Source organism: Christiangramia echinicola DSM 19838 (assembly GCF_000423065.1).
Taxonomy (GTDB): domain Bacteria; phylum Bacteroidota; class Bacteroidia; order Flavobacteriales; family Flavobacteriaceae; genus Christiangramia; species Christiangramia echinicola.
The window spans coordinates 749728-927778 of the sequence record NZ_AUHG01000011.1 but is presented as its reverse complement, the minus strand read 5'-3'; the positions used below and the strand labels follow the sequence as shown (position 1 = coordinate 927778).

Annotated in this window: 149 protein-coding genes and 1 pseudogene (1 of these 150 cut by a window edge); 64 read left to right on the top strand and 86 right to left on the bottom strand. The window is 35.7% G+C overall.

Annotated elements, in window-relative coordinates:
- The 4 genes from G530_RS0109250 to G530_RS0109235 all read right to left on the bottom strand — a co-directional run.
- On the bottom strand, nt 1–416 hold a 416-nt coding region (locus G530_RS0109250; protein WP_026934264.1), incomplete at its 3' end, for a protein kinase domain-containing protein.
- A gap of 5 nt (nt 417–421) precedes the next feature.
- Nucleotides 422–1279 (bottom strand): PP2C family protein-serine/threonine phosphatase, encoded by an 858-nt coding sequence (locus tag G530_RS0109245; protein WP_026934263.1) that lies wholly within the window; start codon nt 1277–1279, stop codon nt 422–424.
- A gap of 92 nt (nt 1280–1371) precedes the next feature.
- The gene (locus G530_RS0109240; RefSeq protein ID WP_026934262.1) at nt 1372–1737 is read right to left on the bottom strand and encodes a hypothetical protein; all 366 of its coding nucleotides are present in this window, start codon (nt 1735–1737) and stop codon (nt 1372–1374) included.
- 28 nt (nt 1738–1765) lie between these two features.
- On the bottom strand, nt 1766–2257 hold the full coding sequence (locus G530_RS0109235) for a hypothetical protein (protein ID WP_026934261.1): 492 nt from the start codon (nt 2255–2257) through the stop codon (nt 1766–1768).
- 213 nt (nt 2258–2470) lie between these two features.
- On the opposite strand from G530_RS0109235, the gene G530_RS0109230 reads away from it, so the two are divergent.
- The 14 genes from G530_RS0109230 (at nt 2471) to G530_RS0109165 (ending at nt 11820) form a co-directional block, all read left to right on the top strand.
- On the top strand, nt 2471–2929 hold the full coding sequence (locus G530_RS0109230; RefSeq protein ID WP_156888615.1) for a hypothetical protein: 459 nt from the start codon (nt 2471–2473) through the stop codon (nt 2927–2929).
- The gene (locus tag G530_RS0109225) at nt 2880–3743 is read left to right on the top strand and encodes an ATP-grasp domain-containing protein (protein WP_169514038.1); all 864 of its coding nucleotides are present in this window, start codon (nt 2880–2882) and stop codon (nt 3741–3743) included. Before G530_RS0109230 ends, G530_RS0109225 begins: the two co-directional genes overlap by 50 nt.
- Nucleotides 3733–4713: an ATP-grasp domain-containing protein gene (locus G530_RS0109220; RefSeq protein ID WP_026934258.1), complete on the top strand. Its 981-nt coding sequence runs from the start codon at nt 3733–3735 to the stop codon at nt 4711–4713. The genes G530_RS0109225 and G530_RS0109220 overlap by 11 nt, the downstream gene beginning before the upstream one ends.
- 3 nt (nt 4714–4716) lie before the next feature.
- Nucleotides 4717–5139 (top strand): hypothetical protein, encoded by a 423-nt coding sequence (locus G530_RS0109215; RefSeq protein WP_026934257.1) that lies wholly within the window; start codon nt 4717–4719, stop codon nt 5137–5139.
- Nucleotides 5140–5141: 2 nt separating this feature from the next.
- A complete protein-coding gene (locus G530_RS16755) occupies nt 5142–5633 on the top strand; it encodes a 3-oxoacyl-ACP synthase III family protein (RefSeq protein WP_035716146.1) in 492 nt (163 codons plus the stop codon).
- 84 nt (nt 5634–5717) lie between these two features.
- Complete coding sequence (locus G530_RS0109205; RefSeq protein ID WP_026934256.1) at nt 5718–6125, top strand: 3-oxoacyl-[acyl-carrier-protein] synthase III C-terminal domain-containing protein; 408 nt, start codon at nt 5718–5720, stop codon at nt 6123–6125.
- Between the two features lie 20 nt (nt 6126–6145).
- Entirely contained in the window at nt 6146–6853 is a 708-nt protein-coding gene (locus G530_RS0109200; protein ID WP_035716063.1) for a hypothetical protein, read from the top strand.
- The gene (locus G530_RS0109195; protein WP_026934254.1) at nt 6846–7706 is read left to right on the top strand and encodes a hypothetical protein; all 861 of its coding nucleotides are present in this window, start codon (nt 6846–6848) and stop codon (nt 7704–7706) included. The genes G530_RS0109200 and G530_RS0109195 overlap by 8 nt, the downstream gene beginning before the upstream one ends.
- A 3-nt stretch (nt 7707–7709) precedes the next feature.
- Nucleotides 7710–8228 (top strand): GNAT family N-acetyltransferase, encoded by a 519-nt coding sequence (locus G530_RS0109190; protein WP_026934253.1) that lies wholly within the window; start codon nt 7710–7712, stop codon nt 8226–8228.
- Between the two features lie 7 nt (nt 8229–8235).
- A complete protein-coding gene (locus G530_RS0109185) occupies nt 8236–8748 on the top strand; it encodes a GNAT family N-acetyltransferase (RefSeq protein ID WP_169514037.1) in 513 nt (170 codons plus the stop codon).
- A complete protein-coding gene (locus tag G530_RS0109180; protein WP_026934251.1) occupies nt 8748–9611 on the top strand; it encodes an ATP-grasp domain-containing protein in 864 nt (287 codons plus the stop codon). Before G530_RS0109185 ends, G530_RS0109180 begins: the two co-directional genes overlap by 1 nt.
- Complete coding sequence (locus tag G530_RS0109175; protein ID WP_026934250.1) at nt 9601–10338, top strand: class I SAM-dependent methyltransferase; 738 nt, start codon at nt 9601–9603, stop codon at nt 10336–10338. Before G530_RS0109180 ends, G530_RS0109175 begins: the two co-directional genes overlap by 11 nt.
- Nucleotides 10339–10616: 278 nt before the next feature.
- Entirely contained in the window at nt 10617–11168 is a 552-nt protein-coding gene (locus tag G530_RS0109170) for a hypothetical protein (RefSeq protein WP_026934249.1), read from the top strand.
- Nucleotide 11169: 1 nt separating this feature from the next.
- Nucleotides 11170–11820, top strand: a complete 651-nt coding sequence (locus G530_RS0109165; protein WP_026934248.1) for a hypothetical protein — start codon at nt 11170–11172, stop codon at nt 11818–11820.
- On the opposite strand, the gene G530_RS0109160 is transcribed toward G530_RS0109165, so the two are convergent.
- The 9 genes from G530_RS0109160 to G530_RS0109115 form a co-directional block, all read right to left on the bottom strand.
- The gene (locus G530_RS0109160) at nt 11817–12311 is read right to left on the bottom strand and encodes a hypothetical protein (protein ID WP_026934247.1); all 495 of its coding nucleotides are present in this window, start codon (nt 12309–12311) and stop codon (nt 11817–11819) included. The two genes, G530_RS0109165 and G530_RS0109160, sit on opposite strands and share 4 nt — an antisense overlap.
- Nucleotides 12312–12329: 18 nt before the next feature.
- Entirely contained in the window at nt 12330–13049 is a 720-nt protein-coding gene (locus G530_RS0109155) for a hypothetical protein (protein WP_026934246.1), read from the bottom strand.
- Nucleotides 13050–13126: 77 nt separating this feature from the next.
- Nucleotides 13127–13630 carry a hypothetical protein gene (locus tag G530_RS0109150; RefSeq protein ID WP_026934245.1) on the bottom strand — a complete coding sequence of 168 codons (504 nt, stop codon included), beginning with the start codon at nt 13628–13630 and terminating at the stop codon, nt 13127–13129.
- A gap of 4 nt (nt 13631–13634) precedes the next feature.
- Complete coding sequence (locus tag G530_RS17335; RefSeq protein WP_026934244.1) at nt 13635–14435, bottom strand: LuxR C-terminal-related transcriptional regulator; 801 nt, start codon at nt 14433–14435, stop codon at nt 13635–13637.
- 740 nt (nt 14436–15175) lie between these two features.
- The gene (locus G530_RS0109140; RefSeq protein ID WP_026934243.1) at nt 15176–16054 is read right to left on the bottom strand and encodes a cation diffusion facilitator family transporter; all 879 of its coding nucleotides are present in this window, start codon (nt 16052–16054) and stop codon (nt 15176–15178) included.
- Nucleotides 16055–16065: 11 nt separating this feature from the next.
- Nucleotides 16066–17241, bottom strand: a complete 1176-nt coding sequence (locus tag G530_RS0109135; RefSeq protein WP_035716061.1) for an efflux RND transporter periplasmic adaptor subunit — start codon at nt 17239–17241, stop codon at nt 16066–16068.
- 4 nt (nt 17242–17245) lie between these two features.
- On the bottom strand, nt 17246–21580 hold the full coding sequence (locus G530_RS0109130) for a CusA/CzcA family heavy metal efflux RND transporter (protein WP_026934241.1): 4335 nt from the start codon (nt 21578–21580) through the stop codon (nt 17246–17248).
- Nucleotides 21581–21662: 82 nt separating this feature from the next.
- Nucleotides 21663–21971, bottom strand: coding sequence for a DUF6660 family protein (locus G530_RS17330; protein ID WP_051199745.1), 309 nt, complete (start codon nt 21969–21971; stop codon nt 21663–21665).
- Between the two features lie 403 nt (nt 21972–22374).
- On the bottom strand, nt 22375–23391 hold the full coding sequence (locus G530_RS0109115; protein WP_026934240.1) for a helix-turn-helix domain-containing protein: 1017 nt from the start codon (nt 23389–23391) through the stop codon (nt 22375–22377).
- A 172-nt stretch (nt 23392–23563) separates the two neighbouring features.
- Here G530_RS0109115 and G530_RS0109110 point away from each other — a divergent pair, with 172 nt between their 5' ends.
- The 14 genes from G530_RS0109110 (at nt 23564) to G530_RS0109045 (ending at nt 38022) form a co-directional block, all read left to right on the top strand.
- The gene (locus G530_RS0109110) at nt 23564–25048 is read left to right on the top strand and encodes a glycosyltransferase family 2 protein (protein WP_026934239.1); all 1485 of its coding nucleotides are present in this window, start codon (nt 23564–23566) and stop codon (nt 25046–25048) included.
- Nucleotides 25023–26114, top strand: a complete 1092-nt coding sequence (locus G530_RS0109105) for a glycosyltransferase (protein ID WP_026934238.1) — start codon at nt 25023–25025, stop codon at nt 26112–26114. The genes G530_RS0109110 and G530_RS0109105 overlap by 26 nt, the downstream gene beginning before the upstream one ends.
- The gene (locus tag G530_RS0109100; RefSeq protein WP_026934237.1) at nt 26111–27181 is read left to right on the top strand and encodes a glycosyltransferase; all 1071 of its coding nucleotides are present in this window, start codon (nt 26111–26113) and stop codon (nt 27179–27181) included. The genes G530_RS0109105 and G530_RS0109100 overlap by 4 nt, the downstream gene beginning before the upstream one ends.
- Nucleotides 27165–28031 carry a glycosyltransferase family 2 protein gene (locus tag G530_RS16740; protein WP_051199744.1) on the top strand — a complete coding sequence of 289 codons (867 nt, stop codon included), beginning with the start codon at nt 27165–27167 and terminating at the stop codon, nt 28029–28031. Before G530_RS0109100 ends, G530_RS16740 begins: the two co-directional genes overlap by 17 nt.
- 21 nt (nt 28032–28052) lie before the next feature.
- Nucleotides 28053–28694 carry a guanitoxin biosynthesis heme-dependent pre-guanitoxin N-hydroxylase GntA gene (gene gntA / locus G530_RS0109090; RefSeq protein ID WP_026934236.1) on the top strand — a complete coding sequence of 214 codons (642 nt, stop codon included), beginning with the start codon at nt 28053–28055 and terminating at the stop codon, nt 28692–28694.
- Between the two features lie 25 nt (nt 28695–28719).
- Nucleotides 28720–29271: a hypothetical protein gene (locus tag G530_RS0109085; RefSeq protein ID WP_026934235.1), complete on the top strand. Its 552-nt coding sequence runs from the start codon at nt 28720–28722 to the stop codon at nt 29269–29271.
- 24 nt (nt 29272–29295) lie between these two features.
- The gene (locus G530_RS0109080; protein WP_026934234.1) at nt 29296–29559 is read left to right on the top strand and encodes a hypothetical protein; all 264 of its coding nucleotides are present in this window, start codon (nt 29296–29298) and stop codon (nt 29557–29559) included.
- Between the two features lie 447 nt (nt 29560–30006).
- A complete protein-coding gene (locus G530_RS0109075) occupies nt 30007–31464 on the top strand; it encodes a potassium/proton antiporter (protein WP_026934233.1) in 1458 nt (485 codons plus the stop codon).
- A gap of 170 nt (nt 31465–31634) precedes the next feature.
- A complete protein-coding gene (locus tag G530_RS0109070; RefSeq protein WP_026934232.1) occupies nt 31635–33476 on the top strand; it encodes a PLP-dependent aminotransferase family protein in 1842 nt (613 codons plus the stop codon).
- A gap of 326 nt (nt 33477–33802) precedes the next feature.
- On the top strand, nt 33803–34165 hold the full coding sequence (locus tag G530_RS0109065) for a DoxX family protein (protein WP_422678746.1): 363 nt from the start codon (nt 33803–33805) through the stop codon (nt 34163–34165).
- A 3-nt stretch (nt 34166–34168) separates the two neighbouring features.
- Entirely contained in the window at nt 34169–34648 is a 480-nt protein-coding gene (locus G530_RS0109060) for a MarR family winged helix-turn-helix transcriptional regulator (RefSeq protein ID WP_026934230.1), read from the top strand.
- Nucleotides 34649–34650: 2 nt separating this feature from the next.
- Nucleotides 34651–35634: an NADP-dependent oxidoreductase gene (locus tag G530_RS0109055; RefSeq protein WP_026934229.1), complete on the top strand. Its 984-nt coding sequence runs from the start codon at nt 34651–34653 to the stop codon at nt 35632–35634.
- 45 nt (nt 35635–35679) lie between these two features.
- Complete coding sequence (locus tag G530_RS0109050; RefSeq protein ID WP_026934228.1) at nt 35680–36309, top strand: SDR family oxidoreductase; 630 nt, start codon at nt 35680–35682, stop codon at nt 36307–36309.
- Nucleotides 36310–36519: 210 nt separating this feature from the next.
- Entirely contained in the window at nt 36520–38022 is a 1503-nt protein-coding gene (locus G530_RS0109045; RefSeq protein ID WP_035716058.1) for an MltF family protein, read from the top strand.
- Here G530_RS0109045 and G530_RS0109040 read toward each other — a convergent pair.
- Nucleotides 38014–42501, bottom strand: a complete 4488-nt coding sequence (locus tag G530_RS0109040; RefSeq protein ID WP_026934226.1) for an ATP-binding cassette domain-containing protein — start codon at nt 42499–42501, stop codon at nt 38014–38016. The two genes, G530_RS0109045 and G530_RS0109040, sit on opposite strands and share 9 nt — an antisense overlap.
- A gap of 220 nt (nt 42502–42721) precedes the next feature.
- Between G530_RS0109040 and G530_RS0109035 the strand changes: the two genes are divergently transcribed.
- Together G530_RS0109035 and G530_RS0109030 are read left to right on the top strand one after the other, a co-directional pair.
- Nucleotides 42722–44137, top strand: a complete 1416-nt coding sequence (locus tag G530_RS0109035) for an MBL fold metallo-hydrolase (protein ID WP_026934225.1) — start codon at nt 42722–42724, stop codon at nt 44135–44137.
- A gap of 88 nt (nt 44138–44225) precedes the next feature.
- On the top strand, nt 44226–44597 hold the full coding sequence (locus tag G530_RS0109030; protein WP_051199743.1) for a rhodanese-like domain-containing protein: 372 nt from the start codon (nt 44226–44228) through the stop codon (nt 44595–44597).
- Nucleotides 44598–44654: 57 nt separating this feature from the next.
- On the opposite strand, the gene G530_RS0109025 is transcribed toward G530_RS0109030, so the two are convergent.
- From G530_RS0109025 to G530_RS0109010, 4 genes are all read right to left on the bottom strand, one after another.
- Nucleotides 44655–45293: a thioredoxin family protein gene (locus G530_RS0109025; RefSeq protein ID WP_026934223.1), complete on the bottom strand. Its 639-nt coding sequence runs from the start codon at nt 45291–45293 to the stop codon at nt 44655–44657.
- Between the two features lie 16 nt (nt 45294–45309).
- Nucleotides 45310–45909, bottom strand: coding sequence for a TlpA disulfide reductase family protein (locus tag G530_RS0109020; RefSeq protein WP_051199742.1), 600 nt, complete (start codon nt 45907–45909; stop codon nt 45310–45312).
- Nucleotides 45910–46085: 176 nt separating this feature from the next.
- Nucleotides 46086–46625 carry a DUF4494 domain-containing protein gene (locus tag G530_RS0109015; RefSeq protein ID WP_026934221.1) on the bottom strand — a complete coding sequence of 180 codons (540 nt, stop codon included), beginning with the start codon at nt 46623–46625 and terminating at the stop codon, nt 46086–46088.
- Between the two features lie 186 nt (nt 46626–46811).
- Nucleotides 46812–48248, bottom strand: coding sequence for a glycosyltransferase family 2 protein (locus tag G530_RS0109010; protein ID WP_026934220.1), 1437 nt, complete (start codon nt 48246–48248; stop codon nt 46812–46814).
- A gap of 395 nt (nt 48249–48643) precedes the next feature.
- Here G530_RS0109010 and G530_RS17825 point away from each other — a divergent pair.
- A pseudogene (locus tag G530_RS17825) lies at nt 48644–48874 on the top strand (VOC family protein); the annotation flags it as partial.
- 132 nt (nt 48875–49006) lie between these two features.
- Here G530_RS17825 and G530_RS0109000 read toward each other — a convergent pair.
- Nucleotides 49007–49228: a CDGSH iron-sulfur domain-containing protein gene (locus G530_RS0109000; protein ID WP_026934219.1), complete on the bottom strand. Its 222-nt coding sequence runs from the start codon at nt 49226–49228 to the stop codon at nt 49007–49009.
- 233 nt (nt 49229–49461) lie between these two features.
- On the opposite strand from G530_RS0109000, the gene pckA reads away from it, so the two are divergent.
- The 6 genes from pckA (at nt 49462) to G530_RS0108970 (ending at nt 56771) form a co-directional block, all read left to right on the top strand.
- Nucleotides 49462–51039 carry a phosphoenolpyruvate carboxykinase (ATP) gene (gene pckA / locus G530_RS0108995; protein ID WP_035716054.1) on the top strand — a complete coding sequence of 526 codons (1578 nt, stop codon included), beginning with the start codon at nt 49462–49464 and terminating at the stop codon, nt 51037–51039.
- Nucleotides 51040–51042: 3 nt separating this feature from the next.
- On the top strand, nt 51043–52524 hold the full coding sequence (locus G530_RS0108990; protein ID WP_026934217.1) for an SLC13 family permease: 1482 nt from the start codon (nt 51043–51045) through the stop codon (nt 52522–52524).
- Nucleotides 52525–52609: 85 nt separating this feature from the next.
- Nucleotides 52610–54274, top strand: a complete 1665-nt coding sequence (locus G530_RS0108985; protein ID WP_026934216.1) for a dipeptidyl-peptidase 3 family protein — start codon at nt 52610–52612, stop codon at nt 54272–54274.
- A gap of 185 nt (nt 54275–54459) precedes the next feature.
- Nucleotides 54460–54969 (top strand): hypothetical protein, encoded by a 510-nt coding sequence (locus tag G530_RS0108980; RefSeq protein ID WP_051199741.1) that lies wholly within the window; start codon nt 54460–54462, stop codon nt 54967–54969.
- A gap of 1 nt (nt 54970) precedes the next feature.
- On the top strand, nt 54971–55372 hold the full coding sequence (locus G530_RS0108975; protein WP_026934214.1) for a hypothetical protein: 402 nt from the start codon (nt 54971–54973) through the stop codon (nt 55370–55372).
- A gap of 76 nt (nt 55373–55448) precedes the next feature.
- A complete protein-coding gene (locus G530_RS0108970; protein WP_026934213.1) occupies nt 55449–56771 on the top strand; it encodes a DUF5723 family protein in 1323 nt (440 codons plus the stop codon).
- A 58-nt stretch (nt 56772–56829) separates the two neighbouring features.
- On the opposite strand, the gene G530_RS0108965 is transcribed toward G530_RS0108970, so the two are convergent.
- Nucleotides 56830–57534 (bottom strand): arylesterase, encoded by a 705-nt coding sequence (locus G530_RS0108965; RefSeq protein ID WP_035716051.1) that lies wholly within the window; start codon nt 57532–57534, stop codon nt 56830–56832.
- Nucleotides 57535–57579: 45 nt separating this feature from the next.
- On the opposite strand from G530_RS0108965, the gene G530_RS0108960 reads away from it, so the two are divergent.
- The 5 genes from G530_RS0108960 to G530_RS0108940 all read left to right on the top strand — a co-directional run bounded on the left by G530_RS0108960 (nt 57580) and on the right by G530_RS0108940 (nt 65207).
- On the top strand, nt 57580–58260 hold the full coding sequence (locus G530_RS0108960; protein WP_026934211.1) for an ABC transporter ATP-binding protein: 681 nt from the start codon (nt 57580–57582) through the stop codon (nt 58258–58260).
- Nucleotides 58261–58262: 2 nt separating this feature from the next.
- Nucleotides 58263–60821: an ABC transporter permease gene (locus tag G530_RS0108955; protein ID WP_240472143.1), complete on the top strand. Its 2559-nt coding sequence runs from the start codon at nt 58263–58265 to the stop codon at nt 60819–60821.
- Between the two features lie 310 nt (nt 60822–61131).
- Entirely contained in the window at nt 61132–62166 is a 1035-nt protein-coding gene (locus G530_RS0108950; RefSeq protein WP_026934209.1) for a helix-turn-helix transcriptional regulator, read from the top strand.
- 262 nt (nt 62167–62428) lie between these two features.
- Nucleotides 62429–64576 (top strand): M3 family metallopeptidase, encoded by a 2148-nt coding sequence (locus tag G530_RS0108945; RefSeq protein WP_026934208.1) that lies wholly within the window; start codon nt 62429–62431, stop codon nt 64574–64576.
- Nucleotides 64577–64634: 58 nt separating this feature from the next.
- On the top strand, nt 64635–65207 hold the full coding sequence (locus G530_RS0108940; RefSeq protein WP_026934207.1) for a pseudouridine synthase: 573 nt from the start codon (nt 64635–64637) through the stop codon (nt 65205–65207).
- Here G530_RS0108940 and G530_RS0108935 read toward each other — a convergent pair.
- From G530_RS0108935 to G530_RS0108920, 4 genes are all read right to left on the bottom strand, one after another.
- Nucleotides 65204–65767, bottom strand: a complete 564-nt coding sequence (locus tag G530_RS0108935; RefSeq protein ID WP_240472142.1) for a biliverdin-producing heme oxygenase — start codon at nt 65765–65767, stop codon at nt 65204–65206. The two genes, G530_RS0108940 and G530_RS0108935, sit on opposite strands and share 4 nt — an antisense overlap.
- The gene (locus G530_RS0108930; RefSeq protein ID WP_026934205.1) at nt 65745–66308 is read right to left on the bottom strand and encodes a response regulator transcription factor; all 564 of its coding nucleotides are present in this window, start codon (nt 66306–66308) and stop codon (nt 65745–65747) included. The genes G530_RS0108935 and G530_RS0108930 overlap by 23 nt, the downstream gene beginning before the upstream one ends.
- Before the next feature lie 63 nt (nt 66309–66371).
- Nucleotides 66372–68582 (bottom strand): ATP-binding protein, encoded by a 2211-nt coding sequence (locus G530_RS0108925; RefSeq protein ID WP_026934204.1) that lies wholly within the window; start codon nt 68580–68582, stop codon nt 66372–66374.
- 4 nt (nt 68583–68586) lie between these two features.
- On the bottom strand, nt 68587–72252 hold the full coding sequence (locus G530_RS0108920) for a CheR family methyltransferase (RefSeq protein WP_026934203.1): 3666 nt from the start codon (nt 72250–72252) through the stop codon (nt 68587–68589).
- Between the two features lie 603 nt (nt 72253–72855).
- On the opposite strand from G530_RS0108920, the gene proC reads away from it, so the two are divergent.
- The 3 genes from proC to G530_RS0108905 are packed head-to-tail and all read left to right on the top strand — an operon-like array spanning nt 72856 to nt 75703.
- Nucleotides 72856–73662, top strand: a complete 807-nt coding sequence (gene proC, locus G530_RS0108915; protein ID WP_026934202.1) for a pyrroline-5-carboxylate reductase — start codon at nt 72856–72858, stop codon at nt 73660–73662.
- Between the two features lie 32 nt (nt 73663–73694).
- A complete protein-coding gene (gene proB, locus G530_RS0108910; RefSeq protein WP_026934201.1) occupies nt 73695–74468 on the top strand; it encodes a glutamate 5-kinase in 774 nt (257 codons plus the stop codon).
- Nucleotides 74469–74503: 35 nt separating this feature from the next.
- Complete coding sequence (locus G530_RS0108905; RefSeq protein WP_026934200.1) at nt 74504–75703, top strand: glutamate-5-semialdehyde dehydrogenase; 1200 nt, start codon at nt 74504–74506, stop codon at nt 75701–75703.
- A 67-nt stretch (nt 75704–75770) separates the two neighbouring features.
- Here the strand turns inward: G530_RS0108905 and G530_RS0108900 are convergent, their stop codons facing one another.
- A complete protein-coding gene (locus tag G530_RS0108900) occupies nt 75771–79259 on the bottom strand; it encodes a DUF5689 domain-containing protein (protein ID WP_026934199.1) in 3489 nt (1162 codons plus the stop codon).
- Nucleotides 79260–79418: 159 nt separating this feature from the next.
- On the opposite strand from G530_RS0108900, the gene G530_RS0108895 reads away from it, so the two are divergent.
- The 4 genes from G530_RS0108895 to G530_RS0108880 all read left to right on the top strand — a co-directional run bounded on the left by G530_RS0108895 (nt 79419) and on the right by G530_RS0108880 (nt 86652).
- Nucleotides 79419–81293, top strand: a complete 1875-nt coding sequence (locus G530_RS0108895; RefSeq protein ID WP_026934198.1) for a M61 family metallopeptidase — start codon at nt 79419–79421, stop codon at nt 81291–81293.
- Nucleotides 81294–81409: 116 nt separating this feature from the next.
- Complete coding sequence (locus G530_RS0108890; protein WP_026934197.1) at nt 81410–83422, top strand: monovalent cation:proton antiporter family protein; 2013 nt, start codon at nt 81410–81412, stop codon at nt 83420–83422.
- Nucleotides 83423–83461: 39 nt separating this feature from the next.
- A complete protein-coding gene (locus G530_RS0108885; protein ID WP_026934196.1) occupies nt 83462–85135 on the top strand; it encodes an AarF/UbiB family protein in 1674 nt (557 codons plus the stop codon).
- A 29-nt stretch (nt 85136–85164) separates the two neighbouring features.
- Nucleotides 85165–86652, top strand: a complete 1488-nt coding sequence (locus G530_RS0108880) for a S10 family peptidase (RefSeq protein ID WP_026934195.1) — start codon at nt 85165–85167, stop codon at nt 86650–86652.
- Nucleotides 86653–86659: 7 nt separating this feature from the next.
- Here the strand turns inward: G530_RS0108880 and thrC are convergent, their stop codons facing one another.
- From thrC to G530_RS0108855, 5 genes are all read right to left on the bottom strand, one after another.
- On the bottom strand, nt 86660–87955 hold the full coding sequence (thrC, locus tag G530_RS0108875) for a threonine synthase (protein ID WP_026934194.1): 1296 nt from the start codon (nt 87953–87955) through the stop codon (nt 86660–86662).
- Nucleotides 87952–88872 carry a homoserine kinase gene (locus G530_RS0108870; protein WP_026934193.1) on the bottom strand — a complete coding sequence of 307 codons (921 nt, stop codon included), beginning with the start codon at nt 88870–88872 and terminating at the stop codon, nt 87952–87954. Before G530_RS0108870 ends, thrC begins: the two co-directional genes overlap by 4 nt.
- A gap of 2 nt (nt 88873–88874) precedes the next feature.
- Nucleotides 88875–91322: a bifunctional aspartate kinase/homoserine dehydrogenase I gene (thrA, locus tag G530_RS0108865; protein WP_026934192.1), complete on the bottom strand. Its 2448-nt coding sequence runs from the start codon at nt 91320–91322 to the stop codon at nt 88875–88877.
- A 331-nt stretch (nt 91323–91653) separates the two neighbouring features.
- Nucleotides 91654–93117 (bottom strand): sigma 54-interacting transcriptional regulator, encoded by a 1464-nt coding sequence (locus G530_RS0108860; RefSeq protein WP_026934191.1) that lies wholly within the window; start codon nt 93115–93117, stop codon nt 91654–91656.
- Between the two features lie 10 nt (nt 93118–93127).
- On the bottom strand, nt 93128–94258 hold the full coding sequence (locus G530_RS0108855) for a vWA domain-containing protein (RefSeq protein ID WP_026934190.1): 1131 nt from the start codon (nt 94256–94258) through the stop codon (nt 93128–93130).
- A 164-nt stretch (nt 94259–94422) separates the two neighbouring features.
- On the opposite strand from G530_RS0108855, the gene G530_RS0108850 reads away from it, so the two are divergent.
- Both G530_RS0108850 and G530_RS0108845 read left to right on the top strand, forming a co-directional pair.
- Nucleotides 94423–95244 carry a phosphatase PAP2 family protein gene (locus G530_RS0108850; RefSeq protein WP_026934189.1) on the top strand — a complete coding sequence of 274 codons (822 nt, stop codon included), beginning with the start codon at nt 94423–94425 and terminating at the stop codon, nt 95242–95244.
- Nucleotides 95245–95256: 12 nt separating this feature from the next.
- Complete coding sequence (locus tag G530_RS0108845; protein ID WP_026934188.1) at nt 95257–96369, top strand: endonuclease/exonuclease/phosphatase family protein; 1113 nt, start codon at nt 95257–95259, stop codon at nt 96367–96369.
- On the opposite strand, the gene G530_RS0108840 is transcribed toward G530_RS0108845, so the two are convergent.
- From G530_RS0108840 to G530_RS0108830, 3 genes are all read right to left on the bottom strand, one after another.
- Nucleotides 96338–96742 carry a response regulator gene (locus tag G530_RS0108840; RefSeq protein WP_026934187.1) on the bottom strand — a complete coding sequence of 135 codons (405 nt, stop codon included), beginning with the start codon at nt 96740–96742 and terminating at the stop codon, nt 96338–96340. The genes G530_RS0108845 and G530_RS0108840 overlap by 32 nt on opposite strands.
- A 29-nt stretch (nt 96743–96771) precedes the next feature.
- Nucleotides 96772–100038, bottom strand: a complete 3267-nt coding sequence (locus G530_RS0108835; protein ID WP_026934186.1) for a PAS domain S-box protein — start codon at nt 100036–100038, stop codon at nt 96772–96774.
- 143 nt (nt 100039–100181) lie between these two features.
- Nucleotides 100182–101540 carry a capsule assembly Wzi family protein gene (locus tag G530_RS0108830; RefSeq protein ID WP_026934185.1) on the bottom strand — a complete coding sequence of 453 codons (1359 nt, stop codon included), beginning with the start codon at nt 101538–101540 and terminating at the stop codon, nt 100182–100184.
- A 77-nt stretch (nt 101541–101617) separates the two neighbouring features.
- Between G530_RS0108830 and G530_RS0108825 the strand changes: the two genes are divergently transcribed.
- Nucleotides 101618–102349 (top strand): tyrosine-protein phosphatase, encoded by a 732-nt coding sequence (locus G530_RS0108825; RefSeq protein WP_026934184.1) that lies wholly within the window; start codon nt 101618–101620, stop codon nt 102347–102349.
- Here the strand turns inward: G530_RS0108825 and G530_RS0108820 are convergent.
- The 10 genes from G530_RS0108820 to G530_RS0108775 form a co-directional block, all read right to left on the bottom strand.
- Nucleotides 102342–104744: a GumC family protein gene (locus G530_RS0108820; RefSeq protein WP_026934183.1), complete on the bottom strand. Its 2403-nt coding sequence runs from the start codon at nt 104742–104744 to the stop codon at nt 102342–102344. The genes G530_RS0108825 and G530_RS0108820 overlap by 8 nt on opposite strands.
- A 1-nt stretch (nt 104745) precedes the next feature.
- Nucleotides 104746–105516, bottom strand: coding sequence for a polysaccharide biosynthesis/export family protein (locus tag G530_RS0108815; protein WP_026934182.1), 771 nt, complete (start codon nt 105514–105516; stop codon nt 104746–104748).
- A gap of 10 nt (nt 105517–105526) precedes the next feature.
- On the bottom strand, nt 105527–107494 hold the full coding sequence (locus G530_RS0108810; RefSeq protein ID WP_026934181.1) for a polysaccharide biosynthesis protein: 1968 nt from the start codon (nt 107492–107494) through the stop codon (nt 105527–105529).
- Nucleotides 107495–107498: 4 nt separating this feature from the next.
- Entirely contained in the window at nt 107499–108653 is a 1155-nt protein-coding gene (locus tag G530_RS0108805) for a DegT/DnrJ/EryC1/StrS family aminotransferase (protein WP_026934180.1), read from the bottom strand.
- Nucleotides 108646–109260: an acetyltransferase gene (locus tag G530_RS0108800; protein ID WP_026934179.1), complete on the bottom strand. Its 615-nt coding sequence runs from the start codon at nt 109258–109260 to the stop codon at nt 108646–108648. The genes G530_RS0108805 and G530_RS0108800 overlap by 8 nt, the downstream gene beginning before the upstream one ends.
- Nucleotides 109261–109866 carry a sugar transferase gene (locus tag G530_RS0108795; RefSeq protein WP_026934178.1) on the bottom strand — a complete coding sequence of 202 codons (606 nt, stop codon included), beginning with the start codon at nt 109864–109866 and terminating at the stop codon, nt 109261–109263. It lies immediately after the preceding gene.
- Nucleotides 109867–109915: 49 nt separating this feature from the next.
- Nucleotides 109916–111079: a glycosyltransferase family 4 protein gene (locus G530_RS0108790; RefSeq protein ID WP_026934177.1), complete on the bottom strand. Its 1164-nt coding sequence runs from the start codon at nt 111077–111079 to the stop codon at nt 109916–109918.
- Between the two features lie 59 nt (nt 111080–111138).
- Entirely contained in the window at nt 111139–112377 is a 1239-nt protein-coding gene (locus tag G530_RS0108785) for a hypothetical protein (protein WP_084519439.1), read from the bottom strand.
- A 210-nt stretch (nt 112378–112587) separates the two neighbouring features.
- Entirely contained in the window at nt 112588–113559 is a 972-nt protein-coding gene (locus G530_RS0108780; protein WP_026934175.1) for a hypothetical protein, read from the bottom strand.
- A 208-nt stretch (nt 113560–113767) separates the two neighbouring features.
- Nucleotides 113768–114559, bottom strand: a complete 792-nt coding sequence (locus G530_RS0108775) for a hypothetical protein (protein WP_026934174.1) — start codon at nt 114557–114559, stop codon at nt 113768–113770.
- Between the two features lie 193 nt (nt 114560–114752).
- Between G530_RS0108775 and G530_RS0108770 the strand changes: the two genes are divergently transcribed.
- Entirely contained in the window at nt 114753–115412 is a 660-nt protein-coding gene (locus G530_RS0108770; protein WP_026934173.1) for an acetyltransferase, read from the top strand.
- On the top strand, nt 115412–116395 hold the full coding sequence (locus tag G530_RS17325) for a glycosyltransferase family 2 protein (protein ID WP_026934172.1): 984 nt from the start codon (nt 115412–115414) through the stop codon (nt 116393–116395). Before G530_RS0108770 ends, G530_RS17325 begins: the two co-directional genes overlap by 1 nt.
- Here the strand turns inward: G530_RS17325 and G530_RS0108760 are convergent.
- The 29 genes from G530_RS0108760 to G530_RS16710 all read right to left on the bottom strand — a co-directional run bounded on the left by G530_RS0108760 (nt 116369) and on the right by G530_RS16710 (nt 148292).
- Nucleotides 116369–117499: a glycosyltransferase gene (locus tag G530_RS0108760; RefSeq protein WP_026934171.1), complete on the bottom strand. Its 1131-nt coding sequence runs from the start codon at nt 117497–117499 to the stop codon at nt 116369–116371. The genes G530_RS17325 and G530_RS0108760 overlap by 27 nt on opposite strands.
- A gap of 1 nt (nt 117500) precedes the next feature.
- Entirely contained in the window at nt 117501–118343 is an 843-nt protein-coding gene (locus G530_RS0108755; protein ID WP_026934170.1) for a glycosyltransferase family 2 protein, read from the bottom strand.
- Complete coding sequence (locus G530_RS0108750; protein ID WP_026934169.1) at nt 118336–119310, bottom strand: polysaccharide deacetylase family protein; 975 nt, start codon at nt 119308–119310, stop codon at nt 118336–118338. Before G530_RS0108750 ends, G530_RS0108755 begins: the two co-directional genes overlap by 8 nt.
- A gap of 342 nt (nt 119311–119652) precedes the next feature.
- Nucleotides 119653–120753 carry a hypothetical protein gene (locus G530_RS0108745; RefSeq protein ID WP_240472141.1) on the bottom strand — a complete coding sequence of 367 codons (1101 nt, stop codon included), beginning with the start codon at nt 120751–120753 and terminating at the stop codon, nt 119653–119655.
- A gap of 101 nt (nt 120754–120854) precedes the next feature.
- Complete coding sequence (locus G530_RS17320) at nt 120855–121787, bottom strand: GNAT family N-acetyltransferase (protein ID WP_051199740.1); 933 nt, start codon at nt 121785–121787, stop codon at nt 120855–120857.
- A 2-nt stretch (nt 121788–121789) separates the two neighbouring features.
- On the bottom strand, nt 121790–122896 hold the full coding sequence (locus tag G530_RS0108735; RefSeq protein WP_026934167.1) for a glycosyltransferase: 1107 nt from the start codon (nt 122894–122896) through the stop codon (nt 121790–121792).
- A gap of 9 nt (nt 122897–122905) precedes the next feature.
- On the bottom strand, nt 122906–125131 hold the full coding sequence (locus tag G530_RS17510) for a glycosyltransferase (protein WP_084519435.1): 2226 nt from the start codon (nt 125129–125131) through the stop codon (nt 122906–122908).
- Between the two features lie 227 nt (nt 125132–125358).
- Nucleotides 125359–127086, bottom strand: coding sequence for an adenine nucleotide alpha hydrolase family protein (locus G530_RS0108725; RefSeq protein WP_026934166.1), 1728 nt, complete (start codon nt 127084–127086; stop codon nt 125359–125361).
- 98 nt (nt 127087–127184) lie between these two features.
- Complete coding sequence (locus tag G530_RS0108720) at nt 127185–128072, bottom strand: sulfotransferase family protein (RefSeq protein WP_026934165.1); 888 nt, start codon at nt 128070–128072, stop codon at nt 127185–127187.
- Between the two features lie 20 nt (nt 128073–128092).
- The gene (locus tag G530_RS0108715) at nt 128093–128959 is read right to left on the bottom strand and encodes a polysaccharide deacetylase family protein (protein ID WP_026934164.1); all 867 of its coding nucleotides are present in this window, start codon (nt 128957–128959) and stop codon (nt 128093–128095) included.
- A gap of 10 nt (nt 128960–128969) precedes the next feature.
- Nucleotides 128970–130118: a glycosyltransferase family 4 protein gene (locus tag G530_RS0108710; protein ID WP_026934163.1), complete on the bottom strand. Its 1149-nt coding sequence runs from the start codon at nt 130116–130118 to the stop codon at nt 128970–128972.
- 115 nt (nt 130119–130233) lie between these two features.
- Entirely contained in the window at nt 130234–131106 is an 873-nt protein-coding gene (locus G530_RS17315; protein ID WP_051199739.1) for a glycosyltransferase family 2 protein, read from the bottom strand.
- A complete protein-coding gene (locus tag G530_RS0108700) occupies nt 131103–132017 on the bottom strand; it encodes a glycosyltransferase (RefSeq protein ID WP_026934162.1) in 915 nt (304 codons plus the stop codon). Before G530_RS0108700 ends, G530_RS17315 begins: the two co-directional genes overlap by 4 nt.
- Complete coding sequence (locus G530_RS0108695) at nt 132004–132891, bottom strand: sulfotransferase family protein (RefSeq protein WP_026934161.1); 888 nt, start codon at nt 132889–132891, stop codon at nt 132004–132006. The genes G530_RS0108700 and G530_RS0108695 overlap by 14 nt, the downstream gene beginning before the upstream one ends.
- Nucleotides 132888–133958 (bottom strand): DegT/DnrJ/EryC1/StrS family aminotransferase, encoded by a 1071-nt coding sequence (locus G530_RS0108690; protein ID WP_026934160.1) that lies wholly within the window; start codon nt 133956–133958, stop codon nt 132888–132890. The genes G530_RS0108695 and G530_RS0108690 overlap by 4 nt, the downstream gene beginning before the upstream one ends.
- Before the next feature lies 1 nt (nt 133959).
- A complete protein-coding gene (locus G530_RS0108685; RefSeq protein WP_026934159.1) occupies nt 133960–134712 on the bottom strand; it encodes a hypothetical protein in 753 nt (250 codons plus the stop codon).
- A gap of 32 nt (nt 134713–134744) precedes the next feature.
- Entirely contained in the window at nt 134745–136190 is a 1446-nt protein-coding gene (locus tag G530_RS0108680) for a lipopolysaccharide biosynthesis protein (RefSeq protein ID WP_026934158.1), read from the bottom strand.
- Nucleotides 136191–137057, bottom strand: a complete 867-nt coding sequence (rfbA, locus tag G530_RS0108675) for a glucose-1-phosphate thymidylyltransferase RfbA (protein WP_026934157.1) — start codon at nt 137055–137057, stop codon at nt 136191–136193.
- The gene (rfbB, locus tag G530_RS0108670; RefSeq protein ID WP_026934156.1) at nt 137057–138100 is read right to left on the bottom strand and encodes a dTDP-glucose 4,6-dehydratase; all 1044 of its coding nucleotides are present in this window, start codon (nt 138098–138100) and stop codon (nt 137057–137059) included. The genes rfbA and rfbB overlap by 1 nt, the downstream gene beginning before the upstream one ends.
- 32 nt (nt 138101–138132) lie before the next feature.
- Nucleotides 138133–138918, bottom strand: a complete 786-nt coding sequence (locus G530_RS0108665; RefSeq protein WP_026934155.1) for a sulfotransferase domain-containing protein — start codon at nt 138916–138918, stop codon at nt 138133–138135.
- Between the two features lie 5 nt (nt 138919–138923).
- The gene (locus tag G530_RS0108660; RefSeq protein ID WP_026934154.1) at nt 138924–140180 is read right to left on the bottom strand and encodes a sulfate adenylyltransferase subunit 1; all 1257 of its coding nucleotides are present in this window, start codon (nt 140178–140180) and stop codon (nt 138924–138926) included.
- A gap of 76 nt (nt 140181–140256) precedes the next feature.
- Nucleotides 140257–141162 (bottom strand): sulfate adenylyltransferase subunit CysD, encoded by a 906-nt coding sequence (cysD, locus tag G530_RS0108655; RefSeq protein ID WP_026934153.1) that lies wholly within the window; start codon nt 141160–141162, stop codon nt 140257–140259.
- Entirely contained in the window at nt 141162–141719 is a 558-nt protein-coding gene (gene cysC, locus G530_RS0108650; RefSeq protein WP_340139849.1) for an adenylyl-sulfate kinase, read from the bottom strand. The genes cysD and cysC overlap by 1 nt, the downstream gene beginning before the upstream one ends.
- Nucleotides 141720–141750: 31 nt before the next feature.
- A complete protein-coding gene (locus G530_RS0108645; RefSeq protein WP_035716040.1) occupies nt 141751–142212 on the bottom strand; it encodes a DUF2061 domain-containing protein in 462 nt (153 codons plus the stop codon).
- Nucleotides 142205–142999, bottom strand: a complete 795-nt coding sequence (cysQ, locus tag G530_RS0108640) for a 3'(2'),5'-bisphosphate nucleotidase CysQ (RefSeq protein WP_026934150.1) — start codon at nt 142997–142999, stop codon at nt 142205–142207. Before cysQ ends, G530_RS0108645 begins: the two co-directional genes overlap by 8 nt.
- 2 nt (nt 143000–143001) lie before the next feature.
- Nucleotides 143002–144396 (bottom strand): UDP-glucose 6-dehydrogenase, encoded by a 1395-nt coding sequence (locus G530_RS0108635; RefSeq protein ID WP_026934149.1) that lies wholly within the window; start codon nt 144394–144396, stop codon nt 143002–143004.
- 3 nt (nt 144397–144399) lie between these two features.
- Nucleotides 144400–145686 carry a nucleotide sugar dehydrogenase gene (locus G530_RS0108630; protein WP_026934148.1) on the bottom strand — a complete coding sequence of 429 codons (1287 nt, stop codon included), beginning with the start codon at nt 145684–145686 and terminating at the stop codon, nt 144400–144402.
- Nucleotides 145687–145700: 14 nt separating this feature from the next.
- Nucleotides 145701–146699, bottom strand: a complete 999-nt coding sequence (locus tag G530_RS0108625) for an SDR family oxidoreductase (RefSeq protein WP_026934147.1) — start codon at nt 146697–146699, stop codon at nt 145701–145703.
- Nucleotides 146700–146837: 138 nt separating this feature from the next.
- The gene (locus G530_RS16710; protein WP_035716039.1) at nt 146838–148292 is read right to left on the bottom strand and encodes a lipopolysaccharide biosynthesis protein; all 1455 of its coding nucleotides are present in this window, start codon (nt 148290–148292) and stop codon (nt 146838–146840) included.
- A gap of 96 nt (nt 148293–148388) precedes the next feature.
- On the opposite strand from G530_RS16710, the gene G530_RS16705 reads away from it, so the two are divergent.
- Nucleotides 148389–149378, top strand: coding sequence for a glycosyltransferase family 10 domain-containing protein (locus tag G530_RS16705; protein ID WP_051199738.1), 990 nt, complete (start codon nt 148389–148391; stop codon nt 149376–149378).
- Between the two features lie 143 nt (nt 149379–149521).
- On the opposite strand, the gene G530_RS0108610 is transcribed toward G530_RS16705, so the two are convergent.
- The 3 genes from G530_RS0108610 to G530_RS0108600 form a co-directional block, all read right to left on the bottom strand.
- Nucleotides 149522–150367, bottom strand: a complete 846-nt coding sequence (locus G530_RS0108610) for a DUF1574 family protein (RefSeq protein WP_026934146.1) — start codon at nt 150365–150367, stop codon at nt 149522–149524.
- 63 nt (nt 150368–150430) lie between these two features.
- On the bottom strand, nt 150431–151879 hold the full coding sequence (locus tag G530_RS0108605; RefSeq protein ID WP_026934145.1) for an MBOAT family O-acyltransferase: 1449 nt from the start codon (nt 151877–151879) through the stop codon (nt 150431–150433).
- Nucleotides 151880–151962: 83 nt separating this feature from the next.
- Nucleotides 151963–152970: a LacI family DNA-binding transcriptional regulator gene (locus G530_RS0108600; RefSeq protein WP_026934144.1), complete on the bottom strand. Its 1008-nt coding sequence runs from the start codon at nt 152968–152970 to the stop codon at nt 151963–151965.
- Between the two features lie 114 nt (nt 152971–153084).
- Here G530_RS0108600 and G530_RS0108595 point away from each other — a divergent pair, with 114 nt between their 5' ends.
- From G530_RS0108595 to G530_RS0108575, 5 genes are all read left to right on the top strand, one after another.
- Nucleotides 153085–153549 (top strand): thiol-disulfide oxidoreductase DCC family protein, encoded by a 465-nt coding sequence (locus tag G530_RS0108595; RefSeq protein ID WP_026934143.1) that lies wholly within the window; start codon nt 153085–153087, stop codon nt 153547–153549.
- Nucleotides 153546–153683 carry a hypothetical protein gene (locus G530_RS17700; protein WP_169514036.1) on the top strand — a complete coding sequence of 46 codons (138 nt, stop codon included), beginning with the start codon at nt 153546–153548 and terminating at the stop codon, nt 153681–153683. Before G530_RS0108595 ends, G530_RS17700 begins: the two co-directional genes overlap by 4 nt.
- A 111-nt stretch (nt 153684–153794) precedes the next feature.
- Nucleotides 153795–154115 carry a hypothetical protein gene (locus G530_RS0108585; RefSeq protein WP_026934142.1) on the top strand — a complete coding sequence of 107 codons (321 nt, stop codon included), beginning with the start codon at nt 153795–153797 and terminating at the stop codon, nt 154113–154115.
- A 98-nt stretch (nt 154116–154213) separates the two neighbouring features.
- The gene (locus G530_RS0108580) at nt 154214–154708 is read left to right on the top strand and encodes a Dps family protein (RefSeq protein WP_026934141.1); all 495 of its coding nucleotides are present in this window, start codon (nt 154214–154216) and stop codon (nt 154706–154708) included.
- 13 nt (nt 154709–154721) lie between these two features.
- Nucleotides 154722–155600 carry a mechanosensitive ion channel family protein gene (locus tag G530_RS0108575; protein WP_026934140.1) on the top strand — a complete coding sequence of 293 codons (879 nt, stop codon included), beginning with the start codon at nt 154722–154724 and terminating at the stop codon, nt 155598–155600.
- 73 nt (nt 155601–155673) lie between these two features.
- On the opposite strand, the gene G530_RS0108570 is transcribed toward G530_RS0108575, so the two are convergent.
- Nucleotides 155674–159393 (bottom strand): metallophosphoesterase, encoded by a 3720-nt coding sequence (locus tag G530_RS0108570; protein ID WP_026934139.1) that lies wholly within the window; start codon nt 159391–159393, stop codon nt 155674–155676.
- A gap of 57 nt (nt 159394–159450) precedes the next feature.
- Between G530_RS0108570 and G530_RS0108565 the strand changes: the two genes are divergently transcribed.
- Nucleotides 159451–160635 carry a Pycsar system effector family protein gene (locus G530_RS0108565; protein WP_026934138.1) on the top strand — a complete coding sequence of 395 codons (1185 nt, stop codon included), beginning with the start codon at nt 159451–159453 and terminating at the stop codon, nt 160633–160635.
- Here G530_RS0108565 and G530_RS0108560 read toward each other — a convergent pair.
- The gene (locus G530_RS0108560; RefSeq protein WP_026934137.1) at nt 160627–162993 is read right to left on the bottom strand and encodes a cell surface protein; all 2367 of its coding nucleotides are present in this window, start codon (nt 162991–162993) and stop codon (nt 160627–160629) included. The two genes, G530_RS0108565 and G530_RS0108560, sit on opposite strands and share 9 nt — an antisense overlap.
- 136 nt (nt 162994–163129) lie before the next feature.
- Between G530_RS0108560 and G530_RS0108555 the strand changes: the two genes are divergently transcribed.
- Nucleotides 163130–164251, top strand: a complete 1122-nt coding sequence (locus G530_RS0108555; RefSeq protein WP_026934136.1) for a TlpA disulfide reductase family protein — start codon at nt 163130–163132, stop codon at nt 164249–164251.
- A gap of 44 nt (nt 164252–164295) precedes the next feature.
- On the opposite strand, the gene G530_RS0108550 is transcribed toward G530_RS0108555, so the two are convergent.
- Entirely contained in the window at nt 164296–164982 is a 687-nt protein-coding gene (locus G530_RS0108550; protein WP_026934135.1) for an SIMPL domain-containing protein, read from the bottom strand.
- 47 nt (nt 164983–165029) lie between these two features.
- Nucleotides 165030–165677: a rhomboid family intramembrane serine protease gene (locus tag G530_RS0108545; RefSeq protein WP_026934134.1), complete on the bottom strand. Its 648-nt coding sequence runs from the start codon at nt 165675–165677 to the stop codon at nt 165030–165032.
- Nucleotides 165678–165729: 52 nt separating this feature from the next.
- Between G530_RS0108545 and G530_RS0108540 the strand changes: the two genes are divergently transcribed.
- The gene (locus G530_RS0108540; protein ID WP_026934133.1) at nt 165730–166635 is read left to right on the top strand and encodes a lysophospholipid acyltransferase family protein; all 906 of its coding nucleotides are present in this window, start codon (nt 165730–165732) and stop codon (nt 166633–166635) included.
- Here G530_RS0108540 and glmM read toward each other — a convergent pair.
- Nucleotides 166632–168017: a phosphoglucosamine mutase gene (glmM, locus tag G530_RS0108535; RefSeq protein WP_026934132.1), complete on the bottom strand. Its 1386-nt coding sequence runs from the start codon at nt 168015–168017 to the stop codon at nt 166632–166634. The two genes, G530_RS0108540 and glmM, sit on opposite strands and share 4 nt — an antisense overlap.
- A gap of 139 nt (nt 168018–168156) precedes the next feature.
- Here glmM and G530_RS0108530 point away from each other — a divergent pair, with 139 nt between their 5' ends.
- Nucleotides 168157–168750: an acyl carrier protein phosphodiesterase gene (locus G530_RS0108530; RefSeq protein ID WP_026934131.1), complete on the top strand. Its 594-nt coding sequence runs from the start codon at nt 168157–168159 to the stop codon at nt 168748–168750.
- Between the two features lie 53 nt (nt 168751–168803).
- On the opposite strand, the gene G530_RS0108525 is transcribed toward G530_RS0108530, so the two are convergent.
- The 6 genes from G530_RS0108525 to G530_RS0108500 all read right to left on the bottom strand — a co-directional run.
- Nucleotides 168804–169904 carry a M12 family metallopeptidase gene (locus G530_RS0108525; RefSeq protein ID WP_026934130.1) on the bottom strand — a complete coding sequence of 367 codons (1101 nt, stop codon included), beginning with the start codon at nt 169902–169904 and terminating at the stop codon, nt 168804–168806.
- A gap of 239 nt (nt 169905–170143) precedes the next feature.
- Nucleotides 170144–171190, bottom strand: coding sequence for a M12 family metallopeptidase (locus G530_RS0108520; protein ID WP_026934129.1), 1047 nt, complete (start codon nt 171188–171190; stop codon nt 170144–170146).
- A gap of 450 nt (nt 171191–171640) precedes the next feature.
- The gene (locus tag G530_RS17310) at nt 171641–173698 is read right to left on the bottom strand and encodes a thrombospondin type 3 repeat-containing protein (RefSeq protein WP_051199737.1); all 2058 of its coding nucleotides are present in this window, start codon (nt 173696–173698) and stop codon (nt 171641–171643) included.
- Nucleotides 173699–173781: 83 nt separating this feature from the next.
- Nucleotides 173782–174807 carry a hypothetical protein gene (locus G530_RS0108510; protein ID WP_026934128.1) on the bottom strand — a complete coding sequence of 342 codons (1026 nt, stop codon included), beginning with the start codon at nt 174805–174807 and terminating at the stop codon, nt 173782–173784.
- A gap of 77 nt (nt 174808–174884) precedes the next feature.
- A complete protein-coding gene (locus G530_RS17745; RefSeq protein WP_205619193.1) occupies nt 174885–176972 on the bottom strand; it encodes a thrombospondin type 3 repeat-containing protein in 2088 nt (695 codons plus the stop codon).
- A gap of 72 nt (nt 176973–177044) precedes the next feature.
- Nucleotides 177045–178051, bottom strand: the 3' portion of a protein-coding gene (locus G530_RS0108500; RefSeq protein ID WP_026934127.1) for a hypothetical protein. Its footprint extends 388 nt past the window's final position; only the last 1007 of its 1395 coding nucleotides appear in the window; its start codon lies beyond the right edge, outside the window — the gene reads right to left on this strand; the stop codon is at nt 177045–177047.

Below are 178051 nucleotides of genomic sequence, written 5' to 3'. Positions count from 1 at the left end.
AGATCTCGCTGAACGATATGATGTTTATGCAAATGTGCAATTCCATCTATTATAGCAAGTACCAACGTCTCTTTCTTCTCCTGGTTCAATTCATTTTTGGAAAGAAAATGATCAAGATTTCCTAATGGGTAATACTGCATAATGGCATAATCGAACACACCATTAAAAGATTCAAAAGTATGTACCTCTTCATAATTCGCAATATTGGCATGTGGAGGGAGCTTTTCGATAGCTTTAAATTCTTCCCGTAATGAAAACTCTTTATCCCCGGAAATTCGAACTTCAGATACTTTTACGGCTACCTCACGATCCAGCACATTATCATAGGCCCTATAAACGGTACCGAAACTACCGCCGCCTATTTTATCTTCCCTAACATTAAAACTGTAGCGTTTGAAAAATTCTTCTTCGGTCATTGTTACTAATTTTTGTGATCTCTACCGGACCATATACCTTTCGCCCAATCCCTGATCGATAATTTTGATTTTATTTTCTGATTCTCCCTTTTTAATGATTTTAAACTTGACCATTCCAGCTTTTCAGTTTGGTCAACCTTGAAATCTCCGTTTTCTACTTCGAGTATTATCGCTGTATTATTATCCCGGCTTTCAATAGAACACACATCCTTCATCTGATTTCCTATATTCTCTATTGAAAAATCTTTATTGCACAAAAGTTCAATGATTTCAAGATCCGAATAAGCTTCAAGAACCCCATCTGAACATATAAGAATTCGATCTCCTTTTCTGAGATCTGAGATTAAATGTATTTCAGGTTCGGGGTTGTTATCTATTAATCCATTTTTTAAAGCCCTGTAAATTCGGTTATTCATCGGGTGAACTCGCCCTTCTTCCCTACTGATCTCTCCATTTTTGACCAAATCCCCCACCAGAGAATGATCCCAGGTATGCCAGAATTTTTTATTAGAAGGCCGAACTAAAAATATTCGGCTGTCCCCAATATGGGCTGTGTATATCCCCTGAGAAGAGTTGATGAAAATACCGGCTAAGGTCGTCGCCGTTCCATCAAATTCCGGATGCTCATTTACTTTGGAGTTTAATTCGTTAATTCCCTCTTTTATCAGCCTGGAAATTTCGTCTGGTGAACTAACAGGTTTCTTTAAGGCATCTACTAAAAATTCGCAGATTACCTTACTTGCTATTTCCCCTTTGTTTGCACCTCCAACACCATCACAAACCACATAAGAATATTCACCTATGCCATGAGCATCTTCATTATCAGATTTTTGACCTATATGAGAATATGAGAAGATTTGCATTGCCCAAATATAAAAAATTATCTAAAAATTTTGTTAAAACTGTTTTCTAAAAATATTCAATGGAATCCTTTTTTCAATATTAATATAGGGTATTACCTACTTAAGTTTACCGGCCAGCTTGGAGTTAAGGAGGTATAAAAACTGTAAATTTCCAACGCTTCAGGATAAATACTTTTCTCAGGTTTAATGGGGATTATCTCATTTTGTCGCTGTGAAAGTCGAATATAATTAGCCTTCTCTACCAAAGGATCTATTACTAATACATATGAAAGATTATGGGGAAACCGATTACGACACTCTATCTCATAAAAAAACCTATCCTCTTCTTTATCGATTTTTTTATACCTCACTTCCTCATCAGTTTTCCACGAACTCCATTCATTTATATCTTGTGCTTGGGCTTTACTTAAAAAAAGAAATGGGAAAATGAAAAATAAATCAGTCTTAACTAATTGCATATGTTTCAATTTACTATAATATTAATACCTAACGCTTTCCTTTGTTGGTGTAGGTATTTTTATAAGTATCATTTTTATAAAAATTTACGATCCTCCTAAACCTTTCAATCACGAAATAAAGGATGTGCTCATTCCCCTGAAACAAATCTATTTCTGTATACAAAAAGGAGTAAATGGGTGGATCAAGCTTAGACACATGCAGATTGAGAACATAACCATCATGGGTTATAGAATCGATCTGTTTTAACGGAATTTCAAGCACACTAGGATCAAAACTACCGGAATGGTAAATATTTAGCACCGCTTTTTGTGGGCTATTACTATTTTTAATATATATGGAATCCATGAGTATAGACTCTACCCTGGTTTCTTCCAGCCAATTTTCTACCCTTTCAAATAAAAACCTCTGGCTGTTCAGGTAACTAATATCAGATTGAATTTCAGACCAATCCAGATTCTGAGATAAACTTTGGTGATTACCTCCTAAAATAAATAAAATAAGATATAAATGCCTAAACACTGAAAAATGCCATAATTATTGCAAGCAATATACAAATCTTAATAAAAACTTAAAATACCCCTTTCGGGGTATTGATTGGAACATCTATATTTGTAATTTTTGTAAAATCAACCCACGTTACGGAAACCAGTGCGAGAACTTTACTTTTCTATTTCTTCAAATCTTCCTCCAGAAATTATTGAGTTAAAAAATAATGCATTTAAGTCAAACTTATTGAATGAGAAGGCCGCAAGAGTTGAAGATAAAGGAACTTACGTCATAGTTAAAAAAGGAGATGTCTTTTTAGGAGCTCTAACGGTAAGCGTAGCCGGCGAAATACTTCAAGCCTGGTCCAATGGGAAAATAACTTCGGATAAAAATGATTTATTTTTATCCCGAGGCTTTATTATTCAAAATCCATATTTCAGAATAAGAGAAGTTTTTAAATTACTTATACTACATACCCTAAATTTTTATCACGATAAAACTATAATTACTTCGGTAAGACCTTCTAATAAAGGAGTTCGGGAAGTAATAGAATTATTTGGCTTCGAGAAATATGGTTTAATGCACTCATACCATTCTATTGAGAATGATTCTGTAGACTTAATACTTTTTAAACTAGAAAATTATAATCTGAATTTTGAACAAAAGAAAAAGGAAATTCTATCTGATATACAACCAGCGTTTTAGAAACTGGGAAGAACGACTAACTATGCTTTCAGAGGCTGCCACTGAGCGAAATATAGAACCTATTGCATTAGAATCTGAGAGTTTTGATTACAGTAAATTAAGTGAACTGGAAGCTGGACCAGATGATATGTTTTACAATGTCACCCCGTTTTCTCATGAAATAGAGAATATTCTAGTATCAAAGAAAGTTAAAAGCTTTTTCACCAGTCCGAGTATTCAAAATTACATCTTTTCAACACACCAGCTTGATCTTTCATTGAAAGCTGCCAATATACCGATCCCTAAGACTATCTTAAAGGGTTCAAACAATAAAGAATTACTGAAAAACTATGTTGAGTATCTTAATGGTTTTCCACTTATTTTAAAAGTTACAGGTGGAACTTTAGGCGTGGGCGTTATTAAGATCGAAAGCTGGGAAAGCCTCGTCTCAACGGCCGATATGCTTTCCTCAAAAAGTATTCATTTTCAACTGAAACAATATATACCAAATAACGGAACCATAAGAGCCATTGTAGTAGGTAATCAGGTTGTATGCAGCATAATTAGACTTAATCCAGAAAATGATTTTAGATGTTCTGCTCCAGGTAAATCTTCTATAATTGAAGCTTATTCATACTCTGAAGAATTAGAGAAGTTGGCAATTGAGGTTTCTCAAGCCGTAAAATTTGAATTTGTTGGGATAGATATTATCCAGGGGAATGATGGTAATTTTTATGTTCTTGAAGTTAATTTCCCTAATGATTTTAGTATTCCCGCAAATTTCACCGGGGTTAATGTTGCTAAGTTTGTAGTAAATCATCTGAATGAAAAATAACTCTAATATATTTTCAACTCTTGATGGTTTCGATCACCTTGTCGCCAGCACTCAGTTATTGATCAAAGAGGTTCTTTCTCGTGGTGGTACTGTGGATGTTCTGGACGACCAGTATAATTTAATTGAAATTACTATTGATAATAAGGTTTTAAAAGTATTGGGCACTACGTATACACATACCCATTCACTTTTAAACTACATGATATGTAATAACAAAAGGTTGTGTAAAGAACAGCTCAAAAGGCTAGGTTTTCAAACTCCGGAATTCCAAATTATCAGAAATTCAAATGAGTTTAAGGGTCTGAGAATTAAATTCCCAATAGTACTAAAACCTCTAGAAACCAATCACGGTACAGATATAAAAGTTAACATTCAGTCTAAGGAAGAATTTTTAACCTTAATCAAACATCCCTTAAAAAAATACAAGGAGATGATGATAAAGGAATTTATTGAAGGACCAGAATTTCGCTTTTTGGTTATCGAAGGAAAACTGGTGGGTGTAATTCAAAGGATCCCGGCTAATCTGGAAGGCGACGGTGTTCATTCTCTATTGGATTTATTGAATATTAAGAACCAAAATCGTGGAGATGGTTATACTAGGCCATTGATGAAGATATCAGAGCCGGATTTCCAAAAATATTTAAAAAATTCACAGTTGCATGAAGAATATGTTCCTCCCAAAAATGAGATACATCAAATATGCGAAATCAGTAACCTGAGTAAGGGTGGAGATAGTATTGATGTAACTGAGGAGATTAGCCAGTATCATAAACAATTAGCAATTAAAATTTGTGAAAAATTTAATCTTCCATTTGCCGGAATAGATATTATAATCCCTGATTTGCATAAGGAATATTATGAGGTTTTGGAAATCAACGAACGTCCTATGATTAGCATGCATAGCTATCCATATAAGGGAACAAACCGGTTCGCTGAAAAGTACTTATTAGATCACCTTTTAAAAAATTAAATTATGACTATCGGTTTATTTGTAATTCTTAGCTTATTCTCGAGTCCAAATGATTTTGATTTTTGTACATGCAGCGAGTCAAAGGAAATAACCCAGGAGGACATAGAAGATTATGATCTAATCCTCCATGGAATCGTTCAGAAGATCGAGACGGTAGAGCACCAGAAACTTATCACATTGAACATCAAAACACTATATAAGGGTAATCTTGAAAATAATATTGTGACAATTTCTACACCGGCAGATCTAGCTATGTGTGGACTGAATATCGGGACAGGCACTGAATGGCTGCTTTTTGCTTTCGACGAAAATGGCGAATATTCCACGAATTCCTGTACCAGATCCGGTGACCTGGATTCTTATATAGATTGGATAAAGGATAGGGTTGAAAAAGATATAGTGTTTCTCGAAAACTTAAAGAAGTAACAATGGCTATCATCATATCTTCAGCTGGCTCATATATTCCAGACGAGGTAATTTCAAATAAAGGGCTTTCCGAAAAGTTTGATCAACCTTTTGATATAGAAAACTGGATTCTTGATAAAACAGGTATCCTTGAGCGCAGAAAATCTAATCTTAAACCTTCCGAACAGGGATTTTTAGCTGCAAAAGAAATGAAGCTAAAGGATGGGGAAATAGATTTTATTATAGTAAATACCTTTACAGGAGATTATACATTACCACAAACGGCAACTTTAATTCAGGAAAAACTTGGATTAAAAAAAGCATTCGCATTTGAAATTAATATGCCATGCGCAGGTCCTGTTTATGCCTTATCAATGGCAGAAATGTTTTTGAAATCCGGAAGATATAAAAAAGGTCTGCTTATAGGAGTTGACAAAATGCTGGATGCAATAGATCCGGACGATTTTTTGATGAATGTTTTGTTTGGTGAAGGTGCTGGGGCTATAGTAGTATAGAATAATGGAAATATAAGCAATAGCGGCATAATCGACTTTTATCTTGGATCATATATCGAAGGTAACGTCGGTGAAGATTATTCATTGAAAGTATTAGCCGGAAAATCTAATTACCCAATCCAGAATTATGATCCGACTAAAAAAGAACATTTTCTTTTAATGGATGGAAAAAAAGTAAAAACCTTCATAAACGAAAAACTCAATGAATCCATAGACTGGTTGTTAGACAACCATATAGCGGAAACTGAAGATATTGATTATGTAATTACTCATCAGGCTAATAAAGTAGTGATCGAAAACTGCCTAAAAGAAAGAGGTATACCTTCCAAAAAGATTTTAAAAACTGTTGAACTATTAGGAAATACCGGTTCCGGTTCAATTTACATAACAATCGCTGAACATTTTAAAATCTTTAAGCAAACAGGGAAAAAAATTTTAATTTGTGGTATGGGAGGTGGACTCACATGGGGCGCAATCTATTATAAAACATGATTGAATTTCAATTATACTCGATGCCAATTTCAAGTCTTACGAAAAAAGACTTAAACGAAATTGAGCTCCTTTTAAAGGAATATTATGAAGAACCTAATCACCTTTTAAATGAGGAGTTAAGGAAGAATTCTAGGATAGATTTTTATCGAAAACCCGGTAGTGGAATTGAAGCTTTCTTTATGACCGGTTGGGGTGAAATATCAATTGCCTCGGAGAAAAGACTTTTGATCTACCTAGGATTAAGTTGTGTAAATAATAAGTTTAAGGAAAAGAAACTTGCCAGCAAATTATACTATTTCTTCACTAGGGAAGCTTTGAAAAAACAGTCAAATATTGCAAAACCGATAATACTGTTTGGGACTACTGCTACTCCGGTAATCCTACTCACCCTACCTAAAATTTGGGATAATGTGGAACCAAATTTAGATGGTTCATACTCTAAGTTTGGAGGTGAGATTATAAGACAAATACGAAAAGAATATAATCTATACAGTGCTGGTACGGAGCATCCTTTTGTACTTAAGAATATTGCAGTCAAAATAAGATATTCAAGAATTGAAAGAGAAAGGTTTAAGGAAGTATGTGAAAGATTTAACCTAAAAACATTTGAGTCTCTTGATATTGATGAAACTAAAGGTGACCGGATGTTGATCTTATGTAATCTTCCTTCTAAGGAAAATTTTCAAAATTTAAAAAATAAATTATTCCTCCAGAATCAATATGCTTAAATACATTCTTTTCCTTTCCGTGATCCTGCTTGTGGCTGCCGACAATAATGGTATTGAAGCACTTATCGACAAAGGCTATTCCACCGGGATCATTATGCTGTACAGGGGATTGGGAGCTCTCCTAGTGTTTATGCTTTTCGCGATATACCGCAAAAGTGACCTTAAACCTAAAAGGTGGAAACCACATATTTTCAGGCTTATCATCAACGGACTCAGCGCCTGGTTCCTTATATACAGTTTTAAGTTCCTTTCAGCCGGTACTGTGGCTTTATTCCAGAGGATGAAACTACCCTTACTTATTCTCATCGCCGTTTTCAGTAAGAATCACCGTAGCAGTCTACAATTCTATTTATCTATCTGGACCATTTTCATTATAATCTTTTTTGTTCTGTCTGCTAATATTATTGATGAGGACCCAAAGGGATTTCTATTTATAGGTGCAAGTATAGTTTTATCTGCTATTAGTTTTTTCATCATTAAAAAGCAGAGCGAAACCGAAGGGGGAATGTCTTTAGGAGTGCTGTATTTGGGAGGGATTGTCTTATGGGGGTTAGGCATCACTTCTTACCGAGGAGCTGGTTTTGAGGTAGCTTTTAATGACTTGTGGCTTTTCGTTCTAAGCGGAGGCTTACTTGCCCTAATCTCTATTTGCTCGATCATACTTTTTAAAAGATATAATGCTGAAAAGGTAAGACTCCCTTTTGCCCTGGGAGCATTGGCTACGCTCGGATTGGAGATGATCCTTGAAAACAAGATATTCACCACAAGCCATATAGGATTAAGTGTGCTATTAATAGGTATTATGATCACCATTTGCCTAAATCCCTCAGATCCAGTAAAAATTTCTAAATAATTTATGGAAGAGCCTAATCTTAAAAATAAAATAAGAAGAGCCAGATTAAAAGACTTAAATGATATTATTCAGATCTGGGAGGATGGAATTCCTGATGCATTTGGCCAACAGGTCGAAGGTTATGAAGATAAGGAGGAACTAAGGGTCCACTTTAAAAGTAATTTAAATTACCAGAATGAAAAATTTGGTTTCTGGGTTTATTGTAGTTCGGCAGATAAACCTCTAGCATATTGCTCCTTAACTCCTTTTCATTCACCTTTATGGAAAGATAATTTTGGTTTTCTCAGCTTATATGTTTCTAAGGAAAACCAAAATAAAATCTTTGGTTTCAAACTATTAAAATTTGTTTTAGAAATAACCTCGCTAACAAGTATACTTTATATTTTTTCAACCATAGTTTCTGATAATGATCGAACCAAAAGATTAGCCAAAAAGCTTGGTTATAAGGAATATGGCAAACTTCCTAATTCAAAAAGTCGCCACAATTTTTCAGACACAGTTTTAATGCTATATGAAGTTTGAATATAAAATGAGATTATTAACAAACATAAAAAATGCTGAAATTTCTGAAATATCAGAGTTATTAAAATTAAATAAAGCAGGATGCGCGAAATCAATAAATGGAAATTTATCAATTAACTATTCTAAAGATGCATTTCAAAGGATAATTTCCAACCAAGAAATCACAATTTCTCGATTAAATAATAAGTTGATAGGTTATTGCCTTATAGGCAAAAATACAAATCAGGAGAATTTATATTATCAGAAAATAAAGGCAATGGAGATTTCGAAAATGCTGGAGATTCCAATTTGTGAAATTGGGTATGGATTCCAAATATTTATTGATCCCTCGTTCCGTGGAAATGGTATCGCAAGATTACTGTTCGAAAAACTATGCTCGAATATCGAAAATAATTATTCAATGCTTTTGTGTACAATTAACAAGGAAAACCGCTACTCCAAGAAGGTGCATAAAAAAATTGGTTGGGAGTTTTACCAAAAAGGTGATATTTCTGATTATTATATATATAAGATAACATAATGAAATTTTACTGTTTACATGAAGGTTATTATCAAGGTATACAAGAAAGAATAGACCTCCTAAACAACGCCTGCAAACTATCTGGTATTAAATTCAATTCCATTGATAGCCTTACTTGCGATTATTCTAGTCTACCACGACTAAATAGAGGAGATATTTTATATAATGTAGGAAGAGGAAGCGAAACGCTTGAATCTTTATTAATAAATAAATCCACAACCACATTCTACATAGAAAACCCAAAATATATCAGTTACAATAGCGATACTATTAAATATTCCATGGTACACGAGAAAAATGGTCTCCCAGCTCCCAAAACCATATTCTCGATTTCCCCAGACCGGAGAAATTTGGAAAAATATATAAAATATTTAGGTGGCTTTCCTATTATTTTAAAATCTATAGGAAGCACTAGGGGTATTGGAACTATTAAAATAGAAAGTTGGCAAAGTCTAATATCAATAATAGATTATCTTTTTTCAGATCGTCAAACCAGTTTTATTATGAGGGAATTTATTCCTAATGCTAAAGGTTGTAGAATGATTGTACTTGGTGATAAAGTTATAGCGAGTGCTGAGTTTAAAATGAACAAAAATGATTTTAGAAATGCGGTTATAGAGAGCGAAGTCGAGTATTATAATAGAAAATATACTAAGAATTTAGAAGAAATAGCTGTTAAAGCTTCTCATTTGGCAAATACTTCATTTTCAGGAGTCGATTTTTTAGAAGATGAATTAGGAAACTTTTATCTTCTCGAAATTAATTTCCCCTGTGGATTTCAAAATTTAATCCAAACTTGTTGTATCGATATTCCTGATGAGATGGTAAAGTTTTTAATTAAAAAAAGTGAAAATGATCTCTAGAACCTATGATCATAATTATCTCTATCATCTCGATAAAGTATTTTCAAAAACGAAGGAATACCGCCTTAGGAATTTAAATCCCACCTCAACTGATACTGTGGTTGATTTAGGATGCGGTATAGGGCTAGATGCGCAGAGAATAGCTGCATGTGGAGCAAAAGTGATAGCTATTGATTTTGATGAAAGTTTCATTGAAAAAGCGAGGCTGATGAATGATAATTCTAAAATTAAGTTCTATAATAGTTCAATTTATGAATTACCCATCGAAAGCAATACAGTAAGTAAAATAACTATAGATAGAGTATTTCAACATTTAGAAAATCATGATGCTGCATTTAATGAAATTAACCGAGTTCTGGTTAAGAATGGAAAAATTCAAATTACTGACACCGATTATTTGAGTATGACATTCTTCACAGAATTTATCCAGCTAGAAAAAAAACTTATAAATTTTATAGCAACCGAAAAAATTCCAAATGCATGGAAAGTAAGAATTCTCTTTAATAATATTGAAAGCTATGGATATAAAGTTATCAATAGAATCTCTCACGATTATTCCTTTAATAGTATAGAAATCGCTAATTCGATTGTAAGGTTTAATAAGATTTTCAATGACGGATATAAAACGGGATATTTTAGTGACGAGGAACTTTTAGAATGGGAAAAAATAAAATCAAATTTTAAATTTTCAATGAATTTACTCACTATAGATGCCATTAAAATCTAAGTTATATCAAATAGAATTTCATCAGGAATACTCTATTGCCAAAATAATTATTCGAACACGAAAAAAATGAAAATTAAAAAACTGGCTTACACTTTTCTTCAACCAAAAATTCATGAAGAGAGAGTTATCAATTAGGGTTGAGATAATCCTTGTAAATAAGGTTTTCAGAACGAGCTAAATAGAATTAAATGTGCTCTTAATAGAGAATATGATTACCATTTGTCTAAAGTCTTCTGATCCAATAAAGGCATTCAAAATAATGAAAACTAAAAATTTTAATGGTTAGTGCGAATAATACATCTAAATACTGTTCTTCAGATCACATATCTATTAGATTAGGAATTGACTCGGACATACCTCAAATTATCACTCTCCAAAGCTTTTGGTTAAATCAACCTTATGTAAATAAAAAAGGTTTTCTATTTGGCAGTCCCTATTCTGAATTTGAGCTAAAGCAAATTATTTCCAATCAACATCTTATCATCGCTACAGTAGATAGTTCTTTCGCAGGATATTTCTTAGTAGACGATGTATCTCGAAATAATTTAACCGAAAAATACAGAGCTCAATTAAGAATTCTTAAACAACAATTCGCCGGGAAAGTCTGCCCAAGGGCGCAAATCGCCATTAGTCCGAATTATTTGGGTAGGGGAATTTCTAAACTTCTAACCAAATCAATGATAAGCCGACTAAATAATGAATATGAATCTGTTTTTTCAATGGTCTCCAAACAGAATTGTAACATTCAAAAGCACATAAGAAATAACTGGAAGATCATTCATCAAGATCACTTGATGTATTATGTGAAATTGGAACTTAGATCTTTTTAAAATGAATAAACCAAATTCTTATGTTTATAAAACCCTGACTGATTCTGAGGTTATAGCCTATAAAGAAAAAATTCTGGACTTGCTAGCTATTTATTATGAAAACCCAGAAGAGGTGTTTGAAATGATAAATTCAGAGAGAATCGCCTTTGCCGCGTTTAATGGGAATGATCTAGCAGGTCTTTACACGGTTAAACACAAAAGTTTAAACGAAAAAATTTTACTGGCTTATCTAGGATTACTACTTCTGCACCCTGATCATGGAAAGGCTCTAATGAATCTGGTATCCGCGCATAAAGCCATCTTGAATAAACAGGTGAGTAAAACAATATATTTTTATAGTTTAACCTCTAATCCTGTAGTTCATAAAATTGCATCGAAATTCTACGCCAATGTTTACCCACGAACTTTAGACTCCGATGAAATGACTATCCCGAAGTACTATGATGAAATCATATCACATACGGGATATAATATTTGCAGCTCTAATGCCTATAAAGTGATTAATAGTCCCTCTGTGGCTAGATATAACATGAAATACAGACAACAATTAGTAAGTACATATCGAAATAGCAGGAATAGTATTTCCAGATTATATGACCTGGATCAGGAAAGAGGAGACAGAATATTAATTGTTGGATCCTATAATAACTAAAATCCGTAATCAATTTTAGAGTAGGGCTTACTATTAATGGTTAGCTCACAATCTGTGGAACGCTTTAAAAATTCATCCAGTTTATCTTCTTCTACCTTATCGGGACTCGCAAATAGTTCTTTTAGATTCCTCAGTTCCGCTAGTTTTAAAACTCCATCGCAACTTACATTGGTAGATCCAAGATGTAAAAACTTCAGAGACCGGAGTTTTAAAAGTGTATCAACAGCTTTATCGGTAATTTCAAGATTCACCAGCCTGAGTTCCCCTATATAGTCCATTTCCAACAGAAAGGGAATTCCATCATCGTCAACAGAAGTACTATCCAGATCCAGCCTTTCTATTCGTTTGATTCTGGAAGTTATATAAGAGAGCTCTTCGTTGGTTAAATATTCATCTCTGAAAGTTAAATGTTCAATTTCTTCGGGAATATTATTCAGCCCAAAAGAAAATTTAGTTTTCCAGAATCGTTTCTCTTTTTTACTGAATTTCATAAGATTTAGAGATTTATTTTAAAATTTATATTCACAGGCACCAAAAGGAATTTCTACCAGGCTGGTCTCCTTTATTGCATTTTCAAAATTGGTGTATTCACCATTCTTATAGAATAAATAATGAATATTCCCGTATTTGCATACTGAACCTATGGCAGAAGAGTTAACACCAGCAAAGCGGCAGACCGGAAAACTATCGACTCTTCTGACAATAAAATGAACTAGAAGCTGCATGAAAGCCTCAAGGTCTTCATCGCTTGCGTAAATTGCACCATTAAAATTTTTATCGACTCCCTTACTCAAAAACCAATCTGCAACTTTTCTATCATCTTCATCTTTCGAATTAATAAATTCTAACCAAGAGTAAGGAAATTCAGGTATAAACAACATGCCATCCCATTCCAGAATTTTATTTAATTTTTCAAGATCGCCGGCCATAATCTCAACATGGACCTTATCGTGTTCCCGGGTTGAAAGGATACATTCATCAGTAAATCTTTTCAGCTCTGGAAGATCATCTAAACTGTCTATAGTACTTTCGAATTTAACTAGAATAGGTTTATTCCTTATAGCACATTCTTCTTCATTCATCTCTACTAATCTCTCCTCTTCATCAAGCCAGTTTTCTCCAGGTTCGAATAGGTCTGGAGCATAGAATTTTTTCTGCATGTCTATAACATAACTGGCCAGGATGCTATTTTTCTTTAAAGCTTCCTTCCTTGATAAGAATTGTATCATTAATTGAAAATTGAATTAGGCCTTAATTGAATAAGTAATTGTAAAAAAATTTCATAATACTAAATCTATGATCAACCTTAAATGGTTTCCAAAGTACATTGATTGACTTCATGTACTTCAGTATGATAGTCATTTCGGAACTTCAAAAGCTTTGTAAAAGCAGCATATATTTTTTCTTTAGACTTTTCAGAAGAAAAATTCAATATCAAATTATGGATTTCAGCTGCCGAATTTAAATTACAGTTCCTTGAAAAATCCAATTTCAGCTGATGTTCCTGCCATTCAATGTCAAAAATTTCCAGAAGTGGTATATCCATACCTACAATATAATAGTCTGCATCGGGTTCAAAAGCCATCTCAGTATGATAAAGCGTTAAAAACACTTTTTCAAAATCTGAATTGTTTTCTATAGACATCGAATCTGATTCCGCCCAGTAATCATTATAACTGGAAAAATGGATAATTTGATTTACGTTTTTTAATTGACTATTAAGACTGTGTATTGAAGAGTTCCAATCTTTAACCTGGCCAAAAAATATTGATGGTATGGTAATAATGAGTAATAATAATATCCCTTTCATCTTACTAAATATTAATTAGACCTTCCGCCAAACAAATTGTTACTAAATGTGTCGAGTTATTACATTCAACTTTTCCTAAAATATTTTTTTTATGTGTTTTAACTGTATGACTTGATAAATTTAAACTGATAGCAATTTCTTTTACACTTTTACCTAATGCTAATTCCCTAACTACCTCAATTTCCCTTAAAGTAAGTAGTTCTTTTAATTTTTTTGATTCCTGTAATTTTTTTGGATTAAACTTTCCTGAGGAAGTTTCTACGTTGTAATAGGATGGGCCACCATTAATATTGAGGAATGATACATCCTCCGTGCTTTTCACACTTAGATGTGAGATATCACTGTGAATGCTAAAGACATGTATAAACTGACCCGACTCATTCAAAGTCAAAACCGTAGCCTGATGTAACATCACTCTTACTTTTCCATCGTGAGCCTTATTTTTATAAGTATAGGTAATCTTATAATCAAGCATTTCTTTAGGCCTCAAATAATCAATGAAAAAACTCTGAATAACTTGTTCCTTTCTATGGATTTTTTCTATTTCGCTGGGAAGAGCTAAAGCAAGAAGTTTATCCATATTTGCAAAGGATGCTTTTTCGCCTATAAATTCTTCTACAGACTCAGAAACCAGTTCTAACTCTAAGGTTTGAAAATTTGCTATATAGTAAAAAGATTTTCCAGGAGCCATTAGGTTTGCCATCCTTTTAAAATGCTCTGGAACTTCAAATTTCTTTGATTCCGGAATTGTTTTACTATAATTAGATTGCCAGTAATCTATAATCTTATCAAAGTGAGTTGCCATATATTTAAAATTGAAATAGCCGGCAGCAATATAATAAATAGCTTTTAAATCATTCTAAGTCAGAAAAGTTCATTGAATTATATGGCTTATTAAATAATAGCCACAATATTATTTATATAATCCAAAAATTAAGAGATTCCTACCCCTGCAGATAGGCATTAACAATTCATCTTAATTAATTTAAAATTTGAGGTTAAAATCAGACCTTTTCAACGTTTTCAGGAAAAATTCAATTGTATTATTATCAAATAAAAACACATATGACTAAATATTATCTAGCATTTTAGTATTTATTTTGAGATGTTGGAAATGGGGTTGTACCTAGATTACACCTCGTTTTTGGCTAAGCCCAATGAAACCGGGAACTGAAAACTTCTGTATTGGAAAATAAATTCAAATCCAATCAGGTTTTAAATCGGAGATAGTACTTTCATAGTTATCGGCACAGCATCAAATATTGCCGAAGATTATAAATTTATCCTTGATGAAATACTTCAAAAAAAGAAAGAAGCGTATCCAACAAAAGATGAACAGTTTTAACTGGGTACAACAGCTGTTCATCTCAAATTAAGGGCATTGTCAAAAAAATGGAATTTTAGAAACCAGGAAAGAAAATGGTTAATCCGTCAAAGCCGGGTTCCCTACTCCGACAACTTGCAATAATCGGGACCATTGTAGCCAATGCATGCGGTCCATCATGATTTCAGTTGCAGAAGCTAATTCTTAGAATGATTAAAACACTAAGCCCTTAATTTACAAGTTTCAGAATCCAGTTCAGTTTCAATGGTATAGTGCTCAAAATTGTATTCATCCAGACGATCCTTTATCAAAGTTTTCACCTCAATTACCTGATCAAACTTTTCAATATCCTTTAAAATCACATGAGAGGTGAACACATGATGTTCACCTTCCAGTGACCAGATATGAGTATGATGCAAAGACTTAACCTTTTCCAGGTTTAATAATCCATTTTTAATTTCATCCAGGTTGATATCTGATGGAACTCCCTGTAGAAAAATAAAGAGCGTTTCCTTCAGCCTTTTAAAGACATTGTAAAGAATGTACAAAGTGATTAAAAGCGACAATGCAGGATCGAGATAGTGAATATCCTTAAAATAAAGTACAATAGCTACTATTAATACGGCTACCCACCCCAGAACATCTTCCATTAGATGCCAGGATACCACCTTTTCGTTCATAGACTTTCCGCTGCTCAGCTTATAAGCGGCATAGCCATTTACCAGAACACCGATAATAGCAAAGATCACCATGCCCTGTGCATCTGAATGTTCTGGTTCCAGGATTCTACCTACCGCTTCATAAATAACATAAACAGAACCTGCAATAAGTACCACACTGTTAATTAAAGCTCCAAGCAGGGAGAATCTCCTGTAGCCATAAGAATATTTAGAATTCGCTTTCTTCTTGCTTTTGGAATCAAGATACCAGGAGGTTCCAAGCGAGAGTGAATCCCCCAGATCATGCACCGCATCTGAAATAATGGAGATACTATTCACATAAATCCCACCTATAAATTCCAGGATAGTAAATGTCAGGTTCAGAAAAAATGCAACTTTGAGATTTTTTCCTGAATGGTCTTGTGAATGATTATGTCCCATTTAACTAAGTTTTAGTGGTGATGTCCTCCGCCTTCACCTTTATTCATTTCAGCCATTAAATAGTACGCATTATTGAAAGCATATTTATTATCAGCAGGCTGCTCTTCTAAAAATCTTACCTCTATCCATTCATTATCCTGTGCACCGGTGCTTATCTCTATCGGTTTAAAGCTCCATGCATCCCCTTCTCTTTCGGCGCTAAACACAAAGAACTTATCGGCATTCCTGGCAATGGCACTTTCGGGAAAAGCCAGGGTTCGCATATCTTCCACCGCTATCCTTCCTCTTACGTACATCCCAGGAACCAGGTTCTCGGTTCTGTCTTTAATTTCGGCATGCACATGCAATGCCTTTGGTTCCTGTTCAAAATTTTTACCAATGGAAAGTATACTGGCTTCCCATTCTTTCCCCGGCTGAGAGGTGATATTAAAATAAACTTTTTGTCCCTTTCCAACCTTCGCCACATCCTTCTCAAATACCATTACATCTGCATGAACATGATGTGTATTAATGATCTCGAACATATTCGTTTGAGCCTGCACGAATTGGCCTGTTTTGATATTCACCTTTTGAATAGCTCCATTTATAGGACTTAAAATAGGAATTTGCTGCTGAATATCTCCGTCCCTGATAGATTCTGGATTAATGTGCAATTGCCTGAGCTGTGCCTCCATACCTTTTACATGACCTTTTGCACTTTGGAGTTCAGATTCAGCTTTTTGAAAAGTTTCTCCAGAGCCAACACCCGCTTCGTATAATTTTTTTTGACGGGCAAAATCCTTCTTAAGATACTCAAGGCGATTAGCCGTGTTGATGTATTCTGTCTGAACTTTAATAATGTCTGGATGACTCAGGTAAGCTAGTATACTCCCTTTCTCTACCACATCTCCTTCGATAACCTTTATGGAGCTCACATTTCCTCCAATTACAGGCGTTACCGTTGCCTCACTTTGAGGAGGAACTTCAAGATGCCCGTTTGCCTCCACAAAACCGCTCATCATTCTTTTTGTCAACGTATCCACCTTGATGTCCAGGGCATCATACTGAGCAGAAGTTAGCATCACTTCCTTCCCTGCTTGTTGAGTTTCTTTCGTTGTCTTTGCTTCTTCAGGTTTTTCTTCAGATTTTTCTGCGCAAGCTATGACTAGAAAGCAAATATTCAGTGTTAGAATCTTTATAAGTTTCATGTTGTTATTTTGTATTTAGGTAATATTCAATTTCTGCCAGGGCAAACTGGTAATTTTTATAAGCTTCAATAGCCTTTAATTCAGATTGTACAGTAGCATCCAGGTTCTGGATCATTTCTGTATAGCCGATAGCTCCTTCATTAAATGCCAGTAGTGTTCCCATTCTTTGTTCTTCAAGCAGGGGTACCACTTCATCACGATAAAAATCCCAGGAAGACTTCCATTTATTATATTCCTGAAACGCCGTTTTGTAATTAACTTCAATCTCATCTTTTCTGAATTGATAATTTTCTTCGGCTATTTGCTTCTCTATTTTTGCTGATTTAGCCTCGGCATGTTCTTTCCCAGAAAATATAGGAATGGAGATCCCAGCCTGGTAACTGTAAAAACCATCATTTCCGTTTACCTCCTGAATACCATACTGAAGGTTTAGACTTGGTAAAAAATCTGCTCTTTCAGCTTTCAACCTGGCTTCTGCAACGCTTCTATGCTTTTCTGAAACTCTTAAAGCTGGATGATTCTCAAATCTCTCTTTAATTGCCTTTTCAGGAACAAAAGCTAATTCAAAATTTTCTGGAACGGAATATTTTTCCACTCCCATCCAGAGATTTAGCTTTTCAATAGCGATCTCATAATCATAAACTACCTGGTTTTTCTGGATCGTGATCTCCTGAATACGATTTTTTGAAGCCAGCATCTCAAGTTTAGAAATCGCCTCTGTTTCATATCTCAACGATACAGCATTCTCTAATCTACTATATAGAGAGTCTAGCTTATCATAAAGCTGTAATTTCCTTTTTGCAGAAAATGCTCTGGTCCATGCTTTCTTAACTTCTCGGCTAACTTCCAGTTTTGAAAGTTCATACGATGCTGAAGCCAGTTCCACACGCTTTTTATGTAACCTGGTCTTTGAAGGGATCCCCAGCAGGTCTATTTGCTGCTGTTGAAAACCTACCTTTGTATAGATTCCTCTATCGCCATTCAATTCCTCCCCTCCGGTAAAAACAGTGGTTCTGCCAAAGTCCCAGGCAGTGCCTTTCAGGGCTTCCTCTTTCTCGATCTTGCGTTCTTCATTTTTTAATAAAGGATAATTTTTCAGTGCTATTTCCACTGCCTCTTCCTGATCTATAATCTCACCGATTTGCTCCTGTGCGTGCAGGGAATTTATATTCAAGATGATCCCTGCAAAAACACTTAAACTCACAATTGTCTTTCTATTCATCAATTTTCCTGATTTTCTGGTTTCTACCCATCGGTAAAGAATTGGCAATATGAATAAGGTTAAAAATGTGGAGGTTAACAGCCCTCCAATGACCACCGTGGCCAGAGGTCTTTGTACTTCTGCACCAGCAGAATTCGAGATCGCCATAGGTAAAAATCCGAGCACATCAGTCAACGCCGTGAGCATTATGGGTCGTATCCTCCGTTTGGTTCCCAAAGCGATACGCTCATTAATATCATTTACTCCTCCTTCTTTAAGTTCATTAAATCCACTTATCAATACCAGTCCGTTAAGTACTGCAACTCCAAAGAGTACTATAAATCCAACACCCGCTGAAATACTGAATGGCATATCTCTTAACCAGAGTGAATAAATACCTCCAATTGCAGCAAGGGGAATGGCTATATAGATCATGCTGGTTTGTTTAAAAGATTTCAAGGCCAAATAGATGAGTATAAAAATGAGTAGTAACGCAATTGGTACAACAACCTGAAGTCTTTTCCTGGCTCGTTCAAAATTCTCGAAAGCCCCGCCATATCTAATATAATATCCAGCGGGCAGTTCCAGTTCGGCATTCAGTTTATCCTGTATATCTCCCACCACCGACTTAACATCTCGGTTCCTGATATTCACTCCCACATAGGTACGTCTGTTAGTATTGTCCCGGCTTATCTGCATGGGACCAGACTGATAACTAATATTCGCAACTTCTTTTAAAGGTATTTGTGTTCCTGAAGGAAGACTCACGTATAAATTCTGAATGTTTTCAATGCCTGTACGTTCTTCAGGTTTTAAGCGAACAACCAGATCAAAACGCCTTTCTCCCTCGAAGATCACTCCGGCCTTACCACCAGCAAAAGCCGACTGGATTAGTGAATTCAATTCCTCGATTTGCAGACCGTACTGTGCTATTTTATTCCGGTCATAATTCACCGTGATCTGTGGAAGACCGGCGGTGGCCTCTACCTTCATATCTGCTACTCCATCAATATTTCCTATAAGTTGCCCAATTTCCTGAGCTTTAGAAGCCAGTAAATCAAGATCATCTCCATATAATTTTACGGCAATATCTTCCCGAACTCCGGTAAGCAATTCATTGAACCTCATTTCTACAGGTTGAGTGAATTCATAACTCACTCCCGGAAATATACTGATGGCTTCCTTGATTTTAGAAATTAACTCATCTTTACTTTCTGCTGAAGTCCATTCAGTTTTATCTTTTAAAATGATAAAACTGTCCCCTATATCCATAGGCATAGGATCTGTTGGAACATCTGAGACTCCAAACCTGGTCACTACCTGATTAATTTCAGGAAACTCTTCGAGAAGCAATTTTTCAATTTTAGTGGAGGTTTGAATTCCCTCTTCCAGGGAGCTTCCTGGTTGCAGAATTACATGGTAAGCGATATCACCTTCGTCTAATTGTGGAATGAATTCCCCGCCCATTTTGGAAAACAGAAAGGCGGCAATTCCAAACAAAAGAATAGCTAGGCCTAAAATAAGTTTTCCTCTTTTTAGAGACTTTTTAAGAAGGGGCTCATATTTATTTTGCAGCCATTCAACAAATTTATCTCCCCAGGACCTTTTCTTATTTTTAGCCTCTTTCAGAAATAAAGAAGAGATCATCGGCACATAGGTAAGGCAGAGTATCATGGCACCAAGCATGGCGAAAATAAAAGTAAGCGCCATAGGCTGGAACATCTTTCCTTCTACCCCCTCCAGTGCAAGAATGGGTAAAAAGACAATTAGAATGATCAATTGACCGAAGAAGGCTGAATTCATCATTTTTTTGGCTGAAGAGCCTGCGATCCGATCTTTTTCTTCCTGATCTATTGTTTTTCCTTTAAGTATCTTTTGATGAAGAATAAATACTGTGCTTTCTACAATAATTACCGCACCATCTACGATGATACCGAAATCAATGGCTCCCAGGCTCATGAGGTTAGCCCATACATCAAATAAATTCATCAAAATAAAAGCGAAAAGTAGTGATAACGGAATTGTAGATGCGACTATAAGCCCTCCTCGCCAGTTTCCCAGCAATAATACCAGGACAAAGATGACGATAAGCCCACCTTCAAGCAGGTTTCGTTTTACGGTGGAAGTTGTTTCAGCGATCAATTCGCTTCGATCTAAGAAAGGTTTTATAGAAATTCCTTCAGGAAGTGATTTCTGGATCTGTATGATTCGTTCCTTTACATTTTCTATTACCTCATTGGAATTCGCTCCTTTAAGCATCATGACCATTCCCCCAACAGTTTCACCTTCTCCATTCTTGGTTAAGGCTCCATATCTAACCGCACTCCCAATTCGCACATCTGCCACATCGTTTACTGTAATTGGAATTCCTGCTGAATTGGCTATGACAATTTTTTTCAGATCCTCAACATTTCGGGCCAGGCCTTCACCACGAATAAAATTCGCCTGATGATTTTTAGCAATATAAGCGCCTCCTGTATTTTGATTATTCATTTCCAGGGCTGAAAAAACATCGGATATACTAAGCCCAATTGCTCGAAGTTCATCGGGATCTATCGCAACTTCGTACTGTTTAATCTTTCCTCCTACGCCATTCACTTCAACCACCCCGGGCACCATGGCCATCTGCCGACGTACTATCCAGTCCTGTATACTGCGTAATTCTGTGGGAGAATATTCATCTTTATAAGCATCTTCAACTTCGAGAGTATACTGGTAGATTTCACCAAGTCCGGTAGATATTGGTCCCATGGATGGCTGTCCAAAACCTTCAGGAATCTCATCCTTAACCTGGTCCAGTTTTTCGCCTACAAGTTGCCGGGGAAGATACGTTCCCATATCATCCTCAAAAACTATCGTGACCACCGATAGGCCGAAACGAGAAACAGACCGAATCTCCTTTACTCCCGGTAGATTACTCATAGCAATTTCTACCGGGTAGGTTACAAATTGTTCAATGTCTTCTGTCCCAAGATTAGGCGCCTGTGTGATCACCTGTACCTGGTTATTGGTAATATCGGGCTGTGCATCGACGGGTACTTGTGTCATACTCCAGATACCTGTACCAATTAAGACCAGGGTAAATAGCCCAATAATAAATTTATTATTGATCGAAAAATCAATGATTTTATTAATCATGAATTCTATGTTTAATTCAGTAATATATGTAATAAGCCCTGCGGGAAGATCCCGTCAAGACATAGTTATCCTGTGAACTGAATTAAACCCGGGGAGGCTGGAAAAAGGATTGAGGAAAATCATCTCCCAGATAGTAAATTTTTTCTGGGAGTTCTGTTGAAATTTCAAGACAGATCATTTCTGTATCACTGTTTTCAAAATTAGTGATATGAACGTGACAACAATGACACTGGCAGAAAGGACTGCAATCATCTGCAAAAGCATTAGAAGAATGCGAATTATCAACCTGGTGAAATTCTATAGCATCATCTTCCAGGATAACCTCGTCCTCACATGGCACAAAAGTTAATCCAAGGAAATATATAGAAAATATGACCGCTAAAAATTTCATAAAGCAAAAGTAGAAATAAATAAATGCAATGCAATTGCAAGATTACCATAACCTCGATTCGTTGGTATTTGCAACTTACCTTTTTTGTACCTCGCAATTTTACGCAGCAATAACAAGGGTTCAATATTTCTGAGTTGAAAAATAGAAAAACAAACCAATAAAAAGAAGGTCAATTAATAAAGACTGAATACCGCCGTGTAAGCATTAGAAATGTTATTAATAGCGATAATGATATTCATATCCGGAGCAACAGATCTAAAATAGTTTGAACATCATTCTTCAACCCTACCACGACTTCTGCTCTTACTTTGTCCTTTGAGATACTCTCAAGTTACTTAAAAATATTCTATTACAGAGTAGCCGGAAAGATCTAACTTAAACCGAAAATGTCATAAAACGTCTTTCAGGTTTTTTTATTTAAACGAATCGCTTTTGGAGGCTCTCCATATTTTTCTTTAAAAATTTTGGAAAAGTGACTTCTACTATTCAATCCTATAGCATACACAATTTCACTAATAGTTTTATTAGTTTTCAATAATAATAACATTGCATATTCCAGTCTGCGCTCCTGAATATATCCATGTACCGTATTGTTAAATAAGATCTGAAAGCCTTCCTGCAGCTTAGCCTCACTAATACCTGCATCTGCCGCCAATGAACTAACATTGCCTACTTCCTCAATATTCTTATCTATAAGGCGTACTACATTTTTAATCTTTTTAAGATCATTCTGTCTTAAAATACTTTGTTGCTCTACATTTTTAGAATCATCTTTATATAACATGAGCATATAGGTTAATAATTCTAATGCTTTAGCTCCATGAAAACTTGTTCTCTCTAAGCCGATAGTTTCAAAAGATCCCAATTCATTCACCAGATGAGCCATTTTCAAGCTATACTGTGTATGGTGATACAATGTTCTTATTGCGTTGGTATCAGCGAAAATTTCATGATAAATTTCATCCATTTCTTCAAGTGGAAAAGTTAACTGATCTACGAATTTCTTTCGGTCCACATCAAGAATGATGAGATTTATTTCTTCATCTGAAGGAAAAAAGATCTTATTTCCACTTTTATAATTCGCTCCCAGTATAACCGACTGTCCATCTTCAATTTTATGAGTGAGTTCTTCATCCCTGAACTGATGCTGAAGGCTACCTTCTATAACATACATGAATTTAAACGGATGTATCTGTTTAGAACAGAAATCCAGACAACACTCTTCCTTAAGTTTTAGCTTGAATTTAAATAACCCTACACCATTAGGAAAGTTGATGCCTGAGATTGCCCCACTACCTTCTGAAGAGGGTAATTCTATAGAATACTCTCCATAATACTCTTTCCATTTACTACCGAAAGCCTCAGATAATTTAATAATAACATCCTGTGCAGCTATACTTTGAATAGCAATTTTATTCATCTTAAAAATTCAGTTTGATCATTGGAGGGACTAATTTATTAACAGATTCAATTAAATATTTAGCAATTAGCGTTAAACCTTTCCTAACGACATGAAAATCGTCAAGGCTCTTCGGAGAATCGCACTAAGTCCGCAATGAAAAAAAAGACCTTTAAAAAAAATTCAGTTGAAAATGAAGGTACTCATAAACAAACAGCAAATCATTTTCGGGTTAATAGGATTTGGATTGGCTCTTTATTACAGCCTGGTGGTTCCTGCGCTGTTGTATATTTTTTTGATGTTAATAACACTGCTAATGCTGGGGCTCGCTGTATTGAGAATCCTGTACAGTAGAAAGGTAGAAGATATACATAATATGAATAATGATACCGATGAATTTCCATTCGTGTCTATTCATATAGCTATTTGTAACGAACCCCCAGAAATGGTCATTAATACTCTAAAAAATGCTTTGGCGATTACCTACCCGAACTATGAAATTATTGTTCTAGATAATAATACCAAATTTGAAAAGCTGTGGAAACCTGTAGAGAGCTTTTGCAAGAGTTATCCTGATAAGATAAAGTTTGAACATATTGAAAAATTATCAGGTTTTAAGGCTGGTGCTCTGAACAGATGCCTGAAAATAATTCATTGTGAGACCAGGTATATTTTTACCATAGATGCAGATTACCTGGTTGAACCAGATTGTATTTCAACTGCCATAAATGAATCAATAAAGAAAGATTTTGCACTGGTACAATTTCCACAATTTTATGTTTCCCATCGGTCAAAAAGAGGGATTTTAAAAGAACTGGAACACTTCTTTACTTCTTATGCCAATGGAGGGAATAAGAGTTTTTCCACGCTGCCAACCGGCACCCTTTCTTTTATCAAATTAGAGGCCCTGCAAAAGGTTGGAGGCTGGCCGGAGCGATCTTTAACTGAAGATGCACGCCTGGGTCTCGATCTTTTGCGCGAAAACTTCAAAACAAGGTTTTCAAATAAATGTATAGGCAGAGGTGTTATCCCAGGTACTATTGAAGATCTCAAAAAACAAAGAAACCGTTGGGTTTACGGGAATGCCCAATGCATTCTGGATCTTATAAAAATGAGAATGTCTGGACGATGTAAGTTTTCAGCTTTCATGCAATTGATCGCTTGGATCAATCTCCTGGCTATTCCTATTGTTTCCTGTCTCCTTTATATCATCTTATCATTTATTCAGAAAGAAAAAGATTATGATCTAATTCCCCTTTTCATATCGCTACAGTTCGGAATTTTTATAATCGGAAAGTTCATCCTGCTGGTTAAGTCTACGAACAAGGAAAGTTTTGATTCTGATTTAAGGGCCTTTTTTATTCATCTGGCACTTTCTTTTGAAATGGCGTTTGCCTTCTGGCCTGCATTGGTATCCGGTTCTCAGAAATTCGTTAGAACAAGTAAATTCAAGGCCGTATCAAGCCTCTCCAGCATTCCCCTTGGGATACCTTTAATCCTGGTAAGTTTAACCGCATTGCTTAGTTACCAGGATAAAGATCTACTTGCGGGCTGCTGCTTTATCCTCTTTAGTTTATTCCTGATTTCAAGTTTGTACATTTTTCATGAGTACAAACCTGATGAGAAAAAAGTAACCATCAAAAACGCTACTTATGAAAATCGCATTACTGGCTCATAATAAATTTCCAATAGCCCAGCCTTATGCAGGAGGCCTGGAAATGATCACGCATTTGCTGGCAGAAAAACTTCAGCAAAAAGGGCATGAAGTAGATCTTTTTGCTTTAAGCGGATCTGATCCCGGGTTAAATATCATTCCGTTAAACCATAGTTCTGTAAACTGGGATTCTTTAGAGGAGAAGGTGAATAAAGGGGAAATTGCAGGTGATTTCATTGATAACCTGATGTATTCCCTCGCATTATCTAAAATTAATGAATCAGATTATGATATTCTACATAATCATAGTATGCATCATCTGCCATTAATTTGGGGTGAAACGGCTGGCAAAAATATGCTTAGTTCCTTTCACACCCCTGTTTTTGAAGATATTCACCGTGGTCTCACTGCTATAAAAAAACCTTATAAACAAAGATTCACCACTGTGAGTGCAAAGCTTGGCAGTACCTATGCAGAATACATTTCAGACTATCGCGTGGTTCATAACGGGATAGAAATAAAAAACTGGAACTTTTATGAGCGGGCAAACCAATCTCAGGTTTGTTGGATTGGCAGAATTTGCAAAGAAAAAGCGCCTCATAAAGCAATTCAATTTGCTCTGAAAGCCAATAAGAAAATAGTGCTGGCGGGACCTGTTAGCGAGAAAAATTATTATAAGGAATATTTTGAACCCTATCTCACGAACAAAAATGTTGAATATGCTGGTCATTTAAAACAAGAGGAGTTAAACAGGATAATCGGTAAATCTTCGGCTACATTATTTACCAGTGTCTGGGAAGAACCTTACGGACTCGTTATCGCTGAATCTCTTGCCAGCGGGACTCCTGTAATTGCATGGAACCTTGGTGCAGCACCAGAAATTATTACCGATAACTGCGGAATAATTGTTCCCGCTTTTAAAGATAATTTATTCGTAAAAGCTATTCAACAGATCACAGGAATCAGCCGTGTCGACTGCAGAAAACGTGCGGTAAATTTTTGCGATGTTTCTGTGATGGTTGATGGTTACGAGCAGCTTTATAATGAAATGTGTTTTGATAATCCAGGTATAAAATTGCAAATCTCATGATAGGATATTACGCACATCAGCACGGAAGTGGCCATTGTAATTATGCCGAAATATTCTCTGGAATCTTTAAGAAAGAGATGGCAATTTTCACCAGTTATAAGTATGATTTCTCAGGAAAAAGTAAGCTCATCAAACTTGCTGATGAAAATCCTGATGGTTCAGTTTTTCATCAAAACCAGATCTCGCCGCCGGGATATTTACATTATAGTCCTGTAGGACAAAATTCCATAAAGAAAAGAAGTCTACAGTTGCTTCAATGCATTGTGGAAATGGAGATCGATTTATTAATAGTTGATGTAAGTGCAGAGATCGCTGCGCTTTCACGAGCCTCCTCAATACCCTATGCTTACGTAAGGCTCCCGGGAGAAAGAAATGATTTGGCTCATCTGGAAGCTTTTAAGGGAGCGGTTTTCACGCTTGCCTATTTTCCTGAGAGTTTTGAAATCCCCTCTACTCCCCAATGGCTGAGGAAAAAGACCATTTACCTGGGATTCCTGTCCAGGAAAATTTTCAGAACTAATATTGAAAAGGCTAAAGCAAAAATTGATAAGATCACAGTGCTTAGCGGAAAAGGAGGAAATGAAAATTTACAAAATTCAATTCCATTTCTACTGGAAAGATTTACGGAAGCTCAAATCGCGCTTCTCGGCGAATACAATGAGACACTGGAGAACGATAGGTTAGATTATAAAGGTTTTATAAATGATCCTGAAACCGAAATACATAATCGTGCCCTGGTTGTGGCCAATTGTGGGTTGAATACGGTGTCAGAATTATTACAGCTACAAATTCCTTATGTCGCTATACCAGAACATCGTCCTTTTGAGGAGCAGGAAGCTATGGCCGAAATGCTTCATAGAAAAGGGCTGGTCCTGGAGCTGGATCAGCTTTCATGGTTAACCGATCAGGAAATATTGAATTGCAAGAGAATTCCTATTGAAAATGAAATTGATAAAAACCTGAAGCTTTTTAAGCAATTAGTGAAGGATGAGCGTCAGGCCTATCCAGGTATTCCGGAATTATTCAGAAAGAAAAAAGAAAAATCGATTTATGAATTGCAAAGATAAACTGTCACTTATAACTATTGTCAAGGGGCGGGAGCATCATCTGAGAAACCTGTTAAAAGGGGTTTCGAGGAGTAGTTATATCCCTGATGAGATCATTATCGTAGCTATTGACGAACTACCGGCTATAGTTGACTTTGATACTCTGCCAATAAAAATCGTCCACTTAAAATCTGAAGGAGGTCATTTGCCAATCGCGAAAGCCCGTAATACTGGAGCCATAGCAGCTTCTAATGAACACCTGGTTTTCCTGGATGTAGATTGTATTCCTTCTTCCGGTTTCTTCGAACAGATTTTTCTGCAGGGATGTATTCATGGAACACTCATCATGGGAAATCCCAGATATCTCACTGAGAAAATTTCTTATGATGTGAAGGAAGAGGAATTGAAAAATCTCAGTATTAATCATCCGCACAGGCCTGTTGTTAACGGAATGGAAATTTCGGCAGACTGGATGTTGTTCTGGAGTTTATGCTTTTATATCCCAAAACCTTTATTTCTAGTGTTAGAAGGTTTTGATGAGAATTATACCGGCTACGGGGCTGAGGACACCGACTTTTCACTCACTCTAAAACAGAAAGGTAATTACAGGTTCCTATTATCTGAAGCTACAGTTTATCATCAGCAACATCCTGTTTACAGTCCTCCTGTACATCAACTGGATTCAATAATTACAAATGCCGGGATATTTTATAAAAAATGGGGAAGATGGGTTATGGAGAACTGGCTTCACGCTTTTCATAAGCATGATCTAATTAACTGGTTAGAAACCTCTACCAGGATCGAAAAGAAAAATTCGCCTTCAAAAGAACTTATAAGTAAATGCTTCCAGCCCGAAGCACCCTTTATGTAAAATCAAAAATTGAAAATTACTATGAAAATGGAAATAGAAAAACGTTTTAAGAATTGGATACTTCAGGAAGATCATCCCTGTATCATGGCGCAAACAGTCTTTTCTCAAAAAGCTTTTAGAATAAATAATTACGGAGAACTTGGTAATGTTAATAATGTAAGGAAACTTCTCAAGGATATTAATCACTACATAGAAAATTATGATTTCACCTCTAATGATTTCCAGACATTGATTGCTGTTTTTCCGGATTCGGAGATTACTTGCGAAGATGAATTTGAACTTCTTCTATGGAAACAACTTTCAGATCTGGCCAGAGCAGATAACAAAACCTGGGATGCCGAAGTCAGCAATGATCCTGAAAATGAAAATTTTAGTTTCAGCCTTGGAGGAAGGGCTTTTTACATCGTGGGGATGCATCCTGAAAGCTCCAGAATTGCCAGAAAAAGCCCCTATCCTTCCATAGCCTTTAATCTTCATCATCAATTCGAAAAATTACGCGAAATGGGTGTTTATCATAATGTTCGGGATAAAATAAGAGAGCGGGACAAAAACCTTCAGGGTTCAATAAACCCCGTGCTACAGGATTTTGGAGAGCGCAGTGAAGCGAGACAGTATAGTGGAAAAGCTACTGAAGAGGAGTGGACATGTCCCTTTCACAGATGAATAAAATAAAAACTTAAAATTTCTTATGAATAACTTTTTTACAGAAAATAAAAAAGCAATTTATGGAGGTATTGTCGCCACTTTATTTACGGGACTGGGAGTTTTCCTTTTAGGACAGGTCTCCGGATACGAGGCAAAACAGTTAATACTTTCTTCCCACCAGGGAATAAACATGTTATGCAATACCATTATCCTTGCATCGGCGACAATTCTAACCCTGTTGCTCACCTTACTTGGTATAAGCACTGGAACAGAATCAAGACTAAAAAATGATCATTATTACCAGGTACTGGATATCGCAAAACTCGATACCATTTTACTGGTAGGAGCCTTGATTATGTTTCAACTATTCAATATCCCCATTACAAAAGCAGATAATGTTCCTATGGAATGGTATTCTGCAGTTTACTGGGCCAGTCTGGTGTTTTCATCAATTCTAAGCGGAATAATGATCACCGTAGTACTCATGCTTTACACTACGCTTACAAATATCATTCATATTGTAGGATTAAAGAATGATCATCAGCTTATTTCAGAGGAACGGAAAAAAGAAAAAAGCACTTCTAAATCGCAGTAGATTTTATAAATAAAAAACTAAAAAATGATAAATTCTCAGGAAAAACATCATGACACCATTGATCATTTAAAGGAAAAATTTAGGCTTTCGGGTGAGGAATTAGTGCTGTTAGATAAAATAAAGGCAAATGATATTCATAGTATTTCATTTACTACTGAAGGCGGTTTTGATGTTGAATCTGGTGAGTTTTACCCGGAAGAGAGAAAAAACTGTTATAAGATCCAGATAAAATATGAAGAAGAACATTCGACCAAATTAAAACTTATATACCTGAAGCCTTCTGCCTGAACTAAGAGCAAATCATATATTATTTCATTGACTTAACAAAAAACAGCCGGCAGGTCTACAATGGATCTTAATCATCTGAAACTAATGAATGCGATGAAAGACTGTATTTTCTATATCGATAGTATCATTGCCAGATCGTCTATGATTTAGATTTCAAAAATACTCAGACCTATAGCGGGGCAATTAAAAGGAATACTGGCTAAATTCCAATGATTCAGGGCCCATCACCAGGATTCAAGCTTTGATCTAATTCAAGTTATTTCACCAAAGAAAGAATAGATACTAAAATGGGGATGTTTTTAACGCAACTCTTTCAAACTAATCTTAAGCTCTAAAATCAGGAGAATAGTGCAAATTTGAATAGTTATGATTCAAATTTAAATTGAATAATTATTTTGAGTTGCTTATTTAATAATACTTTTACTCAAAAATTCACTCGCACTACTAATGGATATTACTATTGAAAATATTTTACTAATTGGATCTATACTTTTATTCATTAGTATTCTTGCTGGTAAGACATCCTATAGATTTGGAGTTCCCACATTACTATTATTTCTAGCAGTGGGTATGCTTGCTGGATCAGAGGGTATAGGGGGGATTTATTTTGATGAACCTAAGATCGCTCAGTTTATAGGTATCGTTGCCCTTAATTTCATCCTGTTTTCAGGTGGACTGGATACGCGTTGGAATAGCATCAAACCAGTGGTTTGGCAGGGAATTTCACTCTCAACCCTGGGAGTACTCATAACAGCATTATGTATTGGCACCTTTGCCTGGTATATTACAGATTTTACTATTATGGAAGGTATGTTATTGGGTGCGATAATTTCTTCTACAGATGCTGCCGCAGTATTTTCTATTCTTCGGTCTAAAAATCTCGCGCTAAGATCTAAATTGAGGCCTACCCTTGAATTAGAAAGTGGTAGTAATGATCCCATGGCCTATTTCCTTACCATAGCTTTTTTAAGCCTGGTGATGAATCCCGGGGATTCTATATGGAGCATAGTACCCTTATTTTTTATGCAAATAATCATTGGTGGCATAGCCGGATTTGGATTTGGATATCTAAGTAAACTAACCATCAATCGTATTAAACTAGGTTTTGAGGGATTATATCCAGTTTTAGTGATTTCCCTGATGTTTATAACCTTTTCGGCTACAGATTTTCTTGGGGGAAATGGATTTCTGGCCGTATATCTATGTGGTGTTTATCTAGGGAATCAAAATCTTATACATAAGAATACTATTATTAAAATGTTTGATGGTCTGGCCTGGCTAATGCAGATTGTACTTTTCCTAACTTTAGGATTATTAGTGTTTCCATCCCAGGTTTTCCCAGTAATAGGAATAGGTATTGCAGTTGCAGCAGTTCTAATTTTTGTAGCCCGGCCAATAGCTGTATTTTTAAGCTTGAGCTTTTTCAGAATGAAGCTTAAAAGGCGATTATATATTTCCTGGGTAGGTCTTAGAGGTGCAGTACCCATCGTGTTTGCTACTTACCCGCTTATCGCGGGAATTGAAAAAGCCAACCTTATCTTTAATATTGTTTTCTTTGTATCTCTTACTTCGGTAATTATTCAAGGTACTAGCCTTGCCGCCGTGGCAGACTGGTTTAAAGTTTCTCTACCCAGTTCAGAAAAAAAATTATCTCCTGTAGATAAAATTCTGATGGATGAAAGTAAATCACATCTTCAGGAAATAGAAATACCTGCCAGCAGTATTGCTATAGGAAAAAGGATCGTTGACCTTAAAATACCAACCGGTGCAATTATCGCCATGATCACCAGAGACAATAATTTTATTACCCCGAAAGGAGAAACCCTGATAGAAGAGAATGATATTTTGCTAATCCTTACTGAAGACCGTTCGAATTTTTTAACTGTTAAAGAATATCTCATATAGAAAAATATAAGTGAAAAATTAGATCATTTTTATATTAAACGAGCGTTATCAGGTTATTTCTATATGTGATTTTCCGAATTAAAATTCAGATCGAAACTATTATTTAAACCAATACTTCTTTCTAAAATAAGCCATTTCAATTATATTCCCCACCGATAAAAATTGAAATGATGAAAGTGCCTAAAGTGACTAATTATTTAGAGGAGGTAATCGCAAATACGCCACAAGACTGGCTTAAACTTACCACCCACAGACTGGATATATACAATGAAGAATTGGCTAAGACAGAGTTCCTTAAGCAATTTGAAAACTTATATAAGAAAAATAATTCTGATAAAACTTCACTAAGCGAACTGCCTACTGCTTATGATTATATTCGATTAGGCCACCCATTATCAACAGTTCTGGAATGGGGAATTGCGAAACTGAATGATCTAAAGGCTGAAAATGTGATAAGTTTTTCTTCACAAACTATTCCTGTGATGGCCGTGCTTCGCAAGAATTTATTCGAAAAAAAAGACACTCAGATTTTATATAGCAAGGAATTACCAGGCTGCTTTGATTTTGAAGCATTGAAGCTAGTTTACGGTTATAATTTTGACCTGAAGAAAGTTGATAAAACTGAGGATCTTCCTGAATTTAATGGAAGTACCATATACATATCCCAGAATGATGATCTTACCGACCTTGCTCTTAACTCGAAAATTGATTTCCATATAAGTCTTCAAGGAGAATCTGGAAGTGTTTTGATAGTTAATGGCGACAAAAATGAAGATTATATTTCAGAGATCCAGCACGTAAGAAGAAGGGAAACTATCGCTATGACTCCGGCTGATTGTTATGCTACTTTAAAACAGTTAACAGGAAAGTCTTCAACCCGCAATAATTCCGATTTTACCACCAATAAAACTAAGGTTGTAGAATCGGTTCAGGCAATTACTGCTACTAGCTCAAAAGTTCTTTTAGGTTCCTGCGGATTATCAGTGCAATACGGAATTATGATGGGGCTTATTGAAGAGGCTCTGGAAAAATATAAAGGCAGGAAAATTAAAATTATAGTTCCTCCAAACTGTTATGGCGGGACCAACGATCAGGCCAGACGGGTGGCTGCATGTCTAGAAAATGTAGATATCCTTGACCTACCTGTAGATGGTAACAACGATATGGTGCAAAGCACAGATAAAGTTCTGGAGCAAGTGGCTAAAGAAGATGCAGTGCCTTATATCATTGCAGAGATCCCAACTAATCCCAGAGTAGAAGTTCCAGATCTGGAAAAATTAAGGGATGCTCTAAGTAAGGTTCGTAAAACTGAATCTGGTGATACCGCTATCGATCCGGTTTTTATACTGGATCAAACCTTCTGCCCTAACGTGCAATTTTGTGGTGAAGATGGAATACTCTCTACGATCAAAACTATTTCTTACGTGAGTGGATCAAAATTCCCAAGTGGCGGAAGATGTACAGCCGGCTATTGTGTCGCCAATCAAAAAGCTGAAAATTTATTAGATAATATCGAAAAGCATTTGCATCTCTGTGATAATGAAGCTACAGCATTGCAGGTTGAAATTTTAGCTGAGCAGTTGCCTTCTATGAATCAGAGGATCAAAGATGCCTATAAGAATACTCGCGAATTTGTGACCTTTATAGAAAACAAATTACCCGAAGCTAAGATCAATTTTGTTTCTGAAGAACTGGCAAAACAGGGATTCACTCCTTCGGTATTTTCTTTAGATCTTCCCACTAGAGGAAATACTCCTGAGGAAAGAGAAACTTATAAACGAGAGCTGAACCATAAATTGATCAAAATGATGATCACCCAGATACCCAATGAAAGTAAATACTGTGTGAGCTATGGTCAGTTAAAAGGATGTTACTGGACCATACCGGCAACTTCTACCCAGGGAACTACTAAAGAAGACGATAAGGATTATATTGCCCGTGTTTCAGTATCTCCAGACCTTGACCTGGAATTACATAAAAAAGTGTTTTCAGAATTTGTAGCACAACTTTAATACTATAAAGACTTTAAATTGTCTGAAATCTCTATCCCATTTCAAGAATGATAATTCTGATCTGGGATAGAGATTTTTTATTTTAAACATGTCTTCTGTATTCCATTCAGCATAAGATACTGGCTTATGTCTTCATTCATTTAAGGCATAAGGAGCCTTCCCCCTTCAAACGTTAAACCTATTCTAAACCTGCATCCAGAATCTGAGGTTTACTTTATATTTGTATCGTGCACGATATAATCGTGTTTATAAATACTAAAAAAGTGAATAATTTTATTCAAACATCAACTTTACAGAAAGTATTCAGGGTCATCCTTGCGATCTTTATGATCTATGCCGGCTTTAGTCATCTAACTTTTAACCGTATCGAATTTCAGAGTCAGGTGCCAGATTGGGTTCCTTTGAATAAAGACCTCGTGGTGATACTATCAGGAATTATAGAAATGATCATAGGTCTCAGTCTTTTATTCTGGAAGAATCAGCGTGTAAATGTTGGATGGTTGCTGGCTTTATTTTTCGTATTGATATTTCCGGGAAATGTTGCCCAGTACCTGGAAGGTAAAGATGCCTTTGGAGTATTAGATTCAGACCGGGCAAGACTCATCAGATTGTTTTTTCAACCGGTACTTATAGCTTGGGCTCTATGGTCTACCGGGGCATGGAAAGCATGGAGAACCTCAAAAGAATAGCAAATGGAAAAGCAAGAACAACTTAGGCTTGAAAATCAGATCTGTTTTCCTATTTATTCGGTTTCCAGACTCATCACAAAAGCATACAAGCCTTACCTGGATAAACTTGGATTAACCTATACTCAGTATTTGGTTTTACTGGTACTATGGGAAGAAAACAACTTATCTGTAAACAAGATTGGCAGTAAATTATTACTAAATACTAATACACTCTCTCCTCTTATAAAACGTATGGAGAAAAATGATCTTTTAACGCGAAGTCGTTCAATTGACGATGAACGAACCGTGTTAGTGAACCTTACAGAAAAGGGAGAAGCCCTTAAGGATCAGGCTTCCTCTATTCCGCAAAACCTATTAAATACTTTAACTAATGACGAGGTTGAACTTTCAGATATTATTCTTCTGAAAAAAACTCTGGATTCCTGGATCAATATACTTTCCAGAAATTCTGAAACTTCTTCTGTCGACGAAAACAATGAATAATTATGAAAGCATTACAAATAACTAAATACGGAGAAATAAAAGATAGCCTGAAATTTGCTGAAATTGATAAACCACACATTTCAGATTCTGAAATTTTAATTGAGGTTAAAGCCGCTGCACTGAATCCTATAGATTATAAAATAGTTCAGGGACACTTAAAGGAATTACTTCAACTTGATCTTCCAGTGACCATTGGTTACGATGTAAGCGGAAAAATCTCAGAGGTTGGTTCTAAGGTAAAAAACTTTAAAGTAGGAGATGAAGTTTACGCTAGGGTGCCACAGGAGTACATGGGTACGGTAGCAGAATTCGTAACTGTAGACAGCAGTGTAGTGGCACATAAACCTGAAAATGTAACTTTTGAAAAAGCCTCATCCCTGCCCCTAACCGGCCTTACTGCCATTCAGGCACTAGAGAAAGTGGGATTAAAAAAGGATGATAGGATCTTAATTCATGCAGGATCTGGCGGAGTAGGAAGTTTTGCTGTACAATATGCAAAAGCAAAAGGTGCTATCGTTTATACGACGACCAGCAGTACCAATCTTGATTGGGTGAAAGCCTTAGGAGCCGATAGAGTTATTGATTATAAGAATGAAGATTATAAAGAGGTTGCCCAGGATCTGGATATTGTATTCGATACTTTAGGTGATGACTTTACTTTTGAAGCCTTCGATATTATTAAAGAAGGCGGTAGTATTACTACAATAGTAGGTCCACCAGATGCTGATTCTGCCAAACAAATGGGAATAGACAATTATCAGCTACCTGAAAAACTAAGCAAACTAATTAAAGAAAAATCAGCTAATTACAAGCATACCTGGATGCAACCAGATGCAGAACAACTAAAAGAGATCAAAGAAATGGTGGAAGATCGTAAGATTAGACCAAGTATAGATCTCGTTTATTCTTTCGATGATGCCGTAAAAGCTTTCGAATATTTAGCAACGGGAAGAGCTCAAGGAAAGGTAATCGTTAGCATGGCATAAACTGCCAGGAATAAATAATGAAATTAATATTTGAAAAGAAGAATTATGAATAAGGAAAATGTATTAGTAGCCGGTGCCAATGGTACCACGGGAAGAATCATCATTGATCTTTTAAAAAAATCTGTGAATTATAACCCAATTGCAATGGTTCGTAAAAAAGAACAGAAGGAAGAATTTGAGGAAAATGATATTACTTCTATTCTTGCAGACCTTGAAGGAGATTTGAGCCAAACCACTAATAATATGCAGAAAGTGATCTTTGCTGCAGGTTCTAAAGGGAAAAATGTGCAAGGAGTTGATCAGGAAGGTGCTAAAAAACTAACTGATGCCGCAAAAAAGTCTGGAGTTTCCAAATTTGTAATGTTGAGTTCTATGGGAGCCGACAATCCTACTATTAGTGAGGATTTGAAAGATTATTTACAAGCTAAGCAGAATGCCGATGAGTATTTAAAGTCTAATGGTATTAACTATACCATCGTTAGACCAGGGGCATTAAATGATAATAAGGGTTCAGGAAAAATAAAACTGGACAGGAAACTTAACGAGATGGGAGAAATTCCGCGGGAAGATGTAGCTAAAACCCTGGTTGAAGTACTTGGTGAGCAGGTATGTCATAACGAGGTTTTTGAAATACTTTCAGGAGAAACTGATATTGAAAAAGCAGTGAGATCCTAGTATTATAATATTTATTTAATAATAAAGGGGGCTGAATTAAACCATTCAGCTCCTTTCTTAATTTTAAACAGTTATACCTATAATCTATTGCGTTTACTTCGGTTTTTGTATGAACTATTCAGGCCTTATTAGATCCCATCCAAATTAGAGGAATTAAATTTTTTTAACATTTTTTAAACAAGAACTATAATTATTTGTAATTTATCCGTCATGGATAGATTAACCTACGTCTACTTTATTGCACTTTTAATAGTACTCTCAGGCTGCTCAAAAGGGAGTGGAGGTTCAGGTAACAATAGTGGTTTCTTCAGCAATAATCAGGTAGATCCACCATATAACATCGCCAAAGATCTTAAAACCATCAAGGAAGAAGGCGTTTTACATGCAATAACCATTTATAATTCCACCAGCTATTTTCTATATAAAGGAACTCCAATGGGTTTTGAGTATGAGTTATTATCCCGTTTAGCTAAGGATCTGGACTTGGAACTAAAAATAACCGTAGCAGACAATATCAATGATCTATTTGATATGCTTAATAACGGAGAAGGTGACCTTATTGCCTTTGGGCTTACCATAACCGAGCCTAGAAAAAAACTGGTTAGTTTCACCAAAAATCACTACGTAACCCATCAAACTTTGGTTCAGAAAATGCCAGATAACTGGAGATCTTTACCTGGATATAAGATCGACAGGCAATTGATCTCGAATACCATTGAACTAATGAATGATACCGTATGGGTCAGGGAAAACTCCTCGTATGCTGAGAGACTTAAAAATCTACAGGACGAGATGGGTTCTGAAATTCCGGTGGAATATATAGATGGAAATATTACCACAGATGAAATAATTAAAATGGTGGTAGATGGTGAAATTGAAAGAACCGTAGCAGATTATAACATTGCCTCTATCAACAAAACTTTCTATCCTGTTCTAGATATTGATACCAGGATTTCCTTTGCTCAGCGAATTGCCTGGGCAGTTAGACAGAATTCTCCCGAGTTACTAAAAGCCATAAATAATTGGATTACCAAGGAGAAAAAAAGAGATGAGTATTATGTGATCTACAATAAATACTTCAAAAACAAGAAGTCTTACCGGGGAAGAATCCAGAGTGATTTTTACAGTAAGAATAGCAACAAGATCAGTAAATATGATGATATCATTAAAAATTACGCTTCAGATATAGGTTGGGATTGGAGATTCCTCTCTTCCCAGGTATATCAGGAGTCCGGATTTGATCCTCGATCTGTTTCCTGGGCCGGAGCCAGCGGACTTATTCAACTAATGCCGGAAACAGCTAAGGAAGTTGGTGTTAGTAATAGTTTTGATCCCCAACAAAATATAAAAGGCGGGGTGAAATATTTAAACAGGGTTCGTGAGCGATTTGATTCTGTAGAAGATTCTATCCAGAAAGTTAAATTCACTTTAGCCGCCTTTAATTGCGGTCCCGGTCACGTCCTTGATGCCATGCGTCTCGCAGAAAAGCATGGTAAAGATCCTAATATCTGGGATGAGAATGTGGAAGAATATATTCTGAAATTATCTGAAAAGAAATACTATCTCGACGAGGTAGTTAGACATGGTTATGCCAGAGGTTCTGAACCCTATAATTACGTGAGAGATATATTTCTACGTTATGAGCATTATAAGCAATTCATAAAAGAAGATATCGAAATTGCAATGTCAGAACATAATAAAGAATCAATTTAGAACCATCCCTACCCCTATTTTCTCTAATAAATAAGGGTTATGATCTATGATAAGAATATCGTTACTTTTGCTAAGTTTTTTAAGAATCGCGTATAGAAGATCAATATCGGCGTAATGTAAACCGGTACTCGGTTCATCCAAAATATAAAGGGAATCGGAATTTTCTTCCTGAAGCCAGTTCAGCAACAATAGTCGTTGTTTCTCCCCAGATGAAAGTGATTGCACTGGCTGATCCAGGCTTAAATGAGCCAAACCAATTTCATCCAGCTGTTCTAAGATCTGAAGATTTATTGTAGATGCCTCAACTTCTTGCAGCCATTGTATTAACTCCACAATATTCAAAGCAAGTACCTCAGCAATATTTTTAGATGCTACCGAGTGCTTCAGAATCTCTTTTTGAAACCGCTGCCCGTCACAAACTTCACATTTTCCTATAGAATTCGCTACAACATCCAGACTGGTTTCAATATAGCCTTTGCCTTTGCAGTTAGCACATTGACTCGATTTATTCTTATACGAAAAGTCACGAACCTTGAGTTCTGTTTCATTAGCGAAGACCTTACTAATATTCTTTAGCAGATCTAAATATGAAACCAACAAGGTATTGCGATGAGTACTTAGTTTTTTAGACTCAAAATAATAAGCACCAGAATATTCCTTTGGCAGGTCTATACTTTCACAATTAACCGGCTTTCGAGTATTAATACTGGGGATTAAAATATCTTTTACCAATGTTGTCTTCCCAATTCCAGATTTTCCGCTTATGGCAGTTATCCCACCTACGGCAATATGCAAGGAGTCTCTAACTAAAGTATGTTTAGACAATTGCTTTATTTCTATATTTTGCTCTCCTCTTACTAAATTGATAGGTTTAGATTCAGTTTCCAAAAAAGGATGAGAATTGTCTTTTTTAATAAAATCCTCGGGTGTGCCTTCATAGGTAATATATCCGCCTAACTTTCCGGCTTGTGGCCCAAGTTCAATTAAATTATCTGCGGAAAGTATGATCTCCTTATTATGCTCAATAACTACAACTGTATTTCCTTTTTCAATAAGTTCCTTTAAAATATTGATCAGGTCGGGAATATTATCATTAGACAATCCTGCTGAAGGTTCATCTAACAGATAAGTGATTCCTTTCAACGGACTATTTAGTTGTTTTATAAGTGCGACCCGTTGGTTTTCTCCTCCGGAAAGAGTAGAAGATCTACGATTGAGTTGCAGGTGATCTATATGCAATTGCCTGGCTCTTTTGATAGTATTGATCAAGTGAGGCTGGATCTTAGAAATAAGCTTTTGATCTATTTCTTCGTGGTCATCTTTAAAAATCCAATTTTCTAAAGTCTTAAAATCCATCAGCTTGATCTCATGAATAGATCTTTTTCCTATTTGAAATTCTAATCGTTCCGGCTTGAGCCCGCTTCCATTACAATGACTACATTCTGCCGGAGAGAAAAGTGCCTTAAGCTTTTCAATATTCTTATTCTTTCTAGTCTTATAGTATTCGTCTTTTAAATAATAGAAAAGCCCTTCCCACGGCATTTTAATTGCCTGAGCTCCTTCCCGGGTTTTGGTTTTGAATTTCCAGCTCGTTTCCCAAACCTTTTCACCCGTACCATTAAACAAAATATCCTTTTGTTTTTCCGTAAGATCTTTGAAAGGAGTTTCCAGGGTGAATCCATATTTACTACTTAGCTCCCCTACGATCGCCATATACTGACTTCCTGCATGGCCATAATAAGACAATGATTTGTTGTGCTCTAAGAGACCATGTGCTATACTCTTGTTCTCATCCAGGATTAACTTATTAGTATCGGGAAGCAATTCTTCTCCATAACCATCACATATAGCACATTTTCCAAGTTCATGATTATTTGAAAAATGGCTGGCAGATAATTGTTTGCCTTCATACTGTGCTTTCCTTGAAAAGGCAAAACGTAGGATCTTTTCGATTCCCGTTTGTTTAGCAATATCTGAGCGCTCAGTAAAACTTTTCTCTTTTCGAGTTACACAAATCGTAGGACTAAGTCCTTCTACATTCTCTACCTCCATTTGAAAATTCACCCCAACTCTGGATTGCTGATAAGATGAAAACTGTTTGGTCATTTCCTGGAGACCGTATCCATGCAATGTATCGATGGCTAGTGAAGATTTACCTGAACCTGAAATCCCCGTTATTACAGATAATCTATTCTTCGGAAGGTCAAGGTCCAGATCTTTAAGATGATGAGTCCTTGCACCTCTTACAGATATAATATCCTTACGCTGATCTGCAGGTACTTTCAGGTCCTGCACCTGAGTATTTAAAGCATTATCCACCAGAGTATCGCATAAAGATTTAAAAAGCGGATGATTTTCAAAACAGATGATTCCTGCAGTCTGTTCTTTTAGCTTATGTAATGCTGCAATAAGCTGCCTAACATTTTTCTGATGTAAACCTATACTCGGTTCTTCCAGCAGTAAAAGCGTATTTTTTGATTGTTTAGCAAAATGCTTGGTTAGTTTTATTCGCTGAGCTTCCCCTCCGGACAGAGTATTTGAAGGCTGACCAAGTTTGATGTAGCCCAATCCCAGCTGTAACATTAAAGACAAAATTTTGGTGATCTTCTTCTCTTCTGAAAAGAAAGCATTAGCTTCTTCAATACTGAGATCATAGATATCTGCAATATTTTTTTGATTCCAGTGAACCTGTAACACTTCAGGCTTAAATCGCTTACCATTACAGGTAGGACATACTTGGTTTATCGTACCCATCACGTTCATGGAAAGCGTAATAACCCCTGCTCCTTCACAGGTTTCACATCTTCCACTTTTATTATTGAATGAAAAAGCTCCTTTAGCAAGGTTTAGAGATTTCGCTTTCGGAGATTTGGCTAGCAGGTCGCGAATCTTATCTGCCAAACCAGTATAGGTAGCAGGATTACTTCTGGGTGTTTTACCAATTGGCTGATCTGATACTATTATTTCTTTCAAATCCTTCTTCCTGGTAAATAAAGTGATCTTCTCAAGTATCTCGTTTGTTTTTCTACTGATAACGGTCAATTCTCCATGTTCAGGCCGAAATGAACTTAACGACTCTGACTTTGACTCATTTTGAGAAATGGAATTAGATTTCTTTAATTCAATTAAGGTTGGACTTTTCAGCTCTTTTGTATCTAAAAATTGAGTGATTGGTCCATTAAAAATTATTTCACCACCATTTACCCCGGCTTCAGGACCTAATTCTATGATCCAGTCTGCAGTCCTGATAAAATTCAGATCGTGTTCTACGACCATTACCGTATTGCCACGACTAATTAACCGGTTAAGAATGTGACGTAAATACTTTTGATATTCCTCAGACAAACCAATGGAAGGTTCATCAAATACATAAAGAATTCCCTGTAAATTAGAATTCACCTGTTTGATAAGTTTTATACGTTGTGCATCCCCTGAAGAAATATCTGAACTCGGTGTGCTCAAACTATATTCTTCCATTCCAAGCCTTATAAGATCAAACAATTGTGTGCATATCTTATCAACTAATACCTTTTCACCATCACTCAGTTTATGGCTGTTTAACCTGTCATATAGATCATTTAAAGGCAGATCCATCCATTCCTTAAAATTCAGTCCATCCCATTCGAACTTCAGATGCTCCTTTTTTATACGTGCACCCTTACAATTGGGACAAACATGGGAACTAACGAACCTTAATATGTTCTTATTTCTATCCAATTTTAGAATGTTACTCATAATAGGAAGCATGCCTTTATAGTAACCTTCTTCACGAGGCTTTGCCTTCAAACCTTTCCACCGAAGTCGGGATTCAATACTATGTTTTCCATAGAAGACTTTAATTCGGTCACTTCCATTTAAAACCACATCCTTTTGCTCTTCAGTAAGATCTTTCCAGGGGATATCCACGCTAAAGCCATGTTCTTGGCATACCTTGTTCATTTCATCTACCGTGATCTGGGAATAAACAATATATCCATTTGGTAAAGTAGTGGTAATAGCACCTTCACGCAGCGTTTTATTTTCATCTCCCACAAGTTTATCCAGATCTATATATTCTGCTTCACCAATTCCACGACATTTTTCGCAGGCGCCTTTGGGATGATTAAAAGAGAATAGAGATTTACTCATTTTCTCCTTTCCGGAATAACGGGCAAATAAGATTCTGAAAATAGCTGCAAGTTCAGAGAGCGTACCAAAAGTGGTATTTATTGACTGAAAGCGTTTAGATTGTTCTACTTTTATTACCGGCGGCAAACCTTCAATATCATCAACCTCTGCAGTAGGGATGGATTGGGCATTTTGCTGATTATATGCCGGCAGACTTTCCAGAAAATAGCGATAACCTTCATTCGCAATAACATCCATTGCCAGAGATGATTTCCCGGAACCAGAAAGGCCGGTCACAACAATCAACTGATTTTCAGGAATACTTAGATCAATATTTTTAAGGTTATTCTGGTGGGCATTGATAATGCGCATAAAGGCTTATGTTTTCTCTATTTCTAAAAAATTAAAGATAGCAAGATATTAAAGGCGTGAGAAAAATTTAGGCTATATCAAAAGATATTCTGCACTATTAAGATGGAATGTAATTTAAGTTACGTAATACTTAAAAATCCCTTTTTATATTTGAAGCTGAAATTAGATACCCAAAGGTTTTCTATAATGATGAGAAAGCTTTAGTCTGAAATACAATAGAATGAAAATAGAACAAATTTATACAGGTTGTCTTGCCCAGGGCGCCTATTATATAGAAAGCAATGGCGAAGTGGCAATTATAGATCCACTTCGTGAAGTACAGCCATATATCGATAAAGCAAATGATGCGGGAGCAAAGATCAAATATATTTTTGAGACTCATTTTCATGCAGATTTTGTTTCAGGGCATGTAACACTTTCAGAAAAAACCGGAGCACCAATTATTTATGGGCCAGATGCTAATCCAGACTTTGAGGCGATTATTGCAAAAGACGCTCAGGAATTTAAATTAGGAGAAATTACTTTTGTAGTACTACATACGCCAGGTCACACTATGGAGAGCACTACCTATCTTCTTGGCGATAAGGATGGAAAAGATCATGCCCTTTTCACAGGCGACACTCTTTTCTTAGGTGATGTAGGACGTCCAGATCTTGCTCAGAAATCAGCCAGCATGACTCAGGAGCAACTCGCAGAAACCTTATATGACAGCCTTAGAAATAAGATCATGCCGCTGGCAGATGATATTACTGTATATCCTGCTCACGGTGCCGGTTCTGCCTGCGGAAAGAATATGATGAAGGAAACTGTAGATACCCTGGGGAATCAAAAAAAGATGAATTACGCCCTCCGAGCAGATATGACGAAAGAAGAGTTCGTAAAAGAAGTTACAGACGGCTTACTACCTCCTCCGGCCTATTTCCCGATGAATGTAAAACTGAATAAAGAAGGATATAAGGATATTGATGAAATAATGGCAAAAGGAAGAAGCGCCTTAAGTCCTGAAGCTTTCGAAGCTGCCGCTAATGAAACTGGAGCAGTAATGCTTGATATTCGTCACCAGGGTGAATTTGCAGAAGGTCATATTCCGGGATCGATATTTATTGGTCTGGATGGTGGTTTTGCGCCATGGGTTGGAGACCTTATCAAGGATGTGCAACAGCCTATTCTTCTTATAGGTAACGAAGATAGAATTGAAGAAGCGATCACTAGGCTTTCCAGAGTTGGATTCGACAATACTTTGGGATATCTTGAAGGTGGATTCGAAACCTGGAAAAATGCAGGAAAGCTAATAGATACTGTAAAATCTATTACTGCTGAAGAATTTAAAACAGATCTGGAGCGAAATACCGATGCGCCGGTATTCGATGTTAGAAAACCGGGGGAATTCCAGGCTGAGCATGTTGAAAAAGCTCAGCATACCGCTCTGTCTGAATTAAATGAACATTTATCTGAATATCCTGAAAATAAAGAATTCTATATTCATTGTGCCGGGGGTTATCGCAGTATGATCGCAGCTTCTATTTTAAAGAGCCGTGGAATTCATAACTTAATTGATGTAAAGGGAGGTTATAAAGCGATAAAAGAAGCAGGTATTAAGGTTACAAATTATGTATGTCCTTCTACTCAGAAATAGTTCTGATATTTCTAGATAATTGTAAGTAAATCAGGTTTCTTTCTAAATAAATTCAGAACTTTATAAATATTCAGTTATAGATCTAACAATGAAAAAAGTATTATTGATCATGTCCTTATTCAGTTCGTTTTTCGGTGCAAAGGCTCAGGAAGATAATGTGATAGAACTTTTATCTCCTGCCGAGTTTATATCCTGTACAAATCATGATGATGTCCAGTTTATTGATGTCCGTACCCAGAAGGAATTCGCTGCGGGCGTGATAAATAACCCAATAAACCTGGACTACAACCAACAAAAAACTTTTCTGGAAGGTCTTAAAGATCTGGACAAAAATAGGCCGGTTTATGTGTATTGTCAGGCTGGAGGAAGAAGTGCTAAAGCAGCTAAGATCTTGAAGAAAAATGGTTTTCAGAAGGTTTACGACCTTCATGGAGGCTATTCATCAATATCTAAGAAATAACTCTAGACAGAAAAGCAGGTACCAATTACGGAACCTGCTCTCTAGAATGTGCTTTTTTTAAGCGGTTTTAATACCGCAACCCACGGCTTTAGTAGTTGTTGTAGAGGGTTGATTGCCTTTTTCAAGTGCCTTAATTGCCTCCTCTACGAATTTTTCTTCTACACCAGATTCATCTCGAGGACTATCGTCAATTGCACCATGATACCTTAAAACTTTATTAGAGTCAACTAAATAGACTTCAGGTGTTTTAGTGGCACCATATTGAGGAAAGACTTTCTGGCCTTCATCAAAAAGGTATAAAAAAGGAAATCCTTTTTCTTTAGCATTTGCCTTCATTGCCTCAAAACTATCACCAGACTGTACTGCCGGATCATTAGGTTGAATCGCAACCACAGGGTAGCCTTTTGATGAAAAGGTATTATGAAGCTCTATAAGACGATTTTCATTTGCTTTGGCATATGGACAGGTATTACAGGTAAAAACAAGGATATAACCTTTTGGATCTTCGCCATTAGCATCTTTTATATTGTTGAAAGAATACATCTTTCCATCAATATTTTTAAGATTGAAATCGGGAGCTGTATCCCCTATTTCAATTCCGTAATTACAGGGCGCTGATGTATTATTCCAGATCGTATGTACGCTAAAGGACATCAAAAATAAAGCGGCAACAATTAGTAAGAATGATTTTTTCATCACGAATATATTTAGTTTATAAAAATGGTTCAACTATATCTATAAGCTCTTCGGTACTTTCAAAGGTTCTTTGAAATAATTCCTTACGTTTCCGGTTAAAAACATATGTCGCAGGAATAGCGCCAGACCAATGGGGCGATACTTTATCTATCCAATCATTATATTTACCGTCAAGAAGTACTACCACGTTAGATTCGATCTGCTGCTCTTTCGCGAATGAAACCAGTTTAGTTTTCACATCCTTCGGAAAGTCCAGACTTACCAACACCAGTTTCACCTTTTGATCTTTATAAGTAGAATCTAATTCCTTAAAATAAGGGATTTCTTTTATACAGGGTTTACACCAAGTCGCCCAGAAATTAACTACATAAGTTGTATCATTTTTAACGTTTAGCAAAGGCTCCATATCCTTAAATTTCTCGTAAACTGGAATCCCTTCAGCATAGAAACTGGGGTTTGCTTTTTTTGATTCTTCAGTTATGGTAGATCCATTTAATTTTGAAACCACACCATCATTTTTTGGAGTCTTTTTATTCTGACATCCGATAACTGAAATTAAAAAGACAGCAAAAAGTAGATTATAAAATTGGCTATAGATGGATACTTCTTTCATCATTTAATGTAGAATGCAGATTACTAAAAATACACTATAATACTCAAAACAGGTTATTCATGATCTTAAATAATCAAATTTTGATGTAAATGTCTATTGTGGTGAAGTAAAGTAAACAACATAAAAAAAGCACCTGGAAACATCCAGATGCTTATTATAAAATGCCTTATAGCTAAAACCTATACTTCGGCTTCCTCGTGCTTCTGTTCTTCTTCTTTATCTGCTTCAGCATCTTCTCCCACTTCAGAAGTCTCCAGCACATTAAATTTTTCTAGTTGCTCCTCTTCCCCTGTAAAATATGGAAAGACGTCTAAAATAGGTGATTCTGTAATAGATGGAATAGTATAATCGCCCATAGTATCTTCCAACGCCTGAGTGGTGTTTTCAAAAGCTTCCTTTACATCGTTGGCCTGAACAAGTAAATAGATGTTCGATTTTCTTTCCTTTCCACTTTCTTCATCTAATGCGATCAGGGATACTTTGGATTTGAACCATCTATCTGAATTTTCAAATGGATGAACTTCAGAAAAGTTCGCAACCTTGATATTCATAATCCTGAAATCCTCGCTGGTATAGGCCTTCATTTCTTCAGTGATCCTGGATTCTGCTTCTGTATAAGAAACCGCATCCAGTAAATATGTATCTGTAGTCACTTTTTGTTCTCCTGTTTCGTGTGTTTTTCTGTATTTCACCTTACACTCATACCAAATTACGCTCATGTCATTTTATTTTAGGACGCCAAATATAAATTTTTAAACCTGCCTTTTTACTTGCTTATAGGATAGAAAATCAACAAAAAATTTAGCTTCCAGAAGCTGAAGCGATTACAGGTCCAAATTTATTTTTCAACCATAAAAAAAGGGAACCCTTAATCGATTCCCTTTTTTATTAAAATTAAATTCTGCTTATTTTTTATCTGTAAGTTCACGGGTTAACCAACCTCTTCTACTAGCTGTAGCAATGGCATAAGGTGTTATCCAGAACAATCCGAAGGTATATAAAAGACTATAAGAATACGCCCAGAATGATTCTGATAGTTTATAACGTTTTGCATAGAATAATACCGGGAAACTAGACCAGATTAGGATACTCAATAAGGTTGAGCTCAGGAATAATATGGGATGAGTAAAAATGAAGAAGAACATCAATAATATTACTGGATAGCTCATTATTAACTTTAATATCTGGTTCAGAAATAAAATTCTTATCCCCAGTTTTCTACCCTCACGGAAATCTGTAAACACATATTTAGCCATATTAAGATTCTCGCGTACATTGCTCCTACCCCATCTAATGAACATCTTATAAAGTCCGGTATATTTCTCAGGTACATTTGTATAGGCATACGCATTTCTTTGAAATTGAACATGATATCCCTGTTTCAAGATCATATTGGTCATGGCTCTATCTTCCCCTATATCTGAGGGATTACCCATAAAAGTCTGATTGATCCAGTCGTCAAGGCATGCAAACACAGCTTCACTTCTATAAGCCGCCAAAGCTCCAGGAGTACATAATACAGATTCAAGAGTACTTTCAGCCGAACGAACAAATTCAAAACTCAAAACAAAACTTACATCTAGCATCTTAGGCAGCAATGCCTTTTGCTCGTTGTTCAGCACCCGGATATTTCCTGCAACAGCACCACACTTCTTATTTACAACAAACGGACTCACAAGATTTCTCAAGGTATCCTTTGCTACTATAGAGTCACTATCTACCGTCACAAAAATTTCCCCATTACCTAGGTTAAAACCACGGTAAAGGGCATGACGTTTTCCTTTATTCACCGGTTGCTGATAAATAGCCAGCCTGGATCCAAGAACTTTTTTAGCTTCCTGCATCCAGTACCATGTGTCATCTTTACTCCCGTCGTCTATTGCCAGTAACTGTAATTTCTCTTCCGGATAATCACTCTCGGCCAGACTCATTAAAGTAGCCCAAACCTGTTTTCCCTCATTATAAGCCGGAACAATCACCGTAGTGGTTGGTAAGTTATTGTCCTCAACACCCTCTACAGGTTTATATTTAAAATACAGATAAAGATTATAGAAAAAGAAACCTGCCTTGAAAAGAAATAACCCGGCGGCAATTATAAAAAATGCAAATCCCCAGGAGGAGTTAAACCTATCGAGGCGATATTGTGCAAAGTCACTCTGCAAGGTAAAAGCAATATACGCTGCAATAAGCAGGATAATAAAGCTTATAGCTCTAACCAACACCCCTTTCATGTTCTTTGGGCTAGTTAAGTCCGGTTCCTCCTTATTAAAAAATGGCTTCTCGTTTAAATTTTTTTTCTCTACCGAAGAAGAATTACCAGTTTGATCTTTATTGATTTTCATTTTTAAACTTTAATAAAAGTTGATTTTCATAGAGCCTACCTGAATTAAGTGACCCCACTCGGACATAACAATCCACGTGCCATTTTGTAATGCACTATATATTAACGCATTGCAATTCTCTAAGATTTAATAGTGTAGAGTTTTAGCACACTCGTATATACACAATTGCTACTTTCTAAATATCAGAATACTATAACAGGTATTTCTTATTTTGAACGCGCAAGATTACGACAAGTGTCATTAATTTCAACTTAAAAAATGAAGAATTTTCTGATGAGAAAGTTGGGCATTTATTATAGTGTACAAGTAATTCGAAATTAAATGGATTCTTTACAAATTAATCTAGGCTGGAGATAAAAAACTGCTATTTCATACTGAGAGCTCCAAAAGCATATTGGGAGCAATTTGAAATTACTCATATGTATACATCAGATGGTATCGGAATTGAATTATTCTCTTTTCCTCATGGTAAAAAAGAGGCACCAGAATTTAATCCTTTCAATACTGGGTTATTTCATTTTTGCGTTCAGGAGCCGGATATTTAAGCTTTAATAGATAAGATTGTAGCCTACGGAGGACAACAAAGCATGCCTACTAGGGAATATTATCCAAATGAGAAGCCATATTAGATGTGTTATGTTGAAGATCCCTTTGGGATTGTATTCGAGTTAATTTTGAGAATTTTACTTTTATTCTAATTGAATATAAAAACGAGCATAACTCTAATGAGAAATGCTCGTTTAATGATTTATTAGCTACTATTTTTTTGGCGGAAGATCAAAAGCTTCTGCATTATGCTCAAAATGATTTCTGTGAGCTCCATCACAAAAAGGTTTATTTTTAGATAATCCACATCTACACAGTGAAACCTGTTCTCTACCTCCAAGGTCGTATACATTACCCTCTTTATCTACTATTTCAAAATCACCCTGAACTTTTAAAGATCCGTTACTTAGAACCGTAAGTTTTGTTTTAGACATTACTATTATTTAAGATTAATTATTTTTTCCTGGTCTATTTAAACCGGGTTTCAAATATGGTTTAAAAAGCTGAATTCCCTTCTATGATCTGGGGTGATTTTAATAGAAAAGGCTATAAATAGAAAACAGGATTCGTTAAATCTTGATAAAATTCATTAAAAAACTTTAAACTATAAGGTTTTCGTAATAATTTACACATATTGCTAAGCATTAATTATCAAAAATTTAAAAGTATGAATACTGAAAATTCAAATTCTAAAGTCTTTTTTCAGTTAGACCCTGAAGAATTAACTAATATAACCCTTGATAAAAATGAAGGCCAAATAACCGATTCTGGTAGCCTCGCCATTAATACTGGTGAATTTACCGGCAGGTCCCCTAAGGATCGTTTTATAGTTAAAGATGAGCTTACTGAAGATAAAGTTGATTGGGGAGAAATTAATATGCCTTTTAGCACTGAAGATTATCTTCAGTTAAAACAGGAAGTTCTCAATTATTTAGAGGATAAAGATGTTTTTAAAAGATTCGCCTACGCCGGGGCACTGGAAGAATACCGGTTAAACCTTGAAGTTATTACAGAACATCCATGGAGCAACCTTTTCGCTTATAATATGTTTCTAAGGCCTGATAAAGCTGAACTGGATAGCTTCAAAAAAGACTGGACTGTAATAGATGCTCCTGGTTTTTTAGCAGATCCTGGAAAACATAATACAAGGCAGTCTAATTTTGCCGTGATCAGTTTTAAAGATAAAACGGTACTAATTGGCGGTACAGGATATACCGGAGAGATCAAAAAAGGAATTTTCTCAGCTCTTAATTTTATTCTACCAGTAGAGCATCATGTATTACCTATGCATTGTTCTGCAAACGTTGGTAAAGACGATGACACAGCTATATTCTTTGGATTATCTGGCACCGGAAAAACCACACTTTCTGCAGATCCTTCCAGAAAACTAATTGGCGATGACGAACACGGCTGGACTCCAGATGACAGGATATTCAATTTTGAAGGAGGTTGTTACGCTAAGGTTATAAACCTGGATAAAGAGTCGGAACCGGATATTTTTAATGCTATTAAAAAAGGATCTCTCCTGGAGAATGTAATTATTCATGACGGGAAGGTCGATTTTGCCGATACTTCTATTACCCAGAATACAAGGGTAAGTTATCCTATTCATCATATTAATAATATCCAGAAACCTTCTGTTGGAGAAAATCCTAAAAATATATTCTTTTTAACCGCCGATGCGTTTGGAGTTTTGCCCCCCGTTTCAAAACTCACATCAAATCAAGCGGCTTATCATTTTATCTCAGGCTACACTTCAAAAATTGCGGGAACTGAAGCCGGCATCGTTGATCCTGTACCATCTTTCTCGGCCTGTTTTGGAGCACCATTTATGCCATTACACCCTGCGGTCTATGCTGAAATGCTGAGCGAAAAAATAGATAAGAGCGGGGCAAACGTATGGTTGATCAACACCGGATGGACCGGTGGTGCTTATGGTGTAGGAAGTCGTATAAAACTGAAGTACACCAGGGCGATGGTAAATGCTATATTAGATGGCGAACTGGATCCTAAATATTCTTATGAAAAATATCATATTCATTCTGTATTTGGAGTGGCCCAGCCTCGAAGCTGTCCAGGAGTTCCAGATAAGGTATTGAGCCCTCGTGCTACCTGGGATGATGACAAAGCATATTATACCGCAGCATTTAAATTATCTAATGCTTTCAGAAAGAATTTCGAAAAATTTGAGGCAGAAGCGAATGAAGATATTCGACGAAGCGGACCTCAGCGATTCGATTTTTAATTTATGAGAATTAAGAAAAATTTATTCCTCATTCTGGGTCCTTTATTATTTCTAATTCTACAAAGTATAGAAGGACCCAAGGGAATGCCTGAATCTGCATGGGATGTTTTAAGCGCTACCCTTTGGATTGCATTATGGTGGGTTACCGAAGCAGTCCCTATCGCAGTTACCGCATTACTGCCTATTGTATTATTTCCATTAACTGGAGCTTTAGACCTTTCTACAACAACGGCTTCGTATGGTCATAAATACATTTTCCTTTATATGGGTGGTTTCATCCTGGCCATAGCTATAGAAAAATGGAACCTGCACAAAAGAATTGCGCTTCATATTATTAATTTAATTGGGACCAATATTAGAAATATTATCCTCGGCTTTATGGTCGCTACGGCATTTTTGTCAATGTGGATATCTAATACCGCCACTTCGGTAATGATGTTACCAATTGGAATGTCTATAGTTTCACAGCTTAAAGACAATCCTAATACCAAAAATCATGAAACCAAGGTCTTCGGAAAAGCTTTAATGCTAAGTATTGCTTATAGTGCATCTATTGGCGGAATCGCGACACTAATAGGAACTCCTCCAAACCTGGTTTTTGCGGGATATATTCAGGAAGTTTATAATATAGATATCAGCTTTTTCCAATGGCTCAAATTTGGACTTCCCATATCTATTACCCTGCTTATAGTTTCCTGGTACTATATAACCAGTTTTGCTTTCAATTTTAAACATAACAAATTCCCTGGCGGAAAAAAGGAAATTCAGCGGTTGGTCTTAGAACTAGGTCCAATGAAAAGGGAAGAAAAAATTGTTATGATAGTTTTTGTATTAACGGCTATTTGCTGGATCACCCGATCTTTTATTCTTGAAAAATTCCTGCCGGGAATAGACGATACGATCATAGCGATGATCGCAGCAATAACCTTATTCACGATAAGTTGTGGAAAAGATGGAGATAGAATTATAGACTGGAAAGAGGCAGTTAAATTACCCTGGGGCATTATTCTTCTTTTTGGAGGTGGAATGGCCCTGGCTTCAGGTTTCGAAGTTTCGGGGTTAGCCCGTTGGATAGGAATGCAAATGACTATGCTTGATACTTTACCGTTAATATTATTGATATTGATCGTAATTTTTAGTGTAAATTTTATAACCGAGCTCACCTCGAATCTCGCAACTACCGCCATGTTGCTTCCAATCCTGGCACCAATTGCATTAAAACTGAATCTGAACCCATATATGCTTTTAGTTGCCACAACGGTTGCCGCCTCATGTGCTTTTATGTTACCTGTGGCCACACCACCAAATGCAGTAGTATTTGGTTCAGGATATTTAAGAATCCCGGATATGGTAAGAACCGGGATCTTTATGAACCTGATTTCTATTCTTTTTCTAACAGCAATGGTTTATTTCATGCTCCCTCTTATCTGGGATTTCGATCCCTTCGGTTTTAGTGAGCAATTTCAATTAGAAAAGTCAAAATAGGTAGACAACATTTAGATAAAATACCTCCGGAGGTATATCATTTGAAAACATTAAATTTATGATCGTATAATCAAAACCGAAGTAAATGAACAAGTACGTTTTATATTCATTATTCATTTCCGCATTAGTTTTATCAGGTTGCAAAAATGAAGCTAATGAGGAATCTGAAATTATTCCTGAGGATACTGAAATCATTAAATCTGAAAAAGACATCAGTGAACTGGTAGATCAATATGCCGAAGTGGAACTTACTACAGACCTTTCTGCCCTTTCAGAGAATGAAAAGAAGATGATTCCAATTCTTATAGAAGTTGCCAGGATAACCGATGAATTATTCTGGTATCAGGCATTCGGAGGACGTGATACGCTTGTTTCTAAGCTAGATGATCTCGCTTCTGAATATGTTCATATCAATTATGGTCCCTGGGATCGATTGAATAATCTGGAACCATTTTTAACAAATTATGATAAGAAACCGGAGGCAGCCAATTTTTATCCCGCAGATATGTCTAAAGATGAATTCAATCAGGCCGATATCGAAAATAAAGAGAGTCTTTACACCTTCATTCGAAGAGATGAAGAAGGAAATTTAAAGTCTGTATGGTATCATGAAATGTTTCCTGAAAAACTTCAAAAGGCATCAGATCTTTTAAAGCAAGCCGCCGAGCTTGCTGAAGATCCAGGTCTTAAAAAATACCTTAACCTTAGGGCAGAAGCTTTTCTAACAGACGAATATTATGAAAGTGATGTAGCCTGGATGCAGATGAAAAATAATAGAATAGATATGGTCACCGGGCCAATTGAAACCTATGAGGATAGGTTGTTCGGTTATAAAGCTGCCTTTGAAACCTATGTATTGATAAAAGATAAGGAATGGAGCGAACGCCTGGCAAAATATGTTTCCTTTCTGCCGATGCTTCAAAAGGAGCTTCCTGTAGATGCCAAATATAAAAAAGACAGTCCGGGCACTGATTCAGACCTGAATGCCTACGATGTGGTTTATTATGCCGGCGATTGTAATTCTGGAAGTAAAACCATTGCCATTAATCTGCCTAATGATGAAAAGGTACAGCAGCAATACGGCAGTAGAAGACTTCAGTTGAAGAATGCAATGAAGGCAAAATATGACCAGATCCTTGTACCAATTTCAGAACAATTAATAGTGCCAGAGCAAAGAGGAAATATAACTTTCGATGCATTTTTTGCCAATACCATGTTTCACGAAGTAGCTCACGGTCTGGGGATTAAGAATACCATCAACGAAAAAGGAACTGTTAGAGAAGCGCTCAAAGAACATTCAGGCGCTCTGGAAGAAGGGAAGGCTGATGTTCTAGGAATTTATATGATCACGAAACTTCATGATAAAGGGGAAATTAAGGATGCCAAATTAATGGATTATTACGTAACCTTCCTGGCGAGTATCTTTAGATCTGTAAGGTTTGGCGCTTCAAGCGCCCACGGAAAAGCAAATATGGTACGTTTCAATTATTTTAAAGAATTAGGAGCTTTCACTCAAAATGAAGAAGGATTATATAAAGTAGATATGGAGAAGTTCAGAGATGCAATAGATTCTTTATCTAACGATATTCTTGTACTTCAGGGTGATGGAGATTATGAAGGAACTGGAAAATTACTAAATGAAACCGGAAAAATAGGTAATGATCTACAGGTTTCTTTGGATAAGTTAACTGAAAAGGATATTCCTGTAGACATCGTTTTTAAACAGGGAACGGACGTCCTGGGATTATAGGAATAAAACCATAAATAAAATCGGGTCACTATCTAAGTGGCCTTTTTTTATTCGTTTTTTTCCGATTTGTATGTACCTTAATAAACCATAAAAATTCCCATTTTTGCACACCTAATTCTGAAGAAATAAACCAAACCTTCGTGCGGCACCTAATTAAGAAATTCCCTGTTTTTATATTCCTCTCAATGCATTTCGCATTTCTTGCCGCTGCTTTCAAAGAGAATCAACAAAACCCGGTTTCAATTTTAATTCTATCAGGAATTTCAATTTTAATGGGTTTGTTCTATTTTAAAAAAGTAAAAGCAGTAGGATCCATCTACAAAAAAATAGATTTACTTCTGGTTATTTTTACATCCCTTGGCGCTATTTTTACCTATTATTTAACCGTAGAAATCAAATTAGATGCAGTCCTGGCTGCCGGGATCACTGGATTAATTAGTTCTGCACTCCCCTATTTAAACCGAAGGTCAGATCTTTTGAGAGAATTACCTGTAGCAATTTATTGTGGGGCATTTGCCGGTATGACTGCTCCTTTTATAGCAAAAGGATTTCCATTTATAGGGGCAGCAGGTTTGATTAGCGGACTTATCCTGATAATTTCAAAAAACACTCTGCATGGTTTTGGCGGTAAACTGGGAACTATTGCCTTTGGAGGAGTTTCCATATCCTTTCTAATCCTTTTTATATTCTCATAATATGGATACGCTAATCATACTTGTAGCAGGAGTCTTTGGAGCTATTTCTACTTTTTACCTGAACAACAAATTGCAACTAGGTGGAGTTCTGGCATCCTCCTTAATTGCCGTAATAGCAGGTGGTCTTTTTCATTTTTTTCCAGCCTTGTTAAATGAAAATCTAACTGTAAATATTCCTCTGGTAATAATGGGTGCTTCTTTTAATGGAATGGCCACAAACAGAGTAATAAAGAGATTCTGGATCATTGGAGTTTCAGGATTAATATTCTCCATATTATATCTATTAACCGGCTCTTTTTTTGATGGTTTCGGTGGCAGTTTAGGAACAATGGCAGCAATATCAATTATTACGGTCTATTCTATCGACTATATCAGGAAAAAACTATCTCCTTCTTCAATTTAAAATATACCTATATCAGGGTATTCTTTGCTCCTCTTTTATAAAGTAATTTTCGGTTTAAGAATTAAATTATAAGAGGATGAAAAAGTTAATTTTTACAAGTTTGATTTTTGGTTTGAATTTTATAACCATTAATGCGCAATCGTATATAGGTCACAGAATTGACAACTATAGTGGCGTTCACGGAATAATTCTAAATCCTTCAAGCGTTGTTGATAGCCGAATGAAAACAGACATAAACATTCTTTCTATTAGCGCGTTTGGCGGAAGCGACTATTTTGCAATCGACCTAAGCAGCCTTAAAGATTCTGAAGAAGGTTTTGATTTTGAGGACTCCATGGAAAAGAACCCAAAAGAAGATAACCAGTTTTTCCTAAATGTTGATATCCTTGGGCCTTCCTTTATGTTCAACCTGGCTCCTATACATAGTTTGGGTGTTACGACCCGGGTGAGAACTTTTCTCAATCTAAATAATATTAATGGCAATCTGTATGAAAGCCTGTCTGAAGATTTTGACTCAGGCGACAATTTCGATTTTAACATGGAAAACTTTACTGGAACAGTGCATGCGTGGGGAGAAATCGGGGTTACTTATGGGAGAATTTTGATGCAAAAGGATGTACATTTCCTTAAAGGGGGTGTTACCTTAAAATACTTAGCAGGTGCCGGAGGCGTATTTGCCAACACGCCATCTCTTATGGGAAATTATAATGGCACAAACGAAATTTTAACCACCATGGGATCGCTAAATTATGGTTTGGCTACAGACTTTGATACTGACGATATCGAATTTAAAAATACGACATCCGGTTTTGGAGGAGACCTTGGATTTACTTATGAGTATAGAAACTCAACTGCTCCAGATTCGCTTTCCAAAAAAGATAATAAATACAAGTTTAAACTAGGACTTTCTATTACAGATATTGGAAGCATCTCATATAATGATTCTGAAGTCACAAACTACGATCTGAATAATAGTGTTGAAACCGGTAATTTCGAGGATCAGACTATTGAAGAATTCCTTGATGAAAACTATAATGGTACCGAACAGATCGTAAATAGTAAGATTAATTTACCAACGGCTTTACATTTCCTCGCAGATTATGAAATTCGAAAAAGAATTTATTTAAGTCTAAATGGTTCTTTATCGCTGATAAATGAGGATAAGAAACAAGCAAACAGAATTATAAATACCATTTCTATCACGCCCCGATTTGAAACCAAAATTTTCAGTTTTTATCTACCAATGGGAATAAGACAGTATGATGGATTCTCAGCCGGCGCAGGATTTAGATTAGGACCGGTAACAATTGGTTCTGCTTCAGCAATTACCACACTTTTATCTGATTCCAGTAAAACTGCCGATGTTTATATAGGTCTTAAAGTGCCTATCTATCAATAGAATTTTTAAATGCAATTAGCCATATTTTCAAATAAAAGGCATCTTTATAAGATGTCTTTTATTTTTCCAGCATATCCTTTAAAACGATCCAGACATTATCTGCCAGTATTTCCTGACCTTCAGCAGTAGGATGAATCCCATCTGTTTGATTCAACTCTGGATTACCGGCTACATCTTCCAGTAAAAACGGAATTAGTTCCACTTCATTTTTTTCAGCCAGTTCCGGGAAAATATTTCTAAATCCTGAGGTATAATCCTGTCCCATATTTGGTGGTATCTGCATTCCGGCGAGGATGATCTTTATTTCAGGATTTTCCTCTCTAACAAAATCTATGATCTCCTGTAAATTATTTCGTGTTTCTTGAAGCGGAATTCCTCGTAAACCATCATTTGCTCCTAATTCAAGAACAAAAATGTCTACATTTTGCTTCAGCACCCAGTCTATACGATTTTTACCACCAGAAGTAGTTTCTCCACTAAGGCCGGCATTCACCACCTTATAATTTAGATTTAAGGAATCAATTTTCTCCTGAATAATTTCAGGAAAAGCTTCTCCCTGATCCAATCCATATCCCGCCGTCAGGCTATCTCCAAAAAACAGGATTACACTGTTGTCCTCTTCTACAACTTCAGTTTCAGATTCACTTTTCTCATCTTCCTTCTCTTTTTCAGTTTTATTCCCGCATGCCGATAAAAGCATGAATATAAATCCTAAGAACAAAGCATAGCTTCTTGTTAATCTAAAGGGTTTTATTGAAATCATTTCTTTATTTTGTTTGCTTAGATAAAGAAACCTAAAAGAAAGAAGATGGCAAAAATTTTAAGCGTTCAAAAATTGAAGAAAAGCTATAGCAGTGGTTCTAGAGAACTAACTGTTCTGGAAGACATCAATTTTGATATTGAAGAAAATGAAACTTTTGCCATAGTGGGACCTTCCGGAAGTGGAAAAACGACCCTTTTAGGACTTTGTGCAGGCCTGGATCAGCCAGATTCTGGTAATATTGAACTTTGCGGAACCTTAATAAATGAACTTAATGAAGATCAAAGAGCATTATTAAGAAATCAAAAAGTAGGTTTTGTTTTTCAGGATTTTCAGCTTATCCCAACGCTCACTGCGCTGGAAAATGTAGCTGTTCCGTTAGAACTTCGAGGTGATAAAAATGCATCACAGGTAGGAAAGGAACTTCTGGATAAGGTTGGTTTAGGTGACCGTTTTGACCATTATCCTTCACAGCTTTCAGGAGGAGAGCAACAACGTGTGGCTCTTGCAAGAGCTTTCAGCACCAAACCCGCTATACTATTTGCTGATGAACCTACCGGTAACCTGGATGAAGAAACCGGTAAGAAAGTGGTTGAGCTGCTTATAGATCTTAATACAGAATCTGGTACAACCCTGGTTATAGTGACCCATGATATGGAACTGGCCAGGAAAACTCAAAGGATCCTTAAGCTTAAAGGCGGTAGAGTCCTGGAAACGGTAAACGTTTAATTATGTCTCGAACCAATTATAAAAGTACCAAGAAAGCAGGTTTCAGCTGGCTTTTGAAAATGGCTATAAGAGACGGAAAAGCCAGTAGTAGAAAACTGGTGCTATTCATGGCATCTATAGTCCTGGGAATAGCCGCGGTGGTTTCTATACAGTCTTTCAGTAATAACCTAAAGGAGAACATTGCGCTACAATCTAAATCCCTGATGGGCGCCGATTATATCATAGATAGTGATAAACCTGTGAATGAACGGGTAACTTTTATTATGGATTCCCTGGGAGGGTCAGACGCAGAGGAGATAAGTTTTGCCTCCATGGCCGCATTTCCAGGCAAACAGGGAACCAAACTGGTTCGGGTTCGAGGAATTAAAGGCGGTTTTCCTTTTTATGGAGAAATGGAGACAGACCCCGTTTCTGCTGCTAATGAATATCAGGAAAACGGAGCGGCACTTCTGGATGCCACGGTCATGCTACAATTAGGTATTGAACCTGGAGATAGTATTAAGATTGGTAATGTAGTTTTACCTGTTGCAGGAGCTTTAAAAGCTGTACCGGGAAGCAGTTCTGTTTTCAGTTCTATTGCTCCTCCGGTTGTTATTCCGCATAGATATATTGAAGAATCCGGACTTGTACAGGTAGGCAGCCGGATTGGGTATAATTATTACTTCAAAGCAGATCCTAAGATGGACCTGGAGCAATTGGATAAGGAAATAGACCCTATCCTCGATAACAATGACGCCGATCTTGACACTCACCTTTCTACCAGTGAGCGCATGGGTCGTCGCTATGAAAATTTCGGTAAATTCCTGAACCTGGTCGCTTTTATCGCTTTATTGCTAGGTTGTGTGGGAATAGCAAGTGCTATCCATATTTATATAAAAGAAAAGTTACGAGCTATAGCTGTTTTAAAATGCCTTGGCGCCAGTAAAAAGCAAACTTTTTCCATTTACCTGATTCAAATTGCAATAATTGGATTAATTGGCGGGATCGTTGGTACTATACTTGGGCTATTTCTGCAACAGCTATTTCCTTTTATCCTTCAGGATCTATTACCTATAAATATTGAAATTTCATTCGATTTCCGGGTGATGGCAATTGGTGTTCTACAGGGCATTTTGATGTCAGTTCTATTCGCTTTGTATCCATTGATCGGGACTTTATATGTTTCACCATTACAAACACTACGCGTTCAGGATTCTGAAAGATCAAAATCAGTAAAAGCAGGTATACTGGTTTTAGGTGCAATCTTTATTTTCATATTCCTTTTTGCATTCTGGCTACTGGAAGACTGGAAATACTCATTATTCTTCGTTTTAGGGATTATTATCACCTTCTCTCTTCTGGCCGGGGTTGCCAATTTATTTATGAAGGCCATCAAACGTTATTTCCCGAGCAGCTGGGGTTTTATTCCCAGACAAAGCCTTCTTAATTTATTCAGACCTCAAAATCAAACTTTGATCCTGGTATTAGCCATTGGGATAGGAACTTTTTTAATAAGCACTTTATACTTTACAAAAGACCTACTACTGGCTCAGGCATCTCTGGATGAACAGGCTGAAAGCCCCAATATGATCTTACTCGATGTTCAGTCTGAACAACAGGAAGCGGTTGCAAACACGATCAATTCTCAGAACATGCCGGTTCTGGAAAATATTCCCATTGTAAGTATGCGGGTAGAAAGCCTGAAGGGAAGACCTGCCTCAGAGATCAGGGAAGATACTACCTCTAACATAAACGGTTGGATCTTACATCATGAATTCAGGACCACCTATAGAGATTCTTTAATATCTTCTGAAGTTCTGGAAGCTGGAGAATGGATAGGTTCTAATTCAGAGAATGGCACAATTCCTATATCCATTAGTGATAATTTTGCTGAAGACGCAAAAGTTACGGTGGGAGATAAAGTAAGCTTTAATGTGCAGGGAGTATTGCTTAACACAGAGATAGCAAGCATCAGACAAGTAGACTGGAGCAGAATGCAATTAAATTTCTCCATTGTTTTCCCTACCGGTGTTTTGGAGGAAGCTCCTCAATTCAGAGTTCTAACTACAAAAGTTCCAGATGATGAAAACTCGGCTAGCCTACAGAAAGAACTGGTAAAGAACTTTCCGAATTTAACCATCATAGACCTGCGCCAGGTCTTAAATGTAATAGAAAAGATCCTCGCTAAAATTTCGTGGCTCATTAATTTTATGGCATTTTTCAGTATTCTAACCGGAATCATAGTTTTAATTGGAGCTGTTCGAACCAGTAAATATCAACGTATTAGAGAAAGTGTCCTTTTACGTACGCTGGGAGCAAAAAGTGAGCAGATCCTTAAGATCCTGGCACTCGAATATCTATACCTTGGAATACTGGGAGCTCTTTCGGGAATCTTACTTTCCCTAATTAGCAGTCAGTTACTTGGATATTTTGTATTTGAAACCACTTTTATTCCTTCCTGGATTCCATTTTTAGTTTTATTACCAGGGATCATTTTACTGGTAATGGGCATAGGATTAGGTAATAGTTTAGGAGTAATCAAAAGTCCGCCACTAGAGGTTTTGAGAAAGGAGTTGGGTTAATGATTTCCTGAATTACAGAACGTTGATCTTACTTCCTTCGTTAATTACAAAACCATCCACTGGGGCATAAATCTCCCTGAATTGAGGATCTGAAATTGAGCCGGTATAGATCGAATCAAATCTTGTTTGCCGATAAAAGCACTTAGCTTTTTTAAGAAAATAAAAAAACAGGACTCTTTATTAACGCCTTATAATCAAATAGTTACATTATTTTTAATTATCATTTAGTATAAGTTTAACTGTCATTCTTACAAGAATGAATGCAGGTAATCTTACTTTTAAAATTGGCTTAATATTAAATAACCAACAAATGGAAACCTATCATTTAGAATTAAATGATGTAGACGATATTATTCCGGAACTAGCAAATCACTTCGGAACTATATATACTGAACAACTTGGAGAATATAATTTAAAGATTCCTGAAACTAAAGGTAAAGGAGAAATTAAGGTTATAAACTTTCCAAATGGAATAGGTCTCCATACTTACCATTGCAACTTTAAGGAAGATATTGAATTAAGGTTATTCCATTTTCAGGTAAAGCCAATCAGGTTTATTTACTGCGTAGAAGGTTCTCTTACCAGTAATTTTGGAAACAAAGAAGAAGGAGATACTGTTAAAGAACATGAATATCTCATCGCCGCTCCTAAACAACTAGAAACACACAACCTTATAATACCTAGAAACGAAGATGTTGTTCTTTGTTATCTGGAAATAGACAGGGTAAAGTTTCAGCAATATTTTTCATTCGATCTGCGGGATCTTGAACCCATATTTTACGAATTATTTAGTGATACCGACGCTCAGACCAGGATTTCAGAAAAATCAAGTTATAGCTTAAAAACTGCAGAGGCTATAAAAGAGATCAGGAATTCTGATATTCAAGGATTTCCCAGGATCAATTTTATAGGTGCGAAAGCTCTCGAAATCCTAAGCTATATGCTCAACCGTTTTAAAAAAGATGATCAAAATGTTGGCAATAAGAGGCTCAAGGATAAAGACATGAAGGCTATAGAAAAGGCTGTTGAATATATAGATGCAAATATTGCCAATACTGGAACCGTTAATGATCTGTCCAAAATTGCCGGAGTAAATTCTAACAAACTACAGGAAGGTTTTCATGTTATTTTTGGTAAGACAGTCAATGAGTATATAAGGGATATAAGACTAACTAAGGCTTTAAACATTCTTTCTACAGGGAATAAAAATGTTAGTGAAGTAGTTTATGAATTAGGACTTTCCAGTAGGAGCTACTTTTCAAAGATATTTAAGGAAAAGTATGGGATTTCTCCTCGAAAAGTACTCTCCAGAAAATCTCTGGCAAAAAAGGTTAAGGAAAATTAGATCAATCCTTAGATCATATTTCTCATAAAAGTCTGAAAACATTTGAAACAGGCCCACACTCTATATGTAAATGATAATCAAAACTTTACATCAAAGTATATTTTGTTGAGTTAGCCATTTTTTAAATACATAATATTCAATTTTAATTCTAAAATTTTCATCTTTTTTCTTCGTCATGGTACATCATTACTTTCTCATTACCTGTAACGGTTAAAAGTCCATTTCTTTGTATATTCAGGCCAGTATCAAAACTAAATTTAAAATGACATTTCGAATTAAAAAAGGCCTTAGCATCTTTGCTTTGGTTTCAATAATTGGCTATTGTAATGGCCAGGAAAACGAACAAAATTCTATGAACAATCCTTTATTATCTGAATGGAACGGTCCTTATGAAGGGGTACCTGCATTTGATAAAATGAAAATTGAGTATGTAAAACCAGCCATTAGAAAAGGTATGGAATTACATCTGGCTGAAATTGATAAAATTTCAGAAAATTCAGAGGAAGCTACTTTTGAGAATACTATAATTCCTATGGAAAAAGCAGGAGAAGAACTCGATCGAGCTTTTACCTATTACGGAATCTACAGCAGTAATGTTTCCAGCCCTGAATTCAGAGAAGTTCAAAAAGAACTAGCTCCTGAAATTTCTGAATTTTCTTCTAAGATCAGTCAGAATGAAAAGCTCTTCAATCGAATTAAAACCGTTTACGAGAGGTCTCAAAAAGAACCATTATCGCCGGCAAGGCAAAGAGTGATAGATCTCATTTATGAAGATTTTGCTATGCAGGGTGCCGAATTAAGCAAAAAAGACAAAGAAAGGTACGCGGCGATAAACAAAGAATTGTCTGCATTATATACCCAGTTTTCTACAAATGTACTGGCAGATGAAGAAAATTATGTGATCTATCTGGATGCAGACCAGCTAGGAGGATTACCTGAATCTTATATAAAATCTGCGGCCCAGGCAGCTGCAGATAGAGGTAACGATGGTAAATATGCAGTAACCAATACTCGTTCTTCCATGGATCCTTTTCTTACATATTCTACGGAAAGAGAAATCCGAGAGCAGGTATGGAAAAACTATTATTCCAGGGGTGACAACGGCGATGAGTATGATAATAATGAAATCGTTAAACAAATCCTCAAGTTACGTGACGAAAGAGTTGAACTTTTAGGTTATGATAACTATGCTCAATGGAGATTACAAAACAGAATGGCTAAGAATCCTGAAAACGCGATGGATCTTATGATGAAAGTCTGGCCTGCAGCTCTTGCAAGAGTCGAAGAGGAAGTAAAAGACATGCAAAAGATCGCAGATTCACAGGACGCAAATATCACGATCAAGCCCTGGGATTATAGGTTCTATGCAGAAAAAGTACGCAAAGAAAAATATGACCTGGATAGTGAAGAAGTAAAACAGTACCTAGAATTAGGAAATCTAACCCAGGCATTATTTTACACTGCCGGTGAATTATTCAATTTTAATTTTACACCTGTAGAAGAAGGTAGTGTTCCCGTTTTTCATGAAGATGTAAAGGTATGGGAAGTGACTATTAAAGATTCCGGAGATTTAATTGGACTCTGGTACCTTGATCCTTATGCACGACAGGGTAAAAGATCTGGAGCCTGGGCTACCACCTATAGAAGCTATAACGAGTTGATGGGCGGCAAACCGGTTCTATCATCAAACAATTCTAATTTTATTGAACCAGCCCCGGGGGAACCAGTATTAGTTTCCTGGGATGATGCCGAAACATTTTTTCATGAATTTGGTCATGCCTTACACTTCCTTTCAGCAGATATAGAGTACCCAACACTTAATAGCGGAGTTCGTGATTATACCGAATTTCAATCTCAGCTACTGGAAAGATGGCTGTCTACAGATAAGGTGATAAACCAATTTCTTAGACATCATGAGACCAATGAAGTCATCCCTGACGAATTGGTGAGAAAGATAAAAAAGGCTTCTACTTTTAATCAGGGTTTTGCCACTATAGAATTTTTGGCCTCGGCGATCATGGATATGAAATATCATACTACAGATCCTGAAAATATAGATCCGGATACTTTTGAAAGAGAAACTTTAAAAGAATTAAATATGCCAGAGGAGATCGTAATGCGTCACCGCACCCCACATTTTGGACATGTATTCTCTGGTGAAGGATATGCAACCGGTTACTACGGTTATCTCTGGGCAGATGTACTAACCTCAGATGCTGCAGAAGCATTTGCTAAAGCTCCTGAAGGGTTTTACGATAAGGAGATGGCCTCCAAACTTGTAAAATATCTTTTTGCACCTAGAAATGCGATGGATCCTGCGGAAGCATATAAAAAATTTAGAGGAAGGGACGCGAAAATTGATGCTCTTATGCGCGATCGCGGATTTCCGGTGCCAGAAGAAAACCAGTAATAAATCATTTATATAATAAAATGCCCTGAAAATTCGGGGCATTTTTTATTTTCGGCCTATGCATAAACATTTTAAGATCTATAAGCCCTACGGATACCTAAGCCAGTTTATTACTAATCAAAATAAAGCAGGTAAGCATAAACTATTGGGTGAATTAAACGATTTTCCAAAGGGTACTATGTCCATTGGTCGGCTAGACAAAGATTCCGAAGGACTTTTATTACTCACTACAAACGGCAAATTGAGTACAAAAATAACAGCAGGAAATAGTGAAAAAGAATATTATGTTCAGCTTGATGGTGAAATTACTGATGAAGCAGTTTCTCAATTAAAACAGGGGGTTGAAATAAGTATTTATGGCAAACCTTATCAAACAAAAAATTGTAAAGCTGAGAAATTAAGAGTAGCTCCAGTATTTCCCGAGAGAGCCAGGAAAATAAGAGATGAACGTCACGGCCCAACCAGTTGGGTTAGCATTACATTAACTGAGGGTAAATTTCGCCAGGTTAAAAAAATGACTGCAGCGGTGGGCTTTCCAACACTAAGGTTAGTAAGAGTTAGAATTGGAAACGAAAAATTAGAAAATATGAAGGACGGTGAGGTTATAGAAATAGATCAGGTCGCTCTTTAATAACTATTAGAAAACTGAACTTTAAAAGCATCTTTAAATAACAGGAAGGTTTCTTTTGCCTTTGCTGAAGCCTGGTCTATTTCGTGGTTAGTAAAATCCCTACTTCTTAAGAATTTTAGATAATTATTCCAGGCTTTTACATTGCTCTTATTTCCATTGAAAAATTCCTGTTCTGGAATAGCATTCAACGATTTACAATTCGAAACCTCTTTCCCTATAAGCATCCCTCCCATTGCTGAACCTTCTATAACATAGGCAGCACCAATAGCTTCAGCTTCATTAGTACAGGAGAAATTAAGATCATAAGTAAAGTCAGTAAACCCCAATCCTATTAAATCGTTTTCAAGTCTGACAGATTTGTCACTATTATATCCAGCTAAGAATTTAGCGATCTGAGATTCTGCACTTTTATAGGCTATAAAATTCTGAAATAATAAAAGCTTATACTCTTCCAGCTTAATCGAGTGATCCATGATCTTGTTGGCCAGATTATCCTTTTCTAGCTCCTTATGCAGCACAGATGTCTCTTCGCGTAAACTATCTAATATCTTCGTCATCATCTATCTTAAACTGGTTAATTGCATTCTTGATCCTGTCTATATTCTGCCTGTGTTCTGCATTATCCTGATTGATCTTATCAAGATAATCGTAGATCTGGTTCACCGTGATCTTATTATCTCTTATCCTTTCTCTCAATTCATTTTTAGACACCATATTGATAACGACCTTTTTTAATAAAGGCTCCAATTTCTCAGCAAGATTATTCATATGTTTTTTCAGAATATATCCCGATGCACCGTTTAAAATAGTATTTGCAGCAAGCTCTTCATCGTTGACCGTACCGGTAATAAAGATAAAAGCAATATTCTCATCATATTCCTTGACCATTTCAAGAATATCCAAACCTGTGCAGGTGGGTAGGTTGTAATCTGACAGTACCACGTCTGGGGCAAAATTAAGCAAGAGTTCCTTGCTGTCTTCAAGATTATCTGTCACCTCGATCTCTGGTGACTTTACAATTTTGTTGATTTGCCTTTTAATTAGAGCAGCATCAGTCTCAAGGTCCTCAACCAGTAAAATTCTGAGAGATGTATTGATCATTCAATTAAGGTTATAAAGTATACGAAAGTATTACAAAGTGCTTTAACTAACAATTTTGAATTGTTAAACGTAAAAGTAGAAGGTCGATCCCTGATCTGGAATACTTTCAGCCCAGATCTTACCATTATGTTTTTCTATAATCCTTTTTACAATTGCCAGGCCAATACCGGTTCCCTTGAATTTATCTCCGGAAAACCTGGAGAATAAATCGAAAATCTCCTCTTTATATTTAGGATCAAACCCAACACCGTTATCTTTAACAAAATAGATGGTTTTATTATCTCTGGCTTCTGAACCTATTTCTATTCTAGGATTCTCTTTTGTTTCTGAATACTTCAGAGCATTGGTAACAAGATTGGACCATACCTGAGCTATCATACGCTTATCTGCCATCATTCCAGGTAAGTCCTTATCAATCTTTACTTCAGTATTGGGATAATTCACATGTATGTTAACCGAATTTAATGTGTCCTCAATAAGGTGATTAACAGAGAAAATATTCTTGTTCAAAGTTTGCTCGGAAACCCCGGCAAAAGAAAGAATATTATCAATGAGCTCCCCCATCTCTTTTGTAGAATTCAGAATAGTATCTACCGCCTTCTGGCCTGGTTTAGTTAAAGAATTATAATGATCTTCTTTTAAGATCTGTGCATATCCATTAATACCTCTTAAAGGTGCTTTTAGATCATGAGAAAGACCCTGACTGAATAACTCAAGTTCATCATGTGCCGTCAACAGTTGTTCATTGAGGTTATCTATCTTTACCTTTTGTTTCTCAAGGATAGCATAACTAATACTTTCACTTAACTTTCTTGCAGCACTTATCTCAAAATCTTTCCAGGTATCGGCAACACCATTAACTTGCTCTGTCCACTTTTCAAAAGATTTTCGAGGCGTCAAACGTTTCTTTTCCTCGTCGTAAGTTGCTTTATTTTCTGGATTCCCACCCCAGTCTACACTTTGAACTACCTCTGGCCTGAACCAAATTAAAAAATCCCGATCGCTCTGTCCCAGCCTTATGCTAAGCATACCAGAACCGGTTTCTTTGAAATTCTGAGCTTCTGGATAGAACTGAAAAAGATTCCTGGTAAAGAACAAATTGTCTTTTCTGCCGGAAAGGAAATTTTTAGTCAGTTTCTTTATTTCAGATTTTTGAGGTGTATTTCCAACTAATTTGATCTTGCCGTTAAGAATGATCGCTGCTCCGGAACAAGGAAATAGATCGGTTACTTTTAATGCAAGATTTCCCAGACCTTTTTTGATACTTTCCTCTAATTTTATCTGCTGGATAAGTTTATTTCTTATTTCATCAGATTTGTCAATATTCTTAAGAAAGTTATTAGAATTTTTCAGCGTTAATTCATTAGAAAAAATCTGGATTAGAAATTCACAGGTTTGTCTCTGATAATAATTTAGAAATTTCGCATCATAGTGATGACAGGCTAATAATCCCCACAGTTTACCATTACTTATTAAAGCAGCGGTAAGTGACGCACCAACTTTCATATTCTGTAAATACTCTATATGAATTGGTGAGACAGCCCTTAATTTTGAATTAGACAGATCTAGTGGCTGCCCATTTAAAGGCGAGATATTAGGAACAATCTTTACAGGTGAATAATTCACGTCTGAGATGATCCTTACTCTATTTTTAAGAAATAATTCTCTGGCTTGTTTTGGAATGTCACTGGCAGGATAATGCAAACCCAACCAGCTGTCCATTTCCTTATTCTTTTCTTCAGCTATAACCTTCCCATTCCACTCCTCATCGAACTTGTAAATCATTACACGATCATAACCAAAGATATTCTTAGTGATCTCTGCCGCATCGGCACATAATTCATCTGAAGTTTCTGAAGCACTAAGAGTATTTAAAAGGTTGGATAGTTCCTTCTGAAAATCGTAATTGTTATTTTTAGAATCTATTGATTCAATATCGAGAATAAGGTTTCCTTCTGAAATATGAGGGATTACTATGAAATGACTGCCATTGATAGTAATTTCATTAGCTTCGAAAATTCCGTCCTCGACTATTATATTTCGTAATTTTTCAGAAAGATCATTTCCTACTAATAAACCAAGATCACTCCCTAAAAGTTCTTCTGCATAAATTCCGAAGATATCCTTACTATTTTCACCAATTTGAGTGATTATACCGGTAGATTTATCACAGGCAACTAATACTCCATGTGATTGTATAGCTCCAATAATATGAATAGGCTCTTTTTCGCAACTGGAAAGATCTACTTTTTCAGGATAAAAATTATGGGGCATTCTCTTATTCTGCTTTTAATTTGAAGTAGAACGTACTCCCTACTCCCTCTTGTGAGTCTACCCAGATTGAACCTTCATGCAATAGAACGATCTTTTCTACATGGGCAAGACCTACCCCGGTTCCTTGCATATCTTCGTTCCCTGGCACGCGGTTAAATATTGTAAAAATGTTTCTCTGATCTTCTTTAGAAATACCAACTCCATTATCCATAATAGAGAAAACCCAGAATTCATTCTCTTTATAGGCCGAAATCCTTATTTCAGGATCTCTATCTTTAGGAACATATTTAATGGCATTACTAATAAGGTTCTGGAATAAAAGTCTCAATTCTACTTCATACCCTTTTAACTCTGGCAATGCTCCCGTATGGACTTTTGCATTGGCATCCCTTATGCTCTTTCCAAGATCATACTTCACTACCTCAACAACCTCTTTGGTATCCACCAAAGTCTTCTGACCGTTCTTACCAATTCTGGAATGTTCTAATAATGCTCTAATCTGAGCGGAAAGCCTATCTGAAGCATTCTTGATGTATTTTATATAATTCTCGCCTTTCTCGTCCAGCTTACTCGCATACATTTTACCAAGTACATCACTACCAAATTTGATAGTTGCCAGTGGTTCCTGGAGGTCATGAGAACAGATAGAAACAAACTGCTCCAGGTCTCTATTCGCCCTTTCAAGATCATTTTTCTGTTCTTTTAATTGTACTTCAGCCTTTTTAAGAGCCGAAATATCCACACAGGTATACCTAATGGTAATTAATTCGTCATTCTCATCTTTCTCTGCAGTAGCATTAAGGATCACGGGTAAAATTTTTCCTTTATTTGTGATCATGTTCTGCTCAAGGTTCACGAGCTCGCCGGTCTTTTTAATACTCGACTTTAATTTCATCGCTGTTAATTGCGAATTTTTATCAAAGAGCTCATGAATTGCCTTACCTATAAGGTCTTCTTTTGAATCGAAACCAAGTTTTTGTACTGCTTTTCTATTGCACTGTACTATCCTTGAATTCTTAGGATCTACACTTATATGTAAAACAGGATCATCCTCATAAAAGGATTTGAATCTCTGTTCGCTGGCAATAAGTTTCTCTTTAGATTTCTGAATATTTTCAATATCTATAAAAGAAATTACAACTCCATCGATCTCATTATTGGAGTCCATATAAGGACTTATACGTTGCAGGTAATTTTTCCCTTCTCTGGAAACTATATGCTTTTCAAGAATTTTGCCTGTATCCAGTACCTTATGACATCTATCAAGGAAACTTTGCTTCCTGGTTAGGCCAAAACTATTGGTGAAATTATCTATTGGCCTTCCAATATCTCCGTTTATAAGACTGAAATGCTTCTTAATGGCTGGAGTGAACTTTCTTATCTTTAAACTTGAATCCAGGAAAATTACACCAATTTCGGTGCTTTTAAGAAGGTTATTCATATCTGCATTAAGCGCAGCAAGATCATCCATCTTCTGGATATTCTCTGCATTAACCGTATTAATTTCCTCGTTCACGCTTTGCAGCTCCTCGTTGGTACTTTGTAACTCCTCGTTAGAAGCTAATAATTCCTCATTAGCGGCCTGTAATTCCTCATTACTGGTCTCAATTTCCTCAAGTGAGGTCTGTAGATCCTCTTTAGTGCTCTTTAGTTCATTCTCCAGACTGGTAACATACTCTTTAGTTTGATTAGAAGGACTAATCTTTGCTACCTGTTCTACCTTTTCGAAGTTTAGTTCCTTCTCAATAAAAGTAATAACATAGTTTGTTTCACCTTCAAGACTATGATCTGTGAACGGTTTGATCACTATATCTGCACCAATATCACCATCTTTACTTTCAATGACAATATCTCTATATACAACTCTTTTCTGCTCCTTATATGCTTTATTGAATGTTGACTGAACTATGTATTTCAGGTCCTGGTCCAGCATATCCAGAAGATTTATAGAGAAACCGCTCAGTGGTAAATTGGCATATTTTCTAAATTCTCCTACGGCCTGAAGTATATTATAATCTGAATCTACAAATACCGAAGCGCCACCAAACTGTTCCAGGATGGTTTCGTTTAGCTCAGATTGCAGTTTCTGTTTTATAGGATTACTCGCCTGGGTTCTGAATTTCTTTCTATCGCGAACTGTCTTGTTTTCAAGCAAACCGGCATTCATACTATCATTTGCTGAAGCATGACTAATTCCGTTTTTAATTCTGGTACTGGGTTGAATATTCCTATATATTTTCCACTTTCTATCGATCTCGGCAAAATTTTCCTTGTGGCTATGCACACTCTCACTAGTTCCAAGAACGAGTATACCGTCCTCCTTAAGAGCATAATGGAGCATATTCATTGCTTTCTTTTGAATAGAATTCTGGAAGTAGATCAATAAATTACGGCAAACCACCATATCCATATTACTGAAAGGTGGATTTTTAATTATATTATGTCTGGAAAAAATGACTGTTCGTCTTATCTTTTCTGAAACCTGATAACCATTAGATTTGCTTAAAAAGTATTTAAGTAAAAATTCTTTAGAGACGTCAGCTACAATACTTTCAGGATAAATACCCTTACTACCAATATCTAAATGAGGCTGAGAAATATCTGTAGCAAAGATTTTAATTTCAAGATTCTTACCTTGCTTCTCCATTTCTTCATGAATACACATGGCAAAAGAATAGGCCTCTTCACCGGTACTACATGCCACATCCCAAATTTTCAGGGTACCCCCATCACTCACACCTTCAATCAATTCTGGAAAAACATCATTTCTAAGTCTCTCCCAGACCTTATCATCTCTGAAGAATTTGGTGACCCCAATCAGGAATTCCCTGTAGAGAATTTCTACTTCTTCTTCATTTGAAGTTAAATATTCGTAATATTCCTTTAAATTCTTACACTTGCAGATATTTACCCTCCGGGCCACTCTTCTGGCAAGAGTTGCATATTTATATTCCCTGAAATCGAGACCTGCCTGCTTATCTATATAATTAAGGATCCTGTTAAGCTCCTTTTCATCGTACTGTACATCACCATCTTTAAAATGAAAAATTGGAGGAGCAGAAATAAACTCAATCAGCTCTGGTCCCATTTCATCCACAGAAAGTATATAATCTACCAGCCCTGTATTGATGGCGCTTTTTGGCATACCATCAAACTTCGCCTCAGATGGATCCTGTACCATCACCATCCCGTCATTTTCCTTAATTGCTCTTACACCTCGTGTACCATCACTCCCAGTTCCGCTAAGAACAATACCAATACTCTTCTCTTTTCTTTGTTTCGCCATGGATTCAAAGAACATATCTATAGGTAAATTGAGGGTCTGGTTATTAGGTTTATCGGTAAGGATAAGACGATCTCCCTCCAGTATAAGATTATTTACGGGTGGTATTAGATATACATGTCCAGACTTCACTTCCATCTCGTCTGTGATCTGAACAATAGGCAAATTGGTGTTTTTACTCAGCAGTTCTCCCATCATACTTTTATAATCGGGAGATAGATGTTGAATAACCACATAAGCATTATTGTCGCCTGCAGGAATTTTTTTAAAAAAAGCCTTCAGAGCTTCCAGCCCACCAGCACTTGCTCCTACAGCAATAATTCTGGGTTCATCAATATTTTTCTCTTTTACAGATTCAGCTGTAGAACTCTCTTGTGTACTTTTCATTAATCTGAGTAGTAGGTTGTTGCTTATATAATCATACAGATCATTCAGAATTCATAATTATAAAGTTTTTTTCTTTAAGAAAATACTACATATCGAACAATTATTGCGTCATATGCCAGCCTTTATAGTCAATTCGGTAATCTGCGCTTATACTAAGGAAATATCATGCCAGAAGTTTTCTTAGTCTATTTACAAGAACTACTTAAACCTGACATAATTGCAGCAAATTGCCATTTCTGCAAATATTTGCAATTATTAAGAAATCTAAATTATAAATAACATTTATTTAAGAAAAAGAGGCAGGATGGCTAAAATCCTTATTTTTCTTGATTATCATATTTACAATCTTACACCCATTATTCGTACAATTTTCTAAGAATAAGACATCTTATTTAGACATTTCGAAGGATAGCACCTTTACAGTTTAAGATAATTTATAGGAATTTATGTTTTTCTTAATGCAAGCTTCCACAAAATCAGGGTAAATTATCTGTTGAAATTAATTACTAACTAAAAGTATTGGTAATGTCGCATGGTCTTTGTCCAATATGGGGCGCAATCATTTGGCAGAAAGCCAATACAAATTGAACCAAAAAAGTAAAAATGAAGACATTAGTAATTGGAGCAGGAAACATGGGATTAACATATGCCGAAGGAATGGCACAATCTGCAATGCTTAATAGAAGAAACTTAATGGTTTTTGATAAGTCTGCAGATGTGATCGCTAGATTGAGAGATCTGGACCATTTTGATGTATATGAATCTCTTGAAGAATGCCTGCCCCAGGCAGATATGGTATTCGTAGCTGTTAAACCCTACCACTGTGATGATCTTTTTGAAGAAATGAAACCTATGGTAAACAAAGAGCAAATCTTTGTTTCTCTTATGGCTGGAGTTACCATTAATAGAATACAGGAAGGCCTTGGAGTACGAAAAGTAGTTAGGTCTATGCCTAATTTACCAGCTCAGGTAGGAAAAGGAGTTACCTCTTATACCGCATCCAGAGAAGTTTCCAGAGTAGAATTATTAATGGTACGCAACTTACTAGATACTACTGGAGAGTCAATACATGTAGAAAACGAAAACTTTATTGATGCCTCTACAGGAATTTCTGGTAGCGGACCAGCATACGTTTTCTATTTCATGAACTCTATGCTCGAGGCAGCACGCAAAATGGGATTCAGCAAGAATGACTCAAAAGTATTAGTGAGTCAAACCTTTGAAGGAGCTGTAGAACTATTCAACCAGAATGATCTATCACCAGATACCTGGATGGATCGTGTAGCTTCTAAAGGTGGAACTACCAGGGCTGCATTAGACTCTATGGACGATAATAATGTAAAGGAATTAATCAAGGATGCAGCTTATGCGGCTTTTGATCGTGCAGTTGAACTTGGAGAAGAAAAATAATAATATTCAAAAATTAGATAAAAATTCTAAAAATGGATAATAAGAGAAGAATTGTTGTTAAAGTTGGTACTAATGTAATGACCAATAAAGACAATAGAATTTTAGGGCCCGTTTTAAAAAGTCTGGTAAGACAGATCGCTACATTATATGAAGAAGATATTCTTGTAGTATTAGTATCCTCAGGGTCTGCCATTGCAGGTAAAGAGATCCTGGGAGAGATAAACATCGAAGATGATAGTAAAAGAAGACAGGTTTACTCTTCAGTAGGACAACCAAGAATGATGAGACACTATTATAGTATCTTCCATGATTACGGAATGAGATGTGCTCAGGTTCTTGCTACCAAACGTGACTTTAGTCCGGGAATTCACAGAGAAAACATGATCAATTGTTATGAATCTTTACTTTCTGAAGGTATCATCCCGATTGCTAATGAAGATGATGCGGTTTCTGTAACCATGTCTATGTTCTCTGATAATGATGAACTGGCAAGTCTTGTTGCTGAATTGATAGGAGCAGAAAAGCTTATCATTTTAAGTGACACTGAAGGATTATACACCGGCCACCCGGAGGATGACGATTCAGAAAAACTGAATAAAGTTCAGGTAGATGAAAATGTAGAGAAATATGTTCAGGAGTCTGACAAAGGTGAAGGTGAAGGCCGTGGCGGAATGGAATCTAAAATTAAGATCGCCAAGGGTACTGCTTCCAAAAACATTACTACCTATATCGCAAATGGTAAACGTGAAGATGTGATCCTTGATATAATGGCGGGTAAGCCGGTAGGAACAAAGTTTACCTCATAAAAAATTAGATTAACAAAACTAAAGAAACGAAGAAAATGAAGTTGATAAAATCTGAAACTAAGAATAACGTACTTAAATCCATGATGAATATCCTGGACAGAAGACGTGAAGAAATAATTGCAGCCAATAAAAAAGATCTGGATGCATTTAATAAAGAAGATCAGGCCATGTACGACCGTCTTATCGTGAACGATAAAAAAGTAGACGGTATGATCCAGTCTGTACAGGAAGTAATGGATCAGGATGATCCGGTTGGAAAGACCATTGAGCATAAAAAACTTGATACCGGCCTGGATATCACTAACAAAACAGCTCCTTTCGGAAATATCATGATCATCTATGAATCAAGACCCGATGTGACCATTGAAGCTGCTGTTCTTGCTTTTAAAGCAAATAACAAGATCTATCTTAAAGGTGGTAAAGAAGCGATTAATAGTAATAAAATTCTTGAAGAGTGCTGGCATGAAGCCTTAAAGGAAAATGGTCTCGATACTAACTGGATTGAGTTACTGCATTTAGACAGAAATGCCACTCAGGAATTTCTTAAGAATCCGCCAGAGCAATTAGACCTTATCGTACCAAGAGGTGGAGAACGCCTAATTGCCTTTGTAAAAGAACATTCTACTGGAGCGGTGCTTGTAAGTGGTAGAGGAAACAACTTCCTGTATCTTTCTAAAAATGCCGATTTTGAAGTAGCTAAAAAAGTAATGCTGAATGCTAAGATCGATAAGATCTCAGGATGTAATGCACTTGATAAGGTACTTATCGACAAAAATCTGCCTGATTTTGAAAATAAGGTGAAAGAGCTTTACGATATGTTCACGGAAAATAAAGTGAATATCCTCGTTGACGACGATGTTGCTGAAGTACTTCCTAAGGAAGAGAAAATTCCTTCTGAAGATACATGGTACGAAGAGTTTCTTGCTATGAGAATTGTACTTGGTGCAATTGACGGAACCAAAGCAGCGATTGAGAAAATAAATAAATACTCAGGAGGTCATTCTTCTGTAATCATCACCAAAGATAAAGATGAGGCTGCTACTTTTATGGAGCAGGTAGATAGTGCAGCTGTATATCACAATGCCTCTACCCGATTCACTGATGGTGGACAAATGGGTGCTGGTGCTGAACTTGCTATTAGTACCGATAAACTTCATCACAGAGGTCCGTTAGGATTGAAACAGCTTGTAACCAATAAGTATTACGTACTTGGTGAAGGCCATATTAGAGAATAATCACTCTATACATAAAAATAAAAAATCCCGGCAATCGCCGGGATTTTTATTATAAAGCACTTTTCGTTTACTTTTTCACCACTTTTGTGTAGGTGATCTGTCCGAAACTGTTTTTAACTTCAACAATATAGATTCCGGGATTGTACCCGCTCATATTGAATTCATAAGCAGATTTACCTTTCTTCACTTGTATTTTATCAGTAAAAACTACATTTCCGCTTAAGCTATATACAATCATATAAGCCTGGCCTGTCTTGAAATTTTCAACATTGATAGTCGTTTCAGATACAACCGGATTAGGAGCCGCATATACCGCAACCTCATTTTCAGAACAACTTCCTTTTACGGCTCCTTTTGCAAGTAGCGCATCTACCGCATTATTCGAAACAAAAATAGCTTTACCATTAAAACAAAGTTGAACCATTTGAGGATTATTCTTCCCGGTCTCATTGATATCGAATAAGGTGAATCTTGCAGATACCGCATAGTGATCTGAGGTTGTAGAAGAATACTCTGAGCTATAAAGATCATAACGCACTGCAACACTGTTCTCTACATAATTATTATACAATTCATCTGAGATCATAATATGGTCTATCATATCAGGATAAGACACGGTGGACTTGTAACCTGATTCACTTAAGGTTTTAGTCACCACCCAGTAATCTTCAGAATCAATAAATTCATAATAAGAACTCTCAAAAGCATAACCACTAGAAATAGATTGATCTACATCATCATTATAATCACCTAGTAACATTAGGTTCTTATCTCCGTAATATACATCCAGGCTATCCTTTAAAACAGCGTTATCATACTCTCTTCTCTGATAATCATCACCACTGTCTCCAGACTTGGCATGAACAACCACAAAATTATAATCTTTAGATTCTCCGTCTAGTGTAACGGTTGTCTCGATAAGGAAGGGTAAACGCCCACTGGCCCAAAGCTGACTGCTGTCTCCTGTTGGATAATTTACTATAAAACTAGAATCATTTCCGTTATAATAAGGATGTATAGCTTCAAGCAATGCTTTAGATTCATTGATCTGGATCACCTCAGAATTATAAATAAATCCTACTCTTTGAGTACCAAAACTAGTATCGTCACTATTTGGATAAGAAACCGCATCAGACATAATAAAATCATATCCTTCAAGTTCATTTACCATTTCTTCGAGTAAATCTACATTTACAATTTCCTGAACAGCAATGATATCTGCATTCAGAGCGATAATTGCATTTTTTACTGCTTCCTTCTGAATCGCTTCTGGCGCCGGAGCTTTTCTTCCTCCTTCTTCATAAAATCCGAAAAACTTAAGGTTCCATGTTACTACGTCCAGTGTTTGATCGTAAGCGATATCAATCCCATTGTTAGCATCATATTCTTCTGCACATGGAAGATCCTGAATAAATCTTGGAACTAACTGTGATGTGCCACGGAAACTTCCAACCACACCAATGATCTCCTGGCAAGAATCAGGTTGAGCAAGTCCAACCAGGTTAGTTGCAGAGTTTATAAATAGAATTGCTTCCGCAGACCCATCAGAAATAGGATAGGTAGTAGTTTCGAATAACAGGATTTGATCTGTAATGAAACTTGCATCAGTGATTCTTACTAATTCTCCCTGGTGCTGGTCTAATTCAGCAAGTGTTATATCTAAAGGTGCAACATTACCTTCACTTTCAGCGATCAATTCAACCTCTGTAAGATCTGAGATCTGAACAAGGCTTTCCTGAAATACGGCTCTAGAACCTGTTACTCTTAATTTATCTCCAATTTGATAAAGACCTGCCTCGGTTACAAGATCACCATAGATTGCAATTCCGCCTGTTTCATCCTGTATATAAGCGGTATTACCTAAATGATCTGAAACTGTTAAGACACCTTCTACGATCACTTTATCGCCAAGATCTAAAGCTCGTGCTTCAGCAATAGTAATAGGCTCAGTAATTTCTGGCTCCGGTTCAACAACAGTTCCGCCAAAAGACTGATTTGTATTTACATTTCCGAAGGTATTAACCATAGCCTCGCTCCACACAAAATCTTCATACACTTTTCCTTCTCCGGTAAGCTGTAAAGAATATCCAACAGCGGTTGAACTTGATTCCGTTACTCCAATATCTGTACTTAACATACCGGCAGCTGGTCCATCAACTGCAGTGAATGAACCTTCATAACTTAAGAACTGAATAACTTCATCTCCTTTGAAAAGAGCTAAACCATCTGGAGCTCCGTTTTGAATTCCAGAAATATAAAATTCTAATGTTCCGTAACCATTATCCTGGTTTGGAAGAGTTCCGGTTAAATTTACGGTATCATCAGCTTGCTGATCACTTCCGTTATAAAAAACAACGCTGTATTCTGAAAGATCTGTACCGGCAGTACCAGCAATTTCAAAACCTTCTCCAGAGTCACTTCCCGTATTATCATAATGTAATTCATTAATGAAAACGACAGGTTCTGGTAAAACAAAGATCTGATCATTATTTACTTCTCCGAAGGTATTTATAGCAGCAGCAGCAGCCCACTCAAAATCTTCGTAATAGCTTCCTTCACCCTTAAGCTGAAGAGAATAACCTGCAGGCGTTGAGCTTGATTCTTCCACACCAATATCTGTACTAAGCATTCCTGCCGCAGGACCATCAACTGCCGTAAAATCTCCCTCATAACTTAAGAACTGAATTACTTCATCTCCTTTTACTAAAGCAATACCGTCAGGAGAACCGTTCTGGATTCCTGAAATAAAGAATTCCAGAGTTCCATAACCACCTAACTGATCAGGAAGAATTCCCGATAAATTTATAGTATCATCAGCTTCCTGATCTGCTCCATTATAGAGCACAATGCTATATGCTGAAAGATCTGTTCCGGCAGTCCCGGCGATCTCAATTCCTTCTCCAGTATCACTACTTGCATTGTCATAATGGATCTCATTGATAAAAACAATACTGTTCGCTGGTTCTGGTTCCGGCTCGGGTTCTGGCTCTGGATCTACGATCTCTCCTCCAAAATCCTGGTTGTTATTTATTTCTCCAAATGTACTTTCTGCAGGAGAGACCCAGCTAAATGCTGAATAGTCCTGACCTGCGCCTTCTAGCTGAAGAGAATAACTAGCAGGAGTACTACTACCCTCTTCAACCAGAACATCTGTACTGGTAATTCCAATTGCAGGCCCATCGGTAGCAGTAATTTCAGCTTCATAGCTAATAAACTGTAAAACTGTTCCGGAAGGATCAACCAGAGCTAATGCATCTGGTCCATTCTGGATACCAGATTTGATAAAAGCAAGCATTCCATAACCACCCTGTTTATTTGGGATTATACCATCTAAAGTTGAACTGGTATATTCTCCACCGCCATTTCCGTTATAGAAAACTACAGAATATCCGGTAAGATCTGTTCCTTCAGGCCCGGCGATCTCAAATCCTTCATTTACATCACTTCCGTCATTATCATAATGAAATTCATTGATCCACACTGCCTGGGAAAATCCAAGAGTGGTAAAAAGTAAAAAGCTTAAGAAAATTAAGCTCGAATGTAATTTTTGTTTCATGTGTTTGTGTTGTATGGTTTTACGCGCTGCAAGAAACCGAAATTAATACGATTACCCGTTATCAAATTATTAACAAAGCATGAACAGGCGGCAAAAAATTGAGGATATACTGTAACTTTTTAATATTTCCTTAGTCAAATATTTAAAATTCTAATATTCATGAAAAAAATATTAATGGGAGTTGCAACGGCGTCTTTGCTTTTCGCCTGCAAAACTCAAAATGTAACTCAACCACAACCGGAACAACCTATTGTTGCGAGCATCAATCTTGTGGATGTAGAAAACGATAAGGTTTGGGTAACTGTAGATCCAGATAAATTTACCGTAGAAACAACAACTTTCAATATACCTAGAACTGTTCCCGGTACATATTCTGAAGATAACTACGGGAAATTTGCAGAAGACTTCAAAGCTATAGATTACAAGGGCAATGAAATTCCCGTAACTAAAGTTGATGATAACAGCTATACCATTGCAAATGCGAAGGATCTGGACAAGGTGATGTACCTGGTTAATGATTCTTTTGACTGGGAAAATGAAGGTGGAGTTTATTCCATGGCGGGAACTAATATCTTAAAAGATGAAAATTTTCTTTTAAATCTTCACGGTTTCGTTGGCTATTTTGACCAAATGAAAGAAAAGAAGTTTCGTCTTGAAATATTAAGACCCTCAGATCTTATTGCCGGTACTTCTTTAACGATCGACAAAACCATCGCCGGAAAAGATGCGAATAGCAAAACCGATATCTATAATCTTGACAGATATTTTGAGGTTATAGACAACCCAATTATGTATTCTTCACCAGACACCACAAGTTTCATGGTTCAGGATATGCAGGTTTTAGTTAGTGTATATTCACCTAATAAGAAGCATACTGCTCAAAGTCTGAAGCCGGAAATGGAAAAAATGATCCGTGGTCAGAAAAAGTTTTTAGGTGATATCAACAGTACAGATAAGTATGCGATCCTGGTCTATCTTTCAGATTCTCCGGGAGAAGGTAATGCCGGGAACTTTGGAGCCCTCGAGCATCATACCTCAACGGTAGTGGTTATGCCCGAATCTATGGAAGCAGAAGCGCTTGATAAAAGCATGACAGATATTGTTTCGCACGAATTCTTTCATATTATCACTCCACTTGGAATTCACTCCAATGAAGTGCATTACTTTGATTATAATGATCCTAAAATGTCCCAGCATCTTTGGATGTATGAAGGGGTAACTGAATATTTTGCAAACCTGTTTCAGGTGAATCAGGGATTGATCAACAATCAGGAATTCTACAATAGAATGGTCGAGAAGATCAATACTTCTAAAAGGTTTGATGATACAGTTCCTTTTACCGTAATGAGCAAGAATATTCTGGATGATGAATATAAAGACAGCTATTATAATGTATACTTGAAAGGGGCTCTAATTGGGATGGCATTAGATATTCGTTTAAGGGAACTTAGCGGAGGAAAAATGGGAATTCTCAACCTCATGAAAAAGTTGAACAGCAAATACGGGAAGGATAGACCATTTGAAGATGACAACCTTATCCCGGTAATAGTAGAACTTACCTATCCTGAAATCCAGGAGTTCTTCGACACTTATGTGAGTGGCTCAACCCCAATCCCTTATGATGAGTTTTTTGATAAAGTTGGTCTTAAAGAAGACGAGATTATGAATGAGGTTGGTTTTTTCATCAAAGGACAAACACCTTATATCACCGGAAATCAACAAACGATGGAAATCGTTTTCAGAGACAATATCGAATTAAATACCTTTTTAAAAGAACTAGGTATTAAAGGAGGCGATACCATAAAATCTATTAATGGAACTGAATATAATATTCAGAATGTCTACGACTTAATTATGGCCAGCCAGTCCTGGAGTGAAGGTGATGATATCACCATGACCATTACCAGAGATGGCGAAGAAATGAAATTAGAAGGAAAGATCACTACCCCAATGGATAGTCAAAAAACCTATGTAGAGATCCAGAATGCAGATGGAGATCAAATTGAGCTTCGAAATGCATGGCTTAAAGGCTAAATAATAGATTAAATCATATTACTAAGCGGCAGGAAAATCCTGCCGCTTTTTTTTGATCTTATATGAATAAGCTTATTTAACTTCTTATCTTTAAATTCCAACAAACCAACCAAAACATGGAAATACCTATCCTGCAGGATATAGTTATAATTTTAGGTTTATCTATAGTGATAATCCTTGCGTTTAACCGGTTGAAATTACCAGCGATCCTTGGATTTTTAATCGCGGGAATTATCGCTGGACCTCACGCATTCAACCTTATTAGCTCTCAGCATGAGGTAGAATTACTATCTGAGATCGGGATAATATTTTTACTTTTTGTGATTGGGATCGAACTCTCCCTTAAGGGTCTTGCCTCAATTAAAAGGATCATCTTCCTTGGAGGAGGATTACAGGTTGGTGGAACCATTCTAATCACCGCAGCGATATCAACCTTCTTAGGTTTGCCGATGAATACCGCAATTTTCCTGGGTTTTCTTTTTAGTTTAAGTAGTACCGCAATTGTATTAAAATTATTACAGGAAAGGGGTGAGATTTCTACACCTCACGGAAAAATAGGACTGGGAATATTAATATTTCAGGATATCATTGTCGTCCCCATGATGTTGTTCACCCCGCTTCTTGCCGGGGAAACTCCGAATATACTTTCAACTATCGCCATAATGGCTCTTAAGATCATTCTCGTTTTGATCATCGTTTACATTCTTGCAAAGTATGTTGCTCCAAAAATATTTGGTTGGGTCGTAAAAACTAAAAACCAGGAATTATTCGTACTCACGGTAGTTGTATTTTGTTTTAGCGTAGCCTGGCTTACTTCTACCGTAGGACTATCACTGGCTCTTGGTGCATTTTTCGCCGGACTTATTATTTCTGAATCTGATTATAGTCATCAGGCTACTGCCAACGTATTACCTTTCAGGGAGATTTTTATAAGCTTTTTCTTTATCTCGGTTGGGACGCTACTTAACCTTGAATTCTTTTTTAACAACCTATTGAATATTTCTCTTTTAATTATTGGGGTTATTCTACTTAAAATGCTGGTAGTTGGTATTACTGTTATAATTCTGAAATATCCTGCCAGAACTGTATTTCTTGCTTTATTCAGTTTATTCCAGGTTGGGGAATTCTCTTTATTACTTTCAGGAGTTGGTAAAGAGAGCGGTATTATTCCTGAAAATATTTACCAGTATTTCCTGGCGATATCTATAATTACCATGGGAATTACACCATTCTTAATATCTTCTGCCCCCCGAATGACTTATGCAATTCTTAAAGCTCCAATTCCACCGGCAGTAAGAAAGAGGCTCGAGAATATTAAGAAAAGTTCGCAGGCTGAAGAGGAATTTTCAGAAGAAAACCTGCACGATCATTTAGTGCTTATCGGTTACGGGATAAATGGTTCAAATATCTCTAAAGCGGCGACAAAAGCCGAAATACCTTACGTGATCATAGACATGAATCCCGAGAATTTCGAAAAAGCAAAAAAGAACAACGAACCTATAATTTTCGGGGATGCCACACAAGCTACAATTTTAAAACATGCCCATATTCAGGAGGCCAGGGTAATCGTAATCGCCATATCAGATCCTGGTGCAACCAGAAAAATGCTAACGAGCATCAGGCAATTCACTCAAACAGCTACTATTATCGTAAGAACCAAGTATGTGAGAGATATGGAAGATGCCATGAGACTGGGTGCAGATGAAGTGGTTCCCGAAGAGTTTGAAACTTCTATCGAGATCTTTACCAGGGTTCTTAAAAAATACCTGGTCCCATTTGATGAAATTCAGGAGTTTATCAACCAGATTCGATCCTCAGATTATGAGATGCTTACTTCCATGAAAAAGAGCCCGCACTCCCCGGCTCTCCAGCATTTAAATATTCCAAATCGTGAGATCGTAACCTTAAAGGTGCAGCGTAATAATCACCAGATCGTTGGTAAAACAATTGAGGAATCAGGTATCGGAAAAAACTACCGAGTTACCTTATTAGCCATTCATCGTGACCGTCGCTACCTTACAGAGATTTCTCCAGATACGGTTATTGAGCAGGGTGATCTGCTTTATTTATTTGGTCATCCAAATAATATTAATCATTTAAATAATTTGCTTTCATTTAAGTCTCACTAAATTTTATAAATTTAGAACCCTAACCATTTATCGTGATTAATGAGCAATACGCCAGATAAGATCAAGAGTTATTATAAGTTCATTCATTTTATGCTGAAATACTGGAACAGTGACCTGTTTCGGCAAACCAGTGCAGTAGCAATGAATAATTCCCTTTCTGAAGAGGAGGAGGATGACCATCAATTTGATCAGTCTCCAGAAGAACTGGTAGAAGATCTTAAGGAAATGGGACCTACCTATATTAAATTAGGTCAGTTACTCTCTACCCGGCCAGACCTACTTCCAGACGAATATCTTAAGGCATTATCTCATTTGCAGGATAATGTTTCCCCGGTACCATTCGAGGAGGTTAAAGAAATTATCGAAAAGGAATTAGGAACTAAGATCTCTAAGGCCTTTAAATCATTTGAGGAGAAACCTTTGGCCAGTGCCTCAATTGGCCAGGTACACCGTGCAGAGCTTCACTCAGGTAAACCGGTTGCAGTTAAGATCCAGAGACCTGGTATCGCGAAACAATTTATAGATGACCTGGATACCCTGGATGAGTTGACCGCGCTTGCAGTAAAACATCTTGAAACTGCGAAAACCTATGCTATAGATGAAGTTTTCGCTGAACTTAGGCGAATTCTTTTAAATGAGCTGGATTATAAAAAAGAGGCTCAAAACTTAAAAACTTTAAAAAAGAATCTCGAGCAATACGAAAACCTCATCATTCCTGCTCCGGTAGATGACTATAGTTCCGCTAGAGTTTTAACTATGGAATTTGTAAGTGGTAAAAAGATCACTTCCCTATCTCCATTAAGACAAATGGAAAATGATTTTTCTGAACTTGTTGAAGAATTAGTAGAAGCCTATTTACAGCAGATCATCAATGATGGTTTCGCACACGCTGATCCTCATCCTGGAAACATCAAGTTCACAGAAAATAACCAGATCGCTCTTATAGATCTGGGAATGGTAGCAAGATTTACCCCTCAGCTACAGGAAAATCTTATAGAGTTACTCCTGGCTATAAGCCAGAGCAATGGAGAAAAGACCGCGCATTCGCTCTTGAAAATGAGTGAACTTACCGAAGAATCTCAAAAAAAGGAATTTGCGAAGACGGTTAGCGATGTTATCATGGAAAGTGAAAACAGTGTCGCTAAAGACCTGCAAACAGGAAAGATCCTTATTCAGCTTAACAGGCTAGCCTTAGCCACCCATATAAAATTACCGGTTGAGATCAATATTCTAGGTAAGATACTTTTAAATCTCGACCAGATTGTTGCCATGCTAGATCCTGAATTCGATCTTAGAGCAGCGATACAGAGAAATGTGCATGAGATCATGCGCAAAAAGATGCTTACAGAGCTTAAGCCTGAAAATTTCTTTAGTACTCTCATAGAGACAAAACATTTCGTGGAGAATATGCCGGGAAGAATGAACCGGATCTCTGAAAACCTCGCTAATAATGAATTCAAGATTAAAATTGATGCTATAGATGAAAAACGGGTAACCGATGGATTTCAGAAAGTTGCCAACCGTATAACCTTAGGGTTGATAATAGCGGCCATGATCATTGGAGCCTCGATGTTAATGCAGGTGCCTTCAGATTTTACCATTTTCGGCTATCCAGGATTGGCCATGCTCTTCTTTTTACTAGCTGCAGCAGGTGCCATTGTTTTAAGTTATGTTATAATTTTTAGAGATGAAAACTTAAATAATAAAGACTAATTTTTAACCTTCAGAATTATTAAATCCAAATGAAGAAACTTTCATTTATTATTATCCTGGGACTTTTACCTCTGTTATCTGTCCATGCACAGAAAGTAGAGATCCCCACAGATACTGCAGTTACTACACAACATTCAGTAAATATCAATGGAAAATCTATAGACTATTCCGCTGAAACCGGTTTTATGCCACTTTGGAATAACGATAGAGAACCTATAGCCAGTTTATTCTACACTTATTACAAACGTAGCGGAATAAAAAATACCGAAAATCGTCCTTTAGTGATCTCCTTTAATGGAGGACCGGGATCTGCATCGGTTTGGATGCACATTGCCTATACGGGGCCACGTGTTTTGAAAATCGATGACGAAGGTTTTCCTATTCAGCCTTACGGAATTAAAGACAATCCGCATTCTATTTTAGATGTAGCAGATATTGTTTTTGTAAATCCTGTGAATACTGGGTATTCCAGAGCTATTCCTAATGCTGAAGGAAAAGTTGATCGAGAGAAATTCTTCGGAGTTCAGGCAGATATCAGATATTTAGCGGAATGGCTTAATACTTTTGTGACCAGGAAGAACAGATGGTTATCACCTAAATACCTTATTGGAGAAAGTTATGGGACAACTCGTGTTTCTGGATTAGCACTAGAATTACAGGACAGCCAGTGGATGTATCTAAACGGAGTTATTCTTGTTTCTCCTACTGAAATTGGTTTAGATCGTGAAGGTCCGGTGGAAGTAGCTAACAGATTACCTTATTTTGCTGCTGCAGCCTGGTATCACAAGGCATTACCAGCAGAATTGCAGCAAAGAGATCTCGATGATCTATTACCTGAAGTTGAAGAATATGCGATAAATGAGTTATTACCTGCATTGGTAAAAGGAGGTTTTATGGATAATTCCAAAAAACAGGAGGTTGCTGAAAAAATGGCTTACTACTCTGGAATCGATAAAAAAGTGATCCTTCAGAATAATTTAGAAGTTCCATTCAGATATTTCTGGAAAGATCTTTTAAGAGAAGAAGGAGGATTTACGGTAGGACGCCTTGATTCAAGATATAGAGGTTTGGATGCAAAAGAAGCCGGAGATAATCCAGATTATAATGTTGAGCTTACTTCCTGGTTACATTCTTTCACTCCTGCCATAAACCATTACCTTAGAGAAGAGCTTAATTTTAAGACAGATCTTAAGTACAATATGTTTGGACCTGTTCACCCCTGGGATCGAAGCGGGAATAATAGCGGAGAAAATTTAAGACAGGCCATGGCTCAAAATAAGAATCTTGATGTGTTGATCCAGTCTGGATATTTTGACGGTGCTACTACTTACTTCAATGCTAAATATTCTATGTGGCAGTTGGATCCAAGTGGAAAAATGAAAGACCGCTTAAGCTTTAAAGGTTACCGAAGCGGCCATATGATGTATTTAAGAAGCGAGGATCTCAAAAAAGCGAATGATGATCTACGAATCTTTATTCAAAATACGCTTCCGGGAGAAGAGCCAGCGAAATATTAACAAGCCACTAACTTAATAAATATCCCTTTAGATCTTCGTAACTGCTGATTTGAAGGGAATTTTTTTCTTTATCCATTAAATGTTTGATAGAATCAGGAATCGCAACTTTCTTACCAATCACTTCTTCTACAGTATCCAGGAACTTCACTGGATGTGCTGTTTCCAGGAAAGTTCCGTAATATCCTTTCTTACCTTTTAAATATTCCTGAAGTCCCAGGTAGCCAACTGCACCATGAGGATCCATTATATATCCGGTTTTAGAATATACCTCCTTAATTGCCTCTTTAGTTTGGGAATCATCAAAGCTATATCCTGATAGAGCATCCTTTAGAGAGGAATATTTATTATCAAATAATTCCAGTACCCTAACAAAATTGCTTGGATCTCCCACATCCATAGCGTTAGAAATGGTTGGAACACTTGGTTTTGATCTATATTCTGAAGTCTCCAGATAATTAGTGACTGTATCGTTAGAATTATTGGCTGCTACAAAATGATCTATAGGCAATCCCATTTCTCTGGCCAGCATCCCTGCACATATATTTCCGAAGTTACCACTTGGAACAGAAAAAACCAGCTTTTTATCTTTTCCCTGAAGCTGTTTATAGGCAAGGAAATAATAGAACATCTGAGGCAACCACCTGGCCACATTAATAGAATTTGCAGAAGTTAATTTGCGCTTTTCTGTAATATCAGTATCTAAAAAAGCACGTTTAACCATTCTTTGACAGTCATCAAAAACTCCATCTACCTCTATGGCGGTGATATTTTGCTCTAGAGTGGTTAGCTGCTTCTCCTGTATATCACTTACTTTTCCTTTAGGATATAGAATTACCACATCTATTCCCTCTACCCCAAGAAATCCATTTGCTACCGCGCCACCAGTATCCCCTGATGTTGCTACCAGAACAGTGATCTTTCCTAAATTACCTTTGTTAATAAAATAACCCAGGCTACCGGCCATGAACCTCGCTCCCACGTCTTTAAAAGCCAGGGTAGGACCATGAAATAATTCAAGACTGCCTATATCATTGGTAATTTTTACCACCGGAAATTCAAAATCCAGGGTTTCATTGATAATATCTATAAGGCCTGAGTCTGGAATTTCACTTCCTACATATTCCTTTATAGCCCGGAAGGCGATCTCTGTTTTATCCAAATTTTGCAGATCCTTAATAAACGAAGCAGATAGTTTTACGATCTCTTCCGGGAAATAGAGTCCTTTGTCTGGTGCCAGGCCTTTAACCACTGCATTTTCAAAACTACTTGTGTGACTTCTATCATTTAAACTGAAATACCTCATAAGATTTTCACTCCTTTTTTATTAATAGATGAAAGGTGTAATTCAAAGTCAATTTCTTTATCTGAATAAAATTCTGAAATGACATTTTTAACCTTATTCGCATTTTCATCACCCCGGCATAAAGCAAAAACTGAAGGCCCTGATCCTGAAATCCCGAAACCTAAAGCACCATTTTTAGTTACCAGTTCATCCAGCTCCTTAAAATACGGGATCAAAATAGATCTTACCGGCTCTACTATATCATCATGTAAACTTCGGCCTAACAGATCATAATCTTCAGTATAAAGTGCACTTACCAGAGCTCCTAAATTTCCCCATTGATTGATCGCCGACTTTAAACTTACATTTTGTTTAATGATGGATCTTGAATCTTTAGTCTTGATTTCGATCAAAGGATGTAGTATGACCACCCTCAATTCCTCAGGTACCGGTAAGCTTAAAACTTCCAGTGGGCAATAACTTCGAACCAGGCTAAAACCGCCTAATAAGGCCGGAGCAACATTATCTGCGTGGGCATTCCCACTGGCCAGAAGCTCTCCCTGCATGGCAAAAGAAATTAGGTCCTTATTCTTAAAAGGCTCTCCTAATAGTTTATTCGCCGCAAACACTGCTCCTGCAGAACTTGCAGCACTACTACCTATTCCGCTTCCCGGCTTGATCTTTTTATCAATTTCTATATCGAATCCCTGGTCTGATTTTATTTGTTCTAACAGCGCTTTTACAGCTACACTTGCTACATTCTTATCTGCTTCCATAGGTAAGTCCTGACCGGTAATTCTTGTAATTCTTACTTCCTTTAGATCATTCTTTTTAATGAGCATTTCATCGCCAACAGAATCCAGACAACATCCCAGTACATCAAACCCGCAGGAAAGATTAGCTACAGTTGCTGGCGCGAAAATCTTTAATTCTTCCATAACTACTTCTTTCCTATTCGTATAATATCAGCGAAGATCCCTGAGGCCGTTACATCTGCTCCTGCTCCTGCTCCTTTAACGATCAAAGGTTGCTCAGGATATCTTTCAGTAAAGAACAGCACAATATTATCGCTTCCGCTAAGATTGGCAAAAGGATGATGTTCACCTACCTTTTGAAGTCCGACTTTTGCCTGGCCGTTTTCCAACTGAGCCACATATTTTAATTCTGACTTTTCGCTCACTGCATCTTTATAAATTTTAGCAAACTCTGGTTCATCTTCTTTCAATAATCTAAAGAATTCTTCATTGTTTTCTGAATTGAGACTTTCTTCTGAAAGGAAATTATCTCTCTCAATATCCTCCAGTTCTAATCTATGTCCGCTTTCACGGGAAAGGATCAATATTTTCCTGGCCACGTCTACCCCACTTAGATCTATCTTAGGATCTGGTTCGGTAAAACCTTCTTTCATTGCAGTTTCTACTACTTTATAAAATGGTTCTGTAGCATCATAATTGTTGAATACAAAATTTAAACTTCCTGAAAGTACCGCCTGAATTTTCCTGATCCTGTCCCCAGAAGCCATCAGATTCTGTAAAGTATCTATAATTGGTAGTCCAGCTCCCACATTAGTTTCGTACATAAAAGAGGCTCCATATTCCCGGGCCAGATTTTGCAGATTTTCATAATTCTCAAATGCATCTGCACAGGCAATTTTATTACAGGTCACCACCGAAATTGAATTCGCCAGATATTCCTTATACCATTCAGAAATATCAGGGCTTGCAGTATTATCTACAAAAATGCTATTACGAAGGTTGTATTCTTTAACTCTTTGAAAGAACGTTTTCTTATTGGCCTTCTCCCCATTTTCCAGAGATTTCTTCCAATTGTTGAGATCTATCCCATCTTCATTAAAAAGCATCTTCCTGGAATTTGAAACTGCCAGCACCCGCACTTTTAATCTTAATTTATCAAGTAAGTAGCTTTCCTGCTTTTTCAATTGCTCTAACAATTTACTACCTACATTTCCAACTCCGGTAATATATAAGTTCAATTCTTTAGAAGGCACTTCAAAGAACTGCTCATGAAGCGTATTAAGAGCTTTAGTGACATCTTTTTTGGCGATGACGGCAGATATATTCCTTTCTGAAGATCCCTGCGCTATAGCTCTTATATTGATATTATTATTCCCGAGAGCACTAAACATTTTTCCGCTTAGACCATGGTGGCTTTTCATCCTATCTCCGACCAGGGCGATAATAGAAACATTTTCCTCAATTTCTACCGGTTTGATTTTCTTGAATGCTATTTCGGCTTCAAAGGCTTCGTTTAAAGCTTCCCTCGCTTTTTCAGCTTCATCAGCTTTAACGGCGATACAGATACTATGTTCAGAAGAAGCCTGGGTGATCAAAACAACATTTATATGCTCCTGAAACAGGATTTCAAAAAACCTTTTAGAGAAACCTGGAATGCCCACCATTCCACTACCTTCAATATTCAAAAGTTTAATAGCGTCTATATGAGTGATCCCGGTTACCCAGCGAAAATTTTTCTTACTGGATTTTGAGATGACCGTCCCGGGATGTTCCGGGTCAAAGGTATTTTTTATATGGATCTCTATATTCTTATCCAGCAAAGGTTGTAATGTTGGAGGATAAAGCACCTTGGCTCCAAAATGAGAAAGCTCCATCGCCTCTTCATAAGAGATATCTTTGAGGGAATAAGCCTGCGGTACAAGATTTGGGTTGGCCGTGAACATGCCGTTCACATCAGTATAAATTAAGACTTTATCCAGATCCAGAGCTCCGGCAATAATAGCCGCGGTAAAATCTGATCCACCTCTGCCTAATGTACTGAGTACCCCCTGATCGTTTCTCGCCACAAAACCTGGAACAATATAGAACTCGGCTTTATTGCTATTAAAAAATTCTTTCAGGTTGGAATTGGTGACCTCGTAATTAACCAGAACCTTTTCATTATTATTTTTACAAACAATCAGTTCTCTTGTATCTGTAAAAAGGCTGTCAAGTTGCAGACTTTTAAAGTATTCAGCAATGATCAATGAGCTTAAAATTTCACCGAATCCGGAGATTACATGCCTGGTCTTATCTGAAAGTTCATTTAAAAGATAAACCCCTTCATAAAGAGTTTCCAGTCTATTGAACTGATTCTTGACCTTACTTAGAATACTACTTTGAGCGGTCACAGGAATAAGATCCCTAACCACTTCCAGATGTCTCTTTTCGTTTCTTTCGAGGATTTCCTTGTAACTTAGATCTTCTTTAGCCGCTAGTTCTGCCATCAACAATAGATCGTTGGTAACACCCCCAAATGCCGAAAATACTGAAATCACAGCATCCTGTTTTAAGTGTTCTTGAATTGTTTTAGAGACTAGCTTAATGCGCTCTGAGGTGGCCAAAGATGAACCACCAAATTTCAGGATATACATAACTGAAATTGTTTATAAGATTTATATAAAATTAAATATACTGGTGCGGACGGAAATTATATAGTAAGGACCCCAAAAGGGGTAATACGCGTAATCGTGATAGCAATAGAAAGCATTCGGAAATTTTCATTTCCGGCAGTTCTATTGTTATTTATTTGAAGTTCTTTCACGATTTTTTCTCGATAAGTTTTTTAAAGGTATTCAATTTAATTTAGCGACAAAATTTTTTCTTTAATTCAGGTTGAAAATTATCAAATTCATAATTTAAACCCACAAAAAACCCGATAATTGATTTTATCGGGTTGTTTTTTAGATATATATGATTCAGGTTTTATAGGCCGCTTATATAGCTTCCATAGAGATCTTTAAATTGAAGGCCTTTGGAAAATCTCTGTTTGCTGAGTTTTTTATGCTCTACAAGTGCCCATAATAAGAACTCCTTCATAAAGTATTTATCCTCCTCCTTGAGTTCTGGCTGATACTTTTCTAGGAGTTTATTCAAAGGTGCTATCGAATCTAATTTTTCCTTATAATCAGCATCCGGAAGATCATCTGGAAGTTCAAAACCTGAACTTTCAAAGAACCATTCGATTAAATCATCATATGGTGTGGTCGCATCTGGCTTTTGAAGCTTTTCAATCTTCGGAAAATAATCAGGAAATAAAGATTTTACTGCATCGCCAATTAACTGAAGAGCTACAAAAACAGCTCCCTCCTGCTCCCCTTCATAAACCAATTCTACTTTACCGGTAATAGAAGGTATCACTCCAAGAAAATCTCCAAATCTAAGCAGAGTTTCCTCTTCTCCATTCTTGATGGCCCTTCTTTCAGCTGTACTCAATAGATTCTCAAAAGCAGTAATACTCATCCTGGCGCTTACCCCACTTTTATGGTCTATAAATTCACTATCCCGCGCTTCAAAACTTATCTGTTCTAGAAGATCCTTCGCAGTTTCAGGCACATGTATGATATCTCTCTGCCGCTCATCTAAATGTGCTTCCTGAGAAGTTATAACTTTAGCTATTTCAATACTTTCAGGATAATGCGTCAGGATCTGGGAACCTATCCTGTCTTTTAAAGGCGTTACAATACTACCACGATTAGTATAATCTTCAGGATTCGCCGTAAATACAAACTGCATATCTAAAGGTAATCGTAATTTAAATCCTCTAATTTGAATATCCCCTTCCTGTAGTATATTGAAAAGAGCCACCTGAATCCTGGCCTGTAGATCTGGTAATTCATTGATCACAAAAATACTTCTGTTCGCGCGAGGGATCATTCCGTAATGGATCACCCGATCGTCTGCATAACTTAACTTAAGATTTGCAGCTTTAATAGGATCTACATCTCCAATAAGATCGGCTACGGTAACATCTGGAGTGGCCAGCTTTTCAAAAAACCGCTCTTCTCTGTGAATCCAGGAAACAGGAGTGTCATCTCCTTTGGCACTTATAAGATCTTTGGCAAATCTGCTTATAGGTTTCAACGGGTCATCGTTGATCTCTGAACCTTCGATAGTTGGAATCCATTCATCCAAAAGTTGTACCATTAGCCTGGCCAGTCTCGTTTTCGCCTGACCTCGAAGGCCTAGAAGGTTAATATTATGACGGGATAGAATAGCTCTTTCAAGTTCAGGTATTACCGTATAATCATATCCATGAATACCTTCAAAAGCATTTTCACCATTCCTTATCTTTATTTTCAGATTATCTCTAAGCTCATCTTTTATGCTTTTGGATTCATAACCTGCTTTCTTGAGATCTCCTAAATTCTTTATATTGTCTTTATTCATATTCTTAATCTTAGCCTCTAATTCTTTTTTTTCGGTTAATTTCATAATCTTCAAATATCATTTCACCCAAACCTTTTAAACCGGTATAAAATGCCTTCCCCTGATTGGCCATAGTAAATTCCTGCACAAATCGGGTTAAGTAAGGATCCTGTGCGATCATAAATGTTGTGATGGGAACTCTGATCTTTCTTGCCTGCCGGGCCATATTATAGCATTTATCAACTATATAAGGATCAAGGCCCATACTATTCTTATAGTAACTCCCATCCCTTTCTCGAACACAGCTAGGTTTACCATCTGTGATCATAAATATCTGTTTGTTGGTATTCCTTTTTCTACGCAAAAGATCCATGGCTAATTCTAGACCTGCCACAGTATTTGTGTGATAAGGACCTACTTTTAAATAAGGTAATTCTGCAATAGAAATGGGCCAGGCATCATTTCCAAAAACCAGAATATCCAGAGTATCCTTAGGATAACGGGTAGTAATTAATTCTGAAAGAGCCATTGCCACTTTCTTCGCCGGAGTGATCCTGTCCTCGCCATACAAGATCATACTATGACTAATATCTATCATAAGCACAGTGCTCATCTGGGATTTATAATGCGTCTCTTCTACAACAAGATCATCTTCAGACATTTTAAAATCGTCAATTCCGTGATTGATCTGGGCATTACGAAGACTTTCTGTAACTGATATCCTACTTAAAGAATCCCCGAACTGGTATGCTCTAAAATCACCGGTATGCTCATCTCCTCTGCCAATTTGATTTGTTCTATGGTTTCCTGATGAACCTTTCTTTAGTTTACCAAAGATCTGTTCCAGGGCTTGTTGCCTTATAGCTCTTTCGGTCTTGGCCGTAATCGCCATAGCACCATTCCCATCCTGATCTATTTCTTCACGTATATATCCTTTTTTCTTTAGATCATCTACTAAATCATCCAGGGTGTAATCTTCATTCGTAAGTTGATATTCCTCATCCAATTGTTTTAGCCAGTCCAGAGCTTCATCCAGATCACCAGATGTATGGGTAATTATTTCTTTAAAGATCTCGAATAGTTTATTAAAAGGTGAAACCTCCGGAGCATCATATTTATCAAATATAAATCCTCTCACTGCCTTATCTGCATTCCTTTCCATATCCTTAAAATTAAGCCTTTTTCAATAGAATTTAAAAACAACAACCGTAAACACTAACTAAACTTTTGTTAATTGAAATAAGGCCTTGAATCCTTCTTATTGTTATTGTTTTCTTAATTACTTCTAATTATTATCAGGATATAAGAGATTTGAAAAAAATATAAATGAGAAAAATCGCTCCCCTATTAATAATGCTATTTATATCTATGAACTTCATAGCACAGGAAAGCTCATCTCCCTATAGAACTGAATTCTGGAAAGATGGTTCGTGGATCGCAGGGTCTACTGCGCTTAACGTATTAGGTGTTATTACCATTCAGAATAAAGATGAATTAACTGACAATGACCTTGCAAATTTGGATAGAAATGACATATGGAAAATTAATCGCGGGGCGGCAGGAAATTACTCGGCAAATGCTGATGAACTAAGCTACGTTCCATTTTATGCATCATTTGCCAGCCCGATACTTTTTCTATTAGGTGAAGATGAAAGAAAGAATTTCGGACAAATTTCTGTGATGTTCGTTGAAACCATGGCGACAACGGGAGCGTTATTTACTATAACAGCAGGAACGGTTCAAAAAAGCAGACCTTTAGTTTATAATGAAAATTTATCAGCTAAAGAAAGGAAAGATTCAGATGCACAACGATCATTTTTTGCCGGGCATACTGCTGCTACTGCTGCTGCTACATTTTTCAGCGCCAAAGTATTTCATGATTTCAATCCCGATTCATCAGCGGTTCCATTTGTTTGGGCAGGTGCAGTAGCCGTACCAGCTTACGTTGGGTATTTAAGAACAAAAGCGGGAAAACATTTCCTTACAGATAATCTAATTGGTTTTGGAATTGGAGCGGCATGTGGTATCTTAGTTCCAGAAATTCACAAGATCGGGAATGAAAGATTGGATGTATATCCAACCGCGCAGACAAATGTTATGGGAACCGGCATAGACACTAAAGGTATAGCTGTTAACTATAGCTTTTAAAAACATATTTAAATGACGGTTGGTGAAATTATAATCTTATTCTTTACAGTTTTAATGTGCATCCCTACACTGGCTTCGCTTACCAGGTTTGATGAATGGTGGATACGAGGTTTTGACTTTCCTCGTATTCAGATAAGTTTCCTTATTATTGTAGTTATAGCGTTTTCAGTATATGTATATGATTTTTCTGATAACTGGCAATTTATTGCTATTGCTGCTCTTGTATTAAGTCTTCTATATCAGTTTAAAAAGATATTCCCTTATACCTACCTTTCCAGGAAGCAGGTACTTAGATTTAAAGGCAGTGATCCTAACGCTACCGTTTCAATTCTAGTAAGTAATGTACTCACTCCAAATAAGCGTAGTGATAAGCTTATCGCATTAGTTAAGAAACGCAAACCAGATATACTTTTAACTTTAGAGTCAGATAAACGATGGGAGGAAGAGCTATCTGAATTGGAAGAAGAATACCAATATACCGTCAAGATCCCGAAAGATAATTTATATGGAATGCATCTTTATTCAAAACTTGAACTTGACGATATTAAGGTCAGGAATTTGGTTCAGGAAGATATTCCTTCCATACATGGTAACGTAATATTACGAAACGGAAAAAAGGTTAGACTGCATTGCCTGCATCCTAAACCTCCAAGTCCTACTGAGAGTGATACTTCTACAAATAGAGACGCCGAACTCTTAATGCTTGGTCGTGATATAGATGCTGAAAGTGATTCAATACTTGTTATTGGAGACCTGAATGATGTTGCCTGGTCCAGGACTACAAGATTGTTCCAGAAGTTAAGCGGACTTATGGACCCAAGAAAAGGTAGAGGTTTCTTCAATACATTTCATTCTAAATACTTTCTGTTAAGATGGCCGTTAGATCATGTATTTCATACAAAGGATTTCACTTTGATTGAAATTGCCCGCGAAAAGAACATAGGGTCTGATCATTTTCCCATGTATATCAATTTAAATTATGAACCTACCGCGGAAGCGATCAATGAAGATACCGATGAACCTGCAGAAGAAGAAAAGGACTGGGCTGAAGAAAAGATTAAAAATGCAGATCCATTAATGAGGAAGATAGAATTCACCCCTCCTCAAAGTAGCCTGACAACTTAGAGATACCTTTAAGCTTAGAGCAGTGTCTTGCAGAAACAGGTTTTTCTATAAAATCTACTACATGTGAATCGTTTGCAGCTTCACGTTTGTCTTTTCTATCTATCGAAGAAGTGACCATAACAACGTAAAAACGTTCATTATCTGAAACTAGCTTCATTTTCTCTAGAAATTCCCAGCCGCTCATTTGAGGCATATTGATATCCAGCATTATTAAATAATCTACTTCTGGATCTGAATCATGTTCTAAGAATTCCAATGCCTTTCCCCCATCCTTAAAACAAATAGGGTCTGGGTCCAGTTCACATTTTGAAACAATTTTCCTTTGAAGAAAAGTTACAATATCATCATCATCAATTATTATCGTTCGCAACATCTTGTAGGGGTTTAATTTGAGGGGTTGTATTATAATTCTTTTTCAGACTGACTAGCAATCTGCCTTATTATAGCATCAAGCTCATTTGCTGAATTTAAAATATTTTCCAGGACTTCTTCAGTATTATCTAAATCATCTTTATAATTAAGAAGTAGATCTACCAGTCCCATTACTTTTGCCAATGGCGCTCGTACGAGGTGAGATTGGGTCCATGCTATTTCTTTTAATCTTTTATTATGGTTCTCTATAGCTATTAAATGACGTTTTCTTTCAGTAATATCCTGCATGGAACCAATTATTCTATTTGGCTTGTTGTTCTCGTCTGAAATTAGATAGCTTCTATCCAGAATATATTTATAGCTTCCATCTGCACACTTAAACCTATATTCCATAGTTAGGTTTTTCAGGTTATTTTCTATCATTTTACAAACGCCTGCCTTTACATTTTCATAATCATCGGGATGAACCTGATCCCTCCACCATTCTCCGGGATAAATGCCTTCCTCATTTTCGAAACCAAACATTTTAAAGCTGGCATCACTAACTCTCATTTCATCTCTTTCAATATTATAATCTGTGATAATATCACTAGTTGCTTTGGCAACTATGTTATACCGCTTCAGGCTTTCCAGAAGTTCTTTCTCCTGCTCAACAAATTCGGTGATATCCCTGGAATTCATTATTATTCCTCCAATGGCTGGCTCCTCTTTTAAATCGGTCATTATCGTCTCTATCCAACGCCAATTATTATTAGGACCTTTAACTCTATAGGAAGGCAACTGAACCCGCTTTTGTGTTTTTAATTTAGAAATATGTTCCTCTATTCTTTTGTTATCTTCTCTATGGATGAGATCTCTAAAGTTCGAGCCTTTTAGAATAGAAGGTTCTTTACCAAATACAGTTTTAGAAGCCGGACTATTATATATGTAATTGAAATTAGCATCTACAATTGAAATAAGATCTGAACCATCCTGAACTAAAGCCTTAAACCTTTGTTCACTATGTGATAACTTTTCTTCAGCTTTTATTCTGTCTGTAACGTTTTTTATTAGTGACACTCTTGCGTTCTGACCAGCAAAGGTTACGGGATTACTGTTTACATTAACATATATGAGTTCCCCATTTTTTTTAAGGTGTTTAACTTTCACCTGGAAAAACTCATCTTTATTAGAACGTAAAACCGGGTTAATACTTTGTTCCTGCTCCGGCGCCCAGAGGTCCTTAACGGTCATTTTCATGAACTCCGCCTCAGTATAACCATATAAATCTATGGCTACCTTATTTACCTTTAGAAACTTTAAAGACTCTCTATCTAACACCCACATAGGCAGCGGACTGGCATCAAATAAACTCCTGTATTTTTCTTCTGATTCTTCTAATTTCTCCTGAATACTTTTTCGAACATTGATTTGTTTGGAAAGCTCTTCATGAGTTTCCTTTAGAGGAGTGATGTCAGTTCCGTAAACGAAAACAATATTCTCTTCAGAAAAGAAACGTGAAAAACGCCACGAGATCCACAGATAATCTCCGTCCTTTTTAAGGCATCTAATACCGAAATCTAATCCCTCTACAGATACACTTTCAATTGCTTTCTTTGCTTTTTCAAGATCATCAGGATGAATGAAGGAACTATATGGTTTAGTCAGAATTTCATATTCACTATACCCAAATTTCTCAATAAAAGATGGGTTTATTTTCTTAATAAATCCATCTAATCCAACCACGGCAATCAGGTTAGGTGAGTATTCAAAAAAGTCATTTAGCTGCTCCTGACTTCTTTTTCGTTCTATGGCAGATGCGATCTGTAACGTTAAACTTCCTAAAAGTTTACTCTCGATTTTTTTATCACCTTCAATCGAACCTAGACAAAATATAGAGATTAATTTTCCTTCAAAAAGAATTGGAATTCCTACTGCAGACTTTAATGATTTTTTATCCTTAAAGACCATGCTTTTAAGTAACGTATTATCCTTCCCAGCTCTCAAAATCTTCAATTTGCCAGTTTTCCAGACACTGCCCGGCAAACCTTCTCCCTTTTCATAGGTTGTACCATTTTCAGATAGATCTTCATTTAAAGGCCAAAATGCTTTTCTTACTAGATTTTGATTGTTAACACTTACTTTATAGGATTCTGCATAATCAAATCCAAGTTCTTTACAAAAAAGACTTAAAGTCTTTATCATAGCATCCTGAAAGGTGGGTTTGTCACCAAAAGCTTTGATCACTTTAAAAATTAGATCCTGCTTTTTATTATGCAGGTACGTTTCAGTTATGTCTCGAGCAATACCTACTATTCCAATTATTTCTTCGTTCTGGTTCCTTAATGGTACTTTGGTAAGCAAAACTTTCTCCTGCCTGCCATTAATATTGATTACGTTATCTGGACGATTTATCACTTCCTGGCCAGAATTCATCACCCATTCATTATCTGCTATGACCGCTTCGCCTTTTTCAGAATCAAAATAATCTAGTGGAGTAAACCCTATATCGCTATCATCACTAGACTTCCCTAAAATTTGTTGGTAAAATTTACGATTTGAAAGAATGCTCTTATGCTCTCTGTTTTTTACGAAAATATAGTCAGGAATATTATCAATAATTGCTCTCAGCATTTGCCTTTCTTCCAGAATTTTATTTTCAGTATTTTTTTGACGGGTTATATCTTTTGCTATTCCATATACCCCAATGATTTTATCATTATACTTAATAGGGAAATTATTAATCTCTAAAATTCTGACAGTTCCCTTAACACTTATAAAATTTATGTGATAGTTCTGTTGCTCTCCTAAAGTAGCTTTATGAAAATGTTCTAAAACAAGGGGATGATCCTTTTCAGAAACTAGTGGAAGGAAATGCATTTTTAACAATTCAGTGTGGGAAGTTTCGGCCAATTCTGCAGACTTCTTATTAGCATTCACAAAATTCCCTTCCAAATCAAAAGAAAATACAGCGTCTGGATTATTATAGAATAGATTAGAATATACCTGCCTATTATATTCTAATTCTTTTTCTATTTCAACTTTCTGAGATTTTATATCATTCTGAGGTTCCGGCTTTTCAACTTTTTCTATAATTATAGAAGTTTTTTCAATTTTTCCGTCGAGATCAACAATGGGAGAGAGAGTAAGTTTAAGATCAAAATTTGCCCGGTTAAGTATAACTGTCTGTGGACTGCCACTGATACATACCTTTAGCTTCTTATCAATTGTAATTGCGGAAGATTTATCAAAGAGATCCTCCATCTTGAGACCAATTAGATCTTTACTCTTAGGAAAACTTGAAAAAAGATCCTTCACATTTGAATTGAATGCACAGACACCTTTATTATAACAATAAGTTATGATAGCCACAGTATGATGTAGGGTAGTTTCCAGATTCAGGTTTTAGGGCAAATAATTTAAAGTACGTTGAAAGTACAAAAAAAATCGTTAAATGAATTTCAAAAAATTGTTTTTGAGAAATTTAAGCCGACTCCAAAATTTGAATTGTCTTGAAATTTAAAATCAGCCCCAAGCTGAGCTTTCAAATTATAATTACTGTTTATTAGTTCAACCTCAATTAAAGATGAAAAGATCTCTTTAGTTTCAGGAAAAAATGATCCCTTTACTCCGTAATTCTTTCTATAACCTAATAGAAATCGATATGGATAATCATCAAACAATTGACCTCTCATCCCTAAATGATGAACCGTTAAAATATTGGTTCCAATTCTGAAATTATTGTCATTCAAAAGAATAAAAGGAACTCCTAATACCTGAGAATTATATGTCCATCCAGACCTGTATAGGTTATTATTGAAATAGTTGTCAGCTCCATCAATTTCGGAACTTACACGAGATCTACTTTGATTTTTAGTGTAGTAAAACTCGTACATAAAAGCTTTTAACCATGAAGTACCCCAGAAAGCATCCCTATTATCTTCAAAGTAAACCGCATACCGACCATCAGGTAGATTTCCACCTTTCATTCCCGAAGCATCCTCAAAAATGTGATTATAAATAAATCTGAAATCTAAATCACGAATTTTGGTTTTTATCTTTAATTCATAACTACCAATCTGATTACCTAAGGCATTTACTTCCTGACCATTACCCACATCTCCTTCACTCGCCATTCCAGTGAATATTCTAATATAATCCTCAAAGCTCCCTGGCAATACTCCAAATTCCTCTGAAGTACCTGCCCATTGTACAAAATGCTGGACTCCAACATCGATCTGGAAGTTATTTTTACTTCTATAGACTAAATGTGCCGATTTATGATGAACTCTTGTATCTGCAATGTATCTCTCATCATCCATTAAATACTCTTCCAGGCTAGCCTTAATCCCTAACCCATGATCATCTATTAAAAAAAGTGGATCTTTTATAAAAAACCGGATACCTGGCATAGGTGCTGCATTCAAGGACCATAAAATACTTTCATTAGTAGCACTGAGTCCCTGAAATAGATCCTCTCGCTGTTTCTTACCTACTACGACACCAAACTTAGGAGAGACAAAATTGAAATATAACTCATCAAGCTTAACTCCATCCTCATAACCATCTTTATATAAAGCTCCCAAACCTAATTCTGCATAACTCTTGGGGCTAAGATCAAATCGTGCAGTTGAAGTAATTAAACCGGAGAGATATGATTTTTCGTCTAGCCTTCCGCGATAATTAGTGTGCATCCAAAATGGAGATTCATCATCTGAAAACAATTGCCCCTGACCTTCAAAGGTAACTTCATAACTGGATTGGGTATAAGATGGGAATCCTGTTAATACAGAAAAAACAAAAAGCAAGAGAAATCTCATAAATTAGATCTAGGAACTCTGCAAATATTAATAATAAGAATTAAAATTATGTAATTTTGAACGGTAAAATAATCTGAATGTTTTCAATATTTAAAAAGAAAGTTTTTTTAGTAGACCTGATTGATGGAATAACTGATTTTCACAACCACATTCTACCAGGTATTGATGATGGAGCAAAAACTGTCGAAGAATCTATTGAATTAATTAAAGAATTTGAAAAAATAGGTATTCATGACTTTGTGGCCACCCCTCATGTGATGAACGACTATTATCCAAATACTCCTGAAACAATAAAGAAGTCTTATAATAAATTAAAATCGAAAGTATCCGATTCGGTAAGTTTAGAATTTTCAGCAGAATATATGATGGATCATCATTTTGTTGAGATCATAGAAAATAATCAGATCCTAACTATCTCGGGCAATAGGGTCCTAGTTGAAATGTCTTATTTTCAACAACCATTAAATCTAAACGAAATCCTTTTTAAACTTCAGAATAACTCATATTCACCCATATTAGCACATCCAGAACGCTACTCATATTATCACTCTAAAAAATTAAACAAGTATACCGATATAAAATCGAGAGGCTGCGATTTTCAGCTGAATATGCTTTCTTTATCTGGTCATTATGGTATAGGGATCCAAAAAACAGCTTATCAATTATTAGAAAACAATATGATCGACTTTATAAGTAGTGATGCACATAGAATTGATCATATTGAAAAAATTAAAAATATACAAATACGTAAAAAACACCTTTCAATTATCAGATCGATTATAGAAAATAATAAGAAACTGTTTAACTAAACAATCTCCTCTTCAAGCGTTTCCACCTGCTCTCCTTATCAACTCCGTAACCATAACCATAACCATAGGAGTAACCGTATTGTGCTCCGTAAGAGAACTTAGAATAATCTACATCATTTAGAATTACTGCCAGTCCTTTAAGTTTACCTTGTTTTTTAAGATCTTTGGGGAAATCAAGTAAGTTCTTCTCGGTAAAATCTGCTCTGGTCACATATAAAGTGTAATCAGCTAATTGACTGATCAACAGAGTATCTGTAACGATCATAGCGGGGGCTGTATCAACTATTACGTAATCATATTGTGTTTTTGCCTGCTCAATTAAAGTTTCCATCCTATCATTCATCAATAATTCAGCAGGATTCGGTGGAATTGGACCCGATAAAATGACATCTACTGAGATATTATCGTCATTAGTCTTAGAAATAACATCACTGGCGGTCACTTCGTAATCATATAAATAATCGGAAAGACCTTTTTCTTTAGCACCCAGCGTGTTACTGGTATATCTATGTAATTTAGGGTTTCTAATATCTGCACCGATAAGTAATACAGTTTTATTGGTACTGGATAGTGTCCGGGACAAATTATAGGATATGAAGGTTTTCCCCTCTCCTTTCACAGTAGACGTTACAAAAATTACGTCACCTGCACTTTTATCTTTATTCTGAATGAGGTAAGCCAGATTTGTTCTGAGAATTCTAAATGACTCAGCTAAAGGAGATCTGTCATTTAATTGAATAATATCGCTTTGATCCTGCGCAATTCTAGGAACCTCACCTATGAAAGGCAATGATTTTAACAAAGGCCCTAAATCCCCTTTATGATGCACTTTTGTATCTAAAAGATTCTTTATAAAAATGATTAAAATAGGGATGATTAATCCAATAATAAAACCTCCAATCAAAATTAACCATGGCGCAGGATCAACAGGTTTATCTATGGTAAAGGCTGAATCTATAACCCGAGCCACAGAAGCAGTCGCAGCAAAGGAAATTGCTGCTTCTTCCCGTCTTTGCAATAAAAATAAATAAAGCTGTTCTTTTATTTGCTGCTGCCTTTCTATATTTCGCATCCCTTTTTCAAGCCCCGGGAAATTGCTGAATTTTCCTTCCGCTATGTTTTCACGCTGATCTAATTTCCTTAATTTCACATTCAGGGATTGCCTGGTACTGCTTATATTATCAAAAAGATTATCCCTCAAAGAGTCCAATTGTTCAGTTAGTGTTTCAACAACAGGATTTTTTTCCGTCCCACCGTTTAAATACATATTACGTTCCATTACAATGGAATTATAGGAAGAGATTAACCCAGAAACTCCCCCGTCACTAATTCCTACCTCAGGTAAGAAATCATATTTTCCTTGTTGACGCAATAGATCCTCGATAGAGTTAAGAAGCTCAAGTTGGGTTTGGAGATTAAAAATTTCCTGTTCAGCTGCTGAAAACTTTGATTGGAACTCTGAGGCTCCAGACTCTACACTCATTAAACGATTCTCTCTTTTAAAATCGGCAATGCCTACCTCGACTGAATCTAATTCAGTAGTTATCATTTCAAGCCTCTCCTGAATAAATGCTGTGGTATTCTCAGCTACCTCTTGTTTATCTTTAACTCCTTCTTCATTAAAACGTTCCATCAGTTTATTAAGAAAATCCTCTGATTTCTGACTAGATGGATTAACTATACTTAATGACAAAATATCTTTTGCCTGACCTTTTGGAGAAATAAAAAGGCTTTGAATAAAATTGTTCGCTACCTCTCGTAATGGTGTTAATTTAATATTAACAGTACTTGTACGTTTGAAATTTCCCTCTTCGCCACCAGACCTGGGCAATATTGTAAATTTTATATCATTCAATTCGATAATCTGACCAATCTCATATATTTCAGAATAATCTGAGTCACTTACTTCCAATCTAAAGGAAGTATCTGAAACAGGAGTAACAAAAATGTTTGCATTAGAAAAATTTACTATTGAATCCTTTGTGATAAATTCAATAAGAATAGGACTCGATTTGTAGGCTTCAACCTTAATGACATTTCCTTCAATAAAATAAGAAACGTTCAGATCTAATTCATCTACAACACTTTCAACAAGTTGTTTGGATTTTAGTTTTTCGATATGATTCTGCAGACCATCATTTTCTAGAGAAAGAATAGCACCTCCTCCCGATGGTAATGCGCTCATCGCATTTTTTTCCTGATCATTCACAATCAATATTGTAGATTCTGTTCTATATTTCGGGATAGTATATCTATTATAAAGAAATGCAAGTAAACCTCCAATCAGGAAACCGAACAGTATCCATTTCCAATAAGCAAGATATTTATAAATTTCAGCTTTTAAATCAAAATTAGACTCTTCTTTCTCTTCGTTAAAATCTTGCAATTCTTCCATTTTACAGATTATTAATTAAGAGGTATATACTTATGATTGTGGTACCTAGTGATATTATACCTTGATAACTGGTAAAAAAACCAGCCGACTTGACTGCCCTGTAACTTGGCTCTACGTATACAATATCATTTTGTTTTAGATAGAAATATGGGCTGGAAAATAGATCAGTTTCTGTCATGTCTATTGTACCAATACTTTTAACGCCATTCTGCTCTCTAATAATAGTAATATTTTCTCTTTTACCATCATAGGAAATATCTCCAGCCATTGCCATTAGTTCGGGCATGCTAACCCTACCATCTGTAATTTGAATTCTACCAGGGCTATTTACTTCTCCGAGAACCGTGACACTAAAATTCACAATACGCACATCTACAATTGGATCTTTAACGTAGGATTCAATCTCCTTGATAAGTTTGTCCTGTATTTCGGTTCTGGTTAACCCGGCTACTTTGATCTTCCCTAGAACTGGGAACTGAATATTACCTTGTGGACTTACCATATAACCGCTCAAGGAAGAGTCTTGATTTCCACCTCCTCCTCCTTGTTGTCCCTGAGTTCGCATTTGGAAAGGAGCCACTATTTCTTCATTAATCGAAGATGAAGACACATTAATTCTTAATACATCATTTGGCTCTATTATCGGCTCATATTCTAGAAGATTCTGCTTGCCTTCTAATGATTGAACATTATCAAAATAAACTATTTCATCTTTGGTTGCACAACTTATAAAAAATGAACTGCACAATAACAGAGCAAATATTCTCTTCATAGTAGGGTTCTTAGTTTCGTTTTAATTCAGGAATATTATCCAATCTTTCGTAAGAAGAGTTGTTACTTTTAAATTCGGGAATCAGGTCTTTAAGTTTTGCAACTACTTTATCATTTTTCAACTTATTAGCAGAATTTATAATCTTAATAATTTTGTCATTGACCATTTCGTAATCCCTTACCACCTCCTGACCAATCATAATCTTCTTATGATGTGTTGGTAGCGTTTTGCACTCGTCATTCAATAATTCCTCGTATAATTTTTCACCGGGTCTTAGACCGGTAATTCTAACTTTTATATGCTTGTTTGGTTGATATCCGGCAAGTTTAATCATTTTAATGGCCAGATCCATAATTTTTACCGGTTCTCCCATATCGAAAACAAATATCTCTCCACCATTTCCCATTGCTCCGGCTTCCAGCACCAGTTGACAGGCTTCCGGGATAGTCATAAAATATCGTATAATATCAGGATGGGTAATGGTAACCGGTCCTCCCTTCTCAATTTGCTTTTTGAAAAGAGGTACCACCGAACCATTTGATCCCAAAACATTACCAAATCTGGTGGTGATAAATTTTGTTTCACTGGTTTTTCTCTTAATCTGCTCATGATACAGGGACTGTACATACATTTCAGCAGCTCTTTTAGAAGCGCCCATAACATTACTAGGGTTTACCGCTTTATCTGTAGAAACCATCACGAAATGACCAACCTGGTATTTCACGGCCAGGTCTGCCAGGTTCTTTGTTCCATGTATATTTACAAAAATAGCTTCATGAGGATTGCTTTCCATCAAAGGAACATGTTTATAAGCAGCGGCATGATAAACCACATCGATATCCTGATTCTGGAACATCAATTCCAGTCTTTTCTGATTTCCCACATCACAAACAATAACCTTAAAATTAAGGTCAGGAAATTTAGATTCAATTTCCAGTTGTAGATTATGCAAAGGAGTTTCAGCCTGATCCAGAATAACAAGCTTTTTAGGGTTGTATTCGGCCACCTGCCTTACAATTTCACTACCAATAGAACCGGCAGCTCCGGTTACCAGAATAGTCCTGTTGGTAAGCTGATCTATTTTATTCTGAACTTCCAGCTGTATGGGTTCTCTTTCCAGCAGATCCTCAATTTGCAGAGTTTTTACTTTTTGGGCTATTGGCTGACTGTCATCCCATGAGGAAACAAGAGGAGCATTGTACACCGCAATATTGTGTTCAAGACACTCTTCTACCAACTTGAATTTTTCTTCCGAAGAAAATGTATTTTCAGAAAAAATAATCGCCTCTGCCCCCAAGGAAGCCACTTCTTTGTGAATTTGTTCATTGTGTTGAAGCACTGGCTTATCCAAAATTCTTAATCTTTTATGAGAATTCTGAGTAAGAAACCCAACAATTTTGAATCGCTTAGGATGCTCAATATCTAAGGCTCCAGCAATGGAAATAGCATTCTCATCGATCCCCAGAATTACGGTCTTAATTAAAGACTCATTTTTTTGTATGATTTTAAAATATTCATAGACTTGTTTTACTCCAAGCCGGAAAAGAAATAATAGTGAGAATGAAATCCACAAATTAATTAGTAGGCCACCAACAAGAAAAATTTTCTCTCCAATAGAAAAGAAAGTAACATAATTAACTGTTAGAAGAAAAATAAAAGAACTAATTGTAGCGAGTAAGAGCTTGAGAGCATCTATATTAGAAGAATACCTGATTATCCCCGAGTAAGTCTTAAAGAAATAGAAGAATACAATATGAGTGCCTACTATAAGTACTGCTTTATCAAAATAACTTAGCAAAGTATATTGAAAAGGAGAAAGATCAAGTAAAATAAAAATCGTTAAGACTGTTGAAATAGTTACCAGACCTATATCAATTAGAAATACGGCCCAACGTGGAAGATATTTTATATTTCTAATATCTAATCCATTATCAGGTCCGGCAATAATATTCTGAAGGGTCTTGTTGATTTTCCCCATAATTTTATTTTTTCAAACAATCTAATATTGCCCGTTCTATTCTATCCCTGTCTTCATCAGTTAGATTAGAACCACTAGGCAAACATAAACCTTTTTCGAACATATTCTCGGCAATCCCCGTGCCGTAAAATGGACAATCCTTAAAAATCGGTTGCATATGCATCGGTTTCCATAGGGGTCGGCTTTCTATATTTTCAGCTTCCAGAAAATTCCTGAGATCTTCTCTATCAATACCTCCGGTTAGCTTTTCATCCACCTCGATCACCGTCAACCAGTGATTGCTATAAAAATCTTCATTCGGCTCTTTAAAAACTTTTACCCCATCTATTTCCTGGAATAAATTTACATAAAATTCAAACATTTCCCGCCTGGCTTCCACATGTGCATCCAAAACTTCCATTTGTCCTCTACCTATACCCGCCGAAATATTGCTTAAACGATAATTATATCCTATCTCGCTATGTTGATAATGAGGTGCATTATCTCTTGCCTGAGTAGCTAGAAATACAGCTTTTTGTTTCTTCGCGACATCTTTTGTAACCAACGCACCTCCACCTGAGGTGGTAATAATCTTATTTCCGTTAAAGGATAAGATAGAATACTCTGCAAATGTTCCACAATTTTTACCTTTATATCGGCTTCCCAAAGCTTCTGCACTATCTTCTACAACAGGAATATCATATTTCTTAGCGACCTTATTAATTTCATCAATCTTATAGGGCATCCCGTAAAGATGTACTCCAATTATTGCCTTAGGCTTTCTACTCCTGGCAATTCTATCTTTAATTGCGATTTCCAACTGTTCAGGACAGATATTTAAAGTATCGGATTCACTATCAACAAATACTGGGGTTGCACCAAGATAAGCAATTGGATTAGCCGAAGCTGCAAAGGTCATACTCTGGCAGATCACTTCATCACCTCTTTCCACGCCAAGCAGGACCAACGCTAGATGTAGCGCTGCAGTTCCTGAACTCAAAGCAGCAACTTCAATACCTTTCGAGTTATCCCCATCCAGATAGTTCTGAATATCACTTTCAAAGCCATTCACATTAGGACCTAGTGGAGCTATCCAGTTAGCATCAAAAGCTTCATTTATGTATTTAATTTCATTTCCCCCCATATGCGGAGAGGAAAGCCATATCTTTTCTTTATTCATCACCAATCTTATTGAATTTTACAACTTTTGCAGGATTTCCTACCACAACTGCAAAATCAGGAATATTTTCTATAACTACAGCACCAGCACCAATAGTCACCCATTTCCCGACTTCTATCCCTGGAATTATGGTTGCTCCTGCACCAACATGTGTCCCTGTACCTATCTTGACATTTCCAGTAATGATGGCTCCTGGTGAAATATGCACAAAATCATTAATATAAACATCATGTTCTACCATAGCTCCGGAATTTATAATACAATGCTCCCCAATTTCTGCTGAAGAATTAATAACCGCCTGGGCCATTACTACACTACCATTGCCTAACATAGAGGAATCTGAAACGATTGCTGAACTATGAATAAGTGGGGAACAGAATTTAATATTTAATTTCCCTGCTAGATTATACCTGATCATGTTCTTACCAATCGCCAGCACAACTTCCCGGTCTGGTGAGATATCTAATAGTTCATGCTCTACTTCATAATCTAAAAGTTTATTGATAGCGGGATTATCATCTATGACTAGATCTATAGAATGATTCGGAAGGGATTTAATAATATCGATAATTACCTTAGCATGCCCGCTGGCGCCGTATATGATCATTTAATTATTTCCGTTAAATGGTTCGGTTGTAGCCATGTTCGCGGTATTAATTCCTTCAGAAACCAACACCTTTTTTATTGTTTTCATGAGTATTTTAAAATCAAGGATAAACGACTGATTTTCCACATACCATATATCATATTCAAACTTTTGTGTCCAGCTTATAGCATTTCTTCCGTTTACCTGCGCCCAACCAGTTATTCCAGGTTTTACATCATGTCTTTTCTTTTGCTCTTCATCATATAGAGCAAGATATTCCGGCAGCAAGGGTCGTGGCCCTATTATACTCATATCACCCTTAACAACATTAAAAAGTTGTGGAATTTCGTCTATGGAAGTTTTTCTTACGATTTTTCCGATATAAGTTAACCTCTCTGCATCTGGCAACAAACTCCCATTCTTATCAGTAGCATCGGTCATGGTTTTAAATTTAACTATTTTAAAATTTCTACCGAATTTACCCGGTCTTTTTTGGAAAAAGAAGGGTCTTCCATTGTTCGCCAGGGACAATAATATAATGATCGATAGCAGTATGGGACTTATAATAACCAGGCTAATAAAAGCTACCGTAAAATCTATAGCCGGTTTAATAATTTTCCTATACATTCCTAACAATTATAAAGAACATGACAAATTTTTATCTGTGGCCGCGAATTTAATCATGTTTATGTAAGACCTCTAACTCTTTATATTCTTTTAACAAAATATTCCAGAACCTGGTCCTTTCATATTTCTTCTGAATCAATTCTCGTGCGTTATGAGCTAACATAGAACATAATTCCCTATCATCCATCAGCCTCCTCATAGATTGTAAGATTTTGCTTTCATTTTTAACTGGTATGATTACCCCGTTTACTCCTTCTTCTACAATCTCGTTGCAGCCATTAATATTTGTAACAATAGCCGGAAGATTCATAGCATTTGCCTGCATAACCACATTTGGAAACCCCTCGCGATAACTGGGAAAAGTCAGAACATCGGCAATTGAGAAAAAAGGCCTTACATCCTGCTGATACCCGGTTGTAAAGATTTTTGGATTTTCTTCAATGATCCTGAAGACTTCCTTATCCAAAGGATCAAGGTCCTGCTCAAAGGGACCTACTAGTAATAGCGAACTATTTGGTCTATCGCTTTGTAGTTTAATAAAAGCCCTTACAAGTTCATTAATTCCTTTTTCTCTCACCAGTCTCCCTACAAAAATGAATATAAAATCCTTTCCAGGTATTCCTAATTCACTTTTCAAGTCAATATTATCTTTTTTACTAAATAAAGAAGGTTGGAAATAGGTAGTATCAATTCCATTCGAACTACCTTCTCCTAGCACTCTTAACTTCGCCTCTTCGGCATATTTAAGCTGAAGTATTATTTTTTTTAATTCGAACGAATTGGGATATACCCGAGTGGCAAGCCTATATGTTAGTTTTTCTACTGCATCAAGTAATTTCCTTTTCGTTCCTTTCACTTCAAGCAAGGGAAGTCCCGCCACAGTGTGCAAACGAACAGGGACCCCTGCCATCTTTCCCGCCAGCATCCCAATTATGCCGGCTTTTGGGGTATGACTATGAATGATAAAGGGTTTTTCCCTTTTTAAAAAATTATAGAAACGCCAAAGACTTTTCAGATCCTTCCAAGGGGTGATTGCCCTCGTCATCTCTACCCAGAAAGTCCGAACTTTATTATTTTTACCGTAATTTTCAAGTCTATTTTTTTCCGCAGAAACCGCTATTACTTCATAATGATCATTCATATATGAAAGCTGACCTTCGAGCAGTTTTTCCAACGAAAGAGGAATCGTAGTAATTCGAACTAATTTCTGCACTTAAAAAATTTTAGCTGCAAATCTATCGCTTTTATATCATTTATTGAAGTTACACATCACTAATACCCTACTCTTATTTCTTGTTTATTAGAAGTCGGCACACCAATTCCCTTTAACTTGTGCCTTAAAGTTTCAGATTTTTCGTAGGCCAGAAAATAATAGATTACAAAAAACATAAAATACATAATCATTGTTTTCTGACGAATCATAATCCCCAGATTAGACATAATAAATGTCATGGCTACTGAAGTAAGGATAAAGATCATCAAACATGATTTTACCTGAGATGGAGCGTTCTTCCAGAACATAAAAAAATTGCTCTTGAAAATTTTTCCAAATAATAATAGGTAAATAAAGTTCTCTATTGAAACTATGATTCCAAGAATACCAGGGGCATCCAGGAATAATGGACGAAACCAGAAAGTGAAAATTTTCTCTGGCAGGCTGTAGCTAGCCATATTAATTCCAGAGGTTGCGGAACTAAGATCATTTGCCCTGGTCGAGGAAAATGCAAGAAAATCGGCCACAAGATTTTCAGAACCATTTAAATTAACAACTCCGAGTATTTGTTCTTTTAACAAAAATAAGCCAGCCAGAATAATAATCCCCCCTGCCAGTTTCTTTTTCCTGGAAATCAGATTTTTTCCGAAATAGAGACCGTAGAGGCCACCTGCACAAAGTAACAGGAAAATATGTGGTCTTATTGCAAAAATAAGCATAGAGGATACGAATAAACCAATTTTTCTATCCTTTATTTTTCCTATAGAATAGGCAAACAACATTAAAGCAAAGAATATAGGCGCTCCCTTACCTAGAGAAGCCGACCAGAAATGCATATTAGGAAAGAAAAGTATTAGAGTTAACAGATCTACTCGCTTAAAGACCCTCACCTTCTGAGGGATGTTTTCTTTAAAGAACAGAAAACCGAATACGAATCCCCAATAGCCTATCCAGGTAAATAGCAACATCATCATCTCATAGCTAAAGCCAAGTGTATTGATAAAAGGATATGAAATAAAATCTATAAAGCTCGTTTCAGTACCAAATATTTCAAACCAGGACCCTTTAAAATCATCGGTTCTAGAGTAATAAGCTTTACTATCTGAAGGATTAAAAAAAGCATAGAGGTAATAAATCCATCCGAAAACCAAATGATAGAAAAAGAGAATATTAAGCTTCATTTTTGAAGAAAATAAATGCTTTTTCTTTATCTTTTTCAGAATATACTGATTTAATTCATACAGAAAAGGTATTAACAATATCGCTTCAATAATTCTTAATATATCATCTGACTCCATAGCTCTCTTATTTCGAAATAGATATAAGCAAAGCTTCTGCCAAAAGATATATTTGGGATAAATTGAACCTATATCTCCTTCAGACAGGGTAGAACAGGGTTTAATTATGTAGCGACTGTAGAAAATGATCTCAATAATTGTAGACTAAGTTCATAAAAAATAAAAAGAGACCGAAATTGCGGTCTCTTTCTAAATCTCCAGTAATTATTCTTAATCTTCTATAACTCTAATTGTTAATTTAACAGTATCTCTACACTCTCCATCTGTAAGCGTATAAACAGTTGTATAATCACCTAGATTATCACCCGGTTCGTTAAACTGGTTTATTAAATCCCAAATAGAAGGATCGAAGCTACCATTTTTAGGTATACCCGGGGCTAGTAAACTCAGATATAGCTTTCTTACTTCATCCCAGCTAGGTAAGGCCGCAGCTTCACTTCTGGTCAAAGTTTTTACATTATCCGGACCTGCATCCAGATCACAAAACGGAGGATCTGCTCTATCTGGAACAACAGTAATAGTTAACTCCACAGAATCTGAACAATCTCCGTCAATAATAGTATATATAGTTGTGTATTCTCCAAGAGGATCACTGCCATCATTGAATGCATCTATCAAATCCCAGATAGATGGATCAAAACTTCCATTTCTTGAAACTCCAGGCTCAAGCAAACTTAAATAAAGTTTCCGCACTTCATCCCAACTTTCGATCGCTGAAGCCTCCCCAAATTGCAACTCTCTGGAAGCATCTTCTCCAGCATAAAGTTCGCATATAGGATCGCTCGAATCCGGTATAACCCTTATGGTTAATTGTACAGAATCAAAACAATCGTCTGAGCTTAAACTGTAAGTTGTAGTATAATCTCCTAATTGAGATTCGCGTTCAGGATCATTAAATGCATCAATTAGGTCCCATATCGCTGGATCGAAAGCACCATCTTTTGGCGTTCCCAGGTCCAGCATGCTTAGATAAAGTTTTCGCACTTCATCCCAACTTTCTATTGCTGAGGCTTCGGCAAGAGTTATAGTTTGTATTTTATCCTCCCCGGCACAACCGTATTCATCAACACCAGCATTTACTTCTGTTGCCGGATATTTCATTAGATCTTCTTCAATGGGGTCTACAGAACACCCCACCAACAGAAGAACTAAAATTAACTTTAAAAGTAATTTAGTTCTCATTAGTATATAATTTAGAATGGTTTTCTAAATGTAGGATATCTGAATACATGAATTCAATTAATTCGTTATCTGGGGGAAATACTTGTTAAATCTACAGTAGCCTCTTACTTTAAGCTTTTATTTGGAAGGTTTATGAAATAATTTGTAGTAAAAATAAAAGCGATACAATTTAATAACTGCACCGCTTTTCAAAAATTTATTCTGGAATTTATAGTGGATCTGGAACCACTTTTAAAGTTAGTTCTACAGAGTCTGAACACTCCCCAGATCCTAAAGTATAAGTTGTAGTATAGTCATCTACTTTAGATGCTCTATTCGGATCATTGAAATCGTTTATAATATCCCATATACTAGGGTTGTAATCTCCTGCTTTCTTCGGCACTCCGGGATCAAGCATTCCAGCATATAATTTTCTTACCTCATCCCAACTTGGTATAGCAACCGCATCAGATAGTGTTATTTCTCTAATATGATCGTTACCGGCATAATACTTAAATTCTTCAACAAGATATTCGAAGTAATAAGTACCATCTGTCAACTCCGAATCTGTCGCAATAATTTTAGATTTATTTTTACCGGAACCAAATTCAGCAATTGATGTTATTAATATTTCATCGCCAACCATAAGGCCAAGCTCATCAAAGGTGAAGTTTACCTTAACCTCATTAGTACCTTTATCAACATTTTGAGAATAGTAAAACTTAGAAGCATTAAGATCGCCCTTTCCAGTTCTTGGGAATTCATTTTCAGTTTCAGCAAAATGAATACTTAGACTATTAAATTGATTTTCACCGAGATTAATTACCGAAACCTCTAAATAATCATAAAAATTTCTTACTTCTAGAGTAGCTTCATCAGCAAACTGTAGTTCATAAATTGCACATCCGTCGACTGAGGTAATTAAGTTCACCTCAGAGATTTCTAATTCGTTAATTTCATCATTCTCCACACTACAGGACAAACAGAAGACTGTAAGTCCTAATAATAAAAATTTCTTCATAATAATAGTTTTATAATTAAATCACAAGTTAATTTAACAGACTAATGATTTAGTTTAAAGATAATTAGGGTTTTTTCGATAAGGATATAGAAAAACCCGACAGGACACATTCGCAAAAGATATTCTGCAAGCATATATGCTTTTTCCAGAAATCTAAATGAAAACGATATCTTTGAAAAGAAACTAAGAATTTATGCCTAGAAAACTGATCATTTACGGAATTGGAAAATTCGCTGAATATGTAGCATATGTTTTTAATGAGGATTCAGAATACGAGGTCTATGGTTTTTGCATAGAAGAAAATTTATTTAATTCAGAAAATTTTATCGGAAAACCACTAATAAAATTTCAGGATATGAATAAAACCTATCCTCCTGATGAATTTGAAATTTTTATTGCAGTTGGAAACAATGATGTTAGACGAAGAATCCTAAATGGTGCAATACAATTAGAATACAATATCGCTACTTATGTTTCAACCAAATGTAGAAAATGGGATAATTTGAAAGTAGGAATTAATTGTTTTATAGATGAGGGTTGTGTCTTACAGCCATTCATTAATATCGAAGATAATTGTATTTTATTTACTACAGATCTTGGGCATCATACTACAATATGTTCTGATAGTTTATTAAGCGGCTCTAAAACCGGCGGTAATGTAAGAGTCGGCAGTTATAGTTATATTGGATTGAATGCTTCGGTAAAGCAAAATGTAAACATAGCTAGGAGAAATATTATCGGTATGAATTGTTCCATTGAAAAAGACACCAAGGAAAATTCAGTTTATAGCCACAAAGGGACAGTGAAAAGAGCGATAGACGCAACAGTATTAGGCAATAGGTTCTTACAGTAATGAATTTCGAACAATTTAAAGCCAAATATCAACAAACTGAAGTTGAGCATTATCCTAATAAGGTGCCAGGTGGGATACTTGTAAGTGTTCTTGTCCAGACTTATAATCACGAATTTTATATCAAAAGATGTTTGGATGCTATTTTAGGTCAAAAAACAAATTTTGAATTTGAAATCTTATTAGGGGAAGATACTTCTTCTGATAATACCCGAAAAATTTGTAAGGAATATGCTCAAAAGTTTCCCGAGAAAATCAGACTGTTTCTTCATCATCCTTCAAATAAGATTAAGGTATTGAATGTTAATACGGGGAACTTCAATGCATTTTATAATTTTTATCATGCCCGGGGAAAATTCGTGGCTTTTTGTGAAGGGGATGATTATTGGACCGATCCTAAGAAGCTTCAAAAACAAGTCGATTTTCTAATGAAAAATTCTGATTTCGTATTATGTTACCACTGGTTTGAAGAAAAATTTGAAGTTCAATCTGACTCTAAAAACCAGTATTTAGAACAACCCGAGAAAGATCTTTCGAGGGAAGAATTAATTGGTCTATTGTATCATCCTTTACTATCAACTACCTGTTTCCGAAATTGTTTAATTGACCTTCCGGAGGAAATAATGGAAGTGATAAATGTAGATAGTTTTTTGTTAAGTATTCTGGGGAATTTCGGAAAAGCAAGGTTCCTGGAGAATATTAATGCTTCTACTTATAGAAGGCATTCAGGAGGCGTCTGGACAGAAAATGAAAAGGAGATCAAGTTGAAATCGAAAATTCTAACTTTTGAAAAATTACATTTTTTTTACATTCAACAAGAAAATACTGAGGCGCAGCTATTTATAAAAACCAGGTTACTAAATATATTAAAAGCAAATCTTTTTTGCCATATTAAAACTGGCGATATAGCAAATACGATAAAAGTCACAAGGAAATATTTGAAAGTTAAAAATCTAAAATCAAGGAACTTTATTCTCAATTTTTAAATAAAATTTCTCATACTTCTCTCCAATTTCATCAATATTAAATCGATCAACTGCATAATGATATGCTGCTTTAGTTCTAATATCCCAGTCTTTTATTTTAAGTGCCTCTTCCATTTTTTTCTGAATTTCAAGAATGTTACCCACTTTAAAAATCAGGGCAGTGTTTGCAGGAAGGCATTCTCGGTTCTCAGGAATATCTGAAATTATAACCGGAGTTCTCGAAAAAATAGATTCAATAACAGCTCCAGGGAGTCCTTCATAGTACGAAGGAAAAATAAAAAAATCTGAAATAGCTAGAATATTAGAAATATCAGTTCTATACCCTAATAAATGTACATTGGTCAGTTGGTTGATTTCAATAAATTTCTCAAGTTCTTTTCTAAAAATTCCTTCTCCGGCAATAAGCAACACTGAACCCGGATATATTTTAATAAAATTTTTGAATGCTTTTATAAGGACCAATTGCCCTTTACTTTCCTGTAATCTTGATATATTTAAAAAAACTTTTTTATCCTGCAGTTTAAGTTCTTTAATAATTCTTTTCGTATCAGAATAATACTGAGTGGCCTTTGACCTACCTCTATATATAACCTCTACCTTTTCTTCGGGCACGCCCAGAACTTTTATATTATTCTCTTTAATTGCATACGAATTAGAAATAAAGAAATCTACCTTATTAGCTGTAGCTTTATCTCTCCACTCGGTACTTAACAATTTTAATCGATCTATAATCGAAAGTAATCCATACCGATGTTTAGAATATGAATTACTTACAAAACTGCCCACTAAAATGATCTCAGGAAAAATTGCTTTCAATCGCCTACCTGCCATTTCAGATCTAAATAGTGTAGTATGAATTATTCGCGGATTTTCAGCCTTTATAATTGGTTTTAAAGCTGTGGTGGTTTCACGACTCCTGCAGGTTTTATTCAAATTCAAAGAATACACCTTTACATTATTTTTTTGAAGAATATCCTTAAGTTGGTCTCCGGCGAATAAGTGGATAACAACTGGTTTAATTATTTTAAACTGTAAAATTATTTGAGTTAAACTCCTTTCTGCCCCATATCCAGTCAAAGTATCTATTATAAAGCATACCTTCATATTATTTAAATAAAAAGTATAAACTCTTTAAAAAAGCTTTATGATTTAAAGGATTTATCCTGAATGATGAAGTATAAAACTTCTTCGCCTCCTCTTTCATATTTAATTTTTCATGAATAAAACCTAAAAAATAATTGATTTGACTGTACGAATATTTATCCTTTATATATTTTACTTTATGCTTTTGATATAAATGTATATAAGAATCTAATTTATTGCTATAAGAATTACTTTCTCTGAATTCATTATTGACTGTATACGATAAAAATTGTTGATCAAGAATTTTGATTTTTAAATCCTTTCGTTCTGAAATTCTCATACCTAATTCATAATTTTCGCCAAATGACATTTTAGGATCAAAACCTCCAGCCTCAATAAATACTTCCTTTTTATAACCAATACTTCCCGCTAAAAAGGTAGCAGTAATATTGTTATAAATTTTTTCAAGCCTGGTGGGTTTCCAAACAGATAATTTACCATCCACTTTTTTTAAAACCTGCCAGCATATAATATCATAAGAAGAATAATCAACTTTATTTAATTCGGAAAAAAGTCCGGGTAAAAAACGGTCATCTGAATCCAAAAAAATAATATGATTACCGCTACTTAACTCCACCCCTTTATTTCGCGCTGCGGAAACCCCAGAATTTTGCTGAAAGTAATACTGAACTCTTTCGTTAGTAAGAAATTTTGAAATTACCTTTTTTGTTTCATCACTCGAGCCATCATCAACAATTATAAGTTCCCAGTTACCACCCGACTGCTCCAGTACACTCTCGATAGCATCGGGAAGGCAATATGCTCGGTTATAGGAAGCAATGATGATGGAAATTTTATTATTCATGTACTTTTGAAATAGGCGTGATTTCATTAATTCCTGCCATATTCCTGGATTCAAATCCAAATTTTTTCCTACAGGAATCAAAATGTTGCAATAATAATTCCAGTTCTTGGAGGTTTTTTTCAGGGTTCCATCCAAAGTTATGCGGATGCCACCACAAATGGTAGATTTCTTTATTCTTAGCTGCTGTACTGATCTCTGATTGAATTCTCATAATTCGAATATTATCAATAAAGTGTTTTCCGCTATTTGGTCTCAATAATCTGCTTGCCTTTTGACCTGTAACGCCTAGAGATAATTCATTAATATCCTGGTAAGACTTATTGTTAAAACCGATATAGGCATCCCCTGTTCTAAATATCTTCTGCTGAAGACTGTCTTCCAGTGTATTATTCCAGTACCAAACATCAGGATTGGTTCTAACCCCTTGTAGACCTATTTCCTTACACACTTTAAGGTATTCTGAATTGTACTGATTTCTAGGAAATACCAGAGATTTTAATTTTATATCAAATTTCTCTGCTAACTCTCTGGATTTTTTTAAATCGGCCCTATAGCTTTCAATGGTTTGACCAGCTTCAAGACAGTAATAGTGAGAATACGTGTGAGTACCTATCTCCTGTCCTGGTGTTTTTTTAATTCGTTTGATAATATCTGGAGCGAAGCAAAGTTTCTCCGTTTCTTTCATTTGGATTGATTTCCCATACTTATATGCAGATAAAAGGCTGTTCTCATATTCAGGGAGTATATCCGGAATATTTTCATTCCACTCATCCCAAGCCTCATTAAATAGCATACCGACGGTAGCCCAGGTGCATTTAATTTCATACTTTTCAAAAAGTAGGAGAAGCTCCGGAATTATCTTTCTCGTGTTTAGAAAATACTGTTTCTTTTCTTTCCAATTTACTTTATCAAACACTCCCCACAATAGTTCAAAATCAAGTGAAATAACTAATGCTCCATTTTCCATAAATAATCTATAAAAACTTAAAATTTAGTCCCTCATATAACTCATAATCTGCTTCAGAAGGATTAAACAGGAAATTGCGAAATTTTCTTGAAGTGGCGTGAACCTTCTCTTAACTTCCTTGGCTATATTTTATAAAACCTGTATGCAATATATCTTTCAAGCTCCTTCCAACTCTACACCCCTTTATAAGCTGTGACTTTAAGTTGATAATTACCACATCCTGAATATTTTGGATTAAAAATTTGAAAATTGAATCCCGAATCGGAAACCCAAATAATAAACAAAATAAACCGGGAACCTATAACTCAAAACCAGAAAACTAAATTATACAATTTCAAAATATCACTCTATGACAAGTTCCCTATTTCTTTTCATTCTTAATCGCTTAATCTTAACTATTTTGTCATATTTCTTCTGCGCCAAATAGTAATAGATAACAAAGAACAGGAAATACATTACCATAGATTTCTGTCGCATGATTATTCCCAGATTAGACATTACAAAGGTTAAAGCAAAGGAAGAAAGAAGAAATAAGGTTAAACTCATTTTTACAGTAACAGGCGAACTTTTAAGGAAAGAAATAAAATCCTTCTTTAATATTTTGAAAAACAGCAATAAATAAATGAGGTTTTCAACTGAAACTATTAATCCCAATAACCCAGGAGCATCAAAGAATAAAGGCCTAAACCAAAACGTAAACAATTTTAAGGGCAAAGGATAATTTGCGATGGCCACACCCGAACCAGAATTACTTAATCCACCCGCTCGATCCTCAGAAAAATCCTCAAAATCTGAAACCAAATTTTCAGAATCTTCCAAGCCAGCCATTCCTAATATTTGATCTTGCACCAGCAGTAACCCACCAATCATCCCAGCATATATCATTAATTTTTTTCCGAAAGAAATTTTTTCCCGTCCGGTCATATACCCTAAAACCGTACCGGCAGCTACAAAAAGAAAAACATGTGGTCTGATAAAATATATGAGAATAGATCCTAGAATTAAGGTGAATAACCTAGATTTCGGTTTTTTAATAGCATATGCAAACATCATTAAACCCAAAAATATTGGTGCTCCCTTTCCTAGCGAAGCAGTCCAGAAATGCATATTTGGAAGAAAAAGAGTTAGAACTAAAAAATCAAAATTTTTGAATACATTAATTTTTATAGGAATGTTTTCCCTAAAAAACATATAAGCATAAACAAACCCAAGATATCCTAACCAAGAAAATAGCAACATGGCCATCTCATAATTAAAGCTCAAGAAATTTATAAATGGCCAGGACAAAAAATCTATAAATGTTGTACTGGTTCCGTAGAAAGAAAACCAGTCATCTATTAATTGAGGTCTCTCAAAATAAGCTTTAGAATCTGACCTGTTGAATGCTGCATAAGTATAGTAAACTCCAAAGAAAAATAAATGGTAAAGAAATAAATTATTCATTAAACCTTTAGAAAACCAGCTATGTTTTTTACTCAGACCGTTATAAACTGCCTGGTTTATACCAAAAAGTATTAACAATAAAACTAAGGTTCCTAACATTACTAAAACAATTCAAGGTCTCCAATACTATAATTCCAGCGGGATAAGTCAAATATTTCCTGCTTATCTTCGCTAGGTAAACTAATATCTTTTATAGTTAACATAGGGCCAAAACCACCCATAATACTGGTTTTAAAACTAATTTCGTCATTTGATGCCAAACTTAAAATATGTGCTCCCGAAGTTTTAATCATACTTATTATAACTGATTTGGCTTGTTTTCTTGCGCCAGTAGAAACTATAAGTTCAGAAATTCTTAACTCACTAATTTTTCCTCTTTGTTTGACATAACCAGCAATAAAATAATTTTTATCAAAAAAAACCATATATTGTTGAAGAGGATTGTCAACATAACGCCATATTAAATATTTAAGCGATTTCGGGGTGAAAAATTTGCCTGTGGCTCTTTGACTAACAGAATAAAATTTAATTAATTCTTGGCTTCTAGATATATTGCCAGCAACCCCATAATCAAATGTAGAACTATTTATCATAAAAGGATTTAAGGGCCGTAATTGAATTTTCAATTTATCCACTTCTCTCCATCCCATTTTCAAATAACCTGGTTTACTCTGGCTATTAGGCGTATTAAATACGAAATACTCACCTCTTTCCTCTGCTAATTCTAGAGCCTTTAAGGTTAGTTTTCTGAATACCCCTTTACCCTGATGTTTTGGATGTGTTGCTGTATCGACAGCTCTAACTGCATGAAAGATTTTTGAACCCTTTTGCCACTGCCAGCGCATAAAAGCCCTGACTCCAATAATTTCATTATCTTCTTCAGCAAGAAGAATCAGGCTTTTACCAAAAGGATTATCGATATGTTTATATTTCCAAACGTTTTCAGTCTTCTTTGATGAAGTCTCTCCCAGGCTTGCTTTTAAAACTCGTAAAATTGAACTAAGATCATCTTCTTTTGCTTCTCTGATTATCATAATTATGCCAGTTTAAAATACTCTTCCTCCAAATTTCCTACCATAGCCTTTAAACTAAACTCTTCAATGACCCTATTACGAGCTGCAATTTGATATTTCCTCAGTAATTCCCTGTTGTCTGCTATTTCCTCTAGTACCTTAGAAAGGTCCTGCCAATGGTCAACTTCAACAGTTATACCATCCACACCATTCCTGATAACCTCTTTAATACCTCCAGCATCTGTACTCACTACTGCGCATTCCATACTCATGGCTTCCAGTAATGCAATAGGCAATCCTTCAAAAGATGAACTCATCATAAATACATCCATCGCATTAAAATAAGGCCGCGTATTTTCCTGAAGTCCAGGCATCACAACTTTATCTTTAAGACCAAGTCTTTCCAGCTCCTGTTGAATTTCATCTTCCAATGGTCCGGCTCCCACAATTAAACCATAAGCCCTATTATTGGAACCTGAAAAATTTTTAAAAACTTGTAACCACTCTTTTATTCGCTTCTGAAATCTAAAAACTGAAACCAAGCCAACCACAATAGCATCATCTGGAATATTATGTTGCATTCGTACTTGAATATCCTCACTATTCCGTTTATATTTTGCTGTATTAACACCATTTAGGATGGTTATTACTGGTATTTTTGGATCAATATTCTTTTTTATGGAGTTTGTAACATCTTCAGAGACCCCAATACCTAAACTCTGGGAATTGAACGTTTTTTTGTTAAGTATTTTGGTTGCCGGGTGGTAACGTTCCTGCATGTTATGTTCCGTATAAACCATAGGAATTTTAGTGCGAAAATGCACAAGCCTTCCTAAAAAACCCGCCCAGGGTAAATGACAGTGGATAATGTCTATATTATTTTTTTTACAGTATTTAATCACATCAGGGGCCTTTCCCATAAGTTGAATATTGTTCTTTGAAGAAAGACAGGTAACTTTTCCTCCATTCTTTTCTATTTCACCAACCATTTGATTTTTCCATGGAAGGAAATAGATAAAATGAAAATCGAATTTTGAAGTATTATGAATATTCAGGGTTTCCGGAAGTAACATTTCTGCTCCACCCCGCCCTAATGATTTTATAATATGAAGAATTTTTATTCTATTCATTCTTAAAATTTATGAAGTTGCAAATCTATCTATGGTCTTATAATAGATACGCAGAAACTGATCTACCAAAATGCGGTTATTAAATTGAGTATGGACAATTTTTTTTGCATTTTCCTGTTTTAAAAACCTCTCGTCGGTTAAAGATTGAATCATAGCTTTCACAAATGCATCTGGATCATTTTTGGATATCAGATATCCCGTATTATCATTTAACAATTCAGATACCCCGCCAACGTCATAGGCTATAACAACAGTACCGTAGAACATAGCTTCTAAGATAACTCCTGGAAGCCCTTCAATAAGACTAGGTAATACTAAAATTTCAGCAAACTTAATATAATTCTCAGGATTTGCCTTTTCGCCATATAATTTTATACGATGGTTAAGGTTCTTTGAGGCAATATATGCTTCAATATCTTTCTTTAAATAGCCTTCTCCAATTATATGCAGAAAGCCTCTTTTTTTTAATTGAAGAAATTTCTCAAAAATACGAACTAATTCAAAATGATTTTTCTCTGGAGTTAAAGACCCTACATGGACGATATTGATGTCTTCAGGACGATAAGGGTTTTCGATTTCTTCTTGCTCTATTGGGGATACACCATTGGTAACTACTTCACTTTTATCCATTGTAAAAGGAAATAAATTAATAAGATCTTCCCGGGAAGATTCAGAAACAGAAATTATAGCATTCACTCTCTGAAAAAGAAACTTATTTAAACTTCTGGAGAGTGTATTATGAATATAATAACTGGTAAGACTGGCATTTCTAAAAATAATTGGAGTTTTCCAACCAAAGATCATTCTAGAAAACACAGCATATTTTAAAGTATCTGAGGCATTAGCTTGAATCACATCGGGTTTAAAATTGTTAATAATATTGGAGATAGCTTTCCAACCCTTATAATCACCATATCGATAATTCTGATTGCCATCCAATGTATAAACATTTCCGTTGAAAGGTAAATTAGCACTTCCATCGAACACACTATATATGAGTACTTCATGTCCTTTTTCGAGTAACTCATTAGAAAGTTGACAACAAAAAATTTCTGCCCCTCGATATTGCTTTTTTTGAATGAGTTGTAAAATTTTAAGTGTGGGTGGAAAATCTTTCTTATCTATCGAAATTCCAGCTAAATTGGCATACAGATTTTCAAATTTTCTTGCATTTTTCTGCGGATTAAACTCCTCTATCACCAATTCTCTTGCGCTTTCTCCTAATTTCCTAGTTAGCTCGTCGTTTCTGCATAGCTCGGTAATTTTGGTGCGAAATAAAGGTTTGTCAAAGTCGTCAATTATAAACCCTGTTTTATTATTTATCAAGACTTCTTTTACACCACCAACATTAGTAGCTATAGAAGGTTTTCCTTGTACCGCAGCCTCTAGGATCACACCTGGCACTCCTTCTACCAAACTAGAAAGAACAACGCAATCTGCAGCCGATAACAGCGCGGGAATGTCTTTCCTGAAACCTAAAAGATAGACAGTGTCCTCTAAGCCTCTCTGCTTTATTTTATTTTGAATCGTTTCAAAGGTAATTCCATCTCCAACGCAAACCAGCTTAATATCGGGATTAGTATCTTTTAATTCATTAAAAATATCGAGTAGAAACACATGATTTTTTTCAGGGCTAAAATTCCCTACGTGCATCACCACTCTTGCGTTAGGGGTTAAACCTAATTCATTTCGCAATTTTTCGGCGTTTCCAGTTTGGTCAATTTTAATATTAGGAATACCTCTACGAATCACCGATGTTTTATTTTTCGGATAATCTAAGGTGTTTATAAGATCCTGAATAGATTCTGAACCAACAGAGGTTACATGATCTACTTTAGAAAAAATCTTCTTATAAACTGAAAGTTTTATATCAGACCCCAACCACTCACTTATAGTGCTAATATTACGGTATACGATAGGTTTTTGCTTTACTATATAACTAGCCGCAATCATATACTTCAATGTATCACTTCCATTGCACTGAATCACGTCTGGATCTACTTGTTTTATCAATTTTACAAGACTTCGAACTAATGACCAGGAAAAACCAACGCGTTTGCCCTTCGATAAATCGATATTTCTTGCTCCCTCAACTTCAAGAATATTAGTTTCATTTTTGTAAAGACCTGCAAAAATTATGGTATGTCCAAGTTGAATAAGCTCTTTGCTTAAATTGGCAGCAAACACCTCTGCTCCGCGATATTGACGTTTTGTAACTAATTGAAGGATTTTCAATATTCGAAATTTTGTTTATTAAATAATAGTCTCATATTACCTTAAATTTGAATTGATAAATAATAATACTAAGTAGCTTTTCTTCAATTCTTAATAAGTATAATAACCCTTTAAAAATTATTAATAAAATGTATTTAATTCTTTCTAATTCTTAAATTAATGAACCTGAATCTTGAATTTCATTAAATAATTAAAAAAAATGTGCTATGTAAAATAAGAAAATCATTTTATCTCATATTCGAAAGTACCTTAGAATCTTTATTTAATAATTTATACATTCGAACTATAAGAAACATTCTAAATGCTACTTTGTTCATATCAATTTTAGCTGTAAATAGTTCTTTCAAAATTCTTTTTTTGATTTCTTTTGGTATGAGTGATTTTAGATTAGAAATAAGGGATCCGGATTTATTATTTTCCCCGGATTTCATCTGAATCTGTGATAATACTGTTTTGATAAATTTCTCTGAAAAAATTAAATTTGCTGTATTAGATTCAAGTTCCGTAGTAATAAGCTTAACCATAGATTTATCCCTAAAAATCTCTACTTTCGATTCAATGGCTGGCGCCCTTGCATATTTAAAAGAGGGTTTAAAGTGATTTACATAATTCTTAAATATCTTTTTCTCCGTTCTCAAATGATCGGGAAGTTCCCTAACGAAATGAATAATTCGTCTTGACAATAATGGATTTATTTGCTCTAAATAGGGTTGCTTTATATCTTCTAATGCGGATAAAAATATGGGAATTAAATATTGTTGATATAATCTGTCTCTCCATGCGTCTGTAGATTCGGTACTTTTTTGCTTTAATTGCTCTGGATACCTGACATTAAATTCTGAAAAAAAAATTTCACTTTTGAGGTTCTCATAATCCTCTGGTAAAGTTAGACCAATAAAATTTTTTAAATGGTATTCAGAAATAAAATTATAAGAACCAAAAGCTTCATCCCCTCGAATAATCCCACCAACACCACTTTCAAATAAGGTTTTCCAAATTTTAAATCCGTCCATATAACCTCCTATATGATCGATTCTACCTTCACCATTTTCTAAAAATCTTGTTATAATATTATCTAGAGATTCATCAGTTGAAAAATCTGTTTGAAAAAAACTATGCCGGATTTCCAGTTTATCTGCTATTTTTTTTGCTATAAAAGCATCATTCCCTGGTATGCTTTGATTTTTATCAAGGCCCCATGTTAAAGAATTTATTGTTACATTATTGCAATCTTTTCTTTTTAAACTGTATAAAATACCTCTACTATCATAACCTCCCGACAAAGTTATTTTCCATTTAGAATAATCTAATTTCAATTCAGATAAAACAGATTGAACTAGATTATTAAATTCTTCCTGATTTATTCTATCTAATTTATTATTGGGTTTAAACGATACTGGGTTGGAATTTATAGTTGTCATCCAAGTATTCCTATCTAAAGTTAAGACACTATCTGGTGGAAGGAGTGAAAGATTAGCATCCCATGACTCTCCAGGTCCTAATAGTCCATTACATAACATCCAGGGAATAATTCTTTTATTAAATTCAAAATTTCCTAAATATTGTATTATAGCTCTTTGAGAGGTAGAAGCAATGAATTTTTTATCATCAAAATAATACCATAAAGCTTTAGATCCAAGTATATCAGATATGATTTGAATTTTTTTTTCATCGGTTCTAAAAATAACATAATTTCCATCTGGACTAGGTTCATCCAATTTATCCCAATTTTTAAGTGAACCAAAGGACTGTCCAAAAAAAATGTTAGAAGAATTCATTTCTATTAAGTTACTTGGATTAGATAATCCATACGCTATTTTATCATCCTTAAAAGTTTTCGCAGAACTTGCTTTAATGTTATTGGCTGTTATAGTATTACAAATCTTTGAAATTTGATTTACTTCGGAATCCGAAATAATTTCTTTCCTATTAACGACATAGATTATTTTAGACATACTAAAATTTGGTTATATTTTAGAATAAATGATTAAGTAAAATTTATTTGATAAATCAAACTCAGAAATTTCGTTCAATTTAATCTTCCATAAAGGATTTAAGAATCACTCCTTGCTGTAATCAGATCGTATCCATATTTCGAAAGATATAAACTTGCTCTCTCATTTATTATTTCCAAATCTCGAGTATTTAAATTACTTAAACTTTTCTTGTTCATATTTCGAATTTTATTGTTAGAACCATGAATCAAAAACGATTTTCGAAAAAAATCTGGAGGATAATTATTTAAATTTAAAAAATCTGTAATTTTATTCATAGTTTTTACAGTCTCTTCAGATAACTCTTCATAGCTTATTTCCAAAAAATTTTCCATTTCAATTTTAGCTTTTTCAATTTTATCCAAGCTTTGTGTCCATTGCTCAATGCATATTTCTATTGGATACTTTTGATTTCCATGAAATTTATTATCCTCCATTATTTCGGCTTTACGCTGAATGCCTTCTGCAGCCGCATATCCATTTCTAACGATATGAATAAAATAGGCTGGCTTAAAATTTTCAGCAAAAAAGGGTATTCGACAAATATTAGATATAGATTTTTCTACAAAAAAAATATTTGGCTCATAAAAGTGGGACCAATGTTTTTTAATTATATGAGCATTCTTATTTTTATTCACAGAAGAGTTTTCCATTTTGGCTTCACACTGAGACCACATTCTTCTCCATCCAAAATCTTCCGGTTTTACCAACTGATTGGTTAGCATTACTCCTTCATCTGGTAATCCACTAATTTCTGGATGCTGTGCTAATATTTCATTCAACAATGTTGTGCCAGAATTATAGCAGCCTAATATAAATATCCATTTTTGTTTCTCTTTTTTAGACCCCGTTTTTTCTAAAACCTTGGAATAAAGTGAATTTTTTCTAAATCTTGCCGTGAGCCTATGAAGAATAGATTTGTTTTTATAAATTATATTATTCAACATTATTTTGAATCTTTCATTTATTATTTAAAGAGGTGCATTAATATTGGATGCAGTCCAGAAACTTTAGTTTTAAATTCTCTCAAAGGAGTATAGGTATTCACTCTAATTCTAGATATCCTCATAGGATTGATTATTTTTTTATTTAATTTATGATCAAATAAAAATGCCGTTTTGACACCTTGACCAATTAAAACTTTTTCTGAACCCAAATTCCAATTACCATTGGGATAGGCAAAATTTGAAAAATTTTCTTTTAGTCCCAGATTTTCAAAAACTCTTCTACTTTCTTTCATTTCCTGTTCTATCTCTGCAACACTACAATTATTTATCATAGGGTGTGTATGGGTATGATTTCCAATTTCAATATTATTTTTTTTCAGTTTTAAAATCATTTCTGTAGAAAATTGCTCATCTTCAAGTTGAGGAATATTCTGCAATTCTGATTTTCTTTCAGACTCAGGAATATTTTTCAGGTGATTAACTTTTTTCCTTGCTTCAACATAAGTCTTTCCCGATTTTTGTAAAGTTTCTACTACTTGTTTACACCAAAATGCTTTCTTGCTATTTATTAAGTCTGTGATCACAAATACAATGGCCGGTAAATTATATTTTTTCAACAAAGGTAATCCCTCTTTAAAAATGGATATATCTCCATCATCAAAAGTAATTAGCAAAGAATTTACCGGCAATTTTTGTTTAGTCTCTATATGATGATTAAGTTGTTTTAAGCTAATTACGTTATATGCTCTAGACAAATAATTTAATTGTAATTCAAAGGCCTGTGAATCTTTGACACCATGATATGCCAAAACTTTTATGGTACCTTTTGTGAAATACTTAAAAATAGAATTAAACGGAAGCAGGAATCCATAGAACAATTGGCGCATTTTAAAAATTTTAATATTTACTGGTTAAATCAATAAATAGGTTTAGCATTCTTTTATTTACGGTTTCGATTTGAAATCGCTCTTTATAAATTCTTAAACTTTCTTTCCCCATTTCCAACCTTTTTTCTTTATCCATAATTAATTTATTTAAATTTTCGGCTAAACTTACAGGGTCTTCATTTTTAAACACCAAAGCATTTCTATTTTCTTCAATAACTTCCAAATTATTCGGGATATCTGAACAAATAATAGGAAGGCCCGCGGCTTCTGCCTCTATTAAAGCTCCAGGCAAACCTTCAAATCTTGAAGGAAAAACAAAAATATCAGAAGAGGCCAGTAGTTCATAAATATCCCCCCGATGTCCGACTATATGGATTGAATTGCCCAATCCAAATTCTTCAATTTTGTGCTTAATCTTTTTAGTTAATTTTCCATCTCGACCAACTAGTAGGACTTTAAATTTTTCCTTAATATTTACTAACCTACCAAATGCATCTAATAAAATATCCTGGCCTTTCGGATATTCATGTCGTGCTACATGTATAATCTGGATATGATTTTTTGAATTAAATTCATTTCTCAAACCGCCTATTACGCCAGGATTATCAAGACAGTAATTCACTTTTCTTCCTCTAGGAATTACAGATATTTTCGATTTCTTTATTCGTAGTTTTTTAAAGTAATGATTGGCTACTGTTTCACCGTTAGCGTGAAAATGATCTACACCAAAATATTTAGAAATTAAATCGATTCCTCGAAATATTTGAATATAAAATTTATTTGCACTGGGGTCATTCAATCTAATTTTTGCATAAGGCATAGTTACCAAACTTTCAATATGATAAAATCTGGTGAATAATTTGGCCATGCGAACACGCAGCGATGCCTTAAAAAGTACAGAGTGAACTATATCTGGTTCAAAATTTTCAATGATCTTTGCAATAGTCTTTGCTTGCTGCATTAAAATTCCAGATTGCAAAAAATGTACGTCAAATCCTTTTTCCAAAATTTCCTTTTCTACGCCTTCTATTCTATGTCTTAGGACAATTATTTTAATCTGTACATTACATTTTTTTAAATAATCCCAAAGTTCGGCATTAGAACGTTCAGCACCCCCAGTCCCAAGGCTATCCTGTACTGCTAAATATTTTTTAATCATAAATGACGGGCTTTATTGAATTGCAAACGCTGTCCTGTAAGAAAATTTAAGTCAAAATTTAGCGCTATCTTAGGAATAATTACGTTCAATTATAAATTAAATTCAGTTACATAATTTACCAAAATTTCTTCCTCATAAAAGGAAACTGTACTATTATTAACCTTCCAAATCTCTTTATATTAAATGGGTCCAATTTCCAGGCCTTATAAAATAATTTCTTAGCCTCCTCATATTTCTCAATTTTCACTGCACTATGGGCACCAACACTGAGATAATTAGCGTAGATCAATTTATGTTTAGAAAATAAACTTTCATGTTTATTCAAAGTATAACTATTACCCAAAAATATAGCTTTATGATCTGATCTGATTTTGGGTCCCTGATGAACATGAACTTTGATGAGAGGCTTATATATATTTTTAATTTCAATTTTATTCTGATCTAAAATTTGGAATAGTCTAATTGCCATTTCTGAATGTTGTCCAGATTTTACATTTTCATCATAACCTCCAATTTTCTGAAAATATTCTTTTTTTATTAAGAAAACCCCCCCATTAGTAAATCTTCCGATACGATTGTTATATAAAGGCCCCATATCAATAGGATAATTCTCCCGAATTAAATTACCCTTGTGATCTAAATACTCGTATCCACAACATACAACTTCTGCTTCATTTTCTATTTCCTTCTGAAATGCTTCTAACCAATTTGGTTTTGCTTCATCATCACTATCCAAAAAAGTTATAAAATCACCTGTAGATACTTTAACCCCTGAATTTCGTGCTGCGGTAGCGCCAGCATTGGAATTTTTCAAGTATTTTATTCTGGGATCACTTAAATATTTTCCCACAACCGCTTCAGTATCATCGGTGGAACCATCATCAGAAATAATTAACTCCCAATTTTGATTACTTTGATTTAAAATACTGCTTATTGCCCTGGGTAGAAATTTAGCGCGATTATAGGTTGGTATAGTTATTGAAATCATTTAAGATTAAAATTTTTAATATAAGATAGAAAGTCTCTCAAAGTTAAGTTCCTAATAAGACTCATTTTTAATTCGGACTTACTATTAATTAATACTTTCTTAGAAAGGTTGGAAATTGTTTGTTTAATTATCTTGGTAAATACAAAGTTTGAATGAATATCAAAATCTTGAAGTAACTTTATATTGTTCCTAGTTATATCATTTCTCTTTTCTTTTTTTTCAATAATATTTGAAAATATCCCTCCGTTATGAACTCGGTAAACACAGGTTACATCTCCCATGCAGTAAAAACTTCCGTGAACTGATAATAGCAAACTCAGGGCACGATCTCCAGATTTTGCTTCATAAAAGAAATTAGGAAAATCATGAATTAAGTTTCGAAAAACTAAGGATGCAGTAGGAAATAATCCCCCACCTCCTTTAATAATATCTTCTGTGTGAAAAGTTGATCTTTTTTTATTTTTATTTAAATAATTAGATTTCTCTTTGGAATGCTCATTATAAACAATAGCATCAGTGAAACATGCCGAAAAATTTAGATCATTTTCCAAAAAATCAACTTGCTTCTGCAATTTGTAAGGATCTGTCCAGTAATCATCGCCATCTAAAAGTGCAATATATTCACCTGTACAATTAGAAACAGTATTAGCAAAATTATACAGCCTGCCATTCTTTTCTCTTTCATAGAAATATTCTCCTTTAAAAGGTCTATCCAAGAATTTTATATGTACGTTTTTAGTGCTTTTATAATTTGCAATTAAATCCCTTGTATTGTCGGTAGAAAAATCATCTCCAATAATAAGCTCAATCAAAAAATTGGATTGTTGCATTAAAACCCCTTCAATAGATTTTTCAATAAATTGACTATGATTAAAAGTGATTAATCTAACACTAACTTTATATTTTATCATAACCTAATAAATCAATTAAATCAGAATTGACAGATTGAAATGTCTCTATCTCGTTTCTTGTTAATTCATACTTATATTTACCTATACTAGAGGAATCTGGGGGTAGAAAAGTTTTCTTTTTCCAATCGACTAATTTATCTGGTTCTATTTTATTATTAATATTATTCTCTGCATATTTCAACATTTCAATATTATAATCGATTTGTAAAAAACTACATATGGATTGCAGCGTTCCTTCACTATTTGTTAATAAATCCTCAAACCTTATAAAGGTAAAGTTTTTCGTCCCAATCATTTCACCAAAATTGAGTAATTTTAAGTTATTCTCTCGCCATTCTTCAGCTATTTCACCGATTTCAGTGGGTAGTATCGGTTTATATTTTGAAGTACTTTTAAGGTTTTTCAAATTCTTATAAGAGCAAGCCACATCTCTACCATCTCTAACTATTGCTAAATATTTCGCGGTAGGATATATCTCCCTTATAATATCTAAATGATGAATATAATAGTTATTCTTGTCACCTAAATAAATTGCATTCTTATTCTGCTGAGAACAAAATTGTTGTAATACACAGAAAGATAATTCTGCGTAATTCGAAGCCATGCTTTTTACAATTAATTTATGTAAATCTGAAAAGTCTAAATTCCATGTCTCAATTTTTTTAGAGGATTTTAAATCTTCAATATAACTTGTAACTCTAATTTCATTTGTGGAATCTGTTTTAGACCAATTTTTATATTTACTATACCACCATTGAATAAAGCCACACTCTGGTGGTATACAAATATTTGGATGGCTGGTGAGCATTATTCTAAATAAAGAAGTTCCAGATCTGGGATTTCCTAATATAAAAAGTGGGTGAGCATCTGTCATATAGAATTAATTTTATTTGTAATTCGATTCAATTCCTCTGATTTGATTCCAAAATATAAAGGTAGACATAATACTCTTCGTGAAATGGATTCAGATACACTCATAGAGATGTTTTCGACATAATTTAACAGATTTAAAGAAGGATAAAAATACCTTCTAGGAAAAATATTTTCCCGATTTAAATTATCCTGTGCTTTAAGTAAGGCTTCCTCAGAATTAAAAATAATAGGATAATAGCTATAATTCCATTTTGTATTACTCCGGATTTTCATTTTTTCCAAATTATTGAAATTTAAATTTTCGTCATAAAAATCAACAACGTTTTTACGCTCGGAAAAAATTTTCGCCATGTAAGGCATAACACTTAGTCCCATGGCTGCTTGAAGTTCACTCATTTTGGCATTTATACCTAAACCATGAAATTCCGCTGGACCAGCATGTCCAAAATTATGATGATAGTATAATTCCTTATTAAGCTCATCGTTTTGACAAACAAATGCTCCTCCTTCTCCTGTATGAAAAATTTTAGTGGCATGAAAACTACACGTACTCACATCTCCGTAATTAAACAAACTTTTTCTTTCGTACTCCACTCCAAAACCATGAGCAGCGTCATAAATCACCTTTAAATTGTACTTCAACGCTATTTTTTCTATCATGTCAACATTACAAGGATTTCCAAAGACATGTGTAGCCAAGATAGCTGTTGTTTTTGATGTAATAGCAGCTTCAATCTTTGTCTCATCTATGGTTAAGAATTCAGGATGGATATCCACAAAAACCGGAGTGCAGTTCTCCCAAACAATTGCAGAAGTTGTTGCTACATAGCTAAAAGGAGTTGTAATAACTTCTCCTCCCTTGGCTAGTACTTTGAGAGCAATTTGTATAGGGAGCGTACCATTAGTGGTTGAGGTAATGTTTGGCACATCTAAATAAGACCTTAAATTAGCCTCTAATTCTTTTACCAATTCCCCGCGATTAGTCAACCATTCATTTTTCCAAATACGATCTAATTGAACATGGTATTCCTGAATTGGTGGAAAAAATGTTTTTGTTACTGGTATAATATTATTTGGTGACATTCTTTATAAAATTTTGGGCCTTAACTAGTATATTTGGTTCAACATTATCTAAATTAATTTCGATAAACGGTATTCCTAAGGTCATCAAAATTTTCTGCTTGGTTAAATAATTATGATGTTTTTCTTCAATGTGTTTAATTAAGTCTGGTTTATCTAGACCATGATGGAGTGGAGCTAGCCTACCTTCATTTTTTCTTTTATAAATTCTAGAAAGATTTTTTTCAACAGATAAACTACAAAATATCAGACCGTTAGGTAAAGTTTTTTGATTATCCCAATCAACCCTAATTAAATCCGGATGATGACTTAGTGGTCCTTCATCCATTACAATTGGATTTTTAATATTATAATAATCTTGTAAGCACAGATTCTCAATAATTTTATGAAATAGGGAAATTCTATATGATTTTTCTTTAAAGCATATATCCAGATCTATATAATGGTTTATATAGGTCTTAAGTAATTCTTCAAAAATCTCAGCTTCTTTTAGATACGCATTTTTTCTATCCAATAAAATTTCTGTTAAATTGCTTTTTTCACTATTAACAAAATCTTGACGAAGATATAATTTGATTAGTGATGCAACTAAGCCCTCTTTTTTTGAATTTTTTAAAACCCATTTTAGTTTAATTTCTTCAATGCTTAACCAATTAGATTCTTTATTCCTTTCACTTATAAGAGATTTTAAGAAAAATGATTTTCCTATACCCGATGGTCCTAAAATTTCGATCCACTCCATGATTTTATAAAAATTAACAGTATGAAGTACCTTTATTTAAAATTTATTTTTTTGAAAATAATCTTTTTGATTTCATACAAACTGGATAATTTCAAAATAGAACTCAGAATTAAATAAATTGAAACACCTAAAATCCCTCCGAAAATTATTCTGAAAATATCTAGAAAATTATGTAAAAAATTATCTAGTAAAAATATTGACATACCAGCAAGGCATGAGACAATTATTATTGGAAAAATATCTTTAAATTGTTGAAAAGCTGAATAATTTATAAATCTATCAGTGTAATAAGCATTAATAACAAATGCACTAAAAGATAAAATTACCTGGGTGTATAACAAACCATAGATTCCAAATTGTAACCCTACCAATACGGCAATGACCATAAGTGATTTCTTAATAATGGCTAATTTTAAATAAAGGTCACTTCTTCCCTTGACTTTTAAGACATTTAAATTGTATGCATGGATTGGGTAAAGTATCCCTGTGATACATAAAATTTGAAAGTATGGAACAGCTGGCAACCACTTCTCTGTAAATAATAATCTAAAGAAAGGTTCTGCCAAGACAGCTAAAAAAACTAAAGTAGGCGCGACAATGTATACAACCATTTGCATAAGTTGCTTATAAACCCGTTTCAGTCTTATATTATCATTTTGTATCGATGCAAATAAGGGATAAGTGATCTTATTTAAAGCATTAGAAATGTTTGTAACTGGTAATTGTTTCATAGTCTCTGCTCTAGTATAAAAACCAACTTGACTAGCAGAAAAATAGCGTCCTATTAGAATGAGGTAAATATTGCTAAAGAGTTTATTTAATAAACTCGATAAGGTAATTTTATAACCGAAATTAAAATGCTGCTTAAATTTTTCAATATTAAAGACTAAACTCGGTGCCCATTTTGAATATATCCATAACTGTACACTTAATACTACAGAGCTTGATATATTACTCCATACTAAACTCCAAACCCCAAAGCCTGAATAAGCGAGCGCAACTCCCACAATTCCTCCAAAAATAGTTGCTGGAATGGCGATGATAGCTTGTGTTTTAAAGTTCATTAATTTGGTTAACCTCGTAGTTTGAACTGAAGCGAATGCATCAATTATAAATGTTACACAAAACAAGCGTATGATTCCAGTTAGAATATCTTGATTGTAAAAAGCAGCAATCCAGGGAGCCGAAAGATAAATTATCAAATAAATTAAAATACTTGCAAGAAGATTAAAATAAAAAACCGTTGAATAATCTTCCTGATCAGGATTTTCGCTCCTAATTAATGATTGTGTAAGTCCTGAAGCAATTAAGACCTTCCCTACAGAAACAAATATTGCAATCATTCCAATTAACCCAAATTCAGCAGGCAATAATAACCTTGCTAAAATTACTGAAATAATAAATCCTATAATTTGATTTCCAAATTGCTGAGCAAAAGTCCAAACAAAACCTGAGGTAGCTTGCTTTCTTAGGGACATCTATAAAGACTTAGCCAATTCTTTTAAATACTCACCGTATTTAGATTTGCCGTATTTACCAGAGAGTTCAATTAATGTAGATCTTTCTATAAACCCTCTTTGATAGGCCACTTCTTCAATACATCCTATCATGGCGCTTTGTCTGTTTTGTATTACTCTAATAAATTCGGTCGCATCATCTAAAGATTCTACTGTACCGGTATCAAACCAGCTCATACCGCGGGTCATTACACCTACTTCTAATGCTCCGTCGTCCAAGTACATTTGATTTAAGGCAGATATTTCTTTTTCACCCCTAGCTGAGGGTTGGACATTTTTCGCATATTCAACCACTTTATTATCATAAAAGTAAAGGCCTGGAACAGCATATCTGGATTTTGGTTTTTCTGGCTTCTCCTCAATACTTATAGCCTTGTTATCATTATTAAATTCGACAACACCATAGCGTTGTGGGTCTTTCACAGGATATGCAAATATAGAAGCTCCCTTTAGGTTAATTTTACTTCGTAGTAAACTTCCAAAACCGTTACCATAAAAAATATTATCTCCCAAAACCAAAGCTACCTTATCATGCCCTATAAATTCTTTACCTATTATAAAAGCTTCTGCAAGACCATTCGGCTCATCTTGAATGGCATAATCAAAATTACATCCTAATTCCGATCCATCACCTAATAATTTTTTAAAAGATGCTTGATCGTGAGGAGTGGTAATAAATAAAATTTCTCGTATTCCCGCGAGCATTAATACTGAAAGGGGGTAATAAATCATGGGTTTATCATAGACTGGCAATAATTGCTTGCTTACCGCAATGGTTATTGGATATAAACGAGTTCCAGATCCTCCTGCTAAAATGATTCCTTTCATTATGAATATTGTTTTTTATAATAATCTTTATATGTACCACTAGTGACATTTGTGAGCCACTCATTATTTTCCAAATACCAATCTATTGTTTTCACAAGACCTTGTTCAAAGGTTACAGATGGCTCCCAACCTAATTCTTTATTTATTTTAGAAGCATCTATAGCATAACGCTTATCGTGCCCAGGCCTATCTTTTACAAAACTGATAAGCTTGGCTGAACTGCCTTTTTCCCTATTCAATTTAGTATCCATAATTACACATAGCAACTTAATAAGTTCTATATTTTGCCATTCGTTAAATCCACCGATATTATAGGTTTCTCCAATTCTACCTATATGAAATGCAAGATCTATTGCGATAGCATGATCTTTCACATATAACCAATCCCTAGTATATTTACCGTCTCCATAAACCGGCAGTCCTTTTTCTTCAATAATATTATTAATAAAGAGAGGAATTAATTTTTCCGGGAATTGATTGGGACCATAATTGTTTGAGCAGTTCGATATGATATAAGGTAGACCATAGGTTTCACCATAAGCACGTACAAAATGATCACTACTGGCCTTGGAAGCCGAATATGGTGAATTAGGATCGTATGATGTTGTTTCAGTAAATAAACCTTCTTTTCCCAATGTTCCGTAAACCTCATCCGTACTAATATGATAGAACAATTTATCATTAAAATCAGCTTTCCAGGTTTCCAATGCAGCATTGAGTAAATTCATGGTACCAATAACATTGGTACGAACAAAAGTTAAGGGATCTGATATAGATCGATCTACGTGCGACTCGGCTGCTAAATGAATAACTTTATTAAATTGGTGAGTTTCGAATAGTTCATTTATTTCATTTGAATTATTAATATTCGCTTTTAAAAAATGATAATTCTCAGCATTCTCGATGTCCTTTAAATTCTCTAAATTACCTGCATAAGTCAATGTATCTAGATTAAATATTTTGTAATTCGGATATTTATTAACTAATAATCGCACCAAATGAGAACCAATAAATCCAGCCCCTCCCGTAATTAATACCTTCATAAGTTTACCTAATTAAATTTTAGAAATTTTTCTTAAAAAGAATAGTTATAAATCCTGCGCGTTGGATATGTAAATAAATCTACGCTCAGCTTTTGAAATTTATTCAAATCATTTTTCCAAGTATGGTTAATTTCCACTTTCCATCTAAAATTTAACCTCCCCTTGTTACCAAACACTATATGATTAACGACTTTTTCATTTCCTAACTGGTCTAAATTGTTAATCTCTAAAAATTTGAGGATTTTAGAAGGCAGTTCCGAACCAAAAAAATCATAGGTTAAATCCAGGTTGGTATCTTCATCTTTGAATTTTTCAAACCAGATATTTTCGTAACACCATTCCAAGCTATCAAAAATCATCATCAAATTATATTTTTTAGCAATATACGGTTTTGGATGTGTTCCTTTATTTACCCGCCTTTTTCTTAAATTCATTCGGGATAATATCACTGCTTTAGGATTTCTTTTAAGATGTATACTTAAATATCTCCCTTTAAAATGTTTTTTAAACTTTCTAATATATTTAAAGCTTTTAGAAGAATCTACAATCACACTTGCGCCTGTTAATTCAAAAATTTTATTTGATATAAACTCTAAATCAATATTATCTGGATCTAAAAAAGGAAATATCTTGCCCCAGACAGGACATTCAGCATAAATATTTCCACAGGTACATTTTTTATTAGATCCGGAGAAGAATATTCTAATACCCTTATCAATCTCGCCGGCATAAAAAATATCGCCATTGATATGATTTAAATAACTGCCTAAAAATGTAGTTCCACTCCGGTCGTAACCTAAGATTGAGATAAATTTCATAAAATTTAAACAATCATTCCCGCCGCAACGGTTTCATTGGTATTTTCATCTATTAAGATAATGCTACCGGTATTCCTGTTATCTCTGTATGAGTCCAGCATAATTCTGTGTGTGGTCCTAATGGTTACTCTAGCGATATCGTTCATGGATAAGTCTTTATCTTCTGTATTTCTATTATAAGTATTAATATCAATCTTATAAACGACATTTTTGATCATGGCTCTTTGCTCGTTGGAAGTATGCATCACCGTGTATTTGGCACGTGGCTTTGCCGGATCATTATTTAACCAACATAGCATTACATCAAACTCCTGTTCTCCTTCCGGCTGATTATTTTTCTTCACAATCATATCACCACGGCTTACATCAATATCATCTTCCAAAGTCATGGAGATAGACATGGGAGCGAAAGCTTCTTCAATTTCATTTTCTCCAGCGTTCATAGATTTTATTTTTGATGTAAAGCCTGATGGTAATACAGCTACCTCATCTCCGGTCCTATATATACCGCTGGCTACCCTACCTGCATAACCCCTATAATCTCTGTGCTCATCACTTTGTGGCCGTAATACTGTTTGTACCGGGAACCTTGCATCTATCTTATTAATATCACTGCTAATATGTAAAGTTTCCAAAATACTTAATAAAGTTCCTCCGCCGTACCAGTTCATATTTTCTGAGCGATTCACTACATTATCACCTAAAAGCGCACTCATTGGCACAAAACGAACATCTTTTACTAGTAGTTTTGATGAAAATTCCTCAAATTGAGTAATGATCTCATTATACTTTTCTTCAGAAAAATCAACGAGGTCCATTTTATTGATACAAACAATTAAATGTGGAATATTCAATAAAGAAGCTATAAATGAGTGCCTTTTAGTTTGTTCGATAACCCCATGACGGGCATCGATAAGGATTAAAGCTGCATTTGCAGTAGAGGCACCAGTTACCATATTCCTGGTATACTGAATATGTCCAGGAGTATCGGCTATAATAAATTTTCGCTTTGGGGTGGTAAAGTACCGGTAAGCTACATCAATGGTTATACCTTGTTCTCTTTCATCTTTCAAACCGTCAGTAAAAAGTGCCAGATCAACTCCATCGTGACCTTTTTTAGCGCTGGTATTTGTAACAGATTCTAACTGATCCTCAAAAATTGATTTTGAATCAAATAGAAGTCGCCCGATGAGAGTACTTTTTCCATCATCGACACTTCCAGCGGTGGTGAATCTAAGTAATTGATTATTATTGATTTCCATTATTTTTTTTTGCTAAACGTTTTCTAGTATAATTTATAAGACTCTGAAACTAGTTCAGAGTGACGTAGGCTTTTGATTAAAAATAACCTTGCTTTTTACGGTCTTCCATCGCTGTTTCAGAACGCTTATCATCAGAACGATCACCCCTTTCAGTCTTTCTCATTGCCGAAACCTCATCGGCTATCTTGTCTAATGTGTCCGCTTCAGATTCAATTCCACCTGTTATGGTAATATCTCCTAAGGTTCTAAATCGAATCTTTTTCTTTTCGATCTTTTCTCCATCCTCCAACTTAAGGTATTCCGAAACCGGGATCCAGGAATTACTTCTGAAAACAACTTCTCTTTCATGAGCAAAATAAAGTGATGGAATACTAATATTCTCTCTTTTGATATAGTTCCAAACATCCATCTCGGTCCAGTTACTTATTGGAAAGGCTCTGAAATGTTCTCCTTCAAATTGTTTTCCGTTTAACAAATTCCACAATTCGGGCCTTTGATTTTTTGGATCCCATTCACCAAAATCATTTCGATGAGAGAAAAAACGCTCTTTAGCCCTGGCTTTTTCTTCATCTCTTCTTCCGCCTCCTATTGCGCAATCCACCTTATTCCCTTCAATTGCATCGAGAAGTGTAGTGATTTGCAAAGCATTTCGAGTAGCATTTTTACCCTTTTCTTCCGCGACTCTACCCTGATCTATAGATTTCTGGACTGACCCCACAATAAGCTTAGCACCAAGACTTTCGATTAAATCATCTCTGAATTTGATAGTTTCAGGAAAATTATGTCCAGTATCCACATGCATCAAAGCAAATGGTATCTTACTTGGGTAAAAAGCTTTTTTTGCCAGATGGGTAACTAAAATTGAATCTTTCCCGCCTGAAAAAAGGATTACAGGGTTTTCAAATTGAGCCCAGACTTCACGCAAAATAAAAATTGCTTCAGACTCCAGTTCATCCAGGTAATTCAGATAATATTTACTCATTACTTCTTTATTTCTAATTTGTTCTTTACATATTCCACGATCCTGGATACGGAAACTTCAGCATCTTCAAGATCTGTTTTAACTTCTACTTCAGGTGAAAATGGTGCTTCATATGGAGCATCAATTCCAGTAAAATTTTTAATTTCTCCAATACGAGCCTTTTTATAAAGTCCCTTTACATCTCGTGATTCACAAACTTCCAGGGGTGTATTTACAAAAACTTCGACAAAATCCTTGCTCCCAATAATATTCTTTATAAAATTTCTATCTGAACTTAAAGGAGAAATAAAGGACGCAATAACTACGTTTCCAGAATCAACAAATAATTTAGCTACCTCTGCAATCCTACGCAAATTTTCTTCGCGATCTTCCCGAGCAAAGCCCAAATTATTATTCAAACCACTTCGCACATTATCACCATCTAAAGAGAAAGTATGTATTCCCTTTTGATAAAGTTCTTTTTCAACCATATTGGCGAGGGTAGATTTACCAGACCCAGATAGGCCAGTAAACCAAATTACAAAAGAATTATGACCTTTGAGCTTGTTTCGATCCATTCGATCGATATTAAATGTATGTGGAACAATATTATTCATCACTATAATGTAATTCTTTATCTTTCTTTAATTTCTTACTTCTCCGCTGCTGCAGACCAAAATCATATTTATACCAGGCTCTTTCATGCAGGTAGTAAAGGATCATTTTAGTGATCAACTCTACAGCTCCTATTTTTAATCCGGTAAAAGGATTTCCAGAAATCCACCAAGCCAGCAACATAGTATCTATGGTCCCAACACAACGCCAGGTAATAGTTTTCGCAATATGCCTCTTACGACTATCTCCGTTTTTAGTGACACCAGCCTTAATATTGAACCAAATACGTTCATGAAAATAATACAATACCATTTTGGTTATCACTTCTGAAAAACCAATTTTCATCCCTGTATAAGGATTCCCTGTAATTATCCAGGAAAGTATTATGGTATCTATGGTACCAATCACCCTCCAGGTTACAGTTTTGGCGATATGTCTTTTATAGGTGTTAGCCAATTGTCGAAACCGAAAAATGATTATTTAAAAGATTCGCCCGGTTGTATCTCATCTCCTCACCGGTTAACCTGTCTATAACTTTAAGACCCGCTGCAGAGCATATAGCCTGACCAGCGGCCGTGTCCCATTCCATGGTTGGTGCAAACCTTGGATATACATCAGCATTGCCCTCGGCTACTAAACAGAATTTTAAAGAACTTCCCTTAGAGACAACCTCAATTTCATCGGTTGAATTTTGTTCCAGGTTAGAAATATATGCTTTAGTATCCTCATTCATATGAGATCTACTTCCCACAACTCGAATCTTACCTTCAAGCTTTTCTGGTGCAATTCGGGTTGAATCTGCATGTGCGAAAGACAAAGGATCAGTAGTTTTTAAAATCTGTTTCCAGGCTGAGCTTCCATCAGCATAATAAATAGTCTTTTGTACCGGTACGTAGATCACCCCTAATTTTGGTAAGTTATTAGCTATATATGCTATGTTTACAGTGAATTCACCATTCCTTTTTATAAATTCTTTGGTTCCATCCAAAGGATCTACGATCCAACAATTTGTCCAGTTTTTACGTTGATCAAAATCTGTTTGCTTGTTTTCTTCACTAATTATTGGAATACTTGTATTATTCAAATATGAATTGATCACTGCATTCGCTCTAAGATCTGCTTGCGTCAAGGGCGAATCATCATCTTTGTTCTCCACTTTAAAATCTTCACTACCATAGACTTTCATGATCACATTTCCTGCTTCTATGGCAGCTCCAATCGCTATATTTAAATTTTCATTCATCGCTAAGATCCTATTGCATAAAATTCAAAACCTATTTCTTCTTTTTTCTTTCTTTCCAATAATTTCCTACCGTCAAATAAAAATGCTGGTTTAAGCATATCATCATATATTTTTTGCCAGTCGTAATTTTCAAATTCATCCCACTCAGTTAATACTGCCACAGCATGAGAACCTTTACAAGCCTCATAGGGGTCATTTACTACCCGAACACGCTGTCTATTTTCATCTTCACTTCTGCTATTTAAATAATCTAAATCAGCATATACCTGTTCCCTTTTTACTTTTGGGTCATAAACTACAATCTCGGCCTGTTCATTTAATAGATAATCTGCAACATAAATCGCGGATGATTCACGGGTATCATTTGTATCCTTTTTAAAAGCCCAGCCTAAAAAGGCTATCTTTTTCCCGGATACGGTATTGAATAAAGTTTTAACAATGTTTGAAGCAAATCTCTTTTTTTGATGATCGTTCATGATGATTACCTGATGCCAGTAATCTGCCACCTCATTTAAACCAAAGGATTTGGCAATATAAACCAAGTTCAGGATATCTTTCTGAAAACAACTTCCCCCAAATCCGACAGAAGATTTCAGAAATTTTTGACCAATCCTGGAATCCATTCCAACAGCTTTGGCTACCTCATTTACATCTGCTCCTGTCTTTTCACATAATTCAGACATCGCGTTAATACTGGATACTCTTTGCGCCAGAAATGCATTTGCCGTAAGTTTCGAGAGTTCCGAAGACCACACATTAGTAGTTAAAATTTTTTCTCTAGGTATCCAATGTGCGTATATGTCAACAAGAGCCTGAACAGCCTCATTCCCAACTTCAGTATTAATGTCACCTCCAATTAAAACCCTGTCAGGGTTCATCAAATCATCCACCGCGGTTCCTTCCGCTAAAAACTCAGGATTGGAAAGTATCTGATAATTTACCCCATTCCCTGTATTATCAAGGATATTTTTTAAAGCTTCGGCAGTACGTACCGGCAGTGTAGATTTTTCTACGACTATTTTATCATTCTTTGAAACTCTTGCTATCTGACGCGCACAAAGTTCAATAAATTTTAGGTCCGCAGCCATCCCTTTACCAATTCCATAGGTTTTGGTAGGGGTATTCACCGAGATAAAGATCATATCAGCCGAATCTATCGCAGCTTCAACATCTGTTGAAAAAAATAGATTTCTACCTCTAGCCTCTTTCACCACTGCCGATAAACCCGGCTCATAAATCGGAATATTCTCTACATCTTCATCATTCCATGCCGCAATCCTATTTTCATTTATATCTACAACCGTAACATTGATTTCGGGACACTTTTGCGCGATCACCGCCATCGTTGGACCTCCAACGTATCCTGCTCCAATGCAGCAAATATTTTTAATCTTCATAAATTACAATTTTCGGTCACATTTGTCCCCCAATACTCCCTTTACATCATATACGACAGAACTATTATTTTTTAATTTCTGTAAATCTAATTCCAAAAATTCTTTGTGAGCAACAGTTAATACAATAGCGTCATAACTTCCTTTAGGCACTTTGTTTATGGTTTCAAGCCCGTATTCATGTTTCACCTCTGCCGGATTAGCCAAAGGATCATAGATGGTCACTTCTACTCCGTATTCTTTCAAATTTTTAATTACATCTACGACCTTGGTATTTCTAACATCAGGACAATTTTCCTTGAAGGTTATTCCCAACACCAAAATTTTAGCGCCTTTTACCTTAAGGTCATTTTGCAACATTAGCTTAACAACTTCCGAAGCCACATATTGTCCCATCGAATCATTCATTCTTCTTCCGGCAAGAATAATTTCCGGATGATAGCCAATTTCTTGAGCTTTCTGTGCTAAATAATAAGGATCAACTCCTATACAATGACCTCCAACCAAACCTGGTTTAAAAGGTAAAAAATTCCACTTTGTTCCTGCCGCTTCAAGTACTGCCTGAGTATCAATATTCATCATATTGAAAATTTTCGCAAGCTCATTGACAAAAGCAATATTGATATCTCGCTGTGAATTCTCTATAACCTTGGCAGCCTCTGCTACCTTAATAGTAGGGGCCAAATGGGTCCCCGCGGTAATCACTTCCGCATACAATTCATTCACTTTCTTTCCTGTTTCCGGAGTAGAACCAGCTGTGACTTTTAATATTTTATCTACGGTATGTTCTTTGTCTCCCGGATTAATTCTTTCCGGAGAATACCCCACATAGAAATCCTCGTTAAATACCAGACCGCTATGCTTTTCAAGTACGGGTACGCATTCATCTTCTGTCACACCCGGATAAACCGTAGATTCATATATCACTATATCTCCCTTTTTAAGTACTTTAGCTACAGTTTCACTACTTTTATATAGCGGTGTAAGATCAGGGCGATTATTTTTATCAACCGGCGTGGGAACAGTAACTACATAGTAATTACAATTTGTAATATCTTCAAGTTGGGTAGAACAAAATAGTCCATTCCCATTTTGCAATCCTTCCTTTTGAATTAAAGCCGATTGCAATACATCATCTTCTACCTCCAGGGTGGAATCGTGACCAGCCATTAATTCTTTAACCCGCGCTATGTTAATATCAAAGCCTACCACCGGATATTTGGTAGCAAACAATCTTGCAAGAGGTAAACCCACATAACCAAGACCAATGATGGCAATTTTTTTATCTGACATATTTATATTGATTTTTATTTAAGGTTTTTCCAATACCAGGATACTGCTTCCTTTATTCCATCCTCAATTTTATGACTTGGCTTATAATCCAAGAGTTTTTCAGCTTTTTCTATTGAGGCCAGAGAATGTGGAATATCTCCAGGTCGGTTAGGACCGTGTTTAACTTGCACCTTTGCTATTTCAGCATCATATTCTGAAAGGTGTTTTTTAAGCAATTGTGTGAGCTCTACCAGGTTGGTTCTGTCACCCACTGCTGTATTATATACCTCGTTTACCGCCTTTGGGTTATTACTGGTCATTGCCAGTAAATTCATTTGAAGAACATTGTCTATATAAGTAAAATCACGGGAATAGGTACCATCGCCGTTAATCACCGGACTTTCATACTTCATGAATTGCATAACGAATTTTGGAATAACTGCGGCATAAGCTCCATTGGGATCTTGTTTTCTTCCAAATACATTAAAATATCTTAAACCTATAGTATCAAAACCATAAGCCTTCTGAAAGATATCCGCGTATAATTCATTTACATATTTAGTAATAGCATAGGGAGAAAGTGGTTTCCCAATTTCCTGTTCAATCTTGGGTAGTTTTACTGAATCTCCATATGTAGATGAACTTGCAGCATATACAAATCGTATAACCCCGGCATCCCTTGCTGCCACCAACATATTCAGAAAACCTGAAATATTTACTTCGTTACTGGTAATGGGATCATTTATAGATCTGGGCACCGAACCTAATGCAGCCTGATGAAGAACATAATTCACTCCTTCACAAGCTCTTTTACAGATTTCCAAGTCTCGAATATCTCCTTCTATAAGGGTGAAATTAGGATTATCCCGAAAAGTCTCCAGATTATGCCTATGTCCTGTGGCAAAATTATCCAGACATATTACTTTGGCGTTAAGCGCTATTAAAAGCTCACATAGATTAGAGCCAATAAAACCTGCTCCTCCGGTCACAAGAACTATTTTACCGGATACTTTTTCCTTTGAGAAATCGATCATGAAAATTCAGAAATTTTAACATTTTAAATAGCTGCAAATATAAAATATTAATCTTCCAAGTTTACTAAAGAAACCTTAAAGCTGCAAAAACGTTAAGAATGATTCTAAAATCAATAATTAGGGGAAATTTTGATTTTCTCAATTGAGGTTTCTTTTAATTTTGCCATTTGTTAAGTCATAAAGTTGTGACAACTGTTCAAACTTGCATATCTTCGATATTAATAAATAAAAGCTAGCTCCAATAGTTATTCCACTTAAAAGGCGGATTAAATCTGAGAAAATTTTCAGAAAACAATAATCTATACCCCATACCAGCAAGGCACTAAAAGAAGCAACCATGAAAAATGGAACTATATCCCATAATTGACGTAACGGCGAATAAAAAATATACTTCTGAGTATATTTTGCATTAATAAAAAATGCAACTAGTGAAAGTGCGACCTGCCCCCATAGCAAACCATATATTCCAAATGGGATTGCCAGTAAAATTACTAAAACAATCAGGAATTTCTTGTAGACTTCCAATTTTAAAAAAAGATCGCTTCTTCCATATATGTTTAAAATCCCCAGGTTATAGGAATGTAAAGGAAAGAGCAAACCACTTAAACAAAGCACCTGAAAATAAGGTGCTGACGGAAGCCACTTTTCGGTAAAGAAAAAACGGAACAGCGGTTCAGCCATGGCAGCCAGAATTAGCAAAACAGGACTCACAACGAAGATGACCATTTTTAAAAGTTTCTTAAAGGCCACCCTAAGTCTTCGTGGATCATCTTTAATCTCTATAAACAAAGGAAAACTAACCTTATTTAAAGCACGGTCCAGATTAGATACCGGAAACTGCTTCATAGTTTCCGCCCGACTATAAAACCCTAATTGTGCTGCTGAAAAATATTTCCCAATAATCACCAAAAAAATATTATTGAAAAATCTATTCAATAGGTCCGCTAGACCAAGTTTATAGCCATAATCCCAATGTTTCTTAAATTTTGCGGTATTAAAACTTAACGATGGATACCAACCTGAATATTTCCAGATCAAAATACAGCTGACAATAGCATTAACTAAGCTACTATATACCAGGCTCCATACTCCAAAATCCTTAATAGCCAGAACAATACCTAGTATTCCAGCAATCACCGCTGCAGGTAAGGCTACAAGGGTTTGAGTTCTAAACTTCATTTCTTTGGTAAGCCTGGCCAGTTGTACAGAAGTTGCCGCTGTAAAAAGAAAACTTAGACAATATACTCTGATAATGTTTGTCAGAATTGGATAGTCATAAAATTGAGAGATCAAGGGAGCAGAAATGAAAGCAAGAAGATAAATCAACAACCCCGCAAAAAGGTTAAAAAAGAATACTGTGGAGTAGTCAGAATTATCAGCATCGCCGTCTCTAATCAGGGATTTACTTAAACCACTATCCAACAGCCCGTTTCCCACAGCAACAAAAACGGCGATCATAGCTATTAAACCAAATTCTTCGGGAAGGAGAATACGAGCCAGTACCAGGGAAACTGAAAACCCAATAAGCTGATTCCCAAATTGCTGGGCAAAAGTCCACATCAGTCCGAATACAGCCTGCTTTCTTAAAGACATTAAACATGTTTAGCGCGGCTAAGTTAATCTTTTTCTAATAATCCCGATAGGCTCTATAATGGCTAAGAAAAATTACTTAGCTTTAATTTTAAAAATATGGAACACGAACAAACGATTAAGATCTGGTTTACCGATTTCTATAAAGGATTCGATCCCTATGATAATATCCTCTTAGATTTGCTTAATCCACATTTCAGATTAGAAGTTGACCCTGGATATCCAGATTTCCTTATTTACAGCTGTCACGAAAAGGAATTCTTAAATTTTAATTGTGCGAGGATTTTTTATACTGGAGAGAATTTAGTACCCGACTTTAATCTGTGTGATTATGCCATAGGGTTCCATCATCTACAATTTAATGACAGGTATTTGAGACTCCCTAATTATCTCTTTTTTAGGGATCAATTTGAAAAGTTGACAATACCTAAATCATTCAGCAATGAATTTCTAACACAGAAACAAAACTTTTGCAATTTCATCTATGCGAATGCCCAGGCCCATCCGGCCCGTGATGAGTTCTTTCAGGCATTAAATGAATACAAACAGGTATCTTCCCCCGGCATACACCTCAACAATATGAATTTTGATGTTGGAGAACGCTTTGCTGAAGACTGGATGTATACCAAGCTAGACTTTCAGAGGTCATGTAAGTTTAGTATTGCCTTTGAGAACACCTCCACCCCTGGTTATGTTACTGAAAAAATCATGCACGCCTTTATAACTGATACCATCCCTATATACTGGGGCGATCCTGATATTACCAGAGACTTTAATCCGGAAGCCTTTATAAATTGTCATAATTTCAGGAATTTTGAGAAGGTGGTCGAATATGTAAGGAAAGTTGACCAGGATGAGGAGTTATATTTAAAAATTCTGAACGCCCCTGCGTTTCCAAATAACAAGATTCCCCAACATTTAAAATTTGAAAATTTAATTATGTTTTTTAGTAATATATTTAATCAGGACGCAGAGGGCAAAGTTAGAAGACCGCTCTTTGGTACATGCAATAAATACGAAGAGGAATTAAAACAAAATCGAAATAAGCCTGGTACTTTGCAAAAAATAAAACGCAGATTAAATTTTTAAGAAGTGTTCTGCGGCTCACAATGATTCCTGTTTTTACTGCAGATTATATGCTTTAATTAGTATTCATTTACAAGCTACCAGTCCATTTACATTTCATATCACAGGCCTTACTAAAACTTTAATTTCCTTCTTATTAAAAAGGTTTACTGGGGAGTCTCTTGAATTTTCATATTCAACATTTGAGAAAATTTATTTGCCCCATCTTGATTTAAGTGATCAGCATCATAAAAGTCAGATGAACTGAAAGAATTATTTTGCAAAAAATTATAATAGTATACATTATCAAAATCTTCTTCCATTTCTTTACAATATTTAATAGTAAGATCAAGTTGTTTCTTATTTAGGTTAGCAACATAACTATGGTAAGCTGGAGGAGTAACTAAGATAAGCTTCCAATTATTTTTATTAGCTATCTGGATTATTTCTTTAAAATTTTTCAATTGGAATGGCAGTAAATTAAAATTCTTCTTGGTATGTCTTTGAGCTGCTCGCAATCCTAAAGACTCTAATTCTTCAGGCAAAACATTTATGTTTCGCCGACCCCAGCCCAATGAATCAGCCAATTTGAATTTAATATCTGAGTAATAAAAATCAAAAACTTTAGAAAGCGTTTGACTACCTTTTTTGTTAAAAACCTCGAATTTTACTGGATTTCCGATTCCATAGTAAATATTATAAAACGAAGCTCTCCAGCTTTCAACTCCAGTTTCAAGCGAACCAAAAAGTGAAAAGTAAGAGATAGGTAGGATTATTGTTTCTAAATTTTGAAATTCTGAGTCGTAATTTTCTAATATTTTAAGATCGTAATCAAGAGATTGTGAAACCATGGCAGCATTAAATGCTGGTTGTTCAAGCAATGCAGGATTGACTCCTCTATAAAAATGGGAACTTCCTAAAACCAGTGTTTTTAAATTTTGGGAATTTTTATCAAGGTATGCCCGTTTAAAAGAATAATCATTTGGAATGTTCCTTAAAGCTAACTCCCCCATAAATAGAAACAATATCAACGGAAGGCTTAAAAATAATAATCTTATTAGAAATTTTCTCATTTATTAAAATTGGAAATAAATAAATTGTTGCTCTTCACCAGCATTGAGAAAAATTAATATAGCAATCGTATAATAAAGCATTAAACGAATAAATGACGATTGATTTAAGAATAATTTTTCCAAAGCGAACTGATTCCTTCTACCTAACCATTCAACAATTATGAATATAAATAACAATGGAATAATAAATTTTGCATAACCAATCCCCTGATAATAAGGTACACTAAACATGGACTTTGAGAACATTCCTCCCAAATAACTAATCGCGTGTCCTAAATTTTCTGCTCTAAAAAATACCCAAGCAATTACCGTTAAGCTAAAAGTCAATCCCATTTGCCATAATTCTTTTAAGGAAGGTAGATAAGAATTTTGAGCCACGTCCTCCATATTCTGTCTATTTCTCTTTGTAAGAAGCAAAGGCAAAAAATAAATAGCATTTAATGCTCCCCATACGATAAAGGTCCAGTTAGCCCCATGCCAGAAACCGCTTACTATAAATATAATGAAGGTATTGCGCACTTTCATCCAGGTTCCTCCACGACTTCCTCCCAGAGGAATATACAAATAATCCCTGAACCATGTAGATAAAGAAATATGCCAGCGACGCCAAAATTCTGCAATATCTCTGGAAAAATATGGAAACGCAAAATTCTGCATTAAGTTGAAACCAAATAAGCGAGCAGTTCCAATCGCTATATCTGAATAGCCTGAAAAATCACCATATATCTGAAAAGTGAAGAAAATAGCACCTAAGAGTAAGGTACTCCCAGACATATCTGCAGAGTTCTCAAAGATATGATTAGCATAGACTGCGCAGTTATCTGCAATCACAACTTTTTTGAATAAGCCCCACCCAATCTGACGCATCCCATCAACAGCTTTGGAATACTCAAATTTTCGACTCCTGTTAAATTGTGGAAGTAAATTAGTAGCACGTTCAATAGGTCCGGCAACAAGTTGAGGAAAGAAGCTTACAAAAGCAGTAAAGGAAATGAAATCCTTTGCCGGCTCAAGTCGATTCTTATAGACATCTATCGTATAACTTAAAGTTTGGAATGTATAGAAACTAATTCCTACTGGTAATATAATATTCAATGAGTTAGCATTTAACTCATAACCCGCTATACTAAAGGCTGATTTGAAGTTATCCAGAAAAAAATTATAATATTTAAAGAATCCCAGAAATCCTAGATTTACAATAATACTAATCCAGAGTAAAATTTTCCGATGTAATTTATTACTTACAATCCCCAGATTTCTGCCTACGAAATAGTCTACGAGAGTGCTAAAAAATATAAGAGAAAGAAAACGCCAATCCCACCAACCATAGAATAAGTAACTGGCTGCCGCCACCAGTAAGTTCTGCCATTTCAAACTTTTGTTAAATACAAACCAATATAGAATGAAAACGAGCGGTAAAAAGATCGCAAAATCAAGGGAATTAAATAACATTCATTTTCTTTTAAAATCTAAAAATTTCAAATGATTAGAATGGTTATTTTCGGATGGGCAAATCTATAGTAAATTAATGAATTTCAAAACCCCGTCGACTCCAAATGAACTAAAGTAGTCGCGATTATTTTCTCCTCAAATTCACCGGTCTTATATTTACCGTCGAGTCTATTATTCAAAACTTCTACAGCTTTAATACCCAGTTCTCTTGGATGCTGTTCAATGTAACTAATTGACGGTGTTAAGTACTGAGCAACCTCTCTGCTTATATAACCAATCAGCTTAAGATCCTCCGGAATCTTAATATTTTCCTCATACGCAACGCGAGTCGCTAAAATTGCGCTTTCAAAATCTGTGCACAGTAGTGCTTCTATTTTCTCTGAAACGATTAGATCTCTAATCTTATTCTTTAAATCTACAGGCTTCGTACTTGTTACCATATGTAAATCTTCTTCATCCTGCATAGCCTGTTCATAACCTTTAATCCTTAACTGCCCAATGCCTACATGATGTATGGCGGAAGCCAGACCCACTTTATGTAAACCTTTCGTTCTAAAGAATTGAGTTGCCTCATAAAAACTTTTTTCATCATCCACTCCAATTTTATCGGCAGGTAAACCTAAATTGATTCTGTCATAAATAACAACTGGTATATCGTAATCTAAAAGAGCATATAAATGATCATACGCCTGCTTCTTCTGAGTTTCCTCTGAAACTGCGATCAATACGCCATCAACCATTCCAGACGTCAATAAATCACATATTTGCTTTTCACGTTCCAGAGATTCATTTGAAATATAAGTAATAACTTGTTGATCATGTTTTTGAGCTTCAGCCTCCATTCCTGAAAGTACCCGGGCAAAAAAACTATTCGAAATATTAGGAATCACTACCCCAATAGTTCCAGTCTTACTTTTTTTCAAATTTACCGCAACCGGATTAGGCCTGTAATTATGAAGTTTTGCAAGTTCCTTTACCCTTTCAGCAGTTTTCGGGCTTATTTCAGGGCTGTCGTGCAAAGCTTTAGAAACAGTGGAAACACTAACATTTAAAAGTTTTGCCAATTCCTTTAAAGTGATCTTGCTCTTCATATGTAGGGAAATTAATTATAAAATTTTAAAAGTACAGAAAACCAACTACTAAAGATTTTTTAGATTTGTTAGATACCAGACTTTTCTGGTCATTTACAAAGAAAAGAATAAAAGTTGTTTAAAAAGTTCCACCATACCGAAAATCCTCCTTCCGAAAATATTTTAATTTGGGATGGGAAATGTGGCTTTTGTAAGTTTTGGAAAACCAGGTGGGAAGATAAGACTGAAGGTATGATTGTTTTTAAAACCTTTCAGGAATATGCTTCTAACTTCCCTGATATACCAATTAAAGAATTTAAAAAGGCAAGTAGACTTATTGAAACCGACGGTAAGATGTATAGTGGACCAGACTCAGCTTATAGATCTATATGGCATACAGGAGTAAAAACTCAGCACCGCTTTTACAGATCAAATGTCTGGTTTCGCCATTTAAGCGATCATGCCTATAATCATATTGCGAAGAATAGAAGCTTTTATTTTAAATTAACGAAAATCCTATTTGGTTCTAACCCTAAAAAGCTTCAACCCTACTGGCTTTTTTACCTGATCATAATTATTGCAATTCTTATTCTTTTATGAAACTACCAAAATCCTACTGGTTTTATATCATCGCTGCCATAATTACAATTATAGGGCTGGTTACCGGATGGTATTTCTTTTTATTAGTTCTATTCCCTTTAGGATTATTTTCTTCAAAAGATAAAGGCGAATAACCTCCCAGCTCAAGCCCTTACTGCGGAGTTAAACTTATCCTAAACACCGTGCACTTTTTGCTAAAATCACGCTTTCAGTGTAATTTGATTCTGAAATAAAATTCAATTAAAATGAAAGATTACGGTACATTATCCCAAGCGATTAATAAATTAAAATTAGAGGAAGGATACGAGGAAGATTTCAACCTGCTTGATGAAGAGATCGAGTTGAAGTCTAAAAAGCAAACTTTTGGTGTAGAAGAATTTGAAGTTGATAAAGTATTAAGATTTGAAGGCATGAGTAATCCTGATGATAATGCTATACTTTATGCTATTACTACTTCAGATAATCACAAAGGAGTTCTGGTAGATGGATATGGTGTTTCAAGTGGTCAGGTTTCCAAAAGAATGCTTGATAAATTAGATTTGAAGGACCATAGAGAACTGGACTAGCCTAAGTTAAACTTCTATTAAAGTAAGCCTGAGAATTGGCAAAATCCAACTCTCATTGTAAATTTGTATTGAAATTAAAAAAACGATAAATAAAAACTATGAATTACTTAGGTCTAGATTCAAATAAAACGAAAAATACAGTAGAAGAGCTGAATATACTTTTAGCCGATTATCATATATACTATCAAAAACTCCGTAACTTCCACTGGAACGTTATAGGAAAAAACTTTTTTGATCTGCATGAGAAGTTCGAAGAACTATATGATGATGCAAAATTGAAGGTTGATGAAATCGCCGAAAGAATATTAACTTTAAGGTATCAACCTACCAGCAATCTTAGTGATTATCTAAAAGATTCTAATTTAAAAGAGGCTCCTTCAGATATTTCAGACAGTAAAATGATCGAATTATTACTAGAGGATCATGGGCTACTTCTGAAACAAATGAGAAAAGTTGTCGAAATTGCAGATGCTGGAGATGATGAAGGTACTATAGATCTTATTGGTGCTTATATCCGTGAACTGGAAAAAACAAGTTGGATGCTGGATGCCTGGAAAATGAAAACCAGTGAACAACATAAGCCAGTTAAATAATAAGAAATAACATATGCAGGATTTCGACTTCCAAGAATCAATAAAAGGTATATGGGACAAATTAGGCGGATGGCTGGATTCTTTAATCCTGGGTCTGCCTAATTTTCTTTTAGCCATAGTTGTATTTGTCCTTTTCATATTTATAGCCAAATACATTGGGCGACTTTTTGAAAGAATCACCAGAAAACACATCAAGCAGGATTCCATTAGGCTGATGGTCGTTAAGGTTATAAAAGCGATCGTAATTCTTATTGGCTTTTTTATTGCTCTGGGACTTCTGAATTTAGATAAAGTTCTAACCTCTGTTCTTGCTGGTGCTGGAGTTGTAGGTCTCGCAATAGGTTTAGCCCTTCAGGGCACTTTGAACAATACCTTTTCGGGTCTTATATTAAGTTTTTTACCCGAACTTCAAATTGGTGACTGGGTCGAAACAAATGGATATGCAGGTACTGTAACCGAAATAAATCTGAGAAATATAGTTGTAAAGCAATCTGACAATAATTATGTGGTGATTCCCAATTCTAAAATTGTTGAGGAACCATTTAAGAATTTCACCAGGACCGCAAGGTCACGTGTCTTTGTTGATTGTGGAGTAGGATATGAATCTGATCTTGAGATGGTTCGTGACCTTACCTTAGAAGTAATTAAGGATAAATTTCAACAAAGAGGAAATGAAGAAGTTGAATTTCTTTATAATGGATTTGGAGATAGCTCGATTAATTTTGTTGTTAGATTCTGGATAGATGCTACTAATAACAGGGATTTGCTAGTAGCACAACACGAGGCAATTATTGCCATTAAGAAAGCTTACGATGGTAAAGGTGTTAACATCCCATTCCCTATACGCACTATCAACTTCAGTAATAAATTAGACCTAAATAAAAATGGTTGATTTTTAATCATCAGCCACAATAAAATAGCCCTGTAAATACAGGGCTATTTTTATACTATAGATTAAATAAAACCTAAAATTTCAGGCCTATTCCAAATTGAAATCTTGTTCCTTCTTCACCAGCGAAAAGGCTGAAATTTCCCTGTATAGCATCGGCACTATTAATCCAAATTCCACCTCCGTAGCTGTCATGCCACTTATCACTGTTTTGAGAATCCACCCATACTCTTCCTAAATCATAGCCGACGTAAATACCAGGTTGAAATGGCAGGAAACTAGTCTTCACGGTATTAAAAGAATATCGCAGATCTGCACCTGTTCCAAATGAACTTTTCCCTGTATACCTTTCTAACCTGTAACCTCTAAGACCGCTATCTGCTCCTAATTGTGCCGCCTGGTAGAATTCATACTCTTTACCAATATTAATATGAGCTTCGGCCCTGGTTTTAATTACTAACTTTCTATTATTTGTTAGAGCGTTATAAAATCCCATATATGGCTTAAAATAACCATATTGTCTGCCAGGATCTGTTGTATTGATTTTCGCACCAAGATTCAGCTCGAAAAGCATCCCTCTTGTTGGGTTCAGTACATCATCATAGCTTTCATATCTATACATAGCATCAAGTCCGGCAAAGTATTTTCTTTCGAAGAAATCGGGATCTGTGGTAGTAAAATCTTCAGAAATAAATCTTCCTTCTTCATCCTGAACTTCGATCCCTTCAAAGCTTGCCGTGAAACCGAAAAAGCTACCAAAAGGAGTTTTATTAACTAATGCTGCTTTTACGCCATATTTGCTTAAGCCCACTCTGTTATAGCTAAGTCCCAAGTTTTCCTCGAAATTTTCAGTTTCATTACCAAATCCGAAGAAATTTTCAGAAAATTGAGGACTTGCGAAATTTGCCCCCAATTGCAGGTTATATTTTCCAATTATACTTGCAAATTCAGCTTCGTATGCCAGAGCAAAACCATTCGTTGATGAATGAACTTCCCCGGAAAATGTATGCTGCGAAGTAAATGGATTCCTTTTAAATTTATTGATAGACTTTACATACTCCAAGCCGAAATTAAATCCGTGATCTGGATTATAGCCTATTTCCGGAAGAATAGAGCCTGAAGCAAATGTCTTTTTATCCTTATCATAGGTATTAATCTCGTAATTATCGGTTAAACGAAGTCTCGCATCACCTGTTTTCTCAATAGTATTTGGTAAAGACTTATGATCATAGATCTTAAGATTTTTCCCACCATCTATATTGTAGACGTCGTTGTTTTGCCCACCAATTACCCGAACAAAGATCTTGGAAGGACCATTATCTTTTACAAAAATCCTGTCGTCATCATCTAATCCATATACCCAGATTTCTTTGGTCTCTTCGTACTTGTAATTTTTATCACTTAATTTTTCAGCTCTTTCACCATCCTTATTTCTGGAAATGGTAACTCGAGTTTCACCGTTTTCAAGCCTTTCAATATCTACAAAGTCATCCTTATCGGTTCCTGTAACAATGGCAAGATTTGCTAAATGATCATAATACCTTTCAGCAATGTCAACAATATTATTTCGACGGCCTTTAAGATTGTTAATTAAATCCTGGGTAGTTTCGCCCCTTGTTTCTTCAGGTAATTTTGAAAAAGCTTCTTCTATATCCTCATCGGTTACATTATTCTTAATAAATTCTGCCTGCTCTATCCAGGTTAATTTACCTTTATTCTGCAACAGCGACCTATCCAGCCCCATCGCGGCAATATTGAACCACTCTACATCGGTAATATCGTCTCCATATACCGCGAACTGATTAGCAAAACCGGTAAGCGCCCTTAGCGTTCCGAAAAAGGCACCATCGAAATTAGAAAATACCTGATCCCGATCTCTAGGAATAGGTTCAAAATGATGTTTCCCTTCTTCATCTTCAATTTCAGCCCAACGCCATTGATCCTGGTGCCTATCCCAATCTCCAATAAGCATATCAAAGATTCTTGCTCTTACATAGGCTGATTCATTCAAAGTATATTTCTCATCCCTTCTTAACCTTTCGATCATATCGGCCGTGCTAACAATATCATGATCTGGGCTTCCAAAAGACTCGTAACCGGTCCAACCTTCTTCAGGTCTTTCAACGATCATATAAATATCATCACCATGTATGGAATTATACTTTCCTAGTGCTTTTTGTTTAGGTAAATAAAAAACCTGAGGGTTCGTATGATAAACTCCGGCTGCTCTGCTCAAAGTTGGAATTGCCAGAAAGCCATATGGGTGTGCCGCCGTATAAAAGTCTGTCAGCAAATTTTCTGCTACCGTATTTTCAAGTTTACTTTCAACAGGTTGATTCTTAAACGCCACATTCTGTAAAAATCTAAGGGCATCTTTTCTAACCCTTCTAATGTTGTATTCACGGCCTGCACTGTCTTTTACCCTAAGGGATACGGTTTGGTGACCTCCACCCTCTCGTACTACTTCTAATCCGCCATAAAGGGTATCAAGATCTGCTACTTTAAAAGTCACATCTGTACCATATAATTTACGGTATCTCTCTCCCCAGACAGTTTTATGAACAGGACTTTTATCGGTTTCGGTTTCTTTGTAAATGGAAGTGGTCTTAGTTCCAGGGAAACTTTCTGGATAATCTTTAAATTCAAAAGGAACAGGCGTTTTAAGGACTTCCTTCTGAAATAATAATTTAGGCTTATTATCCTGATTTCCGTAAAAACTTATCCATGATGATCCGTCTTTAAAAATATCTAAAACAGCAAATCCTTGACCGTTATATGCAAAAACACCATCATTACTCAAAGTAGCATAAGATGCCTTTGATCCAGACCCGGATACGATCTGCTTTACACTATCATGTTCTATATATTGCAAAGAATGTTCGTGACCAGACGCAAAGATAAGCCTCTCACTACCCTGCGCAATCGTGGATAACCTGTTGGCCAATGACTTGTAGCGATTATTTTGAGCATCCTGAATAGACACTCCCCCGGTTGTCCTGATTAAAGTGGCAAGTGATCCAAGAATTGGTAAAGGGATCTTCTTCTGCGAAGGGTAAATATGCCTGTCTATAGTATACTGACCTCCATGAACTCCGTTTGTGTAAATAGGATGATGTAAGGCAAGAAGAACAGTTTTATTCTGATTCTTTTTAATTTCAGATTCCAGTTCAAGGAACATTGCTTCCCTGGTTTTGATCTGATCACAATTATCATTTATTCTCGGATTTCTATCCCAATCCTCTAAATACCATTGTGAATCTATCACAATAAGCTGAATATTTTCTGAAACCTCAATTGATTCTAGTCCGCAACCAATTTCCGGGCTCCAAATAAGGTCATCTTCAAACCTTTCTTTTAAGTAGTCCTTTTGTCTTTCAAGACCATCTAATTTTTCATTATACCAGTCATGATTTCCTGGGATTACAACAACCTTCCCCTTATAATTCTCGATAGCATCAAGTTGCGCATCCAGACGATATTCTGCCGCCTCACGCTCAGAAGAGCTTTTTGGAGGCATCCCATCAGGATAAATATTATCTCCCAGGAAAATAGTATAATTCTCATCCTTATTTACTGAATCCAAATAGGTTTTAAATGCTATTAAACCAAGAGAAGATCCTCCCGGGGGTGAATACCCACCATCTCCAAGGAGATAGAAAGATTTTTCTATTTCTTTATTTTCAGGATAATTAAAGTCTGATTTTGCTTCTCCATCGCGATATTTAGGTTCTACCGTAGCACAGGAAAAAGCTAGGAAAACTAAGAAGATTGGGGCTAAAAGTTTAACTTTTTTCATAGAAAATTATGCTCAATTTTTTTTGTAATTTGGTCGTTCCACTTAAGAACTTCATGTATGAATAATCTCATAGAGAAAGCTGATAAATTTGTTGAAGAATTATTTAAAGATAAACTGCCAAACACCTTTATTTATCATAACTACCAGCATACGCAGCGTGTGGTTAAAAGTACTAAAGAATTAATCGATAATTCTGAAATTAATGTTAAAGAGGAAGAGGCTCTAATCCTTGCAGCATGGCTGCATGACACAGGATATATCCATAAATACAAGGGGCATGAAGTAAAAAGCGCCGAGATAGCAGAATCCTTTTTAAATGAGCATAATGCTACTGAAGAGTTAATAGAAAAGGTAAAAAAATACATTTTGGCGACGAAGTTCTCGAACATTCCTGAATGTATTGGAGAAAAGATCATAAGAGATGCAGACTCTTCTCACTTCGGAAAGGATTATTTTGAAGAGACCAGTGAATTTCTAAGACAGGAGCTGGAACTTCATAATATTAAGAATTTCACAAATGCTGAATGGCTCGAGGAGAACATCATGGTATTTACTGAAAAACATCAGTATTATACAGATTATGCTATCAAAAATTGGAAACCGAAAAAAGAAGACAACCTGCTGGAACTTATTGAAAGTAAAAATAAGCAGGAGAAGAAATTGAATAAAGAAGAGCATAAAGCTCGCATGAAGGCTAAATATAAGAATGAAAACCCGGAAAGGAGTATCCAGACCCTTTTCAGAGTTACTTTGAGAAATCACATCAAACTGAGTGATATTGCAGATACCAAGGCTAACATTCTATTATCTGTTAACGCCATTATTATTTCTTTAGCCCTGGCAAATCTTATCCCTAAACTGGAGGCAGAATCCAATAAGCATTTGCTTATCCCCAGTCTTATTTTAGTGCTTTTCAGTGTAGCTTCGATCATCCTATCGATACTTTCCACAAGACCAAATGTAACCAGTGGAGAATTCACCAAGGAGCAGGTAAAGAACAGAAATGTAAACCTCCTGTTTTTCGGTAATTACCATAAAATGCCATTTGATCAGTTTAAATGGGGAATGAATAAGCTTATCAAGGATAAAGACTACGTTTACGAAATGCTTATGCTGGATTTACATTTACTGGGAAAAGTACTCCACAGAAAGTATTTCCTGCTCAGGTTAACCTATACGGTATTTATGACCGGGATCATTGTCTCTGTGATCGCATTTATTCTTGCGTTCTATCTAATGTAATTCTTCCATTAGATCATCATAATTAATGATCTTTTCAGGATGATTGCTATCCGGGGTATAAAGTATATTCACCCGGATGGCTTTTAAACCAACAACCCCCTGTACATCTTCCAGGTCTAGCAATTCTACCTCATCACCAAAATAATTCTTAGCCTGTAGATATTTGATGTATTGCAGATATTCTCGTTCATCACTACCCTGAGAATAAACAATGGTCATTTTACCTTTCTGGGTTACTCTTTCTTCAGTCCCCTTCACAAAGGCTTTATCTATTCGTTTTTTAATGATCTCGTACCGCGCGTTATAAGTACCGTCAACATCAAATTTCTTTTCATCCATTCTATACCTAATAGACATAGTGCTATTATAAACGAGGATCAAAGAGGCTGCTTCTAATTTTATCGGAGTATTTTCCTGTAACTGGTAGAAACGATTTTCCATTTCACACATAGTGCTTAATTGCCAGAGTCTTAAATTGAATAAATAGACCTTGTTAAATGGACGTTGATTAGCCATGGAAGCTCCTATATACATGTTATGGTCTACCCCATCGGTCTTATATCTTTCAAAATAATGGGGATATATGCCCTGTGCCTGCACCTGTTTTTTATCAATATACCTGGACATGGTACGGTTGATCTGCTGAACCGTATCATCGTACTTCTTGCGGTGATTATATACCAGGCCGGTTTCAGGATTTAGCATTTTGGAGTAATCATCAACCAGCTTTCTAATTTCGTCTGATTGCTTTTTTAAATGACTCATTAACGGATTCACTTCCTTCTTCAGAAGATTAAAAACCTCTTGCTCACTACTTGCGTTAAGCTTATCAAGAAGTTCCTCTTTAAAATCTGAGATCCGGTATTTTACCTGGTCATAAATAGGCAATTCTTCAATTTCATAAGCCTTTTTAATAATATCCAGAATAATGTCAAGTTGATCCAGAAGATCTTCTTTGATCGCATCATTTCTAGCTTCAGAAGAGGCTACTATATCAATTTGTCCATATAGCGGGAAAACATCTTTAAAGGTAATATCCTTAAATGAAGCCAGGCCGTCCTTATCCAGATCCCGAATAAACTTCTTTGCTTCTTTTTCAAAAACCCACAGTACACTTGGATGTATCGAGGTACACTCACTTTGAATAACAGCTTTCACCCTGTTTTCAAAATCGTTACGATTACGCTCTACGGTAGTAACTATATAAGGTAGAATATCGTCCAGCTTAATAGCATTAATGCTGTTGAGTTCATTCTTTCTTTGAGAAACCAGTTCCAGAACGCCCAGTAATCTTCCGTTCTTAGCAATAGGTGCAAGCAAACAGCTTTTAACCTTATTCTTTTGAAGGTTTTTGGCAAGCAGATTATCATTCTCTTTTACATAATCATCTACATTTGAAATGCTGAAGTATGAATTATCATCTATTAATTTCTGAAACCCGCTTTTACAGATCCCGGTTTCACAGTCGTTAACCAATTTATCATCTAGAATAAAGCTCGTTGCTTCACCATTATCCATACGTTCAAAAACCATGTCTTTATGATTAAAAACAGTAAAACCAACTCGCAAGTCTGAAATCTTATAAATAGACCTGAAGATCTCCTGAAGTTTTTGCAACTCTTCAGTTTCATTTACTTCTTCAAATAAAAGCGTGGTTTTTAATTCTGAAATAGCGTCATCTATCGTAACATCTGTAAGATTCACGATGGTAAAACCTTTAAAAATATAACTACCAGGAGGAATTTTTTCCTTCCATAATTTTAAGTCATCTACATTCTGTAGTAATTGATCTACATCACTCTCAGAAATATCAGGCGCACTATCCTTTTTAATGATCTCCACAAAATCGGCATTCATGGCGATTCTATAATGTCTTCGAATTCCGTTTTCATCTGGAATGTCATAATATAGAGGCCTTGAAACATCTATATTATAGCCATAGTATTGCTTAAGCACCTGTATACAGGCAAATATATAGATAAGCTCTTCATCTGTATTTCGAAAAGAAAGCTGAAAGTCTTCCCCGGCATTTTTAAGAATCTGCTTAAGTCTTTTGGATTTATTGAAGAGGATATCGTGAAACGGAACCGCTGCAGCTTTAATCTCATTATTGGTTAATATATTAGGAAAAAGGTCATCAAGTAAAATCTCTATTGGCTCTTTGAATTTTTTAAGAAGATCCAGATTTTCAAATCCTTCAGATAATTCAGGATAATCTGATATATATGCCAACATATCTTCCATGTATTTCCTGGAAATACTGCTTTCGATTTCATTCACCTCCTTTTTATACTGTTCAATAACCTTATGGAAACTGATCTTTATATCTAAAGGAAACTCTTTTAATTGCTGCATCATAACCGGATAATTTAAGGTAAAATTAAAAGTTATGGAAGCCGATTAAAGCTAACTACATTTAAATTAACAATAATTTATAAATATTGATCTACTATGAGAATGTAGTTCTTTATTTTTGTGAAAAATACTTTAACAAATGAAGAAAATAGCAATATTGATTTTTGGTTTCGCTTTAATACTAACGGGATGCCAGGAGGATAAAGGCTACTATTTAAGCGGAACAATTGATGGCCTAGATAACGGCACCAAGGTTTATATTTCTGAGAGAGATGAATCTACTCGAAGTCTAAAACCAATTGACACTGCGACCATTCAGGATGGTAAATTCGAAATAGACATGGAAGATCAGGATCTTCCTAGTTTAAGCTTTCTGGGATTTGAAGGGGTTAATGGTAATGTAGTTTTTATTGCTGAAAATCAAGAAATAAGATTTGATATAAATAAAGACAGTCTAAGAAATACCGAAATTTCGGGAGGTAAAGAAAATAAAGCTCTTGCCGAATATTTGGAACATTTAAAGGAGCTAAACAGCAAAATGGTTGGGATGCAAACCGATATGCGTCGCGCTGCAAGTGAAAAAGACACTGCTACCCTTAATAATTTAAGAGAAGCTCAAACCGAATTACGAGATAATGATAAAACCTTTAAGAAAGAGCTATTCAATAGAAATAAAGATTCTTATGTCTCTATCATGTTATTAACAGATATGCTTAATATGAGAACTCATTCTTCGTCTGAAGTTAGAGATATGTATACTGAGGTTTCAGATAGAATTAAAGAAACTCCACTGGCTAAATCATTAAAACAAAATTTAGACAATAGTCTTGCGGCTGAAGTTGGAAGTAAAGCTCCTGAATTTACAGCTCCTACTCCAGATGGAGAGCAGTTATCTTTAGACGAAAACTTAGGAAAAGTTACTATTGTAGATTTTTGGGCCGCATGGTGCAAACCTTGCCGAATTGAGAATCCTAACCTAGTACGTACCTATAATAAATATAAAGACCAGGGATTGAATATTATTAGTGTATCTCTTGATAGACCGGGTCAAAAAGACAGATGGTTACAAGCAATTGAAGATGATAATCTGGAACAGTGGAGTCACGTTTCTAATCTGGAATTCTGGAATGAGCCTGTTGCCAAACAATATAGAGTGCGTTCTATTCCTGCTACTTTCATTCTGGACGAGAATGGAGTTATTGTAGCTAAGAATTTAAGAGGAGATGCTCTTGCTAATAAAATTGGAGAATTATTAAAATAATTCAAGCCTAGAAATACTAAAAAAAGCGCCAATTGGCGCTTTTTTTATTTCAGCTCAAAGCCTACATTTACTTTTATCTTTATCTCTAATTCGCCGGGAGCAATCGTTTCCTGACTGCCTTTAGCTGCACTCATTTCTACAGCTTCATCCATTCTATAAACAGGTTGAGAATTTCGGTAATCCATTTCACTAATTGAAACTGCTTTCCCAACTTCCTGTCCTAATGGTTCAGATAGTTGCCTGGCTTTATTTTGCGCGTCCAGAACAGCTTTTTTTCTAGCCTCCCTTTCGTATTTTTCCATTTCAGAAGACTTGAATTGAATTCCATCAATCCTATTAAGTCCATTTTCTAATAGACCTTTCATGATCCTTTCGTAATCCTTTATATCATCCAGGCTTATAGAAATTGCCTGGTTAGCTACATAGCTATAGGTTTTATCGTTATAGTCGTAACGTTTATTCAGATTCATATAATCGGTCTGAATATTCTTCTCATCTATATTCTGTGATTTTAGGTATTTGATCACCTTATTCACCACCTCATCATTTTGCTTTTTAACTTCGGCAGCAGAAGAACCTTCATGTTCTATTCGGGATTTAATAAGCACCTCATCAGGTTCTACTTTTACGGTACCTTCCCCGGTAACGTTAACTACAGGTCTTTCCATATTCTGTTGAGCTATTGCCGGAAAAGCAGCAATCAGCGTTAGAATAAATAATACTTTTTTCATATAAATAGTTTTTAGTTTTATTGAATATAACCAAGAAGAGTACCAAACTATAAATAACCTGTTCTTTGCAGAAAAAAAAGAATAACGATAGGGATTGCCAGTAAAATAACCATGAGCAGGTGAGTTTCAAATACCCACGGAGCAAAAAGCATGGTTAAGAGGTAACCTCCTGTCGCACCGCCAAAATGAGCATCATGACCAATATTGTCTGTCCTGCGTTTCATACCGTAAATAGTATATAATAGATAGCCAATTCCGAAGATATAGGCCGGGACAGGAATAACAAAGAATAGACCCAGGGTCATATCTGGTTGTAAAAGAATTGCTGAATATAAAACCCCCATCACCGCACCACTTGCACCAACTGCCGTATATTGATAATCGTTCTTATGAAAGAAAAATGAAAGCAGGTTTCCTAATAACAAACTACCCAGGTAAATAATTATAAATGCAACAGATCCTAAATTATAGATTAAGACATTGGCGAAAAAAAACAGGGTAAGCATATTAACAAATAGATGTCCCGTATCTACATGGAGAAAGCCGGAGGTGAAAATTTGAAATTTTGAACCTCCTTTTATATCGGCAATATTGAATTTGTATTTATTGAAAAAAGATTGATCACTAAAACCTTTAAAAGAAACCAGAACATTCACGGCGATTACAACGAGTGTTGCAAGGCTTAATTCTCCCATATTTGCGTAAGTTTAATTTCAAATATACCATATATTTGCCGAAAGAATTTTTATGCAAGGATTAGTTTTCTGGTTGATCTACCCTATCCTATGGCTTATTTCCATTCTCCCATTCAGGTTATTTTATATAGTCTCGGATCTCGTATTCGTATTGGTTTATCATATAATAGGTTACAGAAAAAAAACGGTAAGGAATAATCTGGAACTGGTGTTTCCGGAAAAGTCTGAAGATGAGATAAAACAGATTCAGAAGAAATTCTACAGTCACATGTGTGACATGTTTCTGGAGATGATAAAAAGTATTAGTATTTCAGAAAAGGAAATTGAAAAACGATTCACTTTTACAAATCTGGAATATTTAAGACAACTGGAAAATCAGGATAAAAGTCTAATTGTAATGCTTGGTCATTATGCCAGTTACGAATGGATAAATGCTTTACAGCTTTATGGTCTTAAATATAGAACCTACGGTATCTATAAGCAAATTAAGAATAGACGATTTGATAATCTGGTAAAAAAAATTAGAGGAAGATTTGGTGGAACTTTGATCACGACTAAAGAAACTACTTCTACAATAAGATATAATCAGGAGAAGGGGATTTTGGCAAATTATGCAATGATAGCTGATCAATCTCCCAAACTTAGTCGTGCGAAATACTGGATAGATTTTATGGGAATTACCGTACCGGTTTTTGAAGGATCAGACAGAATGGCCAGAAAACTGGATATGGCGGTCATCTATCTTCACGTAGAGAAAAAAGGACGTGGATTTTATGAAGCAACCATAAAACCTATAACTGAAGACGCTCCTAACGAACCAGAACATGCTATCACTAAAAAGTTTGTAGAATACCTGGAGAGTCAAATAAGAAAGAAACCAGAATATTATTTATGGACTCATAAACGATGGAAACATCGCAATGAGCCCATTCCTGAAAATTCTGAAATAATTAATTAAGAAATTATATCCTTAATCTCTTTAATCATTTTCTGTGCTAGATCATCAGCTTCCTTCTGTGATTTAGCTTCAGTATAAATTCTAATGATTGGTTCTGTGTTAGATTTACGAAGATGAACCCAGTTTTCAGGGAAATCGATCTTAACACCATCTACGGTAGAAATTTCTTCCTTAGAATGCCTTTTTTCTACAGATTTCAGAATTCCGTCAACGTCAAGATCTGGTGTTAGTTCTATCTTATTCTTACTCATATAATAGGAAGGATACTCATTCCTGATCTCAGAAACCTTCTTGCCATTTTCAGCCAAGTAGGTTAAGAACAATGCTGATCCAACAAGACTATCTCTACCATAATGCGCTTCTGGATATATTATTCCTCCATTACCTTCTCCACCAATAACAGCATTATTATCTTTCATAAGCTGAACGACATTCACCTCTCCTACCGCACTGGCCTCATAATTACCCTTGTGCTTTTGGGTTATATCTCTTAGAGCTCTGGAGGAAGATAAATTACTTACCGTATTTCCAGGGGTTTTGGAAAGCACATAATCTGCACAGGCAACAAGTGTATATTCTTCTCCAAACATCTCACCATTTTCATCAATAAATGCTAGCCTGTCTACATCTGGATCTACTACAATACCGAAATCTGCCTTTTCTTTTTTTACCAATTCACAGATATCTTTTAAGTGCTCTTTCAATGGCTCCGGGTTATGCGGGAAATGACCATTTGGTTCACAATAAAGTTCTATAACCTCAACGCCCATTCGTTTTAATAATGCAGGAATCGCAATACCACCGGTAGAATTCACGGCGTCTACAGCAACTTTTAGATTTGCCTTTGCAACCTTATCTGCATCTACCAGTTTCAATTTTAAAACTTCATCTATATGTTTTTCTATATAGTCCTCGATCACTGAAATTTCACCGAGATCATCCACATCTGCAAAATTAAAACCTTCCTGCTCTGCGATCTCAAGAATCTTTGCTCCTGCTTCACCGTCTAAAAACTCCCCTTTACTATTTAATAGTTTCAAGGCGTTCCATTGTTTAGGATTGTGACTGGCAGTAAGAATTATTCCGCCATCTGCTTTTTCTAATGGCACAGCAACTTCGACTGTAGGCGTTGTAGATAAACCAAGATCAATTACATCTATTCCTAAGCCGGTTAAAGTATTCATAGTAAGCTCCTGGATCATTTTCCCGGAGATTCTGGCATCTCTACCAACAACCACTTTCAGTTTTTCGGTATTAGATTGTGCTTTTAGCCACGTACCATAAGCCGCGGCAAATTTTACAGTATCTAAAGGTGTTAAATTTTCGCCTGTTTTACCTCCAATGGTTCCTCGTATTCCGGAAATAGATTTTATTAATGTCATTCTTGATTTATTATTTTTCTATGATTTACTCCTAAAATGTAGGGTATTCAATATTTCACAAATATACATGGCTATAAAGTTACTCTCTAAAAGTTAACAAAAATTAACCCCGGTATTCTTTAATTTGTATCTTCCCTAAATGAATTTTTTAGCCCATATCTATTTATCTGGAGATAATGATCAAATTAAAATCGGTAATTTCATGGCCGATTCTATTAAAGGGAAAAAATACCTGAAATATCCAGAGGAAATTCAAAAAGGAATTGTGTTGCACAGGGCGATAGATTATTACACAGACACACATCCTGTTTTCAAACAAAGCACTAAGAGACTCTTCTCTACCTATGGTCACTATAGCGGAATTATCGTAGATATTTTCTATGATCACTTCCTGGCAGCCAACTGGAGAAAATATTCTGGATCGCAATTAGAAAAGTACACCCTTGATTTCTATGCTCTATTAGAAAATAACTTCGATATCTTACCTTCAAAAGTAAAAAGTTTTCTGCCGTATATGATCAATGATAACTGGCTCTTGAGTTACGCTTCTATAGAAGGTATTGAAAAGGTGCTTTCTGGAATGAATAGAAGAACTGGAAGAAAATCTGATATGCATTTAGCAACGAAAGAGCTACAGGAACATTATCAGGATTTTCAATTTGAATTCGAGATCTTCTTTGATGAAGTCATTGTCTTTAGCAAGGAAAAAATTTTGGAACTTAATGAGAAATAGAAAAGGCCGGTTTTAAACCGACCTTTTAAATACTTCATTCTGCAAGGTTCAGATTATTTTACAAATCTCCATCTTCCATTTATCAGCTCTACTTCTTTTAAATTTTTTCCTTTTTCAACATACCAGGTGTCGTCCTTTCTAAGCACCATTACACCTTCAATAACATACCATTCACCATTAACATACTCCGGTTCAGGATTAGTTGGCTCTGGCTCTGTAGGCTCTGGTTCGGTTGGCTCCGGTTCAGTTGGTTCCGGCTGGGTAGTAGCACCAGGATACATCACTTCTATTCCTTCAAGATCACCGGCTGAAAGTTGGGAGCGTTGTACAGAGAATGCTGAACCATCTTTCCTTGTAATTGTAGGCTGTCCATTCGCTGAAAATGAATACGAACTATACATCATTAACGAACCAAGGTCCAGTCCCGCAGTATAGTCTGCACCATCATACCCAGCTTGAACATAAGTATAAAAATTATGCTCTCTACCAGAAATAATATTATCAAAATGAACAGTAATGGTCTGATCTCTGTCTGATCTACTTTGTTCATGCCATAATCCTACAGCATGACCTATTTCATGGATAGTATTCCCTGTAGAACAACCATCAGCGAGAGTAATAGGCTGCCTTCCTCCTATCATTCCAACATATGAGGAACAACCTCCTCCAGGAGTAAAGTAAACGTAATTAGATTCTGAAGAACGTCTAACGAACTTAACCGCAGTATTAGATTCCCAATGCGAAATAGCGTCAGATACTCTTTGCTGATTCGGCAAAGCAGGATCTATATCATAATAAACTGTATTCTCTGGCCAGAAGAATTTTGTACGGCCAACACTTTTACTTAATTCGGTAGGCTCTTCATTAGATTTCAAAACTAAATCTACCGGGCTTTTAGAAATACTAGATTCAGAAAGAAAAATATCTCCCTGATATACATACTTCCCTTCAATCATTTCTACTGGAAGTTTTCTACCTGCGAAATAGACATCAGATACAATTCCGGTTTTATTGGGAAAAGCAATTTCAGTAAGATCATCAGCAAGGAATTTTTCAAACTCGTTTTCCTGAGATAAAGAATTTGATATTTCATCATCACTACAGGACATAAATGCCAGTAAGGGCACTGCTAAGAAATACTTTAGATTTTTCATAAGTAGGAGTTTTTAGTGGTTTAAAGAGTGATTGAATTTTGGGTTTCGACCACCCCGTGAAATTAATAATGTATTTAATCGGTTAAATTTACTCTTTATCGAATATAGGATTTTTGAATTTCGAGTATCCTAAAAAATTAACTGTGGAGCTTATCTACACACTGTGTGGCTTTAACATTTTATTTACACATAAAAAATCCCGGTTAGGATAAAACAAACCGGGATTTTATCTTATTTGGTTAAGCCCATTCCCAATTTCCGTTGACTAATTTTACTTTTCTCCATCCAAATCTGGTATCGTACCACCATTCATCCAAATATCTTAATACCGTTAAGCCTTCGATCGTATAGTATTCACCATTTATATAATTATTACCACCTGTTGATCCACCACCTCCAGTTGGATACATAGAGTTTACACCCTGGATATCGCCGCTAGAAAGCGCGCTTCTCTGCGCACTGTATAAAGATCCGTCTCTTCTAGTTATAGTAGGTTCACCATTCTTTGAAAAAGAATAAGGACTATACATCATTATTGAACCGAAATCTAAATTGGTAGTAAATTCGTCTCCATCATATCCAGCGCTGGCATATGTTTCAAAATTATATTCGCGACCACTCTGAATATTATTAAAGTGAACCGTAATATGCTTATCTCTATCTACACGACTCTGCTCGTGCCATAGACCAACAGCATGACCTATCTCGTGAATTGTATTTCCGGTAGAACATGCGCTTGCAAGCGTAATATTCTGCTTCCCGCCAGTCATCCCTACGTATGAAGAACAGCCAGAACCAGGAGTGAAATAAATATAATTAGACTGGCCAGAACGCTTTACGAATTCAAGATTAGTATTAGCTTCCCAGTGACTTATCGCATCGTATACACGATCTTTATCAGGTAAGCTACCATCTATATCATAATATACGGTGTTATCTGTCCAGTAAGCAGAGGTACGTCCAACACTTTTTTGGGCAGGAGCTTCACCTTTTTCATATACCAATTGAACAGGGCTCTTAGAAGCTTTTGATTTTGGAATAATGATATCTCCCTGATAAATATACTTACCATTTACGTTCTCCACTGGCAATTTCATTCCGGTATAATATATATCTGTAATAGTACCTTTGGAGTCAGGATAGGCTACTTCAACTAATGGATCATTTACGTTTGAGGTTTCAATTTTGTTTTGGTTTTCAACTGGAATCTCTTCTGTTACGGGGTCATCGCTACAAGCTATTATAGATAAAGCTGGTAGCCAGAAGAATAATTTCAATTTTCTCATAAGTAGGTCTTTTAATTTTAAGTTTCTAATAATTCTATTCTTATCAATTTTTCATTCAGTGATTTACAAGGTTTGTACCAAAATTTTTAACTTCACATTAAGTTAATTTTTTAACAATTAAATTCCTACATATATGGTTATTATCCATTCTGATTTTATTTATAGAGTTAAAAAATTAGACGAAGAAAATATATTTATGAACGTTGTAAGGTCTTATCTTTAAAAGGGTTTAAGATTTTTTGAAAGACATCTCCTACTTTTAAACAACTGAATTACAGCAACTAACATAGAATATTTATTTAACCTCGAAAACAAATTTAATTTTTACTATAAAAAAAAGCTGTCCGGATAAATCCGGACAGCTCCACACATTCCACATTGGAATGGGTATTAATCCGCAAAATTAGTCACCCCCCGGTCAAATAATATATGCGGATTATAATTTAAATACTAGTTTGCCGTCGCCGGGCAAACATTCGCGTAGATTAAAATCGATTGTTGCTCTGAGAATGTACCTTCAAAGACAAAATTATTTAATCCTTGCCCGAGGTTAGATGCACATCTGGTAGTTCCGTCATCAAGAACTATATAGATATCATCTAATAAGTAATCGATATCTAAATTGAAATCTATTTCGACATCACTATCTCCATTTATTTGTATCTCTACACTACCAATGTTCTCATTATCTAAATCAATTCCATAGATAGGATTCCCTCCTGAAGCGGTAGTTTGATCCCAAATAAGGAAGCTACAATCATTATCAGTAATGAATTCGCAAGAATCAGGTATGTCTTCGCAACCATCCATGTCGTAATCCAGATCTGGATTCTCATTTGGACAATTATCATCATCATTGCAAATTCCATCTCCATCGGAATCTCCGCCATTATTTGCACATTCTTCCGCACAGGCATCATTTGGATCGTCTGGACATGGGTCTGATTCATTATCTGTTCCATCTCCATCTCGGTCATCATCACACACATCTCCAACGTCATCACCATCTAAATCTTCCTGACCCGGATTTGCATCATTAGGACAATTATCATCATCATCACAAATACCATCTCCATCGCTATCTCCACCACTATTTGCGCATTCATCTACACAGGCGTCATTTGGATCGTCTGGACATGGGTCTGATTCATTATCTGTTCCATCTCCATCTCGGTCGTCATCACATGCATCTCCAACGTCATCACCGTCTAAATCTTCCTGATCTGGATTTGCATCACTTGGACAATTATCATCATCATCACAAATACCATCTCCATCAGTATCACCACCGCTATTTGCACATTCGTCAGCACAGGCATCATTTGGATCGTCTGGACATGGGTCTGATTCATTATCTGTTCCATCTCCATCCCGATCATCATCACACACATCTCCAACGTCGTCACCATCTAAATCGGCTTGATCGCGATTTGAAATATTAGGGCAATTATCTTCACCATTGATTGTTCCATCAGAATCACAATCGGCTTCAGGATCTTCAAAATCACATTCTCCCGGACCATCACTTTCAGGACAGTTAAAAAAGAAGTGCCAATACTCTGAACTTACTCCATCATTAGATAATAAACTGTTGATCATATTCCAGGATAACTCTACTGTTATGGTAGATTCATCATCCTCTTCTGCCATATAATTTCCTTCCCAGTCAAGCAACGAAACTTCTATTACCAAATATGGGAGATTGGAAGCAACATCACTACCTGGTATAACTACACATAGTGGATCTGCCCAATAAGTTCCTTCATCATTACCTATTTGAGGAGTCTCATTTGCATAAATCATTTGGCCTTTTCCATCTTCTGCTTCAGCATCATATTCATATAAAGACAGGTTATAATTGGCAGTATAATGTCTACCGTCATCAGTACAGTAATTTGCAAAAACGCATAGATCGTAAAGAGGAACTGGATTAATATCGAAAAACTGGTAGCCATAAAGATTTACATCTCTATCGTCATAGCAAATCACATCTACATTTATATAATTTTTGGATCCAGCTCTTAACGAGAATACGTTAGAAAGTGGATCAGAAACGAATTTAGCATATTCACTGCCGCTTTTTGGTGCTACCCATATAGGTATTCCCGGCGCATCATCAATTTCGTTCCATACTATAAATTCATTCAAAGAAACCGATACTGTTGTTTCCCCAGATGGTATAGGAATTTCTAAGGCTTCATCATAAGCTGTAAACAGCCCTTGATCATCTTCCAGAATTTCTACAATAACCTCTACAGGAGTATTATCATTTCCATAAGTTAATTTTATTTGAGCGTAAACTGGATCATCACCAGAACATTCTGGAATATTCTGTTCCTGCTGTCTGTTTAGCTGATTGTTTAAATCGGCCAAAAGAGGTCCAAAATAAATGCTTGCGGCATCCTCTGACACTTCTGTAGCTATATCTGTTGTTTCGTCTTTAGAACAAGAAGAAAATAATAGAGATATAAGGGCAAACAATGCCAGATATTTTATTAAAAATCTCATAATAATTGGTTTATAATTAATAGGGAAATAGTTTTAAGAAAAACTAACCCGGTAATTCCGGGTTAGTTCTTAGTAAACTATTATTATTGTGGTTCTATAGCAGAACCACTAGGACCATCTTCTTCTTCACAATTAAAGAAAATATGCCAGTAGTTCGTAGTATCATCATCACCATCTCTATTTAGCAATGATTCAACTAGATCCCAAGTAAGAGTTCCGGATATCATATCCTCATCGTCATCTTCGGAAGTATAATAAGGAGCCCAGTCACTTAAAGTTGCTTCAAAATATAAATATGGTTCATCTGAATCTGCATCCCCCGGACCTGGAATCACAGCACACAATGGATCTGCCCAATGAGTTCCATCTTCCATCATTCCTTTATTAGGAGTATCCATGAAAATTTGATCACCTACAGTTTCAGTTTCTGCGTCATACTCATATATAGTTAAAGTGTAATCTGCAGTATAGTGTCTTCCTTCATCTGAACAATAGTTCGCGAAAATACAGAAGTCATATAGTGGAATTGGAGTAATGTCGAAGAACTGGTAACCATATAGGTTTACATCACGATCATCATAGCAAATTACATCTACGTTCACGTAATTTTTTGATCCAGCTCTTAGAATAATTTCGTCACTATCCAATGGATCATCAACGAACATATCGAACTCGCTACCTTCGCGTGGAGCTACCCAGATTATCTCACCTGGACTTCCACCGTCATCTGACCATACAACAAAGTCTGTTAATGTTACAGATACCGTAGTTTCTCCCATAGGAATAGGAATTTCCAGATCATCACTATATTCAGTGAATAATCCCTGAGCATCTTCTTGAATTGCCACAATGGTTATAACTTCAGTATCGCTATCTCCATAAACCAGTCTTATTTGTGCAAAAGCGGGATCCAGACCTGAACACTCAGGAGTATCTTCTGGAGTAATCTGTTGTCTATTAAAATCTGCTCCCTGAAGGATTGGTCCAAGCGCTAAACTTGCCACATTATCTGATACCGAGGTAGCTGATCCTGCCTCATCCTTAGAACAGGAAGTGAGCAACAGAGCGAACACGGCGATTGTTGCCAAATAAAATTTAAATGTTTTCATAATAAAAGTTTTAGTTAATAATTAGAATGGTTAAAACATGCTCCGGAGTGGTTCCGGAGCATGAAATTTTAAAATTTTTAATCCTTTCCACAAACATCACCGTGTACGGCAATCCAAATAGGATCGTTACCAGGGTAATCGAATGTATAAGTATTGACAGGACCCGGGCTGGAATCTTTCTCTCCCTGAACGTCATCGAGTTTATCAAACTGGCCTGGTGAAGCTGTAGTTGGTTTTAAATAGCTGGTATAAATAGCTATTTCGCTAATATCTACATCATTCGCCGCGGTTACCTCAATTGTAAGTGTTGATCCTGATTTTGATATCTCGACAGTACCAGCTAAATATCCATTGTTAGTATTATTTTGTCCCGCACCAGCATAGAAATTAAATGTCTCTGGACTTTGGCCTACTTCAAAATATTCAGCCCAACCCCACTTAGCGGTTATACTCAACCCATCATTATCTTTATTAGTGAATGTATGATCTCCAAACATCCATGCAGTTTCACATCCTTTTTCTCCATCATTACAAGTATTGGTAGAATCATTTGGACATGAATCACATACATCTCCAATTCCATCACCATCAGAATCCAGGTTATCTTCGTTTGCCTCATCAGGACAGAAGTCACATGCATCACCTATTCCGTCGTTATCAGAATCGGTCTGTAAAGGATTCGGAACGTTGGGACAGTTATCGCAATTTCCTCTAACATCATCACCGTCTGGGTCTGGTTGAGAAATACAAGGATCATCAGGACATCCAAAGCCACCGGTTCCTGGATCATCAGGACACTCATCGCAGGCATCACCTACTCCATCATTATCTCTATCCATCTCCTGACCGTCTGCATTTGCCTTTTCAGGACAGTTATCACAGGCATCAGGAACTTCATCTCCATCTGTATCTACATTATCATCTCCTTCTGGACAAACATCGCATACGTCATTGATACCATCTCCATCAGTGTCTGGTCCTGCGATACATGGGTCATCTGGACATCCAAATCCTCCTATTCCAGGCTCATCTGGACATTGATCACAAACATCTCCAATTCCATCATTGTCCCTGTCTGCTTGATCTGAGTTTGGAATAGCTGGACAATTGTCACACGAATCTTCCACTCCATCATTATCTCCATCTGTGCCATCTCCTTCTGGACATTCCTCACAATTAAAGAAAAGGTGGATATAATCAATTGTACCGTCGTTATTATAATAACTCTTAACCTGGTTCCAGGTTAAATATCCTGACAAAGTAATTTCTGGTGCTTCTCCGTAATAATCATCCCAATCTTCAAGAGTCATTTCCCAATACAAATATTCATCATCTGCATTGTTATCATCTCCTTTAGGTATTACCATACAAAGTGGGTCAGCGTAATATGTATCTCCATCTGAATCTGTAGTCGGTGTGTCATTACCCATATTTATCAGGGTGTAAAGACTCTCATCGGTAATTGGATTATCTTCTACAGAATCTCCCGAATAGGTGTAAAGATCAAAAGTGTAATTCGCTACTCTATCTCTTCCTCCCGGTGTTATACAATAATTAGCGAATACACATAACTTAGTAAGTGGTACTGGGTTTATATCAAAGAATTGATATCCATAAAGATTAACATCACGATCATCATAACAAATCACATCAACATTTACGTAATTTTTTGAACCCGCTCTTAATGTAAACTCATTTGATAATGGGTCTGAAACAAATTTCGCATATTCACTTCCTTCTTTAGGTGCTACCCAAATAGGTATTCCCGGTTCACCACCATCATCATTCCAAACCACAAAATCTGTTAAGGTTACAGAAACCGTAGTCTCTCCGCTGGGGATTGGAATTTCCAATTTATCATCATAGAGGGTAAAGAGGCCGTTTTCATCTTCTGAAATTGGCACAACCACCTGAACAGGAATATTATCCTCTCCGTAGGTTAACATAATCTGTGCAAATGCTGCATCATCACTAGAGCATTCAGGAATTTCCTCCTGCTCCTGCTGTCTATTTAGATTATTAAAGTCATCCAGAATTGGCCCAAAGAAAAGTGTAGCCGAATCACTGGAAACATCGTTTGCTTCTCCTGATTCTTCCTTAGAACAGGAAGTAAAGAGAAAAAGCACCATAACCATCAAGGTCATGTAATTTTTAATTATTCTCATAATGATTTTTATTTAGAATGGTTAATTATTAAACAACCCGATTCTGTGCATTGAATCGGGTTGCTGATTTTTTTAATATTCTTCAAGTTCACCACAGGCCACTGGTTCTCCCACCACATATTCGTCGTCTACTACTTTACCGTGAATAACTACAGTTCTATCTTGAAGATTGGACAATGTCACTCCTGGTATTACCTCTGAGTAATTCAGGAATACTGACGGTCCTACTACAATATCTGCAGATGGAAAAGTCCCATCAGCGAAATCTAGAGGAATGGCTACAGGGCCATAATCTCCACACGATGTATTTTCGTGAATATGTTGCGGATGCATTTCTCCCTGCTCAAGACCTACTAGGGAGGTTGAGGCGGTAAGTGTAGTACCATCTAAAGACAGGTAGGCAAAACCTGCAATATCATCATCACTATCAAGATATTTTATACATGCCTTATATCTTTTGGTCCCTGGCTCTCCAAATGGTGGTGGTACTCCGTCCTCACATCCATATTGGAAGTGGTAGTAATCAAGAGTTCCATTATCCCCGAAGAATAATTTGATCTCGGCAACAGAAATTGGGCCGTTAGCTATTTCAATATCCGGCCCATTATAGCCAGGAGTATCAGATAATAAGGTGATTTCTACATAATACTCCTCATCATTATCATTTACATTCGGTAAGTCCGGAACGAAGAAACATAATGGATCTGAATAAGCATCACTACCTTCTCCAATAACATTATTTAGTAGAGCATGGATAAGCTCTCCTTTTACACCATCATTACTCTCATATACATTCACACTGTATGAAGCAACGAAATGTCTCCCTTCAGGAGTACAATAGTTTCCAAAAATGCAAAATTCGATAAGAGGTATAGGAGTAATTGTGAAGAATTGATAACCATACAGATTGACATCACGATTATCATAACATATTACATCTACATTTACATAGTTTTTAGAACCAGCGCGTAGATCGAAAGTGAAATTCGCTCCAACTGGCTGGTCAACAAAATCTGCATAGTCACTTCCCTCTATAGGTGCAACCCAAATAACATCTCCGGGATTACCCCCCACATTGG

Excerpts from the sequence above, each read along its gene's own strand:
- G530_RS0109245 (WP_026934263.1), bottom strand. The coding sequence starts at position 1,279 with ATGCAAATCTTCTCATATTCTCATATAGGTCAAAAATCTGATAATGAA.
- G530_RS0109240 (WP_026934262.1), bottom strand. The coding sequence starts at position 1,737 with ATGCAATTAGTTAAGACTGATTTATTTTTCATTTTCCCATTTCTTTTT.
- G530_RS0109220 (WP_026934258.1), top strand. The coding sequence starts at position 3,733 with ATGAAAAATAACTCTAATATATTTTCAACTCTTGATGGTTTCGATCAC.
- G530_RS0109215 (WP_026934257.1), top strand. The coding sequence starts at position 4,717 with ATGACTATCGGTTTATTTGTAATTCTTAGCTTATTCTCGAGTCCAAAT.
- G530_RS16755 (WP_035716146.1), top strand. The coding sequence starts at position 5,142 with ATGGCTATCATCATATCTTCAGCTGGCTCATATATTCCAGACGAGGTA.
- G530_RS0109200 (WP_035716063.1), top strand. The coding sequence starts at position 6,146 with ATGCCAATTTCAAGTCTTACGAAAAAAGACTTAAACGAAATTGAGCTC.
- G530_RS0109195 (WP_026934254.1), top strand. The coding sequence starts at position 6,846 with ATGCTTAAATACATTCTTTTCCTTTCCGTGATCCTGCTTGTGGCTGCC.
- G530_RS0109190 (WP_026934253.1), top strand. The coding sequence starts at position 7,710 with ATGGAAGAGCCTAATCTTAAAAATAAAATAAGAAGAGCCAGATTAAAA.
- G530_RS0109185 (WP_169514037.1), top strand. The coding sequence starts at position 8,236 with ATGAGATTATTAACAAACATAAAAAATGCTGAAATTTCTGAAATATCA.
- G530_RS0109180 (WP_026934251.1), top strand. The coding sequence starts at position 8,748 with ATGAAATTTTACTGTTTACATGAAGGTTATTATCAAGGTATACAAGAA.
- G530_RS0109175 (WP_026934250.1), top strand. The coding sequence starts at position 9,601 with ATGATCTCTAGAACCTATGATCATAATTATCTCTATCATCTCGATAAA.
- G530_RS0109170 (WP_026934249.1), top strand. The coding sequence starts at position 10,617 with ATGGTTAGTGCGAATAATACATCTAAATACTGTTCTTCAGATCACATA.
- G530_RS0109165 (WP_026934248.1), top strand. The coding sequence starts at position 11,170 with ATGAATAAACCAAATTCTTATGTTTATAAAACCCTGACTGATTCTGAG.
- G530_RS0109160 (WP_026934247.1), bottom strand. The coding sequence starts at position 12,311 with ATGAAATTCAGTAAAAAAGAGAAACGATTCTGGAAAACTAAATTTTCT.
- G530_RS0109155 (WP_026934246.1), bottom strand. The coding sequence starts at position 13,049 with ATGATACAATTCTTATCAAGGAAGGAAGCTTTAAAGAAAAATAGCATC.
- G530_RS0109150 (WP_026934245.1), bottom strand. The coding sequence starts at position 13,630 with ATGAAAGGGATATTATTATTACTCATTATTACCATACCATCAATATTT.
- G530_RS17335 (WP_026934244.1), bottom strand. The coding sequence starts at position 14,435 with ATGGCAACTCACTTTGATAAGATTATAGATTACTGGCAATCTAATTAT.
- G530_RS0109140 (WP_026934243.1), bottom strand. The coding sequence starts at position 16,054 with ATGGGACATAATCATTCACAAGACCATTCAGGAAAAAATCTCAAAGTT.
- G530_RS0109135 (WP_035716061.1), bottom strand. The coding sequence starts at position 17,241 with ATGAAACTTATAAAGATTCTAACACTGAATATTTGCTTTCTAGTCATA.
- G530_RS0109130 (WP_026934241.1), bottom strand. The coding sequence starts at position 21,580 with ATGATTAATAAAATCATTGATTTTTCGATCAATAATAAATTTATTATT.
- G530_RS17330 (WP_051199745.1), bottom strand. The coding sequence starts at position 21,971 with ATGAAATTTTTAGCGGTCATATTTTCTATATATTTCCTTGGATTAACT.
- G530_RS0109115 (WP_026934240.1), bottom strand. The coding sequence starts at position 23,391 with ATGAATAAAATTGCTATTCAAAGTATAGCTGCACAGGATGTTATTATT.
- G530_RS0109110 (WP_026934239.1), top strand. The coding sequence starts at position 23,564 with ATGAAGGTACTCATAAACAAACAGCAAATCATTTTCGGGTTAATAGGA.
- G530_RS0109105 (WP_026934238.1), top strand. The coding sequence starts at position 25,023 with ATGAAAATCGCATTACTGGCTCATAATAAATTTCCAATAGCCCAGCCT.
- G530_RS0109100 (WP_026934237.1), top strand. The coding sequence starts at position 26,111 with ATGATAGGATATTACGCACATCAGCACGGAAGTGGCCATTGTAATTAT.
- G530_RS16740 (WP_051199744.1), top strand. The coding sequence starts at position 27,165 with ATGAATTGCAAAGATAAACTGTCACTTATAACTATTGTCAAGGGGCGG.
- gntA (WP_026934236.1), top strand. The coding sequence starts at position 28,053 with ATGAAAATGGAAATAGAAAAACGTTTTAAGAATTGGATACTTCAGGAA.
- G530_RS0109085 (WP_026934235.1), top strand. The coding sequence starts at position 28,720 with ATGAATAACTTTTTTACAGAAAATAAAAAAGCAATTTATGGAGGTATT.
- G530_RS0109080 (WP_026934234.1), top strand. The coding sequence starts at position 29,296 with ATGATAAATTCTCAGGAAAAACATCATGACACCATTGATCATTTAAAG.
- G530_RS0109075 (WP_026934233.1), top strand. The coding sequence starts at position 30,007 with ATGGATATTACTATTGAAAATATTTTACTAATTGGATCTATACTTTTA.
- G530_RS0109070 (WP_026934232.1), top strand. The coding sequence starts at position 31,635 with ATGAAAGTGCCTAAAGTGACTAATTATTTAGAGGAGGTAATCGCAAAT.
- G530_RS0109065 (WP_422678746.1), top strand. The coding sequence starts at position 33,803 with ATGATCTATGCCGGCTTTAGTCATCTAACTTTTAACCGTATCGAATTT.
- G530_RS0109060 (WP_026934230.1), top strand. The coding sequence starts at position 34,169 with ATGGAAAAGCAAGAACAACTTAGGCTTGAAAATCAGATCTGTTTTCCT.
- G530_RS0109055 (WP_026934229.1), top strand. The coding sequence starts at position 34,651 with ATGAAAGCATTACAAATAACTAAATACGGAGAAATAAAAGATAGCCTG.
- G530_RS0109050 (WP_026934228.1), top strand. The coding sequence starts at position 35,680 with ATGAATAAGGAAAATGTATTAGTAGCCGGTGCCAATGGTACCACGGGA.
- G530_RS0109045 (WP_035716058.1), top strand. The coding sequence starts at position 36,520 with ATGGATAGATTAACCTACGTCTACTTTATTGCACTTTTAATAGTACTC.
- G530_RS0109040 (WP_026934226.1), bottom strand. The coding sequence starts at position 42,501 with ATGCGCATTATCAATGCCCACCAGAATAACCTTAAAAATATTGATCTA.
- G530_RS0109035 (WP_026934225.1), top strand. The coding sequence starts at position 42,722 with ATGAAAATAGAACAAATTTATACAGGTTGTCTTGCCCAGGGCGCCTAT.
- G530_RS0109030 (WP_051199743.1), top strand. The coding sequence starts at position 44,226 with ATGAAAAAAGTATTATTGATCATGTCCTTATTCAGTTCGTTTTTCGGT.
- G530_RS0109025 (WP_026934223.1), bottom strand. The coding sequence starts at position 45,293 with ATGAAAAAATCATTCTTACTAATTGTTGCCGCTTTATTTTTGATGTCC.
- G530_RS0109020 (WP_051199742.1), bottom strand. The coding sequence starts at position 45,909 with ATGATGAAAGAAGTATCCATCTATAGCCAATTTTATAATCTACTTTTT.
- G530_RS0109015 (WP_026934221.1), bottom strand. The coding sequence starts at position 46,625 with ATGAGCGTAATTTGGTATGAGTGTAAGGTGAAATACAGAAAAACACAC.
- G530_RS0109010 (WP_026934220.1), bottom strand. The coding sequence starts at position 48,248 with ATGAAAATCAATAAAGATCAAACTGGTAATTCTTCTTCGGTAGAGAAA.
- G530_RS0109000 (WP_026934219.1), bottom strand. The coding sequence starts at position 49,228 with ATGTCTAAAACAAAACTTACGGTTCTAAGTAACGGATCTTTAAAAGTT.
- pckA (WP_035716054.1), top strand. The coding sequence starts at position 49,462 with ATGAATACTGAAAATTCAAATTCTAAAGTCTTTTTTCAGTTAGACCCT.
- G530_RS0108990 (WP_026934217.1), top strand. The coding sequence starts at position 51,043 with ATGAGAATTAAGAAAAATTTATTCCTCATTCTGGGTCCTTTATTATTT.
- G530_RS0108985 (WP_026934216.1), top strand. The coding sequence starts at position 52,610 with ATGAACAAGTACGTTTTATATTCATTATTCATTTCCGCATTAGTTTTA.
- G530_RS0108980 (WP_051199741.1), top strand. The coding sequence starts at position 54,460 with ATGCATTTCGCATTTCTTGCCGCTGCTTTCAAAGAGAATCAACAAAAC.
- G530_RS0108975 (WP_026934214.1), top strand. The coding sequence starts at position 54,971 with ATGGATACGCTAATCATACTTGTAGCAGGAGTCTTTGGAGCTATTTCT.
- G530_RS0108970 (WP_026934213.1), top strand. The coding sequence starts at position 55,449 with ATGAAAAAGTTAATTTTTACAAGTTTGATTTTTGGTTTGAATTTTATA.
- G530_RS0108965 (WP_035716051.1), bottom strand. The coding sequence starts at position 57,534 with ATGATTTCAATAAAACCCTTTAGATTAACAAGAAGCTATGCTTTGTTC.
- G530_RS0108960 (WP_026934211.1), top strand. The coding sequence starts at position 57,580 with ATGGCAAAAATTTTAAGCGTTCAAAAATTGAAGAAAAGCTATAGCAGT.
- G530_RS0108955 (WP_240472143.1), top strand. The coding sequence starts at position 58,263 with ATGTCTCGAACCAATTATAAAAGTACCAAGAAAGCAGGTTTCAGCTGG.
- G530_RS0108950 (WP_026934209.1), top strand. The coding sequence starts at position 61,132 with ATGGAAACCTATCATTTAGAATTAAATGATGTAGACGATATTATTCCG.
- G530_RS0108945 (WP_026934208.1), top strand. The coding sequence starts at position 62,429 with ATGACATTTCGAATTAAAAAAGGCCTTAGCATCTTTGCTTTGGTTTCA.
- G530_RS0108940 (WP_026934207.1), top strand. The coding sequence starts at position 64,635 with ATGCATAAACATTTTAAGATCTATAAGCCCTACGGATACCTAAGCCAG.
- G530_RS0108935 (WP_240472142.1), bottom strand. The coding sequence starts at position 65,767 with ATGATGACGAAGATATTAGATAGTTTACGCGAAGAGACATCTGTGCTG.
- G530_RS0108930 (WP_026934205.1), bottom strand. The coding sequence starts at position 66,308 with ATGATCAATACATCTCTCAGAATTTTACTGGTTGAGGACCTTGAGACT.
- G530_RS0108925 (WP_026934204.1), bottom strand. The coding sequence starts at position 68,582 with ATGCCCCATAATTTTTATCCTGAAAAAGTAGATCTTTCCAGTTGCGAA.
- G530_RS0108920 (WP_026934203.1), bottom strand. The coding sequence starts at position 72,252 with ATGAAAAGTACACAAGAGAGTTCTACAGCTGAATCTGTAAAAGAGAAA.
- proC (WP_026934202.1), top strand. The coding sequence starts at position 72,856 with ATGAAGACATTAGTAATTGGAGCAGGAAACATGGGATTAACATATGCC.
- proB (WP_026934201.1), top strand. The coding sequence starts at position 73,695 with ATGGATAATAAGAGAAGAATTGTTGTTAAAGTTGGTACTAATGTAATG.
- G530_RS0108905 (WP_026934200.1), top strand. The coding sequence starts at position 74,504 with ATGAAGTTGATAAAATCTGAAACTAAGAATAACGTACTTAAATCCATG.
- G530_RS0108900 (WP_026934199.1), bottom strand. The coding sequence starts at position 79,259 with ATGAAACAAAAATTACATTCGAGCTTAATTTTCTTAAGCTTTTTACTT.
- G530_RS0108895 (WP_026934198.1), top strand. The coding sequence starts at position 79,419 with ATGAAAAAAATATTAATGGGAGTTGCAACGGCGTCTTTGCTTTTCGCC.
- G530_RS0108890 (WP_026934197.1), top strand. The coding sequence starts at position 81,410 with ATGGAAATACCTATCCTGCAGGATATAGTTATAATTTTAGGTTTATCT.
- G530_RS0108885 (WP_026934196.1), top strand. The coding sequence starts at position 83,462 with ATGAGCAATACGCCAGATAAGATCAAGAGTTATTATAAGTTCATTCAT.
- G530_RS0108880 (WP_026934195.1), top strand. The coding sequence starts at position 85,165 with ATGAAGAAACTTTCATTTATTATTATCCTGGGACTTTTACCTCTGTTA.
- thrC (WP_026934194.1), bottom strand. The coding sequence starts at position 87,955 with ATGAGGTATTTCAGTTTAAATGATAGAAGTCACACAAGTAGTTTTGAA.
- G530_RS0108870 (WP_026934193.1), bottom strand. The coding sequence starts at position 88,872 with ATGGAAGAATTAAAGATTTTCGCGCCAGCAACTGTAGCTAATCTTTCC.
- thrA (WP_026934192.1), bottom strand. The coding sequence starts at position 91,322 with ATGTATATCCTGAAATTTGGTGGTTCATCTTTGGCCACCTCAGAGCGC.
- G530_RS0108860 (WP_026934191.1), bottom strand. The coding sequence starts at position 93,117 with ATGAATAAAGACAATATAAAGAATTTAGGAGATCTCAAGAAAGCAGGT.
- G530_RS0108855 (WP_026934190.1), bottom strand. The coding sequence starts at position 94,258 with ATGGAAAGGAATGCAGATAAGGCAGTGAGAGGATTTATATTTGATAAA.
- G530_RS0108850 (WP_026934189.1), top strand. The coding sequence starts at position 94,423 with ATGAGAAAAATCGCTCCCCTATTAATAATGCTATTTATATCTATGAAC.
- G530_RS0108845 (WP_026934188.1), top strand. The coding sequence starts at position 95,257 with ATGACGGTTGGTGAAATTATAATCTTATTCTTTACAGTTTTAATGTGC.
- G530_RS0108840 (WP_026934187.1), bottom strand. The coding sequence starts at position 96,742 with ATGTTGCGAACGATAATAATTGATGATGATGATATTGTAACTTTTCTT.
- G530_RS0108830 (WP_026934185.1), bottom strand. The coding sequence starts at position 101,540 with ATGAGATTTCTCTTGCTTTTTGTTTTTTCTGTATTAACAGGATTCCCA.
- G530_RS0108825 (WP_026934184.1), top strand. The coding sequence starts at position 101,618 with ATGTTTTCAATATTTAAAAAGAAAGTTTTTTTAGTAGACCTGATTGAT.
- G530_RS0108820 (WP_026934183.1), bottom strand. The coding sequence starts at position 104,744 with ATGGAAGAATTGCAAGATTTTAACGAAGAGAAAGAAGAGTCTAATTTT.
- G530_RS0108815 (WP_026934182.1), bottom strand. The coding sequence starts at position 105,516 with ATGAAGAGAATATTTGCTCTGTTATTGTGCAGTTCATTTTTTATAAGT.
- G530_RS0108810 (WP_026934181.1), bottom strand. The coding sequence starts at position 107,494 with ATGGGGAAAATCAACAAGACCCTTCAGAATATTATTGCCGGACCTGAT.
- G530_RS0108805 (WP_026934180.1), bottom strand. The coding sequence starts at position 108,653 with ATGAATAAAGAAAAGATATGGCTTTCCTCTCCGCATATGGGGGGAAAT.
- G530_RS0108800 (WP_026934179.1), bottom strand. The coding sequence starts at position 109,260 with ATGATCATATACGGCGCCAGCGGGCATGCTAAGGTAATTATCGATATT.
- G530_RS0108795 (WP_026934178.1), bottom strand. The coding sequence starts at position 109,866 with ATGTATAGGAAAATTATTAAACCGGCTATAGATTTTACGGTAGCTTTT.
- G530_RS0108785 (WP_084519439.1), bottom strand. The coding sequence starts at position 112,377 with ATGGAGTCAGATGATATATTAAGAATTATTGAAGCGATATTGTTAATA.
- G530_RS0108780 (WP_026934175.1), bottom strand. The coding sequence starts at position 113,559 with ATGAGAACTAAATTACTTTTAAAGTTAATTTTAGTTCTTCTGTTGGTG.
- G530_RS0108775 (WP_026934174.1), bottom strand. The coding sequence starts at position 114,559 with ATGAAGAAATTTTTATTATTAGGACTTACAGTCTTCTGTTTGTCCTGT.
- G530_RS0108770 (WP_026934173.1), top strand. The coding sequence starts at position 114,753 with ATGCCTAGAAAACTGATCATTTACGGAATTGGAAAATTCGCTGAATAT.
- G530_RS17325 (WP_026934172.1), top strand. The coding sequence starts at position 115,412 with ATGAATTTCGAACAATTTAAAGCCAAATATCAACAAACTGAAGTTGAG.
- G530_RS0108760 (WP_026934171.1), bottom strand. The coding sequence starts at position 117,499 with ATGAAGGTATGCTTTATAATAGATACTTTGACTGGATATGGGGCAGAA.
- G530_RS0108755 (WP_026934170.1), bottom strand. The coding sequence starts at position 118,343 with ATGAATAATAAAATTTCCATCATCATTGCTTCCTATAACCGAGCATAT.
- G530_RS0108750 (WP_026934169.1), bottom strand. The coding sequence starts at position 119,310 with ATGGAAAATGGAGCATTAGTTATTTCACTTGATTTTGAACTATTGTGG.
- G530_RS0108745 (WP_240472141.1), bottom strand. The coding sequence starts at position 120,753 with ATGAATAATTTATTTCTTTACCATTTATTTTTCTTTGGAGTTTACTAT.
- G530_RS17320 (WP_051199740.1), bottom strand. The coding sequence starts at position 121,787 with ATGATAATCAGAGAAGCAAAAGAAGATGATCTTAGTTCAATTTTACGA.
- G530_RS0108735 (WP_026934167.1), bottom strand. The coding sequence starts at position 122,896 with ATGAATAGAATAAAAATTCTTCATATTATAAAATCATTAGGGCGGGGT.
- G530_RS0108725 (WP_026934166.1), bottom strand. The coding sequence starts at position 127,086 with ATGTCTAAAATAATCTATGTCGTTAATAGGAAAGAAATTATTTCGGAT.
- G530_RS0108720 (WP_026934165.1), bottom strand. The coding sequence starts at position 128,072 with ATGTTGAATAATATAATTTATAAAAACAAATCTATTCTTCATAGGCTC.
- G530_RS0108715 (WP_026934164.1), bottom strand. The coding sequence starts at position 128,959 with ATGCGCCAATTGTTCTATGGATTCCTGCTTCCGTTTAATTCTATTTTT.
- G530_RS0108710 (WP_026934163.1), bottom strand. The coding sequence starts at position 130,118 with ATGATTAAAAAATATTTAGCAGTACAGGATAGCCTTGGGACTGGGGGT.
- G530_RS17315 (WP_051199739.1), bottom strand. The coding sequence starts at position 131,106 with ATGATTTCAATAACTATACCAACCTATAATCGCGCTAAATTTCTACCC.
- G530_RS0108700 (WP_026934162.1), bottom strand. The coding sequence starts at position 132,017 with ATGATAAAATATAAAGTTAGTGTTAGATTAATCACTTTTAATCATAGT.
- G530_RS0108695 (WP_026934161.1), bottom strand. The coding sequence starts at position 132,891 with ATGACAGATGCTCACCCACTTTTTATATTAGGAAATCCCAGATCTGGA.
- G530_RS0108685 (WP_026934159.1), bottom strand. The coding sequence starts at position 134,712 with ATGGAGTGGATCGAAATTTTAGGACCATCGGGTATAGGAAAATCATTT.
- G530_RS0108680 (WP_026934158.1), bottom strand. The coding sequence starts at position 136,190 with ATGTCCCTAAGAAAGCAAGCTACCTCAGGTTTTGTTTGGACTTTTGCT.
- rfbA (WP_026934157.1), bottom strand. The coding sequence starts at position 137,057 with ATGAAAGGAATCATTTTAGCAGGAGGATCTGGAACTCGTTTATATCCA.
- rfbB (WP_026934156.1), bottom strand. The coding sequence starts at position 138,100 with ATGAAGGTATTAATTACGGGAGGGGCTGGATTTATTGGTTCTCATTTG.
- G530_RS0108665 (WP_026934155.1), bottom strand. The coding sequence starts at position 138,918 with ATGAAATTTATCTCAATCTTAGGTTACGACCGGAGTGGAACTACATTT.
- G530_RS0108660 (WP_026934154.1), bottom strand. The coding sequence starts at position 140,180 with ATGGAAATCAATAATAATCAATTACTTAGATTCACCACCGCTGGAAGT.
- cysD (WP_026934153.1), bottom strand. The coding sequence starts at position 141,162 with ATGAGTAAATATTATCTGAATTACCTGGATGAACTGGAGTCTGAAGCA.
- cysC (WP_340139849.1), bottom strand. The coding sequence starts at position 141,719 with ATGGATCGAAACAAGCTCAAAGGTCATAATTCTTTTGTAATTTGGTTT.
- cysQ (WP_026934150.1), bottom strand. The coding sequence starts at position 142,999 with ATGAATGAAAATTTAAATATAGCGATTGGAGCTGCCATAGAAGCAGGA.
- G530_RS0108635 (WP_026934149.1), bottom strand. The coding sequence starts at position 144,396 with ATGAAGATTAAAAATATTTGCTGCATTGGAGCAGGATACGTTGGAGGT.
- G530_RS0108630 (WP_026934148.1), bottom strand. The coding sequence starts at position 145,686 with ATGTCAGATAAAAAAATTGCCATCATTGGTCTTGGTTATGTGGGTTTA.
- G530_RS0108625 (WP_026934147.1), bottom strand. The coding sequence starts at position 146,699 with ATGATCGATTTCTCAAAGGAAAAAGTATCCGGTAAAATAGTTCTTGTG.
- G530_RS16710 (WP_035716039.1), bottom strand. The coding sequence starts at position 148,292 with ATGTCTTTAAGAAAGCAGGCTGTATTCGGACTGATGTGGACTTTTGCC.
- G530_RS16705 (WP_051199738.1), top strand. The coding sequence starts at position 148,389 with ATGGAACACGAACAAACGATTAAGATCTGGTTTACCGATTTCTATAAA.
- G530_RS0108610 (WP_026934146.1), bottom strand. The coding sequence starts at position 150,367 with ATGGGGGAGTTAGCTTTAAGGAACATTCCAAATGATTATTCTTTTAAA.
- G530_RS0108605 (WP_026934145.1), bottom strand. The coding sequence starts at position 151,879 with ATGTTATTTAATTCCCTTGATTTTGCGATCTTTTTACCGCTCGTTTTC.
- G530_RS0108600 (WP_026934144.1), bottom strand. The coding sequence starts at position 152,970 with ATGAAGAGCAAGATCACTTTAAAGGAATTGGCAAAACTTTTAAATGTT.
- G530_RS17700 (WP_169514036.1), top strand. The coding sequence starts at position 153,546 with ATGAAACTACCAAAATCCTACTGGTTTTATATCATCGCTGCCATAATT.
- G530_RS0108585 (WP_026934142.1), top strand. The coding sequence starts at position 153,795 with ATGAAAGATTACGGTACATTATCCCAAGCGATTAATAAATTAAAATTA.
- G530_RS0108580 (WP_026934141.1), top strand. The coding sequence starts at position 154,214 with ATGAATTACTTAGGTCTAGATTCAAATAAAACGAAAAATACAGTAGAA.
- G530_RS0108575 (WP_026934140.1), top strand. The coding sequence starts at position 154,722 with ATGCAGGATTTCGACTTCCAAGAATCAATAAAAGGTATATGGGACAAA.
- G530_RS0108570 (WP_026934139.1), bottom strand. The coding sequence starts at position 159,393 with ATGAAAAAAGTTAAACTTTTAGCCCCAATCTTCTTAGTTTTCCTAGCT.
- G530_RS0108565 (WP_026934138.1), top strand. The coding sequence starts at position 159,451 with ATGAATAATCTCATAGAGAAAGCTGATAAATTTGTTGAAGAATTATTT.
- G530_RS0108560 (WP_026934137.1), bottom strand. The coding sequence starts at position 162,993 with ATGATGCAGCAATTAAAAGAGTTTCCTTTAGATATAAAGATCAGTTTC.
- G530_RS0108555 (WP_026934136.1), top strand. The coding sequence starts at position 163,130 with ATGAAGAAAATAGCAATATTGATTTTTGGTTTCGCTTTAATACTAACG.
- G530_RS0108550 (WP_026934135.1), bottom strand. The coding sequence starts at position 164,982 with ATGAAAAAAGTATTATTTATTCTAACGCTGATTGCTGCTTTTCCGGCA.
- G530_RS0108545 (WP_026934134.1), bottom strand. The coding sequence starts at position 165,677 with ATGGGAGAATTAAGCCTTGCAACACTCGTTGTAATCGCCGTGAATGTT.
- G530_RS0108540 (WP_026934133.1), top strand. The coding sequence starts at position 165,730 with ATGCAAGGATTAGTTTTCTGGTTGATCTACCCTATCCTATGGCTTATT.
- glmM (WP_026934132.1), bottom strand. The coding sequence starts at position 168,017 with ATGACATTAATAAAATCTATTTCCGGAATACGAGGAACCATTGGAGGT.
- G530_RS0108530 (WP_026934131.1), top strand. The coding sequence starts at position 168,157 with ATGAATTTTTTAGCCCATATCTATTTATCTGGAGATAATGATCAAATT.
- G530_RS0108525 (WP_026934130.1), bottom strand. The coding sequence starts at position 169,904 with ATGAAAAATCTAAAGTATTTCTTAGCAGTGCCCTTACTGGCATTTATG.
- G530_RS0108520 (WP_026934129.1), bottom strand. The coding sequence starts at position 171,190 with ATGAGAAAATTGAAATTATTCTTCTGGCTACCAGCTTTATCTATAATA.
- G530_RS17310 (WP_051199737.1), bottom strand. The coding sequence starts at position 173,698 with ATGAGATTTTTAATAAAATATCTGGCATTGTTTGCCCTTATATCTCTA.
- G530_RS0108510 (WP_026934128.1), bottom strand. The coding sequence starts at position 174,807 with ATGAAAACATTTAAATTTTATTTGGCAACAATCGCCGTGTTCGCTCTG.
- G530_RS17745 (WP_205619193.1), bottom strand. The coding sequence starts at position 176,972 with ATGAGAATAATTAAAAATTACATGACCTTGATGGTTATGGTGCTTTTT.